Annotated in this window: 151 protein-coding genes, 3 pseudogenes and 1 CRISPR repeat array (1 of these 155 cut by a window edge); of the genes and pseudogenes, 82 read left to right on the top strand and 72 right to left on the bottom strand. The window is 70.5% G+C overall.

The window, feature by feature from the left end; genetic code table 11:
• The 6 genes from D7X30_RS23095 to D7X30_RS23120 all read right to left on the bottom strand — a co-directional run.
• A protein-coding gene (locus D7X30_RS23095) for a hypothetical protein (protein WP_147443280.1) crosses the window boundary here: on the bottom strand, positions 1 to 1,055 show its 5' portion. It extends 340 nt beyond the left edge of the window; only the first 1,055 of its 1,395 coding nucleotides appear in the window; it begins with the start codon at positions 1,053 to 1,055; its stop codon lies beyond the left edge, outside the window.
• Between the two features lie 113 nt (positions 1,056 to 1,168).
• Positions 1,169 to 2,128, bottom strand: coding sequence for a sigma-70 family RNA polymerase sigma factor (locus D7X30_RS23100; RefSeq protein WP_120565104.1), 960 nt, complete (start codon positions 2,126 to 2,128; stop codon positions 1,169 to 1,171).
• Positions 2,129 to 2,248: 120 nt separating this feature from the next.
• Positions 2,249 to 2,966: a CRISPR direct-repeat array (repeat unit 35 nt; unit sequence GGTCCTCCCAACCTGTCCGACTGTCCGACAGGTTT).
• A gap of 45 nt (positions 2,967 to 3,011) precedes the next feature.
• Complete coding sequence (locus tag D7X30_RS23105; protein WP_120565105.1) at positions 3,012 to 4,316, bottom strand: NAD(P)/FAD-dependent oxidoreductase; 1,305 nt, start codon at positions 4,314 to 4,316, stop codon at positions 3,012 to 3,014.
• A gap of 115 nt (positions 4,317 to 4,431) precedes the next feature.
• Positions 4,432 to 7,458, bottom strand: coding sequence for an efflux RND transporter permease subunit (locus tag D7X30_RS23110; RefSeq protein WP_120565106.1), 3,027 nt, complete (start codon positions 7,456 to 7,458; stop codon positions 4,432 to 4,434).
• Positions 7,455 to 8,528: an efflux RND transporter periplasmic adaptor subunit gene (locus tag D7X30_RS23115; protein ID WP_120565107.1), complete on the bottom strand. Its 1,074-nt coding sequence runs from the start codon at positions 8,526 to 8,528 to the stop codon at positions 7,455 to 7,457. The genes D7X30_RS23110 and D7X30_RS23115 overlap by 4 nt, the downstream gene beginning before the upstream one ends.
• Positions 8,518 to 9,732, bottom strand: coding sequence for a TolC family protein (locus D7X30_RS23120; protein ID WP_120565108.1), 1,215 nt, complete (start codon positions 9,730 to 9,732; stop codon positions 8,518 to 8,520). The genes D7X30_RS23115 and D7X30_RS23120 overlap by 11 nt, the downstream gene beginning before the upstream one ends.
• A 166-nt stretch (positions 9,733 to 9,898) precedes the next feature.
• Between D7X30_RS23120 and D7X30_RS23125 the strand changes: the two are divergent.
• Positions 9,899 to 10,408 (top strand): annotated as a pseudogene (locus tag D7X30_RS23125) (M3 family metallopeptidase); the annotation flags it as partial.
• A 5-nt stretch (positions 10,409 to 10,413) separates the two neighbouring features.
• Positions 10,414 to 10,803, top strand: a complete 390-nt coding sequence (locus D7X30_RS23130; protein ID WP_120565109.1) for a VOC family protein — start codon at positions 10,414 to 10,416, stop codon at positions 10,801 to 10,803.
• A 29-nt stretch (positions 10,804 to 10,832) separates the two neighbouring features.
• On the opposite strand, the gene D7X30_RS23135 is transcribed toward D7X30_RS23130, so the two are convergent.
• A complete protein-coding gene (locus D7X30_RS23135) occupies positions 10,833 to 11,675 on the bottom strand; it encodes an AraC family transcriptional regulator (RefSeq protein WP_120565110.1) in 843 nt (280 codons plus the stop codon).
• 152 nt (positions 11,676 to 11,827) lie between these two features.
• Here D7X30_RS23135 and D7X30_RS23140 point away from each other — a divergent pair, with 152 nt between their 5' ends.
• Positions 11,828 to 12,565: an SDR family oxidoreductase gene (locus tag D7X30_RS23140; protein ID WP_120565111.1), complete on the top strand. Its 738-nt coding sequence runs from the start codon at positions 11,828 to 11,830 to the stop codon at positions 12,563 to 12,565.
• A 25-nt stretch (positions 12,566 to 12,590) separates the two neighbouring features.
• Here D7X30_RS23140 and D7X30_RS23145 read toward each other — a convergent pair whose 3' ends face one another.
• Together D7X30_RS23145 and D7X30_RS23150 are read right to left on the bottom strand one after the other, a co-directional pair.
• On the bottom strand, positions 12,591 to 13,388 hold the full coding sequence (locus D7X30_RS23145) for a DUF5995 family protein (protein WP_120565112.1): 798 nt from the start codon (positions 13,386 to 13,388) through the stop codon (positions 12,591 to 12,593).
• A 100-nt stretch (positions 13,389 to 13,488) separates the two neighbouring features.
• Entirely contained in the window at positions 13,489 to 14,397 is a 909-nt protein-coding gene (locus D7X30_RS23150) for a PHB depolymerase family esterase (RefSeq protein ID WP_120565113.1), read from the bottom strand.
• A 298-nt stretch (positions 14,398 to 14,695) separates the two neighbouring features.
• On the opposite strand from D7X30_RS23150, the gene D7X30_RS23155 reads away from it, so the two are divergent.
• The gene (locus D7X30_RS23155) at positions 14,696 to 16,666 is read left to right on the top strand and encodes a PAS domain S-box protein (protein ID WP_120565114.1); all 1,971 of its coding nucleotides are present in this window, start codon (positions 14,696 to 14,698) and stop codon (positions 16,664 to 16,666) included.
• On the opposite strand, the gene D7X30_RS23160 is transcribed toward D7X30_RS23155, so the two are convergent.
• Positions 16,652 to 17,608, bottom strand: coding sequence for an alpha/beta fold hydrolase (locus tag D7X30_RS23160; RefSeq protein WP_120565271.1), 957 nt, complete (start codon positions 17,606 to 17,608; stop codon positions 16,652 to 16,654). The two genes, D7X30_RS23155 and D7X30_RS23160, sit on opposite strands and share 15 nt — an antisense overlap.
• A 253-nt stretch (positions 17,609 to 17,861) precedes the next feature.
• Between D7X30_RS23160 and D7X30_RS23165 the strand changes: the two genes are divergently transcribed.
• Positions 17,862 to 18,818 (top strand): lytic transglycosylase domain-containing protein, encoded by a 957-nt coding sequence (locus D7X30_RS23165; RefSeq protein WP_120565115.1) that lies wholly within the window; start codon positions 17,862 to 17,864, stop codon positions 18,816 to 18,818.
• A 1-nt stretch (position 18,819) separates the two neighbouring features.
• Here D7X30_RS23165 and D7X30_RS23170 read toward each other — a convergent pair whose 3' ends face one another.
• Positions 18,820 to 19,746 carry a GyrI-like domain-containing protein gene (locus D7X30_RS23170; protein ID WP_120565116.1) on the bottom strand — a complete coding sequence of 309 codons (927 nt, stop codon included), beginning with the start codon at positions 19,744 to 19,746 and terminating at the stop codon, positions 18,820 to 18,822.
• A 141-nt stretch (positions 19,747 to 19,887) separates the two neighbouring features.
• Here D7X30_RS23170 and D7X30_RS23175 point away from each other — a divergent pair, with 141 nt between their 5' ends.
• Positions 19,888 to 20,403, top strand: a complete 516-nt coding sequence (locus tag D7X30_RS23175; RefSeq protein ID WP_120565117.1) for a hypothetical protein — start codon at positions 19,888 to 19,890, stop codon at positions 20,401 to 20,403.
• Between the two features lie 6 nt (positions 20,404 to 20,409).
• On the opposite strand, the gene D7X30_RS23180 is transcribed toward D7X30_RS23175, so the two are convergent.
• From D7X30_RS23180 to D7X30_RS42370, 7 genes are read right to left on the bottom strand one after another with little or no spacing between them, the layout of a single operon-like run.
• Entirely contained in the window at positions 20,410 to 21,522 is a 1,113-nt protein-coding gene (locus D7X30_RS23180) for a hybrid sensor histidine kinase/response regulator (protein ID WP_120565118.1), read from the bottom strand.
• Entirely contained in the window at positions 21,519 to 22,220 is a 702-nt protein-coding gene (locus tag D7X30_RS23185; protein ID WP_120565119.1) for a response regulator, read from the bottom strand. Before D7X30_RS23185 ends, D7X30_RS23180 begins: the two co-directional genes overlap by 4 nt.
• Positions 22,220 to 23,422: a sensor histidine kinase gene (locus D7X30_RS23190; protein ID WP_233591728.1), complete on the bottom strand. Its 1,203-nt coding sequence runs from the start codon at positions 23,420 to 23,422 to the stop codon at positions 22,220 to 22,222. The genes D7X30_RS23185 and D7X30_RS23190 overlap by 1 nt, the downstream gene beginning before the upstream one ends.
• Positions 23,423 to 23,449: 27 nt before the next feature.
• Entirely contained in the window at positions 23,450 to 24,838 is a 1,389-nt protein-coding gene (locus tag D7X30_RS23195; protein ID WP_120565120.1) for a sigma-54 dependent transcriptional regulator, read from the bottom strand.
• A 32-nt stretch (positions 24,839 to 24,870) separates the two neighbouring features.
• A complete protein-coding gene (locus tag D7X30_RS23200; protein WP_120565121.1) occupies positions 24,871 to 25,167 on the bottom strand; it encodes a TraR/DksA C4-type zinc finger protein in 297 nt (98 codons plus the stop codon).
• A 22-nt stretch (positions 25,168 to 25,189) separates the two neighbouring features.
• Positions 25,190 to 26,236 (bottom strand): hypothetical protein, encoded by a 1,047-nt coding sequence (locus D7X30_RS23205; RefSeq protein ID WP_147443282.1) that lies wholly within the window; start codon positions 26,234 to 26,236, stop codon positions 25,190 to 25,192.
• Positions 26,233 to 26,571, bottom strand: a complete 339-nt coding sequence (locus tag D7X30_RS42370) for a hypothetical protein (RefSeq protein WP_199724511.1) — start codon at positions 26,569 to 26,571, stop codon at positions 26,233 to 26,235. The genes D7X30_RS23205 and D7X30_RS42370 overlap by 4 nt, the downstream gene beginning before the upstream one ends.
• A 259-nt stretch (positions 26,572 to 26,830) precedes the next feature.
• On the opposite strand from D7X30_RS42370, the gene D7X30_RS23215 reads away from it, so the two are divergent.
• Positions 26,831 to 27,847 carry a 2-hydroxyacid dehydrogenase gene (locus D7X30_RS23215; protein WP_120565123.1) on the top strand — a complete coding sequence of 339 codons (1,017 nt, stop codon included), beginning with the start codon at positions 26,831 to 26,833 and terminating at the stop codon, positions 27,845 to 27,847.
• A 21-nt stretch (positions 27,848 to 27,868) separates the two neighbouring features.
• Here the strand turns inward: D7X30_RS23215 and D7X30_RS23220 are convergent, their stop codons facing one another.
• Positions 27,869 to 30,334 carry a cation-translocating P-type ATPase gene (locus D7X30_RS23220; protein ID WP_120565124.1) on the bottom strand — a complete coding sequence of 822 codons (2,466 nt, stop codon included), beginning with the start codon at positions 30,332 to 30,334 and terminating at the stop codon, positions 27,869 to 27,871.
• Positions 30,335 to 30,681: 347 nt separating this feature from the next.
• Here D7X30_RS23220 and D7X30_RS23225 point away from each other — a divergent pair, with 347 nt between their 5' ends.
• Entirely contained in the window at positions 30,682 to 31,971 is a 1,290-nt protein-coding gene (locus tag D7X30_RS23225; RefSeq protein WP_158619337.1) for a universal stress protein, read from the top strand.
• 18 nt (positions 31,972 to 31,989) lie between these two features.
• Here the strand turns inward: D7X30_RS23225 and D7X30_RS23230 are convergent, their stop codons facing one another.
• A complete protein-coding gene (locus D7X30_RS23230) occupies positions 31,990 to 32,487 on the bottom strand; it encodes a hypothetical protein (RefSeq protein ID WP_120565126.1) in 498 nt (165 codons plus the stop codon).
• Between the two features lie 21 nt (positions 32,488 to 32,508).
• Positions 32,509 to 33,162, bottom strand: a complete 654-nt coding sequence (locus D7X30_RS23235) for a hypothetical protein (protein WP_233591730.1) — start codon at positions 33,160 to 33,162, stop codon at positions 32,509 to 32,511.
• A 380-nt stretch (positions 33,163 to 33,542) separates the two neighbouring features.
• Between D7X30_RS23235 and D7X30_RS23240 the strand changes: the two genes are divergently transcribed.
• From D7X30_RS23240 to D7X30_RS23265, 6 genes are all read left to right on the top strand, one after another.
• Positions 33,543 to 34,403 carry a hypothetical protein gene (locus tag D7X30_RS23240; protein WP_120565127.1) on the top strand — a complete coding sequence of 287 codons (861 nt, stop codon included), beginning with the start codon at positions 33,543 to 33,545 and terminating at the stop codon, positions 34,401 to 34,403.
• 164 nt (positions 34,404 to 34,567) lie between these two features.
• Complete coding sequence (locus tag D7X30_RS23245; protein ID WP_120565128.1) at positions 34,568 to 38,176, top strand: annexin; 3,609 nt, start codon at positions 34,568 to 34,570, stop codon at positions 38,174 to 38,176.
• A 63-nt stretch (positions 38,177 to 38,239) separates the two neighbouring features.
• A complete protein-coding gene (locus tag D7X30_RS23250) occupies positions 38,240 to 38,818 on the top strand; it encodes a hypothetical protein (RefSeq protein ID WP_147443283.1) in 579 nt (192 codons plus the stop codon).
• 18 nt (positions 38,819 to 38,836) lie between these two features.
• The gene (locus D7X30_RS23255; RefSeq protein WP_120565130.1) at positions 38,837 to 39,466 is read left to right on the top strand and encodes a hypothetical protein; all 630 of its coding nucleotides are present in this window, start codon (positions 38,837 to 38,839) and stop codon (positions 39,464 to 39,466) included.
• Between the two features lie 342 nt (positions 39,467 to 39,808).
• The gene (locus D7X30_RS23260; protein WP_120565131.1) at positions 39,809 to 40,297 is read left to right on the top strand and encodes a DUF962 domain-containing protein; all 489 of its coding nucleotides are present in this window, start codon (positions 39,809 to 39,811) and stop codon (positions 40,295 to 40,297) included.
• A gap of 4 nt (positions 40,298 to 40,301) precedes the next feature.
• Entirely contained in the window at positions 40,302 to 41,417 is a 1,116-nt protein-coding gene (locus D7X30_RS23265; RefSeq protein WP_120565132.1) for a hypothetical protein, read from the top strand.
• On the opposite strand, the gene D7X30_RS23270 is transcribed toward D7X30_RS23265, so the two are convergent.
• A complete protein-coding gene (locus D7X30_RS23270; protein ID WP_120565133.1) occupies positions 41,392 to 43,485 on the bottom strand; it encodes a WD40 repeat domain-containing protein in 2,094 nt (697 codons plus the stop codon). The genes D7X30_RS23265 and D7X30_RS23270 overlap by 26 nt on opposite strands.
• Before the next feature lie 90 nt (positions 43,486 to 43,575).
• Here D7X30_RS23270 and D7X30_RS23275 point away from each other — a divergent pair, with 90 nt between their 5' ends.
• On the top strand, positions 43,576 to 44,043 hold the full coding sequence (locus D7X30_RS23275) for a DUF6496 domain-containing protein (protein WP_120565134.1): 468 nt from the start codon (positions 43,576 to 43,578) through the stop codon (positions 44,041 to 44,043).
• A 16-nt stretch (positions 44,044 to 44,059) separates the two neighbouring features.
• On the opposite strand, the gene D7X30_RS23280 is transcribed toward D7X30_RS23275, so the two are convergent.
• Positions 44,060 to 45,403, bottom strand: coding sequence for an erythromycin esterase family protein (locus D7X30_RS23280; protein WP_120565135.1), 1,344 nt, complete (start codon positions 45,401 to 45,403; stop codon positions 44,060 to 44,062).
• A gap of 158 nt (positions 45,404 to 45,561) precedes the next feature.
• Here D7X30_RS23280 and D7X30_RS23285 point away from each other — a divergent pair, with 158 nt between their 5' ends.
• The 4 genes from D7X30_RS23285 to D7X30_RS23300 all read left to right on the top strand — a co-directional run bounded on the left by D7X30_RS23285 (position 45,562) and on the right by D7X30_RS23300 (position 49,388).
• On the top strand, positions 45,562 to 46,434 hold the full coding sequence (locus tag D7X30_RS23285) for a hypothetical protein (protein WP_233591731.1): 873 nt from the start codon (positions 45,562 to 45,564) through the stop codon (positions 46,432 to 46,434).
• Positions 46,435 to 46,462: 28 nt separating this feature from the next.
• Positions 46,463 to 47,401, top strand: a complete 939-nt coding sequence (locus D7X30_RS23290) for a RimK family alpha-L-glutamate ligase (RefSeq protein ID WP_120565136.1) — start codon at positions 46,463 to 46,465, stop codon at positions 47,399 to 47,401.
• 73 nt (positions 47,402 to 47,474) lie between these two features.
• Positions 47,475 to 48,104, top strand: a complete 630-nt coding sequence (locus D7X30_RS23295; RefSeq protein WP_233591732.1) for a 2OG-Fe(II) oxygenase — start codon at positions 47,475 to 47,477, stop codon at positions 48,102 to 48,104.
• 63 nt (positions 48,105 to 48,167) lie between these two features.
• On the top strand, positions 48,168 to 49,388 hold the full coding sequence (locus D7X30_RS23300) for a serine hydrolase (RefSeq protein ID WP_120565138.1): 1,221 nt from the start codon (positions 48,168 to 48,170) through the stop codon (positions 49,386 to 49,388).
• Between the two features lie 10 nt (positions 49,389 to 49,398).
• On the opposite strand, the gene D7X30_RS23305 is transcribed toward D7X30_RS23300, so the two are convergent.
• The 3 genes from D7X30_RS23305 to D7X30_RS23315 form a co-directional block, all read right to left on the bottom strand.
• The gene (locus tag D7X30_RS23305; RefSeq protein WP_158619339.1) at positions 49,399 to 49,986 is read right to left on the bottom strand and encodes an SRPBCC family protein; all 588 of its coding nucleotides are present in this window, start codon (positions 49,984 to 49,986) and stop codon (positions 49,399 to 49,401) included.
• A 136-nt stretch (positions 49,987 to 50,122) separates the two neighbouring features.
• Entirely contained in the window at positions 50,123 to 51,421 is a 1,299-nt protein-coding gene (locus tag D7X30_RS23310) for an acetamidase/formamidase family protein (RefSeq protein ID WP_120565140.1), read from the bottom strand.
• A gap of 865 nt (positions 51,422 to 52,286) precedes the next feature.
• Positions 52,287 to 55,358 carry an aminotransferase class I/II-fold pyridoxal phosphate-dependent enzyme gene (locus D7X30_RS23315; RefSeq protein ID WP_120565141.1) on the bottom strand — a complete coding sequence of 1,024 codons (3,072 nt, stop codon included), beginning with the start codon at positions 55,356 to 55,358 and terminating at the stop codon, positions 52,287 to 52,289.
• Positions 55,359 to 55,537: 179 nt separating this feature from the next.
• Here D7X30_RS23315 and D7X30_RS23320 point away from each other — a divergent pair, with 179 nt between their 5' ends.
• The gene (locus D7X30_RS23320; protein WP_120565142.1) at positions 55,538 to 59,893 is read left to right on the top strand and encodes a carbohydrate binding domain-containing protein; all 4,356 of its coding nucleotides are present in this window, start codon (positions 55,538 to 55,540) and stop codon (positions 59,891 to 59,893) included.
• Between the two features lie 69 nt (positions 59,894 to 59,962).
• Here the strand turns inward: D7X30_RS23320 and D7X30_RS23325 are convergent, their stop codons facing one another.
• Positions 59,963 to 60,358, bottom strand: a complete 396-nt coding sequence (locus tag D7X30_RS23325) for a helix-turn-helix domain-containing protein (RefSeq protein ID WP_120565143.1) — start codon at positions 60,356 to 60,358, stop codon at positions 59,963 to 59,965.
• An 85-nt stretch (positions 60,359 to 60,443) separates the two neighbouring features.
• On the opposite strand from D7X30_RS23325, the gene D7X30_RS23330 reads away from it, so the two are divergent.
• From D7X30_RS23330 to D7X30_RS23340, 3 genes are all read left to right on the top strand, one after another.
• The gene (locus D7X30_RS23330; protein WP_120565144.1) at positions 60,444 to 61,184 is read left to right on the top strand and encodes an SDR family NAD(P)-dependent oxidoreductase; all 741 of its coding nucleotides are present in this window, start codon (positions 60,444 to 60,446) and stop codon (positions 61,182 to 61,184) included.
• Between the two features lie 86 nt (positions 61,185 to 61,270).
• The gene (locus D7X30_RS23335) at positions 61,271 to 61,996 is read left to right on the top strand and encodes a hypothetical protein (protein WP_233591733.1); all 726 of its coding nucleotides are present in this window, start codon (positions 61,271 to 61,273) and stop codon (positions 61,994 to 61,996) included.
• Positions 61,997 to 62,077: 81 nt separating this feature from the next.
• Complete coding sequence (locus D7X30_RS23340) at positions 62,078 to 62,839, top strand: hypothetical protein (protein ID WP_147443284.1); 762 nt, start codon at positions 62,078 to 62,080, stop codon at positions 62,837 to 62,839.
• Positions 62,840 to 62,851: 12 nt separating this feature from the next.
• Here the strand turns inward: D7X30_RS23340 and D7X30_RS23345 are convergent, their stop codons facing one another.
• The 4 genes from D7X30_RS23345 to D7X30_RS23360 form a co-directional block, all read right to left on the bottom strand.
• The gene (locus tag D7X30_RS23345) at positions 62,852 to 63,304 is read right to left on the bottom strand and encodes an Rrf2 family transcriptional regulator (protein WP_120565146.1); all 453 of its coding nucleotides are present in this window, start codon (positions 63,302 to 63,304) and stop codon (positions 62,852 to 62,854) included.
• A gap of 1 nt (position 63,305) precedes the next feature.
• Positions 63,306 to 64,301, bottom strand: a complete 996-nt coding sequence (locus D7X30_RS23350; protein WP_120565147.1) for a 2Fe-2S iron-sulfur cluster-binding protein — start codon at positions 64,299 to 64,301, stop codon at positions 63,306 to 63,308.
• A 22-nt stretch (positions 64,302 to 64,323) separates the two neighbouring features.
• Complete coding sequence (locus D7X30_RS23355; RefSeq protein ID WP_120565148.1) at positions 64,324 to 64,689, bottom strand: group 1 truncated hemoglobin; 366 nt, start codon at positions 64,687 to 64,689, stop codon at positions 64,324 to 64,326.
• 197 nt (positions 64,690 to 64,886) lie between these two features.
• Positions 64,887 to 65,759, bottom strand: coding sequence for a JmjC domain-containing protein (locus D7X30_RS23360; protein ID WP_120565149.1), 873 nt, complete (start codon positions 65,757 to 65,759; stop codon positions 64,887 to 64,889).
• 274 nt (positions 65,760 to 66,033) lie between these two features.
• Here D7X30_RS23360 and D7X30_RS23365 point away from each other — a divergent pair, with 274 nt between their 5' ends.
• The 3 genes from D7X30_RS23365 (at position 66,034) to D7X30_RS23375 (ending at position 68,928) form a co-directional block, all read left to right on the top strand.
• Entirely contained in the window at positions 66,034 to 66,303 is a 270-nt protein-coding gene (locus D7X30_RS23365; protein WP_120565150.1) for a GlsB/YeaQ/YmgE family stress response membrane protein, read from the top strand.
• A 284-nt stretch (positions 66,304 to 66,587) separates the two neighbouring features.
• Positions 66,588 to 67,628 (top strand): hypothetical protein, encoded by a 1,041-nt coding sequence (locus D7X30_RS23370; RefSeq protein ID WP_120565151.1) that lies wholly within the window; start codon positions 66,588 to 66,590, stop codon positions 67,626 to 67,628.
• A gap of 25 nt (positions 67,629 to 67,653) precedes the next feature.
• The gene (locus tag D7X30_RS23375; protein WP_120565152.1) at positions 67,654 to 68,928 is read left to right on the top strand and encodes a hypothetical protein; all 1,275 of its coding nucleotides are present in this window, start codon (positions 67,654 to 67,656) and stop codon (positions 68,926 to 68,928) included.
• A gap of 81 nt (positions 68,929 to 69,009) precedes the next feature.
• On the opposite strand, the gene D7X30_RS23380 is transcribed toward D7X30_RS23375, so the two are convergent.
• The 4 genes from D7X30_RS23380 to D7X30_RS23395 form a co-directional block, all read right to left on the bottom strand.
• Positions 69,010 to 69,942, bottom strand: a complete 933-nt coding sequence (locus D7X30_RS23380) for a hypothetical protein (protein ID WP_120565153.1) — start codon at positions 69,940 to 69,942, stop codon at positions 69,010 to 69,012.
• A gap of 59 nt (positions 69,943 to 70,001) precedes the next feature.
• Positions 70,002 to 71,264 carry a sigma 54-interacting transcriptional regulator gene (locus D7X30_RS23385; RefSeq protein ID WP_233591743.1) on the bottom strand — a complete coding sequence of 421 codons (1,263 nt, stop codon included), beginning with the start codon at positions 71,262 to 71,264 and terminating at the stop codon, positions 70,002 to 70,004.
• Positions 71,265 to 71,399: 135 nt separating this feature from the next.
• Positions 71,400 to 74,201 (bottom strand): serine/threonine-protein kinase, encoded by a 2,802-nt coding sequence (locus tag D7X30_RS23390; protein WP_120565154.1) that lies wholly within the window; start codon positions 74,199 to 74,201, stop codon positions 71,400 to 71,402.
• Between the two features lie 351 nt (positions 74,202 to 74,552).
• The gene (locus D7X30_RS23395) at positions 74,553 to 75,329 is read right to left on the bottom strand and encodes an RNA ligase family protein (protein ID WP_120565155.1); all 777 of its coding nucleotides are present in this window, start codon (positions 75,327 to 75,329) and stop codon (positions 74,553 to 74,555) included.
• 103 nt (positions 75,330 to 75,432) lie between these two features.
• Between D7X30_RS23395 and D7X30_RS23400 the strand changes: the two genes are divergently transcribed.
• Together D7X30_RS23400 and D7X30_RS23405 are read left to right on the top strand one after the other, a co-directional pair.
• Complete coding sequence (locus tag D7X30_RS23400) at positions 75,433 to 75,768, top strand: hypothetical protein (RefSeq protein WP_120565156.1); 336 nt, start codon at positions 75,433 to 75,435, stop codon at positions 75,766 to 75,768.
• Positions 75,769 to 75,771: 3 nt separating this feature from the next.
• A complete protein-coding gene (locus D7X30_RS23405; RefSeq protein ID WP_120565157.1) occupies positions 75,772 to 76,128 on the top strand; it encodes a hypothetical protein in 357 nt (118 codons plus the stop codon).
• 3 nt (positions 76,129 to 76,131) lie between these two features.
• Here D7X30_RS23405 and D7X30_RS23410 read toward each other — a convergent pair whose 3' ends face one another.
• Together D7X30_RS23410 and D7X30_RS23420 are read right to left on the bottom strand one after the other, a co-directional pair.
• Positions 76,132 to 77,409 carry a PKD domain-containing protein gene (locus D7X30_RS23410; RefSeq protein WP_147443285.1) on the bottom strand — a complete coding sequence of 426 codons (1,278 nt, stop codon included), beginning with the start codon at positions 77,407 to 77,409 and terminating at the stop codon, positions 76,132 to 76,134.
• Between the two features lie 1,042 nt (positions 77,410 to 78,451).
• Positions 78,452 to 79,279 carry a RimK family alpha-L-glutamate ligase gene (locus tag D7X30_RS23420; RefSeq protein ID WP_120565160.1) on the bottom strand — a complete coding sequence of 276 codons (828 nt, stop codon included), beginning with the start codon at positions 79,277 to 79,279 and terminating at the stop codon, positions 78,452 to 78,454.
• A 155-nt stretch (positions 79,280 to 79,434) separates the two neighbouring features.
• On the opposite strand from D7X30_RS23420, the gene D7X30_RS23425 reads away from it, so the two are divergent.
• Together D7X30_RS23425 and D7X30_RS23430 are read left to right on the top strand one after the other, a co-directional pair.
• Entirely contained in the window at positions 79,435 to 81,738 is a 2,304-nt protein-coding gene (locus D7X30_RS23425; RefSeq protein ID WP_120565161.1) for a thioredoxin family protein, read from the top strand.
• Between the two features lie 2 nt (positions 81,739 to 81,740).
• Positions 81,741 to 83,273 carry an FHA domain-containing protein gene (locus tag D7X30_RS23430; protein WP_120565162.1) on the top strand — a complete coding sequence of 511 codons (1,533 nt, stop codon included), beginning with the start codon at positions 81,741 to 81,743 and terminating at the stop codon, positions 83,271 to 83,273.
• Positions 83,274 to 83,278: 5 nt separating this feature from the next.
• Here the strand turns inward: D7X30_RS23430 and D7X30_RS23435 are convergent, their stop codons facing one another.
• The gene (locus tag D7X30_RS23435; RefSeq protein WP_233591734.1) at positions 83,279 to 84,628 is read right to left on the bottom strand and encodes an MFS transporter; all 1,350 of its coding nucleotides are present in this window, start codon (positions 84,626 to 84,628) and stop codon (positions 83,279 to 83,281) included.
• Between the two features lie 183 nt (positions 84,629 to 84,811).
• On the opposite strand from D7X30_RS23435, the gene D7X30_RS23440 reads away from it, so the two are divergent.
• Both D7X30_RS23440 and D7X30_RS23445 read left to right on the top strand, forming a co-directional pair.
• Positions 84,812 to 85,261 (top strand): OsmC family protein, encoded by a 450-nt coding sequence (locus D7X30_RS23440; protein WP_233591735.1) that lies wholly within the window; start codon positions 84,812 to 84,814, stop codon positions 85,259 to 85,261.
• 140 nt (positions 85,262 to 85,401) lie between these two features.
• The gene (locus D7X30_RS23445; protein WP_120565164.1) at positions 85,402 to 86,637 is read left to right on the top strand and encodes an acetyl-CoA C-acetyltransferase; all 1,236 of its coding nucleotides are present in this window, start codon (positions 85,402 to 85,404) and stop codon (positions 86,635 to 86,637) included.
• Positions 86,638 to 86,640: 3 nt separating this feature from the next.
• Here the strand turns inward: D7X30_RS23445 and D7X30_RS23450 are convergent, their stop codons facing one another.
• From D7X30_RS23450 to D7X30_RS23465, 4 genes are all read right to left on the bottom strand, one after another.
• On the bottom strand, positions 86,641 to 88,380 hold the full coding sequence (locus D7X30_RS23450; protein ID WP_120565165.1) for an Hsp70 family protein: 1,740 nt from the start codon (positions 88,378 to 88,380) through the stop codon (positions 86,641 to 86,643).
• 4 nt (positions 88,381 to 88,384) lie between these two features.
• Complete coding sequence (locus tag D7X30_RS23455) at positions 88,385 to 90,319, bottom strand: hypothetical protein (protein WP_120565166.1); 1,935 nt, start codon at positions 90,317 to 90,319, stop codon at positions 88,385 to 88,387.
• A gap of 91 nt (positions 90,320 to 90,410) precedes the next feature.
• Positions 90,411 to 91,880: a hypothetical protein gene (locus D7X30_RS23460; protein WP_120565167.1), complete on the bottom strand. Its 1,470-nt coding sequence runs from the start codon at positions 91,878 to 91,880 to the stop codon at positions 90,411 to 90,413.
• Between the two features lie 88 nt (positions 91,881 to 91,968).
• Positions 91,969 to 94,524, bottom strand: coding sequence for a LamG domain-containing protein (locus D7X30_RS23465; RefSeq protein WP_233591736.1), 2,556 nt, complete (start codon positions 94,522 to 94,524; stop codon positions 91,969 to 91,971).
• Between the two features lie 109 nt (positions 94,525 to 94,633).
• Here D7X30_RS23465 and D7X30_RS23470 point away from each other — a divergent pair, with 109 nt between their 5' ends.
• The 9 genes from D7X30_RS23470 to D7X30_RS23510 all read left to right on the top strand — a co-directional run bounded on the left by D7X30_RS23470 (position 94,634) and on the right by D7X30_RS23510 (position 105,195).
• Positions 94,634 to 95,950 (top strand): family 16 glycosylhydrolase, encoded by a 1,317-nt coding sequence (locus D7X30_RS23470; protein WP_120565169.1) that lies wholly within the window; start codon positions 94,634 to 94,636, stop codon positions 95,948 to 95,950.
• A 10-nt stretch (positions 95,951 to 95,960) separates the two neighbouring features.
• Positions 95,961 to 96,707 (top strand): Type 1 glutamine amidotransferase-like domain-containing protein, encoded by a 747-nt coding sequence (locus D7X30_RS23475; RefSeq protein WP_158619341.1) that lies wholly within the window; start codon positions 95,961 to 95,963, stop codon positions 96,705 to 96,707.
• A 26-nt stretch (positions 96,708 to 96,733) separates the two neighbouring features.
• Positions 96,734 to 97,588 carry a family 16 glycosylhydrolase gene (locus D7X30_RS23480; RefSeq protein ID WP_120565171.1) on the top strand — a complete coding sequence of 285 codons (855 nt, stop codon included), beginning with the start codon at positions 96,734 to 96,736 and terminating at the stop codon, positions 97,586 to 97,588.
• A 74-nt stretch (positions 97,589 to 97,662) separates the two neighbouring features.
• The gene (locus tag D7X30_RS23485) at positions 97,663 to 98,892 is read left to right on the top strand and encodes an AAA family ATPase (protein WP_120565172.1); all 1,230 of its coding nucleotides are present in this window, start codon (positions 97,663 to 97,665) and stop codon (positions 98,890 to 98,892) included.
• Positions 98,893 to 98,962: 70 nt separating this feature from the next.
• The gene (locus D7X30_RS23490; protein ID WP_120565173.1) at positions 98,963 to 99,340 is read left to right on the top strand and encodes a hypothetical protein; all 378 of its coding nucleotides are present in this window, start codon (positions 98,963 to 98,965) and stop codon (positions 99,338 to 99,340) included.
• 428 nt (positions 99,341 to 99,768) lie between these two features.
• Complete coding sequence (locus D7X30_RS23495; RefSeq protein WP_120565174.1) at positions 99,769 to 101,196, top strand: hypothetical protein; 1,428 nt, start codon at positions 99,769 to 99,771, stop codon at positions 101,194 to 101,196.
• Entirely contained in the window at positions 101,186 to 101,845 is a 660-nt protein-coding gene (locus D7X30_RS23500; RefSeq protein ID WP_233591738.1) for a hypothetical protein, read from the top strand. Before D7X30_RS23495 ends, D7X30_RS23500 begins: the two co-directional genes overlap by 11 nt.
• A gap of 12 nt (positions 101,846 to 101,857) precedes the next feature.
• Complete coding sequence (locus tag D7X30_RS23505; RefSeq protein WP_120565175.1) at positions 101,858 to 103,396, top strand: hypothetical protein; 1,539 nt, start codon at positions 101,858 to 101,860, stop codon at positions 103,394 to 103,396.
• A gap of 632 nt (positions 103,397 to 104,028) precedes the next feature.
• A complete protein-coding gene (locus D7X30_RS23510; protein ID WP_120565176.1) occupies positions 104,029 to 105,195 on the top strand; it encodes a FadR/GntR family transcriptional regulator in 1,167 nt (388 codons plus the stop codon).
• Here the strand turns inward: D7X30_RS23510 and D7X30_RS23515 are convergent.
• Together D7X30_RS23515 and D7X30_RS23520 are read right to left on the bottom strand one after the other, a co-directional pair.
• Positions 105,183 to 105,470 carry a hypothetical protein gene (locus D7X30_RS23515; protein WP_120565177.1) on the bottom strand — a complete coding sequence of 96 codons (288 nt, stop codon included), beginning with the start codon at positions 105,468 to 105,470 and terminating at the stop codon, positions 105,183 to 105,185. The two genes, D7X30_RS23510 and D7X30_RS23515, sit on opposite strands and share 13 nt — an antisense overlap.
• A gap of 44 nt (positions 105,471 to 105,514) precedes the next feature.
• Positions 105,515 to 106,357 (bottom strand): class I SAM-dependent methyltransferase, encoded by an 843-nt coding sequence (locus tag D7X30_RS23520; RefSeq protein ID WP_120565178.1) that lies wholly within the window; start codon positions 106,355 to 106,357, stop codon positions 105,515 to 105,517.
• Between the two features lie 209 nt (positions 106,358 to 106,566).
• Here D7X30_RS23520 and D7X30_RS23525 point away from each other — a divergent pair, with 209 nt between their 5' ends.
• Positions 106,567 to 108,072 (top strand): FG-GAP-like repeat-containing protein, encoded by a 1,506-nt coding sequence (locus D7X30_RS23525; RefSeq protein WP_158619343.1) that lies wholly within the window; start codon positions 106,567 to 106,569, stop codon positions 108,070 to 108,072.
• A gap of 318 nt (positions 108,073 to 108,390) precedes the next feature.
• Here the strand turns inward: D7X30_RS23525 and D7X30_RS23530 are convergent, their stop codons facing one another.
• Complete coding sequence (locus D7X30_RS23530; RefSeq protein WP_147443286.1) at positions 108,391 to 108,726, bottom strand: hypothetical protein; 336 nt, start codon at positions 108,724 to 108,726, stop codon at positions 108,391 to 108,393.
• A gap of 196 nt (positions 108,727 to 108,922) precedes the next feature.
• Between D7X30_RS23530 and D7X30_RS23535 the strand changes: the two genes are divergently transcribed.
• Positions 108,923 to 110,104 (top strand): bifunctional methionine sulfoxide reductase B/A protein, encoded by a 1,182-nt coding sequence (locus D7X30_RS23535; RefSeq protein ID WP_120565181.1) that lies wholly within the window; start codon positions 108,923 to 108,925, stop codon positions 110,102 to 110,104.
• 15 nt (positions 110,105 to 110,119) lie between these two features.
• Here the strand turns inward: D7X30_RS23535 and D7X30_RS23540 are convergent, their stop codons facing one another.
• The 4 genes from D7X30_RS23540 to D7X30_RS23555 form a co-directional block, all read right to left on the bottom strand.
• Positions 110,120 to 111,382, bottom strand: coding sequence for a trans-acting enoyl reductase family protein (locus D7X30_RS23540; protein WP_120565182.1), 1,263 nt, complete (start codon positions 111,380 to 111,382; stop codon positions 110,120 to 110,122).
• 95 nt (positions 111,383 to 111,477) lie between these two features.
• The gene (locus D7X30_RS23545; protein WP_120565183.1) at positions 111,478 to 111,852 is read right to left on the bottom strand and encodes a DUF2256 and DUF3253 domain-containing protein; all 375 of its coding nucleotides are present in this window, start codon (positions 111,850 to 111,852) and stop codon (positions 111,478 to 111,480) included.
• Between the two features lie 74 nt (positions 111,853 to 111,926).
• On the bottom strand, positions 111,927 to 112,997 hold the full coding sequence (locus D7X30_RS23550) for a glycosyltransferase (RefSeq protein WP_120565184.1): 1,071 nt from the start codon (positions 112,995 to 112,997) through the stop codon (positions 111,927 to 111,929).
• Positions 112,994 to 114,133, bottom strand: coding sequence for a glycosyltransferase (locus tag D7X30_RS23555; RefSeq protein ID WP_120565185.1), 1,140 nt, complete (start codon positions 114,131 to 114,133; stop codon positions 112,994 to 112,996). Before D7X30_RS23555 ends, D7X30_RS23550 begins: the two co-directional genes overlap by 4 nt.
• Positions 114,134 to 114,370: 237 nt before the next feature.
• Between D7X30_RS23555 and D7X30_RS23560 the strand changes: the two genes are divergently transcribed.
• From D7X30_RS23560 to D7X30_RS23590, 7 genes are all read left to right on the top strand, one after another.
• Positions 114,371 to 114,757, top strand: coding sequence for a BlaI/MecI/CopY family transcriptional regulator (locus D7X30_RS23560; RefSeq protein WP_120565186.1), 387 nt, complete (start codon positions 114,371 to 114,373; stop codon positions 114,755 to 114,757).
• Complete coding sequence (locus tag D7X30_RS43640) at positions 114,754 to 116,745, top strand: M56 family metallopeptidase (protein ID WP_120565187.1); 1,992 nt, start codon at positions 114,754 to 114,756, stop codon at positions 116,743 to 116,745. Before D7X30_RS23560 ends, D7X30_RS43640 begins: the two co-directional genes overlap by 4 nt.
• 90 nt (positions 116,746 to 116,835) lie before the next feature.
• Positions 116,836 to 117,711: a 4-hydroxy-3-methylbut-2-enyl diphosphate reductase gene (locus D7X30_RS23570; protein WP_120565188.1), complete on the top strand. Its 876-nt coding sequence runs from the start codon at positions 116,836 to 116,838 to the stop codon at positions 117,709 to 117,711.
• Positions 117,712 to 117,763: 52 nt separating this feature from the next.
• The gene (locus D7X30_RS23575) at positions 117,764 to 118,102 is read left to right on the top strand and encodes a helix-turn-helix transcriptional regulator (protein ID WP_120565189.1); all 339 of its coding nucleotides are present in this window, start codon (positions 117,764 to 117,766) and stop codon (positions 118,100 to 118,102) included.
• The gene (locus tag D7X30_RS23580; protein WP_120565190.1) at positions 118,099 to 118,590 is read left to right on the top strand and encodes an SRPBCC family protein; all 492 of its coding nucleotides are present in this window, start codon (positions 118,099 to 118,101) and stop codon (positions 118,588 to 118,590) included. The genes D7X30_RS23575 and D7X30_RS23580 overlap by 4 nt, the downstream gene beginning before the upstream one ends.
• Before the next feature lie 145 nt (positions 118,591 to 118,735).
• Positions 118,736 to 120,454, top strand: coding sequence for a PA14 domain-containing protein (locus tag D7X30_RS23585; protein WP_120565191.1), 1,719 nt, complete (start codon positions 118,736 to 118,738; stop codon positions 120,452 to 120,454).
• Between the two features lie 138 nt (positions 120,455 to 120,592).
• Entirely contained in the window at positions 120,593 to 120,982 is a 390-nt protein-coding gene (locus tag D7X30_RS23590; RefSeq protein WP_120565192.1) for a VOC family protein, read from the top strand.
• Positions 120,983 to 120,991: 9 nt separating this feature from the next.
• Here D7X30_RS23590 and D7X30_RS23595 read toward each other — a convergent pair whose 3' ends face one another.
• Positions 120,992 to 121,609, bottom strand: a complete 618-nt coding sequence (locus tag D7X30_RS23595) for a hypothetical protein (RefSeq protein WP_120565193.1) — start codon at positions 121,607 to 121,609, stop codon at positions 120,992 to 120,994.
• Between the two features lie 94 nt (positions 121,610 to 121,703).
• Here D7X30_RS23595 and D7X30_RS23600 point away from each other — a divergent pair, with 94 nt between their 5' ends.
• The 11 genes from D7X30_RS23600 (at position 121,704) to D7X30_RS23650 (ending at position 135,033) form a co-directional block, all read left to right on the top strand.
• Entirely contained in the window at positions 121,704 to 122,531 is an 828-nt protein-coding gene (locus tag D7X30_RS23600; protein ID WP_120565194.1) for a lysophospholipid acyltransferase family protein, read from the top strand.
• Complete coding sequence (locus D7X30_RS23605) at positions 122,528 to 123,469, top strand: NAD-dependent epimerase/dehydratase family protein (RefSeq protein WP_120565195.1); 942 nt, start codon at positions 122,528 to 122,530, stop codon at positions 123,467 to 123,469. The genes D7X30_RS23600 and D7X30_RS23605 overlap by 4 nt, the downstream gene beginning before the upstream one ends.
• On the top strand, positions 123,459 to 124,688 hold the full coding sequence (locus D7X30_RS23610; protein ID WP_120565196.1) for an MFS transporter: 1,230 nt from the start codon (positions 123,459 to 123,461) through the stop codon (positions 124,686 to 124,688). Before D7X30_RS23605 ends, D7X30_RS23610 begins: the two co-directional genes overlap by 11 nt.
• Positions 124,689 to 124,830: 142 nt before the next feature.
• Positions 124,831 to 126,042: an endonuclease domain-containing protein gene (locus D7X30_RS43450; RefSeq protein WP_158619347.1), complete on the top strand. Its 1,212-nt coding sequence runs from the start codon at positions 124,831 to 124,833 to the stop codon at positions 126,040 to 126,042.
• Entirely contained in the window at positions 126,023 to 127,045 is a 1,023-nt protein-coding gene (locus D7X30_RS23625; protein ID WP_120565277.1) for a hypothetical protein, read from the top strand. Before D7X30_RS43450 ends, D7X30_RS23625 begins: the two co-directional genes overlap by 20 nt.
• Before the next feature lie 27 nt (positions 127,046 to 127,072).
• Entirely contained in the window at positions 127,073 to 130,372 is a 3,300-nt protein-coding gene (locus D7X30_RS23630) for an ATP-binding protein (RefSeq protein WP_120565199.1), read from the top strand.
• 126 nt (positions 130,373 to 130,498) lie between these two features.
• Positions 130,499 to 130,789, top strand: a complete 291-nt coding sequence (locus tag D7X30_RS23635) for a hypothetical protein (protein WP_147443287.1) — start codon at positions 130,499 to 130,501, stop codon at positions 130,787 to 130,789.
• 147 nt (positions 130,790 to 130,936) lie between these two features.
• Positions 130,937 to 133,354, top strand: a complete 2,418-nt coding sequence (locus D7X30_RS23640) for a PAS domain-containing protein (RefSeq protein ID WP_158619349.1) — start codon at positions 130,937 to 130,939, stop codon at positions 133,352 to 133,354.
• A gap of 40 nt (positions 133,355 to 133,394) precedes the next feature.
• Positions 133,395 to 134,222, top strand: coding sequence for an aminotransferase class IV (locus D7X30_RS23645; RefSeq protein WP_120565202.1), 828 nt, complete (start codon positions 133,395 to 133,397; stop codon positions 134,220 to 134,222).
• A 97-nt stretch (positions 134,223 to 134,319) separates the two neighbouring features.
• Positions 134,320 to 134,493, top strand: a complete 174-nt coding sequence (locus D7X30_RS42375) for a hypothetical protein (protein ID WP_014394505.1) — start codon at positions 134,320 to 134,322, stop codon at positions 134,491 to 134,493.
• Positions 134,494 to 134,571: 78 nt separating this feature from the next.
• A complete protein-coding gene (locus D7X30_RS23650; RefSeq protein ID WP_120565203.1) occupies positions 134,572 to 135,033 on the top strand; it encodes a carbonic anhydrase in 462 nt (153 codons plus the stop codon).
• Here D7X30_RS23650 and D7X30_RS23655 read toward each other — a convergent pair whose 3' ends face one another.
• Positions 135,034 to 135,789: a DeoR/GlpR family DNA-binding transcription regulator gene (locus D7X30_RS23655; protein WP_120565204.1), complete on the bottom strand. Its 756-nt coding sequence runs from the start codon at positions 135,787 to 135,789 to the stop codon at positions 135,034 to 135,036.
• Positions 135,790 to 135,929: 140 nt separating this feature from the next.
• Here D7X30_RS23655 and D7X30_RS23660 point away from each other — a divergent pair, with 140 nt between their 5' ends.
• The gene (locus D7X30_RS23660) at positions 135,930 to 137,114 is read left to right on the top strand and encodes an MFS transporter (RefSeq protein ID WP_120565205.1); all 1,185 of its coding nucleotides are present in this window, start codon (positions 135,930 to 135,932) and stop codon (positions 137,112 to 137,114) included.
• A gap of 15 nt (positions 137,115 to 137,129) precedes the next feature.
• On the opposite strand, the gene D7X30_RS23665 is transcribed toward D7X30_RS23660, so the two are convergent.
• Positions 137,130 to 137,531, bottom strand: coding sequence for a tetratricopeptide repeat protein (locus tag D7X30_RS23665; protein WP_158619351.1), 402 nt, complete (start codon positions 137,529 to 137,531; stop codon positions 137,130 to 137,132).
• Positions 137,521 to 138,255, bottom strand: a complete 735-nt coding sequence (locus tag D7X30_RS23670) for a tetratricopeptide repeat protein (RefSeq protein WP_120565278.1) — start codon at positions 138,253 to 138,255, stop codon at positions 137,521 to 137,523. The genes D7X30_RS23665 and D7X30_RS23670 overlap by 11 nt, the downstream gene beginning before the upstream one ends.
• 95 nt (positions 138,256 to 138,350) lie before the next feature.
• Here D7X30_RS23670 and D7X30_RS23675 point away from each other — a divergent pair, with 95 nt between their 5' ends.
• Complete coding sequence (locus D7X30_RS23675) at positions 138,351 to 139,067, top strand: hypothetical protein (protein ID WP_120565207.1); 717 nt, start codon at positions 138,351 to 138,353, stop codon at positions 139,065 to 139,067.
• Positions 139,068 to 139,105: 38 nt separating this feature from the next.
• Positions 139,106 to 139,933, top strand: coding sequence for an alpha/beta hydrolase (locus D7X30_RS23680; RefSeq protein ID WP_120565208.1), 828 nt, complete (start codon positions 139,106 to 139,108; stop codon positions 139,931 to 139,933).
• A gap of 59 nt (positions 139,934 to 139,992) precedes the next feature.
• Here the strand turns inward: D7X30_RS23680 and D7X30_RS23685 are convergent, their stop codons facing one another.
• A complete protein-coding gene (locus tag D7X30_RS23685; protein ID WP_120565209.1) occupies positions 139,993 to 141,213 on the bottom strand; it encodes a FadR/GntR family transcriptional regulator in 1,221 nt (406 codons plus the stop codon).
• Positions 141,214 to 141,973: 760 nt separating this feature from the next.
• Positions 141,974 to 142,858, bottom strand: coding sequence for an SDR family oxidoreductase (locus D7X30_RS23690; RefSeq protein ID WP_199724519.1), 885 nt, complete (start codon positions 142,856 to 142,858; stop codon positions 141,974 to 141,976).
• A gap of 70 nt (positions 142,859 to 142,928) precedes the next feature.
• On the opposite strand from D7X30_RS23690, the gene D7X30_RS23695 reads away from it, so the two are divergent.
• Complete coding sequence (locus tag D7X30_RS23695) at positions 142,929 to 143,600, top strand: TetR/AcrR family transcriptional regulator (RefSeq protein ID WP_158619353.1); 672 nt, start codon at positions 142,929 to 142,931, stop codon at positions 143,598 to 143,600.
• A gap of 96 nt (positions 143,601 to 143,696) precedes the next feature.
• Here the strand turns inward: D7X30_RS23695 and D7X30_RS23700 are convergent, their stop codons facing one another.
• From D7X30_RS23700 to D7X30_RS23745, 10 genes are all read right to left on the bottom strand, one after another.
• Complete coding sequence (locus tag D7X30_RS23700; RefSeq protein WP_120565210.1) at positions 143,697 to 144,500, bottom strand: heme ABC transporter ATP-binding protein; 804 nt, start codon at positions 144,498 to 144,500, stop codon at positions 143,697 to 143,699.
• A complete protein-coding gene (locus D7X30_RS23705; protein WP_120565211.1) occupies positions 144,497 to 145,582 on the bottom strand; it encodes an iron ABC transporter permease in 1,086 nt (361 codons plus the stop codon). The genes D7X30_RS23700 and D7X30_RS23705 overlap by 4 nt, the downstream gene beginning before the upstream one ends.
• A complete protein-coding gene (locus D7X30_RS23710) occupies positions 145,579 to 146,454 on the bottom strand; it encodes a hemin ABC transporter substrate-binding protein (protein WP_120565212.1) in 876 nt (291 codons plus the stop codon). Before D7X30_RS23710 ends, D7X30_RS23705 begins: the two co-directional genes overlap by 4 nt.
• Positions 146,451 to 147,533, bottom strand: coding sequence for a hemin-degrading factor (locus D7X30_RS23715; RefSeq protein ID WP_120565213.1), 1,083 nt, complete (start codon positions 147,531 to 147,533; stop codon positions 146,451 to 146,453). The genes D7X30_RS23710 and D7X30_RS23715 overlap by 4 nt, the downstream gene beginning before the upstream one ends.
• A complete protein-coding gene (locus D7X30_RS23720; RefSeq protein ID WP_120565214.1) occupies positions 147,533 to 148,189 on the bottom strand; it encodes an HmuY family protein in 657 nt (218 codons plus the stop codon). The genes D7X30_RS23715 and D7X30_RS23720 overlap by 1 nt, the downstream gene beginning before the upstream one ends.
• Positions 148,190 to 148,220: 31 nt before the next feature.
• A complete protein-coding gene (locus D7X30_RS23725) occupies positions 148,221 to 150,215 on the bottom strand; it encodes a TonB-dependent siderophore receptor (protein ID WP_120565215.1) in 1,995 nt (664 codons plus the stop codon).
• Between the two features lie 137 nt (positions 150,216 to 150,352).
• Positions 150,353 to 150,499: a hypothetical protein gene (locus D7X30_RS23730; RefSeq protein WP_233591739.1), complete on the bottom strand. Its 147-nt coding sequence runs from the start codon at positions 150,497 to 150,499 to the stop codon at positions 150,353 to 150,355.
• Positions 150,500 to 150,650: 151 nt separating this feature from the next.
• A complete protein-coding gene (locus tag D7X30_RS23735) occupies positions 150,651 to 151,625 on the bottom strand; it encodes a metallophosphoesterase (RefSeq protein WP_120565217.1) in 975 nt (324 codons plus the stop codon).
• A gap of 51 nt (positions 151,626 to 151,676) precedes the next feature.
• Complete coding sequence (locus tag D7X30_RS23740) at positions 151,677 to 152,027, bottom strand: hypothetical protein (RefSeq protein WP_120565218.1); 351 nt, start codon at positions 152,025 to 152,027, stop codon at positions 151,677 to 151,679.
• Positions 152,028 to 152,153: 126 nt separating this feature from the next.
• Entirely contained in the window at positions 152,154 to 153,533 is a 1,380-nt protein-coding gene (locus D7X30_RS23745) for a hypothetical protein (protein WP_120565219.1), read from the bottom strand.
• A gap of 77 nt (positions 153,534 to 153,610) precedes the next feature.
• Between D7X30_RS23745 and D7X30_RS23750 the strand changes: the two genes are divergently transcribed.
• Positions 153,611 to 154,069 carry a YaiI/YqxD family protein gene (locus D7X30_RS23750; RefSeq protein WP_120565220.1) on the top strand — a complete coding sequence of 153 codons (459 nt, stop codon included), beginning with the start codon at positions 153,611 to 153,613 and terminating at the stop codon, positions 154,067 to 154,069.
• Positions 154,070 to 154,080: 11 nt separating this feature from the next.
• Here D7X30_RS23750 and D7X30_RS23755 read toward each other — a convergent pair whose 3' ends face one another.
• Positions 154,081 to 154,566, bottom strand: coding sequence for a hypothetical protein (locus D7X30_RS23755; protein ID WP_120565221.1), 486 nt, complete (start codon positions 154,564 to 154,566; stop codon positions 154,081 to 154,083).
• 112 nt (positions 154,567 to 154,678) lie between these two features.
• On the bottom strand, positions 154,679 to 156,013 hold the full coding sequence (locus D7X30_RS23760; protein ID WP_120565222.1) for an amidohydrolase: 1,335 nt from the start codon (positions 156,011 to 156,013) through the stop codon (positions 154,679 to 154,681).
• Between the two features lie 249 nt (positions 156,014 to 156,262).
• Between D7X30_RS23760 and D7X30_RS23765 the strand changes: the two genes are divergently transcribed.
• The 6 genes and pseudogenes from D7X30_RS23765 (at position 156,263) to D7X30_RS23790 (ending at position 162,917) form a co-directional block, all read left to right on the top strand.
• Positions 156,263 to 156,883 (top strand): outer membrane beta-barrel protein, encoded by a 621-nt coding sequence (locus D7X30_RS23765; protein WP_120565281.1) that lies wholly within the window; start codon positions 156,263 to 156,265, stop codon positions 156,881 to 156,883.
• Positions 156,884 to 156,948: 65 nt separating this feature from the next.
• Positions 156,949 to 158,247: pseudogene (locus tag D7X30_RS23770) on the top strand (fatty acyl-AMP ligase); the annotation flags it as partial.
• Between the two features lie 1,227 nt (positions 158,248 to 159,474).
• On the top strand, positions 159,475 to 160,584 hold the full coding sequence (locus D7X30_RS23775) for an acyltransferase (RefSeq protein WP_120565223.1): 1,110 nt from the start codon (positions 159,475 to 159,477) through the stop codon (positions 160,582 to 160,584).
• Positions 160,585 to 160,669: 85 nt separating this feature from the next.
• Positions 160,670 to 161,410, top strand: a complete 741-nt coding sequence (locus D7X30_RS23780; protein ID WP_120565224.1) for a YqjF family protein — start codon at positions 160,670 to 160,672, stop codon at positions 161,408 to 161,410.
• Positions 161,411 to 161,456: 46 nt separating this feature from the next.
• The gene (locus D7X30_RS23785) at positions 161,457 to 161,879 is read left to right on the top strand and encodes a DUF2089 domain-containing protein (protein WP_120565225.1); all 423 of its coding nucleotides are present in this window, start codon (positions 161,457 to 161,459) and stop codon (positions 161,877 to 161,879) included.
• A 6-nt stretch (positions 161,880 to 161,885) separates the two neighbouring features.
• Positions 161,886 to 162,917, top strand: coding sequence for a hypothetical protein (locus D7X30_RS23790; RefSeq protein WP_120565226.1), 1,032 nt, complete (start codon positions 161,886 to 161,888; stop codon positions 162,915 to 162,917).
• A gap of 3 nt (positions 162,918 to 162,920) precedes the next feature.
• Here D7X30_RS23790 and D7X30_RS23795 read toward each other — a convergent pair whose 3' ends face one another.
• Together D7X30_RS23795 and D7X30_RS23800 are read right to left on the bottom strand one after the other, a co-directional pair.
• Entirely contained in the window at positions 162,921 to 163,571 is a 651-nt protein-coding gene (locus D7X30_RS23795) for a hypothetical protein (RefSeq protein ID WP_120565227.1), read from the bottom strand.
• Positions 163,572 to 163,581: 10 nt separating this feature from the next.
• Complete coding sequence (locus D7X30_RS23800; protein ID WP_120565228.1) at positions 163,582 to 164,409, bottom strand: endonuclease I family protein; 828 nt, start codon at positions 164,407 to 164,409, stop codon at positions 163,582 to 163,584.
• Between the two features lie 279 nt (positions 164,410 to 164,688).
• Between D7X30_RS23800 and D7X30_RS23805 the strand changes: the two genes are divergently transcribed.
• Together D7X30_RS23805 and D7X30_RS23810 are read left to right on the top strand one after the other, a co-directional pair.
• A complete protein-coding gene (locus D7X30_RS23805; RefSeq protein WP_120565229.1) occupies positions 164,689 to 165,651 on the top strand; it encodes a TIGR01777 family oxidoreductase in 963 nt (320 codons plus the stop codon).
• Positions 165,652 to 165,653: 2 nt separating this feature from the next.
• Positions 165,654 to 166,535, top strand: coding sequence for an alpha/beta hydrolase (locus tag D7X30_RS23810; RefSeq protein WP_120565230.1), 882 nt, complete (start codon positions 165,654 to 165,656; stop codon positions 166,533 to 166,535).
• A gap of 36 nt (positions 166,536 to 166,571) precedes the next feature.
• Here D7X30_RS23810 and D7X30_RS23815 read toward each other — a convergent pair whose 3' ends face one another.
• Both D7X30_RS23815 and D7X30_RS23820 read right to left on the bottom strand, forming a co-directional pair.
• Complete coding sequence (locus D7X30_RS23815; protein ID WP_120565231.1) at positions 166,572 to 167,642, bottom strand: helix-turn-helix transcriptional regulator; 1,071 nt, start codon at positions 167,640 to 167,642, stop codon at positions 166,572 to 166,574.
• 102 nt (positions 167,643 to 167,744) lie between these two features.
• Complete coding sequence (locus D7X30_RS23820) at positions 167,745 to 168,839, bottom strand: helix-turn-helix transcriptional regulator (protein ID WP_158619355.1); 1,095 nt, start codon at positions 168,837 to 168,839, stop codon at positions 167,745 to 167,747.
• Positions 168,840 to 169,016: 177 nt separating this feature from the next.
• On the opposite strand from D7X30_RS23820, the gene D7X30_RS23825 reads away from it, so the two are divergent.
• On the top strand, positions 169,017 to 169,355 hold the full coding sequence (locus D7X30_RS23825) for a TerB family tellurite resistance protein (RefSeq protein ID WP_120565233.1): 339 nt from the start codon (positions 169,017 to 169,019) through the stop codon (positions 169,353 to 169,355).
• Positions 169,356 to 169,418: 63 nt separating this feature from the next.
• On the opposite strand, the gene D7X30_RS23830 is transcribed toward D7X30_RS23825, so the two are convergent.
• On the bottom strand, positions 169,419 to 170,792 hold the full coding sequence (locus D7X30_RS23830) for a TAXI family TRAP transporter solute-binding subunit (RefSeq protein ID WP_120565282.1): 1,374 nt from the start codon (positions 170,790 to 170,792) through the stop codon (positions 169,419 to 169,421).
• Positions 170,793 to 170,942: 150 nt separating this feature from the next.
• Here D7X30_RS23830 and D7X30_RS23835 point away from each other — a divergent pair, with 150 nt between their 5' ends.
• From D7X30_RS23835 to D7X30_RS23865, 7 genes and pseudogenes are all read left to right on the top strand, one after another.
• Positions 170,943 to 172,490 (top strand): ELWxxDGT repeat protein, encoded by a 1,548-nt coding sequence (locus D7X30_RS23835; protein ID WP_120565234.1) that lies wholly within the window; start codon positions 170,943 to 170,945, stop codon positions 172,488 to 172,490.
• A 76-nt stretch (positions 172,491 to 172,566) separates the two neighbouring features.
• Positions 172,567 to 173,643, top strand: a complete 1,077-nt coding sequence (locus D7X30_RS23840) for an MBL fold metallo-hydrolase (protein WP_120565235.1) — start codon at positions 172,567 to 172,569, stop codon at positions 173,641 to 173,643.
• Between the two features lie 59 nt (positions 173,644 to 173,702).
• Complete coding sequence (locus D7X30_RS23845) at positions 173,703 to 174,608, top strand: glycoside hydrolase family protein (RefSeq protein WP_120565236.1); 906 nt, start codon at positions 173,703 to 173,705, stop codon at positions 174,606 to 174,608.
• 92 nt (positions 174,609 to 174,700) lie between these two features.
• A complete protein-coding gene (locus tag D7X30_RS23850) occupies positions 174,701 to 176,662 on the top strand; it encodes a serine/threonine-protein kinase (protein WP_120565237.1) in 1,962 nt (653 codons plus the stop codon).
• Between the two features lie 71 nt (positions 176,663 to 176,733).
• Complete coding sequence (locus D7X30_RS23855; protein ID WP_120565238.1) at positions 176,734 to 178,329, top strand: serine/threonine-protein kinase; 1,596 nt, start codon at positions 176,734 to 176,736, stop codon at positions 178,327 to 178,329.
• A gap of 101 nt (positions 178,330 to 178,430) precedes the next feature.
• On the top strand, positions 178,431 to 180,320 hold the full coding sequence (locus tag D7X30_RS23860) for a serine/threonine-protein kinase (RefSeq protein WP_120565239.1): 1,890 nt from the start codon (positions 178,431 to 178,433) through the stop codon (positions 180,318 to 180,320).
• Between the two features lie 62 nt (positions 180,321 to 180,382).
• A pseudogene (locus tag D7X30_RS23865) lies at positions 180,383 to 180,645 on the top strand (serine/threonine protein kinase); the annotation flags it as partial.

Below are 180,645 nucleotides of genomic sequence, written 5' to 3' on the forward strand. Positions count from 1 at the left end.
TCCGGCCCCCAGGCCGTCGCGAGCCAGGGCGCGGAGGTGCTGGTCTTCAGCGGGAAGGACTCCAGGGTCGAACCCCGGAGGACTTGCAGGAACTGGTTGACGTAGCCGCTCGAGGACTGGTGCGTGATGAAGTGCAGCGCTCCGGCCGCGTCGAAGAGGGCGTCGCTCGTGAGCGCATGGATGCTGGTGGAGGGCGTCACAGTGGACCACGTGTTCGCCGCCGTCCGGGTCGCGACCTTGAGGCCCGCCGAAGGGTTGGAGGTGAAGACGATGGTCGGCTGCTGCGCCTGCGCCGGGTTGAGCGCGATGCTGAAGCGCAGCACCACCGACGCGTCGACCTCCTCCCGAATCCAGGCGCCATTGACGCGCGTGGCATAGCCCACCCGCGTCGCCGTGTTCGTGATGGTGCCGGTTCCCTTGGAGTAGGCGACGTGCGGCGTGCCAGTGACTGGGTCGACGACCAACTGGCTCTTCGCGACGAAGACGCCCCCGTTGTTGAAGCCGGGACCGTCAATCTGCTCCGTCGTCCAGGACGTGCCGTCCCAGCTCGCGTACCACAGGCTGTTGTGGGTGTCGTTCGTGTAGATGACGTGCCCCTTGCCCGTGCTGTCGAACGCGATGTCGCAGCTGCTGCCGGTGACATCCGGCCTCGTATCGATGGCGGAGTTGGACGCGAGCGGCGCGGCCACGACATTGAACTGGAACGAGCTCTCGGCTGTCTTGCCGGATTCCGTCTCGACGGTGACGGACAGGGATGCTGTCCCCGCCGTGGGCAGCGTCCAGGTGACCCGCTCGTTGGAAGGCGCGACGACACCCGCGTTGGCGCTCCAGCGCACGGACTTGATGGTTTCGCCCGAGGCGACGACCCGGAAGCGCTCCGCCGTGCTCTCGACGTAGGGACCCGCGCCATCCTCGCGCTCAATCAACAGCGCAACGCCTTCGGCCCCTCGGGATTGGATGACCTCCACGGGGCGGGGCTCACGGCCGCAACCGGCGAGCAACGTCAGACCACCCAACATCAGGACCCTGGGGACCCACATCTTCCGCATCGACATTCGAGTTCCTCTCAGATGGACGTGGCGAGCCCTGCTCGCCTTCCCGGGGAGTGCGCTCAAACGGATACGCGCTGTGAAAGTTTTATCAGGACCCTTTTTCCACGAAGTCCGTGTCATTCCGGCACGGGCATGCGCACCCCCATGAGCTTCCGGTCCACCAACACGGAATGCAGCGCATGGATGCGTCCGCTGGAGTCCAGGTCCACGCGAAGCACCATGTTCAGGGCCAGCATCGGATCCGCCCCCGGATGGAACACCGCCACCACGGCGGGCAGGCCGTTGAGCATCCGCGCCTCCCATGCCACTGGAGGCCCCCGCATCTCCATCAGCCGGCGCATGAAGAGGATGACGCGCTGGGGGCCCACGATGGGCACCAGGGCCGCGCGCACCTTTCCGCCTCCATCCGACAATGCGCGCACATCCGAGGCCAGCAGCGCCTCCGCGGCAGCCACGTCTCCCGTCACCAGCGCACCCAGGAAGGCCTCCAGCGAAGCCCGCGTGCGAGCCTGCACGTCGCGAGTGGGCACGCAACGTGACTGGTCATACGCGGCCATCACCGCCCGCGCGCGGTGGTGCACCACCTTCACGTTCGCTTCGCTCATGCGCAGCGCCTCGGCCACTTCCAGCACCGAGTAATCAAAGACATCACGCAGCAGCAGCACCGCCCGCTGCTTGGGTGACAGGGCCTCCAGCGCCAGCAGGAAGGCGAAGGACACGCTCTCCAGCAGTTCGTAGCGCCCCTCCGTCGAGCCACCGCCCGGAAGCCTTGCCTCCACGGCGGGTAGGACCTCCTCATCGCCCGTCTCCACCGGCGAAGGCAGCCAGGGACCGACGTAGCCCTCGCGGCGGCGCCGGCGCAGGTGGTCTCGCGCCAGGTTCACCGCCACACGGGTCAACCAGGGGCGCAGGGTGTCCAGGCGCTCCGGTGGCGTCGCGAGCGCGCGCGCATAGACGTCCTGCACCAGGTCGTCCGCGTCCGCCGCCACGCCGGTCATCCGGTAGCAGAGCCCCCAGAGGAAGCGCTCGTGCTCGCGTGCGGCCTGTCCCAGTGCTCCTCGCGCCTGTGAATCCATCCCGTTCAAGCCCTCACGTTCCAAGAATCCAGGAGCAGCACTGGAGCACCGCAATGCCTGGTACCCCAAGCCCCCGAACCTCCACACCGAGACCCTCCGGGCCCGGACCGGGCCAAACCTGGCCGACAGTCGGACAAGTTCCCAAGGTCCGCGGCCAGCGCCCGGAGCCCCGCCAAGGTCCCCCAACCTGTCCGACTGTCGGACAAGTTTCAGCAGTCCGGAGCCAGCGCCCGGGAGCCCCGCCAAGGCCCCCCAACCTGTCCGACTGTCGGACAAGTTTCCGCAGTCCGGAGCCAAAGCCCGGGAGCCCTACCAAGGTCCCCCAACCTGTCCGACTGTCGGACAGGTCGCCGCCAATTGGAGTCATCACGGGTTCCGCCTGGTCCCCTAAAACCGGTCCGACTGTCCGACAGGTTTCCGCGCCCAGGAGCCAGCGCCGAGGACCCGGTCACGGTCCTCCCAACCTGTCCGACTGTCCGACAGGTTTCCGCCGTCGAGATGGAACAGGAGCTTTCGGCTGAGGTCCTCCCAACCTGTCCGACTGTCCGACAGGTTTCCGCCGTCGAGATGGAACAGGAGCTTTCGGCTGAGGTCCTCCCAACCTGTCCGACTGTCCGACAGGCCTCCGCCATCGGGATGGAACAGGAGCTTCCGGCTGAGGTCCTCCCAACTTGTCCGACTGTCCGACAGGTTTCCGCCATCGGGATGGAACAGGAGCTTCCGGCTGAGGTCCTCCCAACCTGTCCGACTGTCCGACAGGTTTTCCAGCTGCCCCGGGGCAGCGCGGGGGGCCTGCCGCGGTCCTCCCAACCTGTCCGACTGTCCGACAGGTTTTTGCTCTGCGCCGCAGGGGAGGGGCTCCTGGCCTGTACGCCCATTGGCCTCAAGTTCCCGCCGCGTGGCGCTGGAACGTCTCGGTGCGTCGCACCAGGGCTTGCGCCACGGCCTCGGCGCTCGCCAGGGATGCGTCCGCGAGCATGCCCTCCGCGCCCACCCAGTCGCCGACCCGGAACAGTCCGCCCACGTGCGGGACCTCCACGGTGGGGCGTCCGGTCAGCCCGCCGTTCACGGCCCGGGGCAACCCGGCGCTGACGGTGAGCGAGGGCCGGTAGCGGCGCGCCACCACCTTCGCGCGCCATCCCGGCTGGAGCGCGTCCATCACGGCTTCCAGCGCCGCTTCGCTCGCCTCCGTGTCCGCGCCGCCCAGGTACTTCGCCACGTGCACCATCGCGCCCCCGTCCGGGGCCAGCTTCGCGGAGGCCGAGTGCACCGACGCGTACCAGGGCCCATCCAGCCCGAGCGCGAACAGCGCGTCCGGCCTCGGCAGGGCCGACAGCCCCAGCTCCAGCGTCGCCGCCTGGATGGGCACCGCCTCCCGCGCCTCCCGCGCGAGCACCGCGTCTCCCGGCATGAGCGCCGCCACGTCCGCGGGACTCCCCGCCATCACCACCGCGTCCGCGCGGTGCACCGTGCCGTCCGCGAGCCGCACGCCTTCGACCCGCTTGCCCCCCTCCTGAAGGACAACGGCCTCCACTCGCGCGGACAGCTCCAGCCGGGCGCCTGCCTCGCGCCCCAGCCGCTCCACAGCGTCCACCAACGTGCTCCAGCCTCCGTCCACGTACAGCACGTTCGCGGCGGTCGCGCACTGAAGCTGCTTCAGCCCTGCCTCCGCGCTGAGTGCTTCGAAGTCCGCGCAGTAGGAGGACACGCGGATCAGCGCCCCGACGAGCTCCCGGCTGTCCTTTCGCGTCAGGCGCGTCTCCAACCACTCCCGCATCGACATGGACCCCAACGGCTGTGTGTCGATACGGGCCAGCCCCGCCAGCAGCTTCGCCACCTCCAGCTTCGAGGCGAGCGACAGCACGTCCGTCGTCATCAATGTCACTGCGCCCCGAGGCAGCGTGTGCAGCCGGCCGCCGACCAGCGCATGGGAGCCCGTCTGATTCGGAACGCCTCCCGTGGGCTTCACGCCCAGGCGCTCCAGCACCCGAAACGCCGCGCCCGCCCGGTACAGGGCGTGCGGCCCCAGGTTGAAGCGGAAGCCCTCCACCTCCGTCGTCCTCGCCCGCCCTCCCAGGTGCTTGGAGCGCTCGTACACCGTCACCTCGCAACCGCCGCGCGCGAGCAGCGCCGCCGCCGTGAGCCCGCCCAGTCCCCCGCCCACCACGGCCACCTTCGTCGCCTGCATGTCCGTCCTCCGTCCCGGCGCCCGGCACATTTCGGGCATCCAACGGCAACCACGAACAAGGACGAAAAAAGGTTACAGCGCCGGCCGCGGAGCCGCGCCGCGAGGTGACTCCCCCTCAGCTCTTCGCGGAGGCCGTGTGACGGCGCACCAGCACGTACGCCGCCGGCAGCCCCACCAACACCGTCAACGTGGACAGGGACAGGCCCCCCAGCACGGTGATGGCCAACGGCCGTTGCAGCTCGCCACCCTCACCCAGTCCGAGCGCGAGCGGGACGAGCCCCAGCAGCGTCGCCAGCGTCGTCATGAGGATGGGACGCAGGCGCACGGAGGCGGCGTGGCCCACGGCCTCGGCCGCTGCCATTCCTTCGGCGCGTCCCTCCTCCGCCCGGTCGAGCAGCAGGATGCCGTTCTTCACGACGAGCCCGACGAGCAGGATGCAGCCCATCAACGAGGAGACGTTGAGCGGCGTGCCGGTGAGCCGCAGACAGGCGACGCCCGCCGCGAGCCCCACGGGGACCGAGCCCAGGATGAGCAGCGGGAGTACGACCCCACGGAAGTGGAAGGTCAGCACCAGGAAGACCCCCAGCGTGGCCAGCACCAGCACCAGCACGAGGGCCTGGAAGGACTCGCGCTGACTCTCGCGCTGACCGCCCAGCCGCACCGCCACCCCCGCTGGCTTCTCCAGCGTGGCGAGCCGCGCCTCCACCTCCGCGGTGACGCTGCCCAGGTCCCGCCCCTCCAGCCGCCCCGTCACCGCCACCAGCGGACGCAGGTTGTCCGAAAGCAGCTCCGCGGGCTGGCACTCCTGGCGCACGCGCGCCACCTGCGTCAGCGGAACCATCTGCCCCGAGGCAGTCCGCAGGCGCAGGTGCTGGAGCACCTGGGGCTCCGTGCGGTCGGCGTCACGCAGCCGCACTCGCACATCCACCTGCCGGCCCTCGCGGGGGATCGTCCCAACGACATCGCCCAACAGCGCCGTCCGGACCTGCGCCGAGACATCCCGCGTCGTGAAGCCCAGACGGCCCGCCTGGACCAGGTCCACATCCAGGTGGGTCTCCGGAATGCACCCGGTGACGCCGTCGAACAGGTCCGCCAGACCCGGGATGTCCCGCAACCGCTCGGCGACACGGGGCGCGAAATCCCGCAGTACCTGGACGTCCTGCCCCAGCAACTTGACCTCGACGGGATCCGGCGCGCCTTCCAGGTCGGAGAGCACGTCCTGCAGCAGCTCGACGAATTCCAGCCGGACTCCGGGAAGCGCGGCCTCCGCCCGCGTGCGCGTCGCCTCGATGATGTCCTGGCCATGACGCGTCCGCCGCGGGGAGAGCGACACGGTCAGGTCGCCACGCGAGGACTCGGTGGCCGCTGGCGGCCCCAGCTCCGCGCCCAGGCGCCGGCTGGTGCCCATGACCTCGGGGATGTCCGCGACCACCGCCTCCAGCGCGCGCCCCAGCCGGTCCGCTTCCGCGACCGAGGTGCCCGTCGGCGTGAAGTAGTCCACGACGAACGCGCCCTCATCCAGCTCCGGAAGAAACCCCGTCTCCACGCCCCGGCCCAGCAACGCCAACAACACGGTGAGGAGCGCCACGGCGGCCACCAGCACTCCCGGCCGCGCACGCCACTGCGTGAGCATGAACCCCGGGATGACAGGATGGGGCGCGTGATGGCCACCGGGCGCGACGAGCAGCCACCCGCACAGCAGCGGCGTCAGCGTGACGGCCAGCACGAGGGAGAGCAACACGGCGGTGCACAGCGTGAACGCCAGCGCGGTGAAGAACTGGCCGGACACGCCGGGCAGCAGCGACAGCGGCGCGAAGACCACGACCGTGGTGAGCGTGGAGTTGGTGACGGGCCAGGCGATCTCCCGGAGCGCGTCCGCGGTCGCGGCCCACCGCTCCGTCCCCGCCGCCACCCGGCGGTACACCGCCTCCACCACGACCACGGCGTCGTCCACCACCAACCCGATGGCCACCGCCAGCCCGCCCAGCGACATCAGGTTGAGCGTCCCGCCCGCGAGCCAGAGCACGCCAAAGGTCATCGCCAGCGTGGCAGGGAGCACCACCGCCGCGGCCGTCATCGCCCGCCAGGAGCGCAGGAAGAGGCCCACGACCGCGAGCGTGAGCAACCCGCCGAGGATGACCTCGTCCCGCACGTGGGCCACGGACCGGGCGATGAGCCCGGCCTGATCATAGGAGAGCTCGACGTCGATGCCCGGCGGCAGGCCCGCCCGCACCCGGTCCAGCTCCGCCTGGATGTCCCGCGCCAGGGTGACAGCGTCCGCCCCGGGCCGCCGGCCCACGCTGACGAGCACCGCGGGCCGGCCGTTCGCGTACGTCAGGGAGAGCCGGTCCGCGTGCCCCTCCTGGATCCGCGCGACGTCGCCCAGCCGCACGGGCGCCTCGGGCGTCCCACCCACGACGAGCGCCGCCAACCGGTCCGGCGAGTCCACCGGCCCCCGCACCACCACCAGCGCCTGCTGGTAGTGCACGTCCACCCGGCCCGCCGGTTCGAGCACGAGCGCGCTGCCCACCTGGGTGGCGAGCGTGGGCAGGTCCAGCTTCGCCTGCTCCAGCCGCTGTGCGTTCACGGCGATGGAGAGCTCACGAACGTCGCCGCCGACCACGTCCACCCGCCCCACTCCCGCGAGGCCCGCCAGGCCGGGACGCAGCGTCCGCAGGGCGAACTCGCGCAGCAGGGCAGGGTCCACCGTCCCGGTGACGGCGAGGGTCTGGATGGGAAAGGACGACGGGGTGAGCCGCTCGGCGGAGAGCGTCGCGTCCGCGGGCAGTGCGTTCTGCACCTCCGCGAGCCGCGCATTGACGAGCCCCAGGGCCCGCTCCATGTCCGCGTTCGAGTCGAACCAGAGGGATATCTCCGCGGCCGCGCGGATGGTCCGGGAGCGCACCTGCCGCACGCCGATGACGGTGGACAGCGCTTCCTCCACCGGGCCGGTCACGGACAACCGCAGGGTTTGCGCGCTGGCGCCCTTCAGCGTCGCGGCGACGACGATTCGCGGGAAGGTCACCTCCGGGTAGAGGCCAGCGGGCAGGCGGGTCGCGCCGAGCACTCCCGCCAGCGTCAGCGCCGCCAGCAGCACCACCACCCCGGGCGCGTTGCGCCGCAGCAGCGTCAGCCACGTCACCTCAGGACCTCCACCCCGGCGTCATCCGGCAGGGAGTAGCCCCCTTCCACGACGATGCGCTCGCCCACCGCGAGCGGCCCCTGGACGACGGCCCCGCCCACGTCCTCGGAGACGACGTGGACCGGCACCCGGTGGACCCGCCCGTCCCCGAGCCGCGCGACCGCGACGCCCCCATCCTCCTGGGGCAGGAGCGCCGACGCAGGCACGGCCAGCGCGCTGCCCAGCGACGCCACGACGACGTGGGCTCGCGCGGTCGCGCCCAGGCGCAGCTCCCCGCGCGGGTTGGCGAAGCGCAGGCGGACCAGCACGTTGCCGCTCTGCGGATCCACGGAGGGGGACACCGCGGCGACCTCGCCCTCGCGGACACCGTCCAGCCCGTCGACGGTGAGCGTCGCGCGTTGACCGGGTTGGACCTCCGCGGCCTCCTGCTGGGTGACGAACGCACGCAGCTCCAGCGGATCCGTCGCAGAGACCTGGACCACGGGGGGGGTCGCGCCCTCCACCCGCTCCCCCTGCCGCACCCCGATGGCCGTCACGACTCCGTCGAAGGGGGCCTGCAACGAGGTGCGCCCCATGCCCCGCCGCGCCAGCTCCAGGGCGCTCCGGGCCCGGGCCTCCGCGGCGCGGGCGGAGGCCTCCGCGTTCCGGTCCTGCTCCGCGTCCTGACGGGCCGCGACTCCGTGCTCGGCCAGGACGTCCGTGCGCGCACGCTTCTCCTTCGCGGCCTCGAGCGCGGAGGTGGCTTCGCGCAGGGAGGCCTCCGCCTGCTGGAGTTCCGCGGTGGCGTTGACCGTGTCCACCTGGGCCAGGACTTCGCCCGCTCGCACCCGGTCCCCTTCCGCCACGCGCAGCAGCGACAGCCGCCCGGGCACCAGCGGTGAGAGCCGGACCTCGCGCCCGGGCGGCGCCGACAGCAGGCCCGCGACGCGAAGTTCGCGCACGGCCCGTCCCGGAGCCACGAGGGCGACACGGACGCGCGGCAGGGGCGGCGCACCTTCCTCGGGCGGCGTCCGCTGGCACCCCACACCCGAGGCGAAGAGGCAGGCGAGCAGCGTGAATCTAGGGTTCATCGAGGGGCATCCCAGCGGCGAGTTCGAGGTCCGCGAAGGCGGACTGGGCGGCGAAGGCGGCTTCGATGGCCTGCGTCCGCGTCTCCGTGGCCGTCTGGAGCGCGGCGTTGAGCGCCACCCGGGAACTGCGGCCCACGCGATAGGACTCCAGGGCCATGCCCTCCGTCTTCTCCACCGCGGGGAGGATCTCCTCCGAGTAACGAGCGAGTCCCGCCAGCGAGGCGGACAGGCGCGCATGGCTGGAGACGAGCTCCGTCCACCGGGAACGCCGCTCCTCGTTCTGGCGGGCGCGCGCGAGTTCCAGCGAGGCCGCGGCGCGGACCGTCTCTCCGCGTCCCAGGCCAGGGAGGGAGAGGTCCAGGTCGAGCGCGCCGCGAAGATACGTGCTGCGTCCCCCGGGGCCATCCGCCTCCACGGAGACCCCCACCGTGGGCACGGGCCACCGTTCCCGCCGTGACGCTCGCAAGGAGGCCTCGGCCGCCGCCACGTCGGCCTGACGTGCCTCGGCGGCGGGGGACCGCGCGCCTTGGGCCAGCACGGCCTCAAGGGAAGGCAAGGCGGGCGGGGAGGCGTCCACCGGCTCCAGCGCCGCACCCGGTGGCCGGCCCAGCAGCAGGGCCAGCGCCGCCGTGGCGGCGGCGAGCTCACCCTGGCGGGTCAGCCACTGGACTTCCGCGGAGCCTCGCGCGATGCGGGCCTGGAGCAGGTCCAGCTCCGGGGCGGCGCCGGTGTCGAAGAGCAGCAGCGCGGCGGCCTCCGACTCGCGCGCGAGCGCCAGTGCACGTGCGGAGGTCTCCAGGAGCTGGTGGGCGCGCACGCATGAGAAGTAGGCACGCCGCGCATCCGCCCGGACCGTGGCCTCGCTCGCGCGGCGCTCGTCGGCGGCGCCACGGGCCGTCAACTCCGCGGCGAGCACACGGGCCGCCCGGGCGCCCGGAGCCGGAAGCCTCTGGGTCAGGCCCACGGTCCACCGGGGATCATTTCCCCCTCCCCCCAGTGTCAGGGTCAGCGGGGAGAAGGTCCGGGCGACCTCCTCGTCCCCGCGGGCCACGGCTTCCTGCGCCCGGGCCTGTGCGAGCGCCGGCGCCTGACTCCTGGCTTCGAGGAGCGCCAGGCGCAGCGTGAGCGGCTCCCCCATCGCGGTGCCGCCACACAGCAGCAGCAGCGTGACGACCCTGGAAGACCATGCACTCCCGCGCCACATCGAAGGACAGTCCTCCCGACAGCACCGTCACCGCCATCACCCGCCGGGGCCGCTCACCGCGAGGAAGGCGGCGTAATGCCCCGAAGCCGGTGGCCGTTTCCGTCCCGGCACGACGCATCTAGCGATGTCCGGCGCTCGCCACCCGCGCGTGAGAAAAACCTCATCCGCGGTCGCGCGCGTGCGCGAAGAGGTCGCCGCGATGACTGCCATTGCCCGAAGCCAGGGCCACCCGGAGCCCATCGCCCCGTGGGACTACCGCTACTCCGCGGAGAAGGTGCGCAAGCAGGCGTATGACTTCGAGGACAGCGAGGTGAAGCCCTACCTCCAGTTGGAGCCACTGCGCGAGGGCAAGTACAACGGCGGGCAGACGGAGACGTACCGCGTCCAGGAGCGCTTCCGGGGCGAAGTGCCGGCCCTGGTGGCCATCTTCGCCAGCAACACCTACGCGGCGGGTTACTACCGCTATCCCTGGGCGGACCTGCTGGCTTCGGACGCCTTCGAGGCCTTCCAGGAGGCCGGAGGTGCCGATGACACGAAGGTGGCCGCGCGGCTGCGCGAGCACGTGCTTTCCGTGGGCAACACCGTGGACCCGTTCGAGGGCTACCGGAAGTTTCGTGGGAAGGACGCGAGCCTCGACGCGCTGATGCGCGAGCGCGGCTTCGCGCCCATACACTGAGGACCATGATCGATCACACCGGCATTGGCGTCGCGGACGTCGCCCGCTCGGCGGCCTTCTACGACGCGGCGTTGGGAGCGCTCGGCCTCCGCCGCGCCATGCAGCTTCCCGAGGACACCGGGGCGGATGGCATTGGCTATGGCCGGGACTACCCCATCTTCTGGATCGACCGCTTCCATCCCCACGGCGTGAAGCAACACACGGCCTTCGCCGCCACGAGCCGTGCCCAGGTCGACGCCTTCCACTCGGCCGCGGTGGCGGCGGGTGGAACCGACAACGGGCCTCCCGGGCTGCGCGGCGTCGAAACGGGCTATCCCGCGGGTTACTACGCTGCCTTCGTGCTGGATCCGGACGGCAACAACATCGAAGCGGTCTTCCGTGAGCCTTCCCGATAGAGCCGCACCCAGGTCCTGAGCCGGCGGCCTCACTGCACGGCGCGCGCGAACTGCCCCGGGGTGATGCCGACGATGCGCTTGAAGTGCCGGTTGAGCTGACTCTGGTCACAGAGCCCGACCTGGAGGGCGACCTCCGCGGGTGCCAGTCCGTGTGACAGCAGCCGCTGAGCTCGCGAGACGCGCAGGTGGGTGAGGTATGCGTGCGGAGGCATGCCCAGCTCCTCGCGGAAGGCGCGGCACAGGTGGAACCGGTTCCAGCCCACCTGATGGGCCAGCGACTCCAGGGTGATGCCCTCCGGAATGGCTTCGTGCAGGGCCTCCACCACGCGCCGGATGGGCCAGCGGTAGCGCCGCTCCAATGCGCCTGAATGCTCCAGACATCCGACCAGCGAGGAGAGGGCTTCGGCCAGGGCCGTCTGGAGCGCGAGGGCGTTGGAGCGCCCCTCCAGGCCCGCATCCAGCACGGCGTGGAGGCGCACGAAGGCGGCCGCCACCGGCTGCGACACTTCGAGTTGGAGCTGGCGAAGCCGGGCGGAGGCCGGCGCGCCCAGCGCCTCGCGGACCTCGGCGACAAGGGACTCGTCGAAGGCGATGACCTGGAACCGGGCGGGTCCGTCTCGGCGCAGGTCGCGGTGCACCTCGCCCATCTGCTTGAGGTCGACCGTTCGGGGCGAGGAGGAATGGACCTTGCCCCGTCCCCACCACTCCGAGTGCCCCCGCTGCGTCACCATCACGGAGAAGCGTTCCTTCACGGAGCGCAGCAGCCGCCCGTCGGTCCGGTAGCGCACCAGTCGCAAGCCCGTCAGTTCCGGGAACAGGAAGGTCTGGATGGACAGGGGGCCATCCACGACGGCGTGAGAGAGAGCGGGCACGGTTGGATTCTAGGGATGGGCTTCCCCCCTGGCTTGGGCGAAGTTGACCTGCACGCCATGTCAACAACGTCCAAGCCCGGTGTGCCCCGGCATGGCTACGTCTTGCATTGCACGCCCGGCCCTCCCCTCTCCTGGCCGGGCAGGGAGGCGTCATGTCAGGCATCCAGGACAAGGTCATTGCCATCACCGGAGCCAGCAGCGGCATTGGCGAAGCGGCGGCGCTGCTGCTCGCCGGGCGTGGAGCGAAGGTCGTCCTTGGCGCGCGTCGGCTGGAGCGGCTGGAGCCAGTGGTGGAGCGCATCACGAAGGCAGGAGGGGAGGCCCTCTGCGCACGGACCGACGTGAGACTGCGCGAGGACGTCGCCGGGCTCGTCCGCCTGGCCTGTGAGCGGTTTGGCAGGCTGGACGTGCTCATCAACAACGCGGGCAGCCTGGCGACCTCTCCGCTGGACGATCTGCGCGTTGACGACTGGGAGGAGCTGGTCGACACCAACATCAAGGGCGTGCTGTACGGCATCGCCGCGGCGCTGCCGGTCTTCCGCCAGCAGGGCTTCGGGCACTTCATCAACACCGCGTCGACCTCGGCGCACCGGATCGTGCCCGGCCAGGCGGTCTACGCCGGGACGAAGTTCGCCGTGCGAGCCATCTCCGAAGGCCTGCGGCAGGAGGCGGGCCCCAGGCTGCGGGTGACGGTCATCTCGCCAGGGATGACCCGGACGAACTTCCTCGAGCACGTGAAGAATCCGGAGCTCCGGGCCCGGTTCGAGGAGGTCCGGGACAAGCTCGCGATTTCGCCGGATGCGATTGCCCGCGCCATGGCCTTCGCCATCGAGCAGCCCGCCGACGTGGACGTGGGCGAGGTGATTGTCCGTCCCACGGCGCAGGACTGAGCGGGCTCTGGGGTTGAGGGGCCGGCTACCCGCCAATCACCTGGATGTTGTAGGCGATGTCCTTGTTCTCTTTCGCGCGGATCCACTCAAGCAGCCCATCCACCAGGAAGCCGGGGTGGAGGATGAGATTGCCCAAATCGTGCACGGACTGATCGCGCTCCGCGATGTGCGGGGCCCACTGGTCCTGGGGCAGCGGCGCGAGCAACTGCGCCAGCTCCCAGGCCTTTTCCCGGGCCACATCCATCGCGAAGTTGAAGACCAGGTCCTCCCCTTGCGGACTGATGGCCTCCAACTGCTTCAGGCGCGGTGACACCTCTCCCAGCTCCACTTCCACCACCGAGACCAGCCGCGCCAGCAGACCGTTGATGCTATCGAAGTCCTGCTTCAACGACGCGAGTTCGCTCCCCGGCGCCACCGTGGCCGCCGCGATGCCCAGGTCCAGGTTGATGTGCGCGTTCATTCCCAGCAGCAGGTGCTGGATGATCAACGGCGAGTCGTCCTTCAGCGAATCGAATGCCAGCTGCCAGGACTTCGTCAGCGTGCCGCCGGAGGAATAGGCATTCCACGCCGCCAGGAAGCGGTTGGCGAAGACGACGTCCAGCCTCCCCATCCGCTCGTTGTCCAGGAAGACATTGCCCGCGATGATCGCCCTCCGAACGTCGACCGTCACCCGCTCGTAGAGCGCGGTGAAGTAGCCAATGCGGTCGCGCGTCCGCAATGACTGGTCGATGATGTCATTCTCCTGCGTGATGACCTCATCAATGGTCGTGGGAGGAGCCGGAGTCGCGGACGGAGCAAGGGGAACTGCGACGTTCAGGGCCATGGTGCCAGGAATTAGAGAGGAATTGAGAGCCCCCTGCAATCGGGTGCGCTTTCACCCGTAGGGCAAGCGCCCCCTGCCCCGACACCGCGAGCCGGAAGAACTAGCGGTGCTGGGCGAGGAGCCAATCCCAGAACGCGTAGTTGTCGTACTGCTGCGTCCAGCAGTCGTGCACACCGCCGGGCAGCACGGTGAGGCGCGCGATGTCACTCCCGGTGGCCACCACGCCGGGCTGCAACGTCCACACGGGGCTGCTGGCGCCCGGGAACAGGTACGTCACCTTCTGGGTCGGTGCGGTCACCTGGACCGGCTGGAACAGGCCTTGGTTCTTCGTCACGCCCGTGAGCCATGAGGTCTCAGCCGAAAGGGAGCTGCCGTCCGCGAACGAGTGCACCGCCCACACCGGCACGTTCTTCAGCTGGGTGATGGTGGGACCCGGCGCTCCAATGTTGGTGGCCATGGGCGCCAGCGCCGCCAGACGGCTCCCATACGTGTACGCGTACTGCCAGGCGCCGTAGCCACCGAAGCTGATACCCGTCAGGTAGATGCGCGTCGTGTCCACGCGGTAGTTCGCCACGATGAAGCTGATGAACGCGTCAATCGCCGCCGGCTGCCAGTTCGCATGCGCGCGCGGCGTGAAGACCATCACCTGATGCTGCCCGAAGTACGCCTTGCCCTGGGCCGTCTTGTGGATGTTCTTCAGCGCCCCATGGCGCGTCACGTAGCCCAACAGGTCCGCCTCCGTCGGAGACGTGCCGAACTCGCCAGCACCGTTCAGGTGGATGATGACCGGATAGGACGTGGTGGACGTCAGGTAGCCCGGAGGCAGGTACTCACCGTAGCCATAACCCGCCCCTGTGCTCGCGGGCAGCCGGGCCACGACCTGGTCCTCCGTGGTGATGGTGAGCCCCGCCTCGTGCGTTCCCCACGTGTCCGCCTCCCCCGGCTCGAAACTCCCCCCGCAGGCGACAGCTCCCAACGCGACAACCAGCGCAATCCATTGCATCCGCATGGTGTTTTCTCCGGGTCTGGGCTTGACGCAGGAGCACTCTGCGATTGCAGATAAAAATAGGAAAGACTCAATTACTCGAATAATCACATTCCACTGCGAATGCGCAGCACCGCCGCAGGATTCCGGTTGAATGGCAATACACATGGACTCCGTGGAGGTACACCTCGCCACGTCCGCCCACGGTTCGCGCCACTGACACCAGCGCTCCTGCCGGGGCCCGGCGCGTCCGCTCCCTGTGCCGCGGGGAACGGCGGCTCACAGCCCGCGTGTTTCACGACATGGAGGGACCGTGGCACGCATGGAGTGCACGCACGCAGGCCAGAACACGGATGTGCTCTTCCGTTTCCTGGTCCAAAGCGCGAAGGACCGCGCCATCTTCGGCATCGACCTGCAAGGGCACATCATCAGCTGGAACCCGGGCGCCGAGCACATCAAGGGCTGGCGCGCCGAGGAGGTCCTGGGCCAGCACTTCCGCATGCTCTTTCCCGAGGACTACCGCCAGCAGGGGCGCCCGGAGAACGAACTGAAGGAGGCCTTCGAAACGGGGCACTACCAGGGCGAGGAGCCCCGGCAGCGCAAGGACGGAAGCCTCTTCATCGCGGAGATAGACCTATGGCTCTTGCGTGACGACGCGGGCCAGCCCTGCGGGTTCGTGAAGGTCACGCAGGACGTCACCGAGCGCAAGCTCGCGGAGGAGACGCTGCGGCAGAGCGAGGCGCGGCTGAGCGCCATCCTCGCCTCGCTGGCCGAGGGCGTCACCCTGCACGACGAACAGGGGACCATCCGCTTCGCCAATGCCGCCGCGGAAGAGAAGCTGGGCCTGTCCGCCAGCCACCTGCGGGGCCGCACCCCCTTCGACCCGCGCTGGGAGGCCATCCGGGAGGACGGCAGCCCGTACCCCGGCGAGGAGCATCCACACATGCGCGCGCTTCGCACGGGTGAGGATGTGACCGGCGACGTGGTTGGCATCCACAAGACGGGAGGCAGCCGCATCTGGCTGTCGATCAACGCCCGGCCCCTCCGCACGCCTGATGGCCGCGTCGTGGGCGCGGTCAGCTCCTTCTTCGACATCACCGCGCGCAAGCAGGCGGAGGAGGAACACGTGGCGCTGCTTGCCCGGGAGCGGTCGTCCCATGCCGAAGCGGAAGCGGAGCGCCACAAGCTCTACGCCATCTTCGATCAGGCCCCGGTGGGCATCGCCATCTACCGGGGCCCCCACCACGTCATCCAGTTCGCCAACCCCGTCCAGTGCCGCTTCTGGGAGCGGAGGTGCTCGGAGGTGCTCGGCAGGCCCTTGATCGAAGTGCTGCCCGCGGAGTTCGGGCCGCCCATCATCGAGAAGGCCTGCGACCCCGTCTTCCAGAAGGGGGAGCCCCGGGTCTTCACGGAGGAGCGCTTCGAGTCCACCCGCCGGGACACGGGCGAGCGGGTGGAGCACTTCTTCAACTTCACGCACGTGCCCATGCGGGACCTGGAGGGCGCCGTCGAGGGTTTCATGGGGGTGGCCTGGGACGCCACGGACGCGGTGCGGTCTCACCAGCGCGCGGCCGTCCTGACCCAGCAGCTCCAGGACCGCGTCGACTTCGAGCAGCAGCTCATCGGCATCGTCAGCCATGACCTGCGCACTCCGCTCAACGCCATCCACCTGACGGTGAGCGCCATGGCCCGCCGCGACGAGCTCGACGCGCGCACCTCCCAGTCCGTGCTGCGCATCCAGTCCGCCGTGCACCGCGCGGTGCGGCTCGTGGGAGACCTGCTCGACTTCACCCAGGCCCGGCTGGGCGAGGGAATCCCCATCGCGCCCCGAGCCTCGGACCTGAACCAGGTGGCCCGGCAGGTGTTGGATCAGGTGGATGCGGCGCACCCCGGCCGCACCCTGAGCGTGCACGAGCGGGGCGACGCGACGGGCGTGTGGGACTCCGAGCGGATTGCCCAGGTGGTGCAGAACCTGGTCACCAACGCCATCAAGTACAGCCCCGAAGCGAGCCCGGTGCAGGTGACGACCCGGGGCGAGGACGGGTGGGTGTGCCTGTCCGTGCACAATCAGGGCACGCCCATCCCCCCGGAGAAGCTTCCCGGCATCTTCGAACCCCTCCAGCGCGCGTCATCGGAGGTGGACTCCACCAGCCGCAGCGTGGGCCTGGGGCTCTACATCGTGAAGCAGTTGGTGGAGGCCCACGGCGGCACCGTCGACGTCACCTCCAACCTCAAGCAAGGCACCACGTTCACCGTGCGCCTGCCCCGGCACGGGGACTCAGGCGGGCAGTGACCTCAGGAACGCCAGCAGGGCGGCGTTCACCTCCGCGGGGCGCTCCTGTTGGATCCAGTGGCCCGCGCCTGGAATGACGAGCACGTCCTGGAGCCGCGGCACCAGGGCCTTCATGGCGTCCAGCGGAGCGAAGGCGCGGGCCGGGTCCTTCTCCCCGGTGATGAAGAGGGCGGGCTGCGGGATGAGGGCCGTCGCCAGCTCGGGCAGCTCCTCCCAGTCGCGGTCCATGTTGCGGTAGCGATTGAGCCCGCCGCGAAAGCCGCTGTGCGTAAGCTCCTTCGCGAAGTGCGCGACGTCCGCCTCCGTGAGCCACGCGGGCAGCGGCTCCGGCACCTGGAGACCGGTGAGGAAGCCGTCGCCCTGGCGGCGCGACTTCACGGCCTCGGCCTGCGTGTCGAAGCCGGGGGCGCCGCCCAGGGTGATGCGGAGCGTCCTCGGGATGTCCGCTTCGAGCTCCGCCTCGGCGATGCCCGGCTCCTGGAAGTAGAGGATGTAGAACCACTTGTCCCCGAACACGTGCCGGAAGAGCTGGGTCGGCGGCATGGGCGTGCGGCCCAGGTGCGGCACGCTCATGCCCACGACGGCGCGGAAGCGGTCCGGGTGCAGCGCGGCGCAGCTCCACGCCATCGCCGCGCCCCAGTCGTGGCCCACCACCACCGCGGTCTTCTCCCCCAGCGCATCGAGCAGGCCCACGAAGTCCGCCATCAGCTGCTTCATGCTGTAGGCCTCGATGGGTTCGGGCCGGTCGCTCTGGCCGTAGCCGCGAACGTCGGGCGCGACCGCGTGATAGCCGGCGTCCGCGAGCGCCCGGAGCTGGTGGCGCCACGAGTACCCGGACTCCGGCCAGCCATGGAGGAGCAGCACCAGCGGGCCCTGGCCGGCCTCGGTGAGGTGCAGGTGGATGCCATTCGTCCGGACGGTGCGGTGGGTGATGTCGGCCATGGGAGCGTTCTGCACGACGCGCTGCCCGCTGTCATTCCACGCGTGACGGTGGGTTCGGCTGATGACGGAGGGCATCGGGCCGGTGACGGGAGTCACCAGGTCCGGGCCCCACACGGGCTCCAGCGCCCCTGCGCGTTGCCCGTGAAATCCATGGGTTGTCCGCGCCCGCCCGGTCCATGGGGGCTGGCACACCGGCTGCTATGGGGTCCTGCATCGCTTCACCGAAACCCAATCCCTTTCGAGGTCCCCCGCCATGGCCATCTCGCCCCTCCGCAGCCCCTCCGCTTCCGTGTCCCGCACGCCGGTGCAGGACGCAGCCTCTCCCCGCCTCGCGGGTCGCCCGGGTGGCGTGGACGGGTTCTCCTCCGCCCAGAAGCCGGGCTCGCCGGGGCTCGCGGCATTCCAGAAGGACGGCTTCGACATCGGCTCCGGCAAGGGCGCGGAGCTGGGCAAGCTGCTCCAGGACACGCTGTCCGCGCTGACGTCCATCGTGCAGCTGGTGGCGCAGGCCGTGCCGGGCGCAGCGCAGGGTGCGCAGGGCGCCTCGGGAGGGAAGTGCGGCACGGGTTCGCAGCCCTTCTCCGACAGCAGCTTCACGCCGCAGGACTCGGCGCGTCCTCCCGTGGCGCTCAACGGCAACACCGGCGTGGTGGGGCCGGCGGCGTCGCAGTCCCAGGCGTCCAATGGCAACACGGGCGTCGTGGGGCCCTCGGCTTCGTCCTCGAGCGGCGGCACGAAGCTGGGCGGCAACCTGCCCCCGGGGCTGGAGAAGTTCCGGAGCGCCATCGAGTCCGCCTCCGCCAAGACGGGCATGCCGGCGGAGATGCTGGCCGCGCAAATCTGGCAGGAGTCGCGCGGCAACCTGGAGGCCGTCTCCACCAACGGCGGCAACGGCCTGACGGACACGGGCCTGATGCAGGTCAACCCCAACACCTACGGGGAGCTGCAGGCGAAGCACCCGGAGCTCCAGGGCAAGAACCTCTCCGACCCGGAGACCAACATCCTGGCGGGCGCCTTCTACATGAAGGACATGAAGGCGCAGTTCGGCAGCGATGACCTGGCCCTGCGCGCCTACAACTCCGGCCCCAACGGCGTGGACAAGAGCAACCCGGACGCCATCCCCGCCGGCACCGGCGACGCCACCTACGTGCAGAAGGTGAAGTCCTTCATGAACACGCTGGCCACCGGCCAGGGCTCGCTGCCCGCGTAGTTCACGCGAGCGGCACGTACAGCTCCGTGCGCAGCTCCGCCGGAGGCACCTGCATCGGGTTGTTCCGGTAGATTTCGAAGCTCACGCCCTCCCCCACCCGGTGGCCGCTGTCCGGCAGCCACTGGCCCATCAACCGGGCCCATGCATCCCCCAGCTCCGTGTAGGGCCCCACGTGCACCGTGGACGCGTAGCGCCCCGCCGGAAGCCGCCGCTCGCCCAGGACCTCCGGCAGGACGGCATCGTCGGGAATGACGACGGCGGCCTCCGAGCGCAGCTGGTCCTGCGGCGTGGACTCCGGCTCGTCGTGGTACACGGCGAGCATCGTGCCCCCCGCGTGCCGCAGCAGGCCCGCCGCTCCGGCGAGCTGGCCCAGCTTCTGGAACGCCTCCGAGATGCGCGAATAGGCCCCGACATGGGGCACCGTCGCCAAACGCAGCGCCGGCAACTCCTTGAGAACCACGTCCATGGTGTGACCTCCGGGAATGGGGAAGGCCCATGCGTTCCTGGGCGCTTCCGGTTGGAAATGGATGCCAGAGCGCGACGTGAGCCAGGTCTGGCGTGGGCGCACGCAGTCCTGCCCGGCACCGGCCGGGCTCCGGCGGAACTCCGAGGGCGGAACGCCATACGCGGCGCGGAAGGCCCGGGTGAAGGCTTCGTGGGTGTCGTAGCCCGCCTCGAAGGCGATGGCCGTCACGCCCTCATCGCCCTGGAGCAGCTGGAGGGCCGCCCGCTCCATGCGCAGGCGCCGGTGCAGCTCCAGCGGCGTCTCTCCCACCATGCCCCGGAAGACGCGGTGGAAATGGAACGGTGAGAGCGCCGCCTCCTTCGCGAGGGCGGTCAGGTCCAGCGCTTCATCGAGCTGGTGGACGATGCGGTCGACGGTCCGTTGGACGGCCGCCGCGTAGAACGATTGGGTCGCTGCCTTCACGCGACGAAACCTACGCGCGCTCCAGACCGGGGGCTTGATGCGCCTTGCGGTTTTTCAGGCCCCCGTCATGACGCGTCCATGACCGAGGGGCCGTGGAGGCATGGAGCAACGGACCAGGGGACCGGTGCAAGATGCCCCGCCATGCCCCCTACCCACATCCCCTCGTTCGTGTTGGCCGGGCTGTCGTCCGGATGCCTGCTGCTCGGCGCGTGCTCCAGCGCCGCCAGCCCCGTGGAGTCCCTCTCCGTCCGGGAGCTGAACATCGTCGACGAGCACGGCCAGACGCGCGTGCGCATCGCGGCGCCGATGCCCGACCCCCAGGGCCTGAAGCGCGCCGTCACCGCCTACGGCATCCAGTTCCTGAGCCCATCGGGGCAGGAGATTGGAGGGCTGGGGATGATCGACTCCATTGGCTTCCGTGGGCTCTGCTTCGACAGCGAGGCGGGCTACGAGGCCATGTGCATGAGCCTCATCGAGGGACAGCCCAGCATCACCTTCCGGCATGACTGGAAGGAGCGCATCACGATGGGCGTGGTGGATGGCGTGGCGAGCATCGTGGTCCACGACGCCCAGGGCAACCCGCGCATCAAGCTGGAGGTGGACAAGGACGGCAAGACGCGGACCGTCGGCGTGACGCCCGAGCCGGCCGCCCCCTGAGCCACGTCAGCGCGCGACGGTCCCCGGTGCTCCGGGCAGGTGCACGGTGAGGCGCGCGCCGCCCAGCGGGCCATCCTCCACCTGGAGGGTGCCGCCGTGCTGGGTGACGATGGCGTGCACGATGGAGAGCCCCAGCCCGCTGCCGCTCGCCTTCGTCGTGAAGAAGGGCTCGAAGAGCCTCCCCCGCGACTGCACCGGCACGCCCGGCCCGCTGTCGTCCACGAAGAGCGCCACCTCTTCTCTTTGCGCGCTCGCGCTGAAGCGCACGCGGCCACCCGGCGGCGTCGCCTCCAGCGCGTTGAGCGCCAGGTTCAGCAGCACCTGCCGCAGCCGCTCCTCCTCCCCCCACACCTCCAACGCGCCCGGCGGCTCCACCTCCAGCGTCACGCCGCGCTGCTCGGCCTGCCACGTCAGGAGGCTGCCCACCCGCTCGAACAGCGGCGCCACCGCCACGGCGTCCGACCTGAACTCGCGGGGACGGGCGAACTGGAGGAAGTCCTCCAGGATGTGGTCCAGGCGGCGGATTTCATCCCGCACCAGCAGCAGCGGCTCCAGGAGCGGCCCCTGCACGGCCTCCTCCAGCCTGCGCACCCGCCGCTCCAGGACGGTGAGCTGCAGGCCAGCGGCGTTGAGGGGGTTGCGGATTTCATGCGTCAGGCCCGCGGTCAGCGTGCCCACCGCGGCCAGCTTCTCCGACACCTGCGCGCGCCGGGACAGCGCCTGCTTCTCGCGGTGCAGCCGCACCTGGCGCAGCGCCTGCTCCAGGGTCACCAGCAGCTCCGGCGTGGCGCAGGGCTTGAGGAGGTACGCGCACGCGCCCGCGTGCACCGCGGCCACCGCCGCCTCCAGCATGCCCAGGCCCGTGAGCAGCACCACCTCTCCGTCCGGCACCAGCGCCTTGAGCCGGGGGGCGAGCCACGAGCCCTCTCCGTCCGGCAGCCGGACGTCCACCAGCGCCACGTCGAAGCCCGCCTGCGCCCGCTCCAGCGCCCCCGCGCAGCTCGTCGCACTGGAGACGACGTAGCCCTGGTCCTCCAGCAGCTCCTTCATGTTGTCCAGGAACGCCGCGTTGTCATCCACCACCAGCACCCGGGGCCGCTCCCCCGCGCTCCCCGTCACGCGCGCTCTCCGTGCACGTGCTCCAGCGCGGCGAGCAGCGCCCCGGTGTCGAAGGGCTTTCGGACCAGCCGGCCCTCGAAGTCCGCGGGCAGCGCCTCCGGGTAGGCCGTGACGACGAAGGGGGTGGTGCCAGGGAAGCGCTCCCGCACGCGGCGCAGCGCCTCGCCGTCGGGGCCGCCCGGCACGCGCAGGTCCACGAGCGCCGCGAAGGGGTGGACGGACTCCAGCCCCACCACGTCCGGCACCGAGCGCGCGACCACGGCCGTGAAGCCGCGCTCGCGCAGCACCTCCGTGAGGTTGTCCGCGAGGTGGGCGTCGTCCTCCACCAGCACGACGAGCCCGTCGCGGCGGGCCCGCGTGAGCAGCTTCATCAGCGCGGGCACCGGCACCGGCTTGGGCAGCACCGCGAGCACGCCCTCCGCGCGCGCTCGCGCGAGCTCGGCCTCGCCGGGGTGCGCGGTGACGATGATGGCCGCGAGCCCCGGGTCCCGCTGGCGCAGGTGGTGCACCAGCGCGGCGCCACTCATCCCGGCCATGCGCATGTCGGTGATGAGCACGTCGTAGCGCACCTCGCGCGCGGCCTGGAGCGCGGCCTCGCCCCCGTCCACCACGGTGGCCGAGTGGCCTTCGTCCTCCAGGATTTCCGCCAGGTTCTCCGCGAAGGCCCGGTTGTCATCCACCAACAGGAAGCGGCCCATCAGGAAGGCTCCAGCGTCAGGGGAAGCTCCACCACGAAGCGGGCCCCTCCCGGCCCGGCTCCGGAGGGAGCGTACGCGATGCCGCCGCCATGCCGTTCGAGGATGCGCCGCACCAGCGCCAGGCCCAGCCCCAGCCCGCGCGCCTTCGTGGTCATCAGCGGCTCGAAGACGCGCGCGCGGATGGCCGGGTCCAGGCCCGGGCCGCTGTCCTCCAGCACCAGCCGGACCCGCCGCGCCCCGGCTTCTTCCGGGACGTCCGCCGTCAGCCGCACCTCGCCTTCGCGCTCGCCCAGGGCCTGCACCGCGTTCTGCAGCAGGTTCACGAAGACCTGGCGCAGCTGCACCGCGTCCCCTTCCAGCGGGGGCAGGGCCTCCAGGCCCTCCTCGCGCACGCGCACATGAGGGGGCGGCGCGACGGCCTTCCGCGCGGAGGTCCAGACCTCCGTGAGCCGCAGCGGCGCGCGGACCAGCGGGCGGGAGCGGATCATGTCCAGCAGGCTGGTGACGATGTGGTTGGCGACCCCCACCTGTTCCCCGATGCGGTCCAGGTGCTTGGCCACGCGCGCGTCCTCCGTCGCCGCGAGGCGGCCCTTGAGGATGAAGAGCGATGTCTCGATGACGCCCAGGGGGTTGCGCAGCTCGTGGCCGATGGAGCCCACGAGCTGCCCGAAGGTCGCCAGCCGCTCGGCCCGGGCCGCCTGGGCCAGCAGGTCCTCGCGGTAGGTGTGCAGCATGATGGCGAGCTCCAGGTCGAGGATCTTCCCCAGCGCCCGGCCCAGGCGGGCGGCCCGGGCGGAGTCGTCGCGCAGCGCCTCCTCCATCACCGCCGTCAGTTCCTGGCGCAGCAGGTTCATGGCGCCGAACATGTAGTGCTGCGGCAGGTGGATGCGCACGTGCACCCGTCCGATGCGGCAGCGGCGCTCGAACCAGGCCGCGTCCCACGGCCCCAGGAGCAGCGACCCCATCCAGTCCTGGAGGGTCACCTTCAGGTGGCCCACCTGGCTCTCGCCTCCCTCCAGCGCCTTGCGCGCCCCCGGGTGTTCGAGGATGCGCCGGTAGAAGACGTCCGCGATGCGCTCGAAGTGCGCGCAGGCGATGGGGTGCAGCTCCCGCAGGGCCTCCCCGTCGCTGGCGGAGAAGCCCACGTAGCGCTGGAGCTCCTCCAGGATGTCCTCCGTCACGCCTCCAGGTCCGGCTTCCATGGCGAGTCCCTTCCTTGCGCGCGGGGCCTACGACACGGCCGGCTCCTCGTCCGGGCCGGGGCCTCCGCCGCCGTATTCCTTGAGCTTGTATTGGATCTTCCGCACGCTGATGCCCAGCACCTCCGCGGCGCGCGTGGTGGAGCCCTGCACCATCTCCAGCGTGCGGAGGATGGCCTCACGTTCGATGACGGCGAGCGTCGCGCCGGGGATGAGCCGGTCGCCGCCCCCGGCGCTGGGGCGGGGGCCGCGCAGCACGGGCGGCAGGTCGTCCGCCGTGAGCTCCTCTCCCCGCGCGAGCACCACGGCGCGCTCCACCACGTTCTCCAGCTCGCGGATGTTGCCCGGCCAGTCGTGGCTCATCAGCGCCTCCAGGGTGCCGGGCGCCAGCCCCTTCACGGCCCTGCCATGGGCCGCGTTGCAGCGCTCGATGAAGTGGCTCACCAACGCGGGGATGTCCGCCTTGCGCCGGCGCAGGGGCGGCAGCGTCACCGCCACGACGTTGAGGCGGTAGTAGAGGTCCTCGCGGAAGCGGCCCGCCTTCACCTCCGCCTCCAGGTCGCGGTGGGTGGCCGCCACGATGCGCACGTCCACCTTCAACGTCTGCGTGCCGCCCACGCGCTCGAACTCGCGGCCCTGCAACACGCGCAGCAACTTCACCTGCACGGCCGGGGAGATTTCGCCAATCTCGTCCAGGAACAGGGTGCCCCCGTCCGCCAGCTCGAAGCGGCCCTCCTTGCGCGCCACTGCGCCTGTGAAGGCCCCCCGCTCGTGGCCGAACAGCTCGCTCTCCAGCAGGCCCTCGCTGAGCGCCGCGCAGTGCACCTTCACGAAGGGGCGCGCCTTGCGCGGGCTGAGTTCGTGCAGCGCCTGGGCCACCAGCTCCTTGCCCGTGCCGCTCTCCCCCAGGATGAGCACCGTGGCCCGCGTGGGGGCCGCCTGATGGATGAGGGAATAGACCCCCTGGAGCTCGGGCGCGTCCCCGATGATGTTGCCCACGCGGAAGCGCTCCGCCACCCGCTCCCGCAGCTGCCGCGCCTCCTGCTTCAGCCGGCGTGTCTCCAGCGCCTTGCCCAGCACGACGAGCACGGCGTTCAGGTCCAGCGGCTTGGTGAGGTAGCTCTCCGCGCCCAGGCGCATGGCCTCCACCGCCGCCTCCACCGTGGCGAACGCCGTCATCATCACGAAGGCCGCGTCGCTGCCGTCCTCCTTCGCGCGGCGCAGCAGGGTGACTCCGTCCATGCGCGGCATCCGCACGTCGGTGAGCACCAGCGCGGGTGAGAAGTCCGGGAGCGCGGCGAGCGCCTCCGCGCCGTCCGCGGCCTCCCGCACCTCGTACCCCTCCTCCGAGAGGAGGGTGGCCAGGGCGCGCCGCGCGTTCACCTCGTCATCCACGACCAGGATGCGTTCTGGGGCCATGCCCCTGCTTAACAGACATGAATCCAGGGCATTCATGCGTTCGCGTCCCGGGCCCGCGCGTCCGCGCACGTCAGGCAGCAGCGCGCCTCCGGGACGGCGAGCAGCCGCTGCCGGCCAATGGCGCCCCCACACCGCTCGCAGCAGCCGAAGCGGCCCTGCTCGATGCGCTCGAGCGCCGCCTCCACCTCCTCCAGCTCGCGCGGCGGGAGGCACGCTCCCCGCATGGGCGGCCGGACAGCCACCGCCTCGCCCGCGCGCGAGGCACGCAGCGCGTTCCGGCGGGACAGGAGCATCCGCAGCGCCAGGGTCGTGATGGAGTCACCGGGCATGAGGTCCTCGTCCGCGCGGGCTTCAGGAGGCCGGGGGAAGTGACAGGGAGGCGGAGCGCTTGCGCCGCGCCGCGAGCACGCCCGGCGCCGCGAGCACCGCGACGGCCACCGTCACCAGCGCGGCGCCCGCCAGCTCCCGGGCGCTCACGCCGGGGAGCCCCAGCCACGCCGAGAGCACGGCCGTCGCGCCCACGCCCGCGAACACACTGGAGGCGCGGTTGATGGGCACGGTGAAGGTGTTCTCCCGCGCATCCAGCAGCACCAGCCCCCCGAAGATGCCGCTGCCCTGGGAGAAGAGCCCCACGGCCAGCTCCGCGGCCAGCGTGGGCCGCGTGAACATCCCGGTGAAGCCCTCGCGCAGCTGCGCCGCCGCGCCCCCCACGCCCGCGAAGGCCCACAGCGCGAGCAGGACGACGAGCGCGGGCGCGGCCACCATCTGCTCCTCCACGAAGTAGCGCTCGCGCGCGCCGGGCACGTGGTTCTTCGCCAGCCGGCTCATGAAGCGCAGCCGCACGAAGTAGCTGAAGACGTACACCGCCCAGTCCAGCCCCGCCACCAGGGAGAGGCGCGGATCCGCGCCCGGCCCCGTCGCGACGAGCAGCGCGGCAAGGCTCACCCCCAGCGCCACACGGGAAGGCCACGCGACGCTCCGGCCGCTCACCGCGTCCACCAGCGGCGCGAGCACCAGCACGCCGCCGCGCATCAGCAGCATCATGAAGACGATGGAGGTGCCGTCGAAGGTGTACGCCAGCGTGGTGGTGGCGATGATGCCCGTGGTGCACAGGCCCGACAGGAAGGTCCAGCGCCCCGGCCAGGGCAGGCTCACCGGCCCGAAGCGCCGGCGCCCCGCGTACTGGAAGGCGCCGCTCCACGTCAGGTACGCGAACATCCCCGCGAGCGTGGCCAGCGCCGTGGAGGGCAGCAGCACGAAGCCCGGCAGCCCCGCGGTCATCCCCGGCAGGGCGCCCAGGCTCAGCGCCTTCGTCAGCGCGCTATAGGGCAGGTAGCAGGCGAAGTACCCCAGCGCGAACCACCCGATGGCGACCGGGGCCTTGGGAGACGGACTCATCGTCCGCTCGCCGCGCACCAGGGGCAGCACCGGGCCGCGGGCAGGACCTGGAGCCGCTCGGGCTCGATGACGGTGCCGCAGCCCTCGCACCGGGGCAGGCCGTCCGCCGGAAGGTGTTCCATCGCGCGCTCCAGCGCCTCCAGGGCTCGCGCCTCGCGAGCGTCGAGCGCGTCGAGCAGCCGCGTCTCCTCCAGGGCCATCGCGCGGTCCACCCACTCGGGGGCCCCGGCGCCGGTGACTTCACGCAGCAGGTCCCGGTGCTTGCGCCTCAGCTCCAGCAAGGCCCGCCACCGCTGGCGCAACCTCTGGCCTGCCTCTTCACGCGTGGCATTCATCGAGCGTCCTCCGTCTCCCGTATCGCGTCCCGGGCCCCCCACTGCGCGCGGCCCACCCCCATTGCTCTACAGGATGCATGCCAGTCTTGTCCCGGGCCATGAGTGGCGCCCCCCGCAGGAGTTGCACGAAAGCCCCCGTGCACCGCGCAACGCTTGCGCCCACCCCGCCCCCCGGGCCGGTGTCCCCGCCGCGCATGGCGGATGCAGAGTCTGGCGAGGAGTTCACGGCCGCCTTCGCGCGCCACCAGGGGACACGCCCATGCGCATCGCCTTCTTCGACACCCACCGCTTCGACCGCACCGCCTTCGAGGAGGCCAACGCCGCGTTCGGCCATGAGCTCACCTGGTTCGAGCCCCGCCTGACGCCGCAGACGGTGGGACTGGCGGCGGGCTTCCCCGGGGTGTGCTCCTTCGTGAATGACCGGCTGGACGGCCCCTGCCTCCAGGCGCTGGCGCAAGGGGGCACGCGGCTGGTGGCGCTGCGCTCGGCGGGCTTCAACCACGTGGACCTGGCGGAGGCCGCCCGGCTGGGGATGACCGTCGTGCGCGTCCCCGAGTACTCACCCGAGGCCGTGGCCGAGCACACCGCGGCGCTCGTGCTCGCGCTCAACCGCAAGGTGCACCGCGCCTACGCACGGGTGCGCGAGTGGAACTTCTCGCTGGACGGGCTGGTGGGGTTCGACCTGCACGGCAAGACGGTGGCCCTGGTGGGGCTGGGGCGCATCGGCCGCGCCACCGCCCGCATCTTCCACGGCTTCGGCTGCCGGCTGCTCGCGGTGGATCCCCAGCTGAAGGAAGAGGACGCGCGGCGGCTGCACCTGGAGCCCGTGGCGCTCCCGGAGGCCCTGGCCCGGGCGGACATCCTCTCGCTGCACCTGCCCCTCACGCCCGGCACGCGCCACCTCATCGACGCGGCGGCGCTCGCGCGGATGAAGCCCGGAGCGATGCTCATCAACACCGGCCGAGGGGCGCTCATCGACAGCCAGGCCCTGCTGGCGGCGCTCAAGTCAGGCCACCTGGGGGCCGCCGGGCTGGACGTGTACGAGGAGGAGGAAGGCGTCTTCTTCCAGGACCTCTCCGGACAGGTGCTCCAGGACGACGTGCTCGCGCGGCTGCTCACCTTCCCCAACGTGCTCATCACCGCGCACCAGGGCTTCCTCACCCGGGAAGCCCTGGGCGCCATCGCCCGCACCACGCTCGAAAGCATCCGCCGCTTCGAGCGGGGCGAGCCCCTGGAGGCGACGGAGGTCCGGGCGGAGCAGGTGCTCCCGCGCTGAAGGCCCGGCCCGGCCGCCGCGTCAACCGCCAAGGGGGGCGCGCGCACGGGCCCGCGCCATCCCGCGCAGCAGCAGCTTGCGCAGCTCCAGCACGCTCACCGGGATGAACCCCAGCCCCAGGGCGAGCGCGAGGTGCGTGGCATCCAGCGGCACCAGCGAGAAGAACGCGGCGAGCGCGGGCACCTCCGGAAGGGCGACCTGCAGCGCCAGGGTGAGGGCCGCCACCGCGAGCAGCGGCCGGTTGTCGAAGGCGCCCACCTCCCAGTGGAGCAACCCCACGCTGCGCGCGGCGAAGGACCGCAGCACCTGGCAGCACACCAGCACGGTGAAGGTCAGGGTGCGCGCCTCCTCCACCGGCAGGTGCTGGAGGCTCCAGAGGAAGGTGCCCAGCGAGACAGCTGCGTCCAGCAGGCCCGTGGCCAGCACCGCCGTCCACTCCCGCCGGCCCAGCATGGGCTCCTCCGGCCGCCGCGGCGGCCGCCGCATGACGTCCGGAGGGGCGGGGTCCATGACCAGCGCCAGGGCCGGCAGTCCGTCGGTGACGAGGTTCACCCAGAGCAGGTGCAGGGGCAGGAGCGGCAGGGGCAGCCCCAGCAGCGACGCGCCGAGCATCAGCACCAGCTCGCCGGCGTTGCCCGCCAGCAGGTAGACGAGCGTCTTGCGGATGTTCTCGTAGATGCCGCGCCCCTCGCGCACGGCCGCAACGATGCTCGCGAAGTTGTCGTCCGTGAGGATGAGGTCGGACGCCTCGCGGGTGACCTCCGCGCCGGTGCGGCCCATGGCGATGCCGATGTGCGCCTCGCGCAGCGCGGGCGCGTCGTTCACGCCATCTCCCGTCATGGCGACGACCTCTCCGCGCGCCTTCCACCCGCGCACGATGTGGAGCTTCTGCTCCGCGGTCGCCCGCGCGTGCACGATGCCCTCGGGCGCTTCACCCTCGCGCAAGAGGCCCAGCTCCTTCGCGATGGCCAGGGCCGTGGCGGGGTGGTCGCCGGTGATCATCACCGTGCGCACCCCGGCCTCGCGCGCCGCGCGCACGGCCTCCACCGCTTCGGGCCGGGGCGGATCCGCGAGCCCCACCAGCCCCACCAGCGTGAGGTCCCGCTCGTCAGGGCCCCGCCCCTCCGCCACGGCCAGCACGCGCAGGGCGCGCCCCGCCAGCGAGGCCAGGGCCTCCGCCACGCCCGGAGGCACCTGCCGGCACAGCGGGAGGAGCGCCTCCAGCGCGCCCTTCACGGAGAGCACGCCGTCCGAACGCAAGACGCTCATGCGCCGCCGGTCCGAATCAAAGGGCTGCTCCGACACCCGGGGGCGCTCGCGCTCCACGTCGGAACGCTCCACGCCCCTGGCCCGCGCCGCCGCGAGCAGCGCCAGCTCCGTGGGGTCCCCCGCGCCGGGCCCCTGCCCCTGCCCCAGCTCCGCGTCGCAGCACGCCGCCGCCACCTCCAGCACGCGCTGCGCGGACTCCGGGGGCCACAGCTCGCGCACCTCCATGATTCCCTGGGTGAGCGTGCCCGTCTTGTCCGTGCAGATGACCGTGGCGGCCCCCAGCGCCTCCACCGCCTGCATCCGCCGCACGAGCACGTGCCCCTTCACCATGCGCTGCACACCCACGGCGAGCGCGAGCGTCACCACCGTGGGCAGGCCCTCCGGCACCGCCGCGACCGCGAGCGCCACCGCCGCGAGCAACAGCTCCACCCCCGCCTGCCCTCGCGCCAGCCCCAGGCCCGCCACCAGCGCGCCCACGGCCACGCACAGCACCAGCAGCATGCGGGTGACGCCCTCCAGGCGCTGTTGCAGCGGCGTCTGGGGCTCCTGCGCCGTGCGCACCAGGTGCGCGATGCGGCCCAGCTCCGTGTCCATGCCGGTGCCCGTCACCTCCGCCACCGCCGTGCCCGCCGCCACGGAGGTCCCCATGAAGACGCGGTCCTTGCGCTCCGCCAGCGGGGTGGAGTCCGGCAGCGCGCCCACCTGCTTGTCCACCGGCGTGCTCTCCCCGGTGAGCGCCGCCTCCAGCGTGAGCAGCGCATGCGCCGACAGCAGCCGCGCGTCCGCCGCCACCACGTCCCCCGCCTCCAGCACCAGCGCGTCCCCCGGCACCACCTGGGACGCCGGAATCACGGCGCTCACGCCACCGCGCAGCACCCGCGCGCTGGGAGCGGTGAGCGCGCGCAGCGCCAGCACGGCGCGGTCCGCGCGGTACTCCTGGAGGAAGCCCACCAGCGCGTTGAGCACCACGATGGTGGCGATGGCCACCGCGTCCGCGCCCTCGCCCAGGAGCGCCGCCACGCCGCACGCGCCCAGCAGCAGCCACACCATGCCGGAGCGGAACTGGCGGCCCAGGAAGAGCCACGCGGAGCGGGGCTGCTCGCGCGTGAGGGTGTTGGGCCCGTGCCGGACCAGGCGCGCCTCGGCCTCCCGCTGGGTCAGGCCCCAGCGCGGCTCCGGCGCCACCGCCACCGCCGCCCCGGTATTCGCCGCGCTCATCGCGACACCGCCCGCTCGCCACGGCGCGCCACGCGGTGGCCACGCTCGGGGTCCAGCCAACCAGGGAGGCTCATCTCGGGTCGCTCCTGCGCCAGGGGATGCCCCGCCGGGTTGCGAAGCCCATGCCGCGAAGGTGGACGCGGGCCGGGGCCCCCGGGACGCGCAGCTTTTGCGCCCGTGCCTCCAGGCGCCGCAACCCTTGCGCGGGCCGGGCCGGGGACGCAGGTGGGGCGGGGACGGCACGCATCCTGAAGAGGCCTGGAAGCCACAGCGGGGCGCGCTCCCAGCGCGAGTCCACCCACCGGAACGCCCCGGTGCGGCGCCTTCCCCCCGTCCGGAGCCCAGCCATGGCCATCCTCTGCGCAACCGACCTCTCCGAAGGTTCCCGTCAGGCCGCGGAGGTGGCCGCGCGAATCGCCGCCCGCCGGGGTCTGCCGCTCTGGCTCGTCCACCAGGTCCACCCGGATCAGCTCCGGGTCGCGGCCGAGCCCGTGCGCGAAGGCCTGCGGGCGCTGCTGCGCGAGGAGACCCGGCGGCTGGAGCCGCTGGGGGCGCGGGTGGAGTCCTCCCTGCTGGAGAGCGGCTCCTCGCGGGCCCTGGCCGTCTTCTGCGACGCGAAAGAGGCGCGGCTGCTGGTGGTGGGCACGCCCCGCGAGGAACCCGCCGCCCTGGGTTCGGGCGTCAGCCTGGAGCGCATCGCGAGCAACTGCGCCGTGCCGCTCCTGCGGGTGCGTGACGCCGCCCCCTTCGAGGCCTGGCTCACGGGTGCGCGGCCCCTGCGGGTGATGTTCGGGGTGGACCGCTCACGGGGCAGCGAGGCCGCCCGGCGCTGGCTGGAGGAGCTGGGCGCGGATGGCCCCCTCGAGCTGCTGGCGGGGCATGTCTATTACGCCTTCGAGCAGTGCCGGCGCCTGGGACTGCCCACCCCCATGAACCTGGATGAGGTGGCGCCCCGCATCGAGGCGGTGCTCCACCGCGAGGTGGCGGCGCTGGCGGAAACGGGCCAGGGCGTCGCGCCGCGCGTGCACCTGCGCATGGCGGTGGGCCGCGCCGCGGACCACCTGGTGGACCTGGCCCGGGAGCAGGAGGTGGACCTGCTCGTGGTGGGCACGCACCCGCACAACGCCCTGGGCAACCTGGCCTCGGTGGCGCACCACGCCCTGCGGCTCGCGCCCATGTCGGCGGCCGTGGTGCCGGTGAGCCCCGCGGCCTCCCGGGGCGAGGTGCCGCTGCCCCAGGTGCGGCGGCTGCTGGTGGCCACGGACCTGTCGCCGCTCGCGGACGAGACCATCCCCTTCGCCTTCGCGCTGGCGCCCGCGGGCGCGGAGGTGCACCTGGTGACGGTGATTCCCGAGCGCGCCGGCGCGGAGCTCCACCGCGACCTGAAGCAGCGCCTGCTGGAGCGCGTGCCGAGGGGACTGGAGGCCCGGGAGGTCACCACGCGGCTGGAGGTCCTCCACGGCGAGGACGTGGCGCTCGCGCTCGTGCAGGCCGCGGAGCGGATGGACGCGGAGCTGCTCTGCCTGGGCTCGCGCGGCCACGGAGGCGTGAGGGAAGCCCTGCTCGGGTCGGTGGCGCGCAAGGTGCTCGGCCTGAGCCGCCGGCCCGTGCTCGTGCTGCGCCCCCCACTGCGCTGAAGCGCGTACGGGCTTCCGTCAGCGCGCGGCGGGAACCCCGCCGCCCTGGCTGTAGCTGTCGCAGAGCGCCATGTACTCGTCGCTGTCCATGGCGAGCGCGGAGACCCGCATCTTCTTGACGCGGGGCTTCGCCAGCGTGGTCTTGATCTGCACCATCTTGATGACCGGCAGGCCCATGTAGGACTGGTCGAGGTAGACGTTCTCCGCCATGTCCCCCCAGGCGATGAGCACGCCATCCGGGAAGCGGATGCCGTCCCGGCCGATGAGCAGCACGGGTCTGTCCAGCTTCCCCAGCCCCCGCACGCAGTTGAAGAGCATCCAGGCCGAGGCCAGGGTGATCAACGCGACGGCGATCCAGATGTTGCTCACCGGGAGCGCCCGCACGGTGAGCACGCCGAAGAGGCCCGTGGCCACAATCCAGATGACCACGCCCGCGATGAGCTTGCCCTTCGAGTAGTAGATGGCGCGCGGCTTTTCCGCCTGCTTCTTGGACTGGGGGGAGCGGTAGATTTCCATGTCGGGATGTCCGTGGGTGCGTCAGCCGGCCAGCCGGCCTGACAGATAGGCCAGCAGGACTGGCGCGTTGATGACCTTCGCTTCGTCGAACTTCCGGGTCCTGCCCTGGGCGACGATGACCAGGTCGCGGGACGCGTAGCCCTGGTCCACCTCGTCCTGGAGGCGGATGCTCTCGATGTCGTCCCAGCGCCAGAGCTTTCCCCGGTGGATGAGCCCCGCCTCGCCCAGGACGAGCGGCCCGAAGCGCACCGGCTTCCCCGCGGAGACCTGGTGGTTCACGCGCTCCAACAGGCGCGACACGACCTGCTCCAGCACCGCCTCGTGCAGGACATCCGGGTCGCTCCACAGGTCCAGCCGCAGCCGCAGCGTTCCGCCCGTGTGGCGCAGGATGAGGCGGTCGTTCGCGTGCTGTTCGCTGATCTCCCGCACGTCCCGCCAGCGGATCCGCATGCCGGCCGCGCGCAGGCCTTCGTCATCCACCGTCAGGGTGGGCGGCGCCATCAGCCACGCGAAGACGTCGCGGGCCCGCCAGCCCAGGACCCAGATGCAGCAGGGGATGCCCAAGAGGAGCAGGTAGAAGCCGAACCCGCTCCGGAGCACGTCCTGGACCATCTGGTGCGGAAGCAGGGGCACGCCCAGGGGATCCAGGAGCGCCGCCGCCTCAACGTAGAGCAAAGCCAGGCCCGCCAGGAACCAATACACCGAGTGAGTTGGAAGGATCTTATGGTGCGAGTGCTTCAGTGCTGCCTCCAGACGGGCCTGGGCGGCACGTCTATAAACAATCAATTCCGTCTCCGCGACGTGTTTTACCCCTCGGGCGTACGTTCTCGCGGCCTGGGAAAAAACACCCTCGCGGGCTGAGACAGGACTGTCTGACCTTGCCTGGAATCTCCTCTATCCAAAGGCAACACAGTCCCGGTGTTTCACGACGGGCACAGTGGCCCGGGCGCAATCGCAGACACCGGCGGTCCCCTCCCCGTGCCCAGCGTCCACCGCCGCGGCCCCGGACCGCGCCCGGATTCACAAGCGGCGCGGCGGGGCTAGAGTCGCGGTCCATGCACGTCCTGCATCGCGGTCAGGCCCCCCAGAAGCCCCTCCTGCTGCGCCCCCTGTTCGGCGGGGTGCAGCGCATCGGCATGCGGTCGGAGACCACCACCACGCTTCGCGACGCGGGCCGCAGCAAGCCCGGCCCCGCGATGCCGGGGGTGCAAATGGTGATGGCCGTGGAGGTCTTGCGCGTGCTCCCGGATGGCAGCGCGCGCTACCGCTTCACGCTGGAGGAGGTGGACCTGCTCGTCGCCGCGCGCACGCCCGTGCGCACCGTGGAGGCGGCCCGCGCGCAGCTGGCTCCCCTGCCCGGCCTGAAGGGCGAAGGCCAGGTGGCCCCCAACGGCCGCTCCAGCGGCTTCGAGTGGAAGTTGCCCGCGGACCTCGCCGCGCCCGTGCGAGGCCAGATGCAGCAGATGGCCGGACTGCTCAAGGACCTGGGCACCTTCCTGCCCGCCGAACCCGTGGGCGTCGGGGCCCGCTGGGAGGAGAAGGGCGCGGGAAGCGGCGCCCTCACCGGCGCGAACACACGCGTGGAGCTGCGCAGCCTGGAGGGCCAGTCCGTGGGCCTGCGCCTCCAGATGGAGACGCCGCGCACGCCCCAGCCCGTCCCCGCCTCGCTCCGCCCGCCTCCGGGAGTCAAAGGCGAAGCCTCCATGCACACCGAGGCGAAGGGCCACGGCGGCTGCCTGCTCTCCCTGGACCGGCTGTGGCCCGTCCGCCTGGAGATGGACGTGGAGTCCCACGTCGCCGTCCGCGCCGGCACGCCGGACGCCCCCAAGCGCTTCGACGGCTTCACCACCTCCCGGCTCCAGGTCCGTGAGCTGTCCTTCACCCCGCCCCGTCTGCGCGCCACCCGCACAGTGTAGGCCAATGCCTACCTATAATTCCGGTCCGTCCGGGTCCACAGGCAACCCGTCGCGGGTTGATGCGATAATAGGGAAAAGGATTGCACCCGGTGGCGGGGGACGCCGCGGTTCCAGGGCGCCAGTATTGGACCCACCGAGGGCAGAGCAGTCTTCGGAGACATACGATGGCGATCGACGGACCTCGTAACAACGGCCTTCCGCGCACGCTCCCGCAGCAGCCGCCGGCCCCAAAGCCCCCTCCTCCGCCACCGCCGCCTCCCGCCCCCAGGCCCGCGCCGCGCGACCGCTCCAGCTTCGAGAGCCCCCAGGCCCGGACCGGCCCGTCGCTGGGGACGCCCACCCCGCCCGCGAACGTCGCGACGACGCGCAACACCGTCGTCGGCCCGCCGGCACCGCCCGCGCCCGCCCCGCAGGCTCCCGCCCCGGCCGCGCCTTCGTACACGCAGGCCCAGGCGGACAAGGACGCCAGCGCCCTGCGCGAGGCCATGGACGGCGGCATGACCGGGTGGGGCACCGACGAGGACAAGATCTTCTCGACGCTCGAGGGCAAGACGCCCGAGCAGATCGCGATGATCCGCCAGAGCTACCAGGACCACTACGGCAAGAACCTGGATGAGAAGATCCGGGACGAGCTGGGTGGCTCCGACCTGCGGCGCGCGGAAGGCCTGCTCCAGGGCAACGGCGCGAAGAGCGACGCGGTCAACCTCCAGTCCGAGATGGACGGCCTCTTCGGCTCCAACGAGGACATGCTGAAGATCCTGGAGAAGCGCTCGCCCGCGGAGCGCCACGCCATCGCGCAGCAGTACGCGGACATGAACGGCGGCACCCCGGCGGGCCAGAAGCCCGAGGACGTCCTGCTGGCCCGCATGGGCCGGGAGATGGACGGCGCGCAGCTGGAGCGCGCCCGGAGCATGCTCAACGCGGGTCAGGCGTCCACGCCCGCGGAGGCCACCGCGCTGGAGACCCAGGCGCTCAAGGCCGGCCTGGAAGAGGACATGGCCGGCTGGGGCACCGACGAGGGCCGCATCTTCGAGCGCCTGGAGCGGGCCACGCCGGAGCAGCGCGCCATCCTCGCCCAGGACGAGGGCCTGAAGGCGAAGCTCAAGGACGAGCTGTCCACCGAGGAGTACGACCGCGCCGTAGGCCTGATGCAGGACAACCCGGCCCAGGCGGACGCGGCCCGGCTGCGCGAGGCCCTGGGCGGCTTCTTCGGCGCGGACGAGAGCGGCGTGCGCGACATCCTCCAGGGCAAGACGCCGGATCAGATCAACGCCATCAAGGCCGAGTACCAGAAGCAGACGGGCCAGTCGCTGGACGCCCAGGTGCGCACGTGGGACGGCGGCGACCGGGACGTCACGCTGCGCATGCTCAACCCGCCCGCCGCGGACGACGCGAAGGGGCAGGCGGAGGCCTCCGCGGAGCGGCTGTTCCTGGCCATGGACGGCATGGGCACGGATGAGGACGCCATCCGCTCCGAGCTGGGCGGCAAGTCCAAGGCGGAGCTGGACTCCATCGCCGCCGCCTACCAGCAGAAGTACGGCAAGGACCTGCGCGCGGAGCTGGACGGCGAGCTGGACGGCCGCGACGAGCTGGAGCTGCTCAAGCAGGACTACGACCTGGGCGCCATCGACCCCAACGACCCCAACGCCGCGCAGGAGCGCGTGCGGCGGCTGCGCGAGGTCCAGTCGAACGAGTCCGGCTTCGGCGTGAACCTGCTGGACGGCATCCAGCACCTCACCAAGGGCGAGTCGGACAACGACATCCTCAACCGCAACCTGGGCCGCGCCGACCAGGCCATCGCGACGGGTGACACCCAGCGCGCGAATACGCTGACGGGCTACGCCACGGAGGACGTGAAGGCGCTCCAGTCCGCCAAGGACTCGCTGGCGGAGACCACGGCCACCGTGGCCGTGGTCGCCGCGACCACCGCGGCCGTCATCGCGACGGGCGGCGCGGCCACGCCCCTGGCCGTCGCCGGGTACGCGGCGCTGGGCGCCACCACGCGCGCGGTGACGTACGCCGCCATCCAGGGCGACGCCGCCGGGGCGCAGGACCTGAGCCGCCAGGCGCTCATCGGCGCCGTGGAGGGCGGCACGGCGGTGATTCCCGTGGGCAAGGGCGCTTCTCTCGCCTCGGGTGGCACGCGCGTGGCGGCCACCCAGGCCACGGAGGCCGCGGTCCGCACGACCGTGCGGGAGACCGCGGAGGGCACCGTGCGCACCGCCATCAAGCAGGGCATCAAGGAAGGTGCCTACGGCGGCGCGGCCGGTGGCGCCATGGACGCGGCCACCCAGTCCGAGACGTGGAAGGACGGCGCGCTCACGGGCGTGGGCCGCGTGGCCACCCGCGCGGTGACGGACGGCACCGTGGGCGCGGTGACGGGCGGTGTCGTCAGCGGCGGCATGGCGAAGGGCGCGGAGCTGCTCAAGCCGCGCGAAATCCCGGTGATTCACAACCCGGACCTGCCGGGCAACACCACGAAGGTGCGCTACGACAACGGCCAGGTGCGCATCGAGGCGGGGCCGCACGCCACGCCCGCGGACATCGCCGCGCACCAGGAGACGGCGCGCCTGCTCCAGAAGTACGAGGGGCCCACCGGGCAGATCCGCCAGCTCAAGGACCGCGTCCAGCAGGCCCTCACGAGCACGCCGGGCTACGGCACGCAGGGCTTCGAGTCCAAGCTGGAGGTGCAGAAGCTCAAGAACATCCTGGGTGGCCTGGAGGCGGCGCAGAAGCGCATCGACGACAGCATCGCGGGCATGAGCGGCAAGCCCACCGCTGCCACCGTCGCCGAGCGCGCGGCGCTCCAGCGAGACATCGCCAACGTGGAGTTCCAGATTGAATTCCACGCCAAGCGGCTGGACTCGCTGGCGCCGGGCGTGGGCTCCGTGGCCATGCACGGCACGCCGGCCACCACGACGCCGGACTGGGCGGGCGTGGGCACCTCCGTGAACAGGGTTGCCCCGAAGTCGCCTCCACCGCTGTCGCCGATGTCGCCGGAGGAATACGCCGCCATCACCACCTCCAAAGCTCCGACCGAGACAAAGGTCGAGTACAGGAATCGGGTGAACCAGGGCTACAGCGACTACGTCAAGCGCACCTACGACCCGAAGACCCGTACCCAGGAGCAGCTCAACCACGACGCCAAGCCGGCCCCCTACACCCGGACGGATTCGGCGGGCGTCAAAGTCACGGAAGCGCAGCAGTACGCCCGCCTGCGCGCGCAGATGGCCGAGGATGAGGTCATGCGCCGGGTCCTCGTGCGCAAGCAACAGCTGACCGAAGTCTTCCCCAACGGTCCCACGGTCGACGTGGCGGCCAACGACCTGGCCCACGGCACCGCGCACAACGCGCATACACTCGACCGGCACGGCGCCAGCGTGCCCCACTCCATCTCGGACGCGCCCCCGGGAACGCGCACCATCGAGAGCCGCGTCACCACCGGCGACGGCTGGGGGGGCAGCGGCAGTGTGGAGACCCGCTCGTTCAAGTGGGACAGCGACGCGCAGATGAACGAGACCATCAACCAGTACATCAAGGACAACTGGTCCACCATCCAGGAGGAGCTCGCGCGGCGTGGCTACTTCGACAAGGTGGACATCCCCGCCCCGGCGGGCACGACGGTGGGCAAGGGGTTCGTCCAGGGGAAGAATCCCGTGACGAATGCCAACACGGCGATCCCCACGGACGCGACCACGTTCACGCTCAAGCTGCGCATGGTCGACGGCGTGCCACCCCAGGTGGTGGTATTGACCGCGTTCCCTGGTCCCTGAGGCACACTCCCGATGACCGCTGACATCAAAGACAGCCCTGAATTCAAAGAGCTCAAGGCGAGCATGGAAGCCCTCAAGAACGCGCCCCCGCTGGAGAAGGCGCGCACGTTCCTCCGGGCCTACTGCGCGAACAACTCGACGCTGGAGGACGTGGAGGACCATGTCCGGCACGCGCTGGGCTTCAACGGCATCCCGATATGGACGGGGCTCGAAGGGCTGGAGGCCGTCCTCGCCGACAAGAAGATGCCGGGCGCGGCGCTCGTCGCGCTGGCGCGTGAGGACGCGAAGCGCCAGCAACTGCCCGCCACGCCGGACGCCGCCCGGAACTACCTGGGCCAGGTGGTGGCGATGCTGCGCAACTACCTGCCCGATCGGCCCGAAGGCGAGGGCGTCGTCAGCTTCGGCCTCGACGAGGTCTACAACCTGCGCGATCCGGCCAACAAGCTGGTGCGGCTGCGCTGTACCGACGTGGTGGGCGTGGACAAGGAGAGCTTCGCGGTGCTCGTGCCGGAGCACGCCCGCGACGACGAGGGCCCCTTCACCGTCTACCGCTACGAGGCGGTCTACGGACAGCCCTTCAAGTACGAGCGCGTGACGGACGCGGCCGTCATCGCGAAGGTGCTCAAGGCGACCCAGAGCTGACCCCAGGGACGCCATGCCATGAGCGCCGACCCCAAGGCAGACGCCACCTACCAGAGGTTCAAGGCGCGCATCGACGCACTCACGAACGCGCCCCCGCTGGAGAAGGCACGCACCTTCCTCAAGTCCTATTGCGCGCCCAACTCCACGCTGGAGGAGGTGGAGGACCAGATCCGGCACGTGCTCGGGTTCAACAGCATCCCGCTGTGGACGGGCATCGAGGGACTGGAGACCGTCCTCTCCGACCCGCGGCTTCCCGGTTCGACGCTGGTGTCGCTGGTGCGCGAGGACGCGAAGCGGGAGACGCTGCCGGCCACCCCCGAGGCGGCCCGCCAGTACCTGGAGCAGGTGCTGGGTCTGCTGCGCGAGTACCTGCCAAAGCAGCCCGAAGTCGAAGGCGTCGTCGGCTTCGGCATCGACGAGGTCTACAACCTGCGCGACCCGGCCGGAAAGCTGGAGCGCCTGCGCTGCATCGACATGGTGGGCGTGGGAAATGAGAGCTTCGCGGTGCTCGTGCTGGAGCACGCCCGCGACGACGAGGGGCCCTTCACCGTCTTCCGCTACAAGGCGGTCTACGGACAGCCCTACACGTACGACCGCGTGACGGACGCGGGCCTCATCGCCAAGGTGCTCGAGGCGACCCGGAGCTGACCTCCGCGACGCCATGCCCTTGCCGCGCAGCAACTACGTCCCGCAGCTCGCCATCGTCGGCAACGCGCGCCTGCGGGGACTCGACCTGCGGGCTCAGGTGATTGACGACCCTGGAGGCGCGGCCATCGTGCGGGGGCCGGACGACTCGCGCTTCCGGACTACGTGCACCATCCCGGCTACATCGCGGTGGGCTCACGGCTGGCGCAGGCCGCGTGTGACGCGCGCAACGCGGCGCTGAACGCCTCCGCCTGATCGCGTCCACGTTTCACGCCGACTGGGCTGCGACCGAGCCCCTCTCCAAGGGGAGGCAACCGGAGCGCGGATGGCCTACGGTGGGGGTCCATGAGCTTCGCCGACAAGATGCGCGTCTGGATGCCCCTGCATGAGAACGGCGTCAGCCGCGCCGTGCACTTCGTGGGGGCCTATCTCTTCACGTTCGCCCTGCTGGTGCCGCTGTGCTGGGTACGCGTGCCCGGCACGCCTCTGACCGCCGCGCACCTGCTGGTGGCCGCGGTGGCCGTGTACGCCATGACGCTGGAGTGGACCGCCGGCCTGCTCATGGCCCTGCCGCTGGTGCCCACGCTGCTCGCCGCGGAAGCGGTGGCGCGGCTCCCCACGGGGACGGCCGCGGGCATCGCGGTGGGCGTGATGGTGTTCCGCTTCGCGATGGTGGTGGGCGCGCACGTCGTCTTCGAGAAGAAGACCCACGGCCTGTCCCTGGGCGGCCCGCAGCTCTTCTTCATCGAGCCCGTGTACCTGCTCACCCTGGTGCTCTTCTCGCTGGGCCTCAAGCAGGACCTGCGCGCGCGCGTGGCGGCCTCCAGCACCTGACGTCATGGAAGGCTCCGGCATCCTCGTCCGGCATCCCGCCGCGCGGTGGGGACTGCTCACCCTGCTGTCGCTCCTCGTGCTCTCCGCGGTTCCCCTGTCCGGGGTGACGTCGCGGGGGACGCTGAAGGAGGGCTACACGGACCACGTGCGCCATCCGTACGTGGTCTGGGTGGGGCTGCATCGCGGGCTCCAGGCCCTCTACACCGCGCCGCTGGGCGAGCTTCGCGAAGGCGTCCCCTACCGCCAGGCCCTCGACCAGTGGCTGGAGGTGCCGTACGTCTATCCGCCCGGCGCGCTGGTGCTCTTCCTGCCCCTGGCGCTCGTGGGCGAGTGGGTGCCCATGTCGCCCCAGGTCTTCGGGCAGGTGTGCCTGCTGTACCTGCTGGCCTTCGCGCATGTGGCGCTCTACGCGGCGCTGCGGCTCCTGGATGGGCTTCCCGCGGGTGGACGTTGGGCGGTGGGGTTCCTCTGCTGGCTGGTGCTGATGCGGCTGGCGCTCTATGGACAGTACGACGGCGCGTGGCTCGTCTGCGGGGTGCTGGCGCTGGCGGCGCTCGCGAAGGACCGGCCGGTGGTCGCGTTGCGCTGGCTGGCGCTCGCGGCGCTGTTGCACTACCGGGCGCTCGTCCTCGTCGCCGTGGGCGTGGTGGCGCTGTGGCGCGTGGTGCATGGGCGGCCGGTGCGACAGTGGCCGTGGGGCACGCTGATGGGAGTGGCGGCGGCGGGAGTCCTCTGCGTGCGCACGTTCCTGTGGATGGCGCCGCTGGCCGCGCAAACCGACGCGGCGACACCGTCCATCCTGGGTGAGCCCGGCACGGTGGCCCTGGTGATGGGCTTGAGCGCGGCGGTGCTGGCGCTCTCCTGGCGCGGGGCGGACGGGCTGGTGACCGCGTCGGTGGGGCTGGGCGTGTTGCTCGCGGTCATCGACACGCGCCACTGGTGGCATGCGTCCGCGCTGCTGCTGGTGCCCCTGTGCGTGGGCGTACTGCGCGCGCCTCGCTGGCCCACGGCCGTGCGCCTGGGCCTTGTCGTCTGGGCGGGGGTGCTGGAGATGGCCGTGTGGTACGGCAATCCCCTCTGGTTGTTCCGCGACCTCAATCGCTTCCTGCGGCTGGTGTGAGGCGGAACCGCGCCTCGTCCCAGACGAGCCCGTAGCGGCGCAGGAGGTCGTCAATGCCCGCTCCCGCCGGGGGCGGATGGGCGATGGAGTCGAACCGGTTCAGCTGGAGCGTCTGGTCGGAGGCCGCGGAGACGAGGAGCGCGCCGTCCGGGGAGAAGGCCAGGGCCGCCACGAAGCCCTGCTGGCCCGTGAGCGTCCCCAACTGTTCGCCGGAGGGAAGCCCCCAGACCTTCACCCCTGCCTCCATGCCCGACGAAGCCAGGAAGCGGCCATCCGGCGACACGGCCAGGGCGAGCACGCCCACGGTCTTCTCGCCCAGCGTCTTCAACAGCCGGCCCTCCGTCACGTCCCAGACGCGGAGGGGCTGCCGCATTCCCGCCGTCACCAGGTGGGGTTCGGACGGAGTGAAGACCACGGCGCGCACGGGCTCGCCCATGTCGAGCCGCAAGAGGGGCTGACGCCGCTCCACGTCCCAGGTCCGCACCGTCGTGTCCTTGCTGCCCGACGCGAGCCTGCGCCCCGTGCTGTCGAAGGCCAGGGCCCAGACCTTGCCGGTATGTCCCTGGAGCAGTCCCACGGGCCTGCTGTCGGACACGGACCAGAGCTGGATGTCCGGATCGCCCGCCACCGCGACGAGCGACCCATCCGGGCTGAAGGCCACCGCGCGCACGGAGCCGCTCCCCCCTGGCAACTCCAGCAGCACGCGCCCCGAACGCGCATCCAGCACGAGCACCCTCCCCTTCAGCGTGCCCACCGCGATGCGCTCGCGGTCCGGGCTCACCGCCAGGGACACCGCTGACTCCGTTCCTCCCACTTCCGGACGGAGCTCCCTTCCCTCCGCGATGCGCCACCGCCGCCAGCCGTCCTCACTGCCTGTCATCAATTCGCGGTCCTGGGAGAACGCGAGCGCCTCCACCCAGACGGCAGGGCCACGAAGCAGCACCTGCGCGGGGACCTCCGGCCGGCGCCACACGTCGAGGACGCCGTCCATCCCGCCCGAAGCGAACGTGCGCCCGTCCGGTGACAAGGCCACGCTCATCACGAAGGCTTGATGCGCATCCATCCGCTCCAGCAGCGCGCCCCCATGGCCTTCGAGGAGCTGCACGCGCCCGTCCCATCCGCCCTGGACCAGGAGCTGGAACCCGCCGTCGATGGCGGCCACGGAGACATCGCCAGCGTTGCGAAACACGTCAGTGAGCTGTCCCGAGCGGGCGTCCCAGAAGCGCACGGCCCGGTCGGCCGCCGCCGTCATGATGCGCAGCCCGTCCGAGGAGAACGCGCCCGCCACCACCTTCTCTTCATGTCCCACGAGGCGGTGGACCTCCTTGCGCGACTCCAGGTCCCAGAGTCGCGCGCTCCGGTCCGCGCTCGTGGACAGGAGCCGCCTGCCGTCCGGCGAGAAGGCGACGGCGATGACGTTGTCGTCGTGCTCGAAGCGCAGCTGCTCGGCGCCCGTCTCGAAGTCCCAGACGCGGACCGCCTTGTCCAGGCCGCCGGAGGCCAGCCGCCTGCCATCGGGAGAGAAGGCCAGCCCGAGCACGACATCGGTGTGACCGGGAATCACCGCGTGCGGCTTGCCCTGGCGCCAATCCCAGACCCGGAGCTCGCCGGGTCTTCCCGCGGAAGCCAGCCAGCGGCCGTCCGGCGAGAAGGCGACGGCGTGGACCTCGACCGTGTGGCCCTTGAGCTCCGCCAGCAGCTCGCCGCGCTCCACGTCCCAGAGCCGGACGACGGAGTCGTAATGCCCGGACGCCAGCACGCGGCCATCCGGCGTGAACGCCAGGGCGAGCACCGAACCCTGGATGCGCTTCGACCAGCGCAGCGTGGAGGCGCGGTCCACCGCCTGGCCCTGTCCCCACTGCGCGGCGAACGAATCCCGCGAGGCCCGAGCGAGCGCGAACGACGCCGCCGCCACGCTCCACTGCCGGGACTCGGTGGCCGCTTCGCCCCGGGCCTCGTGGATGCGGGCGCGCAGGTCCCGCGCGTTCGCATCGTCCGGCGTGCCGCCACCGGAGGAGCGGTGCGCCGAACAGGAAGCAAGCAACAGCATGAGGCACCACCACCGCATGGGGCTCCCTCCGGACACGGGGCACGGCTTGCCTGGGCGCGGAGCGTCCGCACCTTTGGGCCAGGACCGTAACCCGAATGGGAGGAAGCCATGCCCGACAAGGCGACCGTTGAACGAGCGAAGAAGGACCTGCGCGAGGGCAAGAGCCCCAGCACCGCGGCGGGTGAGTTCGTGCACGAGGAACTGGAGCACATCCGCGAAGGCGAGCACGGCGCACGCTCTTCGAAGCAGGCCATCGCGATTGGCCTGTCGAAGGCGCGCCGCGCGGGTGTACCGCTGAAGGCACCCACGAAGGAGCAGTCCTCCGCGCGCACACGTCGCTCGGCGAAGCAGGACCTGGAGGTGGGGCAGCAGGAGCGCAAGCCCCGGGCACCGTCGAAGAAGCGGAGCAAGGCCACGCAGGGCGCGCTCAAGCGGGAGGGCCGTCAGGCGGCTTCCAAGCAGGCCCTGTCCGCCCAGGTGAAGAGCGCCTCACGCCAGCGCACGACCACCGCGCGCAAGACGTCCGCCCGCAAGGCAGCGGCCACCCGCAAGGCGTCCAGCCGGCCCCGGAGGTAGCCGCGATGCCTGGCGACTACAGGCCCGTCGGATAGGTCTCCGGCGCTTCACCGCGCTCCCATCCGGCGGTGCGCTCCAGCGGTTCGAGCGCGCGCGTCTCGTCGATGTGCAACATCGCGTCGAACTGCTCCGGCAGCCGCGTGTGGAAGTAGTGGCTCCTGCGCTCCGTTTCGGGCCGGTAAATGACGCCGATGGCCCGCTGCAGGCGCCGCTCGCGGAGTGCTCCGGCGGCCTCTCCCAGCTCACGGAGGTCCAGCAGGAAGCCCGGCAGGCCGACCTGATGGAAGAGGGACTCGCAGCTGCCCGCCAGTCCGTGGCGGACCTGCTTGCGCTCGGCGGCCCCACCCCAGTTGGAGGCCGCGGTGACGGTGCCCCGGTACGTGCTGAAGCCGATGAGCCGCGTCGCTCGCGGGTGCCGCTGGCGCGTCAGTTGTCCCAGGTTCACCTCGCCCGACTCCCCCATCTCCGTCGCGCGCGCGTCCCCGACGTGCGAGTTGTGGGCCCAGACCACGATCCGGGCGCCCCCCAGCCGCCGCTTCAGGAAGCCCATCAGCGCATCCAGCGTGTCCGCCATGTGCGTGTCGCGCAGGTTCCAGGACGAGCTGCGCCCATGGAACATGGACCGGTAGTACTCCTCCGCGTTCTGGACGACCCGCGCGTTCTGCTCCGCCTCGAACTGCGCGTCCTCCGCGATGAACCCGTCCCGGCGCAGCAGGGCCTCGCGCTCCCGTTGCAGCTCGCGGAGCTGGTCGACGACCTGACGCTCGCAATCCGGCGACAGGCCCAGCGATGTCGCGTGGCCGTAGTCCTTCGGGTCCTCTCCGAAATGTTCGAAGCACGCGTAGCGGTACCGGGCGCGCTTCGCGGCCTCCGGATCCGCCCGGTCCAGGTACTTCAGCACCGCGCCCATGGACGCGTGGAGGCTGTAGAGGTCCAGCCCGTAGAACCCGACCTTCTCTCGCGCGGAGTGGCGGTCGTTGTGGGTCCGCAGCCAGCCCGCGAAGTCCAGCACGTCCGCGTTGCGCCACATCCATGCGGGGAAGCGCTGGAAGTCGGAGAGCGACTCCACCGCGTCCGCGTCGTGGCCCATGGCCCGCACGTAGCGGTTGATGCGGTACGCGTCCGGCCAGTCCGCCTCCACCGCGACGGCGTTGAAGCCCTTCTCCTCGATGAGCCGCCGCGTCAGGAGCGCGCGCAGCCGGTAGAACTCGTGCGAGCCGTGGGTCGCTTCGCCAATCAGCACGCACCTCGCGTCGCCGACCAGGTCCATCAGGGGTCCGAAGTCCTCCCGCGTCCCCTGGAGCGGCCGCACGGACTCCGCGAGCGCTCGCACCAACAGTCCGTCGTCTCGGTGCGCCATGGTGTGTCTCCTCCCCTTGTCTTCAAGGGTTGGGTCGCGCACACCCGAAGGAAGGCAGCGGACGGCCAGGCGGCGCCCTGTCCTACCGGGGCTCTCATCCTCAGAGAATCAAGCAACTCCTGCCTGGGCATGACGATAACCTTTTCAAAGGAATCTTTATGACCCAGATCAAATCCCCCACGGGCTTCGTCTCGTCGCTGCAGACCGCCCTGAAGACCGCCAGCACGGCTGGCAAGGCCGTGGGCGCCCCGGCCCTGAAGAAGGCGCTCCAGGGCGCCGACGCGAGCCAGCTGAGCCCCCAGCAGAAGACCCAGGTGCGCGACGCCTTCGAGCAGGTCAAGTTGACCCCGAAGGCCCGTGTGCTCGCGGACCAGTTCGTGGGCGACGGCGTCGGCCTCAAGCCGCCGAAGGACAGCGGCATGGTGAAGGTCATGATGGACGACCCCACCCGCGGCTCGAAGCTGTCGGACTTCACTCCGCCGGACGGCGGCCGGGTGAAGATCCGGATGGATGATCCGACCGGTGGCTTGAACCTGCCGGACTTCAAGCCGCGGGACGGCGGCCGGGTGAAGGTCATGATGGATGACCCGACCCGTGGCTCGAAGCTGCCGGACTTCACTCCGCCGGATGGCGGCCGGGTGAAGGTCCGGATGGATGATCCGACCGGTGGCTTGAACCTGCCGGACTTCACGCCGCCGGATGGCGGACGGGTGAAGGTCCGGATGGACGATCCGACCGGTGGCTTGAACCTGCCGGACTTCACGCCGCCGGATGGCGGACGGGTGAAGGTCATGATGGATGACCCGACCCGTGGCTCGAAGTTGCCGGACTTCACGCCGCCGGACGGCGGCCGGGTGAAGATCCGGATGGATGATCCGACCGGAGGCTTGAAGCTGCCGGACTTCAAGCCTCCGGAGGACATCGGCGTGGTGAAGGTCATGATGGATGACCCCACGCGTGGCTCGAAGCCCCCGGACCTCAAGCCGCTGGATGGCGGCATCGTGAAGGTCAAGATGGACAGCCCGGTCTGAACGACGGACGGGCGAAGTCAGGGACCCCATGACGTCTCGCAAGAAGGTCGTGGTCATCGGCTCGCGCTCGGATGACGCCACCCGCTTCGTCGCGGAAGCGGTGGAGCGGCGTCGTGCGCGAGCCATCGTCCTGGAAACGGACCGGGTCCCGGACTCCGCCGCGTTGAGCTGGGAGGACGGCGAGGTGCACTGGGACGGTGAGTGTCTCAGCGACCTGCGCTCGTTCTACCTCAAGCTCGTGCGCCTCTCGCTCCCGGTCCCCGAGGCCGAGGCCCTGTCCGAGCGCAACTTCCCGCGCTGGCAGGAGCAGTACCTGGCGGAGCGGGAGCGCCAGTCGTTCCTCCACTCCGTGCTGCGTTCGCTCCACCGGCGCGGCGGCTCGTTCGTCAACCCGCTGGAGGCGGTGGAGCTGCACTACCTGAAGCTGCAACAGCTGGCCCTGCTGCGCCGCCACCGCATTCCCGTCCCCAGCACCCTGGCCACCGCCTCGCCGGACGCGGTGCGCGAGTTCGTCGCGCGCCACGGGGCCGTCATCTACAAGCCCCTGAGCGGCGGCGCGCTGGTGCGCAAGGTGGAGGAGGCGGACCTCACCGAAGAGCGGCTCCAACTGCTCGCCAACTGCCCGGTGCTGTTCCAGGAGCAGATCCAGGGCGACGAGTTCCGCGCCTACGTGCTCGACGGCGAGCCCGTGTCGGCCTTCCACATCCCCACCGACGGCGTGGTGGACGCGAGGCAGAACCTGCACCGGGTGAAGCCCGCTCGCCTGCCGAAGGAGGCCTGGGCGGTGTGTCTCAAGGGCGCCAAGGCGCTGGGCATGGTCTTCACGGCGGTGGACCTGCGGCGCACGTCTGACGGCGCCTTCGTGGCGCTTGAATTCAACCCCACTCCCGCCATCTCCTTCTTCGATGATCCGCGCGACGGCAAAGTCATCACCCGGCTCGCCAGCTACCTCGTCTCCAAGGCCTGAGCGCCCGAGCGGGTTCTTCATCACGGACTACGCCGACAGCATCTTCGGCCCCGCCCCGGCCCCGAAGCCGGAGGTGTTCCCGGCGTCCGCGACCGAGTGGACGCGCCTGGCCTCCGTATCCGAAGCCCTGCACGCCACGCTCCGCCGGGAGTTCATCGAAGGCGGACGGGTGCCGCACCTCTGCCTTCGGGACGCCCTCCTCCCCGAGCGCGCCGAGGCCCTGCACCAGGCCCTGCGCGACGCGCACTTCGTGCGCCACCACCACGGACCCTATCCGCTGCACATCGCGCCGTTGAAGCAACAGGAGCCCTCCGCCCTGACGGACTTCTGCGCGTGGATTCAGAGCGCGGACGGCGCGGCCTTCCACGCCGCGCTGGTGGGCTGGCCCGAACCGCTGGAGACGCGGCAGGTGCAGGTGTCGCGCATGGAGGTGGGCGAGTCCTTCCCGGAGCACCGGGACACGGACGAGGAAGGGCTCGCCGTCGTCTACAACTTCACGCGCCCGTGGGAGGACCGCTTCGGCGGCGTCCTCACCTTCCGGCATCCTGAAGTGGACGCGGACATGATGCGCGTCCCGCCGCTCTTCAACTCGGTGTTCATCTTTCGCGCGAGGGGCGCTCCCCACCGAGTGACGGAATGGACGTCCGAGGCCCGGGGCCACCAGCGCTATTCCGTCACCGCCTTCATCCTCGCGAAGCGCTAAAGCGCTCGCCAGTTCCCACGCTCCGGGACTTGCGGCCGGCGTCGCGGGCTTAAACTCAAGGCCATGATCCAACGCTCCTCCGCGCTGTCCCCGCCACGGCTCGCCGACGTGACATCCGCCCTGCGCGGCCACGTCGAGCGCGGTGACCTGCCCGGCGTCGTCGCCCTGGTCGCGCGCGGAGACACCGTGCACGTCGACGTGCTGGGCACGCAGGGCCTTACGCCTTCCGGTCCGCCCATGCGGCGGGACAGCCTCTTCCGGCTCGCGTCCATGGCCAAGCCCATCACGGCGGTGGCCACGCTGATGCTCGTGGAGGACGGGAAGCTCCCGCTCGACGGCGCCGTCGACCCGTGGCTGCCGGAGTTGGCGAACCGCCGCGTCCTGCGCACTCCCGGCGGCCCGCTCGATGACACCGTTCCCGCGAAGCGCGCCATCACCGTGCGGGACCTGCTCACGTTGCGCTGGGGGTTGGGCGCGGTGATGGCGCCACCCGGCACGCACCCCATCCAGCGGGCCATGAGCGAGGCCCGGGTGTCGCCCGGCTTCCACGCGCTCACGGATCCGCCCGACGAATTCATGCGGCGGCTGGGCACGCTGCCGCTCATGCATCAGCCGGGAGAGCGGTGGCTCTATCACACCGGCTACGAGGTCCTGGGCGTGCTGGTCGCGCGGGCCTCGGGCATGCGCTTCGACGACTTCCTGCGCGAGCGGCTCTTCGTGCCGCTGGGCATGAACGACACGGCGTTCACCGTGCCCGCGGAGAAGCTGGACCGGCTCACGACGGCCTACGCGCTCGACGACGCCACGGGGAGGCTGGAAGCGTGGGACACACCGGCGGACAGCTACTGGTCACGGCCTCCCGCGTTCCTGTCGGGAGGAGGCCAGGGAGGGCTCGTGTCCACGGCGGATGATCTCCTCGCCTTCTGCCGGATGCTGCTCAGCGGAGGCCAGGCCGGGAACACCCGCCTGCTGTCCTCCGCGAGCGTCCAGGAGCTGCTGACGGATCAGATTCCGGAGGAGCAGAAGGCCGCCTCGCCCTTCTTCCCGGGCTTCTGGGATGCATCCGGATGGGGCTTCGGCGGGGCCGTGTGCACCAAGCCGGATGGCATCTCCCCCACTGCCGGACGCTACGGCTGGGCCGGCGGCTACGGCCCGACGTTCTTCATCGACCCCCGGCAGGACCTGACCGCCCTCCTCCTGACGCAGCGACGGGCGCAGGGCCCCGACGACGAGGCCCTGGCCATGGCGTTCTCCAAGGGCGCCTACCGGGCGCTGGAGGACTGAGGCGCTGCGCTCAGTTCGCCGGGGCGGGCGTCGCCGCGTCGGCCTGGGCGCTCGTGCTGGCAGCCGGGGTGACGCCTCGCGCGACGGCATCCAGGTTCGCGAGGCCCCGCTCGAACTCCTTGCCGAGCATCGTGTCCATGTTCACGACGAGCGACATCGCCTTGCCCATCAGGGTGTTCTCGCCCTCCATCGCCCAGCTCACGCGGGTGCCGCCGTTCTCCGGCGTGAGCGTGAAGGTGGCCTGGTTCGTGGCTTCGAACGGCTTGAAGAACTCCAGCTTGAGGACGACGCGCGCGCCGGGCTGGCTCTCCACGATGGTCATGCGCCCATTCCCGGCCTCACCGCCGCCGTAGGTGAAGCTGGCGCCCGGTCCTTCGTTGGGCCCGTCGAAGACATTGGTCACGCCAGGCGCGGGCTCGGAGTGGAACGGGTTCCACGTGTCGAACCGGCGCAGGTCGTTGATCAGCGCGAAGACGGTGGCCGGGGGCGCGGCCACGTGCGCGTTGCGCTCGATGCGGAAGTGGTCCGGGCGGGTGGCGACGAAGACGCCCAGCGCGACGACGAGGACGAGGACGGCGATTGCGATCTTGCTGGCCATGGGAGGATCCCGGTTCGATGGAAGAAGTGCTCCCGGATGACCGGGAGGGTTCATCTCCACGTCGAACGAGGGGCCGAGGAATCGACACGGCATTTTCCGCCCCATTTTCCGGGGCCTCGGCCCCCCGGAATACAGCTCACTTCACGGAGGGGCGGAGGGCCTGCAGCCGCGCCTTGTCCAGCTTCGCGGCGACGCCCACGCTGCGCCCGGCGAGGTTCGCGACGACGTACTGCACGGAGCTGCCCAGCACCTGCGCGCTCTCCGACAGGGTGAGGCCGTAGTCCTGCTCCAGCCACTGCGTCAGCCCCTGCGTCGCGGAGCGCAGGGCGTCATCCAGTGAACCGCCCTGCCCCAGCGTCATCAGGTGCGTGGGGGACTCCACGCGAGGCGTGGAGGGCGGAGGCTTGCCGTGCAGGACGTCCACGGTGAACTCGACGTCCATGGAGGTCTCCAGGGCATACTGCGACGTCTCGCCATCGCCCTGCGCGGCGTGTGCGTCGCCCAGGTACAGAAGCGCTCCGGGCTGCGCCACGGGCAGGTAGACGGTGTTGCCCTCCACGACCTCGTTGAAGTCCATGTTGCCGCCGTAGCGGCCCGTGTCGCCGGTGGACAGGGGCGCGGAGCCGAAGCCGGGCGCCACGGCCAGCCCGCCCAGCATGGGCCGCAGCGGCACGGTGAAGGCCTTCAGGCGCTCCGTCGGGTTCTCCGGGGTCGCGACGCCGCGCTCGGGGTCGAGCTTCCAGCGAACAGGCTTGCCCAGGTCCGTCGCCTTCGCGGCGAGCCCCGGCGTGAGGGCGCGGCCCACGATGCCATCCAGGCTGTCCGCGAACGTGCGGTTGAGCTTGAGGCGGCGGATGCGGATGGCCAGCGTGTCGCCCGGGTTCGCGGTGGCGATGAAGAAGGGGCCCGTCTGCGGGTTGCCGAAGAGAGCGCGGGTGACGCCCTTCGAGTCCATGCCGCCAGAGTCGAGCGTCGAGGTGCGCACCGTGTCGCCCGGCCAGACGGTCAGCACCGGCGCACGGTGCGCGGTGAACTCGTTGGACCACGAGGTGGGCGTGAAGTCATGCACGCGCGGACCGCCCGCGGGGCGAGAGGGAAGCAACCGGCCCGTGAAGGCATGGGACGCCCGCGTCTTCGGGTTGTTGCTGTCCGGGTAGTCCGCGGTGCCGCGCAGCGATTCACCACTCACCTTGCCGTCGAAGACGTAGGTCTTCTGGCGCGAGTCCGTGACGACGAAGTGGATGACGTTGCCCGTGCGCTCCCCCTTCAGCGCGTCCCCATCCAGCTCGCCGGTGAGGCGCTTCCCGTCGCGCTCCAACGTGAGGAACTGGTAGGCGGGGTTGCCCCACAGGTCGGTCGTCACGAGCCAGGACTCGGAGGCCGCGAGCGCGCCGGCAGGCAGACAGCAGAGGAGGACGGCAAGGGAACGGATCATGGGCCGGAGCAGTGTAGAGGAACGGTCCCGGGTCCGCGTCGCCTCAGCCGGTGGCCCCGGGCTCGCAGCCCCCGGGCCTCCATCAGCCCCAGCCTTCGGGCATGAGCTCCATCCAAAGGGCTGAGAACATGAGAACGCTCCGGGGACGCCCCTGCCGGCGGCGCACAGCCAAAACCTGTCCGACAGTCGGACAGGTTTGAAAGGCACAGCCGGGAGGTGCCCGCCGCGTCCAGGCGGCCGAAACCTGTCGGACTGTCGGACACGTTCAGGAAGGCGCGGCCGGGAGCTGCCCGTTTTGTCCGGGTGGCCGAAACCTGTCCGACTGTCGGACAGCTTCGGAACGGCGCGGCCGGAAGGCGTCCGCTTCCGGGAGGCGGAAACCTGTCGGACTGTCGGACAGGTTCGGAACTGCACGGCAGGGCCAGGCCGCTTCGTCCAGGCAGCAGAAACCTGTCGGACACGTCTGGGCCGGCGCGGCCGGGACGCGCCCGTTTCCATTCGGGCCTCGGAAACCTGTCCGACTGTCGGACACGTCTGGGCCGGCGTCGCCGGGAGGCGTCCGCTTCGTCCGGGTTATGGAAACCTGTCCGACTGTCGGACACGTTTGGAACTGCGCGGCCCGGAGGCTCCCGCTTTGCCCGGCCGGCGCGAACCTGTCGGACTATCGGACGGGCCTGGAGCTGGGGCCGGACGGCGCCCACTTTGTCCCGGCGGCGAGAACCTGTCGGACTGTCGGACACGTTTGGAACTGCTCGGCCCGGAGCACCCACTTCGCCCAGGCGGCGGGAACTTGTCCGACTGTCGGACAGGTTTGGACCGCTCCGTCCCGGCCGCCTGGGTCATCACTTGAAGCCGCGCCGTTCCGTCAGCGCAGCCGCTGGCCGAAGGTCCGCAAGCGGTCGCGGGCCTTCAACAGCTTCTCCCGGGGAATGGAGAACACCGCGCGCACGCGCTCCGGGTCGCCGCACCAGGCACCGCCGTTGAGCACCACGTGGGTGTGCTCGTAGATGACGCGCGGCAGGTTGTCCGGCGTGAGCTTCACCCCATCCACTGAACGCCCCAGCCACGCCGTCATCGGCGGCGCGAGGAACAAGCCCCCCGCCTCCGTGGCCTCAGCGCGGCCGTCATCGGGCAGCGCCTCCGCCAACAGCGCGCGCTTCTCCGCGAGGTCGCGCCGCATCCTCGCCAGGTAGTTCCGCAGCGCCTTGTGCCGGGCGGCATAGAGCAGCTGTCCGTCCGGTCCGCGCGCATGGGCCGCGTACAGGTATGCCGCCGCGCGCGCGGTGGGCGTATGCAGCACGCCCGGTGCGCTGTCGCGCAGCGCCGTTACCAGCGCCCGGTCCTTCGTGGCCACCCAGCCCACGCGCAGCCCCCCGGCCGCGAACTCCTTGGACAGCCCGCCCAACAGCACCGTCCGCGCGCTGATGCCGGGCACCGCCCCCTCCAGCGTCACCGGGCTGTGCACCGTCTCCGCCGTGGGGTTGGTGAGGTTCACCAGGCCGAAGATTTCATCCGAGATCCAGAGACAGCGCTGCTCCACCACGAACGTCGCCAGCGCCATCAACTCCTCGTGCGACAGGTAGTGCCCCGTGGGGTTCGCCGGCTGCGACAGCACCACCGCGTCCGGCGTCGTCCCCCGCGCGCGGCGTGACAGCAGCGTGCCCAGCGGGCCGGACTCCACCTCGCACCCCGCCGCGAGGAACGTGGGCGCGAGCACGCCGTAACAGGGCGTCACCAGGAACACGCGTGGCATCCGGCCCAGCCGCTGGCGCAGCGCCACGCCCAGGTGGTGCATGAGCGGCCAGACGCCGGGCGCCACCACGACGTCCTCGGGGGCATAGCGGGCCCCTCGCGTCTCCAGCAGGAAGGCCGCCACGGCCTCCGCCAGCCCCGTCTGCGCTCCGTCCGCGCGCGGCGCGACGCCCGCCGCGATGAGCCCCTCCACCAACGGCAGCGGCATGGGGCCCTCGTTCTCGCCGTAGTCCAGGCGCACGAGCTCCGGGTCATCCTCACGGAAGAACTTGGGCGCGAACGCGGGCAGCTCCGACAGCCTCGCGATGCGGTTCGAGCGCGGCAGCGGCACCTCCGGCGCCCGGTGCGGCGAGGGCGGCACCGGCTCCGCGAAGGCCATGCGGAAGGCGAGCAGCTCCGAGAAGGTGCGCTCGTAGAACCACTCCGCCAGCACGCTGATGCGCGAGTACGTCACCTCCGCCGCCACCTCCAGGTCCGCGCGCAGCGGCTCCGGCACGGGCAGCAGCAGCGTCAGCTCCAAATCTGGCCACACCGCGTTCTTGATGAGGCCGTACAGGATGACCAGGTTGGGCGAGTGCTGCGTCCGCGCGAGGAACTCGAAGAGGGTGCGCGGCTCCACGTCGCCGGTGATGTTGAAGAAGGCGCTCTCGTCCAGCACCACCCAGATGCCCCGCCGCGCGGCCTCCGCCACGATGTCGCGCAGCACCGCCAGGTTGGTGCGCTCGCCCGGCTCCACCGTCAGCAGCACGGCCTTCACGTCGAAGGCGCTCAGCAGGCGGCGGATCTCCCCCAGCGTGTTGTGCGTCACGGTGGCGCGCACGCCCGCCTTGTCCAGCGCACGCGCGTAGAGCGGGTGCAGGCTGCGCGACACTAACACCGTATCTCCGGGGTCACAGGTGGCGAGCAGGAAGGAATAGACGGCCTGCTCGCGCTCCGGCGCGACGAACAGCGAGTCCTCCGACAGCCTCAAGCCGAAGTGGCGGTCCAGGTAGCGGGCCACCAGCCTGCGGAAGGACGCGTCGCCGGCCTCGTGCGCGTAGGGCAGGAAGGGCGCCTGCGACAGCCGCTCCGCGAGCGCCGTGACAAAGCCCAGCTGCTCCGCGGACGCCGCCCCCAGGTCCAACTCCTCCTGGAGCGCCGCGATGCCCAGCGAGCGCAGCGCGGCGCGCAGGGACAGCGTCTCCCGGGGCAGCGACAGCTGGGCCTCCCACACCGCCACCTCGTGCCAGATGGGGTGGCCTGACTGGAGCCAGCCCAGCGCCGTCGCCGCGCGCAGGGGCTCCGGGCTGTGGGCCTCCATGAAGAACTCGAACTCCCGCCCGGTGCGCTGCTCCAGCGACACCAGCGGGCGGATGTCCGTGTCCGCCGCCTGCATCACCCGCCGGGCCACTCGCACGCGGGTGGTGAAACCGCGCCGGGTGAACATCCGCGCGATGATGGCGCGGCCCGGACGCCCCGCGAGGTTCAAGAGCAGCCGTCCCCCAGGCAGCAGCCGCTCCGGCGCCTCGTTGAGAAGGCGCGCGATGAGCCCCAGGCCGAAGTGGTCCTCGTAGACGTTCTGCAACGAGGTGTAGTTGGACAGGTCCAACAGCGCCTGCTCATCCGCCTGCGCCAGCTCCGCGGGCAGGTCGTCGCTCCGCAGCACCTGCGGGATGCACCCGACGATGAAGTCCCACTCCGGCTTCTGTGGCAGGCCCAGCAGCAGGTCGCTCTCGCCAAAGGACAGCCGGGATACCAGCGCTTCGTCGCCGTTGAGCCACGCGTTGCACAGCCCCACCGCCGGGGCCTGCGGGTTCAGGTCCAGCCCCCGGATGCGCGCGAGCCCCGTGAACTTCGCCAGCGCGATGCAGATCCACCCGGAGCCGGAGCCCACCTCCACCAGCTGCTTGCCGGCGTACTCGTCCAGCGGGACCTTCAAGAGCCCCTCCAGGAACGTGAACGCCCATGCCTCCGGCGCGAAGATGGACGGCGGAATCAACAGCTCCAGCCGCTCCTGGGACGCGCCCACCGCCACCACCACCGACGCCAGCCGCAGCGGCGCGCCCTCCGGCTGGTCGCGCGACAACTCCGCCAGCTCGCGCAGCTCCGCCAACGCCCGCGCACGCTCCTCCGGCCGGGCCAGCGCTTCGGAAAGCGTACGCAATTGGACAAAGGCTTCACGGGCTGACGCGGGATAGGTGGCCATGGCGCGCCCGACTGTCCGGGCCCGCTTCTCCTCTGTCAACGACAGCCTGTCCGCGAATGCCTGACGCGATGCAGTACCGATTTACAGATTGTCATTCCCAGTTTACATGGGAAATCTTGAGTCAAACGCCAGTAAGCAGCGCGCACCGGGCGGCCCCTCTCGTCCGGTGAGGACGCCCCATGAAAAGACAGCCGCAACTGGCCTTGCTCGCGGTGTTCGCCGTCATCCTGTTACACGCGCAGCCGGCAAAGGCTCAAATCGCCGCCGCGCACGTGTATCACAATCACATGCCCAACTTCTGGGCGTACTACGACCTGACCCAATACAACGCGACGCCGGTGGGCGGCCCCATCCGCTACGCGTATGACGGACAGGTCATCCAGATAAAGCAGTCACCTCCGGCCAACTACACCTATTTCCTGCCGTCGGGCGCGCCCATGCCACACGACGACCTGGTGACGTATTACTCGCACCACGCGAAGGTGGGTGCGTATCAATACTGGCCGCCGGACGTGGCCGCGGACATGAAGGCGAATGCCTCCACGGGACAGATTCACGTCACCATGTCCGGCGCGGTGGTGAACAACGTCAACGACCTGGTCACCCGCCGCAACGTGTCCGGCTACGACAACGCCAACTGGGGCGCCACCTGGCGGGACCGCTACGCCAACCTGCGCACGCCCGCGGGCAACCGCTCGTTGGACCTCATCCACTTCACGGGCCACCACTCCATGGGCCCGCTGGTGGGGCAGGACTACTTCCTCAAGGACCTCATCTACCAGAGCGCCACGCTGTCCCAGTCGTACTTCCTGGGCAGCGGCTTCACGGCCTCCAAGGGCTTCTTCCCCACGGAGCTGGGCTTCAGCGAGCGGCTCATCCCCACGCTGGCGAAGCTGGGCGTGAAGTGGTCCGTCATCGGTGACAACCACTTCTCCCGCACGCTGAAGGACTACCCGTTCCTCAACGACCCGGGCTCCGACACGCTGGTGTCGCCGCCCAACCGCGCGGACCTCCAGAACACCAGCACCGTGGGCGCCTGGGTGAGCGAGTCCATGGCGCACGAGCAGCAGGTCATCCGCAACAAGTACCCCTTCGCCTCCACCCCGCACTGGGTGCGCTACGTGGACCCGGCCACGGGCGCCGAGTCGCGCGTCGTGGGCATCCCCGTCAACCAGAACGGCTCCTGGCTGGAGGGCTGGGAGGGCCAGGCCACCGTGGACGTGGTGGGCCTGCGCAACTTCGAGGGGCTCGTGTCCCAGAAGCAGTTCTTCGTGCTCGCGCATGACGGCGACAACTCCGGCGGGCGCGCGGGGTCGCTCGACACGTGGCTCAACGGCCGCGCTGTCACCTGCACCGGCGGTGTGCAGTGCCTGGGCATCGACGAGTACCTGGTCAACAACACGCCCGTCTCCACGGACGTGGTGCACGTGCAGGACGGCTCGTGGGTGGACACGCGCGACTCCTCGTCCGACCCGCAGTGGCACCACTGGCGGCTGCCCTTCGGCATCTGGAAGGGGCAGTTCCCCGCCTTCAACTCCGCCACCGGTCTCAACCTGGCGCCCAAGACGAACCTGAGCGGCGTGCAGGAGGGGATGACGGTGTCGCTGGAGCACGGCTGGCATTACCTGGAGCGCAACTTCGCGCTGCTCCAGGCCGCGATGAACTACGCGAAGACGGCCGAGCAGGTCTGGCTGGACGCGCACCCCAACCACTGGAAGCCCACCACGGCGCTGGACTCGCAGGTGACTCACGCGGGCAACCAGCTCAACCCGTGGATGCTGTCCTTCCCCGTGAAGGGCGACGCGGCGAATGACTGGGCGGGCGGCGCGAACCCCGCGGAGCTGGCCTGGTACTTCCTCCTGCCGGCCATGGACTCCGGCTTCGGCTACTACGACGAGAACGTGGACGACAACGTGAAGCCCACGCTGTCCTTCAACCAGTCGCTCTACTTCTCCAAGCCGTACGTGCAGGACCGGCTGGCGCAGGACCGCACGGGCCCGTCCGTCTGGTGGCCGCAGCGCTGGCCGTACAACCCGGGCAGCGCCAACACGGACAAGTCCGAAGGGTGGACGCTGCACCACTTCGACAACAACTTCGCGCTGTACACCTATGCATTCGACGTGAGCGGCATCACCAGCATCAAGGCGCGCGTGCGCGTGCACGCGGCGAAGAGCATCGACCCGTTGGACAACACGCCTCGCGTCTACGACCCGGTGGCGCTGAAGGCCGCGGGCGTGCCTGGCATCGACCCGTCGCGCGTGGGCGCCTGGGTGGATTACCCGCTCCAGCGCCGCGAGCTGCGACCGGTGATGAACGGTGTGGCGTGGCAGCCGGCGCACCTGCCGGTGATGCAGAAGGTGGCCGCCCAGGAGATTGGTGACCTCTACTACGTGTATCTCGGGGCCTACCGCGACCAACTGCTCGACTACTACATCGAGGCCACCGACTCGCGCGGCAACGTCACGCGCAGCGAGATCCAATCCGTCTACGTGGGCGCGGGGAAGTACCGGCTGGAGGGCGGCAAGTACATCGAGGACCTCAATGGCTCGGTGACGGGCACCTACCCGTTCCTCCGCGTGGACACGACCGCTCCGTCCGTGCCCACGGGGCTCGCGGCGACGCGCACGGACCGCTCCGTGACGCTGACGTGGACGGCCGCCACGGACAACATCGGCGTGACGGGCTACCAGGTGTTCCGCAATGGCACTCAGGTGGGCTCGCCTTCCACGACGGGCTACACGGACAGCGGGCTCACGGCGAGCACTGCGTACAGTTACACCGTGCGGGCGCGGGACGCGGCGGGCAACACCTCCGCGGCGAGCAGCGCGCTCTCCGTCACCACCCTGCCCCCGGACACCACGGCGCCGTCGGCGCCCTCGGGGCTCTCCGCATCAGGCGTCACCAGTTCGTCAGTGGTGCTGAGCTGGACGGCCGCCACGGACAACTATGGCGTGAGTGACTATCTCGTGTTCCGCAATGGCACGCAGGTGGCCGCGCCCACGGCGACGACGTACACGGACACGGGGCTGTCCTCGAGCACGACGTACAGCTACACCGTGAAGGCTCGTGACGCGGCGGGGAATACCTCCGTGGCCAGCGCTGCGCTCTCCGTCACCACCGGCCTGGGGTACACGACGACGGTCTATTACAAGAAGGGCTTCGCCACGCCGTACATCCACTACCGCCCCGCGGGTGGCACGTGGACGACGGCGCCCGGAGCGCTGATGCCGGACGCGGAGGTGACGGGCTACGCGAAGTACACGGTGAACCTGGGCTCCGTGCAGCAACTGGAGGCCGTGTTCAACAACGGCAGCGGGACGTGGGACAACAACAACGGCGGCAACTACCTCTTCCCCACGGGCACCTCCACGTTCAACGCGGGTGTCATCACGGCGGGCGCGCCGGTGAGCGACACCTCTGCGCCGTCGGTGCCCACGGGACTGGTGTCTCCGTCGAAGTCCGCGACGACGGTGTCACTGAGCTGGACCGCGTCCACGGACAACGTCGGCGTGACGGGCTACCTCGTGTTCCGCAATGGCACACAGGTGGGCACGCCCACGTCCACGAGCTACACGGACAGCGGGCTGTCCTCCAACACAGCCTATAGCTACACGGTGAAGGCTCGCGACGCCGCGGGCAACACGTCCGCGGCGAGCACCGCGCTCTCCGTCACCACCAGCGCCGGCAACACGGCGACCGTCTATTACAAGAAGGGCTACGCAACGCCATACATCCACTACCGTCCGGCGGGCGGCACGTGGACGACTTCGCCGGGCGTGGCCATGGCGACGGCGGAGGTCTCGGGCTACGCGAAGTACACGGTGAGCCTGGGCTCGGCCACGCAGTTGGAGGCCGTCTTCAACAACGGCAGCGGCACGTGGGACAACAACGGCGGGCTCAACTACTTCTTCCCCGCGGGCACCTCCACGTTCAACGCCGGAACCATCTCCGCGGGTGCGCCGTCACAGGACACCACCGCGCCCTCGGTGCCGGCGGGGTTGACGGCCGCGTCGAAGACGGCGACCACCGTGTCGCTGACGTGGACGGCCTCCACCGACTCAAGCGGCATCGCGGGCTATGACGTGTATCGCAATGGTTCGCTGGTGGGTTCGCCCACGACGGCCAGCTACACGGACACGGGGCTGACGGCGGGCACGGCGTACAGCTACACCGTGCGGGCTCGGGACACGGCGGGCAACGCGTCCGCGCAGTCCTCCGCGCTCTCCGTCACCACGTCCACCAGCGGTGCCACGGTCACGTTCAACGTCACGGCGAGCACCGTGATGGGACAGAACGTGTACGTGGTGGGCAACGTCGCCGCGCTGGGGAGCTGGAGCCCGGCCAATGCCATCCTGCTGTCCGCGGCCAACTACCCCACGTGGAGCGCGGCCGTCGGACTGCCGGGCTCCACGGCGATTGAGTACAAGTTCATCAAGAAGGACGCCGCCAACAACGTCACCTGGGAGAGCGGCGCCAACCGCACCCTGACGACGCCGGCCACGGGCACCTCGACCGTGAACGACACCTGGCGCTGAGCCGTTGAAGTGGCCTCGCGGCGGGCCTGGAGACCGGGCCCGCCGTGAGGTATCGCGGAGGGCCCCGGCTCAGTCTGAACGGCGAGCGCTGGCCACCGCCTCGCGGTCGTAGGCTTCCTGGTGCTTCTGGATCGCGTCGATGTGCGCGAGGGTCCAATCGTACAGTGCCGCGAACGGCTCCTGGAGCGACCTGCCCAGCGGGGTGAGCGCGTACTCGACGCCCGGCGGAGAGCCGCCGAGGACGCGGCGGCGGACCATCCCGTTGCGTTCGAGCTTTCGCAGCGTCTGCGTCAGCACGCGCTGGGTGATTCCCTCGAGCTGTCGCTTGAGGGCGTTGAACCGCCTCGGCCCGGGAACGAGCACGGCAAGGACCATCATCGACCACTTGTCGCCTATCTGATCGAGGATCGGGCGGGTGGGGCAGTCGGACCGGTAGATGGGATCGTCTTCAGTATCGCTCGGCATACCTGGGATGCTCCAGGTACGCTCTTGCCACCTGGTATGCAACGGATACCTTCAATGAGCCACTCTTGAAGGAGATGAAATCGACATGACGCGCTTCAAAGACAAAGTCGTGGTCGTCACCGGGGGAAGTGACGGCATCGGGCTCGCGACCGCCAAGGCCTTCGCCGCGGAGGGGGCCAGGGTCTACATCACCGGGCGCAGACAGGAGAGGCTCGACGAGGCGGTCCACGAAATCGGTGGCGCCACCGTTGGCATCCAAGGGGACGTCGGCAATCTCTCCGACCTCGACCGGCTCTACGAGCGCGTCAAACGCGACCACGGCAGGATCGATGTCGTTTTCGCCAATGCGGGAATCTCCGAAACCGTGGCGCTCGGTGCGATCGACGAGGAGCACTTCGATCGCGTGTTCGGCGCGAACGTGAAGGGCATGGTCTTCAGCGTGCAGAAGGCGCTGCCCCTCATGCCCCCCGGAGGGACGGTCATCCTCGCCGGCTCGGCCAGCGGCAGCAAAGGCTTCCCCGGTCTGTCGGTCTACAACGCGACCAAGGCCGCGATTCGCGCGCTCGCGCGTACCTGGACGACCGACCTGAAGAGCCTGGGCATCCGCGTCAACGTGATTTCACCGGGGGTGATTGAAACGCCCGCGATGCAGACGTATCTCCAGAACAACGCGGGGATGGAGGACGTGCTGAAACAGATGACGCCGCTCGGGCGGCTCGGCCAGGCGGAGGACGTCGCGAACGCGGTGCTGTTCCTGGCGTCGAACGAGAGCAGCTTCGTCGCGGGCGTCGAGCTCTTCGTGGATGGGGGTGTCATGGCGGTGTGACACGATGATGTCAGGCCGAGGAGGACGCCTGAGGCAGCCACGAATCGCCGTGACGGCGGATGACACGGATTGGCGGATGCCCGTGGGTGGCCCCCGGGCTGCTGCTGACCGTCCCCTCGTGGGGACACTGGCTGCGACGTCCCCTGCTCCATGTCGAAGCCACCCGGCCCTATCCGCTGCGCGTGATGCTGGGCGGGCCCATCGAAGGCACGGGAGAGCTGCCGGTCCCACCGTGCGCGCCCGATGGGATCCTGCGCTTCCCTTTCTTCCGTTCGGAGGAGTGGTCCTGGGCCGGGCCAGGCACTCCCGAGGAGCGCAGCGGCGGAGTCATCCCTCTCCGCGCGCCATTTCCTGAATCAGGCGGACGGTTGAAGGCGTGGCGCAAGCATGCGCGAGATGGAACGCTGCCGCCGGTCCTGCTGCCCTACCTCACACGGGTGCGGAAGTGGCTCGTCGTGGATGGACACGACCGGTTGCACGCGGCGCTCCTGGAGGGCCGCGTGCAACCGCTGCTGGGACTCTGGAGCATCTTCGAGGAACTGGTGCCAGAGGACGAGCGGGCGCGGCTCCGCCGTGAGGGCTCCCGGATCGCAGCGGAGGTGCGCCTGCGCGCGAGGCCCGGTGAAGTCGACGCGGTCAATCGCAGCCTGTTGCGAGAACACGAACCAGTTCATCGGCTCGCGGTCACGCGCGCGTTCCCCCTGAGAGGCGGCGCCGCGGCCTGGAAGGCGCAGGTCACCGCCTGGCGGAAGGGGTCGGGCGCCACGGTCCCGTCAGACGACTGGGCGGCCTTCGTCAGCGAGCCCGGGTAACGGAGGGTCTCGCGACAGCCTCCCACTGACAGGACGTGCGCGATGGAGAGGCAGAGCCAGGAACGAATGCCGGAGCAGGTCATGCAGGCCTTGCTGGACCTGCTGGCGGAGATGCCCGACTACCGCGTGGGGCAGGCGCTCGCCATCGCCGCGGCCCGGACGACGGGCTACTCCGATCCCTTCAATGTGGAGGACGAAGCCCTGTTCAAGACCCTCCAGCGGATGACCACGGAGGCCCGGGACCGCAAGCGCGCCCGGCCCCCGAGCGAGGACAGCCTGGAGGCCTACCTCACCGCGAAGCACGAGGGCTCCGTGTCGGCGTGGCTCCAGGGCTTGTCGCGCTGGGGCCACCGTCCCCTGGTCCTCGCGGCCTTCGCGGTGGCGGAGCCCTGCCTGGGCATCTGGGAGCACGGCGTGCCGGAGGATGGCCACTGGCAGTTCCACTTCGCCCGCGCCTCAGGCCCTCACGCCGCATTGAAGGCCCTGCGGCGTTGGCTGGGAGATTCCCAGACGCCTCTGGCGCCGCACGTGGAAGCGCTGCGCAAGCTCATCCAGTCCGCGGCGCTCACGGAGGACGAAACCGGTGGCGGCATGGAGCTCATCCGCGAGCGCCAGCGGTGTGTCGCCGCGGGCCGGGCCATCGTGCTCGCGATCGAGGCCGCGGTGTGGACGCCGGAGCAGGCCACCCGCGACCTTCCGGACGAAGCCGAGCGGCAGGCGGTGGCGGCGGCGGGGCCGTTCCTGGAAGCCCTGGGCGCGGCGCGCGCATTCCTGTCCTCGGTTCCAGAGTCCACCGAGGACACCGTCCGGGAGCATGTGCGGCGCGTGCTGCTGGCGCCGTGAGCCCGGGTGCTCCTACTCCTGTGGCGCGGCCGGCTTCAGCAGCAGGTCCGACAGGCCGGGCTTGGAGCGGCGCAGCAGGTCCTCCAGCGAGTACTTGTCCAACGTGGCGAAGAACGCGTCGCGCGCCTCCGCCAGCACGCCCTTGAGGCCGCAGAGCGACGCGATGGGGCACGTGTTGCGCTCCCGGTCGAAGCACTCCACCAGGTGGAAGTCCGGCTCGGCCGCGCGCACCACCTTGCCCAGCCGGATGTCTCCCGGGGCCTTCGCCAGCAGCACACCGCCGGCCCGCCCGGCCTTCACCTCCACGTGCCCCTCCTGCGCCAGCGTCTGCACCACGCGCACCAGGTGGTGCTTGGAGATGCCATAGGCGTCGGCGATCTCCTGCGTGGACGACGGCCGCCCGGGACGTGCCGCCAGGTACATGAGGACGCGCAGCGAGTAGTCGGCGTGAAGGGTCAGGTGCAAGTCAGGCGGCTCCGGCGACGGGCCCCGCTCGCGGCACGCTCGGCAGGAAGGCATCCGCGTGGATGTCCTTCAGCGAGAACCCCGCGAGAAAGAGCTTCTTGCGCAGGGATAGCACCGCTTCGGGGTTGCCGCAGAGGAACGCTCGCCAGCCCACCGGGCGCTTCGGGAGGCAGGTGAGCACCTTCGCCTCCAGGGCGCCCTCCTCCACCTCCCCACCTCCTCCCGCCAGCACGACGGGCCGGTAGTGGAGGTTCGGATGGCTCGCCGCCATGGCCCTCAGCGCGTCCACGAGGTACAGCCCGCCCGGGTCCTTCGCCCCGTGGAACAGGTGGATGGGGCCGGTGTGCCCCGCCTCCAGCGCGTCCCGCAGGATTCCATACAGCGGCGCGAGCCCCGTGCCCGTCCCCGCCAGCAGCAGCGGCGCCTCCGGCTGCCCGGGCACGTAGAAGCAATCCCCGGCCGGCCCCTGCACGTGCACCTGATCACCATGTCTGACTTCGCGAGCGAACCAACCGCTCATGGCGCCCCCGGGCACGAGCCGCACGTGCAGCTCCAGCCGGCCCTCGCGAGGCAGGCTTGCCAGCGAGTAGCTGCGCGCGAGCCCGTCCGCGCGCACCACCGTGACGTACTGCCCCGCGCGATAATCGAGCGGGGTCTCCACCTCCAGCCGCACCGCGAATACGTCCGCGCTGAGCGACTCCAGGTCCACCACGCGCGCGGGGACACGCAGCTCCGACGCCCCCGCCACCTCCAGCGCCGTGCCCTCCTGTGGCCGGCACGTGCACGCGAGGAAGTAGCCTCGCGCCCGCAGCGTGTCCTTGAGCCCCACCTGCGCCGCCTCGGGCACCGCGCCCGAGGTCGCCCGCATCAGGCAGGACTGGCAGGCCCCCGCCCGGCACGCATGCGGCACGCGCACGCCCTGGCGCAGCAGTCCGTCCAGCACCGTCTCTCCGGGCTCCAGCGGATACCACTCGGATTCATGCCGTACCTTCGCCATGGCGTGCCTCCTGACGGCTGCTTCAGCGGTTCAACACGTCCGCCCGAGCCCCTTCGGCGACGGTCATCACCTGGCCCACCAGCTCCGCGGGCACGCCCAGCTCCTCCAGCGTCTCCTTCAGGTGCCCCACCACCGCGTCGAAGTGCGTCGCGTTCAGCCCGCGCTCCACCAGGTGCTTGTGCCCCGCGCGCATGTCCTTGCCCGAGTAGCTCGCCGGCCCGCCGGTCACCATCGTCAGGAACGCCTTCTGCTTCGCGGCCTGGCGCTCCATGTCCACGTCCTCGAAGAAGTGGCTGATGCGATCGTCGGCCAGCACCTTCCGGTAGAAGACGTCCACCGCCGCCGCCATCGCCGGTTCTCCGCCAAGCTTCTCGTACACGCTCGTCATGACTTCGCTCGCTTTCCGGGCCCACGCCCCAAAAGATGCATCCTGAATGCATCTTTAAGGGTCCCGCCGTCAACCCCCCGGGGTTCCGAGCATCGGGCTAACTTCTCGCGCATGTGCCATCGGCTCATGCGCACCTCCATGGCTGTGTTTGTCCTGGCAGGCTGCGGAGCAGGTCCCCTGCCCGTGGACGCGGAGGCTCAGGCGTGCAGCAGGCCGCGCGCCCGGCGCACCACGCGCTCCATGCCGCTCTTCACGTGGTCCAGCGGCAGGAAGCGGTTCACCGGCGTGGGCCGGTGCCCCAGCGGCCCCAGGTGCTTGCGCAGCGCGTGGTTGGTGCGCAGCGCGCGCAGGTGCCGGGCCGTCTCGCGGGTGTTGAAGATGATGGACAGCGACACGGAGACATCGTCCGCGCCGTTCTTCACGTAGTGCGGCGCCACGAAGGGGATGTGCAGCGCGTCCCCGGGCCCGAAGGCGTAGCGCTCCGCCGTCGCATCGAAGGTCTCGCGGTAGCTCACCTTGGAGCCCGAGCGCGCGATGAAGGCCTCCAGGTCCGGCGCGGGGACCACCTGTTCGTCCCACGCCTTCGAGACGTGCACCGCCTTGCTGCCCCGGAACTGCATCAGCAGCGTGGAGTAGCGGTCCAGGTGGAAGGGCGTGACGCTGCCGGGGGACGCGATGAAGAGGTAGAGCATCGGATCCACGGCGTGGGTGCCCACGCCCTGCGCGCGCATCAGGTCCTCCACCTCCGACAGGAGCGCGCGGTACAGGTCGTGGAAGCTGGGGTCCTGCTCCGGCGCGCGCAGCATGATGTACGAATTGCTCGTCATCATGTTCTCCACGGTGTCCTTCAGCGACAGGCCGGTGCGGTAGTCCAGGTGCGCGCGGTCGAAGTCCGCGTCCTTGGGCACCAGACCGGAGCTGAAGAACACGTTCGCGGAAGGCAGCCGTTGCACCACGCCCGCCAGGTTCTCCAGCTCCAACGCGGGATGCCCCAGGAGGGTGTGACGGCACCGGAAGGACTCACGGTCGAACTGCAACGGCGACCCGACAGACTCGAAGATGCGCTTCATGGAAGTGACTCCTTGCCGCCTTCAGCGACAGGTGTTCACTCAATGCCAGCAGAGCGCGCACACAGGTTCAAATTGGGGCATTTTGCCCCGGGTCTTCATGGGGCATATTGCCCCGCTCCCCTCTGAAGACAGTCGGATTCGTGGGATGTGGAACGAATTGAAGACCCCCCGGCGCCGGCTGCCTGGCCGCCCTGCCGTCGCCCTTGAGGGAGGGGCGGGCGCGGCTGGGAATCATGCCCATGTTTCGTCCATCACCTCGATGGGAGGAAGAGACATGGCGCTGGAAGCAATCCTGTTGTGGGCGGTGATTGGCCTCATCGCTGGATGGCTCGCGTCCGCGGTGGTGGGCGGTGGCTATGGCCTGATTGGCGACATCGTCGTGGGCGTGGTGGGCGCGTTCCTGGGAGGTTTCATCCTCCGGGCGCTCGGCACGGGAGCCCCGTTCGGTGGCCTCGCGGGCACCATCTTCGTGGCGTTCATCGGAGCGGTGGTGCTGCTGCTGCTACTGCGGCTCATCCATTCGAGCACCGTCCGAAGGGTCTGATCCGCACGGCCTGAAGACCGCGGTGACTTCTCGCGCGGGGCGCATGCGTCCCGCGCGAGTCGTGCTTCCGGGCCTGATGACGCCAGACACCAGGGGCCTGACGGCAGTCATCAGGGCGGTGGCCCTCCGGCCCCGCCGCCGCGTCCGTCCCCTGAGCGATTCCAAGCGGTTACCTCGTCGAGAAGCGTGTGGGGCGCGTGGCACGCGCCGTGCTCTAGCCCCCTGCATCGCTGAACCGGACGGCGTCTCCCCGCCGCCCCATCCAATCTCCGAGGAACACCGCCATGGCGCTCTCCCCCCTGTCGAAGTCGTCCGTTGCCAGCTCCTCCTCCTTCTCCCCCCGCACGTCCGCCACGGAGCTCTCCAGCCCGGTGTCGCGCCCCACGGCGGACGCGGCGAAGGCGAAGTGCGGCCCGGGTTCGCTCCAGGGGATGTTCCAGGCGGATGGCTTCGACGCGCCGGCGGGCGTGGGCAAGAAGGGCGCGCTCCAGGGCGGCAATCCCATGGAGCAGCTGGCCCAGATGGTCCAGATGGTGAATCAGCTGGTGGAGCTGCTCGGTGGAATGAACGGCGCCGGTGCGCAGCAGGCCGCGGGTCCGGCCGCGGCTCCTGCCGCTGCCCAGGCCGCGGCTCCTGCCACGGCCCAGGCCGCGGCTCCTGCCCCCGCGCAGGCGCGCCCGGCCGCGCAGACGGCTCCCGCCGCGCAGGGCGCCCCGGCTCCGGCGGCTCCCCAGAAGAACGCGGCCGTCGCCGGTCCCCAGTCCGTGGGCGACTCGAGCGCGGCGAAGGGCAAGAACACCATCACCCTCAACAACGACGGCGACAAGCCGATGACGGTGAACTTCACCCCCAACGCGGGCGAGAAGGCCGTCGACTCCGTCACGCTGAAGCCCGGTGAGAGCCGCACGGTGCAGTTCCCGGACAACTGGTCCGGCAACTTCCGCAGCGACAGCGGCGACGGCAAGAACGCGACGCTCGGTGAAGTGAAGTTCGACGGCGGGTTCGGGAACACCTACTACGACGTCAGCTACATCGAGGGTCACAACACCGCGATGACCATCCAGGCGGACGGCGGTGGCCGCCTGTCGGGCACGATGGACAACCTGCTCGCCAACGCGCCTGACTCCGTGAAGGCCAAGGGAGCGGACGGCTCCGCGTACGGCATCAAGAAGAGCACCACGTCCAACGTGCAGGATCCGGAGGTGGTAGACTTCTTCCGCAAGCACGTCGGCGCGGATCAGGGCTACGTCATCCCCACGGATGACGCGAGCACGCTGGGCAGCAAGAACAGCAACCTGGTCGTCCACCTGAAGAACCTGGCCTGATTCCCCCCTAGCGAGGCCCCCGTCCATGAGCGTCCGCCTTCCGTCTGGCCTTCCTCGCCCGGGCCTGCCCCAGCAGAGCCCCGCGAAGGAGAAGGAGGAGAAGGCGCAGTCCGGTGAAAGCAAGTCATCGGGCAAGGCCTCTGGAAAGGGCGGCGCTGGCAAGGGAGGCGTCGCCGTCAAGGGAGGCTCCGCGAAGGGCGCCTCCGCCAAGGGGGGCCTGGAGCAGGCCGGCCCCCAGGACGGCATGGACTTCGGCCGCTCCGGCGAGACGGAGCGCAACGAAGGCGGCGGTGGCGGTGCCAGGAGTGCCCAGCAGCAGGCCGGGATGTCGCCTGGCACGTCGCAGGGCGCCGCCAGCCTGGGCACCCTGGAGCAGCCCCCTGCCCTCGCGGCCCAGGCGCCCCAGACGGCCCCGGCGCTCCCCCAGCCTCCGCCCACGACACCGCAGGTGCCCGGGGCGCCCCAGCTCGCGCGCCAGCCCGCCGCTTCCGAGTCCTCGCGGGAGCGCACCGCGACGGACGGACAGTCGTCGGATGCCGCGAAGCAGGCGCTGGAGGGCCGCGCGAAGCTGCGCACCGCCGTCCTCCACCGGCTCTACCGCGGCCTCACGGAGGTGGAGGGGAAGATGGCCGCCTTCCTCGCCAACCCCGGCCGTCAGGGCGTCGTCACCCTGCCGGTGGTCCTGAGCGTGAGCACCGTCACCTTCGAGTGGTGGAAGTCCGCGAACGCGGTCCCCGAGGACCGGGCCTACCTGGCCCAGGTCCTGGGCGAGCCCGGCACGGCGGACGACGCCACGCTCCTGGGCACGCTGCGCGCGGAGATTGCTCAGGCCTTCGCGGAGTTCCCGCGCACGCCGCAGGGCGTGGAGGCCCGGAAGCTCTACGACGCCGTCCTCCAGAAGTACGAGGCCGCCCGCATCCAGCCCATCATCGCGGGCCACGACACCGGCCCCGTGGTGGAGGAGTGCGCGCGGCTGGGCCTGTCCTGCGAGACGGACTTCACCCGTTCGCTGCTCTTGTCACCGTGGATGCTGGCCACCAGCCAGAGCCCGGACGAGGGCTCCGCGACGCAGGTGATGGTCGCGGGCCTCACGCTGCCCCAGTTGGGCGCGCTGGTGGGCCACCTGCGCCAGCTCAACCCGATGCTCAGCAATCCCCAGCTGCGCGCGCTGCTGCTGCGCGCCTCCACGGACAAGAGGCTCGCGCTGCGCAAGGTGATGGGCCTGGAGGAGGTGGAGCAGGTGCAGGAGCTGGCGCGCCAGTTGCTGCGGCTCCAGGCCGTGCAGCACCTCACCGTCTGAAGCCGCGCGGCAGGCGCAAAAGCGAAAGACGATGAGCCGCGGCGGATGGACTCCAGTCCATCCGCCGTCTGTCTTCAGGGGTTATGAAGACTCGCGGCCGAAGTTGGACATGGCGCGGGAGCCGCCACCGTCCGTGTTGCCCAGCGCGACGGCCTTCTGCCCGCCCTCCTGCGCGGCCTGGGCCTCGGACATGCCCTGGGCGCTTTCGACGATCATCTGCCCGCCGCCCTGGTGCCGGTTCCAGCTGATCTCCATGGAGTCCGCGAGCCGCTGGGCGTCCACCGGAATCTTGGAGCCGGTGCTGGGGTCCTTGATGAGGTAGCGGCCCTTGTCGTCCTTGCCCTCCACGGAGACCCAGTGCGCGCGGCCCGTCTCGCCCGGCTTCGTCGTGGGGTCCACCAGGCTGGAGTCCACCATCACCGCGCCCTTGGCGCCGCGAGCGAGCGCGTCATCCAGGGCCTTGGTGTCCAGCTTGGACGACGTCTGCGTCACCTTCGTGCCCTGGTTCGCCAGCATGTTGGACAGCTCATGCGGCGACGTGCCCTGGCCCTGCGTGAAGCGCGACTCCAGCGCGGACATCTTCTCCTTGTCCGACGTGGGCTGGGCCTTGCTGTTGCCAATCTCCTTGCCCAGCATCACCGCCACCGCGGCGCCGCAGTCGTTCTGGTTGGTCTGCTTGACCACCTCGGGGTCCGTCCCCGCGGCGTCCCAGCCGCCAATCTCCGGAGCCTTGGGCGCGTTCGCGAGCTTCCCCGCGACGCCCACGTCCTGCGCGGAAGCGCCCGACACCGGCTGGAAGCGGTTCGCCCACGCCTGGTTGAGGGCCTGCACCGCCGCGAAGGCGTCCGTGGCCTGCTCCGTCTGCACGGGGGTGGGCGCGCCCTCCACCTGTGAGACGACCTTCTCCTCCGGCAACCCGGCCTGCTGAGCGGCCTGCTGCGGTACGGCGGTCGGCTTCACGTCCGCCAGTTGCTGGAAGGAACGGAGGAGATTGGAAGAAAGGTTCACGCTCACGGTCGTGGCTCCGGAGGGGGGGAAGGGGGATGTCATCCTACCTGTGATGCCGCCCCGTGTTAAGGCTCCCCGGACGGATCCAACCCGTGCTTGCGCAGGAGTTTCCGGAGGTAGACACGGTCGATATCAGCTTCGCGAGAAGCCCTGGAAATGTTGCCTTCGCAGCGCTCGATGAGGTTCTTCAGGTAGTCACGTTCGAACACTTCGATGAGGTGTTCTTTCGCTTCCTTGAAGGGCAGGTCCAGATCCGGACCCTTGCGGCCGTCCGCCCCCGGGTGCGCCTCCAGGTCCGGCAGGGCCTCCTCGCCCAGGTTGACCACCTGTTCCACCACGTTGCGCAATTCGCGCACGTTGCCGGGCCAGGGGTACTGCATGAGCAGCGCGCGCGTCTGGTCCGACAGCGCGCCCGGCTGCCGGCCCATCAGCTTGAGCATGTGGTCGATGAGCAGCGGGATGTCCTCCGGGCGATCGCGCAGCGCGGGCAGCGTCACGCGCAGCACGGCGAGCCGGTGGAAGAGGTCGCGGCGGAACTTCCCCTGCTGGACGGCCTGCTCCAGGTTCACGTGCGAGGCGGCCACCACGCGCACGTTCACCGTGAAGTAGTCGTTGCCGCCCACGCGCTTCACCTGCCGGCGCTCCAGCACGCGCAACAGGCGCGGCTGCAGGTCCAGGGGCAGCTCGCCAATCTCGTCCAGGAAGACGGTGCCGTTCTGCGCGCGCTCGAAGGCGCCGGCGCGGTCACCCTGGGCGCCGGTGAAGGAGCCCTTCACGTGGCCGAAGAGCTCGGACTCGATGAGGGTGGAGGGCACGCCCGCCAGGTCCACGATGACAAAGGGGCCCTTGGCGCGCGGGCTCTGCTGGTGGATGGCCTCCGCGCACAGGTCCTTGCCGGTGCCCGTCTCGCCGTGGATGAGCACGTCCGCGCCGCCGGGCGCCAGGCGCTCCAGTACGGTGAAGGCCTCGCGCATCTTGCGGCTTCCGCCCACGAGCGCGCCGAAGCGGTCGCGCGAGGACAGCGGCAGCGAGCGCTCGCGCGTGTCCTCCGGCACCAGCTTCAATTCGGTGGTGCCCAGCGTGATGACGCTGCCGGGGCGCAGCTCCATGGCGGTGAAGCGCAGCCCCTCCACGAACGAGCCGTTGTGCGAGCCCAGGTCCGTGGCGACGACGTGCTCGGCGTGCACCTCCAGCTTCAGGTGCTGGCGGGAGACGGCCTTGTCGGTGAGGACGATGTCACACGTGGGGTTCTTGCCCACTGTGTACGTCCCCTGCTTGAGCGGATGGGTCTTGCCGGCCTCCGCGCCGGAAAGCACCCGCAGCACCATCCGCACCTGTCCCGCACGGCCCCGGTTCAGGGTGGCCGTGGCGTCCAGGAGCGCCTCGTCGTCATCTGGGGGCAGCGACACGGCGCGGGACGGTAGCACGCCCCGCCAGGGTCGCCAGCAGCCGTGCGTAACGTCCTACCTGCGCCGGCCGCGAGGCGGCTTGCGGGCAGGCGGGCGCGGGGACTCCTTGGGCAGGGTCTCCAGCCACGAGTCCACCTCGCCCACGCGTTCGTCCATCCCGGACTCGCTGAAGCGCTCCCGGGCGCGGGTGGCCTCGCCCCGGGCCTCTGGAGACTGGCCCGTCTGGTACAGCGCCCGCGCCAGCGCGAAGCCGGACTCCGCCAGCGCATCCGGGGGCGCGGACGCGAAGGACACCGCCAGCTGGAGCGGCGCCACGGAGTCGCGTGCCCGGCCCAGGCCCAGCAGCGCCTGGCCCACGCCGTCGTAGGAAGGCTGGAGACCTTCGTCGCCCTCGGGCAACAGCTCGCGCTTGAGGGCCACGGCCTGCTCGTAGGTCTTCAGCGCGTCGTCGTAGCGCTTCATCCCCAGCTGGCACATGCCCAGCTCGTCCAGCGCCTCCGCCACCTGGGCGCTCTTCGCGCCATGCAGGGTCTTGTAGAGGTCCACCACCGCCTGGGCGTGCGGCAGGGCGCGCTCGGGCTGGCCGGCGTCTCGCAGGGCCAGGGACAACAGGCCATGCCGGCGGGCCACGTCCGGGTGCACCGGGCCCACCGCCGCCAGGGTCTTCGTGAGCGATGCCTCCAACAGCGGCACCGCCCCCTTCGCGTCGCCCGTGCCCAGCACCAGCCGCCCCAGGAGGAAGAGCGCCCGCGCGCGCTTGGGGTGCTCGGGCGGCAGCGCCTTGTCGTAGAGGGCGCTCGCCTCCGTCAGCCGCTCGCGGGCCTCCTCCATGTGGCCCTGGGACATGGCGAGGTTGGCCTGGTTCACCTTCACGTCGGCCTGCAGCACGGGCTCGCCGCCCAGGCGCTGGAGGGTGGCCTCCGCCAGCTCGCCCCAGTTCGCCGCCGGGTCGAAGTGCTTCTGGCCGTCCTCCACGTAGAGGAGCTTGTTGAGGATGGCGACCTTCAGCCGGTCCGCCCTGCCCGCCTCCGCGTCGAACACGGCGCGCGACAGCAGGCGGGATGCCTCCGGCGACTGGCCCGTCTGCTCCTGGAGCCAGCCCAGGTGGAAGCGCATCTCCGCCTTCAGCGGCAGGTAGCCCGTCTTCTCCACCGGCGACTCCAGCGCCTTCACCGCCGCGAGCGCCGCCGGGTAGCGGCCCGCGTCCACCTGCGCGCGCACCTCCGACAGCTGGTCCTCCAGCGCTTCAATGGCGTCGCGCAGGGCGGGGTCGGAGGGGCGGCGCTGCTGTTCGGCCAGCGACTCCACGTCCTCGCACTCGTGCAGCGCGGGCAGCGCGTGCGCCATGTCCACGGACTTCTCCACCATGGCGGCGTCCGCGCTCGCGAGCAGGTCCACCGTGGCGCGCAGGTCCTTGCGGCGGCGCTCCAGACACACCACCTGCCGGTCCAGTTGCTCCTCCGGCTTCACGCCGCTCACGCGCGCGTCCTCGCACGCCTGGACGCGCTGGTGCTTCCACGCGTCCGCGTACTGCCCCAGCACCTGCACGGCGCGCACGGCCATGCCTTCCGCGAAGGGCTTCCCGGTGGCGCGGAAGGCGGACTCCAGCTTCGCCTTCGCGCCCGGCGTCCACACGCTGTCCATCAGCGCGCCCGCGTCCGCGCACACCTGGGACTGCTGCCACGCCACGCCGCCCGCCACCGCGAGCGCGGTGGTCATGGCGCCCGCCGCGCCCAGCCAGCGCTTGCGCTGCCCGTGCCGCTGCTCCTGGGAGAGCGCGTCCAGCAGGGCCTGCATGGACGGGAAGCGCGCGTCCACGTCCAGCGCCAGCCCGCGCAGCACTGCCTGCCGCACCCAACCGGGCACCTTCGCGTCGCGCGGGGGCTCGCGGATGAGCGCGGGCGGCGGAGAGATGACGGGGGCCTTCGCGGGCGCGGCGTTCAGCGACTGCGTGCCGCCCAGGGACTGCGTGCCGGTGGCCTCCAGCTCCGCGCTCCGGCTGGCGGACGCGTAGGCCTTGATGCTGCCCGGGTCGAAGGGGCGCGTGCCGTACAGCGCGCCGTAGAGCGCCGCGCAGAAGCTGAACTGGTCCGTGCGCGCGTCCAGCTGCGTGCCCCGGAACTGCTCCGGGGACATGTAGTTGGGCGTGCCCACCAGCAGGCCCGCCTCCGTGAGCGTGGTGTCCAGCATGCGCCGGTCCGAGGACTCCAGGACCTGCGCCTCCTCCGGCGAGGCCGGGGCCTCCGGTCCGTCGCCCACCTGCCGCGCCAGCCCGAAGTCCGTCACGTAGACGCGGCCCGCATGGCTCACCAGCACGTTGGCGGGCTTGAAGTCGCGGTGCACCAGGCCCGCCGCGTGCGCGGCCTGGAGTCCCCGGCCCGCCTGGAGGTAGCGCTCCAGCACCTCGCGCCAGGACGGCTTCGCCTCCTTCAGCCACGAGCCCAGCGTGCCACCTTCCACCAGCTCCATGGCGACGAAGACCTGGTCGCCCCACATGCCCACGTCGAAGACGGGGATGACGTTGGGATGGGAGACACGCGCCATGGCCTGCGCTTCACGCAAGAGCCGGGACCGCGCCTCCTCGTTGTCGTGGTTGGCATTCGGGTGCAGCAGCTTCAGGGCAATCTTGCGGTCCAGGTCCGGGTCATAGGCGGCGTACACCACGCCCATGCCGCCCTGCCCCAGCTTGCGCAGGAGCAGGTAGCGGCCCACCTGGGGAACGGGCGGGACGTCCTCCGCGCGGCGCGGACGGGGGCCCGTTCCGTATCCCGAGCCCCGGCCCGTGCCCGCGCCCGAGCGCACGGAGTCCGAGTTGCCGGTGCCTGTGTTTCGCCTTCCGGTGTCTCTCTTCGTCATGGGGGCCGTGACCTGATCCGCGAGTCTACCGCCGGCCCTCGTCCGCTCCGAACATCCTTCCGCGGCGCGTCAACCCAGGCTGCCTGCCTGGTGACAGCCGTCATCAGCGGCAGGACCGCGGTCACCAGGGGCCGCCGTCAGCGTGGACACAAACCCCCGGAATCAGGGAGCGCCCGGCAGGCCGGAGGCTGGCACGCCAGACGCAATGGGTACGGACAACGCGGGCAACTTCGGGGTGCGGTTGGACCTCATCCGCGACAGGCCACATGAATATCGCCGAGCCGCAATCGACTGAATGCGTGGCTCGGATGGAGGCGGCGGTGAACGGAGACACCGCCGCCTTCTTGCTTTTCAGCGCTTCACGCGCTGCGTGCGCTCGTAGTCCTCGTAACGCAGCTTCGCGATGGTGCGCCGGTCGCGGGTGCGGACGACGATGCCCTCCGGGTGCTGCCCTGCCCCTGCATCCAACGCGCACCGGGTCGCGGGCGCGTGCGAGCGCAGCCAGGCGAACGCTCCCTCCAGGTCCTTCGGCATCGCGGCGCCGTCCTGTTCGAGGATGCGCGGCGTGGTCTCCAGTCCGTGCTCGCGGGTGAAGGCCATGAGCGCGTCCTCGGTCACGAAGGGCTGGCCTCCGGATTCGCGCCAGCCGGAGAGCTGCTCCGCGGACCAGGTGAGCGGCGTCTCGTAGTCGGTGAGGCGAACCACGTCGAAGACGCGGTAGCCCACGCGCTTCTCTCCCGTGTACTGCTTGCTGTGGGCGGTGACGTTGCCGCCGTAGACCTCGCCGAAGACGACGGTGATGCCGCCCGCGTCGAGCCGCTTCTCGCGCAGGGCGTCCGCCACCGGGCGCAGGTGCTCCACGATGCCCAGGGCCGGGTTCCCGATGAGGTCACCGCTCGCGTAGAGCAGCTCCTCGCGGCTGCCGAGCAGGTACGTGCCGTCCGGAAGGAACACGATGCGCGCGTTGGTGCCATCCACCTTCTCCGTGCCGACCACGGGCCCGTCGAACGCGATGGCGGGTTCGGCCAGCCGGCCCTTGTCTCCGAGCGTGTGGTACGTCGGGATGGACGGGTACTTCGTCAGCGAGTTGAGCGTGCGCAGGTTGGCGGTGCGGACGGAGAAGGTCATGGCGCGGCCTCGGGGGTGTGCGGGGCGACGGTAGCAGAGGCCCCTGGGAGGCTCGCGGGACGCTGCCATCCGCCGGGGCCTGACACACGGAAGGTTCGAGCGCATGGGAATGTATGGAGAGGTCCTGGGCATCGGCCCGTTCCACCGCGAGCTGGTGCCGTTTCTCCAGCAGCCGGAGGCGTGGCATTGGGACACCCGCGAGGGGGCCCTCATCGTCGTCCCCGTTTTCTCCGCGCCGGAGGGCAGCTCCCGCAGTCGCGCTCTGGCCGAGTGCCTGGGAGCGGACCCGTGGGACTTCAACACCCACGCGCTCGACCCGTGGCGTGCGGACGTGGACGCGCTCAAGCGGTTCGAGCAGCCCGGCGAGGCGCACCGGCTGGAGTGCTTCCTGCGCCTGCGCGACGCGGGCTTCTCCTTCTACTTCCAGCCGAACGGATAGCCCATGCCGGAGTTCTCTCCCATCGTCGCGGGCGTCATCGCCATCGGGCCCTTCCGCCGGAGCCTGGTGCCCTTCCTCGAATACTCCGCGCACTCCTACGAGCACACGCGTGAGGGCGCGCGGATCATCGTGACAGTCCTGAACGACTCCCACGACCCGGTGATGCTCCGGGACGTGGGCGAGTGCCTGGGATTGGACCCTTGGGACTTCAACACGCACGTCATCGACTTCGCGAAGATCGACCTGGAGTGCCTGGGCATCGTCTGGGAGAACGACGAACTGCCGGAGCGCATGACCGCGCTGAAGGACGCGGGGTTCCAGTTCTACTTCCGCATGCAGCACTGGAAGTTCACGGCCTGAGGCTCATTTCACCGTGAGCACGCGCGTGTCGGTGTTCTTCACGCCCTTCCAGTCCGTCACGGTAAGGCTCGCGCGGTAAGTGCCCTTCGCCGTGTAGCGGTGCGTCTGGAGCGCGGTGGGCCGTCCCCTCCCTGTCACCTGCGCGGAGCCGTCACCGAAGTCCAGGCCCCAGGCGTCGTTTCCCGTGCCCGTCGTGGACTGGAAGCCCGTGCTGCCGGAGAGGTCGAACGTCACCGTGAGCGGCGCCGTGCCCGTCGTGGTGGACGGCTGCAGCCAGGCCGCCGCCGTCGCGTGCGTGTAGCCGCTGGCACCCAATGCATGAAAGCCGTCCACGCTGGACGCCGAGGAGTCCACCCACCATGGGCAGGTGCCGGTGGTGTGGAAGTACGACGCGACCTTGATTTCCGGGTGGCGCTTGAACGTGTCCAGCGCGTCCCGGAACCACTGCCCCTTGCGCCCGGCCGTGCTCGCGTCCTCCACGGAGCCCCACTCCGGCAGCATCACCGGCTTGCCCTTCACATGGGCCCACGCGAGCACCGGCGCCACCGCCTCCTCCAGCGAGCGCCACGTGTCGCCCGCCGTGGGGTTGCAGCCATTCCAGTTGTAGGCATCCGCGCCCACCCAGTCCACGTAGGTGCTGCCCGGCCAGAACGCATCCGCCGCGCCCGATTGGAAGCTATAGGGGACGAGCGTCATCGAGTAGCTCACGTTCGTCACGCACTGCTGGCGGAACACCGTGACCAGTCGGCGGAACGCGGTCGCGAACTCAGCGGGCGAGCCGTGGGCCGTGCCCGCCATGTCCGGCTCGTGGTTGAAGATGAGGAACAGCGGTTTGCCCGTGCCCTTGAGCGCCAGCGCGTGCGCCTTGAGCTGCGCGTCCTGGGCGCCGCTCGCGATGCTCGCCCACGACACGCCACTGCCGTCCTGCCGCTTCGCCGTGATGGACAGAAGCGGGATGCGGCCGCGCTCCAGGTCCGCGAGCAGGAACTTGTTCGGCTGCGCCTCGTCCCACACCGCGTAGATGCGGTGGACGTCCATCTTCCGCTCCGCCACCTGCTCCAGCGCATCCAGCGCCGCCGCGTGGTCCTCCGTGCCGCGCTTGCCGGCGAACGCACCGAAGAGGACGCCCGACGCCGGCTCGAACGTGACCGCCGCTTCCGCCTCCGCCAGCCGGAAGTCCTCCGGAGACTCCGCCGGGCCGCAGCCGGTGAGGCCGAGCGCGAAGGCGAGCCCGCATCCAAGCCAAGAGGGCATCCACCGCGGGACGGAGAGACGGCGCATGAGGTAGCTCCGAGGGGAGGAGGAACTCCCAGGGTGTCAGCCTGTCCCAACGGCTGTCGACGGCCACCCACCGAAGGAAGTAGTCAGGAAGCGCGTTGGCCCCTCCTCCACGGAGGTACAGCGCTGACAAAGGCGCTCGAGCCCCATCAGCGCAGGAGCACCTCACCAGGGGAGCGCGAGTGGAGCGTCATGACCGACAGAGGCCGCGAAGGGCTGTCGCCGCTCATGAGGCCAAGGGGCACGGAGGATGCGGAAGGCGGCGGTCTTCCCAGCGCGATATCGCGCTCAAGCTGCGCCTCCACGTACGCCACGAGCCCTCCCCGGTTCCTCCCCATCCCTGTCCCAGCATCGCCATCCAACCATAGGGGTCTGACATAGGCCCATGAGCACCCGTCCGCGCCGGCTACCGGGAGGGCGCCCCCTCCGGCCCCGAGCGGTGAAAACCTGTCCGACTGTCGGACAGGTTCATGGCTTCGGGCCGCAAGCGACGCAAACCTGTCGGACAGTCGGACAAGTTCGTGGCCTCGGGCCGCAAGCGACGCAAACCTGTCGGACTGTCGGACAAGTTCGTGGCCTCGGGCCGCAAGCGACGCAAACCTGTCGGACTGTCGGACAAGTTCGTGGCCTCGGGCCGCATGGGGCGCAAACCTGTCGGACTGTCGGACAAGTTCGTGGCCCCGGGCCGCAAGCGACGCCAACCTGTCCGACTGTCGGACAAGCTCGTGGCCTCGGGCCTCATGGGGCGCAAACCTGTCCGACTGTCGGACAGGTTTCTGGCATGCGCGCCCGACGGGCGGCATCTGCCCGTGGTTCCGCCTTGCACTCGCGCAGACACAGACTCTCGGCCCACCACGGCCTCCGCACGTGGCTTCATCCTTGCTTCCGTGCAGGCACGACTTCGCGGCCCACGGCTCCCCTCGTCCGTGGTCCCCCTGGTGCCCGCTCCGGCACACCGTGGCGGCGTCGCTGCGCTCCGCGAAGCGCGCGTCCTGGCGGTGACCTTCGGATTGAAGGATGGATTGCCGATTATCTGGCGCTCCACTCAGCGCTGGCGCATCCGGACACGCAGGCACTCCGCGACGTCCTCCCGCAGCTCCTCCGGGAAGCCGGACAGGCCTGGCGTGTCGTTGCATTCCAGCAGCGTGTAGGCGCCGTCCTTCGCCTGGAGGAAGTCCAAGCCCAGCACGTCCGCGCCCAGATGCCGCATGGCCCGGCGCGTGTGATCCGCGAGCTCCGGCGGCGGGTCGATGACGTGGTACTTGCGCGTGTCGACGTTGGCCTTCCAGCCCGCGCTCGCCCGCGTCATCGCCCACATGCGCTCGCCTACCGCGAGGCAGCGGACGTCGCGCTCGTAGTCGATGAAGGGCTCGACGACCGCGTAGTCGTCCGCGGCGAAGAGGAGGTCCGCGATCTCCGGCCACGCGCCAGCGTCGCGCACCAGCGCCTTGCCCAGCCCCGCGTGGTGATTGCCGACCTTGACGACGAACGGCACGGGCCGCTCCAGCCGTCGCAGCATGTCGTCGCCGAGCGCGGCGTCGAACGGGATGACCGGCAGCCCCGCCTCACGCATCTCCGCTAGCATCGACAACCGGTCGTGACAGCGCGCCAGCACGGACGCCGGGTTGGAGCAGGGCACACCGCTCAGGCGGATGAGCTCCAGCGTCGCGCGGTGCCGGGGGTCCGGGCGGATGGCGCCCACCCGCCAGAGCACGCCGTCCAGCCGGGTCGCGGACTCACGGTTGATGCACCAGAGCTCGCCACCGCGCAGGACCCAGGAACACTCCTGAAGCCTGCGGAAGACGACCTCGTATTCCGGGAAGTAGCGCTGCCAGTACTGTTCACCGTTGATGACCACGAGGGTGGGCCGCATCCGGCCATCGTTCCATGTCTCGCCCCCTGCTGCGCGAGGACGCACCCGCCGTCCCTGTCCGGCCGGGACGGAAGCCTGACTCCCCGTGACGCGCCGGTTGACGCGCGCCCCCGGCGCCCCTCTTATCTGCCTCTCCCCTTGAGCAGGAGTTCCCGTTGGCAGGCGTCCCGGTCGAATTGACCCCGGAGGATTTCGAAGCAGTCACCCAGAAGCCCGGCATGTGCGTCGTGGACTTCTGGGCGCCGTGGTGTGAACCCTGCCATGCGTTCGCCCCGGTCTTCACCGAGGCCGCCGCGCGGTTCCCGGACATCACCTTCGCCCGGCTCGACGCGGAGGCCCACGAGGCCGTGGCCGAACCGCTGGGCATCGACGCCTACCCCACCATCGTCGCGTTCAAGGACGGCCTGGAGGTCCGCCGCGTCTCCGAGGCGCTGCCCGCCGAGGCGCTGGACCGGCTGCTGATCGCACTGCGAGCCGTGGACGTGACGGAGGAGGAGCGCCGCAAGACGAACCGCGAGCGGACCGAGGCGGGCGAGCTCCCCACCGGCGTCCCCGAGGGCGCCACCTGGGACGACGGCGACGAGGAGTGGTCCTTCGGCCCGAAGGACGCAAAAGGCCGGCCGCACGGCACGTGGCGCTACTGGCGCGCCGACGGCACCCTCTGCAACGAATGCATCATGGAGCAGGGCAGGCCGCACGGCCCCTTCAAGCGCTTCCACGAGGACGGCTCGGTGTCCCAGGAGGGTGCCTTCGCGCAGGGCCAGCTCCACGGCCCACGCACCTGGATTGCATCCGACGGCTTCACCTCCGAGCGCATGCACGAAGGCGGCGTGAGCGAGCGCGTGCGCAAGACGGTGATGCACTACGACCGCGGCACCGTGCGGCAGGTGGAGCACTTCAACGGCGACGGCCAGCGCGTGGTGCCCTCCACCGGCGAGCCCTACCCCACCCGTCCGGCCCACCTGCCCGAGGACGCGGAGCTGCGCGAGGACCTGAACCAGTGGGCCAAGGTGACGCTCAACGCGGACCGCGAGCGCCACGGCCTCACCCGCTTCTGGGACGCGCAGGGCCAGCTGCTCTGGGAGGCCGAGTTCGACAACGGACGGCGGCACGGGCGCTACTGGTCGCGCGCGGAGGACACCTACGCGGACTTCCGCGTCCACTTCGAGGAGGGCCGGGCGGAAGGCGACTTCGCGTGTGGCGAGTGGTCCCTGATGGACGCGCAGCGGGCGGTGGTGATCAAGCGCGACCTGGGCCAGGCCATGGATGAGCAGACGCTGGCGCGCTCGCCGGTGTTCTCCAACCTCCCCCGGAGCGCGGAAGGCTGGCGCGAGCTGGCGAAGGAGGCCCGCGCGGACCGGCGCTACCGCGAGGCCCTGCTGGCCACGGCGCGTGCGTGCGCCACGTCGCTGGACGTCCAGCCGTTGAAGCAAGGCCTGGAGGAGCTGACGCTGCCGCGCACGCAGGACTCGGCCCGTCAGGTCGCGCACAGCGTGGTGGAGGATGCGGGACAGTCGTGGGCCCCCATGGCGGACGCGCTCATGCGCGGCGGTGAGGCGGCCACGCTGCTGCGGGGCTACGCGGTGCTGTTGGACCAGACGGACCGGCCTCGTGCGGCGCTGGACTTCCTGCACGCGGCGATGCTGCTCGCGCCGGAGCGCAAGGCGTACCTGTTCACGCGCGGCCTCATCCTGTTGAACCTGGGTGTGGCGGATCAGGTGCAGAAGGACGCGGAGGGGCTCGCGGCAGTGGAGCCGGACACCGCCCGGTTCCTGGCCACGTACGCGCGGGCGTTGTTCCCCCGCTTCGACTTCTGGGCGGGACAGGAGCCTCCGAGCTGCACCTACGACGGCCTGCCGGAGAAGCCCGAGCAGTCCCTGGAGGCCATCCAGCAGCTGGTGCGCAAGTACGCCACGCGGCTCCAGGCGATTCGCGGCGCGCTGCTCCAGCGGTACAAGCCCGGCGCGGCGGTGTCCTGGCTGCCGCCGGACCTGTCGGGCCTGCTGGGTGATGGGCCCGTGGAGCTGAAGCAGGAAGAGATGGAGTTGGACGAGGACGAGCAGGTGGAGATCGACGAGACGCTCGACCTGGAGATGGGGTTCGCGGACCTGACGCTGATGCTGCGCGGGGACTGGAGCGCGCTGTCGTGGCTGCTGTGGTCGTGCGGCGAGACGACGTTCAAGATGCCCACTCGCATCGCGCCGCCGGCGGGTTACGGACAGGCGGCCGGACAGGCCGCGCAGCGACTGTGGCAGAGCCGGGACCGCAAGTTCCGGGGCAATGCCAGCACGACGAAGCCCGGCCAGGGCTTCCTGTTCGAGGGCGTGGCGCTGGGCGACCTGCACCCGAACCTGGTGTCCATCGCGGAGCGGCAGTACGCGGAGACGCAAGCGATGTTCTATTGGCTCAATGACCCGGATCACGTCTCTCCGTGGCAGAGCAATCTGAGGGGCAGCTAGGCATGAATCGGATTCGTGAAACCATCGAGGTCGCGGAGCCCCTGTGGCGGGCGCTGGAGCAGATGAGCCACGACCTGGGCGTGGACCGGAATGCCCTGGTGGCCCAGGCGCTGTTCCTGCTCGCGAGACAGAACGGGTACGTATCGCCTACGCCCGTGGCGCTCGGGGTAATGGGCGCGGGTGAGCCCGTGCGGGCTCCGGCGGTTCGTGCCCCGGAGCCCGTGGTGCGTCCGGCGGCGGTCGCTGTCCCCGCAGCGGCCGTCGTCCCCACGCCCGCCGCTGTCCCCGCGCCTGCCGCTGTCCCCGCGCCTGCCGCTGTCCCCGCGCCTGCCGCTGTCCCCGCGAAGGAGCCCGTGGCTGCCACTCCGGCCGCGGCGGTGTCCGAACCCGCGAAGGCACAGTCCTCCGTGGACGAAGCCGCTCACGCGCGGGCACGCATGCAGGAGGTGCTCGCGGCGGTGGATGCGGTCGCGCAGCCCCGCGACGTGCCGGTGGCATCCGACGACGAGGAGGAGGCGGACGAGGAGGAAGAATCCGACTCCGACGAGGACTCGGACGACGAGGAGTCCGACGACGAAGCGGCTGACGAATCCTCGGACGAAGAGGAGTCCGACGACGAAGCGGCTGACGAATCCTCGGACGAAGAGGAGTCCGACGACGAATCCTCGGACGAAGAGGAGTCCGACGACGAATCTTCGGACGACGAGAAGTCCGCGGAAGAGGACTCGGACGACGACGATTCCGACGCCGCCGAAGCGGCGGAGGAGGATTCGGACGACGAGGATGCCTCCGAGGCGGCGGCCGCCACGGACCAGGGCTCGGACGACGAGGACGGGTCGCAGTCCTCCGAGGAGGACGACGCAGCCGCGGCCGACATCGCAGCGGCGATCGGCTCCGAGGAACTCCCCGGCGCCAACGAGGCCGACGACTCCGAGCCCGAAGAGGCCAGGACGGGAGAGGAGGCCACGGGCACCGAGGAAGACGACGCGGCCGGTGAGCCTGCTGCGCAGGCCGCCTCCTCCAGCGAGGACGACGAGGAGTCCGCCGAGGACGAAGAGCAGGACTCGGGCTCCAACGAACCCGAGGAACAGGACATGCCCTTCGTGGCGCCTCCGGCCGCGAAGGCCCCCGCCGCCCGCAGGCAGGGCCGTGTACTCCGGCCCTCCGCGCCCGAGGACGACGCGCCCCCGGACTCCAACCGGGCCCGCAAGCCCGCCCCCGCCGCCCGGGCCCCCGCGCGCATGGACCTGTTCGTGCGGCTGAGCCCGGACGGTCCCGCCACGCGCGTGGACGTGGAGCGCTTCACGCTGGGACGCGGCCCGCAGTGCAGCCTCGTCGTGAAGTCCGGCAGGGTCTCCCGCGAGCACGCCGCCGTCGTGCGCGATGGCGCGGACTACGTCATCGAGGACCTGGGCTCATCCAACGGGACCTGGATCAACCACCAGCGCATCAAGCGCCAGAAGATCGCGGACGGGGACACCTTCAACCTGGGGACCGAAGCCGTGTACTTCTCCCTCCAGCCTGCTGAAGACTGACGCGCTCAGGCCTTCCGCGGGGGATCGCGGATGCCCAGGGCGGAGGTGACTCCGCCCAGCACCAGCAGTACGGCGGAGACGAGCATCGCCCGGTGGAAGCCCGCGACGTCCAGTCGCGGGCCCACGATGAGCCCCGCGAACGCGATGGCGATGAGCCCCGCGACCCGGGCGATGGCGTTGTTGATGGCCGAGCCGATGCCCGCCTGCGCCTTGTGCACGGACCCGAGCACCGCCGCCGTCAACGGCGCCACCGTCGTCGTCAGCCCCAGCCCGAACACCAGCACGCCCGGCAGCATCTGCGTCCAGAAGTCCAGCGGCATGCCAACGCGAAGCATGAGCAGGAACCCGGCGCCCGCGACACACGGCCCCACCGCCATGAACAGGCGCGGCCCGAACTTGCCCGCGAGCCCACCGAACGTCGACGACAGCAGCAACATGATGATCGTCGTCGGCAACAGCGACAGCCCCGCCAGCGTCGCGCGAAAGCCTCCCACCTGCTGGAGGAACAGCGTGATGAGGAACTCGCTCAACGCCAGCGCCCCATAGATGAACGTCGTGGCCAGGTTGCCCACCCAGAAGTTCCGCGCCCGGAAGAGGCCCAGGGGCATCATCGGGTGCGGCGACCGCCGCTCCTGCCAGAGGAACGCGATGAACGCCGGCACGCCCACGCCCAGCGACACCAGCACCGTGGGATGCGTCCAGCCCACCGTCCCCTGTTCAATCAGCGCGTAGACCGGACCGCCCAATCCCAGACACGCGAGCACTGCGCCCAGCACGTCGATGCGCGCGCCCTCCGGGCGGGTGGGCTCCTCCATGCGTGCGAGCAGCGCCAGCGTCAACCCGATGGGCAGCACGTTGATGGCGAAGATCCAACGCCAGCCCACCGTGTCCACCAGCAGCCCGCCGACCAACGGTCCCGCGATGAACGCCCCACCCGTCCAGCCGGTCCACGCGCCAATGGCCCTCGCCTGCTCGGGGCCGGAGAAGAAGGACAGGATGAGCGCCAGCGAGCCCGGCACCAGGAGCGCGCCCGTGGCCCCCTGCAGCGCACGCGCGAGGATGAGCACCGGGCCCGTCGGAGCCACCGCGCACAGGAGCGACGTGGCCCCGAAGCCCAACAGCCCCAGCCGCAGGATGCGCTTGCGCCCGAACACATCCGACAGCGAGCCCGCGGCCAGCATCAGCGAGCCCAGCGTGATGAGGTAGGCATCCACCACCCACTGCTGGAGGCTGAGCCCACCGCCCAGGTCCCGCACCATCGCGGGCAGCGCGACGTTGATGATCGCCCCGTCCAGGAACGTGACGAGCGAGGCGAGCACGGCGATTCCCAGGACCAGCCGCTGTGGAGGCGTCAAGGCACCCGCCGACTCCCCAAGGTGTGCCCCCGCGCGCCCGGGGAGGTCGGGACGCTCCAGGCCTTGTAGCGAGCCTCCTGCCGCGCTGTCTGCCCCGGACGCCGTGGACTTCCAGGTCATCAACACTGCGCAGCCGACCCATCCAGCGGCCTGCCTCCGTATGAAGTGCAGGAGGCCAACGTCATGGCACAGCCGCTGTACACCGGACAGGTCCGCACCGTGGGGGAGAGCATGGCCCGCAGCACCACGGAGGCGCAGGCGTTCAAGATCTTCATGGACGAGCCCGTGGAGTTGGGAGGCCAGAACGGCGCGCCCAGCCCGCTCGACTTCATCCTCGCGGCGCATGCGGGCTGCTTGAACTACATGACCTTCTTCATCGCCCGCGAGCTGGGCATCCCCGTCACCGGCACCGAAATCACCGTGAAGGGCTCCCTGGACCCCTCGAAGTTCGCCGGCACCAACCGGGACGTGCGCGCTGGATACCAGTCCCTCACCGCCACCATCCACGTGAAGGGCGACGTCACCCAGGAGCAGCTGGCCCGGTTGCTGCGCGAGGTGGAGACGCGCTGCCCCGTCAGCGACAACCTGGCCCACGCCACCCCCATCCACCTCTCCATGCAGCCCGCCGCATAGGTCCGCCTTCCCACGCTCCATCCCCACCGCGGGCCCGGTGCCAACAACAGGCGCCGGGCCCGTCGTGCGTTCCCACCCCAGGTCGCCTTGACTTATGAATTACGCATATAATATTACGAACGAAATCAAAGGAGCCGCACATGACCGCCAGCTACATCATCGACGCCGTCCGGACCCCGCGTGGGCGCGGGAAGATGGGCAAGGGGGCCCTGACGGGACTGCATCCGCAGGAGCTGCTCGCCCAGGCGCTCAACGCGCTCCAGCGGCGCGGCGGCTGGGATGCGCGGGAGGTGGGCGACGTCATCGCGGGGTGCGTGTCGCAGGTGAATGAGCAGGGCGCGAACATCGCTCGCAACGCGGTGCTCGCGGCGGGGTGGCCGCAGGACGTGTCCGCCGTGTCGCTCAACCGCTTCTGCGGCTCCGGGCTCCAGGCGGTGAACTTCGGCGCCATGGGGGTCGCCTCCGGCGCCATGGACTTCGTGGTGACGGGCGGCGTGGAGAGCATGTCGCACCTGTCGCTGGGCGCGGACGGCGGCGGCCAGGATGGCGGCAACGTGCGGCTGCGCGAGCGCGTCTACCAGGTGCCCCAGGGCATCAGCGCGGACCTCATCGCGACGCTGGAGGGCATCACCCGCGAGGACGTGGACGCGTGGGCCCTGCGCTCGCAGCGCCAGGCGGCCCGCGCCATCGAGGAGGACCGCTTCGCCAAGGCCCTCTTCGCGGTGAAGGACCCGGCCACCGGCGCCGTGCTGCTGGAGCGCGACGAGTACCCTCGCCCGGACACCACCGCGCAGGGCCTGGCCGCGCTCAAGCCCGCGTTCGTCGCCATGGGTGAGACTGCCGTGGGCCCGAACGGCGAGACGCTGGACGGCATCGCCCTGGCCGCGTACCCGCAGGCGAAGCGCATCCAGCACGTGCACACCGCGGGCAACTCCAGCGGCATCGTGGACGGGGCCGCCGTGGTGGCGCTGGCGTCCGAGCGCTACGCGAAGGAGAAAGGGCTCAAGCCCCGCGCCCGCATCCGCGCCATGGCGACGCTGGGCACCGAGCCGCTCATCATGCTCACCGCCCCCGCGCCCGTGAGCGAGAAGGCCCTGCGCATGGCCGGCATGAAGGCCGGGGACATTGACCTGTGGGAGATCAACGAGGCCTTCGCGGGCGTGGTCCTCCAGACGACGCGCGCGCTGGGCATCGACCCGGACCGGGTGAACGTCAATGGCGGCTCCATCGCGCTGGGCCACCCGCTGGGCGCCACCGGCGCGATGCTCCTGGGCACCGCCCTGGATGAACTGGAGCGCACGGGCAAGCAGACGGCGCTCATCACCATGTGCATCGGCGGCGGCCAGGGCATCGCCACCATCATCGAGCGCGTGTAGCGCTCAACGCTCCCTGTAGGCGCGCACCATCGCGTTGAGGCGCTCGCGCACGTCCGCGATGCGCCCGGGCTCCTGGGCCTCCAGCGCCAGTCGGAAGGCGGTGATGACGGCCGAGAGCTCCTCGCGCGGCGTGCCGGTGAGCTGGACGAACAGCGCATCCGCCCGCGCGAGCGCCGTGGTGTTGGGGAGCGCGTCGCGCGGGTGCAGCTTGAGCGCGGCCATCCGCTGCCGCGCCTCTTCAATCTGCGCCGGCGTGAGGCGGCCGGGGCGCTGCTCGATGACGAAGGCCTCCTTGCGTCCGGTGGCCACCACCGTCACCTCCACCTCCAGGATGCCGTTGAGGTCGTAGGTGAAGCGCACGTCCACGGCCTGCTCGCTCGCGGGCGCGGGCGGCAGTCCCTTGAAGCGGTACTCGCCCAGCTTGACGTTGTCTTCACAGCGGGCGTGTTCGCCCTGGTAGACCTCCAGGTTGATCTCCCGCTGGAAGTCGCTGCTGGTGTAGTAGCGCTCCACGCGGCTGGTGGGGATGACGGTGCCGCGCTCCAGGATGGGGCTGAAGACGCCGGTGATGTGTTGCCGGCCCGCCTGCGCCATGGCGGCGACACCCAGCGAGAAGGGGGCCACGTCGGTGACGATCAGGTCCTCCACCGCGCGGTCTCCACCCTTCATCGCGGCCTGCACCGACGCGCCCAGGGCCACGGCTTCATCCGGCGGCAGCTTGCGCAGGGGCAGCCGGCCGAACAGCTCCGCGCTCATCGCCGCCACGCACGACATGCGGGTGGAGCCGCCCACCAGCAGCACCTCATCCACGTCCTTTGCCTGGAGCGATGCGTCCCGCAGCGCCTGCCGGATGGGGCCTCGCACACGCTCCAGCACGGGGGCCCACGCGCGCTCCGCGTCGTCCCGGGTGAGCTCCAGGTCCAGCGTCAGCCGGCGGCCGGTCTCCAGCGGCAGCTCCGGCAGCACCACGCGCGTGCGCTCGGAGGTGGACAGCCGGCGCTTGGCGGCCTCGCAGGCGTCGCGCAGGCGGGACCACGCGGCGGCGTGCTCCTCCAGGTCCACGCCCTGCTTCTCGCGGAACAGGTGCGCCACGTGGCGCGCCAGCGCGGTGTCGAAGTCCTCGCCTCCCAGCCGCGCGTCTCCGGCGGAGGACTGGATTTCGATGACGCCTTCGATGATCTCCAGCACCGTCACGTCGAACGTGCCGCCGCCCAGGTCGAGCACCGCCACGCGCATCTCGCGGTCGCGCTCGTGGAGGCCGTAGGCCAGCGCCGCGGCGGTGGGCTCGTTGATGATGCGCTCGACCTTCAGGCCCGCGATGGCGCCCGCGTCGCGGGTGGCCTGCCGCTGGAGGTCCCCGAAGTAGGCGGGCACGGTCACCACCGCCTCCTCGATGGCCATGCCCAGCGCGGCCTCCGCGTCCCGCTTCAGCGAGCCGAGCACCAGCGCGGACAGCTCCTGCGGTGAGAAGCTCCGCCCGCCGATGATGCGCGGGCGGTCCGTGCCCATGTCGCGCTTGAAGGCCACCGCGCCAGAGGCCGGGTCCAGCACGGCCTGCGCCTTCGCCGCCGCGCCCACCAGCACCTCGCCCGCGGCGTTGAGGCTCACCGCGCTGGGCGTGAGGATTTCGCCCAGCGCGTTGGGCAGCACGGTGGGGCAGCCATCGCGCAGCACCGCCACCAGCGAGTACGTCGTCCCCAGGTCGATGCCCAGGATGGGTTTGTGGCCCGGACCACCGCTCATCGGTTCACTCCTGACAGAGGTTCACCAGCGCCTGCTCGAAGGCCGCGAAGGCCTCGTCCATCTGGCGCTGGCGGTCCCGCAGCGTCGGGTCGTCTTTCGCGCCGGAGACGATGAGCTGAGTTCCCAGCTGAATTCTCAACGCGATGTGCTCGGCGTAGAGCTTCTGGCAGTTGCGCGCGGTTCCCAGCACCACCAGCGACTGGAGGTGGTTGCAACTCCTGTAGCGCTCAGGGCCGGAGAAGCGCGCACAGAGCACGTCCGCCTGCCGCTGGGCGGCTTCTATCCGCGCGTCCCCAGGCACGCGTCCGCCGCCGTCAGGACCGGAGCGGGTGTTGTGGACGACCAGGACCGCCACGAGCAGCGTCACGACGCCCAGCACGCGCAACGCCATCATGAAGTCACGGGAGGGCCTCGCCAGCAGGGGATCTATCGGAACTCGCGAGGCGGCAGCAGCCGACGGAGCAGCGTGCTCCCCCTTCGGCCTGGCGGAGCCCGGCCCCTTGCCGTGCACGGTTCCTGCTCCGTGCCGCGCCTCCGCGGCCCTGGTCGCGGGGCCGGAAGCCTTCGCACGACGAGGGACACGCCGCTGCGTCTTCGGTTCGGGCGGTGCTGGGCAATCCAGCAGTTGGTACAGGCCAGGTGCATGCTGGCGCAGCAGGTGGACCGCGTTGGAGGCCTCCTCGGGCCGCGCCTTCGCCAGGGCATTGAACGAGGACCGCGCGTACCCCACGTTCCCGTCGCGCACGACCTCCCGAAGGATCCTGCGCAGCGTGCCGCTGAAGGAATCCGGCAACGCCTTCAACTCCGCCACCAGCGGCGGGTCCTGATGAGCGGGCGGCTGACTCCATGCCGCGACCTTGGGCACGGGCGCGGGCGCGGGCGCGGGCGCGGGCCTGGGAGCCTTTGCACGACGGGGGACCTGCCGCTGCGTCTTCGGTTCGGGCGGCGCGGGGCAATCCATCATCTGGTACAGGCGAGGCGCATGCTCGCGCAGCAGGTGGACCGCGTTGGCGGCCTCCTCGGGCCGCACCTTCGCCAGGGCCTTGAACGATGACTCCGCGAACGACTTGTGCCCGTCGAGCACGACCTCCGCAAGCACCCTGCGCATCGTGCCACTGAAGGAATCCGGCAGCGCCCCCAACTCCTCCACCAGCGGCCAGATCCGGACCACGTCCTGGGACGCGAAGGCTTCCCGCAGGCGCTCGACGTCCATGCAGGTCACGTAGCGCCGCGCCAGCGCCCGCGCCGGACCGGGTTGGACATGCTGATGCAACCGCAACACGAAGTGCATGAACCAGTCGGCCGGCGGAGGCGGACTCTCGGGGTTCTTCCCCATCCGTTCGGAGGCGGCCAGCCCCACCTTCGACGCGAGCACTGCCTTCTTGTACCGGAGCAACTGGCCCGCCAACCTCCACAGGAAGCGGTGCGACACCGCCTGCGCCAGCAGCGGGAGCTCCGCGTCCTCCAGAAAGGTGGGGAAGCACTCCGCCAGTTCCACGAGGAACTCGGTGTGCCCTTGCCGGTACGCGTCGCGGTACGCGGCCATGGCCTCTGGGATGCGGTTCGCCTCGAGCAGCGCATCCACCAGCCATCGCCGAGGCTCGGCGGCATCCGGCCGGGCCTCCACCGCGCGCCGGGCCGCATCCACCGGGGTGAGCGCCCGGAGCTCAGCGAGGAAGCTCTCCAGCTCATCCAGAGGAGGCTCCGCCGAGGGCGCATTGTCCGCGGCGGCCTCCAGTGGGGCCGCCTGGGTGCGTGGACCCTCGCGGCCCTCACGGTGCGCGAGCACCGTCTCATACGCTTCACGCAGGCGGGCGAAGCCCTCCGGGTCCATCTCCGGCTTGCGCGTCTTCAACTTGCGCAGGTACGCGCGGCGGACGACGTCGCCACCGGGGTCGGCTTCCACGTCCAACTCCCGGAGCGCTTCCTGGAAATCCATGCGGGCGCCGACGATATCCCAAAGCCCGCGAGCGCCTCTCGCGCCCCCGGGATGGACGGGGAAGAAGGTCGTTCCTGCAAGCATCAGGGCGTCACGGCGGGCACAGCCTCCCCAGGGAGCGTTCGAAGTCCTCCTGGTAGCTCTTCATGCGCTCCAGCTCCGCCGCCACCTTTGAATCCCCGCCAGGATTCCGGGCCGCGGCCCACGCGGCGAGCTGCACCTTCACGGTGGCCCACTCGGGGTGCACGCGGGGACACTGCTTCGCGATGGCCTGGTCGACCATCCGATGCAACTGGAAGCACCGGAACGACTGTTGTTCCCCCGGTAAATGCAGACAGAACTCCTCCGCCGCGATCCTCGCCTCGGTCACGACCGTACGTTCCCGGGTGCTGGAGGACGAGGCGCGAAAAAGGAGGAGGTATGACAGCAGGACCGTGGCCAGCACGCTGAACACGAGCTGCAACCAACCTTTCACGGTCCCGAGGGCAATCTCCCCGGACCCGCTGGAGTCCGGCTCGTGCACGGGCCGCGTGGGCAGCCCCAGAAGCGAGCTCAGGTCCGGGGCCTGCCTGCTGACGACGTCAGCCGCTCCCCGGGTCTTCTCGGGCGCCTGCGCCAGCAGTTGCCGGTAGGCCGCTCGCACGGAATCCAGGTCATCGCCGAGCGCCGCGTTGGCGAGGAGGATTCGCAGGTCCGGGCTGAAATCGCGGGGCAGCGCGTTGAGCTGTTCCGCCCTCCGCCAGAGTGATGCGGTCTCTGGATGACCGATGCCCTCCGCGATGACCTTCACCCGGAGCCACGCCGCGTAGTGCCGGGTGACCTCCACGGCGAGGTCGGATCGGGACTGAGCGTGCAGTCTGAGCACCGTCTGCGCGAACCAGATGGTCGGGGGTGGAGCCCCTGCGAGCCTCTCCCCCGTGCGTCCGAGCGCATCCAGCAGGCAACGCGCGGCATGCGCCGGGGCCCCTCCCTGGAGCAGCTGCTCCACCAACTCCCAGAGATAGTGGACGGGTGCCACGCGCCCCAGGACGTGGATGTCCTCGTCCACCAACTCCTGGGCAAAGTCCTGCACGAGTTCCGCCAGGAAGACGAGGTGGCCTTTCCGATACGCGGCGCGATAGGCGGCGACAGCCTCCGGGAGTCTCTTCCCGGCAAGCAGGGCGCTGGTCAACCAATGCCAGGGTTCCTCCTCATCCGGCAGGGCATCCACCGCGCGGCGAGCCACCTCCACGGGCGCATCCGGTGGAGCGTCCGCGGGCAGCCCCCGGAACTCCGCACGGAAGCGCTCCAGCACGTCCTGGGGCTCGGCGTCAGTTTCGCTCGCGCCGGACGACTCGGCGGTCCGCACCGGAGATGCGAGTGGCTCCGCGCGGGTGCGCGGCGCCGCACGCCCCTCGCGGATGGCCAGCACGGCCTCGTAGGCCTCGCGCAGGCGGGCGAAGCCCTCCGGGTCCGACTCCGGCTTGCGCGTCTTCAGCTTGCGCAGGTACGCGCGGCGGACCGTCTCATCCCCGGGGTCCGCGTCCACGCCCAACTCGCGGAGCGCCTCGTCAAAGTCCATGTGGGCCCGCACGATAGCGTGCGAGGAACCTGATGGCACCCGAGCCCCCAGGCCCACAACCCCGGAGGCCGTCAGGCCATGCAATGCCTTACGGCAGGTACCGCCACTGCGCCGTCACAGCCGGCTGGAAGCAGTGCACGTGGGCCTTGGTGGCGCTGGGAATCTCCTGCACGACGCCAGCCCCGTAGCCCTGCGTGCGGCACCACTGGCTCACCTCCAGGCGCGAGCCCGGGGCGGTGTAGTCGCCCAGGTTGGACACCGGCCCCAGCACGGACTTCTCCACGTCCGTCCGGAGCCCGGAGTTGAAGCAGCCCACCCACGGCCGGGACGTGACCTCGAACACCTGCCCCGTCGTCCAGCCCTGGCTGTTGCAGAAGCGGTGCGCCGCCGCGGTGCAGTGGGTGCTCGTCACGCCGCGCTCGTCGGTGCAGCCCGCGTGGATGCGCGCCAGCTCCTCGAACGTCACGGCCACGCTTTCGTGCTGGATGGGCGCGCACGCCACCGTCAGGTCCGTGGCAGTGGACGCCACCGGCACGCCCGCCAGCGAGATGGGCGGACGGTTGCTGACGAGCTGCATGATGGTGTCCCAGGTGTTGGACGTGTTCGCCAGCGCGTCGCCCGCGCCCCGCTGCGCGCAGGCCCGGTGCATCGCGGACAGGCACGCCGCCGAGTTCAGCGCGCTGGTGCCGTTGCACGCGGGCGCCTGGGCGCTCATCACGAACTGGCCCGCGGAGGGCGTGTGCTGGATGGCCTCCTCGCGGCAGTTGGCACCGTGCGCGGTCATGCAGATGCTCCGGTTGGAGCGCGCATGCGTGAAGATGCGCACCTCGTCGATGGCGCCCCGGAACGACCCTTCGCCGTTCGCCGGGCAGCGCTGCGTGTCCAGGTTCGAACCCGCGCCGATGTAGAGCGTCCCCGTGCCCAGCCGGGCCGTCCCCGGCGCGACGGGCAGCGCGCGGTTCGTGGGCACGCCGTTGAGGTACTCCTGGAAGACGCCGGTGGTGCCGTCCCACGTATAGGCCAGGTGGCTCCACTGCCCCACCGGCAGCACCGGGCCGCCGCCCAGCCGCACGCGCTGACCGTTGACGACCAGGGAGAACTGCACCTGGTTGCTGGCCTCGTAGATGATGTCCAGCCCGCCGGACTTGTGCATCAGGTAGCGGTAGGGATTGCCAGTGGTGCACCCCTGCTGGATGTCCGCGTCCGGTCGCACCGCGAACTCCACCGACAGGCCACGGACGAACGCGCCCACGCCGGGCACCGTGTTCGACGGATCCGCCAGGTTCACCGCGAGCGCGCTCCCACCGGACACCACCAGCGCCTTGCCCTTGCCGTGCGGCTGCCACAGCGAGTCCGGCGACGAGCGCGTCAGCGCGTTGCCCGGTGAGATGGAGGCGCCTCCCACCAGCGTACCCGTGAAGAAGCGGCCGGACAGGTCCGGCGTGCGCGTCAGGTCATACGCGCCCGCGCGCGTGACCAACTCGTTCATGGGCAGGAAGAGCAGGAGGAAGGGGTCCATCAACTCGCCCAGGTCCACTTCGTTGTAGTCGGCGGTGTTGCTGCCGAAGAGGGCCAGCACGTCGTGTGTCTTGGTCACGGGCAGGTAGTGCGCGGCGTTGCTCTGCCCGGGTGGGAAGCTCTGAGAGGGCAGGCGCTCCTGCTCGAAGTTCCACATGGGCCCCGAATAGAAGAGGTGCGCGATGTCCATGCGGTCCGTGTTGATGGCCCCATCGATGTGGTACGCGGTCCAGTTCGTGTCCGCGCCCACCAGGCTCACCGCCTCGCGCCGCGCGCCGTCCGTGTACGTGACGGCGATGTAGACGAGGTTGCGGCCCTCGTGGTCCACCCACGCGTAGGCGCCGCGCACGAGCGCGCCGGAAGTGGTGTCGCCGAAGTCCTCGCCCGTGGCCGCCTTCAGCCGCTTCCACGCCAGCGGGTAGCGCTTCACGCCCGCGTTCGTGTCGTTGAACATCATCGACAGCGGACGCGGGTTGCTCCAGCCCGTGGCCGCGCACGGCGTGGGGTTGTACGCGTACATCATGTGGTCTATGCCGCCGGTGTTCGCGGGCGCGCCCTGCCAGATGAGCAGCCGGCCGTCGGACGTCATCGTGGGCTCGATGCCGCGAATCGTGGCGCCGGTGACGGTGCGCAGCGTCTCCAGCGGGCCGGTGGTGAACGACGCAATGTCCGCTGCCGTGGTGAAGGGCTGGGACACACGGATGTCCGTGGTGCGCCGCCGGAAGACGTTGTCCCCGTTGAACATCATCGAGTCGAAGATGTACGGCTGGTACACCGCGACGCCGCTCGACAGCGCGTAGGGCTGGGCGGGGTTGGTGAAGCAGAACGCCAGCGCGTTCTCCCCGTTGCGCACGGTCACCGTCTTCCCAGCGGAGAAGGTCCCCGCGAACGACGGTTTACCAGCCGTGTCGTACGTCACCGCCTCCGGCCGGAACACGCGGGCAATCCACGTGGTCGTCGTGGTCGCGTGGTCCTCGCCGATGTTGCCCACGAAGATGCGTCCGTCCACCGTGGACGAGTGCCCGTTCGACCCGAACGGCGTCCCGATGCGCGTGTTCACCAGCGACGGCCGGCCTTCCGCGAGCACAGCACCGGGCAGGCCCGCGAGCGCCGCGCCCAAAGTCAAACTAAGTAACTTTTTCATGGAAATAAGGTTAAGCCATTTTACCCTCCCTGGTCTAAGTGGGGCGGGTCCCGGCTTCCTGTCGGAGCTGGACGCACCTTCGAGGAAGACGATGGCGACGAGAGCCGGGAAGACGCTGTGGGCGCTGGCGGCGGTGCTGGGGCTGACTGCTTGTGGTGGGGGTTCCGCTCCCGCGCAGGACACGCTGCTGACGACGCCGGTGGTGGCGGAGCGGGAGCAGTCCGCCACGGCCGCGCCGCTGGGTCAGACGGTGTGGCTGAAGGCGTGCGCGACGCAAAAGTTCGTGTCCGCGGACCGGAACCTGGGAGCCACCGCGCCGCTCGTCGCCAACCGTGACAGCGCGCAGGGGTGGGAGCAGTTCCAGGTGGGTGACGCGGGCAATGACTTCATCTCGCTGCGCGTGGTGGAGACGGGCCTGTACGTGTCCGCGGATCCGAACGCGGGCGGTCAGGTGACGGGCTTCCGCACGGCGGTGGGCGACTGGGAGCGCTTCACCTGGGTGCCCTTCGCCGACGGCTCCGTGGGCCTGCGTGCCAAGAGCACCGGCCAGTACGTGTCCGCGGACGCGAACCAGGGCGCCAGCGCGCCGCTGTACGCCAACCGCGCCACGGCCGGCTGCTGGGAGTCGTTCTCCTTTGGCGTCGTGGGCGGCGGCGAGGACCGCTGGGTGCAGATCTGGAGCGACGAGTTCGACGGCAACAGCGTCAACACGGCCAACTGGACGCCCAACACGACGGTGCACGTGAACAGCGAGCAGCAGCAGTACACGAACTCCGGCGACAACATCTCCGTGAGCAACGGCACGCTGAAGCTCACCGCGCGCCTGCAGTGGAACAACGGCTACCCGTTCACCTCCGGCCGGCTGGAGAGCGCGGGCAAGCGCGAGTTCAGCCACGGCCGCGTCGAGGCGCGCATCAAGATGCCGGTGGGCGCGGGCCTGTGGCCGGCGTTCTGGATGCTGGGCAATGACATCAACTCCGTGGGCTGGCCCGCGTGCGGCGAGCTCGACATCATGGAGAACGTCGGCTACGGCGACTGGGTGTCCGGGGCGCTGCACGGCCCGGGCTACTCCGGCAACACGCCCATCAACGGCCGCTTCTACCCGTCGTCCAGCGTGAGCAACTGGCACGTGTACCGCACGGAGTACTCGTCCTCGGACATCAAGTGGTTCATCGACGGGGCGCTGGTGAAGACCACGACTCGAGCGGAGGTGCTGCGCTACGGCGCGTGGGCCTACGACAAGCCGCTGTTCATCATCCTCAACCTCGCGGTGGGTGGCGGCTATCCCTTCGGCGTGAATGGCGCATCGACGCCGTACTACGGCGTGCCGCAGTCCACGGTGGACCTGGTGCGCAACGCGCCGCAGACCATGGAAGTGGACTGGGTGCGCGCCTACCAGTGGCGCTAGGCTGAAGGGCATGACGCTTCCGCCCCTCCTCCTGCTGGCTGACAGCGCTCCGCTGTTCTGGCGCGTGGAGGGGCGCCCCCTCCTGGACTACGTGCGCGTGCTCACCGGGGCGGAGCTGCGCGTGCCGCCGGTGAAGGCCGCGTACCTGGGCGCGTCCAACGGCGACGTGCCGGAGTTCTACGACATCTTCGTCGCGGCCATGGAGGGCATCGGAATTCAGCGCTGCCGGAGCATCCCGGCCGCGCCGTCCGGCGAGGACCTGGCGTGGCTGAAGGACGCCGACGTCATCCTGCTCGCGGGCGGCGATCCGCGCGTGGGCTGGGATGCGTTCCAGGCCCACGGCGTGGACGGGATTCTGCGTGAACGGCATCAGGCCGGCGCCGTGCTGATGGGTGTGTCCGCCGGAGCCATGCACCTGGGCCTGGGCGCATGGTGTGAAGACCTGCCCGGAGACGGCGAGCCCTTCCCGGTGCTGGGCCTGGCGCCCTACCTCATCGGCGTGCACGAGCCGCCTGACTGGCCCGGCCTCAAGCTCGCCGTCCAGCGCATGGGGCTGCCCACTCGGGGGCTGGGCATTCCGCAGGGGGGCGGCGTGCTCCTGCACGCGGACGGCAGCGTGGAGCCCGTGCGGCAGACCGTGGTGGACGTGACGGTGGACGTGGAGGGGCGGCTGCACGAATCGCTGCTCATGCCTCCGGCCACGCCGTACCGGGGCGAGTCCCCCGAAGCGCCGGTGGACCGGCGGACACTCCAGTAGAGATGGCTCCCTTTCGAGGAACGACGATGGCGACGAGCACGGGCAGGACTGTGACGGCGTGGGCGCTGGTGGCGGGGCTGACGGCGTGCGCGGGGGCACCGAAGCGCGCGGAGGCGGTGGCGCCCACGGAGGGCGGCTGGGCCCAGGTATGGAGTGACGAGTTCAACGGCACGGAGGTGGACGCGAGCAACTGGCGCATCCAGACCGACGTACACGTGAACAACGAGCAGCAGCAGTACACGACGTCGCCGGACAACGTGTCGGTGAGCGGCGGCACGTTGAAGCTCACGGCGCGGATGCAGACGGCCAACGGGTATCCGTTCACGTCCGGCCGGGTGGAGAGCGCGGGCAAGCGCGAGTTCAAGCACGGCCGCGTCGAGGCGCGCATCAAGCTGCCGGTGGGCGTGGGGCTGTGGCCCGCGTTCTGGATGCTGGGCAGCGACATCCACACGGCGGGGTGGCCGGCGTGCGGGGAGCTCGACATCATGGAGAACGTTGGCTACGGCGACTGGGTGTCCGTCGCGTTGCATGGGCCGGGCTACAGCGGCAACACGCCCATCAACGGCCGCTTCTTTCCGCGCACGCCGGTGAGCGACTGGCACGAGTACGGCGTGGAGACTTCGCCGGAGGCCATCCACTGGTACATCGACGGGGAGCGCGTGAAGACGTCCACGCGTGAGGAGGTGGAACGCCACGGCGCGTGGGCCTACGACAAGCCCCTCTTCATCATCTTCAACTTCGCGGTGGGCGGCGGCTATCCGGAGGGCGTCAACAAGGCGAAGGAGCCGTACTTCGGCGTGCCGCAGGCCACCGCGGACCTGCTGCGCCAGGGGCCGCGGACCATGGAAGTGGACTGGGTGCGCGTCTCCGAAAAGCGCTGAGGCCTCCCTCCAACGGGGGATGGTTCGCACCGCGACCGGGTTCGTAGGGTGTTCCTCTTAGGGAGGAACAAGTCATGGCGGTCACGGTGGTGGTGGTGTCGGGGCCTATCGGCGCGGGGAAGACGACCCTCGCGCAGGGGCTCGCGCGGCGGTTCGGCGCGCTGCATCTCCGCTCGGAGGATTTCCTGCGGAAGCACGGCGGTGCTGGGTCCCGGCGCGCCCATCAGGACCGGAGCATCACGCTGGACCGCGAGACGGCTGGGCGCTGGCTGGCGGAGGAAGTGCTTGCGGCCCTGCATGGATACGGGCTGGACGCATCCAGCCGTACGGGCCGGGTTTCCAGGCTGATCATCGTGGATGCCGCAAGCAGCGAGGCGCAGCTGGACGGCCTGCGCGGAAGCCCGGGGCTCCGCGTCGTGCACGTTCACCTGAAGGCGCCCGAACCAGAGCAAGCGCTGCGCGACGCGGAGCGGCGTTCGCGCGCCATGCATGAGCCCGAAGCGCCTTCCCTCATCGGAGTGGCCAGAGCCCACCCCATTGAGCTGCCGCCGCGCGCACCCCTTGAGGACGCGAGGCCGGATACCGGCAAGGAGGCCAGACCGCCCGAGGAGCATTCATGCACGCCCTGCGCGGATGCGGAGCCAGACAGCTTCGAGGTGGCCTGGGCGCATCCCGCCGAGCGTGCGGTGCACACGCTGGCATCGCTGGCGGAGTTCGTGGTCGACACGGCGAGGACTCCACCCGACGCGGTGCTCGTACGGGTGGCCAGCCGGCTTGGACTTTATGGACGTCCTGGCGAACGGCTCGTGGACCTCGTCGTCCCGGGCTCCCATGACAGCGTGGACACGCGTCCCCTCACGGTACAGCTCGCGCCTCACTATGCCCTGCTGCTTCGACCGGGCGGACCAGACCCAAGGCCTTCACGCGAGGAATGGGAGGACGCCTTTGCCCGGGGTCACCGTGTGATCGTCGAAAGCGCCGGGCCTTCCGCCTGCGCCTGTATCCAGGCGGCGGGCATCGCACCGGGTCGGGTGCGGCGGGTGGTCCTGGCGTGCCGCTCGGAAGGCCGCGCGTTCGACTGGGTGGGGCTGCGCGAGGCCGCATCCCTCAATGCGCCCACGGACCTGGCGCTCACGCTCGCGGGGGAGCTCGCCGCGACCAACTGGGCCGCACGTCGCTTCGACCAGCTCACCGACGAGGCCCGTCATCACCTGGAAGAACTCGAGCGCGTCGCGAATGCGCCCGTGTCCTTCCTCGCCCCCTCTCCGGAGGCGCGCCACTTCATCGAGCGGCGGCCGTGGTGAGCCGGAAGCACACGAAGCTCCAGGTCGCCAGGACGTTGGAGCTACTCTTCCTCGGCACCGGAGGACTCACATGGCATCCCGCCCGCTGTTCCCGACACTGCTGACGATGACCTCGCTCCTGCTCATTCTCCCCACGCTCGCCTCGGCGGCGGATGACACCGCGACGAGGAAGAAGCTCGTCGCGTGCATCAACAAGGACATCACCGCGGCGAACTCGGAATGGAAGCTCTCGGCCGGGGACCTGAAGAAGTTCACGAACATCATCGACAGGGAGATCATGAAGGAATCTCTCGCCAAGAAGACGTCGGATGATCAGCTGAAGATCATCAATGACATCAAGGAATGTTCGCACAAGGAACTGCCGAGCCTGGATGACAAGACGATTGGAAAGATGATCGAGACGCTCAAGGCGAAGGGGATGCATTGCTCCTCCCTGGTGAAGCACTAGAAGTGACCCCTCCGCTGACGGTTGCGTGAAGTCCTGGCGCGACAGCCTTGGCTCCATCGCGGCTCCAGGCCGCCGGTCGGGCTGACTACGTTGTACTGCTCCGGCCAGGCCCGGAGCCCTCACGCGAGAAACGGGAGGCCACCTTCGCCCGGGGTCATCGCGTGCTCGTCGAAAGCGCTGGGCCTTCCGCGAGCGGCTGCATCCAGGCGGCGGGCATCGCGCCGGGGCGGGTGCGGCGGGTGGTCCTGGCGTGCCGCACGGCGCTTCGATCAGCTCACCGACGCGGCCCGTCATCACCTGGAGGAGATGGAGCGCGTCGCGGGTGAGCCCGTGTCCTTCCTCGCCCCCTTCCCTACTCGCGAATCTCCGAAACCTTTTCTGATTTTCCGGGTTGGGGTGTCCGTACAGCAACCGTTCCCGGAGCCCGCGTGCCCCTCCCCTCCCCAACCCCGAGCCGATGGCTGCTGCCCGCGCTGCTGCTGCTCGGGTTCGCGACCCCGGCCGTGGCCATGCCCACCGGTCCCGGCACCTTCTGCGCCGAGTACCCCACCGCGCCCGCCTGCCAGGGCACCCAGCCCGCCTGCACGTACTGTCACGTGGCCCCGCCCCAGCGGAACGGCTACGGCGCCGCGCTGGAGCCGCACCTCGCCCCCGGCAAGCCGCGTCCCCTCTCCGACGCGGACTTCGCCGCCGCGCTCCCCGCCGCGCTGCGCGCCATCGCCACCGAGGACACCGACGGCGACGGCGCCCCCAACCAGTTCGAGGTCGAGCAGGGCTCGCTGCCCGGCGACGCCACCAGCGTCCCACCCAGCGGCATCTGCGGCGGCGGAGAGAACCCCCAGTTCAAGGTCTGCCAGTACGACCCGCGCTTCGCGTACCGCCGCATGCTCAGCGACTTCTGCGGCACGTCCCCTACCTACGCCCAGGTGGTCACCTTCCTGGAGCTGGGCAGCGAGGAGAAGCAGCGCGCCTTCATCGACCAGGAGCTGGACCGCTGCCTCCAGTCCGACTTCTGGCGCGGCAAGCACGGGCAGCTCTGGAAGGTGGCCCACCCGAAGATCCGCCCCGTCGGCTCCATCAAGTCCGGCGAGGACGCGGGCATCATCCCCCTGGCGGACTACTACGACGACTACGCCCTCTTCACCTGGTCCCAGACGGACGACCACGACGCGCGCGACGTCCTCACCGCCAGCTTCTACGTGAAGCGCTCGGGCTCGAGCCCCACCACGTACACCGCAACCAACAGCCTCTCCTCCCAGTTCGTGGAGGCCTCGCGCCGCGCCGGCAACATGACGAGCGCGTGGACGCTCACCTCGTTCGTCATGTTCACCGCGCTGCCGCGCAACGCCGCGTCGCAGATATATCGCGCGTACCTGGGCCTGGACATCGCGAAGCAGGAGGGCCTGCACAGCGTCCCCAACGAGCCGCGCGACCATGACGCCAAGGGTGTCCAGGCGCCCCAGTGCGCCGCGTGCCACGCGACGTTGGATCCGCTGTCGTACCCGTACCGCAACTACAACGGCCTGGGCGGGCTGCCCAACCGCTACATCCCCAACCGGCTGGAGCTGCTGTTCCCCAACGAAGTGGCCACGCTGAAGAACACGCCCGAGCAGGGCGTCATCCTGGGCCAGCCCGTGAACAACCTCATGGAGTGGGCCCGGGTCGCCGCCAACAGCGACGCCTTCGCCATCTCCACCGTCACGGACTACTGGAAGCTGCTCGTCGGCCACGCGCCCCTGCCGGAAGAGAACGAGGAGTTCGTCCGCACCTGGCAGGCCTTCCGCACGACGCACGCGTACCGCGTGCAGAAGATGCTTCACGACCTCATCCGCACGGAGGCCTACGGTGCGCCCTGAACGCCTGCTGTTGACCTGTCTGCTGCTCACGGGCTGCTCCGACAAGCTCCCCACCGCCGTCGACCTGGGACCGGACGCGAACCCCGGCGTGACGCCCGGATGGGACGGCGGCGTCGCGAAGTCCCAGAAGGGCAACCTGCGCTTCAAGGGCCCCGAGCGCCTGTCGCTCGACCTGGCCCAGGCGCTGGAGCTGCCCACGTCTTCCGTGTGCAACGAGCTGGGCCAATACCCCTGCCAGAACGTGCACGGCGTGGCGCTGGGCGGCGTGGACCCCTACCAGCACAGCGTCTACGAGACCGCCCCCGTCACGGGCGCCACCACGCCCATCGCCGTGGAGCGCACCGTGCTCTCCGCGTGCAACGCGCGCATCGCGCTGGACGTGAACACGCCCACCGCCGCGGTGGTGTTCAAGGACGTGGTCCTCACCGCGGACGGCAAGCTGGTGGACGCCGCGAGCCCGGCTGTCGCCACGGCGGTGACCTCCCTGGTGCGCCGCGCGTGGCTGCGCGACCCGACCCAGGACGAGCGGGACACGCTGGTGCGGCTGTCCGCCGACGTGCAGGCCACCGGCGTGGCCACGCCAGGGGTCGCGTGGATGCAGGCCGCGTGTCTCGCCGTCTTCTCTTCCGCCGAAGCCGTCTTCTACTGAGGAACCCCTCCCATGACCCTCAAGACCACGGGCCGGCTGTCGCGCCGGGAAATGCTGCGGGCACTGTCACTCTGCGCGGCGGGCACCACGCTCGCGCCCTTCCTCTCCGGCTGCCGGGACTCCCTCCAGACGCCCGAGTCCCTGGAGAAGCCAGGCCGGAAGCGCGACGCGCTCGACGGCAAGCCGAAGTTCCTCATCGTCATCGGGGCGGCGGGGGGCGCGTCCATCGTGGACAGCTTCCTCGCGGTACGCCAGTCCGAGTCCGCCAACGCCGCCGGGCTCAACACCTTCCCGGACGCGCAGGTGCAGGGCGTGGCGGACAGCCCCTTCCGCGCGGTGAAGTACAGCAACACGCGCCTGGGCAGCATCAACATCCCGGTCAACACCGACCAGTTGGCGTTCGTGAAGAAGCACGCGAGCGAGATGTTGGTGGCCACCTCCGTGGGCACGTCCGTGAACCACGGCATCGCGCAGAAGCGCTCGCTCACAGGCAACGGCGCCTGGCGGGGCCGCACGCTCCAGGAGGCCGTCGCGCTCCAGTGGGGAAGCGGAATGCCGCTGCCCAACGTCAACATGGGCACGGGTGGCTACGCCGAGCGCGGCACCGATGACAGCCTGCCCCTGTCCTGCTTCGGGGAGCCCGTGGTCAACCCGTCCCTGTGGCCCCTGGGCCTGGATGGCTCGCGAGGCATCGCCGGAGCGCCGTCGAAGGACGTCATCGCGCTGGCGCGCAGCACGCGGGACGCCCTGGACCAGAAGTCCATCTTCGGCCGCACCTTCCAGGACAGCGGCGCACTGAGGCGCTGGAGCGAACAGCGCGGCGTGCAGCAACCGAAGCTGGAGGCCCTGGACCTCATCACGAAGCTCAACGTCCTGCCGGACCTGCCGTCCATTCCCTTGTCGAAGTACGGATTGGAGAGCTCACCGGACGGAGCGCGGCTGCGCGAGGTGTTCCCCGGCTTCTTCACGGACCCGGTGCAGGGCCAGGCGGCGCTCGCGTTCCTGCTGCTCAAGTACCGCGTGTCCGTGTCGGTGACGCTGGGGCCGGACTTCAACGTCGCGGTGGGCGGGCCCAACGGCATCGCCAATCCGCCGCTCGCGTTCGACATCAGCCACAACGACCACCGGGGCGGACAGGCCTTCATGTGGGCGCGCATCCTGTCCACGGTGGACTCGCTGATCACGCTGCTGAAGGCGGAGCCGTTCGACGCGGACTCAGGTGAATCCATGTGGGACCGCACGCTCATCTACGTGGCCACGGAGTTCGGCCGCACGCGTCCACGCCCCTCCGGCGCCACGGAGTTCGGTTCGGGCCACGACCTCAACAACGGCTTCCTGCTGCTGTCGCCCATGGTGAAGGGAAACACCGTGCTGGGAGGCGTGGATCCGAACACCACCCTCACCTACGGCTTCGACGCGCGCACCGGAGCCCCACAGCCAGGCAAGGTGACGTCCAACGAGCCGGACATCTTCTCCGGAGTCCTCACCGCAATGGGTGCGGACCTGAGCGGCAGCGGCCTGCCGAACGCGAGCGCCTTCAAGCGAGCCTGAAGCCTCCCAGGTCCGAAGCTTCCCGAACCGAGGAGGCCACCCGAAGCGCTGACCAACCATGTCGCCAGCGTTCCGAAAGCAGACCCACGACCCGAATATCTCCGCGAAGACGCGCGCGTTGCGAAGCGCCCCGGTGATGCGCGACGTCATGCGTGCGCGGACACCAAGGTGGGACCACGGGCAGCGGCGCCCGGCCGGGCCTGGTTCCTTCAAAACCTGTCCGACAGTCGGACACGCTTCCGCCGCATGAAGCCCAAGGCCACGCCGGACCGCCAGGGGCTCGACGTCACGCGTGCGCGGACTCCCAGGTGAAACCACGGACAGAGGCACCCGCCAGGCCCCAGTTGCCTCAAAACCTGTCCGACTGTCGGACACGCTTCCACCGCCTGAGGCCCGAGACCACGCCGGACCTTCAGGGGCGCAACGTCACACGTGCGCGGACTCAAAGGTGGGGCCATGGACCAAGGCACCCGCCCGGGCCCGGTTGCCTCAAAACCTGTCCGACTGTCGGACAGGTTTTCGCCCCATGCGGCCCGGGGGCGCGCTCTCCCGGCAATCGACTCGGAAGGTGGGGTCGCACGTCCATGTCAGACCCCTGTGGTTGGATGGCGATGCTGGGACGAGGAAGGGGAATGGGGATGGAACGGCGCGGACTCGTGGCTTATGTGGAGGCTCAAATTGAGCGCGATATCGCGCTGGGGCGGCTGCACCCGAGCGGGCAATTCGGCTCCGAAGCGAAGCTGGCGCGCCGCTATGAGGTGTGTCGGGGCACCATCCGAGAGGCGCTGCGGCGGCTGGCGGCGCGAGGACTGGTGGTGCAGCGCCCCGGACGCAAAACTCGCGCGGTGGCGCTGGATGAGTCGCTGACGCTGGAGAATCTGGGCCTGGCGCTTCATGGCGTGCGCAACCCGGATGCCCGGTGGCTTCTGGAGGGCTACTTCAGCCTCAAGCGGCAGGTGCTGGTGGAACTCCTGGTCGACTGCTGCACGAGGGCCTCGGACCTCGACCTGGACCGGCTGGGGAGCACGTGCTTCCAGCTCCAGGACGCGGCGCGCTGGGAGTCGGGGGAAACCTGCGCGCATGCGGAATTCGAGTTGCTGCGGCAGGCGGCCCGGGTGGCGGCGCGGCCCGGGCACGTGCTCCTCGTTCAGTCCCTGCAGCGGGCCTTCCTGGGAGGAGCCGCCCAGTTGCTGCCGCTCCTGGGCGGAGAGGCGCTGCGCGAGTGGGCCTTCCGCGCGATGGGGGCCCTGCGGGAGCGCGACGTGCGGGCACTTCAGCACGAGCTGCCAGCGTTGCTGAAGGCTTGCGATGAGCGCGTGCTGAATGCCTTCGCCCCAGCTCCCCAGGTACCTGCGTCTCCTGAGGCTCCATGCGCCCAGGAGGACATTCCCAGCACCCCTGTGGCAGCCACCGGGCTGGAGGATGCGCCGGAGGTACGCTCTTGCGTCGAGGAGCGGAGCCCCGGTTGCCCTGTGCCGGCCTCCGAGGCGCTCGGGGTTGCGCCGTGCCCTCAGGCACAGACACCCTCCGTGGCTCCGGCCAGCGAGGCGCTGCTGTCTCCAACAGCTCCGGGGCCTACGCCCCCTGGGTTTGGTGGAGCGCGCGCCGAGAGCGAGGTGATGGGCTCGGCCTTGGACAACCTGTCCGGCTGTCGGACAGATGGGGACGGTTCGTCTCCGGAGAGCGGCCTCCCGCGGATCGACGCCCCAGCCACCGGCCCCTGTGGCCCCCCCTGCGCGAGGCTTGCTTCCGCGCAGGATGGGTCAGCGCGCCTCGGGCCTCCTGATCAGCCGCCGTAGCAGTTCAGGGTCGAGCCGCCACAGTAGCTGGAGCCGGAGTTGCTCCAGGAGCCCGCCGAGTTGGTGCAGATCTGGTTCTGCCGGCGCTCCAGCGTGGGCGTGCAGCAGCCCACCTTGATGGTGCGCGTCTGGCCGGGGATGCAGCCGGCCTGCGCGGACACCTCCTGCGTGTCCTCCTCCACCACCAGAGCGCCCTCCTCCGGCGCCTCCACGCCACAGCCCACGGCTCCCAGCAGGCAGCCCACCAGCAACAGTCCCCGCTTCAGCGTCTTCATGTGTCGCTCCCGGTTGTCATGATTCACGGCGGCCGGGGACGCTATCAGGGACTTCCGTCTTCACCAGGATGCACGGGATTGCCTGAACCGGGCAGTCGGGCCCACAACACCGTGGCGTTGGGCCGGGCGGGCTCCGGGGTGAGGCCCAGCTTCTTGAAGTCCTTCGAGTAGCGCGAGCCCTTCAGCACCACCACCCGGCGTGCCACGCGCCGGGCCTCGTCCACCGTCTCGCGCGTCAGCGGCGAGTAGTCCGCGTGGCGGCGCAGCGCTTCGAACGCGGCGGAGGATTTTCGCTCGCGCTCGAACATCGGATCGAAGAGCACCACGTCGAACGCGCCGTCCGGCAGCGTGCGCAGGAACTCCGCCGCGTCCGCGTACACCGCGCTCACCGCGCAGGCGGCCGGGTGGCGCTCGAGCCCCTTGAGCCCGTGCCGCACCAGGAGATACAGCGCCGGACTCTTCTCCAGCGCGATGACGCTTCCGCCCGGCCCCACCAGCCGCGCCGCCACCTGCGCATCCGCGCCCAGGCCCAGCGTGCAGTCCAACACGCGCTCCCCTTCGCGCAGGCCCGCGACGCGCACGAGCTGGTCCTCCATCACGCCCGCGTCCAACTGCTTCACCCGCAGGTGCGCCAGCCCCGGTGAGAAGCGCAGCGTCCCTTCCGCGTCCACCAGCGACACCGCCGTGGACTCGAAGACAATGAGCGCGTCCGCCATGTCGGTGAGCAGCTTCTTCAGAGGCAGCTTGTGGTGGCGCTCCACATACGGCACGCCCACCGCCTCCGCCGCACTCCGCGCACGCTGTGCGAGCTGTGCGTCCACCCGGTCCGACGTGGTGACCACCAACGGCTGGCGGGAGGAGGACGGGGTTTCTGACGGGAGGGACATGGGACGGCGCAGCCTACCCCGCGCGCAAGCCGTGCCTCCGGGGACGTGCCCCTGTTCACTGCCCGTCACCCCACCTTCCCCCGGGACGCATGGCCCCACCCGGCCCCCCTTCTTACTTCTTCAACATCACGCGGGGATGTCACGGAAACCGCGTTCATACGGCCTTGCCGGTTCAGGGCCGTGAATCGTGAATGAAGAGGGGGATGGACATGAGACACCCACGAATGACCCATGCGGGCGTGATGCTGTTCAGCGTCGCGGTGCTGATCGCCATGGCGCTGCCGCGGATGGCGGTCACCCCAGCCCGGCCGCTGCTGGATGCTCCTCGCGCGTCCCCCACGGGGATGGGGCCACGCGCCGTGGCGCTGGGTGACTTCGACGAGGACGGGCACCTGGACGTCATCACCGCCAACCACACCGCGGGCACCGTGTCCGTGCTGCGGAGCCTGGGGGATGGGACGTTCGCGCCCGGCCTGGAGCGGCCCACCGGCGCGTTGCCCGGCGCGGTCGCGGTGGGGGACTTCGACGTGGATGGCCACCTGGACGTGGTCACCAGCCACTTCGGAGGCACGGTGTCCGTGCTGCTGGGGCGCGGGGATGGGACGTTCGGGGCGCGGACCGACCACTCCGTGGGCGCGGAGCCCTCGGCCGTGGACGTGGGCGACCTGGACGGTGACGGCCGCCTGGACGTGGTGACGGCCAACGCGCTGGATGACTCCGTGTCGGTGCTGCTGAACCGGGGCTCCGGACGGTTCGTGCCCCAGAAGGACGTGACCACCGGCACCAACCCGTTCGCGGTGAAGGTGGCCGACATCAACCACGACGGGATGGCGGACCTGGTCACCGCGAACTTCGTGGACACGGTGTCGGTGATGCTCGGCAACGGGGACGGGACGTTCCGGCCGCGCATGGACTTCCCCACGGGCAACGCGCCCTACTCCGTCGCGGTGGTGGATGTGGATGACGACGGGAAGCTGGACGTGGTCACCGCGAACTTCCGGGGCCAGAGCGTGTCCGTGCTGCGCGGCACCGGCGCCGGTACGTTCCCTGCGCGCGTGGATTTCGCAGTGAAGGGCGGTCCGTACTTCGTCGCGGCCGGCGACTTCAACGGCGACGGGATGCTGGACCTCATCACCGCGAACTTCAACGAGGACACCGTGTCGCTCCTGCCCGGCCAGGGCCACGGCTCCTTCGGCGCGCCCACGCGCCTGACCACCGGCGAAGGCCCCGCGGCGCTCGCGGTGGGCCTGCTCGACGGTGACCTGAAGCCAGACGTCGTCACCGCCAACACCCGGGGCCATGACGTGTCCGTGCTGAGGGCCGCGGCTTCCGCGGACGTGGAGGTGACGCTCACCGCCGTCCCCAGGCCGGGAGTGTCCGTGCCGCGCATCGACTACACGCTCACCGTCACGCAGCACGGGCCGGATCCGCTGACCCGAGCCGTCATCACCGTGGCCCTGCCCCCGGGCCTCCAGGCCAGCACCCGGGACTGCCTCATGGCCGCCGGCACGCTCCAGTGCGAGGTGGGACCGATGGCCGTGGGCGACACCGCCCTCTTGCGCTTCAGCGCGCCGCTGCCGCGCTCCAGCGTGGGCCTGTCCTACCGCATCACCGCCACGCGGACGCTCAGCGTCCCCGCGGACCTCCACTCCGCCAACGACGCCGCGAGCCAGGACTACGTGTCCCTGGGAGGGCTCGCCGCGACGTGGTGGTAGCCGTTTCCCTGGAGCGCTTCGGCGGGAGCGCTTCAGCCAACGACAGGGCGAGCCAGGACTCCGTGTCCCTGGGCGGGCTCGCCGCGACTTGGTGGTAGCCGTTTCCCTGGAGCGCTTCAGCGGGGGCGCTTCAGCCAACGACAGGGCGAGCCAGGACTCCATGTCCCTGGGCGGGCTCGCCGCGACTTGGTGGTAGCGGGGCAGGATGGAGCGCCCGCCCTGGAGCGCTTCGGCGGGAGCGCTTCAGCCAACGACAGGGCGAGCCAGGACTCCGTGTCCCCGGGCGGGCTCGCCGCGACTTGGTGGTAGCGGTCCGCTTCAGCGCGGGCGCTTCAGCTTGGACCACATGAGCCCGACGAAGGTGTCGGGCGCGGGCTCCGAGGTCATCAACTCCTCGTCTTCGTGACCGCGCACGGGCGGCGGCAGGGGCTTGGGAGCCACGGGGAACGGCAGGGGCTCCGCGGTGTTCAGGCCCTGCGCCTGACGCTCCATCACCTCCGCGAAGGAGCGCCGGGGCGCGTTGCGCTCCGCCACTGGCGCGGCGCCCTCCACGCTCTGGAGGGCCCGGATGCGAAGGACGACACTGGCGCCTTCCGCGCGCGAGATGCCCGTCACCCGCCCGATTGGACCTCGCGGCCCGCGTGCCCGGCTCATCGGCTCCCTCCCGGTCCTCGCAATGAACCGTAGCGCCTCCGGCCCCCCGCCGGCCACTGCCCGGCCCTCCGGCGAGCCACGGGGAGGCCCGCCCGGCCGGCAGGTCTTCGTGGCCCCCCTGTAACCGTCCCCGGGGGTCGCGCGTACGTTGAGGTGGCGCCCTCTCTTCCGGCGGCGCCCGGAGGCTTCGCGACCCATGTCGTCCGCCCGAGCAGTGTCTTCTCCCACCCGGCTGTCGGTGGCGCGCCGGCTGTGGCCCGCCTTGTTGGTGCTGGTTACCGCGCTGAGCGCGTGCACCGAGGCGCGTGGCGCTCCGCCCGGCGCGAAGCCCGCGGCCACCGCGTCCGCCCCGGTGCAGGACGGCCGCAAGTACACGAAGCCGTCCGACGCGGAGCTGAAGCGCACCCTGTCCCCCCTGGCCTACCAGGTGACGCAACACGAGGCCACCGAGCCGCCCTTCCGCAACGCGTACTGGAACAACCACGAGGAGGGGCTCTATGTCGACGTGGTCAGCGGCGAGCCGCTGTTCTCCTCGCGCGACAAGTTCGAGTCCGGCACCGGCTGGCCCAGCTTCACCCGCCCCCTGGACAAGACCCACGTGGTGGAGAAGCGCGACAGCGCCCTGGGCATGGAGCGCGTGGAGGTGCGCTCGAAGGACGGCGACTCGCACCTGGGCCATGTCTTCGAGGACGGGCCCAAGCCCACGGGCCTGCGCTACTGCATCAACTCCGCGTCGCTGCGCTTCGTCCCCGTGAACGAGCTGGCCTCGAAGGGCTATGGCGCGTGGCTGCCCGCCTTCGGCCTCGCGGCGCCCGGTGAGCCCCAGGGCGCGCTCGCCCCCGCCGCGGGCGCCGTCGTGCTGGCGAAGGCGGCGGCCCCCACGGAGGCCACGCGCGAGACGGCGTATCTGGCGGGCGGGTGCTTCTGGGGCATGGAGGACATCCTCCGGAAGATCCCGGGCGTCATCGACACGGAGGCCGGCTACACGGGCGGCTCGAAGAAGGACGCCACCTACGAGGACGTGCACACCGGGGAGACGGGGCACGCGGAGGCCGTGCGCGTCGTCTTCAACCCGAAGCTGCTGACGTACGAGGCGCTGCTGGAGCAGTGGTTCTTCCGCATGCACGACCCGACGACGCTCAACCGCCAGGGCAACGACGTGGGCTCGCAGTACCGCTCCGCCATCTTCTACCTGTCGGACGAACAGCGCCGGACGGCGGAGGCGGTGAAGGCCCGCGTGGGCAGGTCCGGCAAGTGGTCCCGGCCCATCGTCACGCAAATCACCGCCGCCGGCGAGTGGGTGCCCGCCGAGGGCTACCACCAGGACTACCTGGTGAAGAACCCCGGCGGCTACACCTGCCACTACCTGCGCGACTGAGAGCCCGCCGAGCCCTCACGCGGCGCGGTCGTGCACTTCGAACGTCATGCCCGCCTTGCGCAGGCGCTCCACCAGCACCATGCCCATGGCGGACGCGGGGGTGAGCACACCGCCCCGCTTGGGGATGGTGTCGAAGGCGAGGCACAGCGCGGACTCCGCCAGCATGCGCGCCGTGGCCGCGTAGCCCGGGTCGCCCTTCGACGCGACCTTGCCCTCCACCTTCACGCGCTGACCGCTCTTGGGCGAGTGGCCCTCGCCCAGGAGCCGCACCTCGAAGAGGCCGCGCTCGCGCACGGTGGCGGACGGGCCTTCGCCCGGCGCGGGCAGCACGTGCTTCTCCAGCAGCTCCCGCGCGGGGTCCACGTTCGACAGGAGCATGAAGCCGCCCAGCCCCGCGGTGGTCGCCGCGGCGAGCGCCAGGCCCTTGGGCCCGGGGCCGAAGTCGGAGACCTCCGAGTAGAAGAAGTCGCGGCCCCACGGGTAGCCCAGGAGCGCGTTGGAGCGCCGCACGACGCGCGTGTTGACGGAGGCCATCACGAAGGGCGCGGTCCACGTGCCCGTGTCCGGGCTCTTCTTCACCGTGGCCAGGTCGCGCTCCTCCTTCGTGCCTCGGGAGGGCTCCGGGTCCAACGCGTGGGCGCTGGTCAGCACCTTCTTGAGGGACGGCTCCGCCTTCACCGCCGCCAGGGTGTCCATCATGCTGGCGATGGTGCCGCCGCTGAAGCCACCGCGCATGCGCGTCAGGTGGAAGCGCACCTGGTCGCAGTGGCCGCCGTGCTTCTCCCGCATGTAGTCCTGGACCATCAGCGTGCCCAGGTCGGAGGGGATGGAGTCGAAGCCGCAGGTGTGCACGATGCGGGCGCCCGTCTCGCGCGCCCGCGCGTCGTGGGCGTCGATGGTCTTGCGCATGAACTGCACCTCGCCCGTCAGGTCGCAGTAGTCCGTGCCGGCGCGGACGCAGGCGGCGACCAGCTCGTTGCCGTAGCGGGCGTAGGGGCCCACGGTGGAGATGATGACGCGCGTGCGCGCCACCATCGCGTCCAGCGAGGCCGCGTCCTTCGCGTCCGCGAGGACCACCGGCAGGTCCGCGAACTCCGGCCGCACCTTCACCAGCTCCGAGCGGACCTGATCCAGCTTGCCTTCGTCGCGCCCGGCGATGGCCCACTTCGCGCGGTGCGCGTCCTGATTGCGAGCCAGGTACTCCGCCACCAGGCGGCCGGTGAATCCCGTGGCGCCCCACAGGATGATGTCGAACGCGGGCTTCGTGTCGTGGGCCATGGGCGGCGAGTAGCCGGACCCTCCATGTGAGCGCAAGCGCGATTCCACGGGCCGTGAAAACCCTGTGCAGGGCACCACATCCCGGTGGTCGGGCCTCAGGCGCGCAGGCGCAACCGGATGGGTCCGCGCGCGGTGGAGGCGTCCACCACCCGGCCCCCCTGGACGATGTCCAGCACGCCCCGAGCGACGAGCCTGCGCGCCGCCTCGCGCACGGGCTCCATGCACGCGCGCCAGTCCTCGTCGCCGGACGCGCGGGCGACCTCGGAGGGACACACGGTGGCGCCGCCTGCCCGCTGGGAGAGCAGCTCCAGGATGCGCACCTCCCACGGGGAATCCCGCGCCTGGGTCCGCTTCCCCCGGCACGCCTCCGAGCAGTACCTCACCTGTTCCCAGTCGCGCGCCCACTTGCGGCGCCAGGTGATGGCTCGGCCGCAGACGGCGCAGGGCTTGGGAGGCGGAGGGGACGTCATGCACTCCCATCGATGCGTCCCGCCACGCCGGGTTGCAACCCCGGCCGACGCCGAGGCTCGCGTACAGGGATGCGTCAGCCCAGCGCCGCCTCCACCTCCACGGCGCGGTGCGCGTACGTGTGCTCGGCCAGCACGCGCCGGAGCGCGGCCTGCCCGATGCGCCGCGCGTCCTCCGGGGTGAGGCGCTTCACGTGCTCGGCGACCTCCTCACCGGAGCGGGCCACCAGCACCTCGCGGCCGGGCTCCAGGAACTGCTCCACGCCGTCGAAGGCGTCGGTGATGAGGCAGGCGCCCGCGCCCGCTGCCTCGAACACACGCGTGGATGGTGAGAAGCCGAAGCGCGCCATGCTGTCGCGGTGCAGGTTGAGCACCGCGCGCGCCGAGCTGTTCAGCGCGTTGTGGTCCTGCGTGTAGACGTGGCCCAACCGCACGACGTTCGAAGGCACGACGCGGTCCTCCCAACCGTTGCCGCCCAGGAGCATGCGCGAGCGGGGCAGCGCCTCCGCGACCTTGAAGAAGCAGGCCGCCACGCGCGCCTCGCGGTCCGGCAACCGGTTGCCCAGGAAGGCCAGGTCACAGGCGAAGCGCGACTCAGGCGCCACGGGGTGGTGCGTGTCCGGGTCCACCGCCAGGTGGATGGGCACGCATCGCTTCGCGCCCAGCTCCCGGTACGCGTTCACCACCTGCGCGCCGCCACCGGACGTGAGGATGCGGTCGAAGCGCGGGATGAGCTGACGGAAGAGATGGTGGGCGTCCTTCGCCACGTGCTCCAGCGTGGCGGGCGCGCTCACGTCCCAGAACACCACCTGCGTGCCGGAGCGGCGCAGCTCCAGCACGCGTGAATCCAGATACGCGTCGAGGGCCCCCACGCCGCTGGCCTTCACCACCACGTCCACGCCGAAGGCGTCGTCCAGGCATTCATCCACCGAGCCCAGGTTGTTCGCATAGACGACGACGCGGGCCCAGTCCGGCTCATGGAGGTCGCGGTGCTCCTGCCGGCCGGAGGCGTCCGGTTCATAGAAGGTGACCTGGTGCCCGCGCGCGTGCAGGGCGCGCAAGAGGCCCCGGTAGTAGGTGGCCGCGCCATTCCACCAGGTGGACACGAGGCTGGAACCGAAGAAGGCGAAGCGCAGGCCGCCGCTCATGCGAGGACTCTTTCCGAGGACAGCGGGTGGAGGACGTCGCCGGACATCCCCAACTCCTGACAGATGACGAGCAGCGCCTCCACCCGGTGCGCGCAGGTGTGCCGCGACAGTACCGTGCGCAGGCCGGCTTCCGCGAAGGCGTGCCGCATCTCCGTGTCCGCGACCAGCGCGGACAGGTGGCGCCGCATCTGTGCGCCGTCCCGGGCGACGAGGTAGTCCTTCCCCGCGGTGAAGAGCCCGTCCGAGTCCTCCCAGGGAGAGGACACCAGCGGGATGCCGCACGCCAGCGCCTCGAAGGGGCGGATGGTGGGGATGCCAGGCAGCAGTGTGGCGTAGGGCCGCCGGGGGATGTGCACCGTGACGCGCGCCTGGGAGAAGGCCAGGGGCACGCGGTGGTTGGGCAGCCAGCCGGCGTACTCGATGCCGGCGTCGAAGAGGGCTCGCAGGGCGGGGACCGGGTAGCGCACGCCATGCGCCCGCGCGGTGAGGCCCAGCTCATGCACCGGCTCCACGAGGAACTCCTGCAGCGCCTTCGTGCGCTCGTCGTCCCCCCAGTTGCCAATCCAGACCAGGTCCCGCACCTCGCGGTTGCGCGGGTGCGGGTGGAACACGCGCACGTCGGCGGCCTCGTGCCAGGTCCACGCTCGCTGGGCCCAGCCCCGCTCCAGGTAGAGGTCCCGGAGCACGTCTCCGGAGGCGAGCACCCCGTCGTACCGGGACAGGTCGTAGCCGGCCATCACCTCGGGCGCGCTCACGCTCCGATGCCAGGTGTCGTGGAAGAGGAGGCGGAAGCGGCCGCCGTCACGCCGGTGCGCTCCAATGCGGCGCACCAGGTCCGGCGACGTCCAGGCGTGCACCAGCACCAGGTCCGCGCCATCGAGCACCGCCTCCAGGTCCAGCGTGTCGGGTGCGTAGCGCTCCGGACGCACGTGCGGGTAGAGGGCTCGGACCTCGTTGAGCACGGCCACGCCGTGGGGTTCTTCCAGGAGGCACTGGAAGCTCGACGCGTCCTCCGGTTCGAACACGCGCACGGAGTGGCCTCGCGCGGCCAGCTCCGTCACCACGCCCCGCAGGAAGTGGGCGTCACCGTGGTTCCAGTCCGACAGCAGGGAATGACAGAAGAGGATGACACGCATGGATGGACAGGCTCCTCGGGCTCCCCCGCCGCGTGGCCATGGGCCCGGTCGTGAAAACGGTAAACACCCCGCCGTCCGGTTCACCCCTCCCTGATGGCTTGTCTGGGCGCCAGCCCTCGGGGACGCCCTTTCCCCTCCCCTCAGGGCGCCTTGCCCGTGAAGTACGAAAGCCTTCGTTGACACCTACGAAATCGTTCGTATAACTATGCGTAGGAAGCGGTGAGGAGAGAGGAAGCCATGAGCCGAGGAAAGCTGCCGCGACCCACGGATGCCGAGCTGGCCATCCTGCGGGTGCTGTGGGACGGAGGCGCGCGCACGGTGCGCGAGGTCCACGAGACGCTTCAGGACGGGGGCGGCTACACCACCGTCCTGAAGACGATGCAGATCATGACGGAGAAGGGGCTGGTGACGCGCGACGAGTCCCAGCGCGCGCACGTCTACAGCGCCCGGCTCCCCCGGGAGAGCACCCAGCAGCAGCTGGTCACCGACCTGGTGGACCGCGTGTTCGGCGGCTCCCCGGCGCGGCTCGCCCTGCAGGCCCTGTCCACGAAGAAGACGTCCCCGGAGGAGCTGGCGGAGCTGCGCCAGCTGCTGGATTCGCTCGAGAAGGAGTCGGAGTCATGAACGGTCTCATCCTGGAAGCGGTGGGTTGGGCGCTCGTGCATCTGGTGTGGCAGGGCGCGCTGGTGGCGGTGGCCCTGGCGCTGGCGCTCCGGTGGGTGGGGCGGCGTTCGGCGAACCTGCGCTACGCGCTGGCGTGCGGCGCGCTGGGCATCATGCTGGCGCTGCCGGTGGCCACCGCGTGGCGGCATGCCTCGCGCGCGGCGGAAGTCCGTCCGGTGGCGCGCACGGCGGTGTTCCCTCGGACCGTGGCGACCCTGCCGGAGACCCCGGTGTCCGTCGCGCTGACGCAGCTGCCCGCCTCGCGTCCCCTGTCCGTGAAGGAGACCGCGACGCTGCCCCGGCTGGACGGGATGTTCCAGCAGGTGGGCGAGCACCTGCCCTGGCTGGTGCTGGCGTGGGGGCTGGGCGTGGCGGCGTCGTCGCTGCGCCTGCTCAAGGGCTGGATGGGGCTGCGCCGGCAGGTGGACGAGGCGGTGCACGCGTCGTGGGAATGGCAGCAGCGGCTGGAGGTGCTGGCGCGGCGGCTGAACCTCACGCGTCCGGTGCGCCTGCTGGTGTCGTCGAAGCTGGACGTGCCGTCCACGCTGGGCTGGCTGAAGCCGGTGGTGCTGGTCCCCACCGCCACGCTCACCGGGCTGGCCGTGCGGGAGCTGGAGCTGGTGCTGGCCCACGAGCTGGCCCACATCCGCCGTCACGACTTCGCGGTGAACATGGTGCAGACGCTGGTGGAGACGCTGCTCTTCTACCACCCGGCCGTGTGGTGGATGTCCCAGGTCATCCGCGTGGAGCGGGAGAACTGCTGTGACGACCTCGCGGTGCGGCAGGGCCCCGGCGCCCTCCCCTACGCCCGAGCGCTCACCGCCCTGGAGGCGCTGCGGCTGCAGGGCATGGACACCAGCGGTCCCGCGATGTCCGCGCTGGGAGGTTCACTGAAGGACCGCGTGCGGCGGCTGGTGGTGGCGCCCGCGTCGCGGTGCTCGTCGCGCTGGGCGGCGGGGGTGTCCATCGTCACGCTGGCCAGCAGTCTGGCGCTGGCGGTGCCCCTGACGGCGCTCGCCGTGCAGCCCACGAAGGCGCAGGAGACGAAGGCCCTGGCGGCCCCGGCCGTGAGCGCCACGCCCCGTACCGATGCCGTCGCGTCCACGGGCCTGTCGCGCGCCGCTTCGATGACCAACCCGGTCGCCGCGCCCACGTCGCTCGCCGCCGCGAGGACGGCCCCTGAGCCCACTCAGGTCGCCGCTGCGCCCACGTCGCTCGCCGCCGCCGCAAGGACGGCCCTGGCACCTGCCCAGCTCGCGGTCCCCCAGCCGACGCTGCTCGCGGTCCTCGCGGCGCCCCCTCCTCCGCCCCCGGCGCCCGCGCCGGTCATCGCGCCTGCTCCGAACCCCGCGCCCTCCGCGAAGGAGAAGGCCCGCGCGGCGAGGAAGGAGTCGGACGATGCCGACGAGAAGACCCGCGTGGGCGTGGATCCGCTGAGCGTGGACCAGCTGGTCGCGCTGAAGATCGCGGGCGTCACCCCGGAGGTCGTCGAGCGCATCTCCGCCATGGGCTACGAGCCCACGGTGAACACGCTGGTGGGCTTCCAGCACGCCGGCATCACGCCGGAGTACGTGAAGTCCATGACGGACCGCTTCGGCCGCTCCATCCCCGCCGAGCAGCTGCTGTCCATGAAGCACCTGGGCGTCACGCCGGAGTGGCTGGGTCAGATGGCCGCCCTGGGCTTCGACAAGGAGGACTCCGACGACCTGCTGTCCGCGAAGGCGCTGGGCATCAACGCCGCGTGGCTCAACGAACTGAAGGCCGCGGGCTTCGGGAAGCTGAGCCTGGATGAAGCCGTGCAGCTCCGTGCGCTGGGTGTCGACTCCAGCTACCTGCGCGAGCTGGAAGGCGCGGGCGTGAAGCCCGCCACCGTGGATGAACTGGTGCGCCTGCGCACCGGCGGCGTGGACGCGGACTTCATCCGCCGCATGCAGAAGCTCCGGAAGTAACCCCTCCCTTCCTCTCCCATGTAGCCCCACCGCGCGCGCCATCCCGGGCGCGCGGAAGGGCCGCGCCTTGCCCGAAAAGGAGTCGCCGTCATGACGTCGCGCCTGTCTCCGTGGCTCACCCTGTTCGTGATGCTCCTCGCCCTCCCCGTCCTCGCCGCCGATGCTCAGCGCACCGGCACGTGGGGCGCGTACGTGAAGGAGCAGCAGTTGCAGTTGTCATTGCAGCCCAAGGACCGTCCTGATTCGCACCACGGCTTCTCCGCGCCGCTCACCGACTTCCAGGGGCTGTCCACGGCGGAAGGGAGCAGCGCCCCCTTCAAGCTGGTGCGCGAGGCGGGCACCTTCGACTTCGAGGGCCGCTTCAAGGACGGCCAGGGCGTGGGCACCTGGCGCTTCAGCCCGGATGCCAGCTTCACGAAGAAGCTGGCGGAGCTGGGCATTCCCAAGCCGGACGCGGACGAGCAATTCCTCCTGGCCAGCGTGAACGTCGGCCCGCAGCGCGTCCAGGCGCTCGCGGCCGTGGGCCAGAAGGTGACCACCGTGGAGGAGCTGGTCCAGGTGGGCATCTTCCGCGTCACCCCGGAGTACGTCCGGGCCATGGCCGCCGAGGGCTACCCGAAGCTGACGATCGAGCAGTTGGTGAGCAGCCGCATCCACAACGTCACGCCGGAGCGCATCCAGGGCCTCGCGGCGCTGGGGTTCAAGGGCCTGCCCCTGGACTCACTCCTGTCCATGAGCATCCACGGCGTGACGCCTGACTTCATCCGCGAGATGCGCGGCCTGGGCTTCAAGGACCTGAGCGCGGACGACCTGGTGTCCATGCGCATCCACGGCGTCACCGCCGCGTTCGTGAAGGAGATGCGCGACGCGGGCTACGAGAACGCCACCGCGGAAGACTTCGTCTCCCTGCGCATCCACGGCATCGACTCCGTCTTCGTCCGCTCCATGTCGAAGAAGCGCAAGTAGACAGCACCGGGGGCCTTGACGTTGGGAGCCTCAGGCCTTAACACTGAACCAAATGGTTCAGTCTCAAGCCGCCCTCGACCGTACGTTCGCGGCGCTGTCGGACCCGACGCGCCGGGCCATCCTCCTGCGACTGGGGGGAGGGACCGGCGCGTCCATCGGCAGCCTGTCCGAGCACTTCGAGATGACGCTCACGGGTTTCCAGAAGCACGTGCGCATCCTGGAGGAGGCGGGGCTCGTCACGACGGAGAAGGTCGGGCGGGTGCGCCACTGCAAGCTCGGGCCGAAGCGGCTGGAGGACGTGGCGAAGTGGATGGCCACGTACCGGACCATGCTGGAGCAGCGCCTGGACAACCTCGAGGACTTCCTCGAGCGCACGAAAGGAACGCCATGACGACCCAAGTCGCGAGTTCATCCCCCAAGGCCATCGTCACCCAGACCGCGGAGCGGGAGCTGCGCATCGAGCGCATCTTCAACGCGTCCCGCGAGCGGGTGTGGAAGGCGATGACCGACCCCGCGCTCGTCTCCCAGTGGTGGGGCCGGGGCAACAAGGTGGTCGTTGAGCGCATGGACCTTCAGCGCGGCGGCCACTGGCGCTTCGTCGAACACACTCCCGAAGGCACCCACGGCTTCGAGGGTCGCTACCGCGAGGTGACGCCCATGGAGCGCATCGAGCAGACCTTCGAGTGGGACGGCATGCCGGGCCACGTGACGGTGGAGACGATGACGCTGGAGGACCTGGGCGACGGGCGCACGAAGCTCGTCAACATCTCCCTGTTCCACACCGCGGAGGACCTCCAGGGCATGGTCGGCTCCGGCATGGAGCAGGGCCTCAACGAGAGCTACGCGGCGCTGGACAAGCTGCTCGCGCGGCCCAACTGAGGCAGGGCCCAAAGGGCGCCCAAGGTCCGCCCACGACACCCGCCGAACACGCAAAACACGATCAAGCCAATTTCACCGAAAGACACTTCGAAGGCTTGAATAACAAGGATATCACGTCGCCTCCCACCCTCGTTGGAGGCGAAAGATGCTCCCATCCCCGCGTTCCCGTTCCCGTGCGCTCGTCCGGACGTGTCTGGTGCTCCCCCTGTGCTCGCTGGCGGCCTGTGACGTCCGTGAGCCCCCTCCAGATACACGCGTCGCCGTCTCACGCGGCGCGGTCACCGGCGAGCTGGCCGCGACGCTCATCGACGACGGCGGCTTCAACTACCCCTGGCAGGTGAACGACGGCGATGACGCGTCGGGTGCGTGGGGCGCGGGCGACAACGCCTTTGTCGGCTACGACCTGGGGACGCTGAAGCAGGTGCGGGAGGTGTGGAGCCTGGGCGACCAGGCCTATCGCTTCCACGTCCAGCTCTTCGACGCGAGCTGGTCCCAGACGGGCTGGTACGACTGCGACGTCGACGGCAGCACCGTCCAGTGGAAGGGCTGCGACATCCCGGACACGAACGCGCGCTTCGTCTACGTGCGCTACCGCACGAACACCAGCGGCTCCTGGGTCCAGGAGGTGAACCTCCTGGGGGGCGCCGCGGGCACGGGTGAGCTGCCCATTCCCACGGGCGCCTTCCGGGGCACCTACTTCAGCGACCCGGACCTGACGACCCGGGCCTTCCAGCGCCAGGACGCCGCCATCCAGTTCTCCTGGGGGACGGGGAGCCCCGGCGCGGGCGTGGGCGTGGACGGCTTCAGCGTGCGCTGGGAGGGCGACTGGAGCTTCGCCAGCGCGGGCACGTACCGGTTCTCCACCACGTCCGACGACGGCAGCCGCGTCTATGTCGACGGGGCGCTCGTCGTGGACCACTGGGGCGACCACGGCGCGTCGACGCGGACCGGCGACGTCACGCTCACCGCCGGCACGCACCGCGTGAAGGTGGAGTACTACGAGGCCACGGGCGAGGCGTCCGCCCAGGTGGGCTGGACGTTGCAGTCCGGGAACACGCCCGGCGTGGGCGGCGTCCCCACCCCGCCCGCCGGCTGGGTGCTGGACCTCCAGGACGACTTCGACTCGCTGGACTGGAACAAGTGGAAGCAATGGCAGACGAACGTGCCGCTCAACCACACGGTCATGGTGATGAACACGCAGAGCCAGTGCGTGACGGTCAACGGTCAACTGGAGATGCGCGCCCGCAAGCGCGCTGACGGCTCGGGCGTCTGGGACGGCTGCTACCTGGACCAGGGCACGTGGTGGGACGCGCAGAACTTCCGTCCGGCGCATCCCGGCTACGCGGACTACCAGGTGTCGTTCAAGGCGGACCTGCCGCCGGGCATGGGCACGGGCATGTACTTCCTGATGTGGCCCGTCGCGGAGAGCTGGGGCGGGACGCCGTGGCCTCCGGAGCTGGACATCGTCGAGCTGCCCAACAACGACGGCACGAACGTGATGACCACGTGGCACTGGGACCCGGACAACAAGCAGTCAGAGGTCCGCCCCGCCGTGGACCGCCGCAATGGCAAGCAGTGGGTCTACACCGCGCGCCGCGTGGGCAATGACATCCGGATGTGGATTGGCGACCCGGCGACCAACGCCATCCGGGAGGTCCCGCTGCCAGCCGCGTTCTCCAACAACCCGGACTACAAGCGGATGCTCGTGGGCATGGCGAACTTCGTCGCGTCCACCTGGGCCCTCACCGGCAGCGGGTCCGCGTTCTGGTACGGCGACGCGAACGCCACGGGCGCCACCGCGTGGACCGCGTCCATCGACTACGTGAAGGTCTGGAAGCCGGGCCCGGGCATGAGCGGGCAGTAGGCCTTCTGTCCGGGCGCGGACGGCGCAGGGAGGGCCGTCCGCCCCTTTCACTCCGTCGTACCTTCCACCCGCTTTTCGGTGTATCCCTGGCTCCCCCTCAACGGGCTTCCCCCCTGCCCGGCCCATCAGGAGCGAGCCATGCATCACAGCCGACTCAGCACGTTCGTCATTGACTGCAAGGTTGAGGACTTCGACGCCGCCACCCGGTTCTGGAGCGCGGCGCTGGGGCGGGCGATGAAGCCGGTGGATCCGGACTCGCCCACCTACCGCGAGCTGGAGGCGAAGCCCGAGGAGCCGAGCCTCCTCATCCAGCAGGTGGAGCACGAGAGCCGCATCCACCTGGACATCGAATCGGATGACCTGGACGCGGAGGTGGAGCGGCTGGAGGCCCTGGGCGCCAGGCGCATCGCCTACGTGAAGCGCTGGTGGGTGATGGAGGCCCCCACCGGCCAGCGCTTCTGCATCGTCCGTCCGCAGCGCGGTCCCCTGGAGGGCCGCGCCAACGTGTGGGACGGCGAGGGCCGCTAGAAGCGCGCCCTACCCCGGGCCCAGCGCGGCCTGGAGCAGGTCCAGGAGCCCCGGCCACTCCTCCGCGGACAACCACAGCCCTTCCGGCGCGTGCTCCGCGGTCATCCGCAGGGAGGAGGACTCAAAGAGGCGGGACGCCAGCGCACCCTCCTTCGGCAGCGCCCCCTCCACCCGGAGCACCTGTCCGTCCCAGGCCAGTCCCGGCGGCAACAGCTTGCGCGCCAGGGCCTGGAGCGCGGCCTTCCCGGCCCCCGTGCGCAGCGCGCCCATCAGCAGCGATGACGCGCCGGGGGACTCCTCCAGCTCCACCCGGCCCGGCGTGGCCAGCCACAGCGTGTAGCGGCCCCCGGCCAGCTCCACGCGCTGGGGGGTGGTCTCCACCCGCAGCTTCCAGCCGCGCACGTCCAGCCGCAGGTCGTACACGGACGGAGTGCTGTCCCAGGTGCGCAGGGTGAGCCCCTTCACGCGGCCCAGCACGCCTCGCGACAGCGCCTCCACCCGCGCGTGCGACAGGCGCACCCGCCGGCCGCTCACGTCCACCGCCACCTGGTTGGACAGCCCCGCCGGCAGGGCCTTGGCCCACGTGACCACCCCGTCCAGCATCTCCGTCCACGGCTGCCCCGCCATCGCGCGTCACTCCCTGGGGGCCCGGCCGGGGCACCCGTCGGGTGCACAATGGGGGACGCGGGCCCCCCGTGCAAAGCTCACGCGCGGTGCTACGGTGCGCCCCGTGCCCCAGAGCGAGTCCCTGTCAGCGCGGGTAGAGCGGTTGGAGCTGCCCTTCAACGAATACGGTGTCGACCCCTACGGCATCTCCAAGAAGCACCTGAAGCTGGCGCTGGAGTTCTTCGCCTTCCTCTACCGGAACTACTTCCGGGTGCGTTGCACCGGCGTGCAGCACATCCCGAAGAAGGGCCGCGGCATGCTGGTGGGCAACCACTCCGGCGGCGTCGCGGTGGACGGGATGATGGTGCTCACCTCCACGATGCTGGAGATGGACCCGCCCCGGCTCGCGCAGGGCATGGTGGAGCGCTTCATCCACAAGTTCCCCGTGGCCTCGCTGTGGGCCAGCCGCACCGGCCAGTTCACCGGCCTGCCCGAGCACGCCGTGCGCCTGCTGGAGGACGACCGGCTCCTCATGATTTTTCCGGAGGGCGCCCGCGGCACCGCGAAGCTCTACCCGGACCGCTACTCGCTGGTGGACTTCGGCACGGGGTTCATCCGGCTGGCGCTCCAGACGCGCTCGCCCATCATCCCCTTCGCCTTCCTGGGCGGCGGCGCGGCCATCCCCACGGTCACCAACGCGTATGCGCTGGGCAAGCTCCTGGGCGTCCCGTACGTGCCGCTGACGCCGTACCTGCTGCCGCTGCCCCTGCCGGTGGGCCTGGAAATCCATTACGGCGAGCCGCTCGTCTTCGAAGGCACGGGCGACGAGGAGGACCACGTCATCCAGGGCTACGTGGACCAGGTGAGGGCGAGCATCCAGCGGCTCATCGAAGACAACCGCGCCGAGCGCAACCTGCGCCGGGCCCGGAGGCTGTTGCCATGAGGGTGTTGATCGCGGGCATCTCCGGCGGCATCGCGCGCAGGCTGGCGCTGAAGCTGCGCGACAGCGGCCATGAAGTCGCGGGCATCGACATCCGCCCGTGGCGGGACGCGCCCAAGGGCATCGACGTCCACCCGGTGGACATCCGCAAGCGCGCCGCCGAGGACGTCTTCCGCCGCTGGAAGCCGGAGGCCGTGATTCACATGGCCACGGTGACGGCGTTCACCGTGCAGGGCCACGAGCGCGGCCGCATCAACCTGGACGGCACCAAGGCGCTGTTCGACCACTGCGCGGCGCACGGCGTGAAGCAGGTGCTCTTCGTGGGACGGCACACGTTCTACGGCGCGGCGCCGGACTCGCCGCTGTACCACTCCGAGGACGAGCCCCCGCGCGCGCTGGAGGCCATCCCGGAGCTGGCGGACCTGGTGGCCGCGGACCTGTACGCGGCCACTGCGCTGTGGCGCCTGCCGGACGTCACCACCGCGGTGCTGCGGCTCGTGTACACGCTGGGCACGCCGGGCACGGGCACGCTCGCGAACCTGCTGCGCGGCAAGCGCGTGCCCATGGTGCTGGGCTACGACCCGCTCTTCCACGTGCTCCAGGAGGAGGACGTGGTGACGGCGCTGCAGCTGGCGCTGGAGAAGCAGGTGCGCGGCATCTTCAACGTCGCGGGGCCCGCGCCGGTGCCGCTGTCGGTCATCATCCGGGGCACGGGCCGCACGCCGGTGCCGCTGCCGTCGCCGGTGCTGTCGCTGCTGCTGGGCCGGGCGGGCTTCCCCCGGCTGTCCGTGGGGGCCACGGACCACCTGCGCTACCCCATCGTGGTGGACAACAAGCGCTTCCTGGAGGCCACGGGCTTCCAGGCCACCTACGACGAGGGCCGCATCCTGCGCGCCTACGCGGACGCGCTGCCGGTGGACCGGGCGGGCCATGGTGGCTGAGAGCGTGGGCGCGGCCCCCGTGGCCACGCCGGGCCTCCTGCGCAGGGTGGAGGCGGTGGTGTTCTTCACCGTGTTCCTGGACCTGGTGGGCTTCGGCATCGTCATCCCGATGCTGCCCTTCTACGTGCAGTCCATGGGCGGCTCGGCGCGCACGGTGGGCATCCTCCTGGGGTGCTTCAGCTTCACGCAGCTGCTCGCCACGCCGCTGCTCGGGCGCTATTCGGACCGGCACGGACGGCGGTCCGTCATCCTCCTGAGCCTGCTGGCGAACGCGGTGGCGATGGCGCTGTTCGCGCTGGCCAGCCACCAACTGATGCTGCCGCTGCTGTTCGCGTCTCGCATCCTGGCGGGGGCGACGTCCGGCAACATCGCCGCGTGTCAGGCGGCGCTCGCGGACGTGACGACGAAGGAGACGCGCGCCCGGGCCATGGGCCGCATCGGCGCGGGCATTGGCCTGGGCATGGTGCTGGGACCCACGTTGGGCGGCCTGTTCTCCGGCCTGGGCGCGTGGGTGCCGCCGCTGCTCGCCGGAGGCCTGGCGCTGGTGGGCTTCGTGGCCGCGTTCTTCGCGATGCCGGAGACGCACCCGGTGGAGAAGCGCGTGGCGGCGAAATCCCAGACGCGCTGGTCCGCGTTGCAGGACTCGCCGCAGCGCAAGGCATTGGGATTGGTGCTGGGGTTGTTCTTCGCGGTGTTCCTGTCCATGACCACGCTCCAGGTGGCGTTCGCGCTGCTGGTACAGGCGCGGCTGGGCTGGGGCTCCAAGGAGGTGGGCTACACCTTCGCGGTCGTGGGTGGCCTGGGCATGGTCATCCAGGGCGGGCTGATTGGTCCTCTGTCGCGCGCGGCGGGTGAGTTCCGGCTGATGATCTGCGGAGCGCTCCTGCTCGCGGGCGGCATGGCGGGGCTCGCGGCGTCGTGGCAGGCGATTCCGATGATGGTCTCCGTGGTGCTGGTGGGCGTGGGCATGGGATTCCTGCAGCCGTTGATTTCCAGCCAGGCCTCACAGGTGGCCCCGCCGTCGCAGCAGGGCGCCGTGCTGGGTCTGGCGCAGTCGTGCGGTGGGCTGGCCCGCACGGTAGGGCCGGTGGCGAGCGGCTGGATGTATGCGTCATGGAGCACCCAGGCCCCCTTCCTGACGGGCATGCTTTCAGCGCTCGCGGCGGCCGGATTGGGACTGCTTCTCCATCGGGAAACCGGCGACGACGCAGGGCGCTAAAGCCTTTCAGACCCACCCGGGTCCCTTCCTTCCCGGAATGCCATACCTCCTTTGGGGGGCTTGTCTTCACCCGACCCGTGGGAGCAGTCTTTTGCTCACGAGGGGCGGTGAAGCCATCACTCCCGGGGGGTAGTGCTTGCCATTGGCGGGTGAAGTCGCGCTGCTGGATGCATTGGACCGCCAGGCCCGGCGCCGGGAGGAAGGCATCGCGACCCTGAGCGTGTTGGAGGGACCGGAGGCTCTGGGGGAGACCCTCTGGAACCAATGGGCCGCGAGGCACGGGCTGACGGTGGTGGAGGTGTCTGGGGAGGACCCGCAGGAGGCGGCGCTGGGCTGGGCCCGGGCGCTGGCGGCGACCCGGGACCTGGGGGCGGACGCGGAGGCGCTGGCGGCGTTCAGCCTGACGGCGGCGAATCCCAGACACACGCCGGTGTTCAGGGGAAAGACAGCGCATGAGCGGCGGGTGTTGCTGGACGCGCTGCCGCCGCCCGCGATGTTGGCGGACGCCACGTGGGCGCTGTGCCGGGAGTTGGTGATTGGGCGGGAGGCGGTGGAGCCGGGAGCGCTCCCGAATGCCGTGCGCACGGCGTTCGCGAAGAACCTGGGCGCGGGGCTGCGGGCGCTGCACGCGCTGCTTCCGCCCGGGAAGGCCCCGGTGGTGCGAATGGCGGTGGGGGAGGCGCCATCGTACCGGGGGCTCCAGGTGGCGGGGGTGTTGAGCAACGCGGTGCCGGCGCTCCCGGTGGCGTGCGTGGTGTCCAGCGAGGCGCTGGGGGCGTTCCTGGCGGGCGGGGAGACGCGGCTGAAGGCGCTGGTGCGCGAGGGCGTGGTGGAGGTGCCCGCGGAGCCCTCCGAGGCCGCGAGCGCGGTGGCGACGCTCCGGAAGCTGGAGCGCGCGGGTGCGCCCGAGAAGCAGCGGGTGAGCGCCGCCGAGGTGGCGTTGGCGGTGCTGACGGGCGCGGGCGAGGCGGGCGCGGACCGGGCGCGGAGCAAGGCGGAGGCGTACCTGCGCGACCGGCTGGAGGAGCACCCACGCACGGCGGGCCTCTTCGAGCTCAACGCCCGGCTGCGCCCCGAGGACAAGCGCAGCTGGGAGGTGGACCTGCTGTGCCGCCCGCTGCGCATCGCGGTGGAGATCGACGGCTACCACCACTTCCAGGATCCGGAGCGGTTCCGCCGCGACCGGCGCAAGGACCTGGACCTGCAGCGCGAGGGCTACTGGGTGTACCGGCTGCTCGCGACGGACGTGCTGTCCCAGCTGGAGCACATCCTCCACACCCTCGACACGTTGATTGAAGCCCGCGGGCGCGAGCCTGGCGGGCGGGAGCCACGACATGGACACCGACACTCCTGACACCCGGCTTCAGGGCCTGGCCCTGGCCTGGCTGGCGACGCGCTCCGAGAAGAAGGCCGGCACGCGCAACGAGCTGGCGAAGACGCTGCACGCGTTCGTGGAGCACCGCTGGAGCCGAGGCGAATGGAACGGCCGGTTCGACGCGCTGCTGACGGAGCTGCTGGAGGACAAGCAGGTGGAGGCCCGGGGCCGTTCGGGGCTGGCGTTGACGGGGGCAGGCCGTCAGCAGGCGTTGAAGTTCCTGCGGGTGGATTCCCCCAAGGGGCTCACGTGGAAGCGCGTGAAGCAGCAGCACCTGCTGGCGAAGGGGCTGGGCCTGCCGGCCTCCAAGCCCGCGCTGGGGCGCTTATCGGACGCGGACGGCGTGCGGGCCCTGGTGCTCAAGCGGGCGCACAAGGTGGAGGGGCCGGAGACGCCGACGCTGGCGCAGGTGCGCGACCGGCTGCTGTGGCGGCAGCTGGGCGTGGAGACGGACGAGGCGTTCTCTCTGCGCGCGGTGCAGGCGCACTTGTTGGGCCAGCTGCTGGGCCAGGAGGTCCGCGACCCGAAGCGCGGCGTGGAGCAGTTGGCCGCCCGCGCGGTGGGAGCGCCGCGGGTGGACGCGGAGGTGGTGCGGATGGCGGCGCTGCGGGAGTGGGTGCTGGCGGAGGCGGAGAAGGTTTCCGCGCCCAGGCCGAAGCTCGTGGAGGCGGCCGTGAAGCTCGCACCCAAGGTGCCGCCCACGGAGACGGTGTCTTTCGCCCGGCGGGTGCTGGACGCGGCGAAGGCCGTGCCCCCCACGGGCCGCTTCGGTGACAACAAGGTCTTCATCTCCCACGTGTGGAAGGCGTTGCAGCCGGAGTGGGCGGACCGCCCGGCGTTCAACGAGGCGCTGCTCGCGGCCAACCGCGCGCAGCACCTGTCCCTGGGACGCGCGGACCTGCTGGCGGCCATGAACCCCCAGGACATCACCGAGTCCGAAGTGCGTGCCGTCGGCGCCAGCTTCCACTTCGTCATCCTCTAAGCGGAACCCGTTCTCAGGAGCCTCCCCATGTCCAAAGACGCCCGGCTGAAAGCGTTCCTGTCCGATGGCCCCGAGATCTTCAACAGCGTCCAGCAGGGCCAGACGCTGTGGAAGCGGGACCCATTCGACGTGCCCTCCATCAATGCCCCCGCGCGTGTGGCATTCGAGCGGCTCGTGAAGCGCGCCACCGCGCAGACGCCGCCGGAGGACGGGAGGATCCTCCTCTTGAAGGGGGACTCCGGCAGCGGAAAGACGCACCTGGTGCGCGCCTTCCGCAACAGCGTGCACGAGAGCGGCAGGGGCTACGTCGGGTATCTGCCCATGACCGTCGATGTGACGCACTACGACCGGTACATCCTGTCGGAAGTCATCGACTCGCTGGAGAAGCCGTACGACCACGGCCACGTCGAGGACACGGGGTTGATGCTGTTGTCCGAAGCCGTGCTCAAGCGCTGCACGAACATCTTCGCGGCCCACATCCCGGACGAGGACGTGCTGGACGACGAGGAGCTGCACGGCAACATCCGCGCGGTCGCGGACGACCTGCACGCGGACCCTGCGTTCCGGAACATCGACGTCAACCTGCTGCGCGCCCTGCTCTGCCTCCAGCGCCGCGAGGCCCGCTTCCACCACCGCATCGTCCAGTGGCTGCGCTGCGAGGAGATGTCACCGGAGGACCGGGCCATCATCGGCAACCTGGTGCCTCGCAACACCGAGGAGTCCCCCAGCCGGATGCTCATCCAGTTGGGTCAGCTGATGGGCATCTTCGGCAAGGCGATGGTCCTCTGCGTCGACCAGGTGGAGGACATGCTCGACTTCGAGCAGAGGCCCCAGATGGAGCCCTCGTTCCGCCGCGCGATGAGCACGCTGGTGGCGCTGGCGGCCCAGGTGCCCTCGGCCATCGTGGTGGTCTGCTGTCTCTCCGACTTCTGGGTCGCGACGCGTTCGCATCTCAACCGCGCGATGCTCGACCGCATCGAGCGCAACCCCGAGCCCGTGGACCTGGAGCTCAACGTCACCGCGCAGACGGGGCGCGACATCGCGGCCCGCCGGTTGAAGTCCCTGTACGAACAGCAGGGCATCGCGTTCAACCCGTCCCAGCCCACCTACCCCATTCCGCCCCAGGGCTTCGAGTTGCTGAGCGGACAGCGGACGCGCGACATCCTGAACGCCTGCCACCGCTACCGGGAACAGGCCATCCAGGACGGCAAGCTGCCGGCGGCGTTCCCCCTGCCGGAGAAGCGTCAGCCTCCCCAGACGAAAGTCACCGCCGTCCCGCAGACGCCTCCTGCGCCGGACCTGGATCAGGCCTGGACGGACTTCAAAGCGAAGTTCAAGGAGCGCGTGCCAGAAGAGGATGCGGATATCGCGGCGCTGCTCGACTGGGGCATCCAGGTGAGCTCGGAGGAATTGGGAGGCGCCACCCGCTTCCTGGTGGAACCCTGCGGGGAGGACGCGCTCGACGTCACGATCCAGCCAGGAAACACCCATCTGTACGTCGCGATCTGCAACACCACCTCGCGAGGTGGACACCTGGCGAGGCAGATGGAGGGCGCCATCAAGGCCGCGAAGAAGAGCCTGCCGGTGCTGGTGCGCTCCACGGAGTTCCCCGGAGGACTGGGCACGCTCGTGGCGGACCAGACCGCGGTGCTCCACCGTAAGGGCGGGAGACGGGCGGTGGTGGGGCCCAGCGACCTGCGGGAGTTGCTCGCGTTGAAGGCGTTCCGCAAGCAGCACGACGAAACCGCGTTCCTCGGATGGAGCCGCGTGGCCCGTCCGGTGACACGGCTCCAGGGAATCACGGACCTGCTGGCCCTGGAGAAGTACGTGCCTTCGGCCGCAGGCGCCGTCGCGTCCGCCACGCCCGGGTCCAGCAAGGCTGGTACTTCGAGTGAGGCCTCCGTGACGGACGGGGTCAACGAATGGGAAGTGACTCCTGCGGGCCACATCCTGCCGCACACGGAAGAGAAGCCGACTCCCACGGCCCTTCCTGAAGAAGTGCCCAGGAACCCGAAGAAGAGCGAAGGGATCAAAGGGCCGAAGAACGAAGAAGGCCCCAAGGGCCAGATGCGCGTGGGCGTCTCCGAAGGCGTCTTCGCCAACACCGTCTTCGTCCAGGCGGATGAGCTGAACAAGCACAGCGCCTTCCTCGGCGGTCCTGGCAGCGGCAAGACGACGCTCGCCTTGAACCTCATCGAGCAGCTGGTGATCCAGGGCGTCCCCGCCATCCTCGTGGACCGCAAGGGTGACCTCGCCGCGTATGCGCGCGACGAGTCGTGGGACGAGGAGCTGGACGACCCGATGATGGTCGAGCGCCGCAAGCAACTGCGAGAGCGCGTGGAGGTGGCGCTCTACACGCCGGGCCGTTCGGACGGACGCCCGCTGTCGATCCCGGTGGTGCCCCGGGGGCTCGACAAGCTCTCTCCCGAGGAGCGCGATCAAATCCTCCAGCAGGCGGCGGACGCCCTCTCCTCCATGCTGGAGTACAAGAGCAGCCCCCGGGACAGGGCCGCGAAGGCCCTGCTGGCCCTGGCGCTGCGCCTGTTGGTGCAGCGTCCGTCCGGCAAGGAGATCACCCTGGACCTCATCCAGCGCTTCGTCGCCGCGCAGGACATGACGCTCGTCCAGGAGGCGCACGGGCTGGATGACAGGGTCTTCGTCAAGCTTGCCCAGGACCTGGCGACGCTGCGACTCAACGCGCAGGCGCTGCTCTCCAACACCGGGGAGAAGCTCGACATGAACGAGCTGCTGGGCCTGGGGGCCGCGAAGGTGCCGGGCAAGACACGGCTCACCATCATCAGCACCAAGTTCCTGGGCGGCCTGCACAGCTCGCTGTTCTGGGTGTCACAACTGCTGGTGGAGGCCAATCGCTGGGCCAGCCAGCACCCGTCGCCCAGGCTCCAGGCGGTCCTCCTCTTCGACGAGGCAGACATCTACCTGCCCGCGGTCGGCATCCCCGCCACGAAGCAGCCCATGGAGAACCTGCTCCGGCGAGCGCGTTCGGCCGGCGTCGGCGTGATGCTCGCGACGCAGAGCCCGGGCGACCTGGACTACAAGTGCCGCGACAACGTGCGCGCCTGGTTCGCGGGCCGCGTGAAGGAAGAGACCGCGCTCCGCAAGCTCAAGCCGATGTTCGCGGAGGCGCGCGTGGACGCATCGGTTCGCCTCCCGGCGCAGAAGACAGGTCAATTCCATGTCCTGCGTGAGGGGCAGGTCGAACAGCTCAAGGCGGACCGGAACATCATCAAGACAGAGCAACTGTCCGAGGAGGAGATCCTCCAGCTCGCGCACCGCTCCGGGGAGCAGGGCATCCGCAACGCGGGGTGAGTCCACTCGGGTCGTGCACCCAACACAACCCAGGCATTTGAGAGCCTTTGCGCCCACCCATGGAATTTCGCGCAAGGCCAACGTGGCACCATGGCCAGGCAACTCCCCCTCTCTCCTGGAGACACCATGCGCCGTTCATTGATGCTGGGCCTTGCCGTCATCGGAGTTCAGTTCGGCTGTGGAATGGAAGAAGCCGAACAGCGCGCGACCTCCGAGCTGGCGGCGCGCGAGGACGCGCTCTACCGCTGCACGACCGACTCCTTGACCATCTATTACAGCGACGCCACGTACACGACGGAGGTCGGCTCGGATCGGTGCTTCTGCGGCAGGACTCCCCTGCGCACGGGCCAGATGACCGGGTACGCGCTCATCGGATTCAGTGAGGACTGCCCCGGGCTCGCGCCGGCGGCCCCGTAACTCCAGACACGCGAGCCCGCGGGCAGGGGGGCGCTCCCCTTCCATTGTCCGGGCTGGCCCACGAGCGGGGAGCCGTCCTCGCGCGGCTTCGCGCGGCCGTGACTCCCATACTTCCTTCTGGTGTCTTTCATGAGGGGGAGTGGAGGAATGGCCGTGAGACAGGGCCAGGAACGGACCCCGCCCGGGCGCCCCGCGTCCGAGGCTCCCTCATCCATCCAGGCCCTCGACGCCCTGGAGCGCATCTCGGACGCGGTCTTCGCGCTCGACCGCTCCTGGCGCTTCACCTACCTCAACACGAGCAGCGAGTGGCTGCTTCGACGCCCGCGTGCGGAGCTCCTCGGGCGCAACGTGTGGGAGGCGTTCCCCGAGGCGCGCGGCTCCATGTTCGAGCAGGAGTACCAGAGGGCGCTCGCCGAGCAGGTCCATGTCGCGTTCGAGTCCTACTACGAACCCCTCGATGCCTGGCTGGACGTGCGGGCGTACCCTTCCTCGGGAGGCCTCACCGTCAGCTTCCGGGACGTCAGTCCCCGCAAACGCGCCGAACATGCGAGGCATGAGTCGGAGAAGTTCCTGCGCTCCACGCTCGACTCGCTGTCCACGCACATCGCCATCCTGGATGGCCGGGGCGCCATCATCGCCGTCAACGCCGCATGGAAGCGCTTCGCGCGCGAAAACGGCTGCGCGGACGAGGACGGCCGCTGCGGCGTGGGCGCGAACTACCTGAAGGTGACGGAAGCCGCGCACGGCGCGAACGCCAAGGAAGCGGCCGCCGTGGCTCAAGGCATCCGCGACATCCTCGCCGGTCGCAGCGAGTCGTTCCTCCTGGACTACCCGTGCCACGAGCCCGGAGGAGGCAAGCGGCGCTGGTTCCTGCTGCGCGCCACGCGCTTCGTCGGGTCGGGACCGCTGCGCGTGGTGATGGCCCACGAGGACATCACTGCCCGCTACGAAGCCGACGAGGCGCGCAACCGGCTGGTTCGGGAAGAGGCCGCCCGCGAGGAGGCGGAGGCCGGGCGCGAACGGCTGAACGCGGTGCTCGAGCGCATCACCGACGGCTTCGCCGCGTTCGACCGGGACGGACGCTTCACCTATGTGAACCGGCCCGCGGAAGCCCACTTCGGCCTCAAGCGCGAGGTGCTGCTGGGACGGCGGCTGGAGGAGGTCTTCTCCGGCAACCATGGCTCGGCCATGGCCGCCCTGGTGCGCCGGGCGACGGCGGCGCAGCTCCCCGTGGAGGAGGAGCAACCCTCGCTCGTGGACAGCCGCTGGCTGCGCGTCGTGGCGTACCCGTCCCCGGAGGGACTCTCCGTCTACTTCCGCGACATCACCGAGAAGCGGCGCGTCGAATTGTGGGGCCGCTTCCTCTCCGACATGGGCGCCGCCAGCACGCGCTCCCTGGACTGCGGGGAGGTGGTCCGCACCGTGGTGACGCTCGCGGTGCCCACGCTCGCGGACGGCTGCGCCATCGCCACGCAGGGCGGCTGCCTCGAGGAGGGGGCCTCCTCCGAGGTCGCCGCCGGGACGCGCGAACTGGCGGACGCGCTGCGAGCGGCGTGTGCCCCCGGGGCCGAGACCGCCTTGGGGCGGACCGTGGCGCAGGCGCTGCGCACGGGGTCGGGGGTGCTCCTGCCGGGCCCCTCCGCGGACAGCCCCGGAGTGGAGTCCGCGGTGGCCGTGTCGCTGGCCCTCCAGGACCACTCCCTGGGGGTGCTGCTGCTGGTGTCCTCGCACACGGGCCTGCGTTACGGCAAGGAGAGCCTCCCCCTCGTGGAGGAGCTGGCGCGGCGGACCGCGCTGGCGCTGGAGAACGCGCGGCTGTACCGCACCGCGAAGCAGGCCGTCGCCGCGCGCGACGAGACGCTGGGCATCGTCTCCCATGACCTGCGCGCGCCGCTGAACACCATCACCCTCTTGTCCCGCTCCGCGGAGCGCAGCCTGGTGCGGACGCACGAAGAGGCGAATGCCACGGAGGCCCTGCGCAAGGTCCGCCTCGTGGTGGGCAACATGGAGGGGCTCATCGACGACCTGCTGGAGGTGGCGCGGGTGGAGTCGGGGCACACGACGCTGGACGTGGAGCCGCTGGACGTGCCCCGGCTGCTCCACCAGGTGCAGGCCTTGAACGAGCTGTTGGTGGCGGACAAGGCGCTGCGGCTCGAAGTGGAGTCCGAGCCGGATCTCCCGCGGGTGCGCGCGGACCGGGCGCGCCTGGTGCGCGTCTTCCAGAACCTGGTGGGCAACGCCATCCGCTTCACCCCGGCCGGGGGCCACATCCTCCTGAAGGCCGAGCGCCGGGAGGACCAGGTGTGCTTCCGCGTGGAGGACTCGGGGCCGGGCATCGACACGCAATCCCTGCCCCACGTGTTCGACCGCTTCTGGCAGGCCATCCACACGCGCAAGGCGGGCGCCGGCTTGGGGCTCGCCATCGTCAAGGGGCTGGTGGAGGCCCACGGCGGCCGCGTCTGGGTGGAGAGCCAGCCAGGCCGCGGCACCGCGTTCTTCTTCACGCTGCCCGGCATCCCGGCGGCCTCCGCGAGCCCTCCGCTCGGCGGCGCAGCCAGCCCGTGACGCCACTCGCCGGGCGCTCGCGCGGGTCTAGTATGAGGCCATGCACCCGCAGACCGTCTCCGTCGATGGTGTCGTCCAGCGCTGGGAGGACCTGCGCCTGCACGACTTCTCCCAGGGTTTCTTCTTCGGCGCGGGCTTCTTCACCACCTTCCGCATCGACGCCGGGCAGCCGAGGTTCCTCGCGCGGCACCTGTCCCGCCTGCGTGGAAGCCTGGACGCGTTCTCCACGGCGGTGCGCGCTCCGGCTCCCGCGCTCCTCCGCGAGGACGCCGTACGGGAAGCCCTGCGCCGCTGTCTCACCGCGGATGCGGCGATGGGGCCCCGCTTCACCGGCGTGGGCAAGCTCGCGGTCAGCGACGGACACGTGCTGTGCACCTTCCGTCCCTTCCCCACGGAGCTCGAAGCCCTGCACCGGCAGGGCCGCGAACTGGAGGGCGTGGAGGCCGGGGCCTACCGGCGCGCGGAGCGTACGGTGAACCACAAGGGCCTGGCCTACTTCCGTCAGCACGCGCTCATGCCGTGGATGCCCGTGCTCACCAACGAGGCGGCGGAGGTCTGCGAGCTGCCCACCGCCAACCTCTTCGTGCAGCTGGACGGCGCGCTCGTCACCCCGCCGCTGTCCGCGCCGTGCCTGCCGGGCATCGCGCGCGCGGTGCTGCTGGCCATGGCGTCCGTGGACGGCCTGCCGGTGGTGGAGCGCGTGCTGCCGCTCGCGGACCTGTCCCGGGCGCAGGCGTGTTTCTACAGCAACGCGGTGGCGCTGGCCGTGGGTGTCCCGAGGCTGCTGGGCCGGGAGCTCCCTGACAGCCTGAGGCTCGCGGAGCGGGCCCGCGCCGCGCTCGATGCCCGGGCCATTCGCGAGGGCTGAGCGGCCAGCCGGGCAGGCGCTGGACATGGCAAACGCCCCGTCCGCCCCCATCTTGGGAGGACATCGGAGGACTTCCTCCAACGACAGGGGGCTCGACATGGAGACGAAGAAGCCAGACGAGAAGCAGGTCCAGCGACAGGGCATGAGCGAGGACGAGAACCTGCGGCACAAGGGCGGTGGGCGCGAGTCCGAAGCGGACCGGCACGCGGGCCCGAAGCCCGAGGGCAACGGCGGCACGGGGCAGCCCGCGGCGTTCCCGGAGCACAACTGACACCGGGCGCGTCACCGCGTTTCACGCGACGGCTCGAAGGTGCTTTCGCGGGAGCCGGGAGCCATTAACCTGGGGCGCATGAGCGCACCCTACGTCTCCCGCGTCCCCTTCGAGTCCGTCCACCCGAAGACCCTGGCCGTGTACTGCTCGGACGGGCGCTTCACCGAGGCCGTGGAGGACCTGGCCCGCCACCTGGGCCACCCTCGCATCGACACGCTCACCCTCCCTGGCGGCCCCGCGCTCCTCAACCGCTGGGCGTCGGACTACCTGGAGAGCGAGGGCTTCACGAAGGCCGCCCGCTTCCTCATCGAAGGCCATCACATCGAGGACGTGCTGCTGCTGGCGCACGAGGGGTGCGGCTACTACCACGCGAAGCACAGCGCGCTGGGGCCGGACATCGCCGTGGAGCAGCAGCTGAAGGACCTGCACTTCGGCGCGAAGGAGCTCCAGACGGCGTACCCGCACCTGCGCATCCACCTCTATTACGTGCGCCCCCACGGGGAGACGATCGAGTTCGAGCCCATCTCCCGCGAGGGTTGATCAGCGCTGGACGAGCTCTACGCCCGCGAGCGCGAGGGCTCGTGCGAACCCGGCGGGGGCGGCGGCGTCCGTCACCAGCCGGTCGATGAGGGACAGGGGCCCGACGACATAGGGAGCCGTCGTGCCCAGCTTCTCCCCCGCCGCGACGGCGATGACCTCCGTGGCCGCGGCCACCATGGCGCGCTTCACCTCCGCGTCCTCGTGGTTGAACACGCCCAACCCCAGCTCCGGGTGCACGCTCGCGGTCCCGAGCACGCAGAGGTCCGCGCGGAACTTGCGATATCCCTCCACGGTCTCGGCCCCGGCCAGGGAGAGGGAATCCTTCAGCAGCCGTCCTCCAATCAGGATGACCTCCACCAGCGGGTGCTCGGCGAGCACGGAGGCGACGGGCAGGCTGTGCGTGACGACCGTCAGCTTCAGGTCCGGCGGCAGCTGTGACGCGACCGCCGTGGCCGTCGTCCCCGCATCCAGGAAGATGAGCTGCCCGGGGCGGAGCAGTCCTGCCACGGTGGCGGCGATGGCGCTCTTGGCCGCCACGGACTCGCCCCGCCTTCCCGCGTAGGTGGGCGCGGCGGGCGTGCGAGGGACCGCGCCTCCATAGACACGACGGAGCAACCCCTCCTCGGCCAACTCCCGGAGGTCACGGCGGATGGTGTCCTCGGAGACGTTGAACTCCTCGGCGAGCGCGGAGGCGGCGACACGTTGCTCCCGGGCCAGGAGCTCGAGGATCCGCTTGTGCCGCTCATGGGTGACCATGCGTCCCGCCTCCATGCCTGATTCGGAGCCAGGGGTACCGACCCGACCCGTTCCGTTGCAAATACGCGCCTGATTCGGCAGATACATGCCGAATCGTGCAGATTTCACACACTGAAGACAATGACCCAGGGCGGCGCCCCATGAAGCAGCAAGACGTAGGCAGGGCGCTGCTGGCGCTGTCCCTGGGGGGCTTCGGCATCGGGACGACCGAGTTCGCCACCATGGGCATCCTCCCGCGGATCGCGAGCGGGCTGGAGACGACGATTCCCCAGAGCGGTCACGTCATCGCCGCCTATGCGCTGGGCGTCGTCGTGGGAGCGCCGCTGGTCGCCATCGTGACGGCGAGGATGTCTCGCCGGGCGCTGCTGCTGTTGTTGATGGTGGCGTTCACCCTGGGCAACACGGCGTCGGCGCTGGCGCCCACGCTCGAGACGCTCATCGCGGCCCGGTTCATGGCGGGCCTGCCACACGGTGCCTACTTCGGGGTGGCCTCCGTCGTGGGAGCCGAGCTGTTGGGAGCCGGGCGCAAGGGGCGCGCCGTGGCGCTGATCATGGCCGGGCTTACCGTCGCCAACATCATCGGCGTCCCGGCGGCGACGTTCCTGGGGCAGCAGCTGGGCTGGCGGAGCACGTACCTGCTGGTCGGTGCCATTGGACTGGTGACGCTCGCGGCCCTCTGGCTGTGGGTGCCGCACATGGCGTCACTGGGAGGAAGCAGCATCCGTCAGGAGCTGTCCGCGCTGCGGCAGCCGCAGGTGTGGTGGACGTCGTTGGTGGGTGCGGTGGGCTTCGGAGGTCTGTTCGCGGTCTACAGCTACATCGCGCCGACGCTGACGCTCGTGTCGGGGCTGCCCGAATCAGGGCTGCCGTGGGTGCTCGCCCTCTTCGGCGTGGGCATGACGGTGGGGGCCATGCTGGGAGGCCGTCTGACGGATCATTCGGTATCGCTCGCGATGTGGGTCGGATTCGGCGCGACGACGCTGGTGATGGGACTGTTCGCGCTCATGGCCACGTCACCCTGGGCGGCGGTCCCGCTCGTGTTCCTCATCGGCATCGCGGCGCAGTTCCTCGCGCCCGCGGTGCAGGTGCGGCTCATGGAGGCCTCGCCCGGCGCGCCCTCCCTGGCCGCGTCGATGTCGCACTCCGCCCTGAACATCGCCAACGCGGCGGGAGCGTGGCTGGGCGGCCTGGTCATCGCTGCCGGGTATGGTTACCTCGCGCCGGCCTGGGCCGCCGTCGCGCTCACCCTGGTCGGAGCAGCGCTCTTCGCGGTCGCGAACCGTGGCGCCAGCCGTCCCGCGCCGGCACACGCCGAGCACGCGTAGCCACGCGAGAGATGATCAACGGTCGTCGCTCGCCCACTCCGCGCGGATGTTGGCGACCATCGTCAAGGCATCCGCATCCGAGAGCGACCGGGCCAGGGATTCGGCGCTTGCCAGAGACGAACGTGCGCTGTCCGCCTGGCCTGACCGCCAGAGGACGCTCGCCCATGCGATCAGGAGGAGTGGCTCAGGATCCGCCGTGGCAATGGCCTCTTCGTAGTAGCGCGCTGCTTGCGAAAGTCTCCCGGCGACCTCGCAGTGGAGGCCCGCTGTTCTCGCCAGAAGGGATGTATCGGCGGGCCTTTCCTTGTCTGACCGGGTGAGAGCGAGAGCCGCTTCGAGGCAGTCGATGGCCTCGGCCGTCCTCCCTGATTGGGCGAGCTCGGACGCGGCCCGAAGGGGACTCTTGTCATTCACCATGACGTGCACCCCAAGCGTCCTGGAGCCCCCTCCGGAGCGCGTCCAGCAACGACGGCGGGTCACCCACACGGAAGGCCTGGAGCCCCGCGTCGAAGTCGGCGCGGGCACCCGCGACATCACCACGCTGAAGCCGGAGCATGCCTCGATCGTACAGCAACTCCGGGTCCACCGCTTCGCCCTGCTGGGACGCGAGCGCTTCCGTGAGGTCCGCTTCCGCGGCCTCCGTCCGCCCCGCGCGGGTGCGGCTCCGGGCCCGCTGCTGGAGCAGCCACGGGTTGCCCCGGTCCTCCGCCAGGGCCGCCGTCCAGTCCGCCTCCGCCTCCGTCAGCCGCCCCAGCACTTCGAGCGACTCCGCGCGCTTCATGTGCAGCACCAGCGCCTTGCGGAACCCCGCGGACTCCACCTGCGTGAAGCCCTCCACCGCCTCCGCGTGCTTGCCCAGCCGGGCGAGCGTGAGCGCCCGGTGGTAGCGCGTGGCCACGTGGCCCGGCGCCAGCTCCAGCACGCGGTCGAACCAGGGCAGCGCCTCCGCGGGCTGGCCGCCCCATACGCCCAGCGTCAGCCCCACCTCCACCAGCACCCGCACCTGCGTCGGATGCGCCTCCGCCAGCGTCCGTGCCAGCGCGAGCGCCGACGTGTAGCGGCCTCCCCGGCGCAGGCGGTCCACTTCACGCAAGGGCTCGGAGAGCTCCGGGGGCCACGCCTGTCGTCCGTTGCGTTCCATGGGGTGGGGGCGGTCGTCCGGCATTTCGCAGGCACGTCCCGGGGTGTCAAGGCGCCGACTTGACCCGGAGGCCCGGTCGCGCGAAGAGCGCTGGCATGAAGCCCTGGGAAACAGTGGAGCGAGCGCAGCTGCCGGACGTGGGCGAGGTCGTGCTCGCCCGGCGAGACGATGAGTACGTGCTGCGCGTGCGCGGCCAGACGTTGATGTCCAGCCGCCAGCATGGCTCGGAGATGGCCATGGCCGAGGCCGGCTGCGCGAACCTCGATGCGGGTGCGCCCGCCCGGGTGCTCGTGGGCGGGCTGGGCTTCGGCTTCACGGTCCGCGCGGTGCTCGACCGCCTGGGGTCGGGCGCCCGCGTCGTCGTCGCGGAGCTGATGTCTCCGGTCGTGGAGTGGAACCGGGGCGTGCTCGCGCCGCTGGCGAAGGCGCCGCTGGAGGACCCGCGCGTCACCGTGGTGGAGGGTGACGTGGGCAAGGTGATGCGCAGGCAGCAGGGCGCCTTCGACGCCATCCTGCTCGACGTGGACAACGGCCCGAAGGCCCTGACCCACCCGGACAATGACAGCCTCTACGACCTCACCGGCGTGTCGCACGCCTTCAACTCCCTGCGCTCCAACGGGACGCTGGTGGTGTGGAGCGCCGGGCCCTCGCCCGCGTATGTGAAGCTGCTGGAAGAGGTGGGCTTCTCCGTCAACATTCTCCACCCCACGGCGCACGGCACCAAGGGATCGCGGCACACCCTCTTCGTCGCCCGGCGAGTGCCCAAGGCGAAGTCGTCGTCCTCGTCGTCCCGGCCGCCGTCCCGGCGCTGAAGCGCGCGAGTATTCCCCCACTCAGGAGGTGGCAGTCCATGTGGTCCGTCCGTCTGTTCGTGCTGGCCTTCGCCCTCGGCGGCTGCGCGGGACACGCCCTGAAGGTGGAGCCCATGCCTCCGCAAAGGACGTTCGCGCTCCCGTCGAAGGCGCTCCAGGAGGAGCGGCGCATCAACGTCTACACGCCGCCCGGCTACGACGCGGCGAAGGGCGTGCGCTACCCCGTGCTCTACATGCCCGACGGTGGCGAGCAGGAGGACTTCCCGCACGTCGCCACCGCCGTGGACACCGCCATCCGCGCCGGGGAGATGCGGCCCGTCATCCTGGTCGGCATCGAGAACACCGAGCGGCGCCGCGACATGACGGGCCCCACACAGGTCGAGTCCGACAAGGAGATCGCCCCGCGAGTCGGAGGCTCCGCCGCGTTCCGGGCCTTCCTCCGCGACGAACTGATGCCCCACGTGCGCCGCGAGTACCGCGTCACCGACGAGACAGCCATCATCGGCGAGTCGGCCGCCGGGCTGTTCATCATGGAGACGTTCTTCCTCCAGCCCGAGATGTTCGGCACCTTCATCGCGCTGAGCCCCAGCATCTGGTGGAACAACGACGAATGGGTGCGCAGGGCCGAGGAGCGGCTCAAGGCCATGCCGGACCTGAAGGCCACGCTCTACCTGGCGTCCGCTGGGGACGACGTCCCGGAGCAGGCCGCGCGCCTGGCCGAAGTGCTCCGAGCGAACGCGCCCACGGGATTGAGGTGGAAGTACGAACCCCGGCCCGACCTGCTCCACGCCAACATCTACCGCTCCCTGGAGGCGAAGGTGCTGAGAGAGGCCTTCGCGCCCGCCTCCACGAAGGCCGTCCCTTGAGCAGGTAGCCAGACGCAAGTCGCCCCAGGAACAGCAGAGACCCCAGGGGCTGTCGCCATTCACCAGGCAGGCAGTCCCAGGGGAATGGCAATGAATCGCCAGAGGCGAGCAGCCCACCGGCCCAGGGGCCCCCGGACATCGTGAAGCGGACCGCCGTCCGCGTGCACCGCCACCTGAGAGAAACCGTGAGAGCCCATGGGCGGGGCCTTGGGCAGGAGTCGCTCCTCCGAACCCGGGGCGCCAGGACCTGTCCGACAGCCGGACATGTCGCCCAAGGCCGCGCCCATCGAATCCCCGGCGCACGCCCCACCTGGCTCGCAGGGGACGAGCCCGATGGCGGCTGGAGACAGCAGCGTCCCGCGGGTTTGCTCCACGTGGAAGCCGTGCTCCCGGAGGCAGGGGGCACCCCCGAGCGCCTCACTGCTCTCGCTGGCTGGGGCCGGACAGCCAAGGTCACGCTCCTCCATGCCGGGGCGAACTTCCATCGCATGGACCTGCGCGGTGGTTGACGCAGGGGCAGCGGGGCGTTCCTCCTGGGCGCGGGGGTCCTCAGGGGACGCGCTCCCCTGGGAGGCGGGGGCGAAGGCGTCCAGCAGGCGCTCATCGCAGGCCTTCAGCAGCGCCGGCAGCTCGTTCTGAAGCGCCCGCACGTTACGCTCCGAGAGGGCCCCCATCACGAACCAGGCCCACTCGCGCAGCAACTCACCCCCCAGGAGCGGCAGCAACCGGGCTGCGCCTCCCAGGAATGCCCGCTGCAGGGATTGAACGAGGAGCACGTGTCCGGGCCGCTCCGCCACCCGGGCCGCCAGCCGCAGCAGCTCGAACTCCACCTGGGCGCAGGTTGCACCCGACTCCCAGCGCGCTGCGTCCTGCAACTTGAAGCAGGTGTCCGACAACTGGTCCAAAGCCACCAGGGAGGCCCTCGCACAGCAGTCGACCAGGAGCTCCACCAGGACCTGCCGCTTGAGGCTGAAATAACCTTCCAGGAGCCACCGCGCGTCCGGGGAGCGCGCGTCGTGCAGCGCCAGGCCCAGGTTCTCCAGCGTCAGCGACTCATCCAGCGCCACCGCGCGCGTCTTGCGTCCGGGGTGTTGCACCACCAGCCCCCGCGCCGCCAGCCGCCGGAGCGCCTCGCGGATGGTGCCCCGGCATACCTCATAGCGACGCGCCAGCTTCGCTTCGGAGCCGAATTGCCCGCTCGGGTGCAGCCTTCCCAGCGCGATATCGCGCTCGATCTGCGCCTCTACATACGCCACCAGCCCGCCCCGTCCCATCCCCATCCCCCTCGTCGTCCCAGCATCGCCATCCAACCACAGGGGTCTGACATGGACGTGCGGGCAAACCGGCCGCGCCGCCTGCCGGGCGGGCGCACCCTCCGGGACCGAGCGGTGAAAACCTGTCCGACAGTCGGACACGTTCACGGCCTTGGGCTTCAGGCACCGTAAACCGGTCCGACTGTCGGACAGGTTTCCAGGAAGCGGGCCTGGCGGGCGGCCCCTGCCCGTGGCGCGCCCTTCGCGTCCGCGCACGAACACGGCCGCGGCCCACCATCGAGGATGGGGCTTCATGCGGCGCATCCCTGTCCGACTGTCGGACAGGTTTCCTGAAAGCGTGCCCGGCGGGCGGCGCTGTGCTCCTCGCGGAGAACTTCGGGCCGCGGGGTTGGCCTGAGCATCCCGTCCGAAACGGAGCTGCTGGCGCTGCGCGACCGACTTCGCGCCCACGGCTACTGGATGGCGGGACCCGTGAACCACAACCTGTGCAAGTCGCTGTACGTCCAGGCGCCGGAAGGACGGGTGCTGGAGTTCGCGACGGCGGAGGGCGCCATCGACACGGAGCAGTGGCTCGACCCGGCCGTGGTGGCCTTCCGTGGCATCAGCCCTTCAGCGCTGGAGGGCTTCGTTCGTCTTCACTGGCGAGTGGGCCCCACTCGGCGAGACCTTCTTCCAGCCCACCGACGCGCGGATCGCCGCTGCCCTGGACTCGCCCACGCCGCCAGTGCCGAAGCGGCGTCTGGTGTCCTGCGCCAAGGGCCCGCCGCTACGGCGCGAGCCGCGCGGCGCCGGTGCCCACCGCCTCCGGAGGCCGCATCATCCCGGCCGCCACACGCAGGCCCAGCCAGCGCGGCGTGAAGCGCGTCAGGTTGGCCTGCAGCCAGTTGCGCCACCCCGGCACCACCGACGCCCGGCGCTGGTCCAGGGCCTTGAGGCCACGCAGCACCACCTCCTCCGCCGTCGCCATGGGACCGACTGCCGCCTGCTGGGTGCCCACCACGTCGAAGAACGCCGTCTTCACCGGCCCCGGGCACAGGGCGGTCACGCGCACGCCGCGCTCGCGCGTCTCCTCCGACAGCGCCTCCGTGAAGGACAGCACGAACGCCTTGGTGGCTCCGTAGATGGCCATGTACGGCACCGGCTGGAAGCTCGCGGTGGAGGCCACGTTGAGGATGCCGCCCACGCCGCGCGCGAGCATGTCCGGCAGGAACAGGTGGCAGGTGTCCACCAGCGACGTGACGTTGAGCATCACCTGTTCGTGCTGCCGCTCGAACGGCGCCGCGTCGAAGGCCCCGTGCGTGCCGAAGCCCGCGTTGTTCACCAGCAGGTCCACCCGCAGGCCCTTCTCCTGGCAGCGCGCGTGCAGCTCGCGGCCCGCGCCTTCACGGCCCAGGTCCAACGCGATGACCTCCGCCTGGATGTGGTGGGCCTCCTTCAGCTCCGCCGCCAGCGCGCGCATCCGGTCTTCTGAGCGGGCCACCAGGATGAGGTCCATGCCTCGCGCCGCCAGCTCGCGGGCGAACACCACGCCCAGCCCGGACGACGCGCCCGTCACGAGCGCGCGGTGGCCCGCGTAGGGGAAGGCCTTGCCCTGCGGGATGGCCGGCGAGACAGACGGACGAACAGCGGACTGGGACGAGGTCGTTTGCATGGGGCTAGAATGTGAGCAGTCGCTCACGTTCTCAACTCGCGTGGTGCTCACATTTCCCCGAGGAGGCCTCATGCCCCGCCGTCCCCCTCCGTCCCGTCGCAGGGCACCCCGCCAGGAGCGGGCGCAGGCCACGGTTGACGCCATCCTCACCGCGACTGCTCGCGTTCTGCTCAGGGATGGCTACGAGGCCGCGAGCACGAACCGCATCGCCCAGGAGGCGGGGGTGAGCGTGGGCTCGCTCTACCAGTACTTTCCCAGCAAGGAGGGGCTGGTGACCGCGCTGATGGAGCAGCACCGCGCGCGGTCGCTGGCGGACTTCGAGGCCGGGCTGGTGCCGCTCGCGGGACAGCCGCTCCCGGTGGCGATGCGCGCGATCATCCGGCAGGTGCTCGCGGTGAAGCGGGAGAACCCACGCCTGAACCAGGTGCTGCACGAGCTGATGCCGCGGATGCGGCAGTGGGGCCTGTCGGATGCGTACTCGCAGCGGCTGCACCGGCTGGTGCGGGCGTTCCTCGCGCCCCGCTTCGAGGACCTGCGCCCCCGGAACCTGGACATGGCGGTCTTCATCCTCGTGAACACCGTGGAGGCCCTGTGCCACACGGCGCTGACGGACCGGCCGGACTACGTGGAGGACGATGCGTTCGTGGATGAAATCGCGGCGCTCGCGGTCGGATACCTGCGTCCGGAGCCGGCCCTGGCGCGTCCCCGGCGCGCGACGCGGGAGCGCGTGGCCCGCATGTGACGGGCACAACGTCCTTCCGCGAGGAGGGTCCGACGCGTGGCCTTGGAGGGGCGTTCTCGCGCGTGGACACCCTCCTCGCGGGAGGAAGGCCGTGGGTCAGGACGGCGCGGGTGCGCGGCCCAGGGGAATCACCAGCGGCCCGGGCAGGTCCGGCCGCGACACCACCTCCACCTGCAACCCGAAGGTGCCCGCGATGAGGCCGGGCGTCAGCACGCACGAAGGCGTGCCCGTCTCCACGCACCGGCCCTGATCCAACACCGCGATGCGGTCCGCGTACCGCGCGGCCAGGTTCAGGTCATGCAACACCGCGAGCACCGCGCCGCCGGCCTGCGCGAACGCTCGGGCGCGCTCCAGCACCAGGTGCTGGTGGGACAGGTCCAGGCTCGCCGTCGGTTCATCCAGCAGCAGGTAGCGGTGGCCGTGCGCGGGCGGCGTCCACAGCTGGGCCAGCACGCGGGCCAGTTGCACGCGTTGCCGCTCGCCACCGGAGAGCGTGGTGTACGCGCGCGAGGCCAGGTGCTGCGTGTCGGTGGCATCCAGCGCCGCGCGGGCGATGTCCAGGTCGGACGCGTCACCGCCACGCCGGGCATGCGGGCTGCGGCCCAGGACCGCCACTTCCAGCGCGGTGAAGCCGAAGCCCAGCGAGGACTCCTGCGGCAACACGCCCAGCCGCTGCGCGCGCTCCAGGGAGGGCCACTGGTGCAGCACGCGGCCCTCCAGGAACACGTCGCCCGTCTTGCAGCGCAGCTCGCCCGACAGCGCCGCGATCAGGGACGACTTGCCCGCGCCGTTGGGGCCCACCACGGCGAGCACCTCGCCGGGTTGGACCTCCAGCGACAGCGGACCGGCCACCCTCCCCCGCCCGCGCCAGACCTCGATGCCGCGCGCCTCCAGGCTCATGCCGCCCCCTTGCGCGCGAGCAGCGCGATGAAGGCGGGCACGCCCAGCACGGACGTGAGCGCGCCCACCGGCAGCTCGGAAGGAGAGGCCAACGTCCGCGCGAGCAGGTCCGACGCGAGCAGCAGCGAAGCCCCCGACAGCGCGGACGAGGCCAGCAGCCGCCGGTGGTCCGGCCCCAGTGCGATGCGCAACAGCGCCGGCACCAGCAGGCCCACGAAGCCAATCATCCCGCAGAACGACACCGCGGCACCCACGCCCAGCGCGGCGGCGAGGATGAGCTTGCGCTTGAGCCGCTCCACGTCCACGCCCAGGTGCCACGCCTCACGCTCGCCCAGGAGCATCAGGTTGAGTGCCCGCGCCTCGCTCAGGAGCAACCCCAGCGTCACGGCGAGCGGGAGCGCCGCGGCGCCCACGGTCTCCCACGACGCGCCGCCCAGACTGCCCAGGCTCCAGAAGGTGATGGTGCGCAACTGCGCGTCCGAAGCGCTGTGCGTGAGCAGGCCCATGCCCGCGAACGCGCCCGCGCTCACCGCCACGCCCGCCAGCAGCACGCGCGGCGTGTCCGTGCGCCCTCCTCCCGTGCCCAGCCGCAGGGCGAGCACCGTCGCCCCCAGCGCGCCCAGGAAGGCCGCCCCCGGCACCACCAGCATCCGGAAGGGCCCCACGTGCGCGGCCAGCGTCACGTCCAGCACGATGGCCAGCACCGCGCCCAACGCCGCCCCGCTGGAGGTGCCCAGCAGGCCGGGCTCCACCAGCGGATTGCGGAAGAGGGCCTGGAGCGCGGCGCCCGTCGTCGCCAGCACCCCGCCCACCATCACGGCCATCAGCACGCGCGGCAGGCGCAACGTGAACAGCACCGCGCGCTGCATGGAGTCCAGCCGGTGGGAGGCCTCGCCCAGGCCCAGCGCCTCCCAGAGACTTCCGAGGATGGCGGACGGCGGCACCGTCATGGAGCCCACCGCCAGCGCCGCCAGGACCATCAACGCCAGCAGCAGTCCCAGCGTCACCCAAGGTCCCGCGCCCGGCAGCCGTGAAGTCACCGGACGCGACGCGGGCACGGGCATGGCCTCCGACGCGCTCATTTGCCGCCGCCCTTCGCCGAAGCCGGAGCCTGAGCCGGGGCCACCGCGTCCTGCACGCGGGCCACCGCCTGGCCCAGGTTGGGCCCCAGCCCCATGAAGTCCACGTCCTCCACGGTGACGAGCTTCCAGCCCTTCACCTGGGACAGCCCGGGCTGCTTCGCCAGCCCCTCCGCGCCGCCCACCGCCGACACCGAGCTCGCGGGCAGCAGCACGAACTCCGGCGCCGCCGCCACCACGGCCTCCGCGCCCAGCGGCTTGTAGCCCGGCAGCGAGCCCGCCGCGTTCACCGCACCCGTCAGGCGGATGAGCGTGTCCGCCACGGTGCCCGAACCCGCCACCATCATCGTGCCCGCACCGCGAGCGTAGATGGCGAGGATGCGCGGCGGCTTCGCGCCCTTCACCCGCGCCGCACGGCCCGCCGCCTTCGCCAGGTCCTGGTCCAGCTTCGCCACCAGCGCCTTACCCTGCTCCGGTGTGCCCAGCCGCTCCGCGATGCCCTGGATGCGCGCACGCGCGCCCTCCACCGTGGGCTCGTTGGCGAACGTCTCCACCGCCATGCCCGCCTGCTTGAGCTGCTCCAGCACCGGCGGAGGCCCGGCTTCCGCGGAGCCCAGCAGCAGGCCCGCGCCCAGCGACAGCACTCCTTCCGCGGACAGCGCGCGCTGGTAGCCCACCGTGCGCACCTTCGACGCCTCCGGCAACTCCGCGCTGGAGTCGTCCACGCCCACCACCCGGTCGCCCGCGCCCAGCGCGAACACCGTCTGCGTGATGGCAGGTCCAATGGTGATGAGCTTCGGCGCGGGAGGCGCCGCGTGCGCCGCCAGCGCGAACAGGGCCGTGACGAGGCCCCACTTCGAGGCCGTCCGCCTCATGACGCCACCTCCACCGCGGGCAGCGTCCGGACCAGTTCCTCCATCAGCGCCCGCCACGCGGGGGACTCCAGCTCGCCCGGCTTCCGCTTGCCGAAGAGCAGCGCGATGTTCTCTCCCGCCTTGTCGAACAGCTCCAGCGAGGTGACGTCACCATCCCGCGTGGGCTTGCGCACCACCCAGGCGGTGTGGACGTGGTCCGCGCGGACGTGCAGGTTGAAGCCCGGGTCCATCACGTTCATCCACGGGCCCATGGGCCGCACCGTGCGCACCGGGCCGGTGTGGATCTGGATGGCGCCCGGGTTGCCCACGAACACCATGATGGGCAGCTCCGACGCCGCGGCGCGCTCCAGCGTCCAGCCCAGCGAGTCCGGCGTCACCGGCTTCGCGAACTCCGTCCCCGCGAGCCGCAGCGCCTGCGTGCGCGCCACCTTGAACTTGCCGAGCAACGCGAAGAACTCGTGCGTGTCCTGGAGCGCGCGCCAGCCGGCCTTGAGGCCCAGCGTGTCGACCTCCGAATCCGGCCGGGGCTCGGCGGGAGGAGCCGCCGGTACCACGTCCAGCACGTGGCTCTGGTCCTCGTGCTGGAGCTCGCGCACCAGCCCTTCGAAGGCGGCGACGTTCGCGTCGTCCTGGAGGTAGATCTTGTGCACCGCCGTGCCCGCCGCGTCGAACACCTGGAAGCTGCGGCGCACCTGGCCGGAGAGGTCCTCGCGCAGCGCGAAGACGAAGCACCAGCGCGACAGGAACAGCCGCAGGTCGATGTCCTCGTCCAGCACCAGCGCGCGGGCGCCGTGCAGCTCCACCTTGCGGTAGATGCCCTTCTTCTCATGCACGGCGGACGCGTTGCGCGTGAGCGCCATCACCCGGCCCAGCGACTCCAGCCGGGGCAGCAGCACGTCCAGGCGCGGCTCCAGCCGCACCAGCTCGCCATTCAATCCGGTGGCGAGCAGCTCCGCCTCGCTCACCCCCAGGCGGTCCGCCGCGTCGCGGATGCGCATGCGCGGCTCGGATTCACGCAGGGCCAGCCAGCGCTCTCGCAGCGCGGCGAGCGGGCTCCCCGCCTCATCCGTGCGGCCCATCACGGCTGCACCCCGGCCGGCGCGGCCACCTTCGCCCAGAGCAGCTTCATCATCGCGGGCGTGCCGGCGGCGTCGTAATACGACTGCACCTGCACCTTGAAGTACGTCCCCGAATCCGAGCGCACGACGTAGAGCTGGTCGCGCGGCGTGAGCGTGTGGGTCGGCAGGTCGTAGACGTACCAGCCGTCCCCCAGGTTGAAGACGGTGTCCGGGCTGTCACCGGTGTCCGGGCCGTCCGCCGCGTCCGTCACATAGCCAGACGCGGGCGCCTGGGTGAGCGCCGCGAACGCCATGCCCGGCACGATGGCCACCTGCACACCGCCCGTGCCGCTGACACCGCCGCGCGCCTTCACCGTGTAGCGCTGGAAGGCCAGGTCCCAGACCGCGTCCTCCGTCGAGCTCACCTCCTTGCCCGTGTCCAGGTCCAGGCCAATCCACGCCTCCGCGTTGGTCGCGTTGACGACGGAGGTGAACGAGCCGTCGCCGTTGTCGTGGTGCTTCAGGTTCGCGCCGTCCTGCGGCGTAACGAGGTTCTCGTCCTCGTCGGGCCCTGGCGTGGGCTGGAGGTCGTCACCACACGCGGTGCCCAGGCCCGCGATGAGCAGCGCCGCGCAGGCGCGGCCCAGGAAGCCGGGACGGAAGGGAATGAGGAACATGCGGACTCCTTCAGGGTGCAGGGGTGAGGAATCAGAACCGGGTGGAGACACCGGCCTGGAGGGTGCGGGGCGGGATGGGCAGGTCCGTTGGATTGCCCGCACCGGTGAGGTTGCTGCCCACTACGAAAAGCTGGAGCCCGCCCGCTGGCATCAGCCAGGCGACTCGGGCATCCAGGGAGACGGTGGGGCTGGCACGGTAGGAATCCGCCACACCGTCTCCGTTGGTATCGGGATGGAAGGGACGCTCGCCGGTGAGCGCGCCGCGCACGTTGGCCTCCAGGCCCCACTCGCGGTGGCGCCACGTGGCCTGCGCGGTGAGCCGGTGCCGCGCCTGGCCTTCCAGCGCGCGGTCCAGCTCCTGGTCGGTGCCGTCGGTGAGCGTGTAGCCCAGCTCCACCTGGATGCGGCCGGGCAGCGTCTGGCGCAGGCCCAGCTCGCCGCCGCGCACGAGGGCCCGGGCGATGTTGACGTACGAGTAGCGCAGGAAGTCGCCCTCGGACTGGAGCGACGCGGAGATCATGTCGCGCAGCGAGTGCTGGAACAGGCCCACCCACACCACGGAGTCACGCGTGGGGCGCGTCTCCACGTTGAAGCTGAAGCTGCGCGAGCGCTCCGGCTTCAGGTCCGGGTTGCCGCGCACGGTGTAACCCACGGAGGGGTTCTCGAAGTCGATGAGCAGGTCCTGGAAGCCAGGCGCGCGGTAGCCCCAGCCGTAGCTGCCGCGCACGGTGAGCCACGACAGCGGGTCCACCTTCAGCGCGAAGCGGGGCGTGAGCGCGAGCCCGAACTGCGAATCCACGTCCACCCGTCCGCCGCGCACCGCCACCAGTCCCAGGCGCTCCCACAGCGTCCAGCTGTCCTGCGCGTACAGGGAGCCGCGCCCGCGCCGTCCGCGGCCACCGTCCAGCCGGTCCGACTGAAGCCATTCGCCCAGGTACTCGGTGCCCACCACCAGCGCGTGGCCGCCGCCGGGACGTGCGTCCAGCTGCGCGCCCACGCGGGCCTGCTGGTCGCGCGTGTCCTCCACGGTGTCCAGCGCGGAGGCGTTGCGCTGGTCGCGCAGGTAGCGCCGCTCATAGTGCCCGTAGGACACGTCCGTGCGCAGGTTCACCTTCTCACCCAGCCGCCAGGACGGGGACAGGCGCGAGGTGAAGGTGTTGTCGCGGGTGGCCCGGTCGAACACCGCGCCCGCGGCGCCCAGGTCCACGCCGCGCTGGATGCGGTGCGAATAGGACGCGGTGCCCTCCAGCAACAGCGTCTCCGTGCCACGCCAGTCACCGCGCGCGGACAGGTCGTAGCCGCTCAGGCTGCTGCCCGTGGTGCCGATGTCCGAGGCGTCCAGGTCGTAGGCGGAGCGCCGCTGGAGTCCGGCGCTCATACGCAGGCCCCACGCGTCGCCGCGCGTCTCACCGGTGGCGTCCAGGTCCAGGCGCCCGAGCGTGCCGTACGCGGCGCGCAGGTCCGCGCCCAGGGTGCGCTGCGCGCGGCGGGTGATGAAGTTCACCACGCCCGCCACCGCGTCGCTGCCGTAGAGCACGGACCCGGGGCCCTTCACGATTTCGACCTGCTCGATGTCCTCCAGCGACAGGCGCGACAGGTCGATGTCGCCGTCCACCTTGCCGGTGACGCGCTCGCCGTCCACCAGCACCAGCACGTACTCCGGCGCCAGGCCCTGCATGGACAGCCCCGTGCCCGAGAAGCCCTGCTGCACCACGAAGCCCGGGCGCGCGTTCAACAGCTCCGACGCGTCCCGAGCACCGCTGGCGACAATCTCCGAACGGGTGATGACCTCGGTGGCCACCGGCGTCTCGCGCAGACGCTCCTGCGTGCGGGAGCCCGTCACCACCGTCTGGAGCGCGGGCGGCGCCTCCACCGGAGGCGCGGCCTCCGCCGCCTGCGCGGGCTCCGCTTCGGACGGTGACGCGACCTGCGCCACGCCTCCATCCGCGGACGGCGCGTCCTCCGCCCGGGCCAGGCCGGACAGGGCACTCCACAGCAGCGCGCACAGCCACCAACGCCCCGACATCCCACGTCCTCCCGGCACGAAAGCCGGGGGGCCTCCGCTCACGGGAAGCCTGTCGGGCGCTGGGCGCAAGGGCCTCGGGCCTCAGGAAACACACTGCCGCGAGCCCCTCACCGGAAGGCCCGTTCCTTCAAAGTGTCTCAGCCGCCATTGCCCCGGGGAGCACCGCCGCCTCGTGGCTCCGCCGAAGGCCCGGCCTCCAGCGGCACCACCTGCGTCCGGTGACACCGGCGGCACTTCAGCTCCACGCCGCCCGGCACCAGTCGCGCCAGCAGGCTGCCGCACATGCAGCGCAGCTCTCCGGCACTTCCCTGTGGCCCGCATCCCTCGTGCATCGCGGCTCCCTGCGCTCGATGGGGCTGGACGATATTGATACTGAATATCAAAGTCAAAAGACTTCCAGTGAACCCTCCAAGTGGGCGTTCAGAGGAGGACCGGCTACTTCGTGCCCGTCTTCGCCTCGGGGCGCGGGCTGGGCGCGGCGGCCTTCGGCGTGGGGAGCAGGGGCACCCGGCCTTCGGGGTAGAGCGCGGTGAGGCGGTCGCCGCGAAGCTCCAGCGCGGCCAGGTGGCGGCCGTAGTGGGTGCTGAGACCGGTGTCGATGACGATGACGCGGCCGCCGAAGCGGACGGAGAGCCGGCCATCCTTCGACGGCGTGTGGCCCATCACCATGCGGCGGGCGCCGAAGCGCTCCAGCACCTGCGTGAGTCCCGCGTCCCACTTCGCCTCGTCGTCGATGGCGTAGCCGCGGAACCACACCGGGCCCTGCGGATCCACGCCGCCACCCGGCGCCTGTCCCGGAGTCAGGTCCTGCCACACCCAGCGGTTCACCTCCTCCAACGTGGTGCCGGGAACGCTGGGCGCCAGGCCGCCATGGAGGAAGAGTGTGTCGTTGATGCGGATGACGGCGGGGTGCGAGCGCAGCCACTTCCCGTAGCGCCCGTCCGCGGCGTAGGCGGCGGAGTGGCCGTGGAGCCCCTTGGGTTCACCCGGACCGTCAGCGACGGGGGACTGATCCGCGAAGGAGGCGAACTCGCCGGGCGTGACGTAGCGCAGGTCCCCGCGCATGTTCATCAGCTCGTGGTTGCCCAGGAGCGGGTGCACGCGGCCGCCGGCCTTGCGCGCCTCGGTCTCCAGGCGCATGAGCAGCTCGAAGGCGTCACGGGTGTGGTCGCCCCGGTCCGGCAGGTCCCCGGTCTGCACCAGGTGCGCCTTGCCGCCAATCCAGTGGTCCTTCGCGTCGATGAGGCCCGCGAGCCGGAGCACTTCCTTCAGCGCATCCACATCACCGTGCACGTCCGCCACGGCGACGATGCGCTCCACGCCCGTGAAGACGAAGGGGTCCTGCGCCTTCGGGGCGGCGGCCCCCGTGAGCACGGGCAGGAGCAGCAGGGACAGGAGAACGGGACGCACGGGCTTCCTTCCTTCGAAGAGGGAGGAAGCCTAGCGCACGTCCCGTCCGGCCTACGCGTTCGCGGCGGCGTAGATGTCCAGCAGCGTGATGCCCGCGACGGCGCCGGTGGCGGCGAGCAGGCGGCCCTTGCGCACGCCCGGCTCACGCAGGCCCTTTCCCATGGTGGCCAGGTCGAGCGCGTCACCGGCCACGCGCGCCCACAGCCACGGGCGCTTCTTCGCGGGGCTCAGCAGGGCCACACCGGCGGCGAGCTCCCGGGCGCCGTAGGCCCGCACCCACTTGTCCCCGCGCGAGATGCCGAAGAACCGGAGCAGGTTCCACGCCCCCAACAACTCCGTGACGCCCAGGCCCACGCTGAACCACCCCAGCGCGCGCGGCAGCTTGCTCATCACCTTCGCCATGACACCGCCTCCTTCAAGCGGAAAGGTCCGGTGGAAAGCTGCGGGTGTCCCCGGCGCACGCCAAGACCCTTGGCTGTCCGGGCGCTGACGCATGCTGGGAGGCAAGCAGGCGACGGAGCCCCTGCCCTAGAGGGAGTTGCCGCGGAAGCGGGCCGGAATGGCTCGCAGGAGCTGCGGATCCTCCCAGTCCCAGACGCGCTCCGGCGCGCTGTCCACGTCCACCGGCACGGAGTTCCACGCGTGCACGTCGTAGGAGGTGGAGGCGCGCCAGTGGAAGACGAAGCTGAACGCGGCCGTCGCGGCGAGCACGCCCACCAGGGCGCGATGCTGGCGGGGCGCATCCACCGCGAGCTGCACGGGGTACGCGAGGAAGACGACCAGATAGGGCAGCACGTCCGTGAAGAAGCGCGGCCCCACGGAGTGCCCCGCCCACCAGACGGGGAACGCGGAGATGGCCACCCAATGCAGGAGCACGATGACGGCGAAGGCCTTCTCGGAGGGCTCCAGCTCCCGGCGGCGCCACCGCTGGACGAACCCCACCCCGGCGAGCACCAGGAACGGCGAATAGAGGAGCAGCCCGCGCGACGGGCTCACCAGGTTCGTGGCCAGCGCCATGAGGAAGCGCGAACCCATGACGTCCAGCGGGTGCGTGTAATACGGCGACAGGAGCGAGCCGTAGGTGTGGAGGTTGTACCCGCAGAACGGCAGCGCCACGAGCGCCGCGCCCGCGAAGTACGCGGGCAGCAGCCGGCGGAAGCGCAGGGCGAAGTACGCGGTGACGACGACCACGGAGAGGGAGTGCGTGGGCCGGCACACATACGCGAGCGCCACCGCGAGCCCGGCGAGGAGCGCGGTGCGCGGCGTCTGCGCGGGCCTCGCCAGCAGCAGCACGACACAGGCGATGGCGAGCAGCCCGGGGCCGTGCTGCCAGAGGACGCGGCTGGCGGTAGAGTACGCCGTCGTCCCCAGCCCGAAGAGCAGGACGGTGACGAGCGCGGCGCGGGCGGACACGCGCCTTCGCAGCGCGACGAGCAGCACGCCCGCGGCGGCGCACACGTAGAACGAAGCGATGAGATTCTCGGTGCGGTGGAAGGAGCCCAGGTCCACGTTGCCGGTGCTCCGGAACAACTCCAGCCACGCCAGCGCATCCGCGCCGGGAGTCCCCAGGTGCGTGAGCAGCGGCCGTCCCAGCGAGAACAGCCCCTCCGCGGCCGCCAGGAACGGGAGCGCGGAGACCATCACTCCGGGCGGGTACTCGTAATAGGTGTGGCCGCCGTGGACGCCTCGCGCGTACGCGGTCGCCGGGGCGAACGACGGCGCGTACTCGTCCAGGTCGGCGTTGCCCTCGTGGAGGATGCTGGCCGCGGAGGGGATGGACCACAGCGAGTCCGTCTGCATCTGCACCTGGCTCGCGGTGTAGACCGCGAACAACCCCAGACACAGCAGCCAGGCCGCGAGGGACGAAGCCGCGAAGTCGCGGCGGGACGATGAGGACGCCGGAAGCACGGAGCCGCTTCTAGCGAATCTCCGCTCCCCGCGCGCGGCCCGCGTCACGCGGGAGAAAATCAGCGAGGATGGTCCGCATGAAAATCTGGATCGATGCCGATGCGTGTCCGGGGCCCGTGCGGGACATCCTGCTGCGCGCCGTGCAGCGCGTGAAGGTGCCCATCGTCTTCGTGGCGAACAAGCCGCTGGCGCTGCCGCGCCTGGCGTACGTGTCCACCGTGCAGGTGGGCGCGGGGCTGGACGTGGCGGACCGGCACATCGCCACGTCCGCGGAGGCCGGGGACCTGGCCGTCACGCAGGACATCCCGCTGGCCGCGCTGCTCGTCCCCAAGGGCGTCGTGGTGATGGATCCGCGCGGGGAGCTCTTCACGCCGGAGACCATCGACGAGCGCCTGTCGATGCGGAACTTCATGCAGGAGCTGCGCGACAGCGGCGTGAACACGGGCGGCCCTGGCGGCTTCTCACCGCAGGACCGCCAGCAGTTCGCGGCCACGCTGGACCGCGAACTGACCCGGCTGGTGAAGCAGCAGGGCTGAGGCGTCAGAGCCTAATGGCCGGCGCCGCCGCTGCCCTCCGCGGGAGGCGTGCCGGTGGACGGCGCCACGGGGCTCGTGCCGATGCCCTTGTTGCGGTTCCAGGCCTCCGGGATGATGTCCAACCGCGCGCCGGGGTTCTGCGACGGCACGACTTCCGGGGCCAGGTTGTCCGCGCCGCGCATGTCGATGCCGCCCGAGCCGCCCGTGCCCGCCTCGTTGGCGTCCACGCATTTGAAGTCCTCTGGCTTCGAGGACCGCTGGATGCCCGTGCCTCCGGTGGCTTCCGCGTTGGCCTGGGCCTCGGCGCCCACGGTTCCGTAGAAGTTCAGGTCATGCTTGCGCTGCATCTCCTGCGTGCGAGGTGACTCCTCGGAGTCCCAGGACATCTCATCGCTGGCGAATGCCTCGGACGGGGACTCCTGTGGAACGGACGCGGTCTGCGTGGCACAGCCGCCCAGCAGGAGAGCGGTCATCGAGGCCATGAGCGGAAGCTTCATCAGGATGTCCTCCAGAAGTGTCGTCCGCCTCTCAAGTTGGAGGCACTCGCGGCGGGGGCAAGCGACGGGGAGCCAGCCGGGCCAGCGGCCCCGTTCCAGGCCGGGGCCTTATTCAATGGTCCACGGACGCATCGCCCCCGTGCAGACAGGCCAGCGCCGCCACGGCGAGTGACTCGCAGCCGCTGTGCAGCGACCCCTCGCGGTCCGGGGCATAGCGACCGGAGTGCGGCCCGGGGACGTGCGCCACCTTCTCCTGGGGCGTCGTGCCCGGCGCCTCTTCCCATACCTTTCGCGGCGTGATGCCCACGTACCAGTACGCGGTGGGCACCGGATGCTCCGGCCCCTGGGCGAAGAAGGGGAAGTCCTCGCTCGCGGTGCCGAGCACGCCCGGCACCAGCGCGTCGTGACCGAACCATTCCGCGTGCGCGTCCCGGACGCGGCGGAGGAGCTCCGGGTCGTTGCGGTTCACCGGCCCTCGGTTCAGGACCTCCACCTGGGGAGGCTCCGGCGCGCCCGCCGCCGCGGCCTCACCCTTTGCGATGCGTTCGATGGCGGCGAGCACCCGAGCCTGCACCGCGTCGTCTTCCGTGCGCACCGTCAGCTCCAGCAGCGCCTCCTCTGGAATCACGTTCGCGCGCGAGCCCGCCTGGAAGTGGCCCACCGTCACCACCGCGGCCTCCAGCGGCGACAGCTCGCGCGACACGATGGTCTGCAGTCGCAGCACCACACTGGCCCCGAGCACCACGGGGTCCACGGACAGCTCCGGCTGCGCTCCATGCGCGCCCCGGCCGAAGAGGCGGATCCGCACGTGCGCGGAGCCCATCATCGACACACCCTCGCGGTGCATGAAGGTGCCCACCGGCAGCGGCGCCGTGTGCTGGCCCAGCACGGCGTCCGGCGTGCCGAAGCGCGAGTAGAGCCCGGCGTCCAGCATCGCCTTCGCGCCCTGGAGGGTCTCCTCCGCCGGCTGCCCCACCACCATCACCGTGCCGCGCCACGCGTCGCGCGAGCGCGCCAGCACCGCCGCCGTGCCCACCAGACACGCGGTGTGGACGTCATGGCCGCACGCGTGCATCACCGGCTCACCGTCCTCCGTCCGCGCGCGGCTCGCGTACGGCAGCCCCGTCTTCTCCTCCACGGGCAGCGCGTCCATGTCCCCACGCAGGAGCACCGTAGGCCCGTCGCCGTTGCGCAGCAGGCCCACCACGCCGTGGCCGCCCACGTTCCGGCTCACCTCGTAGCCCTCCGCCTCCAACCGGCGCGCCACCTCGGCGGCCGTGCGCGCTTCCTGGCCGGACAGCTCCGGGTGTTCATGCAGGTCCGTGTAGAGCGCGTTCACGTCCGGCAGCACCGCGTCCAGGTGCGCGAGCACGCGCCGGGCGCGGGCCTGGATGCGTGAAGCGGTGGACGGGCCCGCGACGGACTGGGGGTGGGCGGCGTCGTTCATGGCGGAGTGCTCCCGTCCCGAACGCGAGGAGAGGTACCGCGGGCATCCGGGTATGGCTCAAGGTGGAAGCCGGGCGCGGGGCATCACAGGGGATGGGCAGGGAGGCAGGCAGGGGCCTGGCTTCGTGCGCCGCCGCCCCCGCCCTCCGGGGCGCCGTGGGCCTCCGGGGTACCGCCTGTCCGTTCGTTGTTCGCCCCTCCCCCGGAGACCACCTTCTGGCTGCGCATGAGACACATGGAGGGAGCGGTCATGAGGCGAAGCATCGCGTTGGGGCTCTGCATGGCAGGACTGACGGGTGGCGCCGCCAGGGCCCAGGACCCACCGCCGGACGCGCCCACGCAGGTGGGCCGGGTGGATTGGCGGGGCCCCTACTTCCTCCTGGGCTTGGGAGTGGAGGGCTACACGGGCAAGCTCGCGCCCAACCTGGATCCAGGGCCGTCGTATGGCGTCGTCGTGGGCTACCGCGCCAATGACTACCTGGGCTTGGAGCTGGGCTACAGCGGCGGCGTGAGCAGCCTGTCCGTCGCGGACAGCTCCGACTTCTTCGGCACGCCGGACATCGTGCGGAACGGAGCGCAGGCGGCGCTCACGATTGGCTTCACCCCCACCCGGCTGCAGCCCTATGTGCTCGGGGGCATCGGCGTCGAGCGCTACTCGGTGCGCGAGGGCAACTTCTTCCGGTTCTTCGACGACACCGGGGGCTACGCGCCAGTGGGAGCGGGCGTGCGCTTCAAGATAAACCCCCAGCTCACGGCAGAGGTGCGCGGCAGCTACAGCTTCCTCTTCGGACAGGACTTCGCGCCCTCGCAGGACATTGGCGCGGGGGACGGCCGCTACGCGGGCGTTCTGATGATTGGCGGCAGCTATTGAGGTGCGCATGTCCGTCACGCTGATAGACCTGCCCGACGAACAAAGCCGCAGTCAGCACGGGGGCACCCCGGGGCGTGATGCTCAGCCACGGCAACCTGCTGCACGACCTGGGGGCCATCTGCCGTGCCTTCCAGACGCGCGACGACAGCGTGGGCGTCATCTGGCTGCCGCCGTATCACGACATGGGGCTCATTGGAGGCGTGCTGGTGCCGCTGGCGCAGGGCTTCCACACAGTGATGATGTCGCCGCTGACGTTCCTCAAGCGGCCCCGCGCGTGGCTGGAGGCGCTCACCCGCTTCGGCGGCACCATCAGCGGCGGGCCCAACTTCGCGTTCGACCTGTGCGTGCGGCGCATCCCGCCCGCGGAACGGGAGGGCCTGGACCTGAGCCACTGGGAGGTGGCGTTCTGCAGCGCGGAGCCCATCCGCCCGGACACGCTGGAGCGCTTCACGGAGGCGTTCGGACCGCATGGCTTCCGACGCGAGGCGTTCTCCCCATGCTACGGCCTGGCGGAAGGGACGCTCATCGTCTCCGGCGGCGCGAAGGAGGCCGCGCCCATCTTCCGCGACGTGGACACCGCCGCGCTGGAGGCAGGCAGCGCGCGGGCCCCCATTGGAGCGGCCCGGACGTTGGTGAGCAGCGGCGCGACGCTGCCGGATCAATCCCTGTGCATCGTGGCGCCGGGCACCGGTTGCGAGCTTCCGCCGGGAGAGGTGGGCGAGGTCTGGGTGAAGAGGCCCAGCGTGGCGAAGGGCTACTGGAGGCGCGATGAGGAGTCCGCGCAAGTGTTCCAGGCGCGGACCGCGCAGGGAGACGGGCCGTACCTGCGGCCCGGGGACCTGGGCTTCCTGGACGACGGAGAGCTGTACGTCACGGGGAGAGAGAAGGACCTGATCATCATACGCGGCTGGAACCTGTACCCACAGGACCTGGAGTCGGTGGTGGAGGAGAGCCACCCCGCGCTCAGGCCCGGATGCGGCGTGACCTTCGGCGTGGAGATGGACGGCGAAGAACACCTCGTCGTGGTGCAGGAGGTGGATGCACGCAAGTGGGACGGCGAAGTGGCGCCAGTTCTGGGCGCCATCCGAGGACGTCTGGCGACGGTGTACGAGGTGAGGCCCCGCGCGGTGGTGCTCATCGAACCTGGGAGCCGGCCCAAGACCTCCAGCGGCAAGGTGCAGCGGAGGGCCACGCGGGAGGCCTTCCTCGCCGGAGCGTTGCGCGAGTTGCACGCCTGGTGCACGACCGCGCTCAACGGCGCGGACGCGCACACCGAGCGTTCAGCGAGGGAGCTCCGAGTCGTGGCACGCGTGCCGACGCGCTTGGGAGCGCGGGTGGAGGACCTGGACGCCCAGACGCCCTGAACCCAAGGGGCCGGATTCGCGGGAGGAGCCGGAACAGGCACTGAGCGTGCCAGGCGCGACCAGGGCGCCGTCCGAAGCGAGAACCCGAGGGCGCCCGAGCTCCCGGACCATGATGCCCACCTCCCGCCCGACACAGCCCCAAAACCTGTCCGACAGTCGGACAGGTTTCCGCGGCCCGGACGAAGAGAAGGCCTCCCTGGGGCCGGCACTCCAAAACCTGTCCGACTGTTCGACAGGTTTCGATGTCTGGAGCGGGAGCCCCCACCAACGGTCCACAAGACCGGTCCGACTGTCCGACAGGTTTCTGATTCCCGGGAGGCGAGGGGGCGCCCCCTCAGCCGCGGTTCTCCCAAACCGGTCCGACTGTCGGACAGGTTTCTGATTCCCGGGAGGCGAGGGGGCGCCCCATCAGCCGCGGTTCTCCCAAACCGGTCCGACTGTCCGACAGGTTTCCACCTTCCTGACGGGGAGGTGGCCTCCCCTGGTGACGGTTCCCAGAACCGGTCCGACTGTCGGACAGGTTCCCGCGGCTCGGGCGGAGAGGGGGGCCCCCACCCGCCGCGGATCGCAAAACCGGTCCGACTGTCCGACAGGTTCCCGCGGCTCGGGCGGCATGGGCTCCTCACCAGCCTCGGTTCTTCAAACCTGTCCGACTGTCCGACAAGTTTCCGCTGCTCGGGTGGCATGGGCTCCTCACCAGCCTCGGTTCTTCAAACCTGTCCGACTGTCCGACAAGTTTCCGCTGCTCGGGCGGCATGGACTCCTCACCAGCCTCGGTTCTCCAAACCGGTCCGACTGTCCGACAGGTTTTCGCGGCCCGGGCGGCGAGCCAGCCGCGGTTCCCAAGACTGGGCTGGCAGTCGGACAGGTTCGTGAGGGGTGCCGCGGACGGGAGGAACTCGGAGGTCTCGAAACCTGTCCGACTGTCGGACAGGTTTTTTCGGTTCGCCACTGACGGGGAGCCCTCAACGGGTTCTCACCTTCTCATCGCCATGGAGCGCATTCGCTTCCGAGGGCCTGGCGCCTGGTCGGTGGGGCCATGGGCGCATCCGTGCGGGTGGCCTGCGCCAAACTCGTGGCCGGTGCGTCTGGCCCGACGCGTCCCGAAGGGGCTGGGCAGCGTGTCACTGGCGGCCCGGGCGCGTCTTGCTAGCATCGGGCACATCCCCCCGCTGAAAGCTGACTCCGCTGAACGCCACCGAACCGCGCCATCTGGCCGGCCTGGACCTGCTCCGGTGCCTGGCCATCCTCGTCGTCGTCGTCTACCACTACCCCCGCCCCCAAGGCCCCGAGGCCTACCAGGCGTTCGCCAACTTCGGCTGGACGGGTGTGGAGCTGTTCTTCGTGCTCAGCGGCTTCCTCATCGGCTCGCAACTCCTGGAGCCGGTGTCGCGCGGTGAGACGCCGTCACTGCGGCGCTTCTACCTGCGGCGCGCACTGCGCATCCTTCCGTCCTTCCTCGTCGTGCTGGGCCTCTACCTCTTCGTGCCGGCCTGGACCGAACGGCCCCTGGTGACGCCCGCGTGGCGCTTCCTCACCTTCACGCAGAACTTCGGCCTGCGCATCAACGGCTTCTCCCACGCGTGGTCGCTGTGCGTGGAGGAGCACTTCTACCTGGTGCTGCCGCTCACCGTGCTCGCGCTGCGCGGACGCCTTCGCGCGCCGTCCCTCATCGCGATCGCCGCGGCCGTGATGGGCGGAGGCATGCTCCTGCGCGGTGGACTGTGGCTGCGGTACTTCTCCGAGCTCGGTCCCGCCGATCCAGGGTGGCGCGACTTCGACATGCTGCTCTACTACCCGACGTACGCGCGGCTCGACGGGTTGACGTGCGGCGTGCTGCTCGCGGCCTTGCGCGTCTTCCGGCCACAGGCCTGGGAGCGCTGGACTCGCGGCGCCCGCGCGCGGGGCCTGACCGTCGTGGGACTCGCGTGCCTGGGCGGCGTGCTCTTCATCAACGAGGAGCACTTCCGCTACCTCCCCTATGTCCTGCTGTCGTTCCCCCTGGCCGCCCTGGGCTTCGCGGCGCTGCTGATGGCGCTGGCGGGCCCCGCGGCCTCGCGCGTCTGCGCCCGCATCCCGGGCGTGAAGACCTTCGCGGTCCTGAGCTTCACCATCTACCTCACGCACAAGGCCGTGCAGCACGGAGTGCGGGACGCGCTGGCGCCCCATGGAATGGACGCGTTCCACGTCGTCACGTTGTTGGGTGGCGCCGTGGCGGTGCTGCTCGCCTCGCTCGCGCTGCACCATGGCGTGGAGCGGCCCGCGCTGAAGTGGCGGGAGCGGCTGGAGCGGGGGCTCACCTCCAGGAAATCGCAGGCGCAGCCCTCTGTTCCCTGAACGGCGGCCCGCGCTTCTGCTCGACAGAAGCCGCACAAGGGGGTGGCCCTGGGCCCGGGCGTCGCGTGCGCGCTAGACCTCGCGCATGCGCCCCTTCCTGACGGCGACGTGGCGGTACCTGCTGATGCTCAACTACGAGGTAGATCCGGCGGTTCTGCGGCCCCTCGTCCCCCGTGGCACGGAGCTCGACGCGTGGCAGGGCCGCACGTTCGCGAGCATGGTCGGCTTCCGCTTCCTCGACACGCGCGTGCGGGGACTCGCGGTGCCGTTCCACCGGGACTTCGATGAGGTGAACCTGCGCTTCTACGTGCGCCGCCTGGGCCCCGAAGGCTGGCGGCGCGGCGTGGTGTTCGTGCGCGAAATCGTGCCCCGGCTCGCCATCGCCACCGTGGCGCGTGTCCTCTACAACGAGCCCTACGTCGCGCACCCCATGCGCCACGCCGTGAACATGGACGGCGCGGACACCGGCGCGCCCGGCCACGTCGAGTACGCCTGGAAGTCCCACGGCCGCTGGCACCAGCTGTCGGCCCGGACGCTCGGCACACCGGCCGAGAGCGCCCCTGGCTCCCAGGAGGAATTCATCACCGAGCACTACTGGGGCTACACCGCCCAGCGCGACGGCGGCTGCGCCGAGTACCGCGTGGAGCATCCCCGCTGGACCGTCTGGCGCGCCCAGGAGACCGCCTTCGACTGCGACGTGGCCCGCTTCTACGGCCCCGCCTTCACGGAGTGCCTCCGGGGCACGCCCCACTCCGCCTTCGTGGCCACCGGCTCGGAAGTGTCCGTCTTTCCTGGAAATGAACTCCCGCCCTTGCCAGCCCCGTAGAAATCAATATTCTCAATTCACAAATTGATTTTCTGAAGAATCCACCATGACGACCTCCAAGTCCACCTGGCCCGTGCCCACCCGCTGCCCCGTCTGTGGAGGCGGCACCGTCATCGAACGGGTGCGCTGCGACGGGTGCGCGTCCGCGGTGGAGGGGCGCTTCACGACGGGCTGGGTGCAGCAGCTGTCGCCGGAGCAGCTCGCGTTCGTGCGCGTGTTCATCGCGTGCCGGGGGAAGATCAAGGACGTGGAGCAGGCGCTGGGCCTCTCCTATCCGACGGTGGTGTCGCGGCTGGACGACGTGGTGGAGGCCCTGGGCCAGGCGCCCGGAGTCCCGCCGCCTCCTGCGCCGCCACCTCCGCCCCGGGAGCGTGGCTCTCCGCGCCGGGCGCAGATTCTCGATGACCTCGCGGCCGGGCTCATCGACGCGGACGAGGCCGCTCAACGTCTCAAGAAGGCACGGGAGTAACCACCCATGATGGACCCTGAAGCCACGCCGTCCTCCGACGCCTCGTCTTCTTCGCGCGACGGCACCCAGCGCCACGCGATTCCGTGGGGACAGCACGCGGAGTTGGTGCTGCACGCGCCCGTCGCCACGCTCGTCGTGTCGCCGCTGCCGGAGGGAGAGAAGCCCTACCTGGTGACACACGGCCGGGTGGAGACGCGCATCCAGGAGCATGGCCGGGTGACGAAGGTGGAGCTGATGCCGCGCGAGGCCGGCTTCCTGTCACTGTTCTGGCGCCACGGCGGACAGGCGGAGCTGTTCGTGCCGCCCGACGTGCGCGCGAAGCTCCTGCTGGACGCGGGCGCGGTGCGCATCTCCGGCCTGAAGGACTGCGAGCTGGAGCTGAACACCGACGCGGGCACGGCGAGCCTGCGCGACGTGCACGGCAAGCTCACCCTGCGCACGGGCGCGGGACGGATCATCGGCGAGCGCGTGGGCGGCACCCTCCACGTCCACGCCGCCGCGGGCGCGGTGAAGCTGGACGTGGACGCGCTGGACGTGGGCGAGCACCGCATCGGGACGCAGGTGGGCGCGGTGGAGCTGCGCCTGGTGCCCGGGCTGGACGTGAACATCTCCGCCCATACGTCGCTGGGCACGGAGCAGACGCGCTACCCGTCCAACCCCCAGGCGGCCACGACGATCCTGCTGGAGACGGAGCTGGGCTCGGTACGCATCCGCGAGTCGGGCCGTTCACGCGGCGAGGACGCGGAGGGCTGGGAGGAGGACTCGCTGCGCTGGCAGCGTCAGGCGGAGCGCTGGCAGCGCCGCGCCGAGCGCCACGCGAACCAGTGGGCCCACGCCTGGGCGAACTCCTGGGGCGCGCCGCCCTGGGCGGGCCCGGGCGACCGGCACCACCGGCCGCGGCCGCCCGTGCATCCCCCGTCTCCGCAGCAGGCCCGGGGCATCCCCGACGACGAGATGCGCCGCGTGCTGGATCTGGTGGAGGCCGGCAAGCTCAGCGCGGAGGACGCCCAGAAGCTGCTCAAGGCGATGCAGCGGTGAGGCTCAGGCGCCCTGGGTGAGGAAGCGGAAGGGGCGCACGCAGTCCTCGCGGGTGCACCGGAAGAGGTAGCCCCGGCCGTTGTCGCCAAAGTCCAGGCCGAACGGCATCGCGGCCAGCTGCGCGACGAAGTGCATGGGCGCGTCACAGCACTCCGGCGTGGCCTCGCCGTTGAGCCAACCGGGCACGCCGCCCACCTTGCTCTCCGGCGCCTCCGCCTGCGCGCGGTCCAGCGCCAGGAGCTGCTCCTCGGTGGCCTCGTTGACGTCCACCGACAGGGCCTCGGTGTCCTCGGTGGCGGGCTCGAAGCCGAGCGTCCACTCCGCGTACGGCTTCACCGGCCCCGGCGGCGCGCTCACGGAAGGCGCGCCCGCCTTCACCGGCACGGCCGCGTTGGCGCCCTCCTCCGGGTCCCAGCGGAAACAGACGGTGTCGGGGTTCTCGCACTGGAAGACGTGGACCGACGCGTGCGGCGCCAGGTCCAGCCGTCCTTCGACGTGCGGCAACTGGAAGAGGAAGCGCTGGGGCCCGCCGCACATCGCGCAGGCGGGCCACTCCAGGAGCCCCGGCGCCTCGGGCGTGCCCCCCACCTTCAGCAGGGGGACACCGGTGCGGCCAGGGACGAGCGCCCACAGGGGCGCGAACGGACGGGACATGCCCCGGAGTCTAGAAGTCCGCGATGCGGTCGGCCAGCGACGCGTCGTCCACGAAGGGGTTGCGGTTCTGCTGGTAGGTCTCGATGGCGTCGTTGCGCGCCACCTCCGCCGCGTCCACCTTGTCCAGCGTGTTCCACTGCTTGAGCACGGCCTCGTCGTCCGCGGGGATGTGCTTGTTGTAGACGGTGGAGAAGTAGAACAGCGCGCGCGCCACGTTGCCCTTGTGCTCGTCGGGCGGCTCGAAGACGGTGCGGCCCTTCTCGTCGGTGCCGAACCTGGCGCCGTTCTCCTCCCACTTCACGTTCTTCACCGTGCCGAAGGGGTAGTTGCCGCGGATGGAGTTGGCCTTGCTGTCCGTGGGGAACAGGTGGTGCAGGTCCGCCTTCGCCGCGCCCGTGGCGCCCTTGGACTGGGGCCAGGTGTGCTCGGTGTTCATCACGTTGCTGTTGGGAATCTTGTTCGTCTGCACTTCCTTGCCCGTGTAGACGCACTTCACCTTGCCGTCGTGGTTATCGAGCGTGGTGAAGATGACCTTGCGCGCCTGGTTGTAGCCCAGGTCCTTGTGCTTGCTGACCGCGTCATGCAGCGCGTTGATCAGCGCCTGGTCCTTCAGCCCGTCGTAGCGAGGATCCGACTTGGGCGGCACGTCCTCCACTGGCACCTGCGGCGCGGGCACCGGCGTCGTGGGCGTCGTCGGGGCCTTCTTCGCCGAAGGGCCGGCCTCGAACGTGGAGACCGACGAGAACGCCTTCGGGGTGACACGGGCCGTGTTGGCCGGGGCCGACGCGGAGTTCGTCGAGGGGCGGGTCGCGGAGAGCGGGCGGGACGGGATGATCATGACGGCCCTCAGGATTCGAGGTGGGGGGATGACGCATTGTCGTCCGGACACGGGCCCGGTTGCGTGACGCGCCGCATTTTCCCTCCGAGCCGGTTGGTTTCTCCCGCCCGACCCGGGACATCCCGGGAAATGCCCCACCGCCGGGCTCCGGAGCCGGGGAAAAGCGGGGCTCATCGACGGCACCAGGACGGCCCGGGGGCCTGGCTCCGGGAGCCGGGCGGCCCGGACGGGGCGCACGCTATGCCTCCGGGTGTCGCACCAAATGAGGGGGTTTCGTTCATGAAGGTCGTGATTCCGGGTGGCACGGGACAGGTGGGCGCCCTGCTGGCGCGGGCGTTCACCGCGCGGGGGGATGACGTCGTCCTCATCAGCCGGGGAGGCCAGGGAGAGGCGCGCACGGTGTCCTGGGACGGGCGCACCCTGGGTGACTGGGCGAAGGAGGTGGACGGCGCCGACGCGGTCATCAACCTGGCGGGACGCAGCGTGAACTGCCGCTACACGGAGGAGAACCTGCGCCAGATGATGGACTCGCGGGTGGACTCCACGCGGGTGGTGGGCCAGGCCATCCAGCAGGCCGCGAAGCCGCCGCGCGTGTGGCTGCAGATGAGCACCGCGACGCTGTACGCGCACCGGATGGACGCGCCCAACGACGAGGCCACCGGGCTCATTGGCGGGAACGAGCCGGGGGTGCCCGCGTACTGGAAGCGCAGCATCGACATCGCGCAGGCCTGGGAGCGCACGCTGGCGGAAGCCGACACGCCCCACACGCGCAAGGTCGCGCTGCGCACGGCGATGGTGATGAGTCCAGACAAGGAGGGCATCTTCGACGTGCTCCTGGGCCTGACGCGCCGGGGACTGGGAGGCCCCGCGGGCAGCGGGCGGCAGTACGTGTCGTGGATCCACGGCCGGGACTTCGTGCGCGCGGTGCAGCTGCTGCTGGAGCGCGACGACCTGGACGGGCCGGTGAACCTGGCCGCGCCGAACCCGCTGCCCCAGCGGGAGCTGATGGCGAAGCTGCGCGAGGCGGCGCACGTGAGCGTGGGGCTGCCGGCGGCGAAGTGGATGCTGGAGGTGGGCGCGTTCTTCATGCGCACGGACACGGAGCTCTTGCTCAAGAGCCGCCGCGTGGTGCCCGGGCGGCTGCTGGACGCGGGCTTCACCTTCGAGTACCCCGACTGGGGGACCGCCGTGACGAACCTCGTCGAGCGCTGGCGCGCGGGGAGCGGCCCCGTCCGGAGCTGACCGTGTCCACGAAGCAGTACCGCGTCCGTTGGGGTCGCATCGCCGTGTTGGGGCTCGCGCTGGGCGCGCTGGGCACGGGCGGGTTCACGGCGGCGCGAGGCCTGCGCACGGCCCAGGCGCTGGTGCACCCGGCGCGCATCCCGGTGACTCGGCCCTCCGGCCAGGACGCGCTGCCAGACATGGAGGACGTGTCCTTCGAGGCCGCGGGGCGGAAGCTTCAAGGGTGGTACGTGCCGTCGCGCGACGGGACGGCGGTGTTGCTGGTGCACGGCTTCGCGGACAACCGCACGCGTGTGCTTTTCGAAGCCCGGGTGTTGTCGGAGGCGGGGCACGGCGTGCTGCTCTTCGACCTGCACGGCCAGGGTGAGAGCGAAGGCGACGCGATTGGCTGGGGCGACAGTGAGCGCGAGGACGTGCGCGCGGCCCTGGCCTTCGTTCGGGCCCGGCCGGACGTCACCCCGGGACGCGTGGGCCTGTTCGGATTCTCCATGGGCGGGACGACGGCGCTGCTGGTGGCGCAGGAGGACGCGCGGGTGAGGGCGGTGGCGGCGGCGGGAGCGTTCCCGGACCTGGCGGGGGACATGGGCTCGCACTACGGCCTGAGCACCTGGGCGGTGCTGTGGGGCCTGCGCCGGTCCGGCATCGACGTGGACGCGGTGAGGCCCGTGGACGGCATGTGCCGGCTGGAAGGCCGGCCGCTGCTGCTCATCAACGGAGGCAGCGACCCGGACGGTCCCCAGAAGCTGGACGGCCGCCTCTACCGCGCCGCCTGCGAGCCCCGCGAGCAGTGGCTGGTGCCGGAAGCGGCCCACGGCGAATACGCCCAGAAGGATCCCGAAGGCTACGCCCGCCACCTGCGGGAGTTCTTCGCCCGCGCGCTATGAGCCCTGTCCCCGGGTGACGAGATCCAACCGGCCGTCTCACTCTCGGCGGCCCCTGGCGACGAACTCCCCGCGGCTGTGGATGCCGGTCTTCTCGAACAGCGACTTGATGTGGACCTTCACCGTCTCCACGGAGCACCCGAGCCGGGAGGAGATCTCCTTGTTCGCCAGGCCTTCGTGAAGACAGTCCGCCACGCGTGACTCCTGGGCGGTGAGCTTCTCCTTCCAGTCCGGGCGCAGCCAGTGGACCCGCTCGTGCATCCGCACCTGCCACAGATTGCGGCCCCCCCAGCTGACGGCGGAGGGACCGAACGTCACGTCCAGCCGGTCCGCGCCGCGCTCCAGCGTGAGGGACTCCAGCCGCGGATCCACCGCGACATCGAAGCGGGACAGCGCCCTCACCCGCTCCGCCCAGGCGCGGGGAACCCCGTCGCTGAGTTCATGGGACGGAAACCACCGCTCCAGCAGCGGAATGGCCGGCCCCGTGTCCACCACCTTCCGCCCCAGGCTGTTGAGCACCAGCACCGGGCTCGCCCCCATCGCGATGGCCTTCAGCAGGTCCCGCTCGAAGCGCACGGCATAGAGCTCCTGGAGCCGCGCCACCGCCCGGGAGATGTACGGGATGATCTGCTGCAGGAACCACTGCGCCCGGAGCGTGAAGGGCCGGGTGGACTCCCGGTACATCGCGATGCCGCCCTTCAGGTCCTGCTCCGTGAAGAGAAGTGACGCCAGCACGCGCTTGAGCTTCAGCCCCGCGCCCTGGCTGCGCCGGAAGGTCTCCGTCTCCACCAGCGCCTGCCCCCGCAGCATCTGCTCGTCGCTGAGCACCAGGTTGGGCTGCACCACCGTGGCGCGGAAGACGAAATCCTCCTGCACCCACTCCGCGTAATCCTTGAGGAGGGGGTGGACGGTGTCCGTCTTCCACTGCAATCCCGCCGTCCCATCCGGGTTCGCGCAGCCCACCGCGAGGTGGTCCGCCTCGCAGAGCGAGAGGAGCGCCCGGGAGAGGGCTTCATAGACGTCCTCCAGCGTCCGGGCGTTGCCCAGCGCTTCCTTCAACTCCGCGACCAACGCCTGCTCACGCGACAGGAACTTCCGTGCCTTGCCCATGGGTACGACCCCCGTTTGCAATACCCATCAAGTATTACGAGGGCGGAAACAGGGCCCATCCCCCCAAAGAGGTATGGCGGGCCTGCCGGGCGTGGCCGCCTGCTACGCGCGGCGACCCTCGGTGAGGAACTTCATGCGGGCCCGGTCCCGGCCCCGGCTCTGGGTCCCGGTCTTCCGGTAGATGGCCTTCACCTGATCCTTCACCGTCTGCACCGACTTCTTCATCTGGCGCGCCATGTCCTGGTTCGACAGGCCCTGGTAGAGACCATCCGCCACCACGCGCTCCGCGGGCGACAGCAATCGCAGCCAGTCCTCCCGCAGCCAGTGCGGACGCTCGACGATGCGGACCTGCCACAGGGGATTGCCTGCCCAGGGGATGGTGGAGAGGGAGAACGTCACCTGCAATTGCTCTCCGTCCGCATCCCGCGCATCCCTGAGCAGGTCCGGGGGGAACATCCCCTTCACGCGCGACAACGCCTCCACGCGCTTCACCCACGCCTGGGGAATCCCCTGCGGCGTCAGCTCCGAGCGCGAGAACCACTTCTCCAACAGCCGCGTGGCCGCGTTCGTCCGGACCATCTCCCGGCCCCAGGGCGTCAGCACCAGCAGGGCCCCGGGCTCGACGGCGCCGGCCTTGAGCAGGTCCAACTCCAATCCCTGCGCATGGAGCTTCTGCACCCGGCTGACCGCGCGGTGGATGGCGGGCACCAGCTGCTGCAACAACTGCTGGCTGCGCGCCGGGAAGGGCCGGGAGGCCTCGCTGTAGACCGCGAGCCCGCCCTTGAGGCCCTGCTGCTCTTCAATGAGCAGCGTCGCCATCACGTGCCGCAGGTCCAGCCCCGCCTCCACGCTTCGCTGACGGGTCTCCATGGCGTCCAGCTTCTGTCCCCGGAGCATCTCCGCCGTGCTCAACACGCGGTTGGGCTGGGCAATCGTGGCCTGGAAGACGAAGTCGTTCGTCACCCAATCGGAGTAGTGCTTGAGCAGGGGCATCGTCGTGCGGCTCGTCCACTGGAGCCCCACGGAGCCATCCAGGTTGGCGCAGCCCAGCGCGAAGTGGTCCGCCTGGCACAGCTGGAGGACACGCGCCTCCAGGACGTCGTGGATGTCCTTGTAGCTGCCGACGTCAATCAGGTCCGTCAGCAGCTCCGTCCGAATCGACTCTTCACGTGACGTGAATCGCAAGGCCCTACCCATGCGGAGTGCCTCCCCAGGCAATGCCATCCATCCCAAGCATGACACGGAGGAGCCCTACGGCTGGAAGCCCCTCCCCCACCCGCCCGCCTTTCCGCTCCCCGACGCGGCGACGACGCCGGGCTGGACGGCTCCCCCCCTGGCAGGTCAGCCTGGACATCCTTGGAGGATGCAACCCACATGGCTGCCCCGCTGCCCCCTGAAGGCCAGTTCCACATCGAGGTCATCAAGCTCCTGCTCCAGGTGGCCACCAGCGACGACCGCGTCACCCGCGAGGAGATTGACGCCATCATCGAAACCGCACGCGGCTTCAGCGTGCCCCTGACGGAGCTCAGCGCCCTCACCCGCTGCCTCCACGAGGGCCAGCCGCTCCCGCCACCGAACCTGAGCGTCCTGCGCCAGGACCCCAAGGCCGTGCTCGACGCGGTCCACGCCCTCGTCATTGGAGACGGCCACCTGGACGAATCGGAGATCGCCATGATCCGGCAGATCCGCGAGCTGCTCGGCATCGCCCCCTGAAACCTTCAGGAGGCGCCCCCCGCTGGCGACCCGGAGCCCGGGCCGCGGCGCACCGCCCTCACGTCACGACGCGGTCACGTGCAACGGGTGTCCGTCCTTGTGCTCGGGCGCGCCCGCGAGCCTGCGGGTGAGCCGGCGGCGCACGACGTCCACGTGCTCGCGGAAGAAGTACAGGTTCTCCGCGTAGGCGGTCGGCACCGCGATGCGGTTCACCTCGCGCTCGGCCTCCTCCAGCCGCTTGAGCATGGCCTGGAGCAGCTCCTGGTCCGGGTCCTCATCCAGCTGGATTTCAATCTCCTTCAGCCGCGCGTACCACCGGTGGATGCGTGAGCGGACCCGCCACAGGAACATCGCGGGCACCGCCCGCCCCAGCGGCACCACCACCGCGATGATGGGCACCAGCATCACCCACAGCCGGTCCACCAGGTTCGCCGCCCAGAAGGGCAGGTAACGCTGCAGCAGCGGAACGCCCGTCGCGTAGTAGCGCTTCGCCTCGCTGCTCAGCGGGAAGCCCGCCGCGAGCGGCGCGGGGAACTCGCCCGTCTTGTCCAGGATGCCCGCCGTGCCGCTGATCTCACTGGCCGCACGCATCAGGAGATACGCGAGCGCCGGGTGCAGTGAGTCCTTCGCCAGCAGGAGCGCGTTGGGCGCGAGCAGCACCACGTCATGGTCCGGCACGTCCTTGGCGAAGTCGAACACGCCCTGAGGCAGCACGTGGCGCGACAGGTACGGATAGCGGCGCGTGTACGCCTCCGCGCGATTGAAGCTCAAGAGGCGCACGTCCTTCACCGCGGCCAGCTTCTGGATGCGAGGCGACTCCGCCGGCGACACCAGGAACACCGCGTCCACCTTGCCCTGCGTCAGCGCGTCGATGGCCGCGTCCCGGTCCAGCGGCAGCAGTTCCGTGGGCGCCGTGTCCACCTTGTTCGCCTGGAGCAGCGTCATCGCCAGCGCGCGCGTGCCGCTCTCCTCGGGCCCTACAGCGATGCGCTTGCCCTGAAGGCCGCGCACGTCATCCAAGGACTCACCCCGGTAGAAGACCCACAGCGGCACGTAGGAGAGGCTCCCCAGTGACGCCACGTGCTCCGGCACCTCCTGGCCCTTGCCGCCGGTGGTGCCGCTCTGAGCGAAGGCGATGTCCACCCCGCTGTCCTCCGCGCTCAACAGCGCCACGCTGCCCACGGAGCCCTTCGTGTTGCGCAGCTCCAGCGTCACCCCGTGCTGCGCGAGGAACTTCTGGTAGCGCTTCGCCATGTAGTTGAAGCCGCCCTCTTCCGGCGCCAGCGCCATCACCAGGGTCTTGGGCGGCGCGGGCTTGACGAAATAGAACGTCACCGCGAACGCCACCGCGATGAGCAGCGTCGCGGGAGCGACGGCGAACCACAGGTCGCGCCGCAACGTGCGCTTGAGCTGCGCCTTCAACGTGTCCGTCTTCATGAAGCCGCGCAGTATACCGACCACGCCGTGCGGGGCCCCGCCGTACACCGCGTCGGTCCAGGCAAGCGAGCACGTCACGACCCAGGGGCACTTGGCGCAACCCCTTGCGCGACACACCCTCCCTCCCAGGCCTTATTGAAGGGGTGTGGCATGGGTTGGCGCGGCGGGTGGGTGATGTCCTTGCTGGTGGTGGGGGTGGGCTGCGGCGGGGCGCTTCCCGAGGAGCAGACGGAGGCAGGGCTCGCACAGGAACCCACCTTTGCGCCAGAGGTGACAGCGGAGGGCCTCTGCCTTCCCACCGCCGCGGGCACCCAGCGGGTGAAGAGCATCCTGCCTCCTTCGGAGCTGGGCATCCCGCGCTTCGCGATGGGGCCGGGCGGCTTCGTGGACTTCCAGGGGACGCTGCACTTCGCGGTGAACTACGAGGATGGCCGCCGCGGCCTGTGGCGGAGCACCGGCACGGACGCGGGCACCACGGAGGTGAAGGGCTTCCCGGCGACGGCGGGCAGCGGGACGCCGCTGTTGTCGCAGCTCACCGCCACCCCGGCGCGGCTCTTCTTCCAGGCGCCGGACGCGACGCACGGCGCCGAGCTGTGGGTCAGTGACGGGACGGAGGCCGGCACCCGGATGGTGAAGGACCTGACGCCGGGCGTGGAGGACTCGTACCTGACGCACCTGACGGCGGCCGGCTCCACGCTGGTCTTCTTCAAGGAGACGTACGACGCCTCGGTGTCCACCACGCGCTATGAGCTGTGGAGGTCGGACGGCACCGCCGCGGGCACGGTGCGCGTGCGCGACTTCGGCACGGGCGTGGACGTGAGCTACCTGGACGCGAAGCAGGGCAACGCGCTGCTGTTCTTCGTGCGCGAGCTCCAGGGCGCCACCTCCCTGTGGCGGACGGACGGCACCCCCGCGGGCACCTTCCAGCTGAAGCGGCTGGATGCGGGCCCCGACACCTACCCGAACGACGTGCGCACCACCGGCGCGCTCACCCTCTTCAAGCTGGATGAGTCGAGCGGCCTGTCGGAGCTGTGGAAGACGGACGGCACGGCGGGCGGCACGCTGCGGCTGGCGTCCTTCGGCTCCACGCGCGCGATGCGCGTGCTGGGCGCGCTGGGCACGTACGCGTACGTCACGACGACGTCCTACAGCACCCAGTACATGGTCATCTACCGCGTGCCGCTCACGGGCGGGAACCCGGAGCCCGTGGTCACCCTGCCCAACGACTACGCGTCGCAGGGCGAGGCGTTCCCATACATCGAAGCCGTGAGCCAGGTGCCGGGGGGCAGGAAGCTGTACTTCGCCGTGGCCATTGGCAGCAACGGCCCCGCGCCCCGCGACACGCAGCTGTGGGTGACGAACGGCACCGCCGGGGGCACCACGCTGCTGCGCCGGCCGCTCAGCCTGTCGGACGAGTACGGCTCGCCCGTGTACGCGGCGGCGGACAACCTGGTCTTCTTCGCCTCGGAGGAGATGCTCCCGGTGGGCCTGGAGCCCTGGGTGAGCAACGGCACGGCGGCCGGGACGCGCCGCCTCAAGGACATCGCGTCGCAGGGGACCACGCGGTCCTCCTATCCGCGCGAATTCTTCCGCCTGGGCAGCCGCGTCTATTTCAGCGCCTATGACGACACGCTGAACGCCCAGCTCTGGTCCACCCAGCTCAGCCACGCCTGCATGGCGCCGGAAGACACACAGTAGGCGCATGGTGCCTCCCCGCCCGGGCTCCAGGCGGGTGGCCGTGCCGGGCGGAGGCGTGGGTGTTAGTAACCGCCTCATGCCCACCGTCAGTGACAGCGCGCGCAGCGCGGGACTCCGCCTCGAACGCAGCCGGGCCTCCCGTCAGTTCGAGGGTCACGGCTTCCGCAACACCGCCCCCGTGGGGGCCGGCATCCAGGGGAGCGCGCTGCCCCTCCTGGGCGAATACTTCTTCGGCGGCACGCAGCGCACGCCGCCCGCGCCGCTGCCGGTGGATGATCCGCGCGGCGCCTGGGCCCGCGCGCCGGACACCGGCCTGCGCGTCACCTGGCTGGGCCACAGCACGATGCTGCTGGAGGTGGACGGGGCGCGCGTGCTGACGGACCCCGTCTTCGGCGACCGGGTCTCGCCCGTGTCCTTCGCGGGCCCCAAGCGCTTCCACGCCACGCCCGTGCCGCTGGACGCGCTGCCGGACCTGGACGCGGTGCTGGTGTCGCACGACCACTTCGACCACCTGTGCCGGAGCACCATCCAGGCGCTGGCGAAGCGGCGGGTGCCCTTCGTCACCGCGCTGGGCGTGGGGCGCCACCTGGAGGCCTTCGGCGTGGCGCCGGAGCTCATCACGGAGCTGGACTGGTGGGAGGAGCACCGCGTGGGCCCGGTGTCCTTCCGCGCGGCGCCCGCGCAGCACTTCTCCGGCCGCGGCCTGGGCGACCGCAACAAGACGCTGTGGGCGTCGTGGGTGCTCACCACGGACAAGCACCGGCTGTTCTTCAGCGGCGACACCGGCCTCACCCCGGAGTTCGAGGAGATTGGCCGGAGATGCGGCCCCTTCGACCTGGTGATGATGGAGGTGGGCGCGTTCCACCCGAGCTGGGGCAGCATCCACCTGGGCCCGGAGAACGCGCTCAAGGCGCACGCGATGCTGGGCGGCGGCACGCTGATGCCGGTGCACTGGGGCACCTTCAACCTGGCGCTGCACGCGTGGGACGAGCCCGTGGAGACGCTGGTGAAGCTGGCCACGGAGCAGCAGGTGCGCCTCTTCACGCCGGGCCTGGGCCGGAGCCTGGAGCCCTCGCGCGTGGAGGGCGTGACGCCGTGGTGGCGCGACGTGGGCGAGCCCCGCCTCGTTGCCCCGGCTGGCGCCGTGACGTGAAGGCCGCGTGACGCCAGGACTCGACGCCCACCCGACACCCGGGCGTAGAGTCCCTGGCCATGCGCCCCTCCCTCCGGCTCCCCGTCGCGCTGGCCCTGGCCGTCCTGCTGTCGCCGCTGCTGGCGTGCGACCCCGCGGCCGGGGAGCCATCCCAGCCAGAGGATCCAACCCCTGGCGTGACGAAGAGCGCGAAGCGGGGACTCGGGTATGGCTATCACTCGGCGGAGGACCTGAAGGCGCTCTCCCCGGGGATGAGCTGGTGGTACAACTGGTCGCCCAAGCCGGAGAGCGGCGCGGCCAGCGTCTACGTCTCGGAGAAGGTCTCCTTCGTGCCCATGGCCTGGGGCGGCACGCCCACGGTGGCCCAGCTCGAGTCGGAGATTCCCGCGGGCGCGCAGCACCTGCTGGGGTTCAACGAGCCCAACTTCAAATCACAGGCGAACAAGACGCCCCGCCAGGCCGCGGCGCTCTGGCCCGTGCTGGAGGAGGTGGCCCGCCGCAAGGGGCTCAAGCTGGTGTCCCCGGCGGTGAACTACTGCGGCGACTGCGTGTCGGAGGACGGCGTCACCTTCACCGACCCCGTGGTGTACCTGGATGCCTTCTTCAAGGCCTGCGCGAACTGCCAGGTGGATGCCATTGCCATCCACTGGTACGCGTGCGACCTGAGCGCGCTCAAGTGGTACGTGGGGCAGTTCAAGAAGTACGACAAGCCGCTCTGGCTGACGGAGTTCGCGTGCGGCGACATGAAGCCCTCCACCGCAATCACCGTGGACGTGCAGAAGAAGTACATGGTGGATGCCATTGGCTATCTGGAGACGGAGCCCGCCATCGAGCGCTACGCGTGGTTCTCCGGGCGCAACAACGAAATCCCCTCCATCAACCTGCTGGGCGCCTCCGGTGAGCTGACCGAGCTGGGCCGCCTGTACGTCACGCTCGCCGCCGGGGCCGAGAAGCAGTCACCCTGACCGGGTGAGGTTCCAACCTACACACAGGGTTGGACAGACGCGAAGACGTCTATTCGGTGGTCCCGGGATTCTGGGGCTAAGGTAGACGGCCCATGACGCTCGACGCGGGGGACACCTTCGGGAGGTATGAGCTGGTGTCCTGGCTAGGCCGGGGCGGCATGGCGGAGACGTGGCATGCCCAGCTGGTGGGCGCGGCGGGCGTCACCAAGTCCGTGCTGATCAAGAAGGTCCTCCCGGAGTACGCGGACGACGAGGCCTTCATCTCCATGTTCATCAGCGAGGCGCGCATCTCCGCCACGCTGTCCCACGGCAACGTCGCGCAGGTCTTCGACTTCGGGCAGGTGGAGGGCGAGTACTTCCTCGCCATGGAGTTCGTCGACGGCAAGCCGCTCGACAAGGTGCTCAAGCGCGCGATGCGCAGCGGACTGCCCGCGCTGCCCATCCCCGTGGCGGTCTTCATCGCGATGGAGATGTGCCGGGGCCTGCACTACGCGCATTCGCGCACGGACAGCAGTGGGAAGCCGCTGGGCATCGTCCACCGCGACATCTCTCCGGACAACGTGCTCGTCAGCTACGAAGGCCAGGTCAAGATCGTCGACTTCGGCATCGCCAAGGCGCAGCTGCAACGGGGGTTCAAGACCGCGCCGGGCGTGGTGAAGGGCAAGTACCTCTTCTTCTCCCCGGAGCAGGCGCGTGGTGAAGAGGTGGATGCGCGCACGGACGTCTGGGCCACGGGTGTCGTGCTGTATGAGTTGCTGTGCGGCCGGCTGCCCGTGGATGGTCCGCCGCATGTCGTGATGATGAAGGTTGCTCACGGTGAGATTCCGCCGTTGAGCCAGCTGCGGCCGGACCTGCCGGAAGCGCTCAACCGCATCGTCCTCCAGGCGCTGAGCCCGGATCCGGAGCAGCGCTTCGCCACCAGTCACGCGTTCGGGGATGCGCTGGCGGGCTTCCTGTATGCGAATCATCCGCGCTTCTCGTCATTGAGCCTCGCGCACCTGCTGAGGGTGCTGTTCCGGGGCGACCTGTTGAACGAAGGCCGGGAGCTGGCGGTTCCCGACGACTTCCTGGCGGAGCTCAAGGCCTGGCGGAACCCCGTGACGCCGGACCAGCTCCCCACGGTTCCCCACCTCCGGGCCATCCAGACGCCTCGGCCATCCCCCGCGCCGGTCGTCGTCACGCGCGAGTCCCAGGAGGAGGCGGCGCCGGATGTGCCCACGGCCGAGATCGCGCCGGTCCGCCGCTCCCGCTCGCCATGGGTGGGACTCGCGGTGGGGAGCATGGCCCTGCTCGCGCTGGGCGGTGGCGTCTGGTGGACACAGCTCCGGCGCGCACCGGAAGTCCCGCGGGGAGAAAACTCCAGCGTGCCGCCCGTGGTGGCGGCGGCACCTGCAGCCGTGGAGCCCGTGGTGGCGGATGCGGGAGTGACTCCGGAGCCACCGCCGCCTCCGCCCTCGCCCCCGGCAGCCATTGCGTGGAGTGATGCCCGGGTGCGCACCCTGCTCGACGAAGTGTATCGCCTGAGCAAGAACAGCAAGGAACTGACGCGGGCCGCGAAGCTGGTCCAGACCTGCGTGGACGCGGTGCCAGACAACGTGGACTGCCGGCTGGCGGCGGGCCTCACCTACGAACGGCTCCGTTCCATCGACAAGAGCGTGAGCCATTACCAGGCCTTCCTGCAGAACGCGCTCCCCACCGATCTCCGGCGGAGCGCGGTGAAGGATCGACTGTCGGCCTTGCTTCAGCGCAAACCCCAAGCGCAGACGCCCGCCAACGAGGCGGAGCTGGAGTCCTCCCGAAGCGCTGTCCTGATGCACCTGACACGAGGCCGCCAGAAGGAAGCGCTGGACGCCGCAAACCAATGCGTGGCGCGGCTCCCCCGGGAGCCGGACTGTCACCTGTTACAGGGTGACGTCCTGGCGAAGATGAATCAGGTCTCGGAGAGCGCGCGAAGCTATGAGCGCTTCCTGGCGTTCGCGCCCGCGAATCATCCGCGACGTCCCGATGTCTTGCAGAAGCTCGTCGAGCTGCGGGCGACCGGCGCCACGGACTGACCCGGTTTCACGCCGTCACAGGGGGCCTGCATTCGGGGCTTCCCAGGTTCCGGATAGGATGCGCGCACCATATGGAACTGCAAGCCGGAGATACCTTCGGAAGGTATGAGTTGGTGTCCTGGCTGGGCCGGGGCGGCATGGCGGAGACCTGGCACGCCCAACTGGTAGGCGACGCAGGTGTCACCAAGCCCGTGCTCATCAAGAAGGTCCTCCCCGAGTACGCCAACGACGAGGCCTTCGTCTCCATGTTCATCAGCGAGGCGCGCATCTCCGCCACGCTGTCCCACGGCAACGTCGCCCAGGTCTTCGACTTCGGCCGCGTGGAGGGTGAGTACTTCCTGGCCATGGAGTTCGTGGATGGCCAGCCGCTGCACCGCGTCCTCAAGCGCGCGCAGAGGAGCGACCTGGGCCGGATGCCCATTCCCATCGCGGTCTTCATCGCGATGGAGATGTGCCGGGGGCTGCACTACGCGCACACGCGCACGGACGGCAGTGGCCGGCCGCTGGGCATCGTCCACCGCGACATCTCTCCGGACAACGTGCTGCTGGGCTACGAAGGTCAGGTCAAGATCGTCGACTTCGGCATCGCCAAGGCGCAGCTCATCCGCGGCATCAGCACGGAGCCCGGCGTGGTGAAGGGCAAATTCCACTTCTTCTCTCCGGAGCAGGCGCGCGGAGAGGGAGTGGATGCGCGCACGGACGTCTGGTCCACGGGTGTCGTGCTCTATGAATTGCTCTGCGGGAAGCTGCCGGTGGAGGGCCCGCCGGCCGTGGTGCTGAGTCGCGTTGGGAACGGTGAGATTCCCTCGCCGGCCACGCTCCTGCCGGACCTCCCGAAGGAATTGAATGACATCGTGATGAAGGCGCTGACGCCGGACCGCCAGCGGCGCTTCGACTCCAGCCACGCGTTCGGGGATGCGCTGACGGCGTTCCTGTATGCGAACTTCCCGCGCTTCTCTTCCATGAGCCTCGCGCACCTGTTGCGAGTGCTGTTCAAGGAGGACCTGACGCAGCATGGTCGCGAGCCGTCCGTCCCGGGCTCCTTCCTGGAGGACCTGAAGGCGTGGAGCAAGCCGGCCGCGCCAGCGAAGCCCGTGGCCCCACCCCTGGTGCTCCAGCGGCAAACCCGGCCCGTCCGGGCGGTCAATCCGCCGGCCATGGCAACGCCAGCGCCGCGGGCCCCCACGACGTCTCCTGCCACCTCGAGCCCGCTGCGCACCGGGTTGAAAGTGGGAGGGCTGCTTGCCGTGGCCGCGGGCCTGTTGCTCCTGTGGAGGCATCAGACGGCCATGCAGCCCATGGAAGAGCCTCCTCCCGTGCCCGTGGCGACCCTGGAGCCACCGCCCGAGCCGACTCCCACACCGGTCGCCGACGTGGCGCCACAGCCCTCGGCGCCCTTCAAGGAGGTCATGGACCTGCAGCAGCAGATCCAGGCGCTGATCGAGGAGAAGGACTACGACGTGGCGCTCGTGAAGGCCCAGCTTTGCATCAAGCTCGATCCCACCTTCCCGGAGTGCGAGCGGTACCTGGGCTTTCTCTACGCGGAGCTCGGCAACGCCACGCTGAGCGAGGAGCACTACAAGGCCTACGTGAAGCTCGCAGCCCAGGATGATCCCACCCGGGCACGGGCCATGGAGGAGCTCGGGAAGTCCGGCGACGCGGGTTGAGCGGTCAGCCTTTCCACTCGCTGACATCCCAAGCAGCCAGGCAGAAGAAAGGCAGCCTCGATTCTGCCATCCATGGAATCTGGGTTTAGAGTGTCTGCCCCATGGCACTCCAGGCGGGCGATGTCTTCGGGCGGTACGAGCTGGTCTCCTGGCTGGGCCGGGGCGGCATGGCGGAGACGTGGCGCGCCCAGCTGGTGGGCGACGCGGGCGTCACCAAGCCCGTGCTCATCAAGAAAGTGCTTCCCGAGTACGCCAACGACGAAGCCTTCATCTCCATGTTCATCAGCGAGGCGCGCATCTCCGCCACGCTGTCCCACGGCAACGTGGCCCAGGTCTTCGACTTCGGCCGCGTGGATGGGGAGTACTTCCTGGCCATGGAGTTCGTGGATGGCCAGCCGCTCCACCGCGTCCTCAAGCGCGCGTTGAAGAGCGACCTGGGTGCCCTGCCTGTTCCTGTCGCGGTCTTCATCGCGATGGAGATGTGCCGGGGGCTGCACTACGCGCACACGCGCATGGACAACAGCGGCCGGCCGCTGGGCATCGTCCACCGGGACATCTCCCCGGACAACGTGCTGCTGGGGTACGAGGGCCAGGTCAAGATCGTCGACTTCGGCATCGCCAAGGCCCAGCTCATCCGGGGCTTCAAGACGGCGCCCGGCGTGGTGAAGGGCAAGTACCTCTTCTTCTCCCCGGAGCAGGCGCGCGGAGAGGACGTGGACGCACGCACGGATGTCTGGGCCACCGGCGTCGTGCTGTATGAATTGCTCTGCGGGAAGCTGCCCGTGGAGGGGCCTCCACACGTGGTGATGATGCGCGTGGGGCGGGGAGAGATTCCCGCGCCGAGCGTGCTCCGGCCGGACCTGCCGAAGGAATTGAATGACATCGTGATGAAGGCGCTGACCCCGGACAGGGAGCAGCGCTTCGAATCCAGCCACGCGTTCGGGGATGCGCTGGCGGGGTTCCTGTATTCGAGCTTCCCGCGCTTCTCCGCCATGACCATCGCGCACCTGCTGAGGGTGCTCTTCCGGGGGGACCTGGCGCAGGAGGGCCGCGAGCTGTCCGTGCCGGGCTCCTTCCTGGAGGAACTGAAGTCCTGGCGCGTGCAGACCGTGCCGGAGGAGCCGGTAACACCGCTGCCCTCCGCCGAACGCCAGACCCGGCGCGTCCGGCCTGTGAACCCGCCGGTCACGGCGACAACGGCGCCGACGCGGCCTCTGTCCATCGTGGCGTCCTCTGGAACCTCACGCCCGCTGCTCTACGGGTTGAGCGCGGGAGGATTGCTGACCGTGGGGGCATGCGTATGGATCTTGTTGAATACGCACTCGCCCGAGACCTCCGTAGGGGCTCCACCGCCCACGCCCATTCAGCAACCGTTTGCCGTGACGGGAGTGAGTCCCACCCAGCCCGACAAGAAAGAGTCCCAGACAAACGCTCCCGTGACTCCCCCGGTTGCTGGTGCCGACAACATGGGCACCATCTCGATAGCGGAAGTCTCCACCGTCCACGAGATGACGCTCTACATCCGCGACGCCATCACAGAAGACAAACTAGACGAAGCACTCGCCACGGCGAATCGCTGCATCAAGATGTTTCCCAACAACCCACGCTGCCGGACTGCGCTTGACCTCGTTCAGTCAAAATACGGCGACACGCAGCCGCCAGCCGACACAGCCACAACAAGGCCGCCCTCTCGCGCTGGCGCCAGCTCAAAAGGCTCTACCTTCCTTCCGGCGGACATCAACGAAGTCCGCTCCATCGTCGACAGACTCAACAAAGAAGGCCGGATACATGAGGCCCTGGCGGTAGCCCAGGCTTGCGCGGACAGGGACCCGAAGGTCCCTGAATGCCATCTCATGCTTGGCGTGCTTTATGCCAAGCTCAATGACCGTGAGCGGAGCGACAAGGCTTACGAACGGTTCTTGACGCTCGCCCCTCCTGACCACCGCCTCCGGGCACGTGTCGTCGACATCCTGAGCCGCTCCTCCCAGTAGAAGGCCGATCCCACAGAACTGTTTCGCATCCTGAGGACATCTGGCTTTAGGATGCCCGCCCCATGGCACTCCAGGCAGGCGACGTCTTCGGTCGGTACGAGCTGGTCTCCTGGCTGGGCCGGGGCGGCATGGCGGAGACGTGGCGCGCCCAGCTGGTGGGCGACGCGGGCGTCACCAAGCCCGTGCTCATCAAGAAAGTGCTTCCCGAGTACGCCAACGACGAAGCCTTCATCTCCATGTTCATCAGCGAGGCGCGCATCTCCGCCACGCTGTCCCACGGCAACGTGGCCCAGGTCTTCGACTTCGGCCGCGTGGATGGGGAGTA

The organism is Corallococcus sp. AB011P, from assembly GCF_003611605.1.
GTDB classification, from domain to species: Bacteria; Myxococcota; Myxococcia; order Myxococcales; family Myxococcaceae; genus Corallococcus; species Corallococcus coralloides.

Coding starts and splice junctions, on each gene's coding strand:
- D7X30_RS23100 (WP_120565104.1), bottom strand. CDS start 2,128: ATGGATTCACAGGCGCGAGGAGCACTGGGACAGGCCGCACGCGAGCAC.
- D7X30_RS23105 (WP_120565105.1), bottom strand. CDS start 4,316: ATGCAGGCGACGAAGGTGGCCGTGGTGGGCGGGGGACTGGGCGGGCTC.
- D7X30_RS23115 (WP_120565107.1), bottom strand. CDS start 8,528: ATGAACCCTAGATTCACGCTGCTCGCCTGCCTCTTCGCCTCGGGTGTG.
- D7X30_RS23120 (WP_120565108.1), bottom strand. CDS start 9,732: ATGTGGCGCGGGAGTGCATGGTCTTCCAGGGTCGTCACGCTGCTGCTG.
- D7X30_RS23130 (WP_120565109.1), top strand. CDS start 10,414: ATGATCGATCACACCGGCATTGGCGTCGCGGACGTCGCCCGCTCGGCG.
- D7X30_RS23140 (WP_120565111.1), top strand. CDS start 11,828: ATGTCAGGCATCCAGGACAAGGTCATTGCCATCACCGGAGCCAGCAGC.
- D7X30_RS23145 (WP_120565112.1), bottom strand. CDS start 13,388: ATGGCCCTGAACGTCGCAGTTCCCCTTGCTCCGTCCGCGACTCCGGCT.
- D7X30_RS23150 (WP_120565113.1), bottom strand. CDS start 14,397: ATGCGGATGCAATGGATTGCGCTGGTTGTCGCGTTGGGAGCTGTCGCC.
- D7X30_RS23155 (WP_120565114.1), top strand. CDS start 14,696: ATGGAGTGCACGCACGCAGGCCAGAACACGGATGTGCTCTTCCGTTTC.
- D7X30_RS23160 (WP_120565271.1), bottom strand. CDS start 17,608: ATGGCCGACATCACCCACCGCACCGTCCGGACGAATGGCATCCACCTG.
- D7X30_RS23165 (WP_120565115.1), top strand. CDS start 17,862: ATGGCCATCTCGCCCCTCCGCAGCCCCTCCGCTTCCGTGTCCCGCACG.
- D7X30_RS23175 (WP_120565117.1), top strand. CDS start 19,888: ATGCCCCCTACCCACATCCCCTCGTTCGTGTTGGCCGGGCTGTCGTCC.
- D7X30_RS23185 (WP_120565119.1), bottom strand. CDS start 22,220: ATGGGCCGCTTCCTGTTGGTGGATGACAACCGGGCCTTCGCGGAGAAC.
- D7X30_RS23190 (WP_233591728.1), bottom strand. CDS start 23,422: ATGGAAGCCGGACCTGGAGGCGTGACGGAGGACATCCTGGAGGAGCTC.
- D7X30_RS23195 (WP_120565120.1), bottom strand. CDS start 24,838: ATGGCCCCAGAACGCATCCTGGTCGTGGATGACGAGGTGAACGCGCGG.
- D7X30_RS23200 (WP_120565121.1), bottom strand. CDS start 25,167: ATGCCCGGTGACTCCATCACGACCCTGGCGCTGCGGATGCTCCTGTCC.
- D7X30_RS23205 (WP_147443282.1), bottom strand. CDS start 26,236: ATGAGTCCGTCTCCCAAGGCCCCGGTCGCCATCGGGTGGTTCGCGCTG.
- D7X30_RS42370 (WP_199724511.1), bottom strand. CDS start 26,571: ATGAATGCCACGCGTGAAGAGGCAGGCCAGAGGTTGCGCCAGCGGTGG.
- D7X30_RS23215 (WP_120565123.1), top strand. CDS start 26,831: ATGCGCATCGCCTTCTTCGACACCCACCGCTTCGACCGCACCGCCTTC.
- D7X30_RS23220 (WP_120565124.1), bottom strand. CDS start 30,334: ATGAGCGCGGCGAATACCGGGGCGGCGGTGGCGGTGGCGCCGGAGCCG.
- D7X30_RS23225 (WP_158619337.1), top strand. CDS start 30,682: ATGGCCATCCTCTGCGCAACCGACCTCTCCGAAGGTTCCCGTCAGGCC.
- D7X30_RS23230 (WP_120565126.1), bottom strand. CDS start 32,487: ATGGAAATCTACCGCTCCCCCCAGTCCAAGAAGCAGGCGGAAAAGCCG.
- D7X30_RS23240 (WP_120565127.1), top strand. CDS start 33,543: ATGCACGTCCTGCATCGCGGTCAGGCCCCCCAGAAGCCCCTCCTGCTG.
- D7X30_RS23245 (WP_120565128.1), top strand. CDS start 34,568: ATGGCGATCGACGGACCTCGTAACAACGGCCTTCCGCGCACGCTCCCG.
- D7X30_RS23250 (WP_147443283.1), top strand. CDS start 38,240: ATGGAAGCCCTCAAGAACGCGCCCCCGCTGGAGAAGGCGCGCACGTTC.
- D7X30_RS23255 (WP_120565130.1), top strand. CDS start 38,837: ATGAGCGCCGACCCCAAGGCAGACGCCACCTACCAGAGGTTCAAGGCG.
- D7X30_RS23260 (WP_120565131.1), top strand. CDS start 39,809: ATGAGCTTCGCCGACAAGATGCGCGTCTGGATGCCCCTGCATGAGAAC.
- D7X30_RS23265 (WP_120565132.1), top strand. CDS start 40,302: ATGGAAGGCTCCGGCATCCTCGTCCGGCATCCCGCCGCGCGGTGGGGA.
- D7X30_RS23270 (WP_120565133.1), bottom strand. CDS start 43,485: ATGCGGTGGTGGTGCCTCATGCTGTTGCTTGCTTCCTGTTCGGCGCAC.
- D7X30_RS23275 (WP_120565134.1), top strand. CDS start 43,576: ATGCCCGACAAGGCGACCGTTGAACGAGCGAAGAAGGACCTGCGCGAG.
- D7X30_RS23280 (WP_120565135.1), bottom strand. CDS start 45,403: ATGGCGCACCGAGACGACGGACTGTTGGTGCGAGCGCTCGCGGAGTCC.
- D7X30_RS23285 (WP_233591731.1), top strand. CDS start 45,562: ATGACCCAGATCAAATCCCCCACGGGCTTCGTCTCGTCGCTGCAGACC.
- D7X30_RS23290 (WP_120565136.1), top strand. CDS start 46,463: ATGACGTCTCGCAAGAAGGTCGTGGTCATCGGCTCGCGCTCGGATGAC.
- D7X30_RS23300 (WP_120565138.1), top strand. CDS start 48,168: ATGATCCAACGCTCCTCCGCGCTGTCCCCGCCACGGCTCGCCGACGTG.
- D7X30_RS23305 (WP_158619339.1), bottom strand. CDS start 49,986: ATGGCCAGCAAGATCGCAATCGCCGTCCTCGTCCTCGTCGTCGCGCTG.
- D7X30_RS23310 (WP_120565140.1), bottom strand. CDS start 51,421: ATGATCCGTTCCCTTGCCGTCCTCCTCTGCTGTCTGCCTGCCGGCGCG.
- D7X30_RS23315 (WP_120565141.1), bottom strand. CDS start 55,358: ATGGCCACCTATCCCGCGTCAGCCCGTGAAGCCTTTGTCCAATTGCGT.
- D7X30_RS23320 (WP_120565142.1), top strand. CDS start 55,538: ATGAAAAGACAGCCGCAACTGGCCTTGCTCGCGGTGTTCGCCGTCATC.
- D7X30_RS23325 (WP_120565143.1), bottom strand. CDS start 60,358: ATGCCGAGCGATACTGAAGACGATCCCATCTACCGGTCCGACTGCCCC.
- D7X30_RS23330 (WP_120565144.1), top strand. CDS start 60,444: ATGACGCGCTTCAAAGACAAAGTCGTGGTCGTCACCGGGGGAAGTGAC.
- D7X30_RS23340 (WP_147443284.1), top strand. CDS start 62,078: ATGCAGGCCTTGCTGGACCTGCTGGCGGAGATGCCCGACTACCGCGTG.
- D7X30_RS23350 (WP_120565147.1), bottom strand. CDS start 64,301: ATGGCGAAGGTACGGCATGAATCCGAGTGGTATCCGCTGGAGCCCGGA.
- D7X30_RS23355 (WP_120565148.1), bottom strand. CDS start 64,689: ATGACGAGCGTGTACGAGAAGCTTGGCGGAGAACCGGCGATGGCGGCG.
- D7X30_RS23360 (WP_120565149.1), bottom strand. CDS start 65,759: ATGAAGCGCATCTTCGAGTCTGTCGGGTCGCCGTTGCAGTTCGACCGT.
- D7X30_RS23365 (WP_120565150.1), top strand. CDS start 66,034: ATGGCGCTGGAAGCAATCCTGTTGTGGGCGGTGATTGGCCTCATCGCT.
- D7X30_RS23370 (WP_120565151.1), top strand. CDS start 66,588: ATGGCGCTCTCCCCCCTGTCGAAGTCGTCCGTTGCCAGCTCCTCCTCC.
- D7X30_RS23375 (WP_120565152.1), top strand. CDS start 67,654: ATGAGCGTCCGCCTTCCGTCTGGCCTTCCTCGCCCGGGCCTGCCCCAG.
- D7X30_RS23385 (WP_233591743.1), bottom strand. CDS start 71,264: ATGGTGCTGCGGGTGCTTTCCGGCGCGGAGGCCGGCAAGACCCATCCG.
- D7X30_RS23390 (WP_120565154.1), bottom strand. CDS start 74,201: ATGACGAAGAGAGACACCGGAAGGCGAAACACAGGCACCGGCAACTCG.
- D7X30_RS23395 (WP_120565155.1), bottom strand. CDS start 75,329: ATGACCTTCTCCGTCCGCACCGCCAACCTGCGCACGCTCAACTCGCTG.
- D7X30_RS23400 (WP_120565156.1), top strand. CDS start 75,433: ATGGGAATGTATGGAGAGGTCCTGGGCATCGGCCCGTTCCACCGCGAG.
- D7X30_RS23405 (WP_120565157.1), top strand. CDS start 75,772: ATGCCGGAGTTCTCTCCCATCGTCGCGGGCGTCATCGCCATCGGGCCC.
- D7X30_RS23410 (WP_147443285.1), bottom strand. CDS start 77,409: ATGCGCCGTCTCTCCGTCCCGCGGTGGATGCCCTCTTGGCTTGGATGC.
- D7X30_RS23420 (WP_120565160.1), bottom strand. CDS start 79,279: ATGCGGCCCACCCTCGTGGTCATCAACGGTGAACAGTACTGGCAGCGC.
- D7X30_RS23430 (WP_120565162.1), top strand. CDS start 81,741: ATGAATCGGATTCGTGAAACCATCGAGGTCGCGGAGCCCCTGTGGCGG.
- D7X30_RS23440 (WP_233591735.1), top strand. CDS start 84,812: ATGGCACAGCCGCTGTACACCGGACAGGTCCGCACCGTGGGGGAGAGC.
- D7X30_RS23445 (WP_120565164.1), top strand. CDS start 85,402: ATGACCGCCAGCTACATCATCGACGCCGTCCGGACCCCGCGTGGGCGC.
- D7X30_RS23450 (WP_120565165.1), bottom strand. CDS start 88,380: ATGAGCGGTGGTCCGGGCCACAAACCCATCCTGGGCATCGACCTGGGG.
- D7X30_RS23455 (WP_120565166.1), bottom strand. CDS start 90,319: ATGGATTTCCAGGAAGCGCTCCGGGAGTTGGACGTGGAAGCCGACCCC.
- D7X30_RS23460 (WP_120565167.1), bottom strand. CDS start 91,880: ATGGACTTTGACGAGGCGCTCCGCGAGTTGGGCGTGGACGCGGACCCC.
- D7X30_RS23470 (WP_120565169.1), top strand. CDS start 94,634: ATGGCGACGAGAGCCGGGAAGACGCTGTGGGCGCTGGCGGCGGTGCTG.
- D7X30_RS23475 (WP_158619341.1), top strand. CDS start 95,961: ATGACGCTTCCGCCCCTCCTCCTGCTGGCTGACAGCGCTCCGCTGTTC.
- D7X30_RS23480 (WP_120565171.1), top strand. CDS start 96,734: ATGGCGACGAGCACGGGCAGGACTGTGACGGCGTGGGCGCTGGTGGCG.
- D7X30_RS23485 (WP_120565172.1), top strand. CDS start 97,663: ATGGCGGTCACGGTGGTGGTGGTGTCGGGGCCTATCGGCGCGGGGAAG.
- D7X30_RS23490 (WP_120565173.1), top strand. CDS start 98,963: ATGGCATCCCGCCCGCTGTTCCCGACACTGCTGACGATGACCTCGCTC.
- D7X30_RS23505 (WP_120565175.1), top strand. CDS start 101,858: ATGACCCTCAAGACCACGGGCCGGCTGTCGCGCCGGGAAATGCTGCGG.
- D7X30_RS23510 (WP_120565176.1), top strand. CDS start 104,029: ATGGGGATGGAACGGCGCGGACTCGTGGCTTATGTGGAGGCTCAAATT.
- D7X30_RS23515 (WP_120565177.1), bottom strand. CDS start 105,470: ATGAAGACGCTGAAGCGGGGACTGTTGCTGGTGGGCTGCCTGCTGGGA.
- D7X30_RS23520 (WP_120565178.1), bottom strand. CDS start 106,357: ATGTCCCTCCCGTCAGAAACCCCGTCCTCCTCCCGCCAGCCGTTGGTG.
- D7X30_RS23525 (WP_158619343.1), top strand. CDS start 106,567: ATGAGACACCCACGAATGACCCATGCGGGCGTGATGCTGTTCAGCGTC.
- D7X30_RS23530 (WP_147443286.1), bottom strand. CDS start 108,726: ATGAGCCGGGCACGCGGGCCGCGAGGTCCAATCGGGCGGGTGACGGGC.
- D7X30_RS23535 (WP_120565181.1), top strand. CDS start 108,923: ATGTCGTCCGCCCGAGCAGTGTCTTCTCCCACCCGGCTGTCGGTGGCG.
- D7X30_RS23540 (WP_120565182.1), bottom strand. CDS start 111,382: ATGGCCCACGACACGAAGCCCGCGTTCGACATCATCCTGTGGGGCGCC.
- D7X30_RS23545 (WP_120565183.1), bottom strand. CDS start 111,852: ATGACGTCCCCTCCGCCTCCCAAGCCCTGCGCCGTCTGCGGCCGAGCC.
- D7X30_RS23550 (WP_120565184.1), bottom strand. CDS start 112,997: ATGAGCGGCGGCCTGCGCTTCGCCTTCTTCGGTTCCAGCCTCGTGTCC.
- D7X30_RS23555 (WP_120565185.1), bottom strand. CDS start 114,133: ATGCGTGTCATCCTCTTCTGTCATTCCCTGCTGTCGGACTGGAACCAC.
- D7X30_RS23560 (WP_120565186.1), top strand. CDS start 114,371: ATGAGCCGAGGAAAGCTGCCGCGACCCACGGATGCCGAGCTGGCCATC.
- D7X30_RS43640 (WP_120565187.1), top strand. CDS start 114,754: ATGAACGGTCTCATCCTGGAAGCGGTGGGTTGGGCGCTCGTGCATCTG.
- D7X30_RS23570 (WP_120565188.1), top strand. CDS start 116,836: ATGACGTCGCGCCTGTCTCCGTGGCTCACCCTGTTCGTGATGCTCCTC.
- D7X30_RS23575 (WP_120565189.1), top strand. CDS start 117,764: ATGGTTCAGTCTCAAGCCGCCCTCGACCGTACGTTCGCGGCGCTGTCG.
- D7X30_RS23580 (WP_120565190.1), top strand. CDS start 118,099: ATGACGACCCAAGTCGCGAGTTCATCCCCCAAGGCCATCGTCACCCAG.
- D7X30_RS23585 (WP_120565191.1), top strand. CDS start 118,736: ATGCTCCCATCCCCGCGTTCCCGTTCCCGTGCGCTCGTCCGGACGTGT.
- D7X30_RS23590 (WP_120565192.1), top strand. CDS start 120,593: ATGCATCACAGCCGACTCAGCACGTTCGTCATTGACTGCAAGGTTGAG.
- D7X30_RS23595 (WP_120565193.1), bottom strand. CDS start 121,609: ATGGCGGGGCAGCCGTGGACGGAGATGCTGGACGGGGTGGTCACGTGG.
- D7X30_RS23605 (WP_120565195.1), top strand. CDS start 122,528: ATGAGGGTGTTGATCGCGGGCATCTCCGGCGGCATCGCGCGCAGGCTG.
- D7X30_RS23610 (WP_120565196.1), top strand. CDS start 123,459: ATGGTGGCTGAGAGCGTGGGCGCGGCCCCCGTGGCCACGCCGGGCCTC.
- D7X30_RS23625 (WP_120565277.1), top strand. CDS start 126,023: ATGGACACCGACACTCCTGACACCCGGCTTCAGGGCCTGGCCCTGGCC.
- D7X30_RS23630 (WP_120565199.1), top strand. CDS start 127,073: ATGTCCAAAGACGCCCGGCTGAAAGCGTTCCTGTCCGATGGCCCCGAG.
- D7X30_RS23635 (WP_147443287.1), top strand. CDS start 130,499: ATGCGCCGTTCATTGATGCTGGGCCTTGCCGTCATCGGAGTTCAGTTC.
- D7X30_RS23640 (WP_158619349.1), top strand. CDS start 130,937: ATGGCCGTGAGACAGGGCCAGGAACGGACCCCGCCCGGGCGCCCCGCG.
- D7X30_RS23645 (WP_120565202.1), top strand. CDS start 133,395: ATGCACCCGCAGACCGTCTCCGTCGATGGTGTCGTCCAGCGCTGGGAG.
- D7X30_RS42375 (WP_014394505.1), top strand. CDS start 134,320: ATGGAGACGAAGAAGCCAGACGAGAAGCAGGTCCAGCGACAGGGCATG.
- D7X30_RS23650 (WP_120565203.1), top strand. CDS start 134,572: ATGAGCGCACCCTACGTCTCCCGCGTCCCCTTCGAGTCCGTCCACCCG.
- D7X30_RS23655 (WP_120565204.1), bottom strand. CDS start 135,789: ATGGTCACCCATGAGCGGCACAAGCGGATCCTCGAGCTCCTGGCCCGG.
- D7X30_RS23660 (WP_120565205.1), top strand. CDS start 135,930: ATGAAGCAGCAAGACGTAGGCAGGGCGCTGCTGGCGCTGTCCCTGGGG.
- D7X30_RS23665 (WP_158619351.1), bottom strand. CDS start 137,531: ATGGTGAATGACAAGAGTCCCCTTCGGGCCGCGTCCGAGCTCGCCCAA.
- D7X30_RS23670 (WP_120565278.1), bottom strand. CDS start 138,255: ATGGAACGCAACGGACGACAGGCGTGGCCCCCGGAGCTCTCCGAGCCC.
- D7X30_RS23675 (WP_120565207.1), top strand. CDS start 138,351: ATGAAGCCCTGGGAAACAGTGGAGCGAGCGCAGCTGCCGGACGTGGGC.
- D7X30_RS23680 (WP_120565208.1), top strand. CDS start 139,106: ATGTGGTCCGTCCGTCTGTTCGTGCTGGCCTTCGCCCTCGGCGGCTGC.
- D7X30_RS23685 (WP_120565209.1), bottom strand. CDS start 141,213: ATGGGGATGGGACGGGGCGGGCTGGTGGCGTATGTAGAGGCGCAGATC.
- D7X30_RS23690 (WP_199724519.1), bottom strand. CDS start 142,858: ATGCAAACGACCTCGTCCCAGTCCGCTGTTCGTCCGTCTGTCTCGCCG.
- D7X30_RS23695 (WP_158619353.1), top strand. CDS start 142,929: ATGCCCCGCCGTCCCCCTCCGTCCCGTCGCAGGGCACCCCGCCAGGAG.
- D7X30_RS23700 (WP_120565210.1), bottom strand. CDS start 144,500: ATGAGCCTGGAGGCGCGCGGCATCGAGGTCTGGCGCGGGCGGGGGAGG.
- D7X30_RS23705 (WP_120565211.1), bottom strand. CDS start 145,582: ATGAGCGCGTCGGAGGCCATGCCCGTGCCCGCGTCGCGTCCGGTGACT.
- D7X30_RS23710 (WP_120565212.1), bottom strand. CDS start 146,454: ATGAGGCGGACGGCCTCGAAGTGGGGCCTCGTCACGGCCCTGTTCGCG.
- D7X30_RS23715 (WP_120565213.1), bottom strand. CDS start 147,533: ATGGGCCGCACGGATGAGGCGGGGAGCCCGCTCGCCGCGCTGCGAGAG.
- D7X30_RS23720 (WP_120565214.1), bottom strand. CDS start 148,189: ATGTTCCTCATTCCCTTCCGTCCCGGCTTCCTGGGCCGCGCCTGCGCG.
- D7X30_RS23725 (WP_120565215.1), bottom strand. CDS start 150,215: ATGTCGGGGCGTTGGTGGCTGTGCGCGCTGCTGTGGAGTGCCCTGTCC.
- D7X30_RS23730 (WP_233591739.1), bottom strand. CDS start 150,499: ATGTGCGGCAGCCTGCTGGCGCGACTGGTGCCGGGCGGCGTGGAGCTG.
- D7X30_RS23740 (WP_120565218.1), bottom strand. CDS start 152,027: ATGGCGAAGGTGATGAGCAAGCTGCCGCGCGCGCTGGGGTGGTTCAGC.
- D7X30_RS23750 (WP_120565220.1), top strand. CDS start 153,611: ATGAAAATCTGGATCGATGCCGATGCGTGTCCGGGGCCCGTGCGGGAC.
- D7X30_RS23755 (WP_120565221.1), bottom strand. CDS start 154,566: ATGAAGCTTCCGCTCATGGCCTCGATGACCGCTCTCCTGCTGGGCGGC.
- D7X30_RS23760 (WP_120565222.1), bottom strand. CDS start 156,013: ATGAACGACGCCGCCCACCCCCAGTCCGTCGCGGGCCCGTCCACCGCT.
- D7X30_RS23765 (WP_120565281.1), top strand. CDS start 156,263: ATGAGGCGAAGCATCGCGTTGGGGCTCTGCATGGCAGGACTGACGGGT.
- D7X30_RS23780 (WP_120565224.1), top strand. CDS start 160,670: ATGCGCCCCTTCCTGACGGCGACGTGGCGGTACCTGCTGATGCTCAAC.
- D7X30_RS23785 (WP_120565225.1), top strand. CDS start 161,457: ATGACGACCTCCAAGTCCACCTGGCCCGTGCCCACCCGCTGCCCCGTC.
- D7X30_RS23790 (WP_120565226.1), top strand. CDS start 161,886: ATGATGGACCCTGAAGCCACGCCGTCCTCCGACGCCTCGTCTTCTTCG.
- D7X30_RS23795 (WP_120565227.1), bottom strand. CDS start 163,571: ATGTCCCGTCCGTTCGCGCCCCTGTGGGCGCTCGTCCCTGGCCGCACC.
- D7X30_RS23800 (WP_120565228.1), bottom strand. CDS start 164,409: ATGATCATCCCGTCCCGCCCGCTCTCCGCGACCCGCCCCTCGACGAAC.
- D7X30_RS23805 (WP_120565229.1), top strand. CDS start 164,689: ATGAAGGTCGTGATTCCGGGTGGCACGGGACAGGTGGGCGCCCTGCTG.
- D7X30_RS23815 (WP_120565231.1), bottom strand. CDS start 167,642: ATGGGCAAGGCACGGAAGTTCCTGTCGCGTGAGCAGGCGTTGGTCGCG.
- D7X30_RS23820 (WP_158619355.1), bottom strand. CDS start 168,839: ATGGGTAGGGCCTTGCGATTCACGTCACGTGAAGAGTCGATTCGGACG.
- D7X30_RS23825 (WP_120565233.1), top strand. CDS start 169,017: ATGGCTGCCCCGCTGCCCCCTGAAGGCCAGTTCCACATCGAGGTCATC.
- D7X30_RS23830 (WP_120565282.1), bottom strand. CDS start 170,792: ATGAAGACGGACACGTTGAAGGCGCAGCTCAAGCGCACGTTGCGGCGC.
- D7X30_RS23835 (WP_120565234.1), top strand. CDS start 170,943: ATGGGTTGGCGCGGCGGGTGGGTGATGTCCTTGCTGGTGGTGGGGGTG.
- D7X30_RS23840 (WP_120565235.1), top strand. CDS start 172,567: ATGCCCACCGTCAGTGACAGCGCGCGCAGCGCGGGACTCCGCCTCGAA.
- D7X30_RS23845 (WP_120565236.1), top strand. CDS start 173,703: ATGCGCCCCTCCCTCCGGCTCCCCGTCGCGCTGGCCCTGGCCGTCCTG.
- D7X30_RS23850 (WP_120565237.1), top strand. CDS start 174,701: ATGACGCTCGACGCGGGGGACACCTTCGGGAGGTATGAGCTGGTGTCC.
- D7X30_RS23855 (WP_120565238.1), top strand. CDS start 176,734: ATGGAACTGCAAGCCGGAGATACCTTCGGAAGGTATGAGTTGGTGTCC.
- D7X30_RS23860 (WP_120565239.1), top strand. CDS start 178,431: ATGGCACTCCAGGCGGGCGATGTCTTCGGGCGGTACGAGCTGGTCTCC.